Below are 230,686 nucleotides of genomic sequence, written 5' to 3'. Positions count from 1 at the left end.
CCATACCGAGTGAAATTGGCAATGCAGCAGGTAGCAAAGTTTCCGCTGCCAACATTGTCAGAGATGTATGACCAGCTGGTGGAAAACGACTATCAAGTGAAGATTGGACAATTGGATAAGGAGCTGGCTTTTCAGTTATTTATCTTGAAAACAACGGCTAAGATCAAATAAAAAAACCGATCATTACGATCGGTTTTTATTATTTAGCTAATTCACGTGCTAAGCGAGCTTTGTCACGGTTGGCTTTATTTTTATGGATTAATCCTTTTGATTCAGCCATATCAATTGCTTTTACCGCTGCTTTGTGAAGCTCATTAGTATTTTCAGCTCCTGCTGCTACAGCTTCTTCAAATTTCTTGATAGTTGTGCGCATAGCGCTCATTTGTGAAGAGTTTTTTGCACTTGCGTTTTCGCTTGTGCGAACACGTTTGATTGCAGATTCAATGTTTGGCAATGGTTTCACCTCCGAATTCAGTCTTATACGGAAATTCCGTACAATTCAACATTACTCATTATACATAAAGCCTTGTCTCAATGCAATAAAATCGTGACAAGTTTTTTTCCTTAACAGAAACTCAATGCTGCTGACTGGACTGATATAGAGGACAATCATTGCAATTTTGCGCACGATCTGAGCGAACCACTTCTTTTAAAGGCAATAATAGGCGTAATCCGTTGAAAATGACCAAAATTGTGCTGCCTTCGTGACCAATTACTCCTAATGGCAAGCTTAAGAATTGTGTAAAGTTGCTAATAATTAAAAGAGCAATTACTGATAATGAGAAGGCAATATTTTGTTTTACGACCCGTTTTAGCTTTTTGGCTAAACGATGACTATAAGCCAATTTTGCCAAATCGTTTTTAATTAGTACGATGTCAGAAACATCCATAGCGACGTCAGTACCTTGCCCCATTGCTATACCAATTGTTGCAGTTGCTAGGGCGGGAGCGTCGTTAATACCATCGCCCACCATTGCGTTTACTCCGTACTTATCTTTTTGTTGTTGAATGAGCACGGTCTTCTCAGCTGGCAAACAGTTGGCATGATAATCATCAATGCCAGTTGCTTCAGCAACAAAAGCTGCAGAGCCTTCATTGTCACCAGTTAGCATAGTTGTATGGATATTTTGTTCTTTAAAGTAGTGAATCACATCTTCAGTACCAGTTTTTGGCAGGTCAATTAAGCCGAGAATGGCCACCAACTGATCATCTTTTGAAAGAAAAATGACAGTTTTACCAGTTGCTCGTAAATGGCCAATGGTTGACTCAACAGAAGAACCTTCCTGATAGGCATGTTTGCCTAACTTCCAAGTATGCCCAGCGTAGACTGTTTCCAAACCAGTACCAGCTTTTTCTTCTACCCGAAGATCGGTATAGCGTTCTTCACTATGGAAGAATTGTAAAATGGCTAAAGCCAATGGATGAGTAGAATAGGCTTCCATGGAAACTAGCATTTTTGGAATGATAGGATCGTCTATTAGCTGTTTATAGTCAGTCACGCGTGGTTTCCCGCGAGTCAAAGTCCCAGTTTTATCAAATGCTATTGCTTTTAAATCAGCCAAACGTTCCAGTTCTTTACCTGACTTAAAGAGAACCCCTTTTTTGGCACCATTTGAAATAGCTGATAAAGTCGCCGGAGTAGCCGAAGCAACTAGGGCACACGGAGAAGCTACGACTAACAACACCATTCCCCGATAAAAGCTTTCTTCAAAGCTCCAGCCAATTACAAAATGGGTCAGTAAGATCATTAAAGGAACCGCAACTAGTACAACCTTTACATAAACATTTTCAATTTTTTCAATAAAACTAGCTGTCTCACTTTGTTCACTTTGAGCATGTTCAACCAGTTTAATGATCTGGGCAAATAATGTTTCATCGCTTGTCTTTGTTACTTTCATTTTAAAGGCATTGCCTGTATTAATTGTTCCGCCGAAAACATCGTCATTCGGTTCTTTTTCCACGGGAACAGATTCACCAGAAATTGCTGCCTCATCAATCGAAGTCGGATGGTCCAGTAAAATCCCATCGATTGGTACAGCGCTACCTTTAGCTACAAAAACTAAGTCATCCACCTGCAGCTCACTAACATCTACTTCAGATTGTTCGCCACTTTCCATGAGTCTAACTGCTTTAGTTGGAGATAAGTTCATAAGGGCGGTGATTTCCTTGGTGCTTTTGTTGGTGGCATATTCTTCTAAGGCACCACTTAAACAAAAAATAAACGTAAGCATCGCACCTTCAAACCAGTTACCAATTAAGCAAGCACCAATGGCAGCTAGCGCCATCAGCAAGTCTACATTCAAGGTTCGATCTTGCCAAAGTTCTAGTAAGCCTTCACTAGTCTGCTTCCAACCCCCAGAGATAATTGCACCTATAAACAAAATTGGATAATACGGGAAATTCATTAGTTCGGATACTTTACCAGAAATTAATAATATTAGACAGAAAAGGGTAGAGAGAAACGCTTGTTTTTCTTCTTTACTCATTTTTCCTCCTCCTCTCACTTTTATCCTAGCATATCTAAATGCTAATTGATAATAAAATATGCTAATTGAGAACGAAAGTGATTATCAATTAGAAAAAGGAGGAGAACAACCGATGATCCGCAATGATCATGAATGTAATAATTCTAAATAAGTATTTGAAGGAAACAAAAAAACTGCAGACAAAGTTGTCTGCAGTGAAAAGACATTACATAGCAATTAGCCAATACGCAATGAGGATAACCCCTAAGATGATTCGATACCAGCCAAAAACTGTAAAGTCATTGCGCTTGATATAATCTAATAAGAACTTAATAGCGATGATGGATATGACAAAAGCAGTGATCATTCCAACTAAAAGAATTAAGATTTCTGAAAAACCAAAAGAGTTGCCATTTGCTAAAAACTTAACTATTTTCAACCCGCTAGCGCCAAACATTACCGGAATTCCTAAAAAGAAAGAAAATTCAGTCGCAACAAAACGAGAGGAACCAATTAAAATTGCCCCTAGAATGGTAGCACCCGAACGAGAAGTTCCAGGAATAAGTGCAAGTACTTGGAAAAGTCCGACAATCAGCGCCGCTTTGTAAGTGAAATCATTTAAATTCGTACATTTCGGTTTTTTGGTTTTATTGTGTTTTTCCACAACAATAAAGGCAATTCCGTAAACAATTAACATAATTGCTACAGGCAGGAACTTGTGGAAATGTGCTTCTAAAAAGTCATCCAACGGAAGTCCTAATATGACTGCTGGTAAACAAGCAACAACCACTTTGAACCAAAGCGTCCACGTATCATTTTTTTCTAGCGGATTCTTTTTGGCAGAAAAAGGATTAAGTTTATCAAAGTACAAAACCACAACGGCCATAATAGCTCCTAACTGAATGACTACATTAAACATTTCAGTAAAAGCCGGACTAACATCCATTTTAATAAATTCATCGACTAAAATTAAATGTCCAGTCGAAGAAATCGGCAGCCATTCGGTAATTCCTTCTACGATACCGAGAATAATTGCTTTGAAAATATTCATAATAAGCATAGTGTAATTCCTTTCTGTTTAATAACAAAGACAAGTATACCGTTAAGCCAAAGGAAAAACCATCGAAATAAGAGAAAGGTTTTTTTAAGATTTTCTTCATAAAAACGAAAAAAACAGGAACCAATAGGGCTCCTGCGTGTTAACAATTAGGCATTCTCTTTGTTTGCGATTGTTTTGCCACGTTCAAGATAGCTAATATCGTTAATGGCGCGAATGGTAAATTTACCATCCTGATACTTCACACGATTGATACTTCCGTTTAATAGATTGGCACGTACTGGTTGATTACTATCAATTAAACTTAGTAAGAAAGCGATAGTCAAACCATGAGAAACGATTAATACATTTCCGCCGCCATCTTTTTCACGACGTTGTGCGATATCTTCAAATCCAGTCCAAACACGTTCTCTTAGTTTTTCATAAGTCTCCGCCCAGTTTGCCGTATCGGCTTCGAAAATTGCATCAGCAATTTCTTTGAAAGTAACATCTGTCGCAAATAGATCGTCTTCGGTCTTAAAGTTTAATACCCGTGGTAATACGCCCCACATCTCTGCATCATAAGCACCTTCTAGAGAGCCGAAGCACCACTCGCGAATTCGAGGATCTGTGTGATACGGCAGGTCTTTACCGTCAGGATGTTTGCTTAACAGTAGACGCATGGTTTCAATCGCACGACCAGAATCACTAGAGTAAGCTTCGACAAACTTTGTATCTTGCAAACCTAAACCGACACACTCAATTCCTTCTCTACCTTTAGGGGTCAAAGGTGTATCACACCAACCTTGTACGCGTTCTAATGTGTTGAACATTGTTTTCCCATGACGTACGATATAAAGATTTGTTTCTTCCATTTCATTACCTCCGTTTTTTAATTAAAGAAAGGGTTTGTATCTATCTCGTGCCCAATCGTTGTGGCTTCACCGTGGCCAGGATATGCTGGCAGTTCTCTTGGCAAAGTAAACAAGTAGGTCTTGATACTATAAAGAAGTTGTTGCAGGTCACCAGTATACAAATCAGTCCGTCCGATGCTTCCGCGAAAGAGTGCATCGCCAACGACGACAAAATCATCAAAAATAAAACTTACACTGCCAATGGAGTGTCCGGGTGTTGGCACGACCTCAAAGGTCATTCCACCAATGGTATATGTTTTTAGTTCAAATTCGTATTCTGCTGGTTGCACGATTAAATCAGGCATATCTTGATGACTGCCAAGCCCTGAAAGGTTATAGACTGGATTACCTAGCCATTCCTGTTCTAATGCACTTACATAAACGGGTACATGGTATAAGTTTCTTAATTGTTCCACAGCACCTATATGGTCGTAGTGAGTGTGGGTTAATAAAATAGCTGCTGGTTTGCGACCAGTTCGTTTAATTTCTTTAGCAATGCGATCGCCTTCAGATCCAGGATCAACGATCAGCAAGTTATCTTCATTGTAAATTAGGTAGCAGTTTTCTTGAGCTCTACCTGTCACGAATCCTTCAATATGGATCATGGTTTCCCTCCTAACATTCTTTTTTATTATACATGAAAAGAACAAAAAAGTGGGGAAAGACTGTTTTTTATCTTGATAAATTATGTTAAGTAACAGTTATCCACAAAATTAGGCAATACTTGACGTCCAGTCAAAAATCTTCTATTGTTTAAAGGCACGAAAAGAGGTGAGGTCATGTCCTTAAAGAAAATCGCTGTTAGAAGCTTAGTGGAATTTATTTTACGCAGCGGTAGTATCGATGAAGGAAAAAACAGCAACCATACAGCTCAAGAAGGCGCTCGTATTCATCGCAAATTGCAAAAATCTGCTGGCAAGGAGTATCAAAAAGAAGTATGGTTGAAAAAACAACTATCGATTGCTGGAATCGATGTTCAAGTGGAGGGAAGAGCTGACGGTATTTTTATTGAAGATGATGTAACAATTATCGATGAAATCAAAACCTCGGAAACGCCTTTTGCAGAACTAGAAGAAGGAATCATTAACTTATATTTTTATCAGGCAATGGTGTATGCCTATATATATGCGGAACAAGAAGAATTAAAGAAAATAGCTACCCGGTTGACTTATTTTCAAACAGTTGAAGAACAAATTACCTATCGTGTCCGCACGTTTGATTTTGAAGAGCTGCAGACCTTTTTCAATGAGTTAGTGAAAAAATACGAGGATTGGCTGATTTTCCAAACAGAATGGCGAGAAACGCGAAATCAATCATTAAAAGGGATGAGTTTTCCCTTTCCAGAATATCGGGCAGGTCAACGGGAGCTAGCCGGGGCTGTTTATAAAACAATTGCAGCGCAGCAAAAGCTGTTTGTAGAAGCGCCGACAGGTATCGGTAAAACAATGTCTACGCTCTTTCCAGCTTTTAAGGGAATCGGTGAGGAGTTAGGGGAACGAATTTTTTACCTAACAGCCAAAACAATCACACGACAAGTAGCAGAAGAAACGGTCGAAAAGCTGGCGAAACAAGATGCACGGGTGAAAAGCGTGACGTTGACCGCTAAGGATAAGATCTGTTTTCTGACTGAACGCAATTGCACACCAGAACATTGTCCTTTTGCGAAAGGTTACTATGACCGAGTGAATGAGGGATTATGGGATATGTTGCATCAAGAGGATCAATACACTCGAGCGGTAATTGAAGAATACGCCAGAAAGCATGAACTATGTCCTTTTGAGTTGTCCTTAGATGTCAGTCGTTTTAGCGATTTAGTAATTGGTGATTATAATTACTTGTTTGATCCTACCGTTTACCTGCGTCGTTTTTTTGAAGAAGAGGACCAGAATAATTTAGTGTTAGTGGATGAAGCCCATAACCTAGTCAGTCGATCGAAAGAAATGTATTCGGCAGCAATATCACGACAGCGTATCTATGACGTCGGTCAGCAGTTGAGTAAAAAGATGCGGCGGCTTAGAAATGCCTTTGCTCGAGTGGATGATGAGTTCGAACTAATTCACCAAGTGCTAGTGGAAAAGAAAGTTACCTATTTCCACCAAGCGGCAGCTGCTGAAAGTTTATTCAATCGTTTGTTTCAATTGCAAGAATTGATGAAAGAATGGTTGGCAGAAAACGCTGAAGATCCTTTACAGGAAAAAATGCTAACAGTATATTTTGATATTGTTCGTTATACACGAATGGGCGAACTATATGATGATCATTACGAAACAATAATTGAAGAAAAAAATTATGATTTAATCGTTAAAGAATATTGTATTGATCCTTCATGGTTCCTTCAACAAACAATGGAAAAAGTGGGCAGTACTACCCTGTTTTCTGCTAGCTTTTCTCCTCTTGATTATTACAAAGATGTATTAGGTGGGGATGAGGACAGTTTGACCTATCGTTTGCCAAGTCCGTTTCCTGAAGAGAATCAGTTAGTGATCGTAGATGCGCACATTCAAACAACTTATCGTATGCGGGAACAAAGTCAGACGAAAATCGTCGAATCTATCCACGCTTTAGCGAAAACGAAGACAGGAAATTATATGGTTTTTTTCCCATCCTTCAAGTATTTGGATGATGTAGCCGATGCGTTCCGAGAAAATTATCCGAATTACCAAGTGGTGATTCAAGGCTCTCATCTAGATGAAGCCGAAAGAGAAGCCTTCTTGGCCAAATTTCAAGATAATCCACAGGAGACAATGATTGCCTTCTGTGTTCTGGGTGGAATATTCTCTGAAGGGATTGACTTAGTCGGCGAACGCTTGAGTGGAGCAATTGTGGTTGGGGTTGGTCTACCCCAAATCAATCATGAACAAGAACTGATCAAAGAATATTACGACGATAAAAAGGGTGCAGGATTTAGTTATGCTTACCAACTGCCCGGCATAAATAAAGTGATTCAAGCTGCCGGACGCGTCATTCGTACTATGACGGATCGTGGTATTGTTCTATTATTGGATCAACGCTATACGAATCCACACTATAGTCATTTGCTGCCACCTAATTGGCGGGGGCGGAAAATTGTCTATTCTACACAAGCGATTACTCAGTTAGCAGAAAAATTTTGGGAAAATTGATCTTGTGACAGATGTGTTTAGCTCCGAGAAATAAGCCAAATAATCCGAAAATAGCTTCATATTTTTGCGATTAGTTAGCTTATTTCCAAAAGAGCTACTTCAGTTACCCCGATTATGCGCCTTTCAGTGGTTGTGACGTTTTATGTCACAGCCACATTTTTTTGCCGTGTCAGATATGGAGCCTTGAATTAAAACGTCTTTATTTTGTAAAGTGCATCGCATCCTGGATTTTATCTAGGCTAGGGATGGAATCCGTTTTATCAGAAATCATTACCAAGGTAAACAATAGGTCCATAATAAGCATTTGAGGTAAACGTCGTGTATAAATACCAATATCTTTATAAGTTAATTCTTCTGTTGTTGCAATAAAAGTATAATCAGCCTTTTTCACAAGAGACGTATTGTTAAAGCCTGTAATCAAGATAATTGGAACTTTGTTTTTATTCAAAATGTCTGCAATGCGAAGCATATCAGAATTCCGTCCACTATGTGATACGATTACAGCGCAATGTTCTTTGCCTAGTCTTCCAGCGTTTAACAGCTGCATATGATAGTCAACCGTAAATTCAACTTCTAACGGAGACCTCAAGAACTTATGATACCCATCAAGAGCAATAGGTGACGAGCCACCTAAAGCAAAAAGAGCCACTTTTTTTGAATTGATCAAAACATCCACAGCTTGTTCTAGCTGCTGGAAGTCAATTAAGCTACGTGTAGTTTCTAAAGATTGGGTGGAAGTTTCGATTACTTTCTCTGTAATCGCTTGGATGCTATCTTCTTCATAAATCCCTTCAAAAACTTTCTTCTTAGAATCACTGCTTAAAAGAACAGTTAATTCTTTAAATCCTGTCAAACCGATTTTTTTAGAAAACAAAAAAACTGTCGATTCTGCGACACCACAAATTTCAGCAATTGTTGATATGCTTTGATTTTTTGCTTCTTCTGAATGGTTCAATAAATAATCAGCAATTTTTTTTTCCTTCTTTGTCATACTGGGATAATTTGTTTGGATAACACTTTCTAGATACAAATGAAAAACCTCCTGATTTAAAATAAAAAAAATTCGAAAAAACGGATTTACAAATCGAAAATATTCTATATAATAAAAATATATTCATTAGACGGTTCTCATAATGAAAAAAATTCAAATTCAGTATACCACATTTTTTCACTTATGAATCCGTTAGCAATGATTGAGGGGGGATTTTTTATGTCAGAAGTTGGATTAGTTCGAGTAGACAGTCGTTTATTGCATGGTCAAGTAGTAACAAGGTGGATTGGGCAAGTGGACGCAAAGGAAGTCATTATTTTTGATGATGAATTGGCTAAAGATGAATTTATGATTGAAGTTTTTCAAATGGCAGCGCCAAGTGGCGTGGAGTTGATCGTCAAATCAGTAGATGAAGTAACCAGTTTTTTAGATAATCGTGAGTTAAAGTATTCAATTATTCTTTTCAAAAACATCCCAATGTTGCTCAAAGGAATGAAAGCGGATTCTGAAATGAAACGAGTGCAGATAGGTGGGATTGGTGGCGGTCCAGATCGCGTAGTTGTCTTCAAAAATATTACGTTAACTAAGGATGAATACAATGCGTTAGAAGAGTTGAGCAATCGCGGAGTAGAAATCTATTTGCAAACAGTACCTGAAGAGAAAGAAGTGAAGCTAGCTGATATAAGCAATAAGTTTAATTAAAAGGGGGAGTTAGAATTGTCTATTGCGCAATCAATTATTCTGGGGATTTTGTTTTGTTTTTGTCGGATGGGGATATTGTACACTTGGCCTAAAAATATTCCGTTATTTGGTGCTTTACTAATTGGACTTGTCTTAGGGGATGTTCCGCAAGCAATGATTATTGGTGCGGCAATTCAAGCGATTTATATGGGTGTAATTCAGCCTGGCGGAAACATTCCAACTGATCAAGTGTTGGCTACATTCATCGCACTACCGATTGCCATTCAGACCAACCTTTCTCCAGAAGTAGCAGTTACATTAGCAGTACCTGTAGGATTATTGGGGGTCTTATTGGATTACATTCGAAGAACTGTTAACGCTGCTTGGGTGCATATGGCAGATAATTACGCCGAGCATGCCAATGCCACCGGGGTTATGAGGGCCCACTTTCTTTATCCACCACTTTCTTTAATCCTTATTTATATTATTCCGGTTGCTGTGGCCATACACATTGGACCAACAGCGGTCGAAACATTCATGGCGATCATTCCAGAGTGGATTATGACAGGATTACAGGTAGCAGGGGGGATTTTGCCAGCATTAGGGTTTGCTATTACTATTTCGGTTATCGGTAAAAAGGGGATCCTGCCATACTTTATATTAGGTTTCTTTTTATTCCAATATGCACAACAGGTGAATACGATTGCTTTTGCACTTTTAGGCATCTTCATGGCATATTTGCACATCACGTTTACCAAATCAACTTCATCTGAGAAAGCGGGGATTATGTAATGTCTGAAAATCAAGTAAATACAGAGAAGCTGTTGACGAAAAAGGATATTCGCCGTTCTTGGATGCTGTGGTTAGGGACTTGTGAAATGTCCAATTCCTTCGAACGATTGCAGAGCCTCTCTTTTGTAGGGTGCTTAGCCCCTATCTTGAAAAAACTCTATAAAGATGATGAACAGTTAAAGTTAGCTTTAAAGCGACATTTGACGTTCTTTAATACAGAAGGAATTTGGGGAAGTTTAATTCACGGCATCGTAATAGCGATGGAAGAAGAACGAGCAAAGGGCGAAGATATTTCTGATGACATGATTACGGGTTTGAAAACCGGCTTTATGGGGCCGTTGGCTGGAATTGGTGATACGGTGGATTGGGGAACCATTCGTCCCATTGTAATTGGACTTTTTTTACCTTTGGCTTCAGCTGGTAGTTGGATTGCGGGATTAGGACCTTTTGTGGTCGTGAGTCTAATCACCTCCTCAATTAGTTACTACTTATGGCATTTAGGTTATAAGGTTGGGCGCAAAAGTATTCTTCAAGTATTAAAAGACGGACGCATTAATCAATTTATTACAGCATCGAGTATTCTAGGGATGTTTATGATGGGTATTCTCTCATCGCAATATGTGAAGCTCGAATTAAAACCATCGCTCATCGTAAATGCTGAAGAAACAACGATTCAATCTTATATTGATCAAATTTTACCCGGTCTGCTGCCGATTGCTATTGTATTTGTGTTGTATTATTTAATTAAGAAAAAGAATGTCAAATATACAACAATTTTATTGGGAGTATTAGTATTTTCATTATTAGGTGCACTTGTTGGCCTGTTTTAGGAGGAAACCATGCAAGGAAAAGTGAGAGAAACTATTTATCAAAACGTAGAAGAAAACAAAGCAGCGCTAATTGAAATCAGCGAATATATTCATGAACATCCAGAACTTGGCTACCAAGAGTATAAAGCAGTTGATAAGTTAACAGCTTATTTAACTGAAAAAGGCAATACTGTTGAGTTACCCTATTGTGGACTTGATACTGCATTTAAAGCTACGTACACCTATGGAAATGCCAAGCACCATGTAGCTGTATTGGCGGAATATGATGCGTTACCTAAATTAGGCCATGCTTGTGGACATAATATCATTTGTACAGCGGCACTAGGAACTTTTTTAGCAGCAAAAAAAGCGATGGAGTCGCTTCAAATTGAAGGTAAAGTTTCAATCATTGGAACCCCAGCGGAAGAAGGGGGGGGCGGTAAAATAAAACTGCTTGAAGCAGGAGCCTTTGAAGATATTGATGCTGCAATGATGGTACACCCTACCTCTGGTACAACTCGAATAGCTGGACGGTGTACGACAACGCACTCATTTACAATCGAGTTTATTGGCAAAGCAGCTCATGCGGCAAGTCAGCCCTTTAAAGGGATTAACGCTTTAGATGCCGCCAATCTATTTTTTAACGCTGTTAGCTTTTTACGTCAACAAGTTACATCGGATGTCCGTATGTCTGGCTATATTGTAGAAGGCGGGACAGCCAGTAACGTTATTCCAGATCATACTAAAATTCAATACAGTGTTCGATGCATGGAGGAAGTGGAATTACCCTACCTCATAGAACGAGTGAAAAATTGTATCCATGCGGCTGCTCTGGCATCGGGTTGTGAAGTAAAAATAGAAGAGCAAAGTGGATATGCAGCAAGAACTTTTAGTAAGGTATTAGGGGATATTTGCCGCAAGGCTCTGGAGGAGCAAGGAGAAAGTGTGTTAGCAGATTTTCCAGATGATTTTGGTTCAACAGATTTTGGGAATGTTAGTCAACTAATGCCTACCACTAATCCTTATTTTAGTTTAAATGAAACGAGAGTATCACTACACACTCCAGAATACGAAGAATTAGCAATCCAGCCTGTAAGTCACAAAGCAATTGAACGCTCAGCTAAAGCAATGGCAGAAACGATAGTCGCATGCTTTTTGGATGATTCGATCCTTGAAAAAGCAATTGCTGAAAAATCGGCAGCAGTAAGTGTCAACAAAAAACCAAGATAGGATGGATACAATGAGTGCAATCCTTTTAGGAAGTCACGGGAATTATGCAGTAGAAGCGTTGAAAAGTGCTGAAATGATTATTGGGGAACAGACCAATGTCTCCTCTTTTTCTCTAAGTGAAACCATGGATTTAGCTATGACCATAGAAGCTGCTCAAAAATCTTTTGATCGATTAGAAAAAGAGCAAGGGACTTTAATACTAGTTGATCTGATGGGCGGGACGCCCGCAAATGTAGCTACAATTATCAAGCGTAAAAATCCGAATGTTCGCTTACTCACTGGGTTTAATCTTCCATTATTAATTGAAACTTTCATGAATCGAGAAACAAAAAATCTTGATGAACTAACTGAATATTTGAAGTCGCAATTTACTTTAACCCTGACAGAAATAGGAAATTAAAGTACTGGTCATTATCAATCCTCTCTGATTAATCCATGATTAGAGAGGATTTTTTCTATCTACTTAAAGGAAATTAAAGACAATGTGGTGGAGGAATTGACTCGATTCATGATCAAAGCAACCACTAATTCCAAGATGGATGAAGCGTGGCAAGCAATTACTCAGTCAGAAGATGGAACTTGACGTAGTGATATTGAATGAATTGAAGTTTCTTCGGACAAGCAATCCTTTGTTGAATACACAAAATTAGGATATCCGACACAATTTTTAATTACAGAGTTTCAAATACGGTTGTGACATAAAACGCCACAGCCTCTTTGAGATGAAGTGGAAATGATTAGGGGGGGACCTGTCGCTGAAAGTCAGAGTCACCTAGCTTTCACTTAAGAATTTTTATGCTAAAAAAATCTACTTACAGTCTTTTATAAAAAAGTTTTTGGCTCATCAACAAAACAACTTGTTCAAGATTTAAAGGTACAATTAGAAAAAACAGAGAAATGAATGGGCTTAAGAACTCATTCATTTCTCTGCCTTAACGATAATTAGTAAATTGTACATCAATCGGTAAATCTAGCTCTCTTACCAAAGCGATCACTTTTTGCAAATCATCACGGTTTTTACCGGTTATTCGCAATTGGTCATCTTGAATCTGTGCTTTCACCTTTACTTTACTGTTTTTGATAGCAGTGGTAATTTTTTTTGCATTTTCTTTGTCAATCCCGCTAACGAGATCAGCTTTTTGTCGAGCTGTTCCACCCAACGCATGTTCGGAATTTGAGAAATGAATATTTTTCAAAGGTACGCCACGCTTGATCAGCTTGCTAAATAGCACATCCTTAACCTGCTCGATTTTGAAGTCATCCTCAGCACTTACAACTAATTGATTTCCCTCTAGCGAGATATCGAATTTAGCTCCCTTGAAGTCAAAGCGATTTGTCAATTCCTTCAAAGCAATTTGAATCCCGTTCTTCACTTCCTCGATATTCATTTCTGAAACAATGTCAAAACTTGCATCTTTTGCCATAGTCATCCTCCTTTACTTTTAGTTTATCAAAAAACGTTAAGAATGCCATGATTATTCTCTTATCTTTATGAGAAAAGATTGGTGCTTTGCTAACTTCCCTGTTAATCTATAGTTGAATTTGATTCAGGAGGTAACGGTGATGCACAAAGTAATCGATTACAACAAAAAAGATTTTGCGCTAAAAGTAATTGTGATCATTTTAACAGGGATAAGCGGGGCTGTAGGACTAAACTTTTTTCTAATACCAGCAAATGTTTTCTCGGCAGGTATGACTGGAATTTCCCAGATTGCAGGCGCTTTTTTTCAGCAATTGTTTGGTTTGACCATAGATACTGGTATTTTGATTTTTCTATTAAATGTCCCAGTGTTCATTCTGGGTTTTCTTAAATTAGGCAAATCAGCGATGATACTAAGCTTTGCGAATGTATTGTCCATCTCGTTTTTTACCACGTTCGTTCCTGTAGGAGAGATCACAAATAATGTCTTGATGAATGCAATTACGGGCGGTGTTTTACTAGGGTTAGGCGGCGGCCTATCGTTGAAGTATGGCTTCACCACTGGTGGATTGGATATTGTTTCATTGCTGTTGTCTAGAACAACTGGTCGAACGGTAGGGAACTATATCATGCTGCTGAATGGTGCAATCGTTGTTGTTGCTGGCTTCTTTTTTGACTGGGAAAGTGCTCTTTATACGATTATTACGATCTTCACAATGGGCAGCATAGTGGACATGATTCATACGAGACACCAAAAAATGACGGCTTTTATTAACACGGATAAAAGTAAAGAAATGCGTGAGGCCTTATACCAAGGTCTTGTACGTGGGATGACTGTTATACCAGTCAAGGGCGGCTTTAGTTCAACGGACCGAGAAGTATTAATGATTGTCCTAACACGTTATGAGTTGTATGACCTAAAACAAATTGTACAGACCGTTGATCCAGTTGCGTTTACTAATATTGTTGCAACCGAATCGGTCGTTGGACGGTTCTTAAATGAAGATGAGCAAAATAAAGTAAAGAAGTCTAATAAGCAGTGATTGTTCCAATCAATAGCTTAAGAATTGCAAGAGATAGTATATTTCATTCCGATTCTCATTTACAAATCTTTATTGATAGAGTAAAATAAGTTCGAAACTCGAAAAAGGGGTGGCATCGAATGGAAGAAAATAAGCAAAATTGGTCTGAAGCAGAACTTGAAGAAATTAAAGAACGTATTTTAACAGCTTTGGAATCTGTCATTGACCCAGAATTAGGTATAGATATTGTTAATCTTGGTTTGATTTACGAAGTAGACTTTGAACAAAATGGGAATGCTGTAATTAAAATGACTTTAACTACAATGGGCTGCCCATTAGCTGATGTATTAACGGATCAGATTCAATCAGCACTACATGAAATTCCTGAAGTAAACAACGTAGAAGTAAAACTTGTTTGGTATCCTGCCTGGACCACTGATAAAATGAGTCGCTACGCACGGATTGCTTTGGGGATTAGATAAGAGTTCCATATAAATTCACAGTGTAAATGTAAAGTCTTCTCTTTTAATTGAAAAGAGAAGACTTTTTTACTGGAAACTCTGATTTTTTCAATCGATTACATCAGAGATAATAAGTTTTTAGCTTCAAACGTTGTCTGTTGCCAATGGCTAAAAAATGGAGTGAATCGAGGGACGATTTAATCCAACTTTTATTTTAGTCCGCCTAGCTTGTGTTGCCATTTCTACTAGTAAAAGATATTGGTTACTCGAAAGTAAATTAAAGATGTTGATACGGTTTTTGTCCGCTATCTTTTATTATATAATTCTCAGTGGTAATACTCAGCAACTTGCCTGTATTGGGATTGTCATTACTAAACTGAGCAGCTTGGATTTGATGAACGCCTTTTTGTAAATAGGTCGGCCTGTCAACTTTTTCGTTAGAAAAGACAAATCTTTTTAAGTCGATATAATAATTCTTAGTACCATCAAAGACTGCATAGGATAAATAATTGTCGACAAAAATAAAAATTCTGTGTGTTTTATCTTGGGGAACCGCTACGAGTGTCAGGTCCAAGGGTTCCTTTTTTTCGCTGGAATAATAAATCACTACCTGATTACAGGCGCACAAGGTAGATTGATCTCCGCATTTCAGATAGCTCAAAATATTTCCTTTCTTATATTCGTGAAACTGATAGGTTCTCGTCAAATTTTTTCACCTCATTATAAATTTAACTGCCACATAAAACGTTTTAATAAATATTACTAAAAAATAGCGGCGTTAATAATGATGAAGTAGCATATTACATTCCTCCTTAGCCAATAGAAACACATACGGATTTTAACACTTCAAGCATCTTGAAAAAACAAAATAAAATAATAATTAATCAAAGTCTTAGGGGATAATCAAGTGGATGAGCAAATGCTCAGATAAAGGCTTTACATATTAAAAAAAGATCATTATTTTCAGGTGGTTATTTGACAATTATCTTCTAAGCTAAATATTTTTTGAAGTTTAATCAGTTGAATGGAAATTTGTTTATATCGTTGAATAATTGATAGCGCTTTAAATGGGTGACGTGTTACAATTATTAATATCAAGTAGGAGGTAGAAGTGAATGACAGATTACAAAGCAAAATTGGAAGAATCAAAACAAAACAGCGAGGTTTTAGCAAAGAATAGTCCTGAATTAGTAGAGAAATTTATGGATGTGGCTAAAGTGGCCTTAACACCAAGAAACTTGGATGCTAAAACGAAAGAATTAGTGGCTGTAGGAATCGCAGTTTCTGTTCGTTGTGAAGACTGCATTATGGCTCATGTCGGCAATGCAATTAAAACCGGCGCAACAATGGAAGAACTGACAGAAACAGTTGAAGTAGCGATCCTAATGGGCGGCGGCCCTTCATCTGCCTATGGCGCAAAAGCTTTAGCGGTTGCCGAATACCTATTTAGTCAGGAATAAAACAGAATAAATCAAAGACCACAATTGGCTTAACCTATTAGGTTTGAGTCAGTTGTGGTCTTTTTTAGTGTACTAAGCAAAATATTCTGCTAAGGTCGGATCGTTTAATACTTGCTCGCTTGCGTCAGCCAGTGTAAAGGCATCCTGCAAAAGGGAGAGTAATTTGATCGTTCGCGCTGCTGCTCGTTCGTTTAATTTAGTTAAAATATTTGTTCGGTCCGTTTTACTTAATGGCTGAAGTTCTAGCAGCCGGTAAATTAGGCGTAAATCTTGTTTGCGAATCATTGGGAAGTGCTGAATCAATACTTGATTCAAATCGGCATTCATCTGATTGATCCCTCGCAGATCATTGTCCTGAATAGTATAGCTCGTCAGATATTTTTCCAATGCCTTTTCCGGTTGCTGCCTGTCTAAGCCGCTGCTCCAGCTGGTGGTTAATAGTAGAAAGCTGTCGGTTGAATCCAGCTGTTTTAGAAAAGCAACGATACTGACTGCCAGAAGGCGTTGCTCAATTTTTTTGTAGGTTTCAGGTGCATTTTTTTGCAGCCGGACAAACTGAGGAGTAAAACCATTGGTCTGTAATAGATTGCCTTGCAAGGTTTTGTACCAGTTATAATAGAAAGAATTGGTGTAAGTCAATGTATGATTATTGGTGATCAAATGAATAGTATTTACGTCTTTTTCAAGCATTTATTAACACTCCTTTATTGTTTTTTGCGGAATCTTTTTACTTTTAAGTGAGCGAATCCTTTTGCCGCACTTTAGACTTCCGTTATACTTAAATTAATTAAGAAGGGAAAGGGACAGGTTATGAACGATATTATACAAACATTTATGGAGCGGAAGGATGAACTGCTGGATGCGATTTTAGAACATTTAGCCATCTCCTTGAGCGCTCTTTTGATTGCCATCATCATTGCGATACCTTTGGCGATTCTACTCAGCCAGAAAAAGAAACTAGCAGAGATTGTTTTGCAGATAACCAGTATTTTGCAGACAATTCCGTCACTTGCCTTGCTGGGGCTGTTGATTCCCTTCGTCGGAATCGGAACCGTGCCGGCATTGATTGCATTAGTAGTATACGCTCTTTTACCGATTTTCCAAAATACTTATATAGGTTTGTCGGAAATTGATCCTTCGATTGAAGAAGCGGCGGATGCTTTTGGGATGTCCCGCATGCGTAAGCTGTTCAAGGTGGAATTGCCGATGGCGATGCCAGTGATCGTTTCTGGGATTCGGACAGCTCTGGTACTAATTATCGGAACAGCGACTTTAGCAGCTTTAATTGGTGCTGGTGGTCTGGGTACCTTTATCCTATTAGGGATTGATCGGAATGATCCGACGCTAACCTTAATCGGGGCAGTTAGCTCGGCGTTGCTGGCGATTATCTTCAGCGGGCTGATTCGGTTCTTGCAGCATCGCAGTATGAAAGCTACTTTAGTGGCACTAGGCGTAATTTTCCTAGGAATCGGTGGTATCTTCTTAGCTCAACATAATCCGTTGGCTGACCAAACTGTGACGATTGCTGGTAAATTAGGATCTGAACCGGACATCTTGATCAATATTTATAAAGATGTTATTCAGGATGAAGATCCATCAATCGAAGTTGACTTGAAACCGAACTTTGGGAAAACTAGCTTCTTGTTCAGTGCATTAGAAAACGATCAAGTCGATATTTACCCGGAATTTACCGGAACAGTTTTAGAAAGCTTAGTTGAAGTACCAGAAGGTTCTGAAACAGACGGCTCACAGGAGGCAACCTATCGTGAAGCTAACAAGCTGCTAAACGAACAGTTCGACATGGAGCTGTTGAAACCAATGGCTTACGAAAATACCTATGCTTTAGCAATGAAACGGGAAGTAGCCGAAGAACGGGGAATTAGCAAAATTTCCGATTTAATAGCTGACCAAGCAAATTGGCGGGCGGGTTTTACCTTAGAATTTATCGACCGACAAGATGGTTATCGGGGAATTCAAGAGCTTTACGGCTTGAACTTCGGATCGGTGCAAAGTATGGAACCGGCGCTACGTTATCAAGCGATTGAAAATGGCGACGTGGACATCATCGACGGCTATTCTACTGATAGTGAAATTAGACAATACGATTTAGTCACACTTGAAGACGACATGAATCTGTTTCCTCCATACCAAGGGGCGGCATTGATGCGCAACGACTTTGCTGAAGAAAACCCAACGGTGGTTAAAGCGATGAATCGTTTAGCTGGCAAAATTACCGAGGATCAAATGATCGATATGAATTATCAAGTGAATGTTGAAGGGAAACAGCCAGCAGAAGTTGCCCGTGACTTTTTAATCAAGGAAAAGATCATTGGGGAGGAGAACTAGATGGAACCAATTATTGAATTTAAAAATGTAGGCAAAGAGTTCGAAGGCCAAGTGGTGCTGAAGGATTTGAATATCTCGGTTAATCAAGGGGAAATCTTCGTACTCGTCGGACCTTCCGGCAGTGGGAAAACCACCTCCTTGAAAATGATCAACGGCTTGGTGGAACCTAGTGAAGGCGACGTCTACTTTAAAAATAAACGAATCAAAGATTATGATATCCACAAATTGCGTTGGCAGATCGGCTATGTGCTACAGCAAATTGCCTTGTTCCCAACAATGACGGTGAAGGAAAACATTGATGTGATTCCTGAAATGTTAGGCTGGGACAAAAAGCGCCGCAACAAACGTGCCGATGAATTGCTGGAGGAGGTCGATCTTGATCCTGGAACCTATCGTAATCGGATGCCGGCGGAGCTTTCCGGGGGGCAAAGTCAACGGATCGGGATTTTACGGGCATTGGCGGCTGAGCCGGATGTTATCTTGATGGATGAACCCTTTAGTGCCTTAGACCCAATTTCGCGAAACAGTTTACAGGACTTAGTATTAGAACTGCATAAAAAATTAGGCAATACGATAATCTTTGTGACCCACAACATGAAGGAAGCGTTGAAGCTGGGGGACCGGATTGCCGTGATGCATGAAGGCAAGCTGATTCAATGCGATACGCCAGAAATGATTCAAAGTCAGCCAGCAGACGGTTTTGTTAAGGCCTTCTTTGATGAAGCCACCGATGAGCTGCAGGATCAAACTTTAGCAACGGTTTATGAAGCCGGCTTCCATCAGGCTGTGATTACCCCGGATGACACGGTTCCGGCATTGGATCTGAATACCAACATCAGTCAAGCTTTTGAAGCCTTCGCTGATCATGAGAAAATTTATATTAAAGACGAAGAAGAAAAAGTAATTGCCGAGGTGACTCGGTCAGATATTTTCCGTTTCTTAAGCTGATAGGCTTACCTAACAGAATAGGAGGAAATGTACAGTGAAAAAATATGATGCAATTGTGATTGGCGGCGGACCTGGCGGAACAGCGGCTGCTTATTCCTTAAAAGAACAAAACAAAACGGTCGCGATAATCGAAGCGGATTTGTGGGGCGGCACCTGCCCCAACCGCGGCTGTGACCCGAAAAAAATCTTAATGAGTGCGGTGGAAGCCAAGGCCAAGGTGGAAAACTTAAACGGCAAAGGGTTTGAAGCATCGCCAGAGATTCATTGGGAAGAATTAATGGCCTTTAAACGCTCCTACACAGATTCAGTTCCTAACGGGACGAAAAGCGGAATTGAAAAAGCGGAGATTGATGCGTATGAAGGTCAGGCAGAATTTGTCGATGCTCATACAATTGAAGTGGCGGATGAACGCTTGGAAGCCAAACAATTTTTGATTGCTACCGGGCAACGTCCTGCTTTGTTGCCTGTAGATGGCCAAGAGTACTTGCAAACCAGTACCGACTTTCTGAATTTAGATAAACTTTCTGAACGAATTACGTTCATTGGCGCTGGTTATATTGCTTTTGAACTGGCTACGATTGCTAACGCAGCTGGGGCTGAAGTGCATGTCATCCAACACAATGATCAGCCGTTGAAGGGCTTTGACAAAGAAATGGCGATGGACTTGACCAAGCATTTAGAAGAAAAGGGCATTACCTTCCACTTTAATGTTGACGTGGACAAAGTCGAAGCGATCGATCCTGGCTACCGCTTAACCGCTGAGAATTTTGAACTGGAAACCGATATGGTTGTCGTAGCAGCCGGGCGTGTTCCAAATATCGAAGCTTTGAAATTAGACAATGCTCAAGTTGAATATACAAAAAAAGGCATTACGGTGGATGATCATTTGAGAACCAGCCAGGAGCATATCTTTGCTTGTGGAGATGTCTTGGATAAATCTCATCCGAAGCTGACCCCAGTTTCTGGTTTTGAAGCTTCCTATGTAGTGAAAACCATGAATGGTGAGACAGAACCGATTCACTATCCGTTAATTCCATCGGTGGTCTTTGGCGACCAACGCCTAGCCCGGATTGGTTTAAGCGAAAAAGAATTAAGCGAAAACAGTGAAAAATACCATAGCGAAACCATGGATCTTGGCAGCTGGTTTACTTATTTCCGAGTGAACGATAAGGGCGCAAAAATCAAATTTGTTTATGATGAAGAAGATCGGATTGTCGCAATTACTTGCTTGAATGAAATGGCGGATGAATTGATCAACTATTTCAACCTGATTTTGGAAAAACAAATGACTCATGAAGAAATCGCCGACTATGTGTTTGCTTATCCGACACCAGCCAGCGACTTAGAATATTTTATTTAAAACAGAGGATTTCCTCTGTTTTTTTCTTTTGGTTTATGCTAAAGTGTACGAAAATATGTTCCCGTGGTGAGAAGAATGAAGACAGAATTAACCCAAGATATGGAAAAAGCCTTGTATTACTATTGTATGGAGCTGGGCGCTCTGGTGGTGGAAGAGGTTTCGATGCCTCAAGAGCAGGGGATTGTTGATACATTGGCTTGCTTTTTTAAAGAAGATAGCTTTGAGTGGCGCTGCTACGAGCTGAAGGTGACGAAAGCCGATTTTCGTTCCAAAGCTAAGTTGTCCTTTATCGGCCACTACAATTATTTTGTATTGCCAGAAGTTTTATATGAAGCGGTTAAAGAAGAGATTCCTGCTGAGATTGGCGTCATGGTTTATCGTCCTTATGACAATATTGAAGAAGAGATGCGAGCCAAAGGAACCTTTGTGATTGTCCGCAAGCCAGTACGTCAGGAACTGCAGGTAGCGGAATTAGCTTTGACTCAGCGCTTTATGGCCTCAATGTTTCGTGAAGTTCGCAAAGCGAAACGGATGAACTACGGGACTTCCTTTTTTTCGACTGAACAATTGTACAAAGAATTAAGGAAGCGCAGTCTAGAGAAGGATCATTTAGGTGAAGGCAATTATTACCAGCGTTTTATTGAAGATGTGCAAAACGAACGGGTGGCCAGCTTGGAAGAAGAGCTGGCAGCGTTGCGGCAGGACTATGATTTTTTGAAACGGCAGCGGCAAATCCGCCGACCGACCGAACCTTTGGAGTGAGTGTATGTATTATCCTTATTTAAGAGGCAAGCAGTTTGACCTGTTGGCTTTGACCGCGTTAATTCAAGCCCAGCGCTGGTCGACGAAAATTGTACCGATTATTGAGCCGGTGCGGGATTCGGCGACGCTGAAAAAAACGGTGGAGCTGTTTGATCAAAAAAAGCTGCCATTATATGTTGTAGATAATCCTCAAGTTGGAACTTTTAAGCTGTTCAATGAAAAAAAGCACTTGTGGAGCTTGTCGAAAGACTCAACGGTTAAACGTGCGCGGATTGTGACAGAGGCCGACATGGAACCAGCGGACCTGTTTCTGTTTAATGAACATTCCCCGCGATCGGTTCAGGATATCCAGCATTTGATGGATTTGAAGGCCCAGATGGTGATTCCCGATCAGGGACGTTTTCGCATATTGCCAGCCGAAGAGCGGATTTTATTGCGGGAAGCTTTTCAGCCTCGCAAACATGTTGCTGAGTATGAGATAAAAGAGGATGACTTTTTCACTGACAATCATTTATACTATTTAGAGGATGGCTTTGCTGGTTACAGCGATTATACGATTGAAGGCAGCCGCTACTTTGACAAGGGTGGTCCCAGTCGAGCAATCGCCATTCATATTACGTATTTTGATGCTTATTTGAATTTGCGGGTGAAGCATTTTGTTTCCGACACCAATGATTCGGCTAAAGATCAAGGCCTGAAATTCGCTGAGGCCTTGGATAAACTGAGTCGCTGGTATCGGCGAAATCAGGATCAGCTATTGTTAACAATCGGCTTACAGGAATTATTGAATTATGAAAATGAAGGAAAATTTCCAGGTCTAGGCACCATCAAAAAATGGTCGCTGGCCCATCACTTGGAGCTGTTAGGCAGCTTCTTGGAGCAAGGGGATCACTGGATGAAAGGGATGGAGCAGCATGGGGTATGAAGATAAAGATTACGTCACTCGGATGGCTAAGCAGGCCGGCGAGGTATTAGGCGGATTGTTAGGGAAAAAGGATGCAGAAGAGATTCTGTCCTTTGGGGAAGAAAAACGAGCTAGTGATACACTGGAGAATGCGATTATTTTACGTAAGACCGTCAAAGCAGACATTCCAGAAATACTGGTGATTTTTGAAGACGCTAAAAATTACTTGAAGGAGCAAGGCTCACCGCAATGGCAGGATGGTCACGGCCCTACCGAAGGCTCAATTTTAAAAGATATGGCAGCTGATGCCAGCTATGTACTGGTTCAAAACGAAGCGATTATTGGAACGATTGCTTTAGTGGGCGGAGTCGATCCAGTTTATGAAGCAATTGAAGGTGAGTGGCAAGGCGCTTTGGACTATGTGTCCCTACATCGGGTCGCCGTCAGTCAAAGAACTCGCAGTAAAGGCCTTGGGAAGGTTCTGTTGGAACAGTCGATCGAAAAAGCGAAAGAGTTAGGTTATCAGGATATTCGGATTGATACCTATCCGGCCAACAAACCGATGCTGCGCTTAATTGATAAAACAGGTTTTAGCTATTGCGGTATGGTACATTTTCCCTTCAAGCATGGGGAGCGCAAAGCGTTTCAACTATTACTTTCAAAATAATAAAAAGCCATGATTCAGCTATCGAAGGTGTTGCTTCAGCTGCTGGATCATGGCTTTTAATGGTTGTTCCCCATCGATTTTGATTAAGTCTGGCAATTTTTCCAGCTCCGGGAAGCGTTCTTGTTCTTCAGCAAATAATTCCAAGCGGCGGGTAATTTCTTCTTGAGGAGCTTGGCGTTTTTTTAAACGCTGATGGATCGTCTCCTTTGAAACGTCGATTAGAACGGGAACGACCGTAGAGCCAAAGCTGCGTCGCAAATTCCAAAAACCCGGCATCGTGATCGGGTCATAGCAGTCGCCTTTTTCCAGTGCCCTTTGAATACTGATCTTGGCAATTCCATAATAGTGGTGATCATAGCGATCATATTCAGCAAAGGCCTCTGCTTGAATCATTTCTTCAAACTTTTCCTTAGAGACAAAATGATAATCCATCTCATCTTTTTCACCTGTTCGTTTAGGCCGGGTGGTGTAGGAGATGATTTTTTGTGCTGGGGAAAAACAGCTATTGGCCAAAGTCGTTTTCCCGGAGCCGCTGGGACCGATGAATAAATAGCAGCGTGACATATTTTTGCCTCCTTGCTCATGATAAAATTGGACTGACATCTTTTATCCAGTATAAAGAAAAGTACGCCATTCAGCCAGCGTCTTGCTGACGAATGTTGAATAAGCATTGCCAACCAAGTCAAAATACAGGAGAATAGAAGAAAAGAATTAAGGGAGCAGAAGATAAATGGATACTATTCATCAGCAGCAATATGCGCAAGCTGCGAAAACATTGAGTAAAAAACTGGAACGACGCAATTTTCAGCCGATTATTTGCCAGACATTGGCTGAAGCCAAGGAGAAAGCGCTGGAACTGATCGAATCCAACAAAGTTGTGGGTTTTGGTGGATCAATTACCTTGGTGCAATCAGGAATTATCCCAGCACTTTATGATCGCGGTCAGCCGATGATTGATCGGGACAAAGCACGAGATATGGCAGAAAAGCATCGCTTAATGAAACAGGCATTAACCGCCGACTATTTCTTGACCAGTATCAACGGTATTTCGGAGGACGGTCAGCTGGTGAATATCGATAATGTCGGCAATCGGGTCGCGGCAATTACCTATGGTCCGGATAAAGTATTCGCCTTCGTTGGGATGAATAAGGTTTACGGCGATCTGGAAACAACGATTAAAATGGTTCGCAAACGGGCAGCTCCCCTGAATTCTTTTCGCATCGGGCTAGAGCATACTCCCTGTGTGAAGGAAGGCTTTTGCGGTGATTGCTTAAATGAGGAATGTATTTGCAACACGATTGCTGTGACTAGGAGATCCAAAGATACTGAGAGAATTACGATCTTTTTGATTTTGGAAGATTTAGGCCTTTAATTTACCGATCTAAAAGAAAGGAAAACCGCCATGCCTAAACGATTACTGATTGTTGATGACGAGAAAGAGCTGCTGGACACCTTAAAGGATTATTTTGAGCTGTCGGATTATTTAGTTTACACGGCTGAAAATGCTCAGCAGGCTGAAAGTCGATTATCAGCCAAACCGGACTTGATCCTGCTGGATGTTTCCATGCCGGAAATAGACGGGATAACCTTTTGCAAAAAAATTCGATCATCGGTAGGCTGTCCGATTATTTTTCTCTCCGCCAAAATCGATGAAGCCAGCCGCTTAGCCGGATTGATGGCCGGTGGTGATGATTACTTGCTGAAGCCTTTTAGCCTGAAGGAGCTGGGAATGCGGGTAGCGGCCCATTTACGGCGGGAAGAAAGGAAAAATACGCAGGAAACAATCGGCTTTTTTGGTGATTTAGTCGTTAAGTTCCAGCAAAAACAGTTGGTGGTGAAAGAAGCAGCGGTGCCTTTGACGAAAACGGAATTTATGATTGTGGAGCTGTTGGCAGGTCATCCGGGAATCGTATTTAGCCGGGAGCAACTCTATGAAAAACTGTGGGGCTTTGACAAAGAAGGCGATGCGGCGATTATCACCGAGCATGTTCGCCGCATTCGTACTAAGGTGAAAAAGCTGACAAGTCAAGAGTGCATTCAAACAGTCTGGGGGTCCGGCTATAAATGGATTGGTTAGAAGAGCAGCTGGAAAGAATGAAAATTAAGTCAGTTCGTTTAGCTGGCAGCTTGTTTTGGACGCTATCTATCGGTCTTATTTTAGTGTTGCTGGCTTGGATTTTCACTATTAGTTTGACCGTCAGCTGGGAACGGCTGGCGGTAGGTGATCAGGGACGTTTGACCACCTGGAGTTATTTGTCATGGCAAGCGCCAGCTGCTGAGCTGAGTCAGAATCAGACCCTCCAGTGGATGGAGACGATTCGTTGGGGCAGTTTGCCGGTTTATTTGGGGCTGTATTGTTGGGTGGTCTCGAAGTTTTTTGTAGAAAAGCGTATTATGCAGCCTTTGACGGTTATTTTCGATGGTGTCGAAACCATCAAGTCGGGGGATTTAGGTCAGCCGATTTTTTATCATGGCAAAGACGAATTCCAGCTGCTCACCGATCGCTTCAATGAGATGCGATTGCAGCTGAAGGAGAGCCAGCAGCAGGTACAGCAGCTTCACCTAGAACAAAAGAAGCTGAATGCCGCCTTTTCCCATGACTTGCGAACACCCTTGACGGTGATTCAAAACAATGCCGAAATGATTGAAACCTTTTATCCTAATGGCAAGATGACCGACGAGCTGCTGGCTAAATCCTTGAGTAAAATTCAATCTAACGTTCAACGGATGAATGATTTTGCGGAAACCATGAAATCCATTCAAAAAATAGATGATTTTGAGGTTCAGATAAAAAGGGAGCCCCTAAGTAAACTGGTGGAAACAATTCGTGACCTGCTGCATACCTTTGACTTAGACGAGGATGCACTTCATTTGACTGGTAATTTTTCAGCCGGGGCTTTTTATGATTTGTATTTAATCATGGAGGTGCTGGAGAATCAGTTAACTAATGCCGTGAGATACAAAAAGCAGCGGGTGGATGTTACGCTGGAACGGCAAGATCCTTATCTTTTTCTATTTGTGAAAGACGATGGGATCGGCTTCACTAAAGAAGAGTTAACTTATGCCACCACGCCGTATTTTTCAAGAAACAAAACGGAGCACTTTGGTTTAGGTTTAACGATTGCCAGCAGTTTGACTGAAAAGCATGGCGGCGTATTAAGACTGGCCAATGGTGCGGAAAACGGGGCAATTGTCTCAGCGGTCTTTTATATTAGTAACGGCTAAACCTGGAAATGCACGCTGATTTCCAGGTTTTTCTATGATGTAGAGAAATTATAGATAAATTAGTTATAAACTGTAGATGACAGGAGGAGATCTTATGGAAATCATTATCAAACGCTTGAATCAGTATTATGGCCGAAAAAAGGTACTGCATGATATTGATTTAGAGATCGAGACCGGCATGTACGGCTTATTGGGAAGAAACGGTGCCGGAAAATCCACTTTGATGAAGACGTTGGTGACTCTGCTGCCGGTTAAAGAAGGCGCAGTCAGGATGGCGGGCATCTCCATTGAAAAACGCAAAGAAATTCGCGGTATCGTGGGTTATTTACCTCAGGAATTTTCCCTGTATGGCAATATGACTGTTTATGAAGCGATGGATTATTTGGCAGTGTTAGCGGAGATGAAGCAGGGGGAACGCAAACAGCGGATTCTCGATTTATTGGAGCAGGTAAATTTACTGCCTTACCAGAAAACCAAAGTCAAAGCCATGTCTGGTGGGATGAAGCGCCGCTTGGGAATTGCCCAAGCCTTATTAAACGATCCGAAAATTCTAATTGTTGACGAGCCAACTGCGGGCTTGGACCCGGAAGAAAGGTTGCGGTTTCGTAATCTGCTAAGTGAAATTAGTGAGGACAAAATTGTACTGCTTTCTACACACATCGCTGGCGACATCGAAGCCGTTGCGGAACGGTTAGCGATTATGGATGAAGGTCGGATTGTTTTTTCTGGTGATGTCAGCCAACTGCTGCTGCGGGCGGAAGGCAATATTTATGAGGTGGATTTACCACGCACAGAACTAACCACGGTGAAAAAACAGGTGAATATTATCAGCCTCCATCCAGACGGTGCTAGTACCCGGGTGCGTTTTATTGGCAGAGTGGGTACCTTAATTATGGAAAACCCTTTAGTGCGGCAAGTACCGCCTACGCTGGAGGATGCTTATCTTTACTGCTTGGACGAGAGGGCAGGTGGTAATCGATGAGCTTATTATTAAAAGAAATAAAAATAAACTTAAAGAGTTTAACTTACTGGGTGATCGTCATTATATTAGGTCTGTTTGCTTTCTCGCAAATTGGCGGCGATTTGACGGGAATATCTAAGCCCACGCCCAATCAGTCCGATTACGGCATGACTCAGACCGATGATCCGCAGGTGATCCAAGAATCGGCTTACCAGATGCTTTTAGTCGAATATGTCAGCAATACTTACTCCTCATATCCCTATGGCTTCTTAAAATCGGTTCGTCTATCAGACACGCAGCAGCAGGAAATTGAGGAAATACTGACTTCGGCAAGTGGAAGATCCATCGAGCTATTAACCGAGGACTATATTAACTCCGTGACCCCGGATGCCAAGATTGAATCTACCTTCCCAGTGAAAAAGGATCATTCTTACAAAAAATTCCAAGCAGACATGCGGCAAGCGGCAGGAATGATTGGTAAGAAGTCCAATTATGAGGAAGAAATCTACCGCAGTGATGCCTTCGCACCAAGAACATATGAGCAGGCTATGGAAGATTTTCAAATAATGGTTGAAAAGGATCAAGTTAGCGGCGCCTATGCCCGCATGGTTTGTGATTACTTTGGTATCATCTTAGCTTTAGTGCCAATTTTTCCTGCAGCAGCGGCTATGGTGCGAGACAAACGAGCTCAGGCGCAGCAAGTTATTTTTACCAAGCAGACTTCTACTGGGAAATTAATTCTGTCTCGTTATCTGAGCTGTGTGTTGCTGCTGCTAGTTCCCGTCTTGCTGTTTTCCTTAATGCCCGGCATGCAAACCTTGATGATTTCTGAAAGCGTAGAAGCGTCAGGAAATTTACTGCTGTTTTATCAATATATGCTCGGTTGGCTGTTGCCTACAATTTTGGCAGTAGTCGGTATTGGTTTTATGTTAACTGAATTAACCAACGGCATCGTCACGGTTGTTTTCCAATTAATCGCTTGGTTAGGGATCGTGTTTACCGGCAGCGGGACGCTAGTTGGAGCCGTGGGCTGGAGTTTAGTACCTCGGTTTAATACGGTGGGTGAACGAGATATATTTGAAGCTGTTTTGCCAGAGCTGATAAAAAACCGCCTCGCATGGAGTGTCGTGGGCCTAGTGTGCTGTGGCGGGACGATTCTATTGGCCGATTATAAACGCAAAGGGGGACGACTTCTTGGAAAAAGACCTAAAGCTTAGCCGGACCTTTTTCCGGTTTCATTATTGGCCCTTTGTTGCCGTAACTATCCTGTTCTTGATGACCTTCCCCTTTTTATTTGGTGCCCAATATTTGGAACCAGAGCAAACGGCGATGATTGTGGAACGGCTGTTTACGATTATTGGAATTGTCTTATTCATTCCACTGTATTTGCCGGATACGCAAAAGAAAATTCTAGCAGTGGTGCGAGCGAAGAAAACTTCTTATAGTCGGTTATTGATTCTGCGGCTAGTTCAGATTTTGGCGATGGTTCTGATTTCGTTAGCAGTCTTTCTGCTAGTTTTAAAACTGAATCGGTCAGAATTCAATTTTCTTGAATTTTTCTTCGCTGAGTTTGCGACGGTGCTTTTTTTAGGGGGCTTGCTGAATATCAGCTATACTTTTTTTCAAAATTTGATTCCCAGTACGATGGTGGCTATGATGTATTACGTCCTGAACATGTTTAGCGGCAGTAAATATTTTGGTCCCTTTTATTTGTACACTTTAATGGAAAATGATTGGCAGTCGAAAATCTGGCTGTTTCTAGCTGGAGTAGTGTTGCTGACGGTTAGTATCATCTTTAGTACGCAGCAAAAAAATAATGTATAGATTCAGGTCGTTGTTTTAAGGAATTACTTAAGACAGCGGCCTCTTTTTGTGGATTGCTTTGACAGGAGAGTCTTGCTCGTTTAAACTACAATTGTAGTTCTAATGGAGGATGTTTATGAAAAAGGAAATCAATATCACGGAATCAGAGCTGAAGGTGATGGAGGTTGTTTGGGAACAGTCAACTATCAGCTCCAAGGAAATCAACCAGCGCCTAGAAGCGTCTGAAGGCTGGAATCCCAATACGATTCGCACTCTTTTGACTCGTTTGGAGCAAAAGCAAGTCATCAGCCATACCAAATCAGGTCGGATGTACATCTACAACACCCTAGTACCGCGAGATTATTTTGTGAAACAGGAAAGCCAAAAATTTGTCCAAAAGTTTTTCGGCGGCAAAGTCAGCGACTTGGTGATGAATTTTGTTCAAGAAGAGGCAATGGATCAAAAAGAAATCGACAAACTGCGGAGCTTATTAGAGGAGCGAGAGAATGATGACTCAGTCAATTGAACAATTTCTACTTGCTAATCTATCCATGACGATTTTCTTCGCCAGTTTGTTGCTGCTGCGGAAAATAGTTGGGAAAAAGCTGAAGCCGCAATTAAGAGGGGCTTTCTGGTATCTGCCTTTTTTGAGTTTGCTCTTTTTGATTCCTAATCAGCCTTTCCGGCAACTGAAGGAGTATCTGCGCTATAATTTTGGCAGCAAAATCTTTTTCCCAGAACAGCTGGCAGCAGTCAACAGTCTTGAGCCTGACAGTGTGACTCAATCTCTTGCCAACGGCTGGATGAACGACTATTCGCTGGCGGCCAATCTGCCCTCAATCGAAAGGTATTTACAGCTTTTTGCAGTAATTTGGCTGCTGGGGATGGTCGTCCGAATAGGAATGATTTTGTCTTCTTATTATTCGTTGCGCCAGTTGATGGCATCAGGACAAGTATTGGAAACCGAGAAAATCAAGCAATCATTAGCTAAAGCCCAACGAACGCTGAATTATCAGTCGCAGGTATGTGTAATTGCTTCAAACAAAATTCAAACCCCGGCAACCAGCGGGATGTTTCGACCGGTGATTTTATTGCCTGACGCGTATAATGAGGAAGCCTCGGAAGAACAGTTATACTTGATTTTTATGCACGAACTGGGGCATCACAAAAACAAAGACTTCCATCAGCAAACCGGTTTTTTGCTTTTGACCATCGCTTTTTGGTACAATCCCTTGATTCACTGGATGAATCAAGCGGCTGCCAAGGATCGGGAAGTGACCTGCGATCATCTAGTCATGGCTCATTTAGAAAAAAAGGAAATCACCGCTTACGGACACGCGCTTCTAAACAGTGTAGTCCAAAAGCCGAATCATCAGCTGGTGGCCTTTTCTGACAATCGCAAAGGACTGACGGAACGAATCCAATTTATCGCGGCTTATCAGAAAGAAAATAAATTTCCGCTGCTTCAAGGATTAACTATTTTATTGCTGATCATTAGTGTTTTTGTGGCGGTTCCTCAAAGTGAAGGGACGCAAAAGACACCGTTATTAAAGGATGCGGGTATAATTAAGATCGTGGCCGACCGGGCGTTTGCTGACGACAGTCTGAATTCGCTGGTTTTATATGATGAGGAAGCCCAGCAATACAGTATTTATAATGAAGCGGCTGCCTATCAGCGCTTTTCCCCAGACAGTACCTACAAGCTGTGGAGCGGACTGTTCGGGCTAAAACATCAGGTGATTCAGCCATCCCAGAATCAATTAGTCTGGGATGGCACCGAGTATCCCTTTGCGGCTTGGAATCAAGATCAAGGATTAAAGGAAGCTCTCACCAATTCCACCAACTGGTATTTCCAGCAGCTGGACCAAAAACTAGGCAAAGCCACCTTGTCCAACGAGTTTAAAGCCATAAACTATGGTAACGCCAGTTTATTAGGCTCAGTGGAGGACTATTGGCTGGAATCTTCTTTAAAAATTGCGCCGATTGAACAGGTTCAGCTGTTGCAACAGCTGATGAACCATGAACTAGCTTTCTCCGATCAGGAAGTTCAAACCATCAAAGAGGCCATGAAGCTGGAAGCAGGTGAAGACTACACCCTTTACGGGAAGACCGGCACTGGGCAAAGACAAGGACAGGACAATCGTGGCTGGTTTATCGGCTTTATTGAAGCAAAGGGCAAAACCCTTTATTTTGCCTGTCATCTTCAGCAGACTGGCGCCTCCGGGCAAGCTGCTGCCACCGAAACACTGCGTATATTGCGGGAAAACGCAATTTATTAATATGAGTTAAATAGAAGGGAACAACAACTTATGCAAAGAAGTCAAAAGAACCAGAAAAAAAGCACTAAACTACCCATCATAATCATCGTAGCGGTTGTGCTCTTAGGAATCGCTGGATTTGGCGGCTACACAGTGTACCATGCCAACCAAGTGAAAAAAGCCGGAGAACAAACGGTGAAGAAATTTATTGCCGCTATTTCTGACGGCAAATACAATGAAATCCCCAAGTATTTAACTGATGCTTCCCTGAAAGATAATGGCTTTACCGCTGAGACAGTGGAAGAAAAATACCAAAACATCTTTTCTGGTATCAATGCATCGAATATAAAAGCCAAAGATATTCAAATTGAAAAAGCCGACAACGGCTACGAGTTTAGCTATACCTTGTCCTTAAATACTGGTCTAGGTGCTTTAAAGGATCAAAAGTACTCGGGTACCTTGACGGAGGACAATCAAAAAATCAATTGGACGCCTAAGTTGATTTTCCCTAATATGGATGGAACGGACAAAGTCAGCTACCAAGTCTCATCTGCTACTCGCGGGGAAATCCTGGATCGAAATGATCAAGGACTAGCCGTAAACGGCACGGTGTATCAAATTGGCGTTATTCCCAATCAGCTAGGCACCGGTGACGAACGGGCGCAAAAAATCTCCGCCATCGCTGACTCAATCGGCAGCACGACTGAGGCTGTCAATAGTGCCTTAGAACAAGGCTGGGTACAAGACGACTTTTTTGTTCCTTTAAAAACCGTCAATGCTACACCTGACAGTGTGCCAGAAGGCGTGGAGGTTCATCAAGCAACCGGTCGGACCTATCCGTTAGGAGAAGCAGCCGCTCAATTAATCGGCTATGTGGGCAAAGTGACGGCTGAGGATTTAGAGAAAAACGATGAATTAGCAGCTGAAAGCTTAATTGGCCGAACGGGGCTGGAGCGCGCCCTGGATAAACAATTACGAGGGCAAGACGGCGGCTTACTGGCCATCGTAGACAAAGACGACACCCAGAAAAAAGTGCTGCAGGAAGTCCGGAAAACCGATGGCGAAAATGTCAAACTGACCATTGACGCCAAGGCGCAGCAAATTGCCTACGACTCGCTGCAAGGTCAACCCGGCTCAAGTGTGGCAACGGCACCGAAGACCGGCGACCTGCTGGCAGTAGTCAGCTCACCAAGCTTTGACCCAAATAAACTGACCAATGGTATCAGCCAAGCGGACTACGATGCTTACAACAATGACGAAAACTTGCCATTTATGAGTCGTTTTGCCACCGGATATGCACCAGGTTCTACCTTCAAAACGGTCACTGCGGCGATCGGTTTGGATGCTGGAACAATTGAACCTAACGAAGAATTAGCCATCAACGGCTTGAAATGGCAAAAGGACAGCTCATGGGGTGGTTACCAAGTGACTCGCGTGAGTGCTGTGTCACCAGTGAACCTGCGGACCGCGTTAGTTTACTCAGACAATATTTACATGGCACAGGAAACGTTAAAAATGGGTGAAAAAACCTTTAGAGACGGCTTGAACAAATTCATTTTCGGGGAGAAGTTGGATTTGCCGATTGCAATGGACCCAGCGCAAATTTCCAATGAAGATTCCTTCAATTCAGAGGTTCTTTTAGCCGATACTGGTTACGGACAAGGTCAGCTGCTGTTGAACCCGATTCAACAAATCACCACCTATTCTGTTTTCCCTAACAACGGCACCTTGGTTTATCCTAAACTGATCGCCGATGCGGAAACGAAAACCAAAGCAGACGTAGTTTCTGCCGGAACCGTGGATACCATTGAGCAAGATATGGAAGCTGTCGTCAGCGATCCCAATGGTACTGCCAGCAGCCTGCAAAGCTTAGGCATTCCGTTAGCTGCCAAAACCGGGACCGCCGAAATCAAAGAAAAACAAGATGAACGAGGACAACAAAACAGTTTCTTGTATGCCTTTGATTCTCAAAACCAAGGCTATGCCGTGATGGAGTTCTTAGAAGACCGGGCTGATGGACAATCAGCGACCGAGTTAGCGAAGGAGCTGCTGACCTATCTGCAGGCAACTTACCAATAAGCCCTTGTCCTGACCTGGAAAGATTGGTAAGATATTTCAGAAGGACGGTGCGAGAATGAACAAGCGACAAAAGAAGAAGCAAGCCTATAAGCAATACATGCGAGATATTTTTGAAGGATATGAACAGATGCTGGAGGACCCGAAGCTGCCGGAATTGAAATTTCCTTATTTAAATGAAATCACAATTTTATCCCGCGATAGTGACGGCAAGATTCATTTTACAACTAAAGAAGTGTAGTCGTAAGGCTGAGGCGAAGATGTCTCAGCCTTATTTTTTATCCCTCAAATCAAGCGGTTCCCATGATATAATTAATGGGAATAGGAGTTGGCGCAAAATGAAGCGAATCATGATCGTTGAGGATGATCTTAGTTTAAGTGAAGGAGTGCGTTTAGCAATCGCGGCTCCGGATACCGAAATTGTTCAATACAATAATTTGGAGGCGGCCCAGGTCGCCTTCTTTGAACAGACGATGGATTTGATTTTATTAGATATCAATTTGCCAGATGGAAACGGGTTGGATTTTCTGAAGGAAATCAAAGCTGCCGCCAAAACACCGGTGATCCTGTTAACCGCAAATGATACCGAGATGGATGTGGTTTTAGGCCTGGAATATGGTGCCGATGATTATATTACCAAGCCTTTTAGTCTGGCGATTTTACGGGCCCGAGTGAATACCCAGCTGAGGAGAATCCAGGAGAAAGGTCAGAACCGGGTTGCAATCGATGACTATTGCTTCGATTTCGACAAAATGGAATTTTCTAAAGATAACCAGCTAATCGAATTAAGTAAAACCGAGCAGCGGCTACTGCGATTACTGGTGAAGAATCTCGGCGCGACGGTCATGCGGGAAACGCTTTTGGAAAAAGTGTGGGGCTCTGAAATGGAGTTTGTCGACAGCAATACCCTTTCTGTTGCCATTAAACGCCTGCGAGATAAGCTTGAGGCCAGCGACTATATTAAAACTGTTTATGGCATCGGTTATTCTTGGGTGGTGAAATAAATGCTGGATGGTAAAAGTCTTTTGCTGATTGTGCTAGGTTTTGCAGCGATCGGCGCAATTGCGGCATTATTTTGGCAGCGCTGGCAATTTCGCCAAACCATGAATCGATTGCTCCACATGCTGGATTCTGCCATTGAAGGAAATTTCAAGGAAGAAAGCTATGATGAGAGCCTGTATTCCGCCGTAGAGAACAAGATGCGGGATTATTTATCGGCCACTGAGGTTTCCAACCGGAGCATCGCGGTGGAAAAAGATGAAATTAAACAGCTGATCGCCGATATTTCCCATCAAACGAAAACCCCGATTGCCAACCTGCTGCTCTACGGTCAGCTGCTGGCTGAACAGGAACTGCCGGAAGAAAGCCGCCGCTTCATCGGCGAAATGAACAAACAAGGGGAAAAGCTGAACTTCCTGATTGCAGCACTAGTCAAGCTGTCACGACTGGAGACAGGAATTTTAGCGGTGCACCCGGAACAACATAACATTCAACGCATGCTGGAGGAAGTGGCGGCGCAGTTTCATCCTGAGGTGCAGCGAAAAAACATCCAGCTTCAGGTGGACCCGACTAAGGAACAAGCGATCTTTGACCCTAAGTGGACTGCTGAGGCCATCGCCAATTTAGTTGATAATGCCATTAAATATACTCCTTCTGGTGGGAAAATTCAGATTACGGTATATGCCTATGAGCTGTTTTGCCGGATAGATATTGCAGACACTGGGATTGGTTTCTCAGAAAGTGAACAAGCCAAAATATTCACCCGCTTTTACCGCTCAGCTAAAGTGGCGCAAGTCGAGGGACTGGGGATCGGCTTATACATTACCCGTCAGATCATTGCGGCCCAAAATGGCTACATGAAAGTCTCTTCCACGCCAGGTCAAGGCAGTGTTTTTTCGGTATTTTTGCCGCGTTCCAGCTAAAAAGGGCCAATTCTTACAACACTGTTAGAATGTTTTGCCGCTGGAAAGATTTAAGTAAGTTTTCTTTGATAAAGTCTGTAGTGTAGAGAGATACCTGCAGACTTTATTTTTTATGGAGGTTTTAGAGATGATTATTTTACAAACAAAACAATTAATGAAGATTTACGGTAAAGGTGAGACCGCCGTTCATGCGCTAGATGGGGTGAATTTGCAAATTGAAAAGGGTGAGTTCGTCGCGATTGTGGGAACCTCAGGCAGTGGGAAATCCACGCTGCTGCACATGTTGGGTGGATTAGACGAGCCTACTAGCGGCACAGTGGAGGTAGATGGCGAAGACATTTTCAAACTAAAGGAAGAAGCCTTAATCGTTTTCCGCCGCCGGAAAATCGGCTTTGTCTTCCAGAACTATAATCTGGTACCGGTACTGAACGTTTACGAAAATATTGTGCTGCCTAGTCAGCTGGATGGCAAAGCACCTAGTTCTGAGTACATCGACAGCATTGTAGAAACACTAGGCTTAACATCTAAACTAAATAATCTGCCGAATAATTTGTCTGGCGGTCAGCAGCAGCGGGTGGCAATCGCTCGCGCATTGTCCACCAAACCGGCCATCCTATTAGCCGATGAACCGACGGGTAATTTGGATTCTAAAACCAGTCAAGACGTATTAGGCCTATTGAAAATTACCAATCAAAAGTATAAGCAGACAATTGTAATGATCACCCATAATGAAGAAATTGCTCAGCTGGCCGACCGCATTTTGCGGATCGAAGACGGTCAGATTGTTGAAGGATAGGGGGTGTAAACAATGAATGTATCCAATCGTAAAAGTGTGCGGCAACTCAGCTTGAAGAGCTTATGGGCCGCTAAAGGACGAAATATTATTGCGATCCTAGCCATTGCCCTGACCACTATTTTGTTTACTACCTTGTTCACGATTGCTCTATCCATTAACCATTCCTTCCAGCAGAGTAATTTCCGGCAAGCTGGCGGCTACGCTCATGGAGTATTCAAGTCGATTACTCAAGAACAGGTAGAGGAATTAAAAACCGATCCACTGATTAATGAGTATGGACTGCGGCGAATTGTAGGGATGCCTAGAGAAGCACCTTTTAATAAAAACCATGTGGAAATCAGTTATACCGACGCCAATCAAGCCAAATGGATGTTTATTGATCCCGAAAAAGGGCGATTGCCGAAAGAAGGCACGAATGAAGCCGCTGCCGACCTGCGGGTTTTACAATTGTTGGGGATTGAGCCTAAGCTGGGCCAGAGCCTTACCTTAACCTTTTTGGTGGATGGTCAAGAAACAACGGAGACCTTTACGTTGTGCGGCTGGTGGTCACACGATGATGCCATTGCAGCCAGCCATGTTTTGATCCCTGAAAGTCGGGCACAGGCAATTTTTGATCAGCTGGAAACCACCGGTAAGGATGGGATGACCACCTTTTGGTCAATGGACGTTATGTTTGCCAGTGGGTTGAATATCGAGGATAAAGTTGAGACAGTGCTGCAAAATCACGGCTATCAAGGAGAAGATCAGCGTAAGGATGATTATATAGGGACAGGCGTGAACTGGGGATACACTGGAGCACAGGCCTTGGACAGCCAGGATCCTTTTACCATTCTCGCGATGGTTGGACTATTGGTGTTGATTGCCATCACCGGTTATTTGATTATTTACAATGTTTTCCAAATCTCAGTAACTGGCGACATTCGCTTTTACGGCCTATTGAAGACAATCGGCATGACCAATCGGCAAATTAAACGCATCATTAGAATACAAGCAATCGTCTTGTCCTTGATCGGTATTCCAATTGGATTATTGTTCGGTTACCTGATCGGCGTTAAGCTGACTCCGGTAATATTACTGCGGATGAATGGTGCTGTAGTTGATGCTGTTTCTACTAGTCCCTTGATTTTCGTTGTCTCGGCCTTGTTTGCCTTGATAACGGTGCTGATTTCTTGTCATCGTCCCGGCAGACTCGCTGCAAGAGTTTCGCCAGTGGAAGCTGTTCGCTATACCGACCAAACCGGCAAAGCAAAAGGGGTGAGAAAAGCCACAAAGGGTGCTTCTTTACCTAAAATGGCCTGGGCAAACCTCGGGCGCAACCGTCGCAAAACGATTGTTACCATTCTTTCACTTTCCCTTTCCGTTATGCTGCTTCAGCTGGTGGCTACCTTTACTAACGGGTTTGATATGGATAAATATCTGCGAAGTGTAGCAACTGATTTTATTTTGGCAGACGCAGATTATTTTCAGTCCTCCATAGATTTGGGGTGGGGCGAGGATCAGGGAGTCACCGAAGAAGCCATTGACGCAATCAACCAGCAAGGCGGCGTAACCGCAAGCGGCCGCACCTATGGTCACACGTCAATGGTTCAAGAATTCGTAACCGAAAAACGCTTCCGTTCAGTCTACGGTCGTTATTATGATGAAGAGCAACTGGATCGATTAGTGTCCGATAGTGATCATTTGAATGAGCTGGTGGCAGATCGGGTAGAATTGTATGGGATGGAAGCATTCATTTTAGACAAGCTGACAGTGCTGGAAGGAGATTTAGCAGATGTTTACGCTCCAGGCAGTCGTTCCATCGCCGCGGTTTATCTAGCAGACGACTATAATCAGCCGAAGATGGACAGCAATTGGGCGAAAGTCGGAGACACCGTCACCTTGCGGCATACGAGAGAATGGGAATACTACAATCCGGATACTGAAGAAATCTATGAAGAAATGCCGGAAGATGACAATTGGGAAAGTAGACCTAAGATTTACGAAGACATTGACTATCAGGTCGCCGCTTTGGTTATGATCCCTGCCAGCTTGAATTACCGATATTATGGTTCGGATGAATTTATCTTAAACGACCAGACCTTCATGAAGGACACGCAAACGAACGCCATCATGTACTATACCTTTGACACCACCAAAAAGGCTAATGCTGGAATGGAGAAGTTTTTAACCGATTTTACTAGCGGGGAGCAATCCCAGTTTGATTATGAAAGTAAGGCAACCTACGTAGAAAATTTCGAATCCTTCCGGGGAATGTTCCTGCTGCTAGGCGGTGTATTATGCGTCATCATCGGAACAATAGGCATCTTGAATTATGCTAATGCCCTATTAAGCAGTATTTTAGTGCGACGCCAAGAATTCGCGATGCTGCAATCCATCGGGATGACTGGACGACAGCTGAAGCAAATGCTGATTTGGGAAGGCTTGTATTACACCTTGGGTTCGGTCTTATTGTCCTCGATTCTGTTTCTGGCAGTCGACCCGCTGCTTAGTCAATCATTAGGAAAAGTCGTCTGGTTTTTCACCTATCGCTTAACCATTTGGCCGCTAGCGGTAGTTGCTCCGCTATTTACGCTCTTAGGAATTGTCCTGCCGCTAATCAGCTACCGCTATGTCTCGAAGCGTTCAATTGTTGAACGATTGCGGCAAACGACTAACTAAATAGGTCTGGATACCTCGATTGAATTCACCTTTTCGGTGACTTCAATTGAGGTATTCATTTTGTGTTTCACCCAAAAGTTTGGAAGCGGGTGATTTAAGGGGATTGTGCTACACTTATCTGATGAGGTGAAAGTCGTGAAGAGGTGGAAAAAAGTGCTGATTTTTTTCGGACCAATCATTTTAATTCTAGTTCTGGGATTTTTCTTATGGTTTCGGCAGCAGGAGCAGGTTTTAACCGAGGTAAAAGTGGAACCCCACAGTAAAACCGTCACCCTGTTTGTTCCCGGTTACGGCGGCAATCGTACTTCCTTGGGTGGTGTGGTCTCCAGGTTGGATCACTTTGACTTGGGAACCTTCAGCTATCGAACATCTATTGACTCTGATGGGCATTTTTCTGAGGAAAAGCAGCAGGGTTATGGTGATAATTCCATGATCCAGCTATTGTTTGCCGATAATAAAGACCCAAAAAAAGAGGTCAAGCAGATTTATCCATATTTACAGCATTTGAAAGAACAAGGCTTCGACAAAATGAATCTCGTGGGTCATTCAACAGGCGGGCCGATGAGTGTGGCGATTATGACCACCTATTCCGATGATCCCTCTATTCCAAAACCGGAAAAACTGATCAGCATTGGCGGCGATTTTCCGCTGCATCCTAATCAAGCTTATTTAGCTGAAGGGAAGAAGCTGCCAAAGGATTTAAAGGTTCTGGCAATTGCCGGTAATATTTGGGGCCGTCCGACAGATGGATTGGTAAAAGAAGCGGAAGTAAAAGCAATCGAACCGGTGATCGATGGAAATGTCGCAAGCTATCAATTTAAGATTATTGACGGCTCTCCGTTAACGGCCTTTCATTTTATGCTCCACGAAAACCCGACGATCGATAAAATGATTGCCGAATTTCTCTGGTCTTCGTAAAAACTAAAGAAAATCATCCAACTTTGGTCTGATTTAATTGTTAAATTAAAGTAAGAGTGGTAAATAATTGCTTAAATGGCACCAATCTCTCCGCTGAAGGTGGCGGAATCAACTAAAATAGAACCAGAGATACCTTAGGAGGACACAACAAATGAAACTACACAAATACATTATACTAGCAAGCTTAACCTTGTCGTTAGGTGCCGGAGCCATTCAAACTGCATCGGTGGCTCATGCCAGCAACACCAGTTCAGAGACAGTCATCAATGAACGCTGGGGCAAACCAACCTTTGTGGCCGGCGCCGGCTTGAACCAACAACAGCTAACCGACACTATGAGTGAGCTTGGCATTAATCAAGACAGCGTAAAAATGGAACAGGCTACTGGAGCCGACTTAGTGAAATATCTTGGCTATGGCAGCGGCGATGACAGCGTAATGTTGAGTTCAGTCGTAGTAAATCGGGAAGATCCAGGAAAAGGGATTGCGGTGCAAATTCTAACGCCTAACAATATTACCCAAATTACTGCCGATCAATACAAGAATCCTTTAGTTACTGCTGGAATTTCTGATGCGACCGTAAAAGTAGCCAGTGTGGTTAAGGTTACTGGTGAAAGTGCTCTGACCGGTGTCTACAAAGCCTTCGAATCAAATGGCGAAACCGTTGACCCTGCTCGCGCGCAATTGGCCCAAACAGAATTGGATACTACCAATGAAGTTTCACAGTCGATTGTTAACAGTGCCAGCGAAAATCAAGACCAGCAGGACTTATCTGCTGACGATCAAGCAAAAGCTGATGAAGCCTACAAAGCACAACTGAACCAGACCTTAGTGGATATCAAGAAGGAATTAGCTGACTTGAAGGAAAAACAAGGCGAACTTGCTACGAAAGAAGATGTGCAAAATATCGTCAATGACGCTTTGGAGAAAAATAATTTGTCCCAACTCATCAGCCAAGACGACATTAACAAATTAGTCTCACTAGCTGAGCAATACCAGACAACCGATGGTGTACTGGACAAAGAATCTATCGAACAATTGGACAAAATCAGCAGCGATTTTAAAGACACTGTTAGCAGCCTTTCTGACCAGCTAGGGCAATTTGGCGATTCATTAAAAGGCACCCTAGAAGAAAATCAAGGATTCTTTAGCAACTTATGGCAATCAATTAAAAATTTCTTTGCTAATTTGGGTAACTAATCTGTTAGTTGCCCAAAATTATTAATGTAAATGATAAGAGCGTTGGTCGCTAGGTCAGCGTTCTTTTTTATCCAATTTTTAAACCAGATAAACACTTTTTCATTAAAAAAAATGGTACTATGAGATTGTAAACACGCATAAAGGAGGGTATTACATGGAGACACCAGAAAACCAACCTAAAACGTCCTTTGATTCTGTAAAAGAATCAGCTTCTGTTGTGTTAGGTGACTTAATGTCTCAACTACAACGCTTAGAAAAAGCGATGGAAGAAGAGGATATGGGAACTGTCTATCAGATTTACTGGAAGGAATTGCCAGTAGCTATTCAACAATCTAGTAATGCCAATCATGAAATGGATAATTATTTTACCAGTAAACTGGATCGTGAATTTTTACGGATGTTTCCTTTCATGCAATTACGCCAGCAAGCAACACCGGTCTTGCTGGACTATCAGTTAGGCAGTTATTATCGTGATCGTACTGTCATTCAGCTTGATGCTACACAGCCGGCACTATTGCTTTTGCCTACAGTCAAGAAGCAGTGGGAAAAAGCCGAAAAAGGGATTTACCGTGAAGAAATAGAAGCTTTACAAGCTCAAGAAGACGATTTCGATGCGAAAATTATCGCTGCTAGTTCAGAAATTGAAGACATTGATAAACAAATCAAACAGCTAGAACATGATAAAGAAGAGTTAAAGGAAACAAAAGGCCTGCTGAATCGAAAAAAGGTTGATGAGGAAATTGACCAGTTGAATGAAAAAATTTCAGCGTTGAAACAAGAACGTAAGAAATGGCTACCTTATTTCAGTGGGGAAATGACTCGAGAATCCCAAAAAGAAGAATTGGCGCAGCAAAAAAAGGCTTTGGCACTAGAACAAGCAATTGCCTTAAAAGAATTGCGGATTATCAATAAACGATTTGGCTCTCTTGAAACAATGGAAAAACAGTTGCAGCAATTTATTCAAGTGTTTTTAAACAAGGAGGGCAAATAAATGAAAGATGAGAAGAAAACAAGAGTTAGCGAGTTATATGACGCATTGGTGGAACCAGAAGTAGAACCTGACCAGCTGACTATTAAAGAAAAAGAAATCTTACACGCAGATGAAGCTGCTCCCCCGTCGAAAAAAGCGAATAACCTCACAGCAAAAGAAAAACCAATTAGTCACTCGGCATTGTCGTACTACGACAATCGCGAGAGCAATTATCAAGATATATTAACTTTAATAGACGATGCTGAAAAAGAATTGACTGATTTGAAATTCCGAAAAAAATTGATGGAATCTGATTTTCCAACATTACTAAAATATTTTCGAGAAATCTTTTTGAAGGCCGAATATGAAGTATCAGCCATTGCAAAAGGTGCTTTGCTGGAATATTTTACTTTTGAGTTGCTAAAGCCCTTGGAATCTAAGGAGCTGCGACTTTCTAGCAATGATTTTTCAACTTGGGAAACTAAACATTACACTCTGTCTTATCGATTAGTCAAAGATCAAGTAATCAATTTCCACTTAATGATGCCAACCTCAGATGGGAAAATTCGTACTGAAAAAATACATTTAATGGCAATTTATCCAGAAACGATGAGGGTAGTAGTACTAAATAATGCGGTTTTGACTTTGTTAGAGGATTGCTATCAGCGCCGCATCTATTCCAGCGGACAAAATTCATTGCTTAGTCATGAAATGAATAGTGTATTCTCTCATATGAAATATTTAGGCTTTGCCCTGGAAGATAATTTGTTAGACAATAGTCAACCCCTTAGTCTGTCATTTGATCTGCCTCATATGGTAAGTACGGATACCCTAGATGATATCTTTATTACTGCTATGAACAACCCTAAATACGATTTCAAAAAGCCAGATGAAGAGCACTATTTAGTTTTGCTAGAAAATAATCACTCTGTTGAAATAGTACAGGATAAAGAAAAAAATATTACACGCCTAAAACTAGATACGGCAAATAGCAATAAATCTTTAATCGAATTCTTTGGGGCATACCCATTTTTAGTATCCTTAGCTCTAAAATAAGAAATTAATCCGTCCAAGCTTAGCCACACTCTTTAACAGAGCGCTGATTCTAAGCTTGGACGGATTTTCTAGATTTTATAAAAATACTTTAGCATTGCAGCAACCTTTTTTGGTGCTTCCGTGTTAGCCTCGTGTCCCACACCCTCCAACTGATAATACACTGCTTCCGATATTGTAGTGGTCATTGCTAGTGCAGCAGACTTGTTGGGGACATCTTTGCTACCGCAAGCCACTAAGGTAGGACAAGAAATTTCGCTTAGCCCTTCACTAAAATCGATATCCAGCATAGAAGTGGTTAATTTCAGCATTGTTTCTTTTTCTAATGCACCAGTATCAAAAACCTTCATCGGCATGTAGCGAAGAATAAAGTTTTGCACCTTAAGCAGTTTCTTCGGCATTTTGTAGTGTGCACCGATTAGAACTAGCGAAGCAACATTTTCGGGATATTGCGTGGCGTAATTCAGAGCTAAAATCCCACCTAAGGATAGTCCGCATAAATGGAGAGGTTTCTCCAACTGATCGCAATAGGTTACAAATTTTTGGTATAGGTCCTCATACGTTGCTGCATCTGACTGGAGAAAGCTGTCCAAATTAGGGACCGCTACCGAATTTAGGGGCAAGTGGTCCAGAGTCTGCTGCCAGCTGGTGACGGATTGTCCTAACCCATGAATAAATAGATAAGTCATTTTCTCACCTCGTTTGACGTCTTTCTTCTATTATATAGAAAACTTTTTAGCTAAGATAGTCTACTTCTTGAAATAGAGAACGTTTTCTGCCGGATCTTCTCTTAATATCCCTTTGTAAAAAATTAAGAAATCCAGCGAAAATAAGCAGAAAATCCTCGCAACCCGTGAAAGAAGGGAAATCCTATGATATACTTTGAAAGTTGATACCAGCGTGTATCGTAGGCAATTTGAAAGAGGGTAGACAATGTGTGCGGAATTGTAGGATTCGTTGATCGTTCAAATACAACACAAAAAAAACAGGTCATCAAGGAAATGATGGATACCATCGTTCACCGTGGGCCAAACAGCTCCGGTCAGTTTATTGATGAAGGTGTTGCTTTAGGTTTTCGTCGTTTAAGTATTATTGACTTAGAAGGCGGTTCACAACCGATTTACAATGAAGATGAAACCAAAATCATCACCTTTAATGGTGAAATTTATAATTATCAATCGATTCGCGAAGATTTAATTGCTAAAGGGCATGTGTTTACGACACATGCTGATACTGAAGTGTTGCTTCATGGATACGAAGAATATGGTGTAGACTTGCTGCAAAAGATTCGCGGGATGTTTGCATTTGTTATTTGGGATACTGAAAAACAAGAATTGTTCGGTGCACGAGATCACTTTGGCATTAAGCCATTGTACTATGCGCAAATGAACGGTACTTTTATGTATGGTTCAGAAATTAAGAGCTTCTTAAAGCATCCAAACTTTGTGAAGGAACTAAATAAAGAAGCATTGAAGCCTTATATGACCTTCCAATATTCAGCTTTGGATGAAACCTTCTTCAAAAACGTATTTCGCATTAAAGAAGGCCATTACTTCACTTACAAAGATGGTGAATTGAAAATCGAACAATACTGGGATGTCGACGAAAAAGAAACCAGCTTAACCTTGGATGAAACGGTTGATTTAATTGATAAAACGGTTGTTTCTTCAGTTGAAGCTCACCGCATTGCGGATGTGGAAGTAGGGTCATTCCTTTCTTCTGGGGTAGATTCAAGCTATGTAACAGCTGTGTTGCGTCCCGAACATTCATATTCGATTGGATTTGGTGACAAAAGTTACAATGAATCAGTTGAGGCGAAAAAATTAGCTGAGCTAATCGATTTGAACAATACTTCGCGTGTAGTAACTGGGGATGAAGCGTTTGAATATTTCCCGTTGATTCAATATCATTTGGATGAGCCAGATTCAAACCCATCTTGTGTGCCGCTATACTTTTTAGCTGAATTAGCCAGCCGGGATGTGCGAGTTGCTTTGAGTGGGGAAGGTGCCGATGAATTGTTTGCCGGCTACCAAGCTTATGGTATGAACACAAATTCTAAAGTAGTTAAAGTGGTTGCTGAAGGTTTGAAGAAATTACCTAAAGGCATGCGCTATAAAATTGGTCGCGGACTAAAAGATAAAACCTTCCGAGGCGCCTTGCATTTGTACACTTCATTGGCACCAGCCGAAGATTTCTTCATTGGACAAGCGAAAGTCTTTGAAGAAGATGAAGCAGTAGATTACTTGCAGCCAACTTACCAAAAGAGCCCAAGCGTGAAGGATATCGTCCAAGTTCATTACGATCAAGTCCAAGACATGTCGGAAATCAAAAAAATGCAATATTTGGATATGCACCAATGGATGCCCAAAGACATCCTGTTAAAGGCTGATAAGCTGTCTATGGCCAGCTCATTAGAAGTCCGAGTTCCTCTATTGGATAAAGAATTAATGAAGGTCTCTGAACAAGTACCAACCAAATATCTGATTAATGCTGAAAACACCAAGTATGCGTTCCGTCAAGCGGCCGCTCGCCACTTGCCAGAGGAATGGTACAACCGTGAAAAACTAGGCTTTCCAGTACCAATTAAAGATTGGCTGCGGGAAGAAAAATACTACAAAATTATCCGACATCTGTTTGAACAGGAATTTGTAAAAGAATTTTTCGATCAAGCAAAAATCTTGAAATTGCTAGATGACAACTATGAAGGAAAAGCCGATGGTCGTCGCAAAATTTGGACTATTTATACCTTCTTAACTTGGTATCAAGTGTATTTCATTAATGATGGGGTAAAACCAGAACCAGTAAATATAGCTTAAAAAAATAATCATCCCAACCAAGCTGGGATGATTATTTTTATGTTCCTAAGGATAGATCTTCAGCATTGAAGGTATCGCCATGTTCAAAGTCACCGTAACGATAACCTCGTTCAAACCAGGCTTTACGTTGGGCCGAAGTCCCATGGGTAAAGCTGTCAGGGACAACATAACCTTGCGCTTGCTGTTGCAACGTGTCATCACCGATACTATTAGCCGCATTGAGTGCTTCGTCGATATCACCAATTTCTAGAACTGGTTGACCATTGATTGTTTCGCCTTCCATGTATTTTGCCCAGCTGCCAGCATAATAATCTGCCTGTAGCTCCATCCGAACCTGATACTGATTGTACTCAGATTCACTTAAGCTTTGTCGTCGTTGAGCCATCTGATCAGTCACACCTAGCTCCTGTTGAACATGATGACCAACTTCATGAGCGATAACATATGCCCATGCAAAGTCACCACCTGCACCATATTGAGTAGCTAGTTCATCAGCAAAGGATAAGTCCAAGTAAACTCGCTGATCACCTGGACAATAAAAAGGACCTACTGCCGAACTTGCTGAACCGCAAGCGGTATCGACATAATCGGTATAAAAAACCATGGTGGGATTTTGGTAATTCATCCCACGGTCTTGAAACTCCTGATTCCAATAATCCTCCAAATAGCCAAAAACGACTTCGGAATATTCCTGTTGATCCTCACGACCCGCTGTGTTGACTGCATCTTGCTGTTTAATATATCGGTCACATCTACATTTCCACCGCCCAAAAACAACATGAGTAACACAATAATTATCCCACCAATTCCGCCTCCAACAGCTAAACCGCCGCTACGGCGGTTGCCAGTACGGTTCTCTACATTAGTACTTTTTCGTCCGTCTCGATAGCGCATGTCATTTCACTCCTTAAAACTGTTACCGTTTTATTAATTATAGCGAAGGGAACAGTTCTCAAGCGAATAATACGCTTGAGTGAATCGAAAAATAGCTGAGGTAGCACAGTAAAATATTATGTAAACAAAAAGGCAAAAAAATAGAGGAAGTTAATCCTCTATTCTTGATACTCTGTATAAGTAGCCGTTTGGTATAGCGAAACTGTTGATTCGTCATTATTCTGACTATAAAGACTGGTGGAACCTTTGCCTTTATCAGCTTCAATCGCAAGTAATCTTTCTAATTGATTATGGTAATCAAATTGTTGCGGATCAATCGGTTCAAGTCCACTGCCTTGGTAAAAGCGTAACAGGTCACCATTGTTAATCTTGTCAGATGTTATCAATTGCTCATCTACTGCTTGATTCAACTGAGTAAATAACTTTTGCTGTTCCAAATTCGGTTCATCTACTGGCAAGCCTGTTTGATTGTCGTATACTTTACCACCGTAGAAGGTGTAGTCGGGTGTAACAAAGTCACCGTCACGAAATGCCACTAATTGCTGGTGATCCTCAGAAAAAAGATCTTGTCCCAACATCAAGTAGTCATCTGTTGGAATACCTAGTAAATGCAGAAGTGTTGGTAAAGCATCAACTTGTCCACCGTACGTATGATTAATCCCACCATTAGTTTGGCCTGGTATATGAATCATGAAGGGAACCCTCTGCATTTGTGCGTTGTCGAAATCGCCCCATTCATCCGAACTTTTTCCTAACAAAGGAGCTAACTCGCTGTTACGGGTATTGGAAATACCGTAGTGATCCCCATACAACACAAAAATCGAATTTTCATATAAGCCGCTAACCTTCATATAATCAAAGAATTCCTGCATCGCTGTATCTAAGTAATTAGCTGTTGCAAAGTAACCATTGATGGTTGAATCATTCGTGTTTGCTAATGGGAATCCATCTTCCTCATTATTAAAGCTAGAATAAGGATAATGATTAGAAACAGTAATCATCTTGGCGTAAAAAGGCTGTTGTAGATGTTCTAAATACTGAACCGACTGATTAAGAAACGGTTTATCATGCATCCCATATTGGAACGAATTTTCTTCATTAATATCGTAATAGCTGGAGTCAAAGAAATAATCGTAACCCAAATGCTTATAAGTGGCATCCCGATTCCAAAAGCTAGCGGAATGACCATGAAAAACAGCCGAAGAGTAGCCAGCAGTCTGCTGTAAAATATTTGGAGCAGACTCAAAGGTATTTTTGTCACCCATTTGAGTAAATAATGCGCCTTGGTTCAAACCAAATAACGAATTTTCCAATAAAGTTTCAGCGTCTGAAGTTTTCCCAGCTTTCACTTGATGGAAGAAGTTGTCAAAGCTATAAGTACTTTGATCATGGTAAAGACTATTCAAGAAAGGGGTAACGGTATGTGCTTCACCGTTTTCATCAGTCAACTGATAATCGATTAAAAACTGTTGAAAGCTTTCTAAATGGACATAGACGACATTTTTTCCTTTAGCAATGCCGTACATTTCATCATTAGGCGCTGCTTGATGCTTATCCACGTAATCTTCTACTTCGTTCAAATCAGTTGGGCTAGCTTCAGCACGAACTTGGTTATTCTGGTAGGTTTGGTAACCATCGTAAAAGGTAAAAGCATTAATTCCCAAATACTTCACCATGTATTCCCGAGAAAACTGCCGGCTCAACAAGCCGGAACGGTCCATTTCGGCTAAGAACAAGTTGCCGCTACCGATTAATACGGCTAGCACTGCCAGAGCAGTTGCCTGACGTATTCGAGGCACTCTCGAATCCAACTTTATTTTTTTTCTCCATAATAATAACGGTAGAATGATTAAATCGACTATATAAAAAACATCATAAAATCTAAATAAACGAACTGCGCTCTCGCCTAAACCGGTAGAAACCTGACCAGCTCCTAATAACGTGTTAATCGTAATAAAGTCGGTAAACTCCCGATAATAAACTGCGTTGGAAAAGAGCCAAATCGATAGTAGAAAATAAATACCGAATAACGTGGCATAAGCTACTCGAGTTCGCTTAATAAAAAGTCCGACACTAATCAATAGCATAGAGACACTGATCGGATTAATCAGCAAGATAAAAAATTGTAATGGGCTTTGTAAACTAAGATGAAAATCCATGATATAGCCAAACATATTTTTGACCCACAATAACAATAGTAACAGGCTAAAAAAGCCAGTGCGGGTATTGATAAATTGTTTATATTTTTTTAATTGAGACATAGAACGCTCCTTATCACTGAAAGTGCAATCATAGTCTATTCTATCGGTTTTGTGAAAAAGCGTCAAACTAAATGAGGAGTTTGTGACGTTTACTTAATGTTTGACATCTAATTGTGTTTCTTTTGCGTTAACTTTTAGAATAGCCTACACTTAAATAGAAGTTTAAAAGGAGGTTCTGTCTATGATGGATCAATGGATTACTATTAAGGATGCCAACCAAAATAATTTGAAACATGTTTCAACTACGATTCCTAAAAAACAGTTAACGGTAGTCACCGGCTTATCCGGCTCAGGAAAATCGTCACTCGTTTTTGACACCTTAGCGGCGGAGTCCCGTCGTGAGCTGAACGAAACCTTTCCCAGCTTTTTGCAGCAGTATTTGCCGAAATACGGACGACCTGAAGTAGCCGCTATCGATCAGCTACCGGTAGGAATCGTGATTGATCAGAAGAAGCTGTCTGCAAATGCCCGCTCAACGGTGGGAACTTATACCGATATCTATACTTTCTTGCGTTTGCTGTTTTCACGAGTCGGCAAACCCTTTATCGGTTATTCTGATACTTTTTCCTTCAATCACCCGGAAGGCAAATGCCCGCAATGCGACGGATTAGGCACTACCACAACGATTGATATTCATAAGCTGGTGGATTTTAATCAATCACTGAATGAAGATCCGATTGATTTTCCTACCTTTCATCACGGTTTTTGGCGTTGGAAACGCTATGCGGACAGTGGTTTGTTTGACTTGGACAAGAAAATTAAGGATTATTCCGAAGATGAATTGGAGATGTTCTTATATTCGCCCCAAGTAAAGTTGAAAAATGCGCCAGAAGTTTGGCCTCATACTGCGCTTTATGAAGGCTTGATTCCCCGTATGCAACGCAGTATTTTGAATAAAGATGAAGGCAAACGTCACCAAAAACAATTGAACCGTTTTGTGACGGTGGAAACTTGCCCGGATTGTCACGGTACGCGAGTGAACGATCGGGTTCGGACCTGCTTAATTAACGGCAAAAATATCTCCGATTTGGTCTTAATGCCTCTTGATGAATTGGCGGAGTTTATCCAGTCGATTGAAGCGACTTTGGCAGTTGATATTCAACGAGAGCTGCAAAAACGTCTGACAGCTTTGCTGGATATCGGTTTAAGCTACTTAACCTTATCTCGTTCAACCGGTACACTATCTGGCGGTGAGGCCCAACGGATTAAAATCTCTAAATATATCAATAGTTCATTAACCGATATTATGTATGTGCTGGATGAACCTAGTGCCGGGTTGCACCCCAAAGACATCGATCGTTTCAAAAAGGCGTTAACGATGTTAAGGGACAAAGGCAATACGGTCATTTTGGTGGAGCATCATCCCCAATTAATTGAAGCTGCTGATTACATTATCGATATGGGGCCAGGAGCAGGTGAAGCTGGCGGTGAGATTCAATTTGCCGGAACCTATGAGGACTTTTTAAGCAGCAATACTGTCACCAATCAGCTGCTGCAAACACGTTTTCCATTAAAAGCACAGCTCCGAGCGTCGAAGGAAAGCCTTAAGCTGGAGAATAGCTCGATTCACAATTTGAAAAATGTATCAGTGGATGTGCCTTTGGGTGTGCTGACTGTCCTTTGCGGTGTTGCCGGCTCAGGGAAAAGTTCCCTGGGTGAAGCTATTCGTCAAACAGCTTTGGAACAAGGGCGGGACATTGTAGCGATCTCTCAGAAAAATATCGGGATTAACCTGCGTTCGACGCCGTTGACCTATTTGGATGTCTTCACGGATATTCGCCAATTGTTTGCTAAAGCCAATGATATTTCAGCAGCCTACTTTAGTTATAACTCAAAGGGTGCCTGTCCTCGTTGTCATGGAAAAGGTGTGATTGTTACCGATATGTCCTTCATGGAAGATATTGTCACGGTTTGTGAGGTGTGCCATGGGGATCGGTATGACCCAGACATTTTGAAGTATCATTATCTCGGGAAAAGTATCGTGGATGTAATGCATTTTACAGTAACAGAAGCCTATGATTTCTTCACAGAAGCAAAATTCAGTCGTCAGTTGAAAGCACTGGTGGACGTTGGCTTAGGCTATCTTCGCTTGAATCAGTCCCTAACGACTTTATCCGGAGGGGAATTACAGCGGCTGAAGCTGGCTGGACAATTGCACAAGTCGGGTTCGATTTATTTGCTGGATGAACCAACTGATGGGTTGCATCTCGCCGACATTCAAGAGCTGATTCAGCTGTTCAATCAAATGGTGGATGAGGGCAACAGCTTGATTCTGTTGGAGCATCACTTGGCGATTATGAAGCAAGCGGACTGGTTAATTGAAGTGGGGCCTGAAGGTGGCGCTAAAGGCGGCGAAATTTTGTTTACCGGAACACCTCAGGAGTTACTTGCCAGCGAGGACTCAATCACCCAGCCTTACTTAAAAGCTTCTCTATAAATAGTAAACAACCTCTGCAAAAAGGGATCGCAGAGGTTGTTTTTATAGCGGCAACGGTGCAACCCAAACCTCTTGATAGGCAGTAGTCGGGTTTTCTGCAGGATAGTACTTCTCCATGGAATAAGGCTCAGTAAGCAACTGTTGACTAGGCAGCCAGGTTCCCAGCAAATAACCAAGCGCTTTCGCTATGGCGATGTTACGGGCTTCCGGTGTATTTTCCGCTTCACAGCCGCAAACAATGTATTCACCTGGGAGAACAACCCAAGTTTCAAGGTCTTCGTCCAATGTTTCAACTCTACCGCCGGCAAAGTAATCAAAGCATTCGGCAGGTACTAAAGAGGTTGGATCAACAGATGTATCTTTTAAGAAAGAAGCACCCAATTGAATGTCTTCAGTAAACAATTCAGAGTGCTGCTTTTTCAGCTGATGAAACTCAGTCCAAATGACATCTGCTTGGTTAACTCCCGTAGTTCCTCCTACCGGAATAGCATTAGCAATCAGAATTTTTCCAACCACCCCTTGATAATACTCAGGCTGGGTGACTTTTTGACGCGTGATGGTTAGCACCATGCTTTCCGCAACAAAGGAGTCATTTTCTGCTATGACCGTTTGCATCATGGTTAAATCGGGCTTCAGCATTTGTTGTAAGGCAGGCTGCTCTAAGCGATAAACTTCTGGGGTCATGTCATAAGCCGACTTGAATACCTTCGTGAAATAAGCATGGCTGTTAAAACCCATCTCCATCGCAATATCTAAAATCCGCCGATCGGTGGCTGCCAGCAGCTGACAAGCTTTTGCTAGCCGACGCAGCTTCACGTATTCCATAACTGGACGGCCGACCAACTTTTTAAACAAACGTTGAAAATAAAAAGGGGATAGACAAGCAATAGCTGCTAATTCTGTTAACGGCAATGATTGGTCCAAATGCTCTTCAATATAATCGATTACTTGCTGAATACTTTGCCAGGTTTTCATAGGAATCTCACTTTCTGTCTTTACTACATTTATCATACCATGAGTCAAATTGAAGGCAACTATTGACTTGTTTGTGTCGTAAGAATAAAATGAGTGTATACTCAGTGAGTGGAGGGTCATCCAAATGACAGAAACAATTCGAGCGAAAAAGAAACGTCAGACCAGAACAACTATTTTAGAAACGGCCAGTGAGTTATTTGCCGCAGAAGGCTTTCAGCTGCCTACTAGTAAAATCGCGAAGACAGCAGGAGTAGCTCATGGTTCACTGTTTCTCCATTTCCCAACTAGAGAAGAGTTAGTCGATGCAGTAATCCGTTCATTTTTCCAGGAGCTGAATACAAGAATCCACCAAGTTACCGAAACAACTGGATCATTAGAAGAATTTTTACGTCAGCACCTGGAAATGCTAGAGGAGAAGGAAGCTTTTTATACCCAGCTGATTACCAGTCTGACTACCTTGCCTACTACGACGCAGCAAAAACTATTCGCTTACCAATCGACACTTTCATCTCATCTGTTGCTGTTGCTGGAAAAAGAAGACATCGTAGCTGTTGCACCGCATATGCTGTTTAACACCTGGCTGGGCATCATTCATTATTATCTGCAGAACAAAGCGATGTTCGCTCCGAACGAATCGGCGATTGTGCGATATAAGGATGAGTGGATAGCGGCATATGTAAAACTGATTAGGAAAGGTTGAGGGAAATGGAAAAATGTATTGCATGCGGTATGCCGATGGAGAAACCAGAGGATCATGCGCTAGGAGATGTGAGCAAAAACTATTGTGTGCACTGTACCAAGGAAAACGGAGAGATGCAATCCTTTGAGGAAAAACGCGCTAACTTGATTGACTTTGTTACTAGGACTCAAGGCTTTGATCCTAAAGCCGCAGTCGGTGTGGTGGAAACGATGATGAAGGAATTGCCAGCATGGAGGGAGCTGCTATGAACCAGTTAACAGCATTGCCAAATGTAGGAGAAGTCTTAGCGGAGCATTTAGTCGCGATCGGAATTGATTCTCCAGAAGTGTTACGAGAAAGCGGGACAGAGAACGTTTTTTTGAAGATTCGGATGCAACGAGATGCGGGTGCTTGCTTGAACATGCTGTACGGAATAGAGGGCGCTGTTCAAGGTATTCCTAAGCGACAGTTATCGCTGGAAAGAAAGCAGCAGTTAAAGCAGTTTTATTATAGTCTGGATTAGGTAAAACCGCAGGATTGGACAAAAATGATTTCGCGACTTCCTTTATAATAAGTGATTGATGTGAGTAAAGGGAGTGACGAAACCATGGATATAATTGAACAAGAAGAACAGAATAATTGGCGAGAAATCAAGCAGCAGATGCTAGTTCGACAACAGGAAATCGCTTCTTCAGTCGCTGCTGCTTCCAAGGAGTTAAAGGAATTTCAACACTATTTGGTCAATTACAAGGGAGAAATAGACCCTCACGAGATGTTCACCAATGTTCGTTTGCAGGAGCAGCAAATCCTAGCTGGATCTGTTAAATTTCAGCAATTAGAAAAGCTCCAGAAACAGCTGAGTAATCCTTACTTTACTCGTGTTGACTTTCTTTTTTCAGGCGAAGAACATGCAGAGGTGTTGTATATTGGCCGTTTTTCATTTTCTAATGAACACAATCAATTATTGATTTATGATTGGCGGGCACCTATCGCCAGTCTTTTTTACGATTTTGATTTTGGTCCAGCTTATTATCAGTCCCCAAATAGCAAAGTAAACGGGAAGATTACGGGAAAGCGTCAAATCAAATTTAAGCATGGCACTATTGATTATGTGCTGGACACGCATACGACAGTCTTTGATGAAGTCTTGCAAAAGGAGCTAAGCAATCAGCAAAGTGGTCGAATGTCGACTATTATCGGCACGATTCAAAAAGAACAAAATCAGATTATCCGCGCCAATAACCGCAGGGATCTGATTGTCCATGGAGTGGCGGGTTCGGGAAAAACGTCCATTGCGCTGCATCGAATTGCTTTCTTACTCTATCAAAATCGAGAGCGCTTGTCTTCGGATCAAATCACCATTCTCTCACCCAATCAGGTGTTTGGAACCTACATTTCTGAAGTCTTGCCAGAGCTGGGAGAAGAGCCAGTTAATGAATGGAGTATTGATCTGTTGGTGGAATCAATATCTGGGCAAGCCGCGACTATTTCAAGACTGGCAGAAACGGAGTTGGCAATTGCTAATCAGCTGCCGGAACGGATTCGTTACTTGGCTGCCAGCAAATGTGTGCTAGACCTTGAAAACTTTCTGCAGGAATTAGATCAAAGTATTTTTCAAGCAGAAACCTTGGTGATTGGCTCCTATAATTTCTCAACGGACTATTTGAAGAGACGCTTTCTTGCTTACAATCGTCAGCCAATTATGGAACGTCTCGCGATGATCGCAAGCGATGTTCTAGAAGAAATGAAAAAGAAACCCTTTAGGCCTAAACGCTTGCCGACAAAGGGACAAATTAAAAAGGAATTACTTCGCCAATTAACCTATCGTTCCAGCAAAGCAATTTACAAGGCTTATTTAGAAACTCAAGGATTTCAAACAATCAGCAGCTACTGTTATTCCGACTTATTTCCACTGTTGCGTATACAAGCCTTTTTCGAAAAAGATTTAGCCTTCAAAAACAATAAGTATGTGGTAGTAGACGAGATGCAGGACTACACATTAATGCAAATGGAGGTTATTAAAAGATTGTTTCCTTGTCAACGGCTGTTAGTAGGAGATTATACGCAGCAGTTAACCGACAACAACGTCAGAAGTCTTTCCCATTTGCAAAAAGTGTTTCCTGAGGCTGAGATGGTACAATTAACGAAGAGCTATCGCTCAACCTATGAAATTATGACCTTTGCTAAGGGGTTAATCGATGATCAGTTAATTGAACCAGTCGTCAGACATGGGGAAGCACCAGAGATAATAGCTGTTAAGCAAGAAGAAATTCTTTCAGAAATTATAGCCAAGCTGGATTTATTTACATCAAAATTTGAAACGATCGCCTTAATCACCAAGGATTCCCAGCAAGCAATAAAATGGCAGAAACAACTAGATCAATATAAAGAAGTTTCCTTGTTAAAAGACACGAGCCAAATGCTAGCGAAAACCGGTGTTTATTTGTGTGGAGTCAGCACAGCAAAGGGATTAGAATTCGACGCGGTAATTGTGTTAGATAGCCAGAAAGAAAACTTTTCTGGTCGAACTGGTCAGCAGCAATTATTTGTAGCCGCTACCCGGGCAATTCATCATTTAGTTTTTATAGAAAGGAGCTTTTCATGAGCAACCAATTGATTCAGCAAGTGGAGCAGTACATCGAAGAGCACTTGGAGCAGCCGATAACTGTAGGCAGCTTAGCGTATCAGTTACATTATTCCAAGTCTCATTTGCTGCACGAGTTCTCGGCCGCAACCAAATGGCGTTTGTATGATTATATCAAGAAACGTCGTCTCCACGAAGCCGCTTTCTTGTTAATAGAAGGGCAGCGTCCCATTATTGAGATTGCCTTAATCAGTGGGTATCAAAATCAGCAATCATTCACGAAAGCCTTCAAGGAAATCTACAAAATCTCTCCTAGACAATTTAGGCAGCAAAAGAAACCCTTTGGCTTGGTACAGTCTTCTGAGCAATCTGTAAGCTGGTCGGGCCAATACACGATCAAGGAAGTAACAATAAAAGAATTTCCAGCAATTATTTCTTATATGGAGCACATTCAATGGGCCTTTCCTTACTATGACGAAGCTACTTTTACTAAAGTGGTGAAACAGCGGGTTCAAGCAGGAAATGTTTTAACAGCTGCAGCGGATGAAGGGATAATCGGGCTTTTGATTTACGACTCTCACCGCCAGCATCTTGATGGATTGTCTTCTTTACCTGTTCTATGGGATGAATCTATCGAAGCAAACTTGTTGGAGAGACTCCTAAATACTAAAAAGTTGGATCAGGTCACAACAACTACTTTTAGATCAAAAGATAAATTAGACATAGGACATCGCCAGCGACTGATTGATTTGGGCTTTCAACCAGAAATTCAATTAATCGAATTTGGTTATCCAACAGAGCAAATGATCTACAAGAAAAAGCACTGAAACCCCCGACAGGAATTTCAGTGCTTATTTATTCTTCATCAGCGGAATCATTAGGAACTTCTTTGGCGAACTCGCGGCTATTTTCATATACAGATAGTGCTTTACGGCGCGCTTCTTTGTGATGAACGATTGGTAAAGGATAATCCTCTCCCAGTACCACACCGTATTCCTGCTGCTCAGCTTCCTTCATTTTATCCGGTTGATGGATGAACTTTTGAGGGAGATTCTTTAATTCCGGTACAAATTTCCGAATAAAATCCCCTTCCGCATCAAAACGTTCTGACTGGGTAGTCGGATTAAAAATGCGGAAGTAGGGAACCGCATCTGTTCCGGTAGAGGCAGCCCATTGCCAGCCACCGATATTACTAGCCGGATCGTAATCAATCAGCTGCTGCTGGAAATATTTCTCTCCTCTTCGCCAGTCAATCAGCAAATCCTTTGTTAAAAACGAGGCCACAATCATCCGCAGACGATTGTGCATCCAACCGGTTTGATTCAGTTGACGCATCGCTGCATCTACAATCGGATAGCCAGTTTTTCCTTCCTGCCAACGTTTGAAATTTTCGTCATTATTGTCCCATTGAATAAACTGGAAATTGGTTTGAATAGGCTGCTGCTTTTGCTTAGGATTAGCCGCATAAATCATGTTATAAAAATCACGCCAACACAATTCCTTCTCGAAGGTTTGCTTTCCTTCCGAGTCTTCAGTTTCCTGCAGCTGATGCCAAACGGTGCGGATAGAAATTTCTCCGGTACGCAAATAAGGGGACAGGCGACTCGTACGATCTTGCGCCGGCAAATCTCGGGCTTTTGTATAGTCAGCTACGTTTTCCAATAGAAAATCCGCTAATTGTTCTTTCGCTGCTGTTGTACCAACTTCGTAAAGGGGCTTATCGGGAAGATCTTTCACTAATTCCGCAAATTTTTTCTCATCTTCTGGAAACAAGGTATCTCTAATTACCTTATCAGTAGAAATTGCGACCTTCATCGGTTTTGGTTTAGTCAGCTGCTTCCATTGGTTATAATAGGGAGTAAAGACTTTATAGGAATCGCCACTTTGATTTTTTATCTCCTCGGCACCATGGAGATGATGATCCATATAATCGTGAACGATAATTTGATTGTCACGGAAGAATTTCCGCATCTTCTGATCACGTTCAGCTCCAAAGCCTCGTTCGTCTAAATTAAAATAGATCCGATCCCAATTTTTCAAAGTCTTTTTCAATTTTGCAAAGCTTTCTTCCGGGTCTCCGAAAAGAATCTGCAGATGCATGTTCTGATTCACCGTTTCCTGAAAGTGAGCGATACTGGCAAAAAATGCTTGATGATTGCTACTGTTAGTTAAAAATTGCTCTGGATTGACTTGGAAAAGCAATACCAGATCATCAGAATCCTCAAAGGCATGATACAAAGCAGTATTGTCCTCTAAACGCAGGTCACGTCGAAACCACATTACGGATGTCATCCGATCACCTCTTTCTTCTATATAAAGTATGACACAATTCACAATTTTGGGGAATGTTATTGCTTAAATCATCATTGTTTATCAAATTGCAAACGAATCGACGGTTTGTTAGTATAATAGTAGATGATTAAGGAGATGATAGCGGTGAATGAGACAATCGAAGAGTATCAAAAGGGGTATCAATATTGCGATGAGGTGTACCGGTGTCTATATTGTGAACAGACTTATGAGGAGGGCTACATTTATCCAATAGATGGAAAACAAGCTGTGGCCAAAAAAGCGATAGTTCATCATCTAAATACCCAGCATGCTGGAGCGTTAGGTTCGCTGATTGCCCAACGGAAAGAAATCAGCGGACTTAGCGAAATTCAGCAAGAAATTTTGGAGCTGTTCGCTCGTCAGCTAAGTGATTCGGTGATTGCTCAACGTTTAGGAATTTCTACTTCCACGGTCAGAAACCATCGCTTCAAACTGCGGGAGAAGGAGAAGCAGGCAAAGGTCTTTCTCAGCATAATGAGCTTATTAAGGGATGAACCTTTTATTCCACCACACCGCGGAGCCAGAATGATGGATGAGCGTTACCACATCACACCAGCAGAACGAACAAAAGTCCTAGCAACTTATTTTACGAAGGATGGACGACTCACTTCCTTGCCCAGCAAAGAAAAACGTAAGGTAATTGTATTGGGGAAAATTATTGAAGGATTCGACGCTAGTAAAAATTATTCCGAAGCTGCAGTGAACGAAATTTTACTGCTGGTTCATGAGGATTATGTTACGCTGCGTCGCTATTTGATTGAATATGGATTTATGAACCGCACGAAGGATGGCAAAAGCTATTGGGTGATTGATTAGAAAGGGGAGGTTGAGATGAAGTATCGCTTTCACCACTTGCATGTGACTGTCGGAGATGTTGAGGTGTCCGAGAAATTTTATGATCAACTGTTTACTATTTTAGGCTGGGATATCACGAATAAGTTTAAAGGTGATTTGCCTCACATGGACATGTTGGTAGTCGAGTATATGCATGATGAGCTGGATTTTGCGATTTGTTCTCCTAAACGAGAGTTAAAAGATGTCAAAATCGATGTACGAACACCTAAAGCAGTTCAACATTTAGCTTTTGAAGCTAACTCTAAACAAGCCGTCAAAGAGTTTTATAAAAAACTCAGTCAAATGGAAGTGAACATCCTGCATGATGAAGCTCGTTACTATGATAAAATTGCCCCAAATTACTATGCGGTCTTTTTCGAAGATCCTAATGGCATTCGTTGGGAAGTATTTTGCCACGAAATAAAGGAGTAGAGGAAAATGAACTATGACTTTGGAAAAGAACGGCCAGAGCATTTTGTTGGCAGCTATCCGGAACAATTTGACCTGTTTTCCCATTTTGAACTGCTGACGACGATCCCTCAGGTGCTCTTTGCGCTTACGACGTGGAAGGAAAATGGTCAGCCGAATGTTTGTCTGCATGGCTGGAGTAGTTTTTATAATGATGATCCTAGTTATCATGCAGCTATCTGCGGCTTATTTAAGCATACTCATACGTATCAAAATATTCTGCGGGAAGGCGTATTTGCGGTGAATTTTTTTTCGAAGGATCATTATGCCGCGTTGGAGCAAACCATTTTGCATAATGAGCTAGAACAGGATGAATTTGCAGTGGGTAATTTTACTCAAGCTCCAGCTAAAGTCATTTCTGCTCCAGTCATAAAAGAAAGCTTGCTGGTGTTGGAATGTAAGGTAGCCGATGCGGCTAAAATCATTGAAGGTGATTTGACTGCGACGACTCTGGCTGAGGTTGTCCAGGGAACCTTCAGCAAATCCTATATGGAAGGACAGCAAGACTTAATGTATTTGATGCCGGGCAAACAGGACCTCAAAACCGGTAAGCCGACACCATCATCAATCGGCCACATTGAAATAGATTTCAGCGAGTGATGGCATTTGCTGGGAGTATTGGTATAATGGATGGATAAATGAAAATGGAGGAAAGGGTTTGATGGACTATCAGTAAGAAAGCCAATTTAGATAAACACCGTCCGGCACCACCGAATTTACCCACACATTTTACCGAAGATTTTTACCTGGAAGACGAGGTAACTTTTGAAGGAATTAAGATAGAAGATTTGGATTACAGCTATTTAAATGCCCGAAATTTAATGATCAAGGGCTCCCATTTAAAGAAAATCACGATGCAGCGAACACGCTTGGAGCGAGTAGAGTGCAGTAATGTTGTTTTCGAGAAGTGCGACCTGTCTAATTTAGACTGGATCGGCGGCAGTTTTCACCAAGTAGTTTTTGATCAATGTAAACTAACCGGCACAAATTTTGCAGAAAGCTACTTGCGGGATTGTCGTTTTACCAATTGTATCGCCAACTTTGCTTCCTTCAGTGCAACGAATGTGAAGAATGTCCAATTCGACAATTGCCAATTAAACGACAGCGAATTCTTCGAAGCAACCTGGAAGCATCTGTTTTTGGAAAACAACGAGTTAACGAACAGTAACTGGATGAATACTACAATGGCAGGCTTAGACCTAACCACTAACGAATTTGAAGGAATTGTCCTGTCTCAGGATCGGTTACGTGGGCTAATTGTTAACCAGGAGCAGGCGCTAACAATTGCTGCAGGGTTAGGCATAAAGATCGTTTGATGGGCAAAAATAATAATATCGCAAAAGAAATATGTGTAAACAAAAAAACTAACACAATTAACCAGCGAGCTCTCTTTAGACAAGATATCCTTGTTTAAGGAGAGTTTTTTTGAACAATTCACCTAATTATTGAGGAATTTCAGCAAATCGGATTGTATTGTTAGTGAAGGGGAGGTTAGCTATGACCGATGAAGAAGTTCGCAAGAGAATAATCGCTGGCGACGAACACTTTTTTGACCAATTAATGGATCAATACAGCAAATTATTGTGGGCAGTAGCCGCAACAATTTTGACTGCTAAACAATCAAGTCAGCAAATGGATATCGAAGAAGTCGTCAGTGACGTTTTCCTGCGTTTATGGCAGCAGCCAGAAAAATACAAACCAAGTAAAGGCTCAATCAAAAGCTATTTAGTCGTCATGACCAAAAGTATGGCCTTGAACAAATTAAAAGCCAAACGACGACATCAACACGAAAACATTAGTGAAATCAGTGAAGAATATCTTTCCAATATTCCAAAAGTGGAGGAAGAGCTAGCTTGGCAGGAACTTTATGACGCAGTCATGCAGTTAGAAGAACCAACACGGCGGATTTTGATTCTCCGGTTTTTCTATGAAATGAAACCCAACGAAATTCAAGCTCAGCTTGGATTATCCCCAGTAAAGAAGTTGATAACCGACTGTACCGCGGCAAGAAAAAGCTGCAGGAATTCCTAGCATACCAACAGTTTATAAATGAGGTGAATACCTATGAGTAAAAAAATCGAAAAACATCCCTTTGAACACTTGACTGACCAACAGCTGGACGAATTTTTGAACTATTCAGAGATTCCTTATACAGAACACAATGCTCAAAATATCAAAGAAAAATTTGCAGATAAAAAACTGGTGAAACCTAGAAAACGGCGGTTCAATCGAGGAATTGCAGCAGTTAGTATAGCAGCGGCCAGTATATTGTTGCTGACGGCTTTTACTTTTCGTGACGAGTTAACCTTGATTTACCAAAAGCACTTTGGCACCCCAACGGAAATGTTGCTGGCTAATTCGGATCGTCTGGACCAAGGAGTAGAGGATCAAGGACTTCGCCTGAAAGCAGTCGGGTCTTTTAAGGACGGAAATACCACTTACTTTGTCGCACAGCTTACTGATCTGACAAGTGATCGTTTGTCTGAAGATACCCAAATTTCCAGCTGGCAAATGCTCAACGGCGGCAACAGCCGCGTGGTTGATTACGATGAAACCAGCAAAACTGCGACGATCATTACCCAAGCAGTTGATTTTGGTGACAAGATTAAACCTGGCTATCTATTAGAAAGCTTTACAAGTAAGAAACAGGACTTCCAAGAAACCTATACCGTAAATTGGAATAAAATTCCCCAGACTGAAGCTTGGCAAAAACGTCCGGTAAATGAAGGATTGGGAGGAGGGTATGATCCCAAAGCTATGAAGCGACTGAATCTGAAGTTCGATGAGCTTGCTAACACATACTTAGAGCCAGCAGCAAATCCGATAGAGTTAGGCAAGTATGCAGCCATTTCAGCATTAGGCTTCAAGGACGGATTACTGCATTTACAAACAAAAGAACTCAATACCATCGATTCAGCAACTTTTATTAGCCTGAAAAATCGCCAGACTGGACAAGTGGTGAGTGAAATCGCTTCTTACAGCGTAGATGCCGGCACACATGATAATAAAACAGGACGCTCAGATTATTACGAACATATATTCGATGTTCCAGAAAATGAGCTGAACAATTACGATGTGTTTGCTGAAGGCTTTGAATCGCAAGTTTACCAAAAAGGTCAATGGGCCATCCAATTACAGGAACCACAAGAGCTGCCAACTGAAAATCTACCTGATCAATCCATACAACTCAACGATCGAAAAGTTCAACTAAAAAACGTTTGTTTGTCGCCAATTTCATTAAGCTTTGATCATATCGGACATCTAAACGATTGTAAGATCGAGCTAGTATTTAAGGACGGAATAACAAAAGAACTTTTAGTTGAAGCCAATGAATACCAACAGGAAAACGATTATTTTGAATGGCAATTTGGCTTAGATGAACTAGATAAGTTTGAAGCTGTTGAAACAGTTAAAATAGACGGTCAGGAACTAAAAACGAAATAAAATGAAAAACTACCAAGAAATTACAGCAACAAACAATTTCTTAGTAGTTTTTTTCGCAAGTTTGCAGAATAGAAAAGAAAGTTCGTGAAGTAAACAAAAGATAAAATGAGCAGTAAAAGCAAGAATAGTTGCTAAAAAACAGAAATTTATCGAAATAACTGCAAAAACCAACTGGAATAAGTATAAAGTTGGGATTAGCTGATTTAAGACAAGGATTTTAAATTTTTTGTTTTAGTTTACATAATATACATTATACAAAGTTACATACAAAGTTTTAGTTAATCAGTGATGCTTATCAAATGGTAAAGTCCAACATATCTTGTATATGGCATTTCACAGCTATTTATACGATCTTGACGTCTTATTGTACAAATTTGTCTATTTTCTATTCAAAGTTACGATTTTTTATTCTAAACCCACTTAGAATTTTTCTCTCATAAATTTTCCTCGACTAATTATTTATCAGTCTAGAAATTTTCTTTAGTAGTTCAATTTACTGACTGCTGAAACAACTTAAAGCCAGATACAAAAAATAAATTTCTATCCAGCACAAATCGAAATGACTTCAACAAAGTTCTAATTAAAATACTTACAGGCTGATCAAAAATTTCTTAATATATGTGAAAAAATTCACTTTTTATATTCTATACTTTGAAGTCTCCAAATTAGTTACAGCTGCTTTTAACCATACAACTATTTTTTTGGAATCGTCTTTACTATCGAATTGATTACCAATCGCACTGATGATCACTACGATTGCTCCTACAGTTTTTAGATTCGGTACACTAGTTTTCCCGCGAACGGTTACTTCCAGCCTTTCGCCGGTTCTTAAATCTTCTTGTGTCAATAGAACGTCTACTATTTTTTTCTATCACACTCACCCCTCCTCTTATGATAGCACTAAAAAAATGTTGTTGCTTTCTTCATAAACGACCGCTATTTAGTCATTAACGGTCTATGTTAGAGGTCTCTCCTCTTATTTTACATGGTATAATTAAAGAAATTTCATTTCAGAAAGGAATCAACCATTTGAAAAAGGACAACTTCTCCATCGTCTTCTTCGGTATCCTACTGATTATTTTCCACTACTACTTTTCGATGTCAGTAAATTATATGTATTTTGGTGTAGTTCTAATCCTATTAGGAGTAGTTGCTGAACTCTATCCTTACTTCAGCAAGCTTAAACGTTTTTCGAAAGCTGAGCTGGCCAATATTGATCAGATGAAAGGCATCGAATTTGAGGAATATATGGCTTTTCTGCTGGAAAAGGCCGGTTATATTAAACCCAAAGTCACCCAGGCTTACGGTGATCAAGGAATCGATATCATTGCACGAAAAGACGATGTAAAGCTGGGAATTCAGTGTAAACGCTGGAAAAAGAAAGTTGGCAATAAAGCAGTACAGGAAGTGCATGCTGGGATTGGCTACTACTCTCTTGACAAAGCAGTTGTTGTAACTAACAGCTATTTTACTGAATCAGCGAAACAGCTGGCGAAGAAACTGAACGTCGAACTATGGGACCGAACAGATTTGACTAAGCTGCTGGAGCAAGTCAAAAAGCAAGCTAAATAAGAGCGCGCTGACTCCTGGTATTACTCAACGGAGAAGATGCGCTCTCCTTTTTTGCTATACATCCACTGGTCAACTGGATTGTATTCCATAAACCCGTCTTGTTGGATAAAATACTCAAACAACTCTTCTTCAAAATAATCGGAAAATGCCAAGCCGCTTTTATGAAAATCTTGTTTGCTGATGATTGTAATCAAATTTGGTCTCCTTAGGCAAGCAGTATTACCTAACAAAACACCCCTAGAACTCCCTTTATACTAGCAAAAAACGAATAGAATGAGTATAAATTTCTTGAAAAACGAAGCAACTTTTAATTTCTGTTGCTATATTTTGTTGGGTTCTATATTATTTTATATGCGATATATTTACTTCTTATTGCTTGAGAATCTATTATGTTATTTTCGCTTCTTATCTTCACGATCCAGCTTCTTCAACTTGTTAGTAATCTCCGCATTGGCATGTAATTGGTTGCCGGGTGTCTTCACCACTGAATCGCTCTTCTTTTCCTCAAAGAAAAATCTTTTTATTCTAGCTAACAGTTTCATCATCATCGATCCCTCCTCAGGGTGACTACAAAAATCGCGAATAATCCAATATCCCATGTACTAGGATTGCTACCCACAAATTTCCGCTTTTCTTGTAAAGAAAGATATAAAACAAACTGCCTAGTATCCCCGTGCCGCCTAGTTCATTCATGCTCTTGACTAAGAATTGCGAAAAAGTATCACCACTCACAATAGATGGTAAAATCGCATGCATAAAGCCAAAGATTGCTCCACTTATAATAATCGCTGGCCACATACTAGTAACTTTTTCCAGCTGTTTAAACAGGAAGCCGCGAAAGATGATCTCTTCACCAAAAGCGACTACAAATAAATAAAAATAGGCTTGGTAAAAACCACGAATTGAAAAATCCTGGATTAGAAGAAACATTCCGATATAGATAATTATTAGACCGATAACTAGTTTAGGAGATTCTTTTGTTAGTCCTATATCAGCCAATCTGTGATTTTTTCGGTAAACTAATCCAATAAATAGCAGTGCCCACAGGATATTGACGATAAAATCACTTGCAGCCTTGATGAAAAAATTGTTGCTGCCCACTTCCGAAACGCCGAGTAGCATGCCACTATTCCATAAAAAGCCTACAGAGAACGCAAAGAAAAGAAGATAAGTCATTATCCAGATAAGCGGTATCCCTCCACTTTTCACTCGGTCACTCATACTTCACCTCCAGTTCCTTCTTTATAACTAGTTTACCAAACTCCTTCTGACATATCACCATGGAATAGTACTTTCATCAATAACTCCTGCGAAACAAAAAAATAGCCTGGGCCATTAAGTGCCTCAAGCTATCTCTTTGATCTTCATATCGACAATAGTTTCAAACATCAACGGAAACACAACCTCTTGCTCTGCTTCAAATTGATTGAAGGACAAAGGGTGATCGTATTTATTCGCCCACTTTTTAATCCCTACTAAATCAATACCGATATCTGGAAATTCTGCCTTTCCTTCAATCAGCAGAACTTTTTTCCCCTTTTCCAACCAAGAAAAATCCATAAAGTCTTTTTGCTTGGTCCAGGATACAAAGGAAGTATTTTCTAACACACCATAAGGATATTCCTGCTCAAATTCACGATGAATCCGATAAAGTGGACCAGAATACTGGGCCATTCGAGCAAAATCAGCTTCGTAATCCATCGGTGCTTCACATCCTTCAATACGCTGAATTTCCAGAATTAAATCATTCCACAACTTATCGTAGTAAGCTGCTTGATCGGCAGGACGCCCCTGTTCGCATGCTGGATGCTCCAGCCAGCGCATGATATCTTTTGCTAAATTTGTCATACTTCCACCACACTTTTTAAAGTATCAGTCGGTTCGCTGTCTCAAAAGGCGTCGGATTTCATCTTTTCCTTGGTGAACCTCTTCCATTGAGAAATTCGCTTGAATCAGCTCGGTCTCGGGGATGCCAGCCAGCTTTTGATAGAACCAAGAAGAAATGGATGTAATTTGATGACTCGTTAACTCATGAAGATGGGCAAAAAAGACATCCTCCGCCTCACAAATATTCCGAAGTAAAACATTCTCATGCATATACTGCGTTAACGAAACCGAACGCTTTTCGCCTGTTAGTATATCTTCTACATCAATTAGCGGATCATTATTAGTTTGCTTAATTGTTGGCAATTGCTTAGGAACAATTTGTAATTGCCGCATTAACCAATCATCTTGCATCCAATTTCCTCCCTTTATGATAATTCTATCATCCTATTTCTCATTTTCCTAACGATAACCCTAATCTGGCTATCAACAAAAAGACTCCCCCTAGTACAGGAAAGTCTCAGCAAAAAGCCGCTCAATTTCATCCGTTAACCAAGGACCACACTGCTTCAATTGGTCAAAAGGATACCAAGAACTTTTCATGAAAATCTTTTCTGGCATATAACCCTTGTTTTTTCGTTTACTCAGTATCAGCTGTTTAGCCATCTCCGTCCGTGAATCTGTCCAATAGCCCTCTTGTTTCAGTAAATGCAAGGTTTCAATCACATTCGTTCGGTATGGATATGGATAGAACAGCTTCACTAAATCAGGATAAAGCATTTCATCATTGTTTGCATGATAGCACACACGATGCTCTAAAATATAATCTAACCCTCTTTTAAGCTTATACTCATAACAGTTATACCATATGTTGCTTTATATTCAGACAGAGCTTTCATGGACTTCACTAACCCATCATAACAAGGAGAATCACCAATACAGCCTCCAAAATCACACCCCTGCCAAGTACAAAGCTCACCTTTCTGTGTCGTCTGATAATTTCAGCAACATAAAAGCTAGTTTGCGGACACCAGTAAATTTATCTACACGAAATTTTTCCAGCAAGATGCCATTAATAACCTTTGACTGGTTCAAAAGATCTCTGATTTCAGCCTCACTTAATTCTTCTTTTCGATTACGCATCTTCAATACTAGTGCACTGTCCACCGCTTGTTTCATTCTAGTATCTCACTCCGTATAGCTCTTTCGCTTTTTTAGTCTTTTCTTCGACAAATGAACTTTTTTGTAAAGTGTATTGGTCTCGGTCATTTCTAAATTCTACGGCTAACTTTTCTTTTAATGATTCATACTCCTTAGCAATTTCAGGATATTGATTTAAATAATCCCGAAAATACAGTTCATCATTATCTCCGTCAAAGCGTAAATGAATGTGATATACCTTTTCTGCAAATCCCTCTGGCGTATAGCCCCGATTTAGAGAAACGCGTGATTTTGTAGTAGACATTATAATGCAACCTTTTGTCTCCAATAGTTGCGCTATGGCTGCTAAATCAGTCCCACCGCTCATTTCAATTAGAACGTCCACAATATTTTTGGCTTTGATGTCATTAATTGCTGTACTGCCTATATGAGAAATACGGACAACCGCTGATTTAGGTAACCATTTTTTCAACTGATCAGCGATTTCTTGATAATACGTCTGCCACACGCTTTTTGATTCGTTTAGCTCGATGGGAAATAACTGCCAGAGTTCCTCCAGACTCATTTCTGAGAGTTTCTTTTTCACGCAATTTCTCCTCCATTTTGTAATCGTGTGGTTGCATTTTTTTGATGGTTGACAAAATCTCTGGCTTTTGGTGATACATTGCTAACTCTAGTTGCTGAATTCTTCTTAGTTTGTTTTTGATCTCTTGGTTGTTCCGCATCAATGCCTCTGCTTTTCTAATCTGTAGTTCTTCAGTTTTCTTTTGATTGATAGTGGCAGTGAGCCAAAGATTTGAAACCAACAAAATAAATATTACCGCATAAAACAATTCCGTTCTCTGACCATTAGATGTTGTAACTAATATAAAAGGCACAACAAAAATCAAGGTAAAGCTGATCCCTTGATATAGCGCTAAAGCTTTTAGTTTTTGCGGTTTTTCATTAAAAGAGATAGTTGAAGCTTCATAAATAGCTAAGAACAAAGCCTCAAGTTCTTCATACTGCTGATGAGTTTTTTGCCAGCGATATTCTGCTTGGGTTTTAGTCAATCCTTTTTCTCTTATGTAATAGTTGATGGCTTTTGATTTTTTTATGATGGGAATCACCACATTTCATCTATAAGATATTTTCAATGTAAATCGTTGTTTCGTCTAGTTTATCACATCTTCTACTACTTTTTTTAGTATTTAATGATAAAATATCGGGTTATTGATAAGAAAAAAATTAAAAAAAGGCTTGCATTTACGAAAAGTCTATGTGAAAATGAACACAATAGTTCTTCAGGGCAGGGTTAAATTCCCGACCGGCGGTAATAGTCCGCGAGCCTTTTTTAAGGTTGACTCAGTGTAATTCTGAGACCGACAGTACAGTCTGGATGGAAGAAGAAAAATAGGCGTGTTTAGTGACCAGTTTAATTGTTGGTTTATTCAAGCACCTTTTTTCTACTTGCTGTGCCTTGCGAATTTGTTGTAAGGTTCTTTTTTATGTTCAAGAAAGGTGTGACAAGAATGAAATTCACTGCAAGAAAACTCGTATTAACTGCTATCTTAGGTGCCATCGCTTATCTACTCATGATGTTCAGATTTCCACTACCTTTTATGCCGCCATTTATGGATTTTGACTTAGCGGGTGTGCCGGAAATGATTGGAACCTTCCTATTAGGACCAGTCTCAGGTCTGTTCATTGTACTCATCAAGTTGCTGATAAAATTAGCAACATCAGGAACCAGCTCCATGTTCACTGGCGAAATTCAAAACTTTATTTTGAGTGCTAGCTTCATCCTCCCGTCATGGTTCATATACAAACGGGCTACTACTAAGCGCCAAGCGCTCAGCGGTATGATGGTGGGAACGCTTTGTGCAATCGTTGTCGCCTGCATCTCTAATGTATACTTCATCATTCCGTTTTATGCGACATTATATGGATTGTCAATGGAAGCAGTCATTGCCATGACCCAAGCGGTTAATCCTTTTGTGGACAGCGTTTGGAAATTGGTCTTAATCGGCATTGTTCCCTTCAATCTGATTAAGTTTGGTGTATGTACCAGTATCGTTTACTTATCCTTAGATCGCTTACGTTCACTTTTTCTAAGACGGGAGTTTAGCTGATGGATTGGGAAACGGCAACCATTCAATTATATGAAAAACTGGGTAAGAAAAGGATTATGGCTTTAGCTACTAGTCTAAACGATCATGTAACCGTTCGGAATGTCAGCGTGATTATTCACGAAGGTCGCCTATTATTTAAAACTGACAAAAACTTTCGTAAAACTAAGCAGCTGTTAGAAAATCCGAATGTTGCTATCTGCTATTGGGGTGTGCAAATCGAAGGTAAAGCGGTAAATCACGGATTAGTGGTAGATGAACCTGGACAAGTTTTCCAAGAGCTATATAAAAAATACTGGGATAAAAGCTACAATGCTTATCCGCATAAAGACAGTGAGATACTGATTGAAATTATGCCTCATTTTGTCGAAATCTGGGATCAGGATAATGAGGCTAAAGGCTTCCAGCTGTTATTAGATTTTGACAAACAGCAAGCTGAAATTCAATATTATGACTAATAAAAATGCTGCAGACCTCAACTTGGTCTGCAGCATTTTTTTAAATTTTAGAAAGAGCTTCGTCAATTGGTGTATCTCCATCGCCCATCATAATAACCTTTTGATAGGTGTTAGGTCTTTCAAGAACTTCTGCTAGCACAGTTGCTACGTTTTCGATGGAGTTCTCACTACGTTTTTCAATCTTTGTAGTAATTTTTCCACTGCCGGCTTCTTCTTTTAAGTTGCCTGGTTGCAAAATCGTATAATCCAAATCAGTATTATCGATCAACCAAGAATCTGAGAAGAATTTGGCAATGTTATAGTTCGTGATGCTGTCGCTCCAGTTTTCAGGAACTAATGCAAATAATGAGCTTAGTTGAATATAGCGGGCAATCCCTTCTTGTTCGGCTGCCTGCATCAATTTTACAGAACCATACAAATCGGTTTGCAGTAAATCTTTTCCCCGTGAACCTGCCACGAAGTAAATAGCCTCTGCATCTCCCAATGTTTTAGCTAAACTGGCAACATCTCCATGTAAATCCAAATGAACAGGTTTTACTTGGTCACTTTCAGGAATTTCATTTTCTCTTCGTGCCCCAGCATAGACAAAATGTCCTTTTTCAACCAAACGTTCAATCAAAGCTTGGGCAACACGCCCAGTAGCTCCCGCAATAAATACTTTCATACGTAATTCCTCCTTCTTTTTCTTTATGCTAACCTATTCTGACCATTCAGACAACTGTTTACACTTTAAAAATTGGATGAGCAACAAAACAACCAATTGGCTGTTTTTATTTTTATAACGCGTATTATAATAAGAAAACATAAGGAGGTCGTTATGGCAAAAACAATTTTAACAATTGCAGGATCGGACACCTTAGCTGGCGGTGGGCTACAGGCTGATTTAAAAACTTTTGAACATTATCAATTATTTGGATTAACAGCTATCACTTGTATTGCCGTAGTAGAGGAAGATGAATTTGTCATTCAAGATTTATCTGCTAACCTTTTAAAGCAGCAATTACAGACGATTTTAGATGTTGTCGATTTATCTGGGATAAAAATCGGATTGATCCATCGTCCAGAATCGATTCAGGTCATTAAGGATTTTTTAGTAAAACAAGCAGTGCCGATCGTTTTAGATCCGGTTTTAGCCTTTAAGGAAACCACGGAAGTTTATCAATCAGAATATCGTCATCTGTTGATGCAAGAACTATTTCCATTGGTAGATTTGGTTACACCCAACTTAAAAGAAGCCGAACTGTTAAGTCAAATCGAAATTACTGATGAAGCTAGCATGAAAAAAGCAGCCCAAGTGATTCACCAAGCAGGACAAACAGCAGTTGTAATTAAAGGTGGGCAGCGCTTATTGGGTACACAAGCGATTGATCTTTATTATGATGGAAAAACCTTCGAAGTCTTTCGCATGCCTAAATTAGAAGCAAAAACTATTAATGGTGCTGGCTGTACTTTCGCTTCTGCGATTGCATCTAATTTGGTTTTGGGTAAAACGCCTCTTGAAGCCATTGAACTAAGTAAAGAGTATGTTTATCAGGCCATTCAACAAGGTATTATGTTAAAAAACGGCGAAGGAAACGTTTGGTACCAAGAGGATCGTGATAGATGATCATCCTGTAACTTTTGTATAGTGAACATTGAATATGTCTTTTTTAAGGAGGAATAAAATGAAAATAAAAACCTTAACTACTTTAGCAATGATGATCGCCTTAACGGTGACGCTGTCCCTTATGTTTATTTTCCCGGTTCCAGCTACTAGAGGATTTGTGACATTATGTGAAGTGGGTATTTATACTTCATCACTATTATTTGGACCTGTGGGTGGCTTGTTTGTTGGTGCGATGAGCGGTGGTCTGATCGATTTAATATCCGGTTATCCTGAATGGGCCCTTTTTTCCATCATTATTCATGGCGTTCAAGGACTTATCCTTGGGTCTATTTATCAACGGATGTCATCACGGGCTGGTATGTTTGCTGGTTTTACTGCAGCGAGCTTATTTATGATCGTAGGATACGCTTTGGCAACCTCTTTTCTATATAGTTGGCCAGCTGGGTTAGCCTCATTACCAACGAATTTAATACAAAATCTATTCGGTATCGCCGTAACAGTTCCCTTATATCAAGCGCTACAACGCATCGTACACCGGGTACAATTTAAATAGAAGGAAGTTTTTAGATTATGGAAAAAGCAGAATTAAAAGAAACCTTAACCACTATCGTAAATGATATTTTGGCAGAAGCTGAGTTGAAACCAGGCAATGTTTTTGTTTTAGGTTGTACTACCAGTGAAATCGTCGGTGGGATGATCGGTAAAAACTCTAGCAAAGAAGTCGGTGAATGGGTGATCGAAACCTTGAAAGAACTACTAGATCCAAAAGATATTTATCTAGCAGTTCAAGGCTGTGAACATATCAATCGTGCCTTAGTTGTTGAACGAGAATTGGCAGAGAAAAAGGATTGGGAAGTCGTAAATGTGAAACCTGTTCTGCATGCTGGGGGTTCTTGTTCAGTAGCAGCGTTTGAACAATTTACTGATCCAGTTGAGGTTGAGCATATCATAGCTCAAGCTGGAGTGGATATTGGCGATACTTCTATCGGTATGCATGTAAAGCACGTGCAGGTTCCAGTCCGTCCTTCTATTAAAGAATTAGGCGGTGCTCATGTAACAGCATTAAGAAGTCGAGCAAAATATATTGGCGGACCGAGAGCAAATTACTAAATGTAAAAAGAACCCCACCTTCAACTATTGAAGAGGGGGTTTTATAGTTGTTTATAATAATACCTGTCCTGCTGATCAAAGATAAAACCGTTCGCTACTAAGACTTTAATAGACGCAATGTTTTGGGAATCTGGCTCGACGATTATAGTTTCAACGTCCGGTTCATTTTGTTGAATCGTGTGCATGAGCTGGTTAACGATTTGTTTGCCATAACCTTTACCCACGAATTCTGGTTCACCAATTAAATAATCTATACTAAAAACTTTATTAGGCTCCTGAACCTGTGTCCATTCTCCTAAGTCCTTTGCTTTGTAGCAATCGTAATATTGGCAAAAGCCAATTGACTGATCAGCAAACATCACTATATAGTGGTGTATCCAACTAAATTTTTCATGGCGCTGGTCAATTTCAGCAAGCCAATTTTCAGGATGAATTAGCCATCGCTGAACATAATCACGATAGAGCCAGGTCTTCATTAGTGAACGATCTTCATCCTCAAAGATACGAGTGGTTAGTTGCCGATCCATGAGTAGCCCTCCTATTTTCTTTGATAATTAAATTCTATCCTAATTATCAAGTCGTCTCAATAACAAAAAAGACTCCGAATATTTTTTAAATTCCCAGAGTCTCGAATTATCCGTTACGCGTTTAAAATTTCAACAATTTTTTCGTTAAAAGCTGGAATATCATCAGGATTCCGGCTAGTAACTAAGTTCTTATCTACAACCACTTCTTCATCCTTCACATTGGCGCCTGCATAAGCAATATCTGGGCGTACCGTGTCATAAGCGGTCATTGTGCGACCTTCTGTTAGACCTGTTTGAATAAACAACTGTGGGGCATGACAAATGGCAAATAGCGGACGATCGTTTTCCAAGAAATAAGCCACAAAGTCTACAAATCGTTGATCTGCCCGTAATTGGTCAGGTGAGAAACCACCTGGAATTAGTAACGCATCAAAATCTTCCGGTTTTACATCATCGATACTTGTATCAATGGTAAAAGTATTCCCTTGTTTACCTGTAATTTCTTTACCTGCTTCTTTTTCAATCAAAACAACTTCATTACCATCTTTTTCTAAAGCTTCTTTTGGGGAAGTTAACTCGACATCTTCCACTAAATCAGTGACTAATACTGCAATTTTCTTTGTCATATTGTATCTTCCTTTCTTTTAGCCTAGTTATAGCCTAACGAAGAAAGAAAGAGATTACAAATAATCTGTTTGTGTAGAAAAAGACTCAGTAGCATGTTAAATAAGTTAAACAAAACGACCAATTAATTGTAACAACTGTTGCGGCATAGTAGCTAAGTCACTAATGTCTACGAAACGATCTTCTCCATAGATGTTCTTAATAGCTTCTTTGTCTTCTCCTATTGTACATGCGATAAAAATAACACCTTTTCTTTCGTAATCAGCTAACACTTGTTGGATATCTGTTTGTGCCTTTTTCGCAGTGTAATCTGGCAAAGCTTTGGGTTGTCCGTCACTAATATTCAGAATGATTTTAGTATCTGCAGTTTCGGAACTAAGTGTATCTGCCAATAATCGCAAAGGAACACCGTCCCGATTATTTTGTCGCGGCTTCATAGTAGTGATTTTAGCCGCCAGAAAATCAAAGGGATCGTTGAACTCTTTATAAGAGTATAATGACGTCTTTTCACGTTGACTGACATCCGCCGAATCACCATAAAGCATGAAAGGAATCTTAGTCTTCTCAGCAAATAAGCCCAGTGCTAACGCAGCTTGCTTCGCTTTTTCAATCCGATCCTCTCGTACCATTGAGCCAGATTCATCCACTCGGACAGCTAAAGCCAAAGATGGCTGTTCGGTCGGCGGATTCTTCTTGTCAAAATTTCGTAAATCACCATAGGCCACTCGTGATGGATTGAAGCGGGAACCATAGTATTTCCCGCTGGAGTAATCGGAACTTTCTTCTTTTTCCAATAAATCGTTGATCACCCGACTTAGACTTTCTACTTCAGGCAATACCAGATGGGTCAGTTTTTTTCCGTCTTCAATCGCTTTAGTAGTTATCTTTGGTCGATGGACAATCGTCCCTTCTTTAGCATGGATCGTATCCTCCAGCACAGCGCGCGCTTTGCGGTTTAGTTCTTTGCGCTGTTGCTTATCCCATTCGACCATATCATCTAGGGAAAGATTGGAACCGAGTTTCTCTTCCTCAGACATTTTCACACTGTCACTTTTACCATCAGAGGTATTTCGCTGTGTGTCGTCCATTTCTTTTACTTGAGAACTCTTTGTTTGCGTTGGCTGTTCTTGTTCCACTTCTGACTTGCTATCTGGAGAATTTGTTGCTTCTTCTTCCATTGCTTCACCTTTTAATGTGGTGTGTTCTGACTCTTGGGTAATATTTCGTTTATCTGCTTCTTCCCCACTGATAATTCGTCCTTTATTCTTTTGAATGATTTCCTTGCTTTCTACTTGTTGAAGGTCGACTAACAGCTTGCTGTCATCTAAGGCAGTAGTTAAAATTGACAATTCATTCTCATCAGTTGTCAGCTTATACAATACCTTAGGATAAAGACTCTCTAAAGGATTTTGTCCTTGCTTCAGGCTGTTTACCCAAAAGAAATAAGAGCGCATTCCAGCTACCCCTTTAATTGCGTTAGCTTTTGCTGTTTCATCTAATAAGCGAATTACTTTTGCCATAATTTCTAAATAGCGTCCATCAGTAAAACCGGTTTTTGCTTGCGCTCGTTCCATCATCACTTCAATAGACGGCAAGTCCATTTTCTCAGCATGCTGTACCCGGTCACGTAATGATTCATTCAATGGTCGGTTTCCTTGATAATTCCGATTCGTAGTTATTACCACAACACAGTCTGGATGACGACGAATAATACCAGTCGGAATGTTCAAAATACCATTGTTTTCTAAAGCAGAGTTTAAAGCAACTAGAACCGAAGCGTCGCGAATAACCGTTGGCTCCTGAATTTCTAGTAAATAGCCTTTTTCAATTGCACGAACAATTTCTGATGGATAAAATTTATACTGGATCGGCCGGTTATCGTTGTCATCAGTGACCCGTTGAATTAGTTCAGCGAAACGTTCCCGTGCTTTTTCCTGACTAATGCTGTAATGACGAGCGATCAAATCAAGCACACCTTCTAAGCAATCAGCCTGATAAATCGCCTCTAACAGTTCGCCGTCTTCTTCGTCATCGGCCGAAACCACTGGTAGTAATGCGCCAAATACATCTGTTTTATCCATATCCGCAAAACAAGTCACCTTCGTATAAGGAAGCTGTAAATCAGCTGATAGTGCCCGAGCCAGCTGTGTCTTTCCTGAACCAGCATCGCCTTCTAGTAAAACATTCATAATCTTCATCTCTGGATCATTCCAATTCAGCTTGATCTCAGAGGCGATTCTTAATTCTTCCTGACTCGTCTGATGACTGGTAGGCTTACGCCATATCATTTGCTGCTCAACTTTAGAAAAATGACGGTTCTTGGTAACCGAATAATTTGTTATTTCCGTCATACTATGTCACATCCTTCTTAGTAACCTAAATCTGTTAACAGGCGTTTCAAAGTACGATAACGTTCTGCCAGCAGATCACCGTTTTTGTTCATGGTATCATTAAATAGAATAATATCCTCATCAATCATGGGATTTTCAGTATCGACTTCTACCGTCATGCGACCGCCTTGCAGTCCAATAATGTCAACTGTCGGATTTTCAGGGTCGTAAAATTTTTCATATCGATAGGCATCTTGTAAATACAAACTAGATTGAGCCACTAAAATCGCCAAATCTAAGATTCGATTAATTGGTAATTCTTCGGATTGACGGGACCATTTCTCACCGGTATGGCGCCACACCTTTCCAGAAATATCGACTTTTCCCCGGTCATTCCATTGAGCTAAGCCCAAAGTTAAACCTTTCGCATCACTGTCCCAAGCATTGTAACCATCGATTCGATCATAATTTTCTACTAAAAAGACCGGTTTATGCTTTAAATTTGTTGGAATTTTCATGAGTATTTTCTCCTTTACTAAATGAGTAAATTACTAAACAACTAAAGCATAGCGAACCCTCAGCAATTTTACAAACAAAAAAGACCACTAAGAACAAAATTCTTAGTGGTACATTTGTTACATTCCAGAAACACCTAGTGCAATTGCTTTATCGCCGAGATGAGTCCCAATAACCGGACCAAAGCTGCCGATTTCAATCACAGCATCCGGATACAGCTGGCGCAGTTTTTCATATTCAACTTGGGCTAACTCTAAATTATTGGCATGAATCACGTACAAGCGTAATTCTTCATCAGAATCCTGGCGATGCTGACCGATAATTTCTTCTGTCCGCTGTAACGCCTTTTTCAGTGATCGAATCTTTTCAGAAAGTACGATCTTCCCTTCAGTAAAGGTCAAAATTGGTTTGATTTTTAAAAGCCCGCCGATGATAGCCGCTCCATTTGTTAGCCGTCCACCTCGAACTAAATTGTTTAAATCATCCACGATGATATAGGCGTTAGTAGTATCACGAACACGATCTACCCCCGCAATAATTTCTGGCAATTCTTTCCCAGCATCTTTAAGCTCTAATGCCTTTTCTACCATGTAACCCATTGGCAGGCTAGTGATAGTCGAATCATAGGGAACAATCGTTAATCCGTCAATTTCGTCTTTAATCGTATGAAGCGTTCGGACAAAGCCGGAAATACCTTCTGATAGATGGATACTCAAAATCGTGTCATAGCCCTTTGCTTGGATCTTCTGATAAAGGGAAATGACTTCCCCTAAAACTGGTTGCGATGTTGTCGGGAACTCTTGACTTTGATTTAACAAACGATAAAACTCATCTTCATGAATGTTAACCCCTTCTTCAAAGGGCTGTCCGTCAATTACAACAGGAATAGGGATAATAAATAAATCTTTATGGTCCTTAATGCGTTCATTTAGATAGGCTGAGCTATCTGTCACGATCGCTAGTTTCATGATGATTTCCTCGTTTCACTTGAAAATTTGCAATAAATAAAATATAGCATACTCTACAGACCAATGGAATCTAAAATCGGTTATTTTGCTAAAAATGATTGAACAGCCTGCGCATTTTGGGCAAAATCAACGAATAAAACACTGCCTGCATTGTAAGTATCACCATAAGACCACGAGCCATCCACTGGCAAGGTCAGACGATCAATGCCCATTGCTGTCTTAGCAAAATTAAACGTATTCGCTAGAACAAAACCATTTCCCATATCAGTAGACAAGTAACCAAAAATTTTACCGGCTGCATAGGGTCCCCGTAATAAGACTAACGGATTCTTCAATTGGCTAAATACCGTTTGAATGACTTGTTGCTGCCTTCTTACTCGTCCAAAATCACCTTCTTCATCCATCCTGAAGCGGGCATAGTTTAATAAAGTGTGGCCATTCATTCGTTGCATTCCTTGAGAGATTGGTTCATCAATGTAGGCACTCATATCTTTTTCCGCCTCAATTGGTACGCCACTTGGAAATAACGCATCCACGCCCTTTTCAAAGGATTGGAAGTCAACCATGGCATAATAGCGACAATCGACGCCAAAATTTTCCTTCAACGTCTGACGGACTAAATCGGCACCACCGTAAGCATAAGCTGCATTTAGTTTGTTCTCACCAACACCAGGAATGTTCACGTACATATCACGCATAAAAGAAACCAGTTTCGTTTTACCAGTGCCATCCACCTGAAGAATCATCATAGAGTCGGCTCGTCCGGTTTCATTATCGCGGGTGTCACTACCTAGGAGCAAAATGTTTTTGGTCCCGTCAACTGACTCAACTCCATTAAATTCCTGAGTTTCGATGTCGGGAATAGAAGAATCAGAGCGAGCTACTACATTTCCAATACCAAATGTTACAGCAGAATACACCAGTAACAAGGCGATGATCTTAAGTATAATCCGACCAACTCTACGCTTTTTCTTAGGTTTTTTCCTGTTTGGATATACTTCTTGTCGTTTTGCTTTCCGCTTCCAGCGAGGTATTTTTAGCGCAGGAAATCTTAACTTTGACTTTTGTTTCGTTGGTTCATCATAATAATTATCTTCGAATTCTGGTTCTTCATACGCATTTTGAGTAAATACTGACTCATCATTAGGCGACTCTTGCTCATGTGTGGGCTTTTTGATCTCCCGCCGAACCAGTGATGCTTTACGCTCAGTTTTTTTACTTTCTTCATGGATTTTTTTATAACGATCCACTCGACTCATTGATCCACCTCTTTACTTGGATGTTGATAGTACAAAAATAGCAAAGGAATACTCTTTTGTTCTATTATACTCACAAAAAATAAGAAAACCTTAACGTAATGCTAAGGTTTTCGGTAGGTTGGATAAATTCCAATTAAGTTAAAGGGAAAGGCTTGTTTTTCAAGTCGTTCCAAGGCCGTCTGTAGCACGGCTTTGTCAGAGGGCACCTCGATATCCATGATAAAGAAATACTCTCCCAGCTTAGTTTTTTGCGGACGGGACTCGATTTTGGACAAATTGAGATCCGCTTTGCTGAAGATGCCTAGCATATGATACAAGGCTCCTGGCCGATCCATTGGCAGCTCTATCAGTAACGTCGCCTTTTGTTCCACAAAAATCAGATTTGTCGCAATCGGCTCATCTCCTAATAGCCAAAAACGGGTTTCGTTATTGGCTACTGTTTGGATGCCTTCTTTTACAATTGCTAAATCATATTCCTCGGCTGCCATTTTCGAGCCGATTGCTGCGTAAATTTCTTCCGGATGATCAGCCACTTTTTTCGCCCCCAAGGTAGTAGAGGCCATTGGTTCCACCTCTGCTTGAGGCAGATTTTTGTGAATGAACACCTGAGACTGAGCTAGTGCCTGCGGGTGGCTGCTAATCAGCGTCGCTTCCTGCCAACGATCTTGATTGTTTTTATGAACCATCAGCTGCTGAGCAATTGGCAAAATCAGCTCCCCTTGAATCGTCGGCAAGGTTTGATAAATCCCGTCGATGGTGGGTAAAACCGATCCTTCAATCGTATTTTCAACCGGCACCATCGCATAATCAATTTGCTTGTTCATGCGGGCATCGATTAATTGCATCAATGAATCATAGCTGATCAAGTTGCCGCTGGAAAAATAACTGCTGGCAGCCGAATGAGTGAAGGACCCCTTAGGACCCAAATAACCAATATCCATCACACGCCAACCTTTTCTCTAATTTCTGCGACGATTTCTTCAGGCGAACGATGAGAGGTATCCACAGTTACCTTTGCTAGTTTTTCATAAAATTTTTCTCGCGAGAAAAACAGATGTTTAATTTCACCGTCGTTCTTATTTGCGGCATTTGGTCGGATATTTTCTTTGTCTTGCCGAATTCGTTCGACTAAAACATCCGGATCTGTCTTCAAGTAAACCACCATTTTATCTGCCAAGATCTCTTGATTTTCTTTTTGCATAATTACACCACCACCAGTAGCAATGACCGATGCCTGTTGCACCGCTTCTTTTAATAAGTTTGTTTCATGCACTCTAAATGAAGGTTCACCGTGCTCCTCAAAGTACACATTGATCGGTCCAATTCGATCCACTAACACGTCATCCATATCTACTCGCTGGTAGGATAACGCCTCTGATAATTCTTTACTTATTGTTGTCTTTCCTGCTCCCATAAACCCAATCAACACAATTGCTTCCATTACTATACTCGCTCCTTTGCTAATTTATCCAAATCATTGAAAAATTCGGGATAAGAAATATTAATTGCTTCTGGATTGTTCAATTCAACCACTTCTTCAGTCAACAATGCAGCTACTTGCAACATCATACCGATGCGATGATCTCCGTGACTGTCTACTGCAGCTCCGTGTAACGGAGTCGGTCCGTGGATAATCATCCCGTCTTCTGTCGGTTCAATATTAGCCCCCATTTTATTTAACTCATCGGCAGTTGCATCGATCCGGTTTGTCTCTTTGACCTTCAGCTCCTGCGCGTCCTTAATAATGGTTGTTCCGGTTGCTTGCGTTGCTGCTAAAGCTAAAATTGGCAACTCATCGATTAAACGTGGAATAATCTCCCCACTGATTTCACAAGCATTTAATGCACTGCTTTCCACCAATAAATCGGCTGCCTCATTTTGGGTGTCTTCATTCATTTGAGTGATGTCCGCACCCATTTTTGCTAAGACATCCAAAATACCTGTTCGAGTGGGGTTGATCCCAACTTTTTTCAAACACAAAGAACTATTTGGTACTAATAGAGCCGCAACTAAGAAGAATGCCGCAGAAGAGATGTCCCCAGGTACATGCACTTCTTGTCCGACCAACTGCTGATTGCCAGGAAGTTTGATTTCCTTGTCGTTTACCTCAATCGTTCCGCCAAATTGACGAATCATCTGTTCGGTATGATTACGTGAACAAGCTTGTTCGATAACGGTCGTTTCACCTTCAGCCTGCAATGCAGCAAACAGAATCGCTGATTTCACCTGCGCACTAGCAATCGGCATTTGATATTCAATCCCTTGAAGTGTTCCTCCTTGGATAGTAATCGGCGGATACTCAGCGCCTTCATTTCCTACCAGATCTGCCCCCATCTGACGAAGCGGTCCCATAACACGCTCCATCGGTCGTTTATTCAAAGAAGCATCTCCTTGAATAGTCGAAGTGAACGGTCGACCTGCTAAAATCCCCATAACTAATCGCATGGTAGTCCCTGAATTACCAGCATCTAATAAATCAGATGGTGCTTTTAATCCGTCAAAGCCTTTTCCCTGAACAATCAATACGTCATCTTTCTCTTCAATTGAAACCCCTAAATTTTTAAAGACTGCTACTGAGCTTAAACAATCCTCAGCCTTTAAAAAATTATGAATCGTTGTCGTTCCGTGACTAATCGCTCCAAACATCACACTACGATGGGAAATTGATTTGTCTGCAGGAACGGCTAGCTCACCTATTAAACCTTTTGCCTTTGTCATTAAACGCATGCTTTTAACTCCTTATCCGACAATGAAATTTTTCAGCCTCAACTAACGCTTTTCCTGCTAGTAAATCGGCTTTATTTTTAAACGATAATTCCAAAACTCCGAAAATGTCTTCCCGTGTTTCTTGGATTTTTAAGTTAATAATCGAAATATGGTGTTGACTTAATACGGTTGTTACTTTTGCCACTGCTCCGGCGATATCTGGAATATCCACCAGTAAATCGTAGAAAGCTGGGATAGCGCCTTGATCTTTACGAGGCAATTGATCTCTATTTTTCTTCGCTTGAGAAAAGAACTGATGAATCGATGCACGATCGCCTTGTTCTAGTTGCTGCTTGACCGCAGACATTTCTGCCTGCCACTTATCCATCAAGTCCAATAGTATTCTCCGATTGGTTAATAAGATATCCGTCCACATCTGCGGATCTGAAGATGCTATCCGAGTAATGTCTCGGAATCCGCCGGCTGCCAATTGCTTCGCTCGCGGATAAGTTGCAGATAACTGGTCACTCATCTGCATTAGTCCAGATGCCACAATATGAGGAAGGTGACTTAAAACCCCTACTATCTCATCATGACTTGTTGGATCAAGGATAACAAATTTCGCTCGAGTAGGTGTTAAGAGTTCAATTAATTCGTCCACTTCTGTCTGCTGATCTCCGGAAGGCGTTAAAATATAGTAGGCTTTCTCGAAAAGATTCGGATTGGCTGCCGTCACGCCTGATTTGTGTGAACCTGACATCGGATGTCCCCCAACAAAAGTAAAGGGTAGTGTTTCAGCCAGTTGTACAACGGCTGACTTGGTACTTCCTACATCAGTGACAATTGCGTTTTGTTTCAAAGGCAGCTGAGCCAGCTTTTCTAAATACTCCAAAGAGACGCTAACTGGAACAGCCAAGATAATAATGTCCATCTCTACTGCTGCTTCGATCCCCAGAGCTACTTCGTCAACAATGCCAGTCTGCTGGGCAATTTCACAACTTTCCGCTTTGAAGTCCCAGCCGTATAATTTAATGTTGGGCTGCTTTATTGCACGACATAAGGAGGCGCCGATTAACCCTAGACCAACAACAAAAATATTCTTCATATAGTATGACCTTCCTAAAACGCCGTGTGCTGCTGGCGGGTATCGTTGACACTTTTAATCAAATCAGCTAAATTGTCCGCTTGAAATTGTTCTAAAATTTCAGTCGCAATAACTGTTGCTACAACATTTTCCGCTACGATAGCTGCTGCCGGCACGGCCGTACTATCTGAACGCTCTACACTTGCCTTGTAAGGTTCTTTGGTATCAATATCAACGCTCATTAACGGCTTATACAAGGTAGGGATAGGCTTCATTACACCACGTACGATGATTTGTTCACCATTGGTCATGCCGCCTTCAAAGCCGCCTAAATGGTTGCTCGTGCGCGTATAACCAGCATCTTGATTCCAAATAATCTCATCCATCACTTCTGATCCAGGACGATTTGCGGCCTCAAAGCCGATGCCAAATTCAACACCTTTGAAGGCATTGATACTGACAATGGCTTGAGCGATTTTGCCGTCCAGTTTGCGGTCCCATTGAACGTAGCTGCCTAATCCAGCAGGTACATTTTCTAAGCGAACCTCCACGACACCACCGATCGTATTACCAGCTTTTTTTGTTTCATCAATTTTCATTTTAACTTCGTCTTCAATCGAAGGGTCAATCATGTTTACTTCAGATGCGTCTGCGGCCTGTTGAATCTCTTTAACACTAATGACTGGTGGGACTTGTGCTTGAATCCCGCCCAAATTCACCACATGACTCGCAATCTCGATGTCCAAAGCTTGTAGAATCTGTTTAGCTAGTGCGCCAACGGCTACTCGCATCGTGGTTTCTCGTGCAGAGGACCGTTCTAAGATGTTGCGTAAATCACGGTGTTGATATTTCATACCGCCAACCAGATCTGCATGACCGGGTCTAGGCTTGGTAACTTTTCTTAATTGCGTATCTTTTTCGGCAACTTCTCCTACTGACATGACGGTTTGCCAGTTTTTCCAATCGCGGTTTTCAACGATCATCGTAATCGGAGAGCCAAGTGTCTTCCCGTGACGAATGCCTGAAGTAATTTGAACCTGATCTTTTTCAATTTTCATCCTGCCGCCGCGACCGTAGCCGCCTTGCCGTTTTGCTAATTCTTGATTGATTTTCTCCACTGATACAGTAATACCGGCTGGTACTCCTTCAATAATAGCTGTTAGCTGTGGTCCGTGTGATTCTCCTGCTGTCAAATAACGCATCCTTCATTCCTCTTTCTAACCTGATTTCTTTCAACAAAAAAGACCCGTTGTAGGATATACATCTACAATGGGTCTACTAAAAGAAAAAAGCCATTATAGATGAATCATCTACATGGCTTTAAAGTCAATTTAAAGTTCTTCAGCCATCATAGATACAAACTTGCGTTGTTTGCATCCATGAGCTCATGAATACAAACCTATCTAAAATAGCTAAAGTAAAAAGTATTCAGTTGTGGATGTCTAGTTTTTATCATGATCATCGCTCCAAACTGATTAGTGATTGAAACAAGTATAAATTTGTTTATTTTACTTGTCAATCCTTTTTTGAACTTTCCGCTACTTAGGCAGTTTTACAAGCTTTCGTCTTCGGTATCTTCTTCTTCAAAGAACAAGAAAAGGTCGGTTAATGAAAGTTGTGCTTTTTCTTCGCCTTTTAAATCTTTGACGATTTGTCCTTTTTGCATCACAATTAATCGGTTGCCGTAGTTCAAGGCATCTTCCATCTTGTGAGTAACCATTAAACAGGTCAGCTGCTCTTGTTTAATCTTCTGATCAGTGACCTTCATTAATTGACGTGCTGTTTTAGGATCTAATGCGGCGGTGTGTTCATCTAATAATAATAAATCGGGTTTCGTCAATGTAGCCATCAGCAGGCTAAGTGCCTGACGCTGACCACCTGACAAGAAACCAGTGGGTGTATCCAAATGATTTTCTAATCCATTACCTACTTGACTGCATAGCTGATAATAGGCTTCTTTTTTTTGTGATAGATTACGCGGACGTAACGCTCGCTTTTGTCCACGTTTTTCCGCTAAACCTAAATTCTCAGCAACGGTCAAACGAGGAGCCGTTCCCATCTTGGGGTCTTGAAACACGCGCGAGATATAATTGGCTCTTTTTTCTTCAGATAGTTTAGTTACGTCATTTCCCATAACTGAAACCGTACCACTATCTAATTGCATCGTGCCAGAAATACTATTAAACAACGTACTCTTTCCTGCACCGTTTCCACCAAGTACGGTTACAAATTCGCCTGGCTGGATCGTCAGATTGACAGAGCGAAGAATTTGGCGTTTGTCATTGATGCCGTTTCGAATGGTTTTTGTTGCTTGTTTAATTTGTAATGCGTCCATCTTCTTACTCCTTTTCCAGTCCTGTTTTTAAGTTTAGCGCTTCTTTTAGTCGTGGAATCATCAAGCAAATCGCTAGAATGATTGACGAGAAGATCTTCAAGTAAGTCGTATCTAGACCTAGCTTGATAATTAACAAAATCAGCAGCTGGTAAATAACACTGCCCAACACGACGGCGACTAAACGCTCACCAAAAGATAATTCGCCATATAATACTTCTCCGATAATAATTGAAGCTAATCCAATAACGATCACACCAATCCCTTTACCAATATCAGCATAGCCGTCGTTTTGAGCGATTAAGGCACCTGAAAGAGCGATTACTCCATTTGATAAAGTTAAACCGATCACCTTCATGCGGTCGGTGTTAATCCCGATAGAACGAGCCATGTTTTCATTATCACCAGTCGCAATATAGGCTTGTCCAAAATCAGTGAAAAAGAAGAATAACAGTAACGCAATAATTAAGCTAACTGCAATTAAGCCTAAAATGACAATATCAAAGTGGTTCGGTAAATTTAAACTTGTAAAAAAGTCTTGAATCTTTGGCTTACCTAGCAATGACAAGTTTGGCGTCTGCATGATGAACAACATGACTGAGTTCAACCCTGACATTACTAAGATACCAGCCAAAATCACCGGAATTTTTCCTTTCGTATACAGCATTCCTGTAATAAAACCTGCACACATACCGGCTAAAATCCCTAACAATGTCGCTAATACCGGATGGATCCCTTGGGTGATGGCAGTCACACAAACTGCCCCACCTAAAGGAAACGACCCTTCAGTTGTCATATCTGGAAAGTTTAAAATACGGTAGGTCATAAATATTCCTAGCCCTAAAATCCCCCATAAAAATCCTTGTCCGATTGCTGAAATGACCATTTTCTATTCTCCTTCAACCATTGTTGCTTCTTTTTTAATATCTTCCGGAATTGTAATTCCTAGTTCAGCAGCTTTCTTCTCGTTAATGATCATTTCGCCGTAATCAATTACATTAACTGGTGTATTCCCTGCATCTGTGTTGCCTTTTAATACGTCGGCAGCCATTTTTCCTGTTTCTACGCCTAAGTCAAACTGGTTTTGACCAATTGTTGCAATTCCGCCTTCGGTTACCATGTTGTCAACTGATACGAAGACTGGTGTTTGCGTTTTGTCTGATTCGTTGATAACCGTTTGGAAAGCATTAGCAATAATGTTATCTTGCGGTACATAGATAAAATCATTTTCTGCCGCTGCTGATTGTGCTAACTGGGCAATTTCATTGCTTGAAGATACGGCATAGCGAGTAGCTTCGTAGCCTTGTTCTTGGGCCATTTTTTCAGCATTGTCAATTTGTGCTTGTGAGTTTTCTTCTGAAGATGAGTACAGCAACGCGATCTTCTTCGCTTCTGGGAACAATGCTTTAATTAGTTCAAACTGTTGACCAACTGGTGCTAAATTGTTTACGCCGGTTACGTTGCCGCCTGGTTTTTCCAAGCTTTCCACTAAGTCAGCACCGATTGGATCACTAATCGCTCCCATGATTACCGGAATTTCTGAAGTCCCGTTGGCTAAAGCTTTAGCGGCTGGTGTAGCAACACCGACTAATACGTCTGAATCTTTGTTCAATAATTGCTGCGTCATGGTGTTTAATTTACTTTGGTCGCCTTGACCATTTAAAAATTCGATATTGATGTTCTCGCCTTCAACAAAGCCTTCTTGCTTCAAGCCTTCGATGACGCCATCAGAGATTTGATCCAATGATGGATGGCTGATAAATTGTAAAATCCCTACTGTCTGCATATCTTTCGAATTTTCATCTGTTTCAGTATTCGCATTTTGTCTAGAGCCCATTTGATAAGCAAAAACTCCAATTAATATGACCGCCAATGCAATAATAGAACCAATAATCCCTTTGTTTTTCATGATAATTCCCCCAAATTTTTAGTATGTTTGTTTGTATGATTGCGTTTATAACGAAAAAGGACAACTACCTCAACATTTACGGTAGTCGCCCTAAAAAAGACAAAAACCGCATAGATCTGCTCTATGCGGGAAATGACACAAATAGTACCAGCGCATAGATACACAATTTAGAGATAGTCTAAACGTTGTATCTATGAAGTGAATTCATAAACACAACTTATCTACGCCAGTTTTGCCAGCTATTCAATTGAACGGATAAGTTTGCTTTAGACATGAATGTCACTCCTTCTTTGATATTGACAATAGTCTATCGAAAAATCAGATAGCTGTCAATGGTATTTATTAAAAAAAGATGAACTTATTTTAGTTATTCTCATTTTCAGCCTTTAAGCGCCACATTGGCAAGCGATTTAGTTCTGGAATGAATTCTTTGTTTAGATCAGCTAAGTCTTCCATCACAAAACGATTTCTCTCTTGACCCTTTTGGAAGAAAACAAATGTTACTTTAGTAGGATCTACATCGTACTCTTTGGCAATTTTACTACTATTGTAAACTAACGGATAATAATAGAAGCTTCGATTTAATTCTTCTTCCTGTTTTGGCGTATCTAGAATGGCAAGTACATTTTCAAAAGAAGCGCCATGTGGTTGGGCAAACATCACTGAGATTGCTGAACTGTTTTTTATCTCTTGATCGGCTTCGCCATAGTCAAAAGGGATTATATGATCCGAATGAATTGTTTGATTAACTAATGTATTTAGTTCGTCACGTCGCACGCTCTTTTGAGCATAACCAACTGTTACTGAAAAGATAATCGAAAAAATGACTAAACTTGCTGCGATCGCTAATGATTTCTTCTCGTTTTCAGACACGGTTTCAATAAACAGCTGCCACCCAGCAGTTATTCTGTCTCTGATCGTCATCAAAAAAGTCTTCATTTTCTAACCTCCTGTACTTATTATATCGGTTCTATCTAGGCTTGACTAGCTTAATCTCATCTCTTCAACCAAAGGAGTCATTAATGTTTTTTTAAGATTTGTACCGATAACATTTTAATGCTATTATAATGTTATACCGATTGTAGAGGAGGACGCCACATGAGTAGCATACAGTTTTTTAAGCAGACCGAGATTACTGACAAAAATCCAATCTTTTCTGTCACGCGCACGATTATTGAAACCGCTTTTTACGGAAACAACGTAACCCCAGTTACATCCTTGTCTGAGGCGTATCATTTAGCGAAAAAAGCCCCAGATGTCATCGTCACCGATTTGCCTGTTCGACACACCGAAGAATTAGGATTACCTGGTGACACCAAGGTGCTCGTATCCAGCGATGGCGAGATCGTTGGTCGAACAGCCGCAGCACGTCGCGTTATCGGACATGCTGGAATAGATGAAGCTTACCATGATAAATTGTTACGGGAAGCTGTTTTTGAAGTAGGCAAAAAAGAGTGTTACAGCGGTGATGTCTATGTAGGATTAGACAAAGAATTTACAATGCAAGCTCACGTGTTGCTGCCTAAAGAATATGCCGCTAATTTGTATACTTATTTACTAAACTTCCAAATCGTCCAAGAATCACTAGGATTTTATGCCAATTCAGATCCAATACCAGAAGGAGATATCTTCGTATTGGCAGATCCTGACTGGTCACATCCTGATTTTCCACACGGTTTAGTTTTAGTAGACTCTGAGCATAATTGTGCAGCTGTCTTAGGATTACGCTATTTTGGTGAATTGAAAAAAGCGACGTTGACTTTAGCTTGGGCTGCCGGCCATCGCAACGGATTTATTGCTTGCCACGGTGGGATGAAACAATATTCCGCTTCGACTGGCAACTATACTATGGCTGCTTTTGGTTTATCAGGTTCTGGTAAATCGACTATTACACTAGCAAAACACGATGGTAAGTATCCTATCAAGGTACTTCATGATGATGCCTTTGTTATTTCTAAGAAAAAAGGCTCCACTACTGCATTGGAACCTTCTTATTTTGATAAAACGCAAGATTACCCTAGTAGTAGCGAAGAATTAAGCCACGTCGTTACTGCACAAAATGTCGGTGTTACTTTAAACGAAAACGGCGAAAAAGTTTTAGTAACTGAAGATATTCGAAATGGTAATGGACGAAGTATCAAGAGCCGCTATGCTACCGAAAATCGGGTGGATCATTTATCCGAAAACGTTGATGGTATTTTCTGGATCATGAAAGATGACAGCTTGCCACCTGTAATTAAAGTAAATGATCCATGTTTAGCTGCTGTTTTCGGTGCTACTCTAGCCACTAAACGTTCTACTGCTGAAAATATTATCAAAGCGAAGGCTAATGTCGATCAGCTAGTAATTGAACCATTTGCGAATCCATTCCGTAGTTATCCGCTAGGTGAAGATTACCAAGACTTCTTGGAACTATTCCAAAAAGGACAAACGGATTGCTATATCCTGAACACTGGTGTATTTGAAGATAATGATGTAACTCCGAAACATACCTTATCTTCAATCGAAAAAATTGTTGAAGGTACGGCAGAATTCAAAACTTTTGGACCGTTAAAAGCTTTGTCTTACCTCCCAATTGAAGGACACGAACCGCCATTTGAAGATGCGTCGTATATTGAGAAATTGATAGGACGGATTGAAACCCGGTTAGCCTTCATTCAAAAGCGAAAGACCGTAAACGAGGGTTATGATCGTCTGCCGAATGAGACGGAAACATTGTTGCTGCTATTATTAGAAGAATTGGCAACTTATAAAGAATCACTAACTAAATAATCGAATTAAGCTTTGCCAGTGACTTACTGTTGGTCACTGGCACTTTTTTCGTTATAATAGAATCACTATGAAAAGAAACGAGGGAAAAAGATGTCATTTGACGGAGTTTTTACCCATGCAATGGTGAATGAATTGCGAACCGTGTTATTAAGCGGCCGAATTTCCAAAATTCACCAACCTTATGAAAATGAAGTAGTTTTAGTCATTCGATCACAGGCAAAGAATCATCGCCTGTTACTTTCAGCACACCCTAGTTATGCTCGCGTTCAGCTAACCGAGATTGCTTACCAAAATCCTGATACGCCGCCTAATTTTGCCATGATGCTGCGCAAACACTTAGAAGGAGCTATTTTAGAAGACATTCAACAAATTGAAAATGACCGAGTCATTCATTTTACCTTTACTAAACGGAATGAATTAGGAGATTTACAAGATATTGAACTAATTGTTGAGCTAATGGGTCGCCATTCTACAATTATCTTGTTAAATAGCGAGACTGGTAAAATTCTCGATGCGATTAAGCATGTAGGTCATTCTCAAAATACTTATCGTACCATCTTACCTGGCAGTGACTATATCACGCCGCCCAAACAAGACCAACAAAATCCCTTTACAGCAACTAAAGAAAGTGTTTTTCACCTCTTATCTACTGCTGAGGAATTAAACGGAAAGTATTTGCAGCAGCAATTTCAAGGCTTAGGTCGTGATACTGCTGAAGAATTAGCCTATCGCTTAAATCACAATCCGAACGATAAAATGACCGTTTGGCAAAGTTTCTGGCAAGACATAACCAGTAACCTACAACCCACTTTAGGTTTGAAAAACGACAAAGAATTCTTCGCACCACTGCTTTTCGAAACGTTTGATAAACCGGTAGCATACCCTACTTTGAGCTTATTACTGGATGCTTTTTATGGCGAAAAAGCCGAAAAAGATCGGGTAAAACAACTAGGTAATGACTTGATTCGCCGCGTTGAAAATGAGATCAAACGGAATCAAACCAAGTTAGAAAAGCGTCAGAAAACCTTGAAGGATTCAGAAAACGCTGAGGAATTTCGTCGTGATGGCGAGCTGTTAACTACCTTTATGACTCAAGTCCCACGCGGTGCAGAATCAGTGGATTTGGCGAATTATTATGATGAAGACCAGATGATCACCATCCGTTTGAATCCCGCTTTGACGCCAAATCAGAACGCGCAGAAATATTTCCAACGCTATCAAAAGCTGAAGAATGCCGTGAAATTGATCTATAAACAAATCGATGAAGCAAAAGAAGAATTAGCCTATTTGGAGTCTATCTTAGCTCAGTTAGAAATTGCCGGACCGATGGACATTGAGGTTATCAAGGAAGAATTAGTGGCTAGTGGCTACTTGAAGAAAAAGAAAAGTAAAAAGAATCGCAAGCAAGCTCCTTCCCAACCTGAGATTTTTTATGCCAGTGATGGCACGCAAATTTTGGTTGGTAAAAATAACTTGCAAAACGATCAATTGACCTTAAAGAAAGCTCGAAAAACGGATATCTGGCTACATGCCAAAAACATCCCAGGTTCTCACGTAATTATCAAGGATGACGATCCAAGTGATGAAACCTTGCTAGAGGCTGCTGAATTAGCTGCTTACTTCTCCAAGTTTCGTCATTCGGCACAAGTACCGGTGGACTATGTAGCTGTCAAGCATGTGCACAAGCCAAATGGCGCTAAACCTGGCTTTGTCATTTATGAAAATCAAAAAACATTATATGTAACACCTGAAGAACAAACAATTGAAGAACTGAAAAAGAACCAAGGGAATTAACTTTCCTTTGGTTCTTGTTTTACTTGTACATGAATTACTTCTAAGAAAAAAGTAAAAATCGGAATTCCTACGATTAATCCCCAGACACCTAAAAAATGTTCACTCAGTAGCAAAATAACAAAAGTATAGAAAATTGGCAGCTTAGTACGACTAGACATTAGCTTCGGATTTAAGATGTATGACTCGATTACATGTACTACCATTATTAGCAATAACACGTAAATCACTGTCTGCAGACCGTTAATTGAATAAGCAATCAGTGTTAATGGCACGAAAGAAATGATCACCCCAGCCACCGGGATCAGACTTAAAAAGAATATCATTATTGCTAAAGATGGCAGTTGGTTAAACCCGATTAAAGCCAAACCAGCCGTTGTAATTGCCGTATTCGCCAATGCAATCAATAATTGAACCTCTAATACTACCCCGAAAGTTTCAGTAAAAATTTTAGCAAAATAATAGACATCCTGAAAGAACCAGGCATAATCACTGCTTAAAAAATGTCTAGAAAACCGGAATGTCTGCTCCTTTTCGATCATAAAGAAAAAGCTCAATAAGAAGGACATAAAAAAGGACACGGCGATACGGCCAACATTTTGTAGTTGCTGGAAGAGAATCCCCGCTCCACTTTCCAATTTGTCCTGCCAATTATGGGTTTCAAAATAGGTAGACAAATAATCAGTTACCCCGGAAGAATCAAACTCCGCATGACGATAAAATTGTAGCAATGAATTATAGGTTTGGATTGCCTGCTGAGCCAAAATCGTCGCATAACGGGAAAACAGCAAGTATAACAGAAAGACTGCCACAAGATATAAACCAATTGTCGCCGCCATATGTGGAAGCTTTAAATATCGATTCAACAGCTTCACGATTTTCGATGACAGATAAGTAAAAATAAAGGTCAGTAAGGCAATCGAAATGAACGATCGCGACAGATAAATAACTAGAATTAGGACTGCCAATACAACAAAACGCCGCAGTCGGATGTTTTCAACAAACTTTTGATACATACACATCCCTCCACTGCTTTCCAATATACCATTAAAGCTTTTTTTAGGCTCGGTAGAAGCATTCACAAGAGGACTGCTGAAGACGTTAATCCAAGTAACCGAAAAATTGCGTTTTGTCCGAAGTATTGGAGCGATAGACACCATTTAAACCGGCACGTTGACCGATCGCGGAAAGGCCGTTTAACAGTTTTTCCGCTGGTTTATCAAAATGGATGTGCTGGTTAAAGCCAACACTATAAATGTAATTAACTAAACGATTCACTAAAGCTTCGGGATTTTTAGCTGTATCCAGTTTCTTATAAACCTGCAGCAAGACCTCGATAATATCCTGCAACCCTTCTGATGGATCTGGCTGCTTCACTAGGTAATTATATAGATTATGAACCAATTCTTGGGCCGTTTCTCTTGTTTCCATTTTACTCTCTCCATTTTTCGCTTGTCTTTATCTTAAGTTTACTCTTTTTCTGAAAATAAAAAAACTTCCAAATCAGCAACTCAATGCGGATTCGGAAGCTCTTCTGCTTAGTTCAACCAGTTTTCTGGGTCTTGACGCCATTCTTTCAATAGAGCCAATTGTTGTTCGTTGATGTATTTTTCTTCTAATGCGATTTCGATTAAAGTTGAATAGTTTGTTAAAGTCAATAGCGGCATGTCAGCGGCTTTGAATTTTTCCACACCTTTATCTAATTCATAAGTAAAGATGGCTGCGACACCTAGTACGTCTGCGCCTTCTTTTTTCGCTGCTGCGGCTGCTTCCAGCACGCTTCCGCCAGTTGAGATCAAATCTTCAATGACTACCATCTTTTGGCCTTCAGTGATGCGGCCTTCGATTTGATTGCCTTTGCCATGATCTTTGGCTTTGCTGCGGATGTAAACCATTGGCAAGTCCAATAATTCAGCTACCCAAGCAGCATGAGGAATCCCAGCAGTTGCTGTTCCGGCAATGACTTCTACATCTGGATAGTTTGCTTTGATTTCTTCGGCTAAGCCTTTAGCGATTTCACGACGAACTTCTGGATAGCTCATGGTAATGCGGTTGTCGCAGTAAATTGGTGATTTGATGCCGCTAGCCCAAGTAAAAGGCTCATCAGGACTTAAAAAGACCGCTTCAATGTTTAGTAAATCTTTGGCAATGTTTTCTGCTACTGTTCTCATGCTTCACCGTTCCATTCTTTTTTAATTTGAAGATAGCTTTCGTAAGGTGTCTCAGATTGCGTAATTGGACGACCTACCACAATATAGTTTGAACCGATAGCTCGCGCCTGCTGCGGATCCATCACGCGTTTTTGGTCGCCGACACTGGCACCTTTTGGTCGGATTCCTGGAGTAAGGCAAATAAATTCATCGCTGGTTGCAGCATGAATCATCTCAACTTCTAAAGCAGAACAAACTACGCCGTCTAAGCCTGCTTCTTGAGCGCATTTCGCATAGTGAACCACACTATCCTTCAACGGCACTTGAATCAGCTGGTCGTGATGCATTTGTTCTTCGCTAGTTGAAGTTAATTGCGTTACTGCAATTAAATCTGGTACGTCTTTGCCTGCCGCAGTTCCTTCGACTAGACCTTCTTTAGCCGCTGCCATCATTTCGATTCCGCCGGCAGCATGAACATTGGTCATCCGAACGCCTAATTTCGCCAAGCCTTTCATAGCTTTTTTGACGGTGTTAGGAATATCATGCAATTTCAAATCCAAAAAGACATCGTGCCCCGCGGCTGTCAATTCATGAACAATGCTGGGCCCTTCTTGGTAAAAAAGCTCCATGCCGATTTTAACAAATAGTTTTTCATCAGCCGGAAATTGCGCTAAAAAGGTTTGGATCTCTTCTTGGGAAGAGAAATCCAAGGCGATGATTGGTCGTTTTTCCATTACTTTCTGGCCTCCTTGACTTCTTTGCGTAATTCTTCAAGAGAATCAATACCTAATTCTGCCATTTTTGCAGGCAAGGCGTCAATAAGTTTTGGACAAATATATGGATCAGTGAAATTCGCAGTACCTACAGCAACTGCACTAGCGCCAGCCATAAACATCTCCAACACATCATCCACCGTTTGCACACCGCCCATACCGATAATCGGCAGGTCGCTGACACCGGCAACTTGATGGATCAAACGAATTGCTACTGGTTTGATTGCAGGGCCAGAAAGTCCTCCGGTCTGGTTAGCTAAAATTGGCTGACGGGTCTTCAAGTCGATCCGCATCCCCAACAAAGTATTAATCATGGTAAAGCCGTCTGCTCCGCCTTCGTCAATCGCTTTAGCAATCGGTACAATATCGGTAACATTAGGACTTAACTTCACGTAAATCGGCACAGAAGCGACTGCCTTCACCGCTTTTGTCAGACGATAGGCTACTTCAGGGTCAGTACCAAAAGCAATCCCGCCGTGTTTTACATTGGGACAAGAAATATTCAGCTCAATCGCTTTAACATTCGGTGCATCACCAATTCGGCTACAGACTTCGATATAATCTTCTTCACAAGCTCCAGCAACGTTAGCAATAATCGGCAACTGCTCAAACTTTTCCAAAGAAGGCAAAATTTCAGTCATGACAGTATCTAGTCCAGGGTTTTGCAGTCCGATAGCATTCAGCATGCCGCTTGGCGTTTCAGCCACCCGCGGCGTTTCGTTGCCGTAGCGAGATTGTGGCGTGGTGGCTTTAATCATAATCGAACCTAATTGGTTTAAATCATAATAATCCGCATATTCTTTACCAAAGCCAAAGCATCCGCTGGCTGGCATAATCGGGTTTTTCAAATCTAACCCAGGTAATTTAACCGCTAATGGATTCATTAAAAGACTACCTCCCCTGCTTGGAATACTGGTCCGTCATCGCAGACCTTGACGCTCTTACTTGGCTCTTCGGCTACATGACAAACACAGGCATAACAAGCGCCCATGCCGCAAGCCATCCGTGATTCTAATGAAAGCTGCACATTGTCAACTTCGGTATATAACTGTTCGACTGTTTTCAGTAAGCCGTTATTTCCGCAAGCGAAAACAACCGTTGGCTGCTCTTCTTCTGCCAATAGTAAATTACCGACATTTCCCTGCATGCCAAAGCTGCCGTCATCTGTCGCAAAACGCGTATCCCCTAATGCTTGGAATTCCTCCGCATAGTAAACGACATCTTTTGAGCCAAAGCCTAGAAAATGAACAACTTCTACGCCTTGTTTTTTTAGCTGTTTAGACAATTCATATAAAGGAGGTACACCAATTCCGCCGCCTACGATAAAGGCTTTGTCGCCGCTATTGAGACCAGACAGATCGAATCCATTTCCTAAAGGACCCATGACATCCAATTGGTCGCCAGCTTGTAATTCCGCAAAGAACTTCGTGCCTTCGCCTTCCACTCGGTAAATAATGGTACAGGTTGCTTTTTCATGATCAATTTGGTTAATGCTAATTGGACGACGCAACAGTAAATCTGCCCGTGGTACCCGAATATGGATAAATTGTCCCGGATTGTGCATTTGTTCCACCAGTTTACCGGTTAGAACCATTTCGTAAATTCTCGGTGCTAGTTGCTGCTGGCTGACAATCGTCATCATTTCTTGTTTCATAAGCCCCTCCTATAGAAAAAGATTCGCAATATTCAAAAGGAGACAGAGTGCTGGGCACTCTGTCCTAAATTTCTAAATTTCTTGGATAGAAAACGAGCGTGATTCCATTACTCGTAAAATTGCATTGGCAGTATCTAATGAAGTGAACAATGGTACACCATGTTCGACTGCTTCCCGGCGAATAATAAAGCCATCTTCAGATGAGTTTTGACGGTCTTTATCCATCGTGTTGATTACTACCTGTGCTTCACCGCGGCGAATCATTTCTACCACGTTATCTTCTGATGATTCTGAGATTTTGGCAATCGTCTTAGAGCTCAAGCCGTTTTCTTCAAAATACTTGGCGGTTCCAGCCGTTGCCAGCAAGCTATAGCCAACATCTGTAAAACGTTTCGCTAAGTCTAAGGCTTCTTCTTTGGTATCATCAGCGACTGTGAATAAAACAGCACCATAATCAGGTAAGTGAAGACCTGATGCTTCAAAGGCTTTATACAGCGCTTTTTCCAAATTACGGTCTGAGCCCATTACTTCACCGGTTGACTTCATTTCAGGTCCTAAGTAAGTATCGACCTTTTGTAGTTTGGTAAAGCTGAAGACAGGCGCCTTCACATGGACCAGCTTACTTTCAGGATACAAACCATCTTGGTAGCCCATTTCTTCCAAGGAGTTGCCTAAAATTGCTTTGGTCGCAATTTGTGCCATTGGAATATTTGTGATCTTACTCAAGAAAGGCACTGTTCGACTAGCTCTTGGATTCACTTCGATGACATAGACTTCATCTTCATGAATGACGAATTGAATGTTCATCATGCCGATGCAGTTCATACCTAAAGCCAGCTTGCGAGTGTAATCTTCAATTGTTGCAATGATTTTATCTGAGAAAGTTTGCGGCGGATAAACAGCCATCGAGTCACCTGAGTGAACCCCAGCTCGTTCGATGTGTTCCATGATTCCTGGAATCAATACCGTTTTACCATCACAAATCGCATCTACTTCACATTCTTTACCAACCATGTAACGGTCAACTAAGACTGGATGTTCAGGTGAAGCTTTCACGGCGTTTGCCATGTAATCTTCTAAGTCTGGTTGATTTTCAACGATTTCCATTGCACGTCCACCTAATACATAGCTTGGACGTACTAAGACTGGGTAACCGATGCGGTCAGCGATAACTACTGCTTCTTCACTACTAGTAGCTGTATCTCCCACTGGTTGCGGAATTCCTAATCGCTTCAGAACTTGTTCAAATTGGTCCCGATCTTCGGCACGGTCTAAATCTTCAATCGTGGTACCTAAGATTTTCACGCCGTTTCTCACTAGAGGTTCTGCTAAGTTAATCGCCGTTTGTCCGCCGAATTGAACGATAACGCCGATTGGCTGTTCTAATTCAATCACGTTCATCACATCTTCAAGGGTTAATGGCTCGAAGTAAAGTTTATCTGAAACCGAGAAGTCAGTGGAAACTGTTTCTGGGTTACTGTTCATAATAATCGCTTCATAACCCGCAGCTTGAATCGCTTTTACTGAGTGAACCGTTGCATAGTCAAATTCTACCCCTTGTCCAATACGGATTGGGCCTGAGCCTAAAACTAAGACCGATTCTTTTTCGGAACGGACACTTTCATTTTCAAATTCATAGGTACTGTAGAAATATGGTGTTTGCGATTCAAATTCCGCTGCACAAGTGTCCACCATTTTGTAAACAGGCAAGATCTTTTCTGCATGACGCAGATCACTGATTGCTTTTTCAGTCGTTGACCATAAAGAAGCAATCTTCTTATCAGCAAATCCATTTTGTTTGGCTTTCTTCAAAACATCGATGTCTTGAACATTCTGTGCCAATTCATTTTCTAGCTCAACAACATGTAACAATTTATCTAGGAAGAACAGATCGATCTTAGTTAAATCACTCAACTCTTCAATTGTATAGCCCCGACGTAAAGCTTCTGCCAAATAGAACAAGCGATCGTCTTGCGCCTTTACGATTTTTTCCGTTAACAATTCGTCCGTTACTTCACTAAATTCAGGAATTTCAACGTGAGAAACGCCAATTTCTAATGAACGAACGGCTTTTAACAGTGATTCTTCGATGTTACGGCCGATCGCCATTACTTCGCCGGTCGCTTTCATTTGCGTACCTAGCACCCGTTCGCCTGATTCGAATTTGTCAAAAGGCCAACGGGGAATCTTAGAAACAATGTAGTCCAAAGCTGGTTCAAATTCAGCATAAGTTGTTCCTGTTACTGGATTCTTCATTTCATCTAATGTTAGACCGACTGCAATTTTTGCAGCTAGTTTAGCAATCGGATAACCAGTGGCTTTACTTGCCAAGGCGGATGAGCGAGATACCCGCGGGTTCACTTCGATGACATAGTAGTCAAAGCTATGTGGATCAAGGGCTAACTGTACATTACAGCCGCCTTCGATTTTCAAAGCGCGGATAATCGACAAGGACGCATCCCGCAGCATTTGATATTCATAGTCAGACAAGGTTTGACTTGGAGCAAACACAATCGAATCGCCGGTATGAATCCCGACAGGATCGAAGTTCTCCATGTTACAAACAACAATCGCATTATCAGCTGAATCACGCATTACTTCGTATTCAATTTCTTTATAACCGGCAATCGATTTTTCAATTAAACACTGGGTAGCTGGTGAAAGCTTCAATCCATTTTCAGCAATCACGCGTAATTCATCTTCGTTGTCACACATACCGCCGCCAGTTCCACCTAATGTGAAAGCTGGACGTACGATGATTGGGTAGCCAATCGTGTTAGCAAAAGCCACTGCTTCTTCTACAGTGTTGACGATTTCTGATTCAGGAATCGGTTGATTCAGTTCTTCCATTAACTGTTTGAATAAATCACGGTCCTCTGCTTGGTCAATCGCCGCAAGCTTCGTTCCTAAAAGCTCAATGTTTAATTCATCTAAGATACCTGAAGCCGCTAGTTCCATCGCCATGTTTAACCCGGTTTGTCCCCCAAGTGTTGGTAAAATCGCATCTGGCAATTCTCTGCGCAAAATACGAGAAACGAACTCAAGCGTAATGGGTTCGATATAAACGGAATCAGCAATTTCTTTATCCGTCATGATCGTTGCCGGATTGGAGTTCACCAAAACAACTTCGTAACCTTCTTCTTTTAACGCTAAGCAAGCTTGAGTGCCGGCATAGTCAAATTCGGCTGCTTGTCCAATTACAATCGGTCCAGAACCGATAACCATGATTTTATTAATATCTGTGCGTTTTGGCATTTATGCTTGCTCCTTCCATGCATCCATCATTTCCATAAATTCATCGAATAAATGTAGGGCATCATGTGGTCCCGGTGCTGCATCCGGATGGAATTGCACACTGAAGGCTGGGTAATGACGATGTCTAACCCCTTCAATCGTACCATCGTTTACTTCCACATGGGTTACCATTAGTTTTGTCGCATCAATCGATTTTTCATCGACTGCAAACCCGTGGTTCTGCGATGTAAAATCAATCCGACCCGTAGCAATTTCCCGTACAGGGTGATTCAAACCACGATGACCAAACTTCATTTTATAAGTATTAGCACCATTAGCTAGGGCAAATAATTGGTGCCCTAAGCAGATACCGAAAATTGGTACTTTACCTTGGATTTGTTGAATCATTTCAATTGCTTCCGGTACATCTTGAGGATCTCCAGGGCCATTGGTTAACATGACGCCATCTGGTGCTAAGTCTAAAATAGTTTTCGCATCGGTATCGTAAGGCATTACCGTCAAATTACACTCACGACGGGATAATTCTCGTAAAATACTATGCTTCAAGCCAAAGTCAATAACCACAACATTGCGGCCGACACCGGGACTTGGATACGGACTAACCGTTGAAACCTGTTGAACTTGGTTGGTAGGTAATACCGTCGCTTTCAGCTGGTCAAAAGCATGGTGCAGTTGATCACCTGCATCTACCATGCTTGCTTTCATCGTCCCGTGATTACGTAATTTTTTCGTTAATGCTCGAGTATCGATTCCGGCAATTCCAGGAATTCCTTTCCGCTTCAAAAATTCATCCAAAGTCATTTGATTACGCCAGTTGTTTGCGCGGCGTGCATGTTCTTTCACAACAACGCCTTTACAAGTTGGAGCGATTGATTCGTGGTCATCACGGTTGATTCCGTAATTACCCACAATCGGGTAAGTAAATGTAATAATTTGACCATTGAAACTTTGATCGGTAATGGTTTCTTGGTAACCAGTCATACTTGTAGTAAAAACAATTTCTCCAAATACATTGGCTTCAGCACCAAAGGCTTCCCCTTCAAACACTGTGCCATCTTCTAAAATTAGCAGTCTCTTCAACTTATTAATCCTCCTTGTTGTACACCAGTTTGCCGTCCACGAAAGTGAACATCGTATGACCTTTCACTGGCCATCCTGTAAATGGTGTGTTAACACCCATTGAAGCAAATTGCTTGTCGTCAATTTTTTCTTCGGTATCCAAATCGAACACTGCTACATCAGCAGGTGCGCCAATGTTCAATGTTCCAGCATTCAGACCAAAGATTTCAGCTGGTTTGACTGCCATCCAGTCAATTACTTGTTCTAAAGTGAAGCGGCCAGTTTCTACAAAGTGGGTGTAGATTAATTGGAAAGCTGTTTCGCTGCCCACAATCCCGAATGGTGATTTTAAGAATGTTTGATTTTTTTCTTCTAAACCGTGTGGGGCGTGGTCAGTAGCGATACAATCGATCGTTCCATCTAGTAGACCTTCAATCAATGCGTCGCGGTCTTCTTTAGCACGTAATGGCGGGTTCATTTTCCAAAAGCCGTTATCTTCCGGAATATCTTCGTCCATTAAGATCAAGTGATGAGGTGAAACCTCGGCTGTTACATGAACGCCGGCTTTTTTCGCATCACGAATCACCCGAACACTTTCTTTTGTCGATACGTGGCAGACATGGTAATGAGCGCCAGTTTCTTCAGCTAAGATCACGTCGCGAGCAATTTGTGATGATTCAGTGGCACTCATGATACCTGGCAAGCCTAATTTTTCACTGACTTCACCAGTATGCATCACACCACCGAATAATAGTGAGTCATCTTCGGTATGAGCAACTAGAGCCCTTCCTTGCTTCGCTGCTTCTTTCATTGCTAAGTACATGGTTCCGGCAGTTTGAACCCCTACGCCATCATTGGTGAAGGCAAAAGCGCCGGCTGCTTTTAGTCCAGCTTGGTCCGTTAAGACTTCACTACGCAAGCCTTCAGTAATTGGTGCATATTGTAATACTTTAACTACAGCATCGCGTTTGATAATATCCAGAACGTTTTGAAATTTTTCCACTGTATCAGGAGTAGGATCAAGATTTGGCATGGCACAAACGGTTGTAAATCCCCCGCGAGCAGCTGCTTGGCTACCTGTTTTGATGGTTTCTTTGTAAGTAAAGCCAGGCTCCCGCAAATGAACGTGAACGTCCACTAAACCAGGTGTTACCAATTGACCGTTCGCATCGTAAACTTCGTCAAACTCTAAGTTCTTAAAGTCTTTACCGATTCCAGCGATTACGCCATCTTCTAACCAAACATCTGCTTCTATTAATTGATTGCCTTTTCCAGCAATTTTACCGTTTTTAATAAGTACCTTCATATCTATCTCTCCTTGTTCGTTTTAGTGGAATAATTTTTCTTGAGGAAAAATTAATTCGATTCTCACGCCGTATACCATCCAACTACACTGCTCGATTCCTGTTTAGCTGCTAAAGTTCTTTTTTTGTTTGCTTCTATTGTGAATAGAACTGCGAAAAGTTGGACTGGCACCTTTAAATGTTTTATTTTCCACTCTTTGTAACTAAGCGACACCATTTAAAATGGCTTCCAAGATCGCCATCCGCACAAACACTCCGTTGCTCATTTGTTCCACGATGCGTGATTGGTAGCTTTCGACTAATGAATCGGCGATTTCGACATCGCGGTTCACTGGTGCTGGGTGCATGATGATGGCTTTTTCTTTCATGCGTTTTGCTCGTTCAAGTGTCAAGCCATATTCTTGGTGGTAGCCTTCTTTAGAAAAGCTTTCATTTCCATCATGACGTTCATGTTGAACTCGTAACAGCATCACGACGTCTACTTTATCGACTAATTCATCCAACGGACAATATTCACCATATACATCAAAGCTGTGATCGTACCATTGTTCAGGACCAGAGAAGAAGACTTCTGCCCGCAAACGATTCAACATTTGCATGTTGGATTTCGCTACCCGTGAGTGAGTAATATCGCCTACGATAGCTACCTTTAAGCCTTCGAAATACCCAAACTCTTCATAAATCGTCATTAAGTCCAGCAAACATTGAGTGGGATGCTGGCCACTGCCGTCACCGCCGTTGATGATCGAGCAGTGAACCGTCCGGCTTTGAATTAATTCGTCATAATAATTTTCGTCACCGTGACGAATAACACATACGTCCACGCCGATAGCCGACATGGTTAATACCGTGTCGTACAAAGTTTCACCTTTTTGCACTGAGCTAGTTCTAGAATCAAAATCAATCACGTCCAATCCCAATTTCTTCTCAGCCACCTCAAAGCTTTTGTGCGTCCGGGTGCTGTTTTCAAAAAAGAGATTTGCAGCAAAGTATTGAGGCTTCTCGGGTGTCCACTTGGCACCGTTCTTGAATTGCTGTCCTCGGGTAATAAGTCCCATAACTTCCTGATCGGATAAGGCTTCAACTGTCAACAAATGCTTCAAACTAATTTTTTCAGATTGGATGATCATGCTATTTCCTCCTTATTTTTCGCTGCGTGCTTTCTCAGGTAAAATTAAATTTAAGATAATGCCCAGTACTGTTGCTAGGGCCATTGAAGATAAAGTAAAGGTGCCTGCTTGGAAGACCAAACCGCCGATGCCGATTACTAGGATCGTTGAGGCAATCAACAGGTTTTTCTTACGGTCAAAATCAATTTGGTTCTCAATCAGGATTTTTAGTCCGCTGGCGGCAATTACCCCAAACAGGATAAAGCTGATACCAGAGATAACTGGTCCTGGGATACTTAAGATTAACGCACTCAGTTTTCCGACAAATCCTAAAGCGATGGCGAAGACTGCTGCACCACCGATAACGAACACACTGTGTACCCGAGTGATGGCTAGTACGCCGATGTTCTCGCCGTAGCTGGTTACTGGCGGACCTCCCACAAGTCCAGCAACAATTTGCGCTAAGCCGTCTCCCAATAAAGTGTGATCCAAGCCTGGATCTTCGAAAAAGTTTCGTTTAGTTAATTTATTCAATACCATTAAGTGCCCGATATGCTCAGTCATTGTTACAAAAGCAATCGGCGCCATCGTAGTGATCGCATTTACGTATAGCTTCGGTTGATACGTAGCAAATGGTACTTCAAAAGCTGGCAAAGCGAACCAATGAGCATCGATAATCGGCTGATAGTCGATGATGCCAAACAGCATTGCTGTGATATAGCCGCAAACAATTCCCAGCAATATTGGAATCAAACCTAGAAAACCTGAGAAAAACATGTTGAAGAATATTGTTAATCCCAGTGTGATTAGAGCGACTAGCACATACTTAAAGTCATACACGTTGTTGTTGTACATCGCGTTGGTCGCAGCGTTTGCTGCCAGCCCTAACCCGATAACCATTACAACTGGTCCCACAACAATTGGCGGTAAAATTTTATCCAACCAGCCAGAGCCGATCTTGCGAATCAAGAATGAGACAATCAGGTAGACTAACCCACATGTCATTGCTCCTTGTGCTACTGCTGGATAACCGTCAGACTGCATTAACAGCTGCATCGCCGCAATAAAAGCAAAGCTGCTGCCTAGATATGCCGGAATTTTTCCTTTAGTGACGCTAAGATATACCAACGTCCCTAGCCCCGAACTGACTAGCGCAATACTTGGATTAATTCCCACCATAATTGGAACCAGCACCGTTGCGCCAAACATCGTAAACAGATGTTGAATACTTAATCCTACCCAATGTCCTAACTTAGGACGATCCTTGATGTCTAATACCACATCGTCGTTGTGAAACTCTTGCATTTGTCCTTTACGCCTCTTCCTTTTGGATCAAGATACGATCTTGTCCGTCCATTTCTTCCATCTCAACAATGATTTCTTCTGTTAAAGCTGTCGGAATATTTTTTCCAACATAATCTGCCCGAATTGGCAGCTCTCTATGCCCTCTATCCACTAACACCGCCAGTGAAATTCGGTTTGGTCGGCCATAATCCATTACTGCATCTAATGCTGCCCGAATTGTTCGACCAGTAAACAACACATCGTCTACTAAGATCACTTCTTTGCCGGCAATTTCAAACGGAATGTCTGATGAATGTAGTTCCGGCTCAGCTGCTTCTGTTTCCTTCACATCATCTCGGTAAAGAGTGATATCCAACTCTCCCACTGGAATTTCGATGTGTTCTAATTGTTTCAAGCGTTCAGCGATTCGCTGAGCGATAAAGATGCCTCGTGTTTTGATCCCGACTAACACAATATCTTGAACCCCTTTATTACGTTCAATGATTTCATAGGTAATGCGGGTTAATGCTCGCTTCATCGTTACTTCATCGACAACTTCTTTTTTGTACATTCTGTCTCCTCCTCATTTTTCCATAAAAAAACTCCTACCCGCATGCAGGTAGGAGGATTGTATTCGACTTCGTCAAAAACGATAGAGTTGTTCCTAGGCGCACCTAGTCCAAGCTTCTATCTCCACCCTTCTTAGCCTCACGGGACTACTCTTAAAGGATCTCGCTATTTAGTTTTTTCTCACTGGGAATACTATACCGTTCTTCACTAAAGAAATCAATCTTTTTCTTGCAGTTGCTTTAAAGTTTTTTGAAAAATTTCAGGTAAAGGTGCTTCAAAGACTAAGTTCTCGCCGGTTCTCGGATGAGTAAAGCCTAAAAGTTTGGCATGTAAGAACTGCCCGTTGCCTTTTAAGGTTTTTTTCGGTCCATAGGTTGGATCACCCGCCACGGGATAGCCGATGTATTGCATGTGCACCCGAATTTGGTGTGTCCGGCCAGTTTCCAATTGTAGTTCAATCAGCGTAAAATCCTTATAGCGCTGCAACACTTGGAAATGGGTCACGGCTGGTTTACCGCCTTCTACCACAGCCTGCATCTTGCGATCAACCTTAGAACGACCAATCGGTGCTTCGATCCGCCCCTTTTCATGGGGAATTTCGCCATGAACTAAAGCGACATATTTTCTTAAGGAAGTTTTGTCTTTCAATTGCTTTGCCAATGCTTCGTGGGCTTGGTCATTTTTCGCTACCATTAATAAGCCAGAAGTATCTTTGTCGATCCGGTGAACAATCCCCGGGCGAACCACATCATTAATAGTAGATAAATCTTTAATCTGGTGAAGTAGCCCATTGACTAAAGTACCTTTCGGATGTCCCGCAGAGGGATGCACCACCATCCCTTGAGGCTTATTAACCACTACCACGTCTTCATCTTCGTAAACAATATCCAGCTGTAAATCTTCCGGTAAAAGCTCCAACTCTTCCGGCTCGGGTACCCGAATTAAAATTTTGTCGCCTTTACTAACTTTGTAATTCGCTTTGATCGGCTGATCATCGACTGATACTTGACCGTCTTTAATCCATTGTTGAATCTGGGAACGCGAATGATCCTTCAACCGTTCATTTAATACCTTGTCAATTCGTCCAGTCTCCTCGCGAACAATTACTTCAATTTCATTTTCCATGTTTTTTATCTCTCTCATCTAATAAAATGTAAATAAAGATCATCGCTACACCGACCACCAACGCCATATCCGCAATGTTGAATATGGGGAAGTTGATAAAATCTAGTTGAATCATATCGACTACGTATCCTAAGCGCAGACGATCGATGAAATTTCCTACTGCTCCTGCCAAAAACAAGCTTAACCCAAAAGTCAGCCACTTGCTTTCGTGTAAATGCTTGTTTAAATAATAAACCCCGCCGACAACTGCCGCAATTGTAATAATAATGAAGAAAACTCGTTGTCCCTCAAATAGACTAAACGCTCCACCCGTATTGTGAATGTAAGTCAACGACAATACATTTGGGATCAGCTCCTGCATGTCTCCTAGATTAAAATTACCTACAATCCAAAATTTAAACCATTGATCCGCACCTATAACGACGGCGCTCAAAATTAAATATACAGCTAACAATAAACTACTCCTCTTTCTGAACATAAATATCCCGTGGTCGAATAATCCCTAGTAAGTTACCGTTAGGATCGCCATCTTTAGTAATCAAGACCGCTTCTAACGTGGTTTGTGCTCGGAACATCTCTTCCACTTCAGCAACCTTAGTCTCCGCATCAACAAAATGGAAGTTGGTACTCTTACCATTTGACTGAAGTAAATCCTCCGCCTTCTTGCCTTCCAAATTAACCGGACCCTCTAAGCTAGCTTGCGCAAAAAACAAGCCAATCGTCCGCAACGTCACTAAGCCTTGGAACTCTCCCCGATGATACACCGGAAATTGCGAGAACCGCTTTTCTGCTACAATCTCCATAATACTACGTAAAGGCAAGTTCTGTTCAAAGCCAGTCACCTTTTTACCAAATCTTGGCAAAACCTTTTCCGGACGAATCAATACTTCTTCAATCTCCGCAATTCGCTTCACCGCCCAATCATTGGGCTCCGCAATCACAAAGTCATCCGCAATCTGATCATGCACAATCGCATTGCGCAGCTGCGCCAACTGCAGCAAATCATTTTCATTATTGCCTACCAGTACACCTTTACGCTTAGACAGACGGCGAACCATCTCACTAAAGCCCATGTTGGCAGGATTATTTAGTTGATTCCTTAATTCCTTTTCAATTCGATTAAATGTACTAAGAAACTCCTCAGCTCTCTCGCCCATGAATGTGCTCCTTTTTCGTTACTATTCACAGTATAGTAAAAATGAAGGTATAAAGAAAGCAGGAACGACGAAAAACTCGGCAATTTTGGGTTTGCCGAGTAGATAGTACAACTTCAAACTTTCTTTCTCTCGAATTTATCGAGACCCTTTTATCAAAATAATCAACTCTCTATACTTCTAATTCTTTGCTCAAAACAGCTAGTACAATTGAGGTGTTTTTGTTCTAATACTATGCCTTTTACTCATTGAAAACACTCTGAATGCTATTCTAATAGTGTTTTTCTGTTTTTAATCTAGGGGGGTTCTCTTTACCTAACTATCTTTTTTGTAGTGTTCCGTGATTGTAGTAATCTATGCTCGCTTCACCAATCACTATAGTTTACTACAACTCATCAATCCTATACTCCATGTATCCTTCATAGAAATAGCTAGTATCTATTCCTTTCATGAATGTCTCTCGATCATTAATTTTATCCGTCAATGAATCTTTTAACAGAAATCTGATTTCTAAATCATTTACAGGGCTACGTTCCATTGCGGAAAGGTAAGCCTCTTTGTCAACCTGACTCCAGTCTACAACCTGGCCGATTTCTTTCTTCAAGATTAAATCCAGCCAAATTCTCATGCTTCTACCGTTACCTTCACGGAATGGATGGGCCACGTTCATCTCAACGTACTTGGCAATAATCTCTTCATAATTTTTCTGGGACATTTTATTGATATTTTCTAAAGCTGGTTCAAGATACATTACCGGTGCAAAGCGGAAATTCCCTTTTGAGATATTGTCATGACGAATTTTCCCAGCAAAATAGTAGATATCTTCAAAGAGATATTTATGGATTTCAGCTAATCCTTGAAAAGTTCCTACTTCTAATTTATTGATTTTGCCAGATTCAAACAATTCTTTAGCTTTTTGCTTACTAATTTTTTCTTCAGCTCTAGCAAGTTCGATTTGATCTGTAATGCCCAATTTATTTTCTAACATCTGAATTCTCCTTAATTCCTCAACCGTTTTATATTAACCTAATGTTACCATTTTGACTGAGCTGTGTAAAAAAAGCAAAATCTATCAGATTATTCATCAATTAAATTGCTTTAGAATGCTTTGCCAAACTAAAAAACCCGAAACACCATCCGGCATTCCGAGCACAATTCATGTATTCAACTATTCCGACAATACTCCTTTAATCATCCCAATACCCTTCTCCAACTCACCCTGTTCAATCGTCAGTGGTGGCAGAAGTCGCATGGTATTGTTCCCGGCCTTCAAGACAAGCAGGCCTTTCTTTTGCAGCTCAGAAACTGCCGCATTCAACGTGTCGGCATCTGTCAACTGAATACCTATCATCAAGCCTTGTCCGCGAACATCCAGAACTTTATCACTTGAATCCTTCAAGCTGCCTAAAGCTTTCATAGCATACTCGCCTTTTTTCTTAACTTCGGCTAGGAAGTCTTCATCGTTGATGATGTCGATAACTGATAAAGCTACGCGGAGCGCTAGCTTGTTGCCGCCAAAGGTGGTGCCGTGGGAGCCTGGTCCGAAGGCGTCTTTTAGTTCTTTTTTGCCTAACATGGCGCCGACTGGGATGCCGTTGCCTAAAGCTTTGGCTAAGGTGAAGATGTCTGGTTCGATTCCATAACCTTCAAAGGCGTAGAAATTACCGGTTCGTCCGATTCCTGTTTGAATCTCATCAACGATTAACAAAGCGCCTTGTTCTTTGCAGAGTTTAGCGACTTGCTGGACGAAGGAGACATCGGCTGGTAATACTCCACCCTCGCCTTGGATCAGCTCTATCATGACAGCTGCAGTGTTTTGATCCACGATCTGCTGGAGGGGTTCAATTTCATTGTATGGTACGTATTGAAAATCCGGTAAAATTGGTGCAAAGCCTTCGTGCAGCGCTTCTTGGCCTGTTGCACTTAGAGCGCCGTAAGTCCGTCCGTGGAATGATTGCTGGAAACTAATAATTTTTGATCGTCCGGTCGCTTTACGGGCTAATTTGATGGCGGCTTCGTTAGCTTCGGTTCCACTGTTACAGAAGAAGCCGAGATAATTTTTGTCGTTCGCTAATTTTTTAGCAACATCTTCCTGCAATTTACTAGCATAAAGGTTCGATGTATGCCAAATCAGATGCATTTGTTTTTCTAGGGCTTGGATTAGTTTGGGATGTTGATGGCCTAAGCTGTTTACCCCGATGCCGCTGGTGAAATCTAGGTATTCTTTGCCGGTTTGATCTACCACGCAATTTCCAAAGCCTCTGACTAAATCAATGGATTCTCTTTTGTAATTAGGAAATAGATGAGTCATGCGAATACCTTCGCTTTCGTGATTTTTGTGCCGCATTTCGCGATACTATCGGTAATAAAAACTTCTTTAACTCCTTTATTCAATGCTGAAGTGGCGCTGTCTAATTTAGGGATCATGCCGCCCGTGATGACTTCTTGATCCTTTAATTCTTCTACATCATCCGTGGTTAAATGCTCTAACCATTCGCCGTCACATTTCACACCAGGAACGTCAGTAATAAGGTACAATGCTTCAGCATCCAAAGCTTCAGCGATCTTGCAAGCTGCAGTATCGGCATTAATGTTTAACCATTCTCCTGTTTCGGTTAAACCTAATGGTGCGATAATCGGCACATGCCGCGTTGCTAGTACGTCTTCGATCATGCCGGTTCCGATATTGGTAATTTGGCCCACATAGCCTAATTTCTTTTTATCGATAAACTCCCCTTGAATCAATTGACCACATGAAGCATGCAAGCCAACTGCTGAGAAACCATTTTGTTGGAAAACCGTGGTGATGGCAGGTTGCACTTGGCCAATCAACACCATTTGGGTAATTTTTAAAGCTTGAGCAGAAGTCACACGCAGACCATTGGAAATAGTTACCGGCACGCTTAGCTTTTCCATCATTTCTGTGATGTAATAGCCACCGCCGTGAACAATGACGATTTCTTTGCCTTGCGCTTGCCAATCTGCTAATGTTTCAAAAAATTCTTCGGTTAAATTATCACTGGCTACTCCGCCAATTTTCACTACGATTTTTCCCATGATTTTCTCTCCTTACGTATGGTATAACGCGTTGACTTCTACATATTTGTAGGTCAAGTCACAGCCCCACGCTGCGCCCTTCGCGTCGCCTAAATTCATATCTACCGCAATAACAATCTTGTCTTGTTCTAAAATTGGTTTTATCGCTTCTTCGTCAAAGGCTTGCGGCTGGCTGCTTTTCAGTACCTGTACGCTGCCGATCCACATATCAACCTTTTCCGGATCAATCTTGGTTTCCGCATAACCGATAGCGCAAATGATGCGCCCCCAGTTAGGATCTTCCCCGAACATTGCCGTTTTCACTAACATCGAGCCTACAATTTTTTTGGCGATCATCCGTGCTGCTAAATCGTCAGTTGCACCGTTAACCTGTACTTCAATCAGCTTAGTTGCTCCCTCACCGTCTTTAGCGATCATCTTAGCCAACGTTTCGCTAACTAGCTGAAACATCGCTACGAAGGTATCATAGCCTTCTGTGCCCTTTTCAATCGTTGTGTTACCTGCCATGCCGTTTGCTAGCACTAGGACCATGTCGTTAGTAGATGTGTCACCATCTACCGTGATTTGGTTAAAGGTTGTTTCGGTTTTTTCGCTTAATAAATCTTGCAATAGTTCTTGTGAGATCTCTGCGTCGGTAGTGATGAAAGCGAGCATTGTTGCCATGTTAGGATGGATCATGCCTGAGCCTTTAGCCGCTCCGGCAATTGTTACGGTTTCACCGTTAATTTTGGCTTGGACTACTATTTCTTTGGTAGTTGTATCAGTTGTTAAAATGGCTTCGTGGAAATGATACGGTTCACAGTCTACAATGTCGATTTTTTGAATGCCTTTTTCTACTAAGTCAATCGGCATAATTTTGCCAATCACTCCAGTTGAGGCAACCGCAACCTTATCAGCGGTGACGCCTAGATGATCTGCAGTTACTTGTTGCATTTGTTTGGCATGTTGAAGACCGATTTCACCGGTACAAGCATTTGCATAACCGGAGTTAACAACTACCGCTTGGATGGTAGGTTCTTGCATAGCTTCTTTCGTCACATAAATTGGTGCTGCCTTCACTTGGTTTGTTGTATAAACAGCTGCAGCCTTCGCTGGTTTTTCTGAGTAAATAACTCCTAAATCCATTTTATTTTTCTTTAGTCCTGCGTGCAGGCCGGTCGCTTGGAAGCCCTTGGGACTTGCGACGGTTCCATCGATAATGTTCATCTAATTTCTCCTTTGTCGTTACGGATACACAGGCACTAGCTCTAAGCCAGTCGTTTCCGGTACATTCATTAGTAAGTTTAAGTTTTGAATCGCTTGGCCGGCGGCTCCCTTGACCAGGTTGTCGATGACACTCACCACGGTAATGGTCTGAGTGGCTTCGTTGTATGCCATGCCAATGTCGCAGTAGTTTGAGCCAACCACCTGCTTGATGCAAGGGAAATCTTGCCCTTCCTGCAAGCGGATGAATGCTTTACCTTCATATTCAGCTTCGAAGGCTTGGCGAACTGCTTCGCTGGTCACGCCCTCTTTGGCTCTACAATAGGTAGTCATCAGAATGCCGCGAGTGACTGGGATCAAAGCCGTTGAAAATTGAATCGCTGGAATCTCTGCATCCCAGCTTTGCAGCTGTTGGATAATTTCTGGAATATGTTGATGCTGATTCAATTTGTACACTGACATGTTGTCGTTGGCCTCCGTATAATGGCTAGCCTCCGATAACTTCTTACCAGCGCCAGATAAACCAGACTTACCATCAAAGATGATGGAGTTCTTTTCAATCAACTGCTGCTTCACTAGCGGTGCCACCGAAAGGATCGCCGCTGTGGCGTAGCATCCCGGATTAGCAATCAATTTCAAATCCTTTGGCAGGTCGAAATCGGCTAAGCCGTAAGTAGCTTGTTCCAAGGCTTCGATTGGCGCGCTGGTCTTGCCGTACCATTTCTTATATTGAGCCGGATTCTTCAAGCGATAATCCCCGGACAGGTCAATAACTGGAAACTGTTTTTCGATAAAGGGCAATGCCTGATCTTTCGCGACACCAGATGGAGCGGCGAAGAAAACCAAGTCTGCGTTTTCCATAATTTTCTCAGGATCGACTTCTTTTAAAGGCAATTCGATCAGATGTTTCAAATGGGGGAATCGTCGGTCGATGGCTTCCCCGTTTTGTGAGTGACTGTGAATAGATACGATTTCTACATTAGGATGAGTGCTTAACAAACGTAGTAATTCTAGTCCGCTGTAACCAGTCACGCCGATAATTGATACTTTCAATCAAAAACCTCCGATCAAACTGCATAAAAATGCAATTAGTTGTTGTATAGTTTATGATTATAGAATTCTAATCTAGATAAGTCAATGCCTTTTTATAAACTTTTTGGATAAAATACGCAATTTTATTCAGTATACGCCTATTTTACCAGATTTATCCGCAATAATATTCATTTATGCATGGATTATCTGTATATCCCATCCGATTTTAGAACATCTAAGATTCGTAAACTACCGTACAGTCGCTGGAATCTCATCGGAATTTTGCTCATTACTGAAAACACAGTTAAAGAAAACGCATACATTAATTAGTCCATATAATAGAAGAAAACGGTATAAACATCCTCCAACTACTAATTTTGCGCACGAAAAAAAGACCAGGTGAAAGACTCACCTGATCCTAATTTCTACTACTATAATGATTCTAAGATAGTACGTAATTCACCAACTGATACTTGTCCTGGGGCAGAGGCTTTTTTAGCAGCGCCAAATGTAGCAGCTGAACCAAAGGTAGCACCAGATACACGGCTGATTACGCCTAGTTCGCCCATTGACATAGTAATCAACGGTTGTTTTGCATAATTATTGTACATTTCTTGCGTTGCATCCAATAGAACAATCACATCATGAGTGTCTTGCGGCATTACAGCAATCTTGCAGATGTCTGCGCCTTTGTCTTGCATTGCTTTTAGACGTGTGATGATTTCTTCTTTCGGTGGTGTTTTGTCGAAATCATGGTTACACATAATGATTTTGACACCTTTGTCATGAGCTGCTTTGACTAATTCAGCAACCTCTGCTTCCGGCATGAACAATTCCACATCAAGTAATTCGAAATTTCCGTGTTCCAAGAAGGTATGATACATTTCAAAGTATTGAGCGTCTTCCATCGGACACGCGCCGCCTTCTTTAGCAGTACGGAAGGTCACTAATAGAGGCAATTTTACTGCTTCTTTAACTTCCTTAATAAATTCCGCTGCCTTGGCAAAGTCAGTTACTTCTTCAAAATGGTCAATCCGCCATTCGATCATGTCGCAGTTGCTGGCTACAGCAATTTCTGCTTCTGACAAGACTTCTTCACGCGTTTTTCCCACTAAAGGTACGATGACTTTTGGCAAGCCTTCTCCAATAGTTAAATTTTCAACAGTTACGGTTTCCATTTAAGCGTTCACTTCTTTCTTAAAAATCTACTCTGCGTCCTTCTTCAGCTGAAAGATAAGCCGCATAGATAATTTTTATTGTATCATAAGCTAGGTCCAAACCGGAGAGTGGTTGACGATTTTCTGCCACACATTCTGCAAAATCTTGGAATTGAGCTAAATAGCCGCGTAAAGTTTCTTCCGCAACGAACACTTTGTTCCAGCCAGTTTTGTCTTGCAACTGTTCAGAAATATAAACATCGTCCAGATCATCTTGATCTAAGAAGTAAGTTTGTAAATTATCAGCTGGCGTAATATTGTTTACTAATGCGCTGTCGTTTGTATAAACTTCTACATAGTTTTTAACGCCGCCTAGCGTGTTATCGTTAGAAATAGATATTGCTTTAGTGCCATCAGTAAAGGTAATGATGACTGTCGCAAAATCTTCAGTATCAATCGATTTAGCTGGGAAGTAGCGTTTGTCATGTTCGTTCAAGCTAGGAGCCAGACGACCAGTTTCAGCGACAACGCTTTGAACCGCAATTTCTTCGCCGCGAGCTTTTGCTTCGATTTGTTTCAAGAACAACATACCACCGATTGGATGACTGCCTAGACGGATTAATGAACCGCCACCAGCTAATGACCAGTAAGCAGATGCTGGTGAAGTAGATGAACGGATACTTTCTTCACCCTTCATGTACATAATTTTGCTCTTCTTCGCTTCGATCATTTCAGCTGAGCGTAAGATATTTGGTGAATATACATAGTTTTCTGCATACATGAATAGACGATCAGATGCTTCAAATTTCTTGCGGCATTCGTCGATGTTTGCTAATAAGCTTTCGTACATTTTTGCTTTAGGTACTTTCAAGCCGATTGGTTCTTCGTCGCCTTCTTCACCAAAGTAACCAGTTAAAGGTTTTTCACAGATGACATGTTTGTTAGCATCCAAAGCTTCATAAGCCAAATCTAAGTGAGTTACTGGTGGCGTGATGATGTCCACTACATCTACTTCGGGATCTTCTAAGACTTGTTGGTAGCTAGTAGCCACTTCTTCAATGATGTCCCATTTGTCGCATAATTGTTGCGCGCGTTCTTGATCATTGTCGTACACGTACTTGATTCTCAAATCCACACCGCTGACTTTGTTGTAAGAATTTGTATGGAAATTCCCTGCAAATCCAGCCCCAATTAATGCAATCGTTACTTTTTTCATGTATAGATTCCTCCAATTATTCGTTTTTTAAAACGTTTACTTTCTATATAACAACTATAAGAATTTTCACTTGTGAAAACAATCGCAATTACGATTGATATTCATAACATTCATGTTATAATTTATAAAAAACTAGGAGCTGCCTATGAATCTACAAAATTTAGAAGCCTTTTGTCGTTTAGCTGAAGTTGAACACTATGGCAAGGCTGCCGATGAGCTTGGCATTGCTCAGCCTTCTTTGAGTCGGATGATTCGTCGGATGGAGGACGACTTAGGTGTCGCTTTGTTCAAACCAGTCGGACGCAATATCCGTCTTACAAAGATGGGAAAAATCTATTACGAGAAAGTCCGAAAAGGTCTGGAAGAAATCAAATCTGGCGCCGATACGATTCAGGACATCGTTGATCCTTATTTCGGTAGTATTGATCTTGGCTTTATATTCACTTTGGGACCGGAAATTATTCCAGAGCTATTGAAACAATTTCGCAGTGATCCGGAACGGGCGAATTACAAGTTTAAATTCTGGCAAGGCAACACACCACGCTTGATCGCAAATGCCAAAAACGAAATTTGTGATTTTTCGATTTGTTCCTATTTAAAAAACGAACCAGAAATCGAGTTCTTTCATTTATTAGATCAACCGCTAGTCGCTATTGTGGCTAAGTCACACCCTTATGCCAAACAAAAAAAGGTCTCAATGGAAGAATTATCCAAGGTTCCAATGATCGTCTGTCTAGATAAAACCTATTTCATCGAAAATTTGTTTAGAAAAGAGAAGCTGCCCTTAACGATTGCCTGCCGGGTGGAAGAAGATCAGGCACTCACTGGTCTGGTATCCATCAATTTAGGCGCAGCCATTCTGCCTTACAACAAGCTGATGAAGTATCACGATGTGGCAGTCTTGCTACTGGAAATACCGGTTTATCGCCCAGTCTATTTAGCCAAAAAGAAAGATATCCAGCTGCCAGCCGGAGCAAAAGCCTTCGAGTCTTTCTTAAAAAATAAAGAGTTTGATTTATCACTGGAGTTACCTTTTTAACTATAACCTCGAGTAAAAACATGCTGACTTTTCTTTTGCTAGCATGTTTTTTACTGATAATATAAACCTTTTTAGCTTAACAGTTAGCCTCAAGTAAAAATGAACTTTGTTGTTCTTTCGGCTAATATTTTGTTGGCTTGTATGATTTTCTATTTAGATAACACTTTAAGCTAGCTTATCTGGTGCTCCAAAATTCTATTTATTGTTTCTCTTCTTATTTTTCCCTTTAGCCCATAAATTTCAAAAGCTATACATATTGAGTTAAGTAGCCTAACGTTGAAACTACTTATAAGCACTATAGATCTACAAATAACGTGGACTTCGACTGTTAAATGTTGCTTTCTATGAAGTGATTATCCAATTAATAGATTTTTTTCTTGAGTATAGTTTTTTTCTATTATTTCTTTTGCGATATTTTTATTCCATAATCCGGCTGGTCATTTTAAATAACTAGTAATTCGTAAAAACTCCATTACCTACAGCATTTAATGTAACAATCCAGGAATTCCTCTACTCTATTCTCAGCTCAGTTACTAACTTTTTTTCCCCCCCTCTAACGTGCACCCTTAAAAATCAAAAACATTGATCTATCAACATTTTCCCATTTTCAACGTGCACGTTAGAGGGGTCTTTTGCACGTTAGCGTTTTTGTCTTTTTGCAAAAAATGATTTATCTTTTAGTCAACGGCCGGGACAAAAAAACGAAACCTAAGATTAAAACCTAAAAAAGAAAGCAGAAGGAAATAACAGAATGTGAAAACTTGGAAACGATTGGCAGGGCATCATCCAACCAGCAGTCGTAATATTAAAAAATGATTAGATCGATTTAAATAACTAATATTCAATAGACATCCCTTGTGTACTATGATTTCAAGAAGTATATAGGAACATATTCACAGCCTTTTTTGCTTACTTTTCGGTTAAATTGCTAAATAATTTTACCCTCCTCTATTTTGCAGGCTTTTCATGAAAAAAATTCAAAAATCCCGTCATATCAACATGTCAATTTTTTGACCGTGCAAAATAGAGGGGGGTTTTGCAAAATAGCACACGTTGTTTTTTCTGGAAAAACGGTTTATCTTTTAGTTAACGGCCGAAGATAGAAAGCAACTCTAAAAAAATCAAAAATACAATCATAAAAAATTGATCGATTGAAAATAACAACTAGAAGAAAAATCACTAAAAAAAGAAAGTAGGAATTACTATGTCACAACAACCATTTACCGACTATCAAATCTTCAATCTCACCCGCGAGACACTCGAGCAGCGTATTGGAGAATACTATGACGAAACACAAGATGGTGCCACTACCATCAAATTATTGCTGGCTTTACGGGTTCGCTACCAGTTAGGCGCAGAGGAATTCGCATTAGTCTTGCAAGATCTAGTGAAATATTTATTCACGAAAACTAAAGCGACCAGAACTATGAAACGCTTCTTCTATTACTTCGCTGAATATTTTGACACTGCCGAATGGAAAAAATTGTGTTTAAGAGTTTTTCCGATTCGTAATTTCATTGAAAAAGCTAAATCAATCGCTGGATCACTCATTGCTCAATTCCGTCCATCAGAAACGGCGGTACCTTGAGACTGTTAACTTGTTGTCCTGTCTCTCATGCTAAAAACTTATGAAAGGAGTTATCAAAATGATCAAATTAGTTGGAACATTCTTGAACGATGCCGGAAAGAAACACAATCTGATTATGAAGGACCCGAATACTAACTTGAGTCCCGAAGTAGTCAGAGAGAACTTAGAACTACTAACCACCTTAGATCTCTTTGAAAAAGACGGCGTGGCTTTGTTTCAAGAAACAGTCAGTGCGAAATATGTCGAAACGATTGAAACACCGATTTTCGAAAAGGAGGAAGTTTTCGGAGATGCCGATGAACCAGTTACTTTAAATCAATCGTTATTGAATCGCATGCCAGCCACCGAGCAAGCAGAAGTACCTGAAGAAGAGAAGGTCGAAGCAGCGGAGAATCATCAAAAGTTAGAGGAGTTAAAAGCACAAAGCAGTTATCGTGATTTGCCACAAGTACCGACGGTTTCACTTGAGAAACCAAAAGAAGAAGTTTCAGAGGTACCTGCCGAAGTACCTGAAGATGCACCCGAACAAGAAACAAAACCAAAACCCTACAATCTGATCTCACAACTGATCCACAGAAAAAACCGACGAAAAGCGCAGGAAAAACAGAAGAAAAATCTCAATTAAGCCGCCCACAAGTGCATGAATCGCTTCACACAAAACAAACCATCGGCAAAGGTTGGGCACTTTACAGGTGATCTATTCGACCATTGACAATTTCATATTCCTTATTAAATCAAATACATTTCGCTCGTTAATTCGTCGTCACCATTTTAACCAGTTTACCTTTTGTTTATTCGACCATTTCGTTAAAAATGTAGCCAATAGGTTCCGATGAACTAGTAACTAATTATGAAAGACCAACGATTGTCACAAACTGACTATCGTTCTGGAATCAGCAAAGCGTAAAAAGCCACAGACATGTTTCACGTCTACGGCTTTCGTTTGTCACATTACTTGTTTTCTATGTTTAATTCATTAAGTCAGTATGCTCTAATACATCGAGACTGCCTCTGTCTACGATATAGCGATCCACTGGTATGTCTCCACCACCCATACGTGTGATTGTATATGTCTCAGCTGATTTTTGTAGTTTACTAGAACCACCACCACCGGACCCACCTTGCTCGTTTACGCCGTAAATCACGATGGTAGAATGTTCATTATAATTTTCACGCCAATTGACATTGAACGACCCACTAAAATATTCAGCGTTGTTTGGATTGTCCATGGTTTTATTCAGTACATCAACTGCCTCTTGAGTCGATGTCCAACTATTAAAATAGAAACGAGTTGGTACAGCATCGTCATTCGGATAAGAATAGCTCAAAGGAACCAGTTCTAAATAGTATGAATAAAGACCTTTGCCTACTCGTATTGTTAGCTGATCACGGGAAGAGCCTTCTGCAATGTTCTCACCAATCGGCACAGTAAAGCTTTTGCCATCATCACTAATAGCTAGTTGGGATGGCAGATCAATTACTGCAAAAGAATCTGGCGCATCGAAATGTGAGAAACTCATCTGATTAGGCGCATGTCCAAAAACAATGACGAGATCATCATCAGCAGTACTCCAAAAAGAACTTTTCCCATTTGGAAAGAGTATTTCATTCAAAAATTCAGCCGTTAATGATAGTCCGTCTTCGTTGTTTTCGCTCGTTGTGGTACTAGATTCTTTTGTGGCAGACTGTGTTACCGATGTTTCTGTTATTGTTTCTGCCGTTGTGTCCGCTGATTCTGCTGATGCATTTGTTGTTGATTCAATCTGGCGTGTTTCAGAAGTACTTGCAGTCGACGCTTGTTCTTTCGGTGCACACCCACTCAATGCAAGACAAAGCATACCTAACAATACCCAAAACTTTTTACCCATAAAACCCCTTCTTTCCTATGTTATGTGACTAGCTGCAACACAAATATCCATCTACAATCTAATTTCTGATTAACAAGTATTGCTAAGAATAGATTTCCTAAAATATTGAAACTTTTTGCTAACTTACAAAATAATTTCCTGATTCTAAAGCTGCTTGAGGTCCGGCTCTTTCTAAATTTACTTCACTTTCATGCCTTATTGTTTAGTAGTTCTATCATTGCCGAATATATCTTTGTCATGCAGATACTTCGAACCGTCGCTACCATATGTGACCTTATTTCCGAATAAATCTTTGCTATGGGTATACTTGGTTCCATCGTTGCTCCAACTTACATCGTTGCCAAATAAATCTTGGCCATGCCTTATTCGAGAACCATCACTGCCATAGGTTGTTTTGTTCCCAAACAAATCTTCGCCGTGGGTATACTTGGTTCCATCGTTGCCCCAAGAAGAATCATTGCCAAATAAGTCCGTTCCATGTCTGAAGGAACTAGAATTTCCATGTGCTCTCTTTGATAGGTCATTCGTATAATTTTTTGTAGGTGGCGTATAGTTATACGAAGAATATCCGCCACCACCGCCATAGTGAGAATAGGAAGTTTTAATTTTCATTCCTTCTTCGATGGCATTCTTTGTGTTGAATCTGCACGCTGCAATCATTGAGCCGATAATTACTAATGTTTGCAGCCAGTCCAAATGATCAAATCCAAAAAGAGAGAACAGGAAGATTGCAATTGAAACAACCATTGCAGCAATAATTGTAAAAAGGAATGATAAAACAGGCGTAACTAGTCCAAGCCAAATTTTTTGAAGCGCTGTTCTATTCCTCCCCCAAGAATCCCCTAAGCTATTTGATTTTGTGATCCCCCAGAAAAGACCGCCGCACACTGAGAAGATAATAATTAATAACCATAATGATTCATTAAAAGTGCCTTCGCCAGTACTAAAATCAATATCAATAAAAAAAGGGACATAAAGACCTAACATAAATCCATGTACAGCGCCCATGAGAAGAAACGTAATTAGATTTGCAATTTTGCTCATCAAAATCACCTCTTTTTTTATTCTTATTTTAATTATACAAAACAGTGACGATAATTTATACTTTTTTATTCAGCTAGTTGAATATGTCGCTTCCCTTTTCATTTTTTCAACCTATTACAAAAAGATTGGAACTAACAGAAAGAAGACTATCTTTCTCAAGCGTTCTCTTTTTCATCTAGTTATTTTAACTAATACGCTCATTTTTCAAATTTTCTATACAGGATGTTCACAAATAATTCATATTTTCACGCTATTATAATAGTACCAACAAAACAACCCTAACACTTTTTCATTTTTAACTCCTTGCTAGTCGGCCACCCACCGATTAGCTTTTTTTGTTTTGACAACAAGAGAAACAGAATCGAGCTCGCTCAACCGTTAGATGGTTGCGCTTTAGACTTTACAGCTATCTCATTTGGGAGAATTGCTTTTTCCAAGACCATGAAAAAGCAATTTTATTTTCGCACGCCTACCATTCCACTAGACAGCTTGAACTATTTATTAGTGTATGACGATCATATTTTCTTTATAATAAATATACTGCGAAAAGTGGAACTGGCAGCTATCTCATTTGGGAGAATTGCTTTTTCCAAGACCATGAAAAAGCAATTTTATTTTCGTTCGCTTACCATTCCACTAGACAGCTTGAACTATTTGTTAGTGTATGACGATCATATTCTCTTCTATCTAAATATACTGCGAAAAGTGGAACTGGCAGCTATCTCCTTTAGGGGAATTGCTTTTTCCAAGACCATGAAAAAGCAATTTTATTTTCGTTCGCTTACCATTCCACTAGACAGCTTGAACTATTTGTTAGTGTATGACGATCATATTCTCTTCTATCTAAATATACTGCGAAAAGTGGAACTGGCAGCTATCTCCTTTAGGGGAATTGCTTTTTCCAAGACCATGAAAAAGCAATTTTATTTTCGTTCGCTTACCATTCCACTAGACAGCTTGAACTATTTGTTAGTGTATAACGATCATATTCTCTTCTATCTAAATATACTGCGAAAAGTGGAACTGGCAGCTATCTCCTTTAGGGGAATTGCTTTTTCCAAGACCATGAAAAAGCAATTTTATTTTCGCACGCCTACCATTCCACTAGACAGCTTGAACTATTTATTAGTGTATGACGATCATATTTTCTTTATAATAAATATACTGCGAAAAGTGGAACTGGCAGCTATCTCATTTGGGAGAATTGCTTTTTCCAAGACCATGAAAAAGCAATTTTATTTTCGTTCGCTTACCATTCCACTAGACAGCTTGAACTATTTGTTAGTGTATGACGATCATATTCTCTTCTATCTAAATATACTGCGAAAAGTGGAACTGGCAGCTATCTCCTTTAGGGGAATTGCTTTTTCCAAGACCATGAAAAAGCAATTTTATTTTCGTTCGCTTACCATTCCACTAGACAGCTTGAACTATTTGTTAGTGTATGACGATCATATTCTCTTCTATCTAAATATACTGCGAAAAGTGGAACTGGCAGCTATCTCCTTTAGGGGAATTGCTTTTTCCAAGACCATGAAAAAGCAATTTTATTTTCGTTCGCTTACCATTCCACTAGACAGCTTGAACTATTTGTTAGTGTATAACGATCATATTCTCTTCTATCTAAATATACTGCGAAAAGTGGAACTGGCAGCTATCTCCTTTAGGGGAATTGCTTTTTCCAAGACCATGAAAAAGCAATTTTATTTTCGTTCGCTTACCATTCCACTAGACAGCTTGAACTATTTGTTAGTGTATAACGATCATATTCTCTTCTATCTAAATATACTGCGAAAAGTGGAACTGGCAGCTATCTCCTTTAGGGGAATTGCTTTTTCCAAGACCATAAAAAAGCAATTTTATTTTCGCACGCCTACCATTCCACTAGACAGCTTGAACTATTTATTCGTGTATGACGATCCTATTCTCTTTATAATAAATATACTGCGAAAAGTGGAACTGGCAAAAAAAGACCAAAGCTGTGTAAGCCTTCGATCTCTTCACAATAATTTTGACTATTTAGAATAAGCCAATTGCATTTCCGTCCTTGTCGACGTCCATGTTCAAAGCGGCTGGTTTTTTTGGTAATCCTGGCATCGTCATAACATCACCCGTTAAAGCAACGATGAAACCTGCACCAATTTTCGGGACAAATTCACGGATCGTCACAGTAAAGTCAGTTGGTGCTCCTAGCTTCGCAGCATCATCAGATAGTGAATACTGTGTCTTCGCCATACACACTGGCAAGCGATCCCATCCGTACTTTTTAAAGGTTGCTAGTTGCTGCTTGGCTTTCTTGCTGTATGAAACGCTAGAACCGCCATAAATTTCTTTGACAATGGTCTCCACTTTTTCTTGCAGATCATCATGTTCTGGAGTAAAAATCGAAGTGAAGCGTGCATCACTTGTTTCAATCGTCTCAACCACGGTATTGGCTAGATCGATTCCTCCGTCAGGTCCTTTGCCCCACACACTAGCCAATTCAACCTTCACATCTTCTGCTTCACATAGTTCTTTTAATAAAGTGATTTCTTTATCAGTATCGCTAATGAATTCATTAATCGCTACTACGACTGGCAAGCCATATTTCTTCATATTAGCAATGTGCTTAGCCAAGTTACTGAAACCTGCTTTTAATGCTTGAGTATTCTCTGCACTTAAGTCTGATTTTGCGATACCACCGTGCATTTTTAAGGCGCGGATAGTTGCGACAATTACTACTAGATCCGGTGCTTTACCTAGACTTGGCACTTTGATGTCTAAGAATTTTTCGCCACCAAGATCTGCACCAAAACCGGCTTCAGTGACCGTGTACTCCCCACAATGCAACGCTGTTTTAGTCGCAAGAATACTGTTACAACCATGAGCAATATTAGCAAACGGTCCACCATGAACAAACGCAGGTGTTTGATAAATAGTTTGAACTAAGTTTGGCTTGATTGCTTCTTTTAAAATTAAAGCTAGTGCGCCTTCGACTCTTAAATCACCTACAGTAATTGGTTCACGACTGAACGTATAAGCTACCACAATGTTAGCCAAGCGGCGTTTTAAGTCAGTAATGTCCGTAGACAAACATAAAACGGCCATAATTTCACTGGCAACAGTAATATCAAACCCGTCTTCACGAGGGACACCATTGATTGGTCCGCCTAGTCCAGCAACGATATTGCGCAACTCACGGTCATTTAAGTCCACTACCCGTTTCCAAATAATTCTACGCGCATCGATACCTAATTCATTTCCTTGATGGATATGATTATCTAACAGGGCTGACAAAGCATTGTTAGCAGTAGTAATCGCGTGCATGTCACCAGTGAAGTGAAGATTGATATCTTCCATTGGTAATACTTGGGCATAGCCACCGCCAGTTGCGCCCCCTTTGATTCCCATTACCGGACCTAATGATGGCTCCCGCAAGGCAATGACTGTGTTTTTACCGATTTTATTCAGCGCATCTCCTAAGCCAATCGTTACGGTAGACTTGCCTTCACCCGCCGGAGTAGGATTGATCGAGGTCACTAAGATTAATTTTCCTTCTGGTTGTTGATGAATACGATTTAAAGCGGAAAAATCAATTTTAGCTTTGTATTTGCCGTATAATTCAAGATCCTCCGCTGTAAGGTTTAGTTTTTCTGCAATTTGCGTAATCGGTGCTAATTCGGTTGCTTGAGAAATTTCGATATCTGTTTTCATAAATATTCCTTTCCCGAACGATTATCATTTTAGGTGCTATTTTATTCGTTCATTCACATTATAACGAATTTTTTTGAGAAAAACACTAATTAACAGCAGTTAATTTTGTCAGAAAATGAAAGTGTTCGGCTTTAGAAAAAACGAGCAGAAAAATGTTGGTTTATTCGCTTTTTATAAGTCTTTGGATTATAATGAAGTCACTACTGTAAAGGAGTGTGGCTGTAATGAAAACGGGTACTGTTAAGTGGTTTGATGAAGTAAAAGGGTATGGATTTATCACTTATGATGAGGACCAGGAAATATTTGTCCATTTTACAGCTATTGAAGAGGATGGTTTTAAGACCTTAAAACCAGATGAAGTAGTAGAATTTACTATTGTTGAAGGCGCTAGAGGTGCACAAGCAGCACATGTGAAAAAGAATTTAGATGAATTTTAAAAAAATAAACGTAAAGATTAGTCATGGCTAATCTTTACGTTTTCTTCTTTTATCTTTATTTCAGGAAATTGAGCAGCTGTTGCCTCCAAGAAGCGCTGCCGTTGTTTTTTTGACATGGAAAGCTGATAATCCCCTAACCCTTTTTGTTTAATGATGATCCCGTCTTTTCGGTCAAGGATCACATCGATATGGGAACTAGGTAAAAATTGCTTGCGCCAAATCAAGGAATAATGAATGGTGATTCCTTTTTCATTGATCGTCAAATAGCGATGCAACCCGATAGCCGCAAAAACGAAAAAGAGTCCGATAATCAAATTGCCCTTTAAAAAAGGACGGGTATTTTCCAAAGTGACAATTAATCCATAAAACAAGATAATGAACGTAATCGACCAATAAATAATGGCAAGTGACAGCTCTGGCTGCCAAAAATAGCGCTTGCTCTTCATGTACGTACTCCTAACTTAATAAAGGATGATTTTATGATAAAAGTATATACAGACGCCGCAACAAATGCTCAACAGAAAAAAAGCGGAGGCGGTATTTTGATCATTGCTGATAACCAGCAAAAGCAACTGTCGTTTCCTTTAGATGAGGAAGACAATCATTCAGCTGAACTTGCCGTTATCATTTATGCACTGCGATATTTGCTGGAACATCAGCTAGAAAATCAAAATGTACTATTGTATTCAGATAGTAAGACTGCAATAAAAATACTAGACCAAGGTCAGACAAAAAACAACCGATTTTCGCCATATTTAATGGAGTTTAACGAAATTAGCGAAAAATTCACATTATTGATCCTGCAATGGGTACCTGAAGCTAAAAATAAGGGCGCTGATCATTTGGCACGCCAAGGACTGCAAAAGAGTCTGAAGTTATAAGACTGGCGAAAGTAGACGAGAAAATTTTTGTTTGAAAGTTAACCAAACTGACTGCTTGGCAATCATCTGATCTGTCAACAAGATAGAGTCCTTCATGTCCTCTTCAAAAATCGCCCGAAACTGCTTAGCGATGGCTGGATCATAAATAAAGGCACTGACCTCAAAGTTCAGCTCATAGCTGCGAATGTCTTGGTTGGTGGAACCGAAGCTAGCAAGCTCATCATCCACCACCACTGTTTTAGAATGCAGGAAGCCATTGTTATAGTGATAAATTTTGACTCCACGCTGGTGCAGATAATTCGCATAATATTGGGTTGCTCGGTAAATAAAAGGATGATCTGGCATAATTGGGATCATGATTCGTACATCAATACCTGAGCGCACTGCAATCAGAATCGCTGACAGCATCGTCTCATCAGGTACTAAGTAAGGTGATTGTATCCAAACGCTTTTTTCGGCGGCTAAGATCATCCGTACAAAGCCGTCGCGAATAATTAGCTCTTCTGACTCGGGGCCATCTGCAACAATTTGCATGGGCACCCCTTTTTTGATCTCTTTTTCTGGTAGAACAAAATACTCTGGCAAATAAGCCATCCGATTTTCTTTATGAACGATTGAAGCATTCCAATCACGCAAAAAGATTTCTTGCATTGTGAAAGTCGCTGTACCAACTACTCGTCCGTGAGTATCTCGCCAATTACCAAAGCGTTCAGATTCGCCCAAGTATTGGTCGCCAACGTTAAAACCGCCAGTCCAGCCGATCTGGCCGTCAATAATGACCAACTTACGATGCAGGTGATAATTTAAACGAGTTTTGGCGATAATATTTTTCGAGGTAATAAACGGCGTTACTTTACCACCCTTTTCTCTCAACGCAGCAAAGAACTGCTTATTGGCCTTCGGTGAACCCCACGGATCGTAAATCATCCGTACTTCTACCCCTTGCTCGGCTTTTTCTTCAAGGATTCGTAAAAAACGATTGCCAATCTTATCATTGAAAAAAGCATAATATTCCACATGGATGTTATATTTGGCGTTACGCAAGTCCTCAAAGAGTCGTTCAAATTTATCTGTGCCGTCTAAAAAAAACTCAATCTCATTCCGGACAGCAATCGGTGACTCATCCCGTCGATCAAAATAATGAGATAAGGCCTCTGCTGCTGGATATAAATTACTAGGCTCATTGTGGCGGACATTTTGATTGTCTTCAGCGATAATTTCAGCGATTTCCTTGATACGTCTATGATCTTCTTGTTCGAAGCGATAAACCGTCTCTCCATCAATTCCTCTTCCACAAAAAGCATACATAATAAAACCAATGATCGGTAGAAAAGTGAGCGTTAACAGCCAAGCAAGCGTAGAAGTAATACTTCTCGGCTTACGAAAAACTGTGATGGCTGCCACGACGGTATTGATAAAAATAATCAACAAAATAATTTCTTCAATCAACTTCATAAATAAATCCTCATTCCTGGAAATTTTGCAATTGTGTACAAAATCCCATTGTTCTTCTTTGGATTATACCGATAAAATAAAAAAATAACAAGAAAAGCGCTGGGCTTTTCTTGTTATACTGGCGTTTACGCTAACCACTCTTGAGCAGCTTTCAAGGCTTCTGGTAGGCCGGCAGGGTTCTTCCCACCTGCTTGGGCCATATCAGGGCGTCCACCGCCACCGCCACCGACTTTCGGCGCGATCGCTTTGATTAGATCGCCGGCTTTCAGACCTTTTTCTACGGCTGCAGGACTCATTGCTGCTAACAAGTTAGCTTTTTCACCTTGTCCTGTGCCTAGTACTAAGACATCCGAGTAGTTCTTTTGTTTCCATTGATCAGCCAATTGACGTAATTGATTCATGTCTTTTACATTGACTTGAGCTGTAATAATAGTTGTTCCGTTGATTTCTTTCACATCTTTGAAAACATCACCAGCTTGCTGGTTCGCTAGTTTAGTGCTTAATTGTTCATTTTCTTTTTGTAACTCACGTAATTGTTGTTGCAGCTGTTCGGTTTTGCTGACAACGTCCTTTAATTGTGGTGATTTCACTGTTTGAGCAACTTGCGTCAACAAATCCTCTTCTCCACGGAAAGCTTCATACGCTTCTTGACCGGTCAAGGCTTCAATCCGGCGTACGCCTGCGCCGATTCCTGATTCAGAAACGATCTTGAACAGACCGATGTCTTCAGTGTTGCTTACGTGAGTCCCCCCACAAAGTTCGATGGACCAGTCGCCAATATTTACGACGCGAACGTCATGACCATATTTCTCACCAAATAGAGCCATTGCGCCCATTTCTTTGGCGGTGTCAATATCGGTTTCAATCGTTACTACAGGAATTGCTTCCCAAATGCGTTGGTTGACGATCTTTTCCATTTCTTTCAGTTCATCAGCAGTTACTTGACCGAAGTGAGTAAAGTCAAAGCGCAAGTGTTTTGGTGCAACTAATGAGCCAGCTTGATTCGCATGATCGCCTAGCACTTCTTTCAACGCTTTGTGCAATAAGTGAGTTGCTGTATGGTTTTTCAAGATCTTGTTGCGCATCGCTGTATTTACTTGCAAGAAGTAGCTTTCGCCTGCTTTTAATGGTTGTTGGATTTCCACCGTGTGTAACGGTTGGCCGTTTGGTGCTTTTTTCACGTCAACGACTTTAGCGACCACATGGCCTTCTTTATCGGCAACGATTCCGTGATCGGCAACTTGTCCACCCATTTCAGCATAAAAAGGAGTTTGAGCAAAGATTAACTGTGCAGAACCTTCATTAGCCGTGTCAACTACAGCATCCTCTTGGATCATAATTTCTAATGGGCTTTCTGTTTCTAAGCGATCATAGCCAACAAATTCACTTTTGACTTTGATATCACCTAATAGCGCTGTTTGAACGCCCATAGAAGTTTCAGTTGAACGAGCAGCCCGAGCCCGTTCTTTTTGTGCTTGCATTTCTACTTCAAAACCTTCGTGATCCACTTTCAGACCTTCATCTTCAGCAACTTCTTCTGTCAGCTCCACTGGGAAACCGAATGTGTCATACAATTTAAAGATGACTTTACCATCTAATGTAGTTTCGCCTTTTGCTTTCAACTCAGCTAATACACCGTTCAACATAGACAAACCTTCATTAATGGTTTCATGGAATCGTTCTTCTTCATTCCGGACTACCTTTTGGATGAAATCGGATTGTTCCAGCACTTCTGGGTAGTAGCTGACCATCACTTCACCGACGATTGGGACTAATTTATACAAGAAAGCTTCGTTGATGCCTAATTTTTTGCCATGCATAACTGCACGACGTAATAGACGACGTAATACGTATCCGCGGCCTTCATTAGATGGCAATGCGCCATCACCGATAGCAAAAGCTAAAGAACGAATGTGGTCAGCGATAACTTTAAAGGATACATCTAATTGTTTATCAGATCCATATTTCTTCCCACTTAATTCTTCGGTTTTACCAATGATTGGCAGGAACAAATCTGTTTCAAAGTTGGTTGGCGCATCTTGGATGATCGAAACCATCCGCTCCAAGCCCATGCCGGTATCAATGTTTTGATTAGGTAATGGTTCATAAGTGTTGTCAGGTTTATGGTTAAATTCCGAGAATACTAAGTTCCAAATCTCTAAGTAGCGCTCATTTTCACCACCAGGGTAGTTCTCTGGATCGTCCTCTGGCAGATCGTTAAAGGATTCACCACGATCGTAGAAGATTTCTGAGTCTGGTCCACTTGGTCCAACTCCTAAATCCCAGAAGTTGTCAGCAACTTCTACCACATGGTCTTCTGGCAAGCCAATTTCTTCCAACCAGATACGTTTTGCTTCTTTGTCTTCTGGGTAAACAGTCACATACAACTTATCAGGATCAAAATCAATCCATTCGGGAGAAGTTAAAAATTCCCATGCCCATTCGATCGCTTCTTTTTTGAAGTAATCGCCAATTGAAAAGTTCCCCAGCATTTCGAACATTGTATGATGGCGCGCAGTCTTCCCTACGTTCTCAATGTCATTAGTCCGGATAGATTTTTGTGCATTGGTAATCCGGGGATTTTCTGGTACAACAGAACCATCAAAATATTTCTTCATTGTTGCTACACCTGAGTTAATCCATAGCAATGATGGATCATTGACAGGGACTAAAGACGCACTAGGCTCTACCATATGCCCTTTAGATTTGAAAAAGTCCAAATACATTTGACGGACTTGTGCACTGGTTAATTGTTTCATCTTTTCTCCTCTTTTCTAAAAAATAAAAAAACTACCACTGCATTCAAGGACGAAAACTCGCGGTACCACCTTGATTGCAATGATAGATCATTACCTCTTCAGCTCGTTAACGCCGAGTAGCGTTGATCTTTCGACCAAAAATTATACAGGGAGCAATTTGTTAGGCTCATCGCACGGCTCTCAGCTTTGCCGCACTTTCTGTGGATGTTCGTTAACAAACCTTATCCTGTCAGTAAGTATAAAAAAAAGCAGACAAAAAGTCAATCTAGATCTTCACAATAATCGCTTTACGATAAAGATATTCACTAGGTTTTAATATTTCCTCATGTAGTAAGGTACGATCTGGTGTGTAGTAAGTGGATAAAGCTAGCTTATCTACAATCGGCAATCCCGTATGCAGATGTTGAGTCGTCAATTTCAGAACGCCCGGATCTTCCGTAAGTTCAAAACGGTCCATCGAAGTGTCAAAAAACAATCCAAACATATTTCGACCGGTCATCAGATTCCGAATTTTTTTGCCTCGATACGGATCATAAATATTCAAATCATTTCCCCAGCGAAATAACCGCCGACTGCCCGCACCATTTGCATACTCCCACTGATCCTCGGTTAAAAGATCGAAATTTTTTTTACGAACCTTCTTTCGCAATGAAGTATACGTGTGACTTTCGTGAGTGTAAATATAGTAGCAGTCACTTTTAGGCATCATCTCGATATACCAGTGATTTTCCTTCAAGACACTTTTAGGAAAACTCCAACGAATACTCTCAGATGGTGACAGATTCGGACAGAGAATTTCATGAATATCCGCTTCAAAGGCCGAAAACTGATCCGCTTGACCAGTAAAACTACCCGTAATTGCATTGTACACTCCCAAAAAGCTTGTTCCAGCAGGTAAAGCATAACGTTGGACAAACATCGGAGGAATCTTCACTTTTCGTAAACTACTAGTATTATCATTTATGTAGTCTGCCAATGAATGTACATCCAGCAGATCATAGCTGTTTTGCAGGTTTTCTGGAATATCTACTCGTGGAGAATTGGGTGCAGTTTCAAGCAAAGACAACCCTTTCGTTCCTAAATTCCAGCCAAGAATCGCATCTTTATTTCCGGGAATAAACACGAATTCCTCATCATCCAGAAGCAGTTCAAACGTCTGACACTTTATCCCATAAAGCTCAAACTCCTTAAGCTCAATGTCAGTAATCCGTACTAAAGGATTAACAAAATACATTAATACCTGACTAAACAAGGTTCTCTTTTCTTTATCGCTTAATCTTTTCCAGTAAGACCAGTCTAGTTGATCAACGAGATTCATTCACGCAGTTCCTCCCCCATAAACATGTTTGTTTGAATTATACCATTATCTCAAGAAAGTGGGAGTAAATTCAGGGAATTATTTGCAAATTCCCGAACAATCTCGACTGTAATCGTTTTTTTGTTATCCATATCTGGAAGCATTATAGAAAAATCGGCCACTTCGGTATCTAACATAGACGATTTCTGTTAAGAATTTTCTCAACAAAAAAAGCAATGGACTTTTGCCCATTGCTCCCTACTATTATTTATTGGATTTCTTTTTATTTTTTCGAATAGAGCGTTCTGCTTGGCGTCGATTTTGACGACGTTTTTGTTGATTGGACTCAGAAATCGCTCGATCAATTTTTCGTTTATAACCTGGTTTAATTTTTTTCTTTTTCTTTTTCACTAAACCAATTAAAGTAGGATCTAACTCATCTTTGTTTTTCTCACGCTTTTGACGGCGGTTACGGTCATAAGTATCAACAATTTCGCCATTTTTTATTTCTTTTGGCTTAAAGGTAATGCCTAATTTTTCAATTTGATTAATCGCATCTTCATCACTAGGGTTATACAAAGTGATGGCAATACCTGATAGACCATTTCGGCCTGTTCGTCCAACACGGTGAATAAAGAAGTCCAATTCATGAGGAACCTCCGCATTGATTACATGAGAGACCCCTTCGATATCAATTCCGCGGGCTGCTAAATCAGTTGCTACCACAAATTGATAATCCAAATTTTGTACTTGACGCATCACACGCTTACGTTCCCTAGGAGTAATGTCACCATGAATTTTGGCTACTTTTAAGCCTTGCGATTTCAGAAAATCATGAATTTCATCAACATGCTGCTTCGTATTAGCAAAAACAATGGCTAAATAAGGATGCCCTAAGGTCAAGAGTTGATAGATTAATTGGTTACGGTCTTTGCCTTTTGTTGAAATCAACCAGTTATCAATGGTATCCGATATGACTGCTTGGGCCTTGATTTCTTCAATAATTGGGTTTTCCATGTATTTCAGCAAGAACGGACGTAGTTTTTCAGGAATCGTTGCTGAGAATACGAGCATTTGAACGTGTTTTGGCAGACGACCGGCAATTTGGTCAACTTCGTTTAAAAAGCCCATATCTAAGGTCATATCTGCTTCATCTACGACAAAACATCTAGCTGTATGAATTTTCAATGCCTGTTCATTCATCATATCCAAAATTCGTCCTGGTGTTCCGATAACGACATGGGGTTGTTGACCTTTCAATTTGTCTAATTGACGTTGCTTGTCAGTTCCACCAACAAAATTGGTTACCCGAATTTCGGTTGGTGAGAATTTCGCAATTTGAATGGCTGCTTGATAAATTTGAGTTGCTAATTCACGGCTTGGTGCGGTGATAACAATTTGTACTTCATCTTGATCACTAGCTAATTTGTCCATTAGCGGTAGCAAGAAAGTGTGGGTCTTACCCGATCCAGTTTGAGATTGTCCGACAATGTTTTTTCCTTTTTTGATTAGGGGAATTAATTTTTCTTGCACTGGTGTTGGTTCCATAAAGCCTTTATCTTGGATGGCTTCCATAATAAATGGCTGGAATTGGAAATTTTTAAATGTTGCCATGTTCTACCTCTTTCTTTTCTAGCGTACTTCTTGTATACGTGTGGCTCGCCTTTTCATGAAATAGACGAGGACTTCTTCTTATGAGAAGCATACAATAAGTTGAAGACAAATAAAAGCAAAATTCCAAAACTTATCAAAGCTAAAATACAATAAGCAATAAACAATACATGATTCGTAGTGGTTAAGTGAGTAATGCTAAACTGAAAAATCTGGGTTACGAGATACATGAGAAGATAAAAAAAGCTGTAACGCTTCACTAAAGAAATAAAACGTACTCTTAAATGCCCTCTTTCCTCCACTTTAATTCGGACAAGCTTTTTTCCAATCGTTTGACCCTGCCACAAATACATAAGAATCATAAAGTAAGCGACCACCTGAAGAACAAACCAGCCTAAATGATTGCTAAGGGTTGTTGAATTACTTAAAGACCATGTCATCGGTGATAAACTTAAGATCAGCTGAATCAAACTAGTCGTAAATCCAATCACCAGCCAATCGATGACCGCTGCTACTACTCTGCGCAACAAAGTGACCTTCTGACCTTTCTCTAAGGATTCTTCATCCAATTCATGACGAGTCGGCAAAAAGAAGGTAAAGAGCGGTGCGCAAATATATCCTAACGCTCCGCCTAATGTATTGTGCAGCAAATCATTTACATCGAACAGTCGATAAGGTCGCGGATAGATAAAATACAGCCCGCTTAACTGAGTTAATTCAAAAAACAGGGATACGCCCAAGCTGACTAAAACGGTCTTTTTCCATGAAAAGCGGAAATAATAACGGCAGTAAGCCCCTAACGGAAACAAGAGTAAAAGATTAAATACAGGTTCTAAAAATACCCCTTGGCGCATCGCAGGAAAATACGTAGCAGGATCATCTAATCTTAAGACTGTTTGATTGGCGAAATTTTGCCAAGATTGGAATAGCTGCAGATTATACTTTGGCCCTGTCATAGAAGCCACCTCTTGAATGCTTGGCAACGGCAAAATCACTAAGAAATAAGCACACAATAGATAGAAGACAAAAGAATACAATATTAGGCTGCGAAGTTTGCCTAATATTCCGTATTTACGATAATAATAGATCAAAAATGGTGCGGTAATTACTACTGCCAGTAAAGGAAAAATGGCAACCGCTATTTGGATGGGGAAAATATAACTCGACATGCCAAAACCTCCTGATACCACTTTACCGAAAAACTGCTACTTTCACAATTTACATGAATTACTGGTCAACCCTTCATGAAGAATTATCCCCTAGATCTATTGGCTAAAATCCGAGAAATAGTTAACACTTATTCTAACAAAGCCACTTTTCCGAATAATATAGTATAATAGAACCAACAATAATCAATTTTAACTATTAAGGAGTTTTTTATTATGTTACTTGCCTCATTTGCCTTTGGTGTTCCAATTGGGTTACTCATTCTTTATATCATCTTCGTATTATTGAAAAAAGCTAAGTACTCTGATTATCGCCGCTTTGTTTTAGCACTTATATCAGTTTTCTTAACGACTTTCAGTTATCAAGTTTACCGCTATAGTCAAACTGTGCTTTTAGTCAACTCTTTAAAAGACTTTAAAGAGTCTTTCGGTTATGCACCGCAATTGTTGCTGCTCCCTTTGTTTCTAGGATTGTTATTAACAGTTATCAACTTTTTCTTATTGTTTCGTCAATTCAGAAAAAAAGAATAACAGGATTTCCTGTTATTCTTCAATCTGAAACCATTCAATTTCAACGTTATCAGTCGCCTTTAGCGTCTTTAAATCTAAATTTACCCATTCTCTCGAAGCCGGATAATATTGATTACTTTCCAACGTTTCTTCTATACTGTTTAACAGAACCTCTTTGCTCCAAGAATAACCTTGAACATCATCCATTAGAAGATGGAGCAGATAAGGATTTTTTAAAAGTAGAAAGTCTTCCTCATATTTGTATAGCAGTACCTGGTAAGTTTTTAAGTCCATACTCCCACGAATTGCAAATAAGCCTTCATTAAGTTCCGAAAGAAGGGTTGCCATTTTCTCAGGCTGTATCATTTGACGATTTAACATCTTTGATCCCCTTTCCTTACTGAACCAATTATACGAAAAAGACATACATAAGGATAACGATTGGTCTTCCTTCACCTTATTCTTTCATTTTCGGCTCATTTAACTCAGAAGTCAACAACTTTCCGTTCCATTCTGCATAAAATTCAGTCAAAAACCCCTTCATGAATACGGTACGGCGATAAGCTTCCTGCTTGCCAGCGGTTGTATTCATCGTTTTTTCCAATAGAAAAAGCTTTTCATAAAAGTGGTTCACTACGGTACTTGTTTCTCGATATTCAGCTTTAGTTTTAAATTGTTTAGGCGTTAAATCAGGAACATGCAAAGGGCTTTGGCTGTGGCCGCCGTAATAAGCAGTACGCATGATCCCAATCGCGCCCAAGGCATCTATTCGATCGGCATCTTGAACAATTTGGCCTTCGATGGTCAGCTTTGCTTTGCCGCTTTCCAGCTCTTTGGAATAGGAAAGATTGTCGATAATTGCCAAAACCTGTTGAATCTTTTCATTGGTCCACTCCAAAGAAGCAAGAAAATCCACAATCTTTTGCCTTTCAATAGTTGGGTCGTCTACTACCTTATCATCAATTACATCATGCAAATAGCTAGCCGCCCAGATAATAGCTTCATCACCTGCGTTTTCTTCTAGCCGTAAAGCTTGCGCAACTTTCGCCACCCGCTCGCTATGAAAAAAATCGTGACCTGTAGTATCAGCGATCAATTTCTCATAGCTGTAGTCGCGGATCGCAGTTAAATCTTTATTCACTAGGCTTCTCTTTTCTTGGTGGGCGTTGGCCCCAGTATTGGAAGAGATCGGTACGGATTGCACCGTTGTATAACTTACGTTTTTTAGTCGCTTTAGCGCCATAGTGTTCTTCAAAAGTCAGGTCACTTGTAAGAATGTACTTACTCCAAGTTTTTAACGGTTTAAACACTTGACCCATTTCTCGATAAAGCTGTTGTACCTTCTCTTCATCACCTAAACGCTCGCCGTATGGAGGATTAGCTACGATCACGCCGTATTCCTTATCGGTTTTGAAATCCTTAATGGCTTGCTGCTTGAAGACGATTGAATCCCCTAAGCCGATCTCATCCGCATTGCGTTGTGCAATATCGATCATTTGTCCATTAATGTCTGCACCCGTAATATCTAGAACAATATCATAATCAGCTTTTTCTTCAGCTGCTGCTCGCACTTTTTTGAATACTTCTTTATCAAACCAGTCCCACGTTTCACACACAAACTCACGGTTGAAACCCGGTGCAATATTGTGGCCAATTAACGCTGCTTCAATGCATAAAGTGCCAGATCCACAAACGGGATCATAAAACGGACGGTCTTTGCGCCAATTTGTTAATAGAATTAATGCAGCCGCCATGTTCTCCTTCAATGGTGCACCACCTTTTTCCAAACGATACCCGCGTTTGAACAAGCTAGGACCAGTCGTATCAATCGTTAACACTACGTGATCTTTTAGTAAAGCCACCTCTAACTGGAAAAAAGCGCCAGTTTCAGGTAATGGTACACGAGCAGGACGGTGATACACTTCGCGCAATCTTTCAACAATGGCTTTTTTAGTAATAGCCTGACAATCTGGCACACTGTACAATTTTGATTTGATTGAACGGCCAGCTACTGGAAACTGGGCATCCATAGGTAAGAAATCTTCCCAAGGTAAAGCTTTAACCTGTTCAAATAATTCATCGAACGTGAAAGCATCAAACTCTCCCACTACGATTTTTACTCGGTCGGCAGTTCGCAGCCATAAATTAGCTGTAGCAATTGTTTCCAGATCGCCTTCAAAACGAGCCCGGCCGTTTTCAATTTGGCAGTCAATGCCTAGATCTCGTAGTTCTTTTCCTACTAGTGCTTCGATTCCAGCAGCAGCAGTGGCAATTAATTGGTATTTTTTCATATTGTTCTCCTTATCTGGACTATCTCCAGTAATTTTTCTATATCAGAAAAAAAACCTTCTCAACATAGTTGGAAGGTACCCTGAAATCCTGCAATTTTCTGTAAGCCATGTTCTGTACGTTAGACATCTCAGGGAAGCTGTCTAACGTGGTAATCATCTATCTCCGACAAATGTCGGCTCCTTCATCGTTCATTTCCTTAGAAAGAGTGCCCCTACCGTTGTTTGGGTTGCTCGCTCGAGGGGTTTACCGCGTTCCACCATTTTAGTTTCCTAAAATGCTTCGTCACTGTGGCACTTTCAAGAATACTCAGGCATAGATTACTCCTTAGCCCTTTTTTCTGCCGTTACTCCATAAGAGTACCTTAGCTTATGGTTTCGCTAAGCACGAACACTACAGACAATCTCAGTCTTGTGCGAGCATGGACTTTCCTCAGCTGCAAAAGCAGCCGCGATTACCCGAAAATTGCAAATTCAATTAAAACTGACGCGTTTTTTCGTTATCGTCTGTTGCTTGTGAGTAGTTTTGTTTGATATCGTCTACTGCTGTTTGAGTCGCAGAAGCTTGTTGGTCCAATTTCTTACCAAATACTTCACGTTCTAGATTTGATAAGCGTTTTAGAATATCAAAGTTTGTTACCGCTGAACTCTTAGGAACTGCTTCTTTAACACGGGTAGTAGTTGATGGTTGAGCTTTAGACAATTGTTCTACTTTAGCTTTCAACCGATCATTTTCTTCTCTTAATAGTAATGCTTCTTTGTTGAATGTTTCATAATCCTTAATAATATTGTCCAAAAATTCATCCACTTCAACTGGATCATATCCACGCATTTTTGTTTTAAACTCTTGTTCCAAAATATCAGTAGGAGTATAAATTACGTTCGCCATTTTTCCACCTCATTAACGTCTTCGTCTAATTATAACTTTCCTTATCTATCATAGCGGATACCGCAAAGGAAATCAAACACTATCATCGAAATCATATGAATTTTCTAGCTCATCCATCGAGATCATCTGTAATTCGTAAGGATTTTTCTCTTGAAATTTCTCGATTGACGTTAGTAGGTATTTGGTTTTCCCTGGGAATTCTTGATCATAAATTAATAAAGCCCCCTCCGTATGATTTAGTAAAAAATCAGTATGATTACGAAATTGTGCTGGATTTTGATACGGATGATGACTAACAGAATCCACGAAATCTGCCTTTGTTTTCAGCTCTGACAATAACAATTGATTGCTCTCGTTCCATTTACTGCCAAATTCCTCAAAAGGGAAAATTAAGGCCAATTTCAAATCAGGGTAATCTTCTTTCAATTCCAACGCTACTTGGGCTGCCCAAATTTCACAGCCTAGTGTTCCACCCGTAATCACCCATTCCAATCCATTTTCTAAATAATTCTTAAGTTCACGTTTCAAAACACGTTTAATTACATTCACTCGTGAATCTTTTTGACTAAAAATCCCCATTTCAAATCCTTGGTAGCCGCCAATGTATAATCTTTTGATAATTTCTTCCATATTTTTTTCTCTCTTTCAGATAAAAACAAAATAATTTGATATAATACCAAACAGGAGCGTGATAAACATGGCCTTCCGTTACCCTAATGGTCAACTATTTTCATCAAGTAGTTCGCCTAATGAACATGCGAAAATAACGAAGCGAACAAATTTTGCCAATCGTGGGATGCGTTTTGAAGAAGCCATCAATCAAAGCAATGAGTATTACCTCTTCCATGATATCGCAGTTATTCATAAAAAACCAACCCCACTTCAAATCGTCAAGGTGGATTATCCTAGACGAAGTGCGGCGGTTATCAAGGAAGCTTATTTTAGACAACCTTCCACAACTGATTATAATGGTGTATACAAGGGACATTATTTGGACTTCGAAGCAAAGGAAACTAAAAACAAGACTTCGTTTCCATTTAAGAATTTCCATGAGCATCAAATTACTCACATGCGGAATTGTTTAAAGCAAGGTGGGATTTGCTTTATATTATTATGGTTTTCCAGCATCGAACGTTGTTTTTTTCTGCCCAGTGAAATTTTAATCACTCTCTGGGAACAGCAAGCATCCGGAAAAAAATCCATGACTTTAACCCAAGTTGAAAATGATGGGATTGAGATTTTTCCCAAGATTGCACCAAGAATTCCCTACTTAGATGCTGTTGATGAATTTATTTGTAAAAAGGAGTAGCTTAAACTATGGCAAAAAAATCTCGTTCAGAGAAGCGACCTAAAAAGTCGGTAAAGACAAAAAAAGGCACCGCCAAACGTTCAAAACAAAAGGCGAGCCTTCCTATCAAGATCTTAACAGTTATCGTTGGCTTTCTTTTTTTAGTTATGCTGGCAGGTGTTGGTCTGTTTTTCTTCTATGTAAGTGATGCACCCGAGCTGACTGAAAAAGCACTAGAAGCCCCCGCGTCTTCTAAATTTTTTGATACTAGTGGCACTGAGTTTGAAGACTTAGGAGCTGAAAAAAGAGAAATCGCTAACGCCGATGAGATCCCTCAAGAATTAGACGATGCGATTGTGTCGATTGAAGACCGCCGCTTCTTCGATCATAATGGGATTGACCCGATTCGAATTGTCGGTTCAGTGATTCACAACCTTAGAAGTGACACCATTCAAGGAGGAAGTACTCTAACCCAACAACTGATTAAGTTGTCTTACTTCTCCACTGAAAGTTCGGATCAAACCCTCGAGCGTAAGGCTCAAGAAGCTTGGTTGGCTTTGAAGTTAGAACGTGAAAAATCAAAACAGGATATTTTAACCTACTATATTAACAAGGTTTACATGGCAAATGGCGTTTACGGCATGAAGACTGCCGCAGAAACCTACTACGGTCGTCCGATGAACGAATTGACTATCGCAGAAGTTGCTTTACTAGCTGGACTGCCGCAAGCACCGAGTGCCTACGACCCTTATCTTCATGCAGATGCAGCGAAAGAACGACGTGACACGGTACTCTACACTATGTTGGAAAACAATAAAATTACTCAAGCCGAGTATGATGAGGCTGTAGCTTCTGACGTCCAAGCAGGCCTACAACCATTGGAAACAAACAATGAGGACCGTCGTATTTCAGACAATTATATGAAAGAAGTAATTGCCGAAGTTGAACGAAAAACAGGAAAAAATGTTTATACTGATGGGTTAGAAATCTATACCAATTTGGATATGGACGCTCAAAAACAGCTTTATGATATCGTGAATTCGGATCAATATATTCAATATCCCGATGATGAGCTTCAAGTTGCCGCAACTTTAGTAGATGTTAATACGGGTAAGGTCACTGCTCAAATCGGAGGTCGAAACATTGCTGCCGATGTTTCATTAGGCAATAACTTAGCAGTAAGTACCAACCGCGACTTTGGTTCCACGGTTAAACCATTGACTGATTATGGTCCGGCTATCGAATACTTGCAAAAATCAACGGGCACGTACATTCAAGATGCACCGTACAATTATCCAGGAACTAAAACACCTGTTATGAACTGGGACAACAGTTATTACGGCAACATCACCTTACGTCAAGCATTGTATGATTCGCGAAATGTTCCAGCAGTAAAGCTTTTTGATGAGGTTGGTGCTAATCGAGTTTCCGAGTTCTTAGGTAAATTGGGAATAAAATATGAAAACATCCAGTTGTCCAATGCTATCTCAAGCAACACACAAACACTTGATAATACTGAATATGGTGTGTCTACTGAGAAAATGGCCGCAGCCTATGCCGCATTTGCCAATGGTGGGACTTACTTTGAGCCACAATATGTCAGTCGTATTGTTTATCCAGATGGCACAGAGCAAACCTTCCAATCTGAAGGTGAAAAAGCCATGGAGACTTATACTGCTTACATGATTACGGATATCCTTAAAGATGTAATTACCCGAGGAACAGGTACCAACGCTCGAATACCTTCTTTGATTCAAGCTGGTAAAACGGGCACATCAAATTATACAGATGATGAGTTAGCACAGATTACTCGTTATGGCAGTGTTTCTCCAGATGTAACCTTTACAGGATATACTACTAATTACGCTCTTTCAGTTTGGACTGGCTACAATGAGAAACTGAAGCCGATCACCACCCAGTCAGACATGATTGCATCCAGTGTCTATCGAGAACTGATGCAATACGTTTCGGCAGGTGTACCAAATGTCGATTGGGACTTCCCAGATGATGTAGTACGAATTGGCAACGAGCTATACGTAAAAGGCGCTACTGATATACCTTATCAGGCACCAAGCTACTCTTACAACAATAACTATACGCCATACTCAACAGTACCAAGTACGAGTGAATCCAGCGTAGAAGAAACTATACCATCTTCTTCAGCAGATGTCACAACACCTTCCGAACCGGTAACTGAACCACAGCAACCAGGAACTGTTACACCTCAACCTGATCCGGGTACAACCCCTGGTACAGGTGGTGATGGAAACAATAATCAAGATCAAGGCGGCAATAATTCACCACCAACTACTCAATAGCTTATAAAAAATAGAACCTGAGAGCTTAACGTGATAAGCTTTCAGGTTCTATTTATTTGGTAATTTCCAACCGATCTTTTCCTTCTTGACACATATCCAACAATGGACAAATTTCACATTTAGGTGACCTTGCAAGACAATGGTAACGTCCAAAGAAGATCATCGTGTGATGCGTTTTTACCCATAATTCTTTCGGAACTTTCCGCATCAAGGTCTCTTCTACCTCAGTTACACTCGCCTTCAGTTTGCAGATACGGAGACGCTTACTCACTCGTTCAACGTGAGTATCTACTGCGATTGCTGGAACACCAAACGCATCCCCCATTACTACATTAGCAGTCTTGCGTCCGACCCCTGGCAACTTAATTAGTTCTTCACGTGTTTTGGGCACTTCTCCGCCGTACTCTGCCAGCAGCATTTCTGCGCATGCCTTGATATTTTTGGCTTTATTACGATATAAGCCGATTGTTTTTATTTTTTCAATGATTGCTTCAATCGGTGCCTGACTTAAGGCTTCTGGTGTCGGATATGCTGCAAATAATGCTGGTGTCGCTTTGTTGACTGAAACATCGGTAGCTTGAGCACTCAATATGACCGCAATCAGTAGCTGAAAGGGATTGTCTGAAACTAACTCACCATGTGCCTCAGGAAACATTTCATACATGCGCGAAATAGCTTCCATCGTTTTTTCTTTACTTAGCATCTGAATCCTTCTCCTTCAACCAATTGTACAATGAAACTTCGGGAAGTTCCTCAGATCCTTTAACTTCCTCTTTTTGCAGTAAAATTTGTTTGCGACGTTTTTGTTCTTCTTCCACCTGCTGCTTCGTTCGAATATTTTTCCGTTCCCAGCTTAATAAAACCCGATCAATGTAAGTTAAATTGTAAGCTTGATTTAAAACGGCTTCACGCAAAGCTAACGCAATTAGGTCCGGAGAATAGTGGTCCTCGTCCAACCACTGACCAATTCGCTGGTATTCAATGGCTGACAACGGACGACCGAATTCTTGTTCAAAGGACTGGTACATCTTCTTAATCGCCTGCTCCTCTGTCTGCTGTTCCACCTGAAATCGCTCCTGCTCTTTTAACACGGCCAGTTTTTCATAAGCCGGCAGCAAATTGTATCGGTCCTTTTGACGTCCGTGTTCGTCTTGGACCGTCTCTAACACGACAAAGCCTTTGTTAATTAAATCACCTAACAAGTTATAAATCTTTTCTTTGCCAATCCCCATAGATTCAGCAACATTCACTAAATCAGGAAAATCATTACCTGCTTGATTAGCTGCTAAGAGCTGGAGCCATAACATACACTCAAAAGTAGAAAGCCCTAAACGAGCATAATTTTTAAGCAAGAGATTGGACACTGTCGTTTGTCCATTTGCTAAATATTCTTCCAATGAAATCATTTTAAAGCCTCCATTCGTTCCTAGTGTACACTAATTAATAAAGTTAGCCAAGATTGCTTTTCACCCAATTAGAAAGGCTTCGCAAACTCGCTCAGCTTTGGAGTACTAAGACTAAAATTTTTAGAAACTGCCAAGAAACACGGTGATCGTAGGAGCTGATGTTGCTTGGTACCTACTTAGTGCTCCTCAAGTTTCTCCCAATTTTCGCTTAATACCGACTAGGCTAACTCCTTAATGCGGTAGTGAATTTTCTGCAAAAATTCACTTTATTCTCGTACGCATACCATTCCACTATGCCCTTCAAATCTGATACTCGCTATAACTTGATTAACTGATAAACCCGCTTTTTAAACTGCGAAAAGTGGAACTGGCAAGCTAGCTCCTTAATATGGTAGTGAATTTTCTGCAAAAATTCACTTTATTCTCGTACGCATACCATTCCACTATGCCCTTCAAATCTGATACTCGCTATAACTTGATTAACTGATAAACCCGCTTTTTAAACTGCGAAAAGTGGAACTGGCAAGCTAGCTTGTGAAACCAGATATCATTAGCATCGGTATTACAAGTGTTTCAATTGTGAAAATTTTATACTTTCTTTATTATAATTAAAAAGGTCTGAGGAAAATCCCTCAGACCCATAATGATTGATTAACTGTTGCTTTTTTCCAATGCTGCTTGTGCCAAAATATTTAAGTAATTCCAAGGACGGTCAAAATGCGGTTGGAAGAAGAAGTCTTGTAAAGCTAAGTCTTCTACAGTCATTTCATTTTGAACAACCACAGACATGGTATTAGCTGACTGAGTAATATCGTACTTAGAAACAAACTGTGCACCAAGAATGCGATTTGTTCCTTTTTCAGAAACTAATTCCATCAAAATCTTTTCAGTAGTTGGCATAAATTCAGGTCGATAATTATCCTCAATTAACGTAACATTTACGTCAAAGCCTTGTAATTTCGCTCCTTCAGCAGTTAAACCCGTTGATCCAATATTCCAACCGAACAAGTATAAACCTGAAGTTCCCTGTGTGCCACGATACTTCATTTTTTGTTCTGTCAAATTGTGACCAACTAACATTCCTTGACGTACTGCGTTTGTTGCCAACGGGATGTAGTTGTCTTTGTGCGTTGGATTGTAGTGAACGACTGTTGAATCTCCTGCAGCAAAAATATCAGGATCACTTGATTGCATGTACTCATTCACTTGGATTGCTCCATTAGGCAACATATCCACTTTGTCTTTTAATAATTCTGTGTTTGGTCTAAAGCCGACACATAAGATAACCATATCTGCATCAAATTCTGCACTAGGCGTTACAACTTTAGCAATTTTCCCATCTTCGTCCGCAACAAATTCGCTAACATTTTCACCTAAAGCCAATTTTACGCCACGGTTTTTTAGTTCTTCTTCTAGCAAATCAGTAAATGGTTGGTCAAGATACTTATTCAAAATACGAGAAAGTCCATCGATCAGGGTTACGTCTTTTCCAGATTCAGCAAAGGCTTCAACCAATTCGATTCCGATGTAACCACCGCCAACTACAACAACTTTTTTAGCACTTTTTGCTTCTTCAATGATCTTATTGGCTTGATTGTAGTTTTTACATAATAAAACATTTTTTGATTTAATTCCTGGGATTGGTGGAATAATTGGCCAAGAACCTGTAGTCATCACTAATTTATCATACTCAACAACTTTTTCTTCACCTGTTTTAAGGTCTTTAGCTGTTACTTTTTTCGCTTTTGTATCAACATTTGTCACATCATGTTCCATGTTCACTACTGCACCTAGAGAAGCTAATTCTTCCGGGTTAGAGTAAAATAGGCCTGCTGGATCCTTTACAACACCACCAACGTATAAGGCAATTCCGCAAGATAGGAATGAAATATTATCATTACGTTCAAATACGGTAACCTCCGCATCTGGATGAGTTGCTAAAATATTTTTGACAGCTGCTGTACCTGCGTGGGTACAACCGACAACAACGACTTTCATCTATATATCCCTCTTTCTTTGTAACAATTATTAGTTTGCATTGTAATGCACAATTAGTATAGCAGAATAGTGAAAAATCCCTATCTGATTTGCTCACAAATTGACTATTTTTTACTATCATCAGGAAAAATGTATCGCTTTCTTTAATAACACTAGTTATCATATAAGATTTTTAGCAATATGACACTTACTTTCATAATGTAATTCTGTTGTCAAAAAAAAAAAGCAAATCGTTTAACGATTTACTCTTTCTTTTGGCAATTCGGGCACAAACCGTATACTTCTAAACGATGTTCATCAATTTGATATCCAGTCAATTCACTAGATGCCATTTCAACATCTTCTAAACCTGGATAAAAGAAGTCTTCAATTTTCCCGCAATCCGTACAAATCGCATGATAGTGTTTTTGAACCCCAAAATCAAAACGGCTTGCAGCATCACCATAACTCATTTCTTGCACGATCCCAATTTCAACAAATTTACGCAAATTATTATAAATGGTTGCTACACTCATATTAGGGAAGCGACTTTCCAGTGAGCGGAAAATTTCGTCAGCAGTCGGATGAGTGCGATGTTCAATCAAAAACTCTAAAATCGCATAACGTTGAGGAGTAATTCGCACATTTGCCTCTTTTAGATCTTCAATCGCGTGTTCAACAGCATGATTAGCCATATTATCTTCCTCTCCTTATAATCTTTCTTAAATAATACTACTATTCAATTATAAAAGCTAGGCAGAATGCTAAATCTTCACAAATACGCAAAAATTATTTTTCAAAATTAAACAATTCAGTAGACAGATAGCGCTCACCATTATCCGGAAGAAGAATCAGTACTTTTTTATCTACAGGCATTGTTTTAGCTAAATCTAATCCAGCCTTCAGCGCTGCACCTGATGATATCCCTACTAAAATTCCTTCTTGTTTCGCAATTTCTCGAGCCGTTTCCATCGCTTCATCACCCGTCACTGCGATCACTTCATCGTAAACGGATGTATCTAAATTTTTTGGAATAAAACCTGCTCCGATTCCCTGAATTTTGTGAGGACCAGGTTGTCCCCCTTCTAAAACTGGTGACTCTTTTGGCTCCACCGCAATCACCTTGATGTCTTGATACATGCGTTTTAGTTCACGTCCCACACCTGTGATTGTTCCTCCAGTCCCAACGCCAGCCACAAAAGCATCTAATCCAGTGCTTTCAAAGGTGTCAACAATTTCTTGTGCCGTTGTTTTTTCGTGAACTGCAGGATTCGCCGGATTTTCAAATTGTGAAGGTACGAACCAGTCATTTTCCTTAGCCAATTCGTCAGCTTTAGCAATCGCACCCTTCATCCCATCTTTACCAGGTGTCAAAATTAATTCGGCACCATAAGCTTGCATCAGTTTTCTTCTTTCAATACTCATAGTTTCCGGCATGACCATAATTACTCTGTAACCCTTAGCAGCCCCAACCATCGCTAAACCAATTCCAGTATTTCCAGAGGTGGGCTCAATAATCGTTGTGCCTTCAGTAAGTTTTCCTTCTTTTTCCGCGCGTTCGATCATGCTTAATGCGATCCGATCTTTTACACTGCCCCCAGGATTAAAGGATTCTACCTTTACATAAACTTGTGCCATGTCATCAGAAACTAAGCGCTTTAATTTTACAATTGGTGTCTGACCAATTGTTGCTAAAATGGAATCATAAACCTTCGTCATCATTACGTCCTCCCTTACCTTATGTAAGTATAGTAAACGAAAAACTAGATATATGCTAGCAATATGGTCAATTATGTATTTTTTCGCAAAAAAAAGAAGCCTTTCAGCTTCTTTTTGATTATACAGTTAATTGTTGTCCCGGAATGATTGTTGCATCAACACTTATCCCATTGCTAGCTAGCAATTGATCAACGCTTGTACCAAATTTCTGGGCAATACTCCATAGAGAATCTCCATCCTGAACTGTGTACGCTTGTCCACTTGCTTGAGGTGCAACTTGCGCTTCAGGTTGAGCCGATTGCGTTTGGTCTGCTACAACAGCTGCTGTTGTAGTAGCCTCAATCGCCGTACCTGCTCCTGGTGTGTCAAAACGTGTTAGGTTATACATTTGAATTAAAGAGATTAATTTTCCAGCGTAACCTGGATCAGTTGCATAACGTCCAGTTAAGTAAACTGCTGCATCCTGATAGCTTGATGTATGGCTCTTCCAAGCACCTGCATAGTAAGAGTTACGCATAACATTTGCATGATCTAAAAATGATTCTCCATAACTATTGTAAACAGCAAATGGTTCAGACATAGTCACCCATTGACCGTTCAAATATTCTTGTGTATTCATATAAACACTTGGTCCGCCGCTGTATTCTTTTACACCGAATAAATTGTAATACGGTGCAGCCGATAATGTAGACGATCCAAAGCCCGTCTCAACTAAAGCTTGCGCTACCATAATGGATGCATACAAATCATTCGAAGATGACACTTGCATCGCAGAAGCCCCCAACTGCTCAATGAAAGCTGCCTGATCTTGTGTTTGGCCCATTTCTGCTGCAGAGGCCTTCACGGTATTCATTCCCATTACTGCCGGTGTTACAGCCAAAGCCGTGCCTAATACTGGTACAATCCGTTTTGCTTTCTTTGCTTTTTGCTGCCTTAAGTATTCATGTCTTTCGCTACGAGTCTTAAACTGGCTCATCATTTACCTCCAAATACCCTTCGTTTCATTTTTCCAATGTCATCACATTAAAAGTATACGCTATAATATTTTCTTAAACAATTCAAACACAGGATCTTCATTCATTTGTTAAGCTGTCGTAATATGCGTAACAAAAAAACAAAGTGCAGAAATATAACTTTCGCACTTTGTTCGTTAATTTTAAAGCTGATTGTAAGTATTCACTACATTCTCAACAGTAAAGCCAAATTGTTCTAATACAAATCCACCAGGAGCTGATGCACCGAAGCGATCAATACTGATCATTTTGCCAGCATCGCCAATGTAACGTTCCCAGCCGAATGAAGAAGCTGCTTCTACTGCTACACGTTTTGTAATAGCTTTTGGTAAGACTGATTCTTTGTAAGCTTCATCTTGAGCTTCGAATAAATCAAAGCTTGGCAATGAAACAACAGATACATCTTTGCCTTGTTCCTTCAAGACTTTTTGCGCTTCTACTGCTAAGTTCACTTCTGAACCAGTAGCAATCAAGATCCCATCAGGAGTGTCAGTTGCTGCCTTAGAAATTACATAACCGCCTTTAGCTACGCCGTCAGTGGCAATTTCTTTACTACCTGGTAAAACTGGCAAGTTTTGGCGACTCAATACTAATAAAGTAGGTTTGTCAGTTGATTCCAACGCTACTTTCCATGCAGCAGAAGTTTCGTTGCCGTCTGCTGGACGAATTACTTGAACATTAGGCATGCAGCGTACGCTGGCTAATTGTTCGATTGGTTCATGAGTTGGTCCATCTTCACCTACTGCTACTGAATCGTGGGTTAACACATAAGTAACTGGCAAGCCTTGAATCGCTGACATACGAATTGCTGGACGTAAGTAATCCGTAAATACAAAGAAGGTACCGCCGTACACACGAGTACCGCCGTGTAATTGAATCCCGTTCATAGCTGCTGCCATAGCGAATTCACGAACACCAAACCAAATGTTGCGGCCTTCATAAGAACCTGGTTGGAATTCTTGTTCGTCAGCAATCGTAGTATTGTTTGAACCAGATAAGTCAGCTGATCCGCCCCATACAGTTGGAACTGCTTTAGCAACTGCTTGAATGACTTCTTTACTTGATACACGACTTGCTTGGCTTGATCCTTCCTCGTAAACGGGCAGGCTTTCTTCCCAGTTTTCAGGTAATTTGCCAGCAAATGCATCTTTAAATTGTTTTGCTAACTCTGGATGGGCGTTTTCGTAGTTTTTGAACATTTCATTCCATTGTCCTTCAACTTCCGCACCCTTGTCTAGCATATCTGCTTTGAAACGTTCTGCTACTTCTTCTGGCACTGTGAAATCAGGATATTCCCAGCCATAGACAGCTTTAGCTGCTTTAATGCCGTCATCTCCGATTGGTGCTCCGTGAACAGCAGAAGTACCTTCTTTTGGAGAACCGAAGCCGATCACTGTTTTAATTTCAATTAAGGTAGGTTTTTCGGTTTCTGCTTTGGCTTCTTCAATTGCTTTGCTGATGGCTTCTAAATCATTGCCGTCTTCCACTAAAATATGTTGCCAGCCATATGCTTCATAGCGAGCACCCACGTTTTCAGTGAAGGCTTTATTTGTTGGACCATCTAAAGAAATATCATTTGAATCATATAGGACAACTAATTTTCCAAGTTTCATATGTCCAGCCATCGAGCTAGCTTCTTGAGAAACGCCTTCCATTAAGTCTCCATCACCAACGATAGTATAAGTGTAATGATCCATTACATTGAAGCTATCACGGTTGTAAGTAGCCGCTAAATGAGCTTCAGCCATCGCCATACCTACAGCCATTGAGATTCCTTGACCTAATGGGCCAGTAGTTGCTTCTACGCCATCAGTATGTTGGAATTCTGGGTGTCCAGGTGTTTTACTTTCCCACTGACGGAAGTTTTTCAAGTCGTCAATTGTAACTTGATAGCCCGCTAAATGTAACAAGCTGTACAACATTGCTGAACCATGACCGGCAGATAAGATGAAACGATCGCGGTTTGGCCAGCTTAATGAAGTCGCTGGATTCACGTTCAAGTGTTTTGTCCATAGGGCGTAAGCCATAGGTGCCGCTCCCATTGGCAATCCTGGATGACCAGAATTGGCTTTTTGAATCGCCTCAATACTTAACGTGCGGATCGTGTTAACACCTAACTGATCAATTTTATCAAACAAAATAATACGTCCTCCTTTTTGGTGATAAATACTTTTATTCCACATCCATTGTAACCGATTTATTTTCTTATTTCAATTGAAAAATGGAATATTCACATTATTTTCGATTATGAAGCCCTTTTTTCTTTTGAATATCCTTTAGTTTTTCAGGGGTTACATCTTTGCCATCCGGATCAACGATTTTCATTCCTTCAATGTGATGGCGCATGCCGCTGCGAAAAGAAGACAGGTATTCTTCACGCAAAACTTTCTGCTCGTGCAGTTCTGCTTTATTTAACCCTTCAGTTTTTTTCTTTTTTGCTAATTCATTAATTCGCGCAATCTTTTCATCTGAAATCATTTTGTGCACCTCGCTTCCGCTCTCCATTATACAACAAAATGACGCCGATAAAAAAGCAAAAGAAAGCGAACGCTTGTTTGATTTATCAAAAAAAATATGCTAAACTGAAAAAAAAGAAAAGAAGGTGTGAGCATTGGCAAAACGAACTGAAACAAAACAATTAGAAGTTCTGCGTTTCATTCATGAACGCGTTGAAAATAAAGGCTATCCACCAACTGTTCGTGAAATTGGAGAAGCAGTGAATCTTTCTTCTACTTCTACTGTTCATGGACACTTAGCACGCTTAGAAAAAAAAGGCTTAATTTTACGAGATCCTACTAAACCTCGGGCTATTGAACTGACCTTAGATGGTCTGGAAAAAATTGGTGTTCAGCCCCAAGTCATTCCGATGCTTGGAATCGTCACTGCTGGTGAACCAATTTTGGCTGTTGAAGAAGCTTCAGACTTTTTCCCAGTACCACCAGACTTGGCTAGTGAAGAAGGCAGTCTGTTCATGCTAACTATTCGCGGTGAAAGTATGATTAATGCGGGTATCTACGATGGTGATCACGTAATTGTTCGAAAACAAGCGACTGCTGTCAATGGTGAGATTGTCATTGCCATGACAGATGAGAATGAAGCGACCTGTAAAAGATTTTTCCATGAGACAGACTTCATTCGTCTACAGCCAGAAAATGATCAGATGGAACCAATTATATTAGACAATGTTTCTATCTTAGGTAAAGTTGTTGGTTTGTATCGGAATCACATCTATTAATCGGGAAATTTTTTCCGATTAATTTTTTTCTTTACAAATCGAACAAACATTCGTATAATACTTATACAAACATTTGTTCGTATATTTTATTAGGGGTGGATTATTTATGAAAGCAGTAAGAAGATTTGGCTTAATTATTGGATTTTTGTTACTTGGATTAGTGATTGGTAAGCTTGGATCGCTGGCTACTATTGTTGTCTTCTCCGGATTGTTCATCGTTTGGTATATGCTTTGGGATGAGAAAAAATATGCACAACAATATGAACAAGAAGCCTACTATTATGAAGAAGACTACGACGATGAGATGACTGAAGAGGTTTACTATATAGATTCTTATGATTACTACGATTATTATGACCATCACTACCACAAATCTGCATAAGAAAAAGGACTTGAAAATCGTTTCTGATTTTCAAGTCCTTTTTTATTTCAATGAATGTTAATAATCCATTAAAGTTAAGATATCATAGCTTTCGATTTTATCACGACCATGAAGTTCATCTAGTTCAATCAAGAAAGCACAGCCAACTACAATTCCACCTAATTTTTCAACTAAATCGATAGTTGCCTTTACAGTACCACCAGTTGCTAATAGATCATCCGTAACTAATACACGTTGACCCGGTTGGATAGCATCTTTGTGAATTGATAGTATGTCTGTCCCATATTCTTTTTCATACTCTACATCAATGGTCGCTCTTGGCAATTTGTTCGGTTTACGAACCGGAGCAAAACCTACACCCAATTCAAAAGCGACTGGACAACCAACAATAAAACCGCGTGCTTCAGGTCCGACCACCATGTCGATTTGCTTTTGGCTAGCGTATTCAACAATTTGTCTGGTAGCTTCACGGTAAGCATCTCCGTCAGCCATTAAAGGTGAAATGTCACGAAAGACAATCCCTTTTTGCGGGTAATCAGGTATGCTAGCAATATAATCTTTTAAATCCATCTTGTATTTCCTCCTAGCTTTTCAGCCAATTTCTTATCGTTTGAATGTCACTCATTAGTAAAAATTCTTCGCTCTCAATTTGTTTCATTCGTTCTTTGTAGCCGCGACTCTCTTCAATTGCTTGATTTTGTGGGTTTTCAACAATTTCCAAAACACCGTCATCTATTGTAACAAATTTCAATTCAGAAAACACGCGAATCATGAAGACTAATAATTTTTCAGATATTCTTAAGAAATTCGAGATATTTTTCAACTTATAACGAATATCCAGACGTTTTTGCTTGAGACAGAATTGATAGAGCTGTTTGAATTGTTCACGATTCGGCATTCCATTTAAATAGGCTTCATCTGCACTGTACAAGAAAAGATAAACCCGCTCAAAGCTACTGTTGCTTATTATAGATTTAATTAGTTCTTTATCACTAGGACAATCCACTACTACTAGTTGGCGATACTCTGCATATTCAGTCAAGTGATCTTTGTTGTAAACTTGTACTTGATGTTGCAAAGTATCCGTTAATACATCTCGGCTTTTTTCTTGAAAAGCAAGATAGAGTGTACTAGCTGTCTCAAGCGGCTGGTTCCAACTATGCTTGGCGCGTCGATCGATGACCTGAAGTCCCTCTGTAGCAAAATCTAAAAGCTTCAACTGAACTTTCTTCTGACCGTTCCACTCATTAATCTCCAAATCTCCGACAAAACGTGTGCTTTCCTGCTGTAACTCTTCTAGCTTTGCACCAAAGCCAAAGCCGATCACATCTACCTGCTGGTTGCCGTTTGTTAGCATGAATTTCACATGCTGCTGATCAGCTCCAATTGCTTTGATCTGAGCCACCTTTGTTTCTTCCACTAAGAAATGCGGAGCCGGATTATCCGTTCCAAAAGGTGCTAATTGCTTCAACTCTTCAGCAAAAGCCAAATTTACTTCAGCTAATGAAAGCTCTTCGTCAATTGCCAAACTAGCCCCTTGCAATAAGTCAATTTGCCTTTCTTGGATGTATAAGGCGATCTGCTGCTTCAACTCAATAAGGTTTTCACTAGGTAAAGTGACACCGATAGCTGCTTCGTGTCCACCAAAATGGGTGAAATACTCCCGCATTGTTGTCAACATACCATACATATCCAAAGCTTCACTACTACGCCCAGACCCTTTGGCTATCCCTTCTTCATTAATCGCTAGAACAATGGCAGGGTGTCCGGTTTGTTTTAAAACATTCCCAGCGACAATCCCTAGAACTCCAGGATTCCAACCTTCTTTGGCCAACACTTGAACCGGAGAGTCTTCCTCTAACATGGTCATTGCTTCTTGGGTAATTTGCTGGACAATGGCTTTGCGTTCATTGTTAATCTTATCTAATTGCTCTGCTAGATCATGTGCTAACTGATCATCAAAGGTCGTCATCAGCTCAATCGCAGGATTAGGATCGCCCAAGCGTCCAATCGCATTTAAACGAGGTCCGATGCTAAAACCAATACTAACTTCGTCTAGTTTTTGCACATCCACTCCACTAACCTTCAACAAATGGTTCAGACCCATGCGCTGATTTTGTTTCATAATTTCTAAACCCAGTTGAACAATGGTTCGATTTTCACCAGTCATTGAAACTAAATCAGCCACTGTTCCGATACAAGCCAAATCTAAAAGTTCTAATGGTGGTTCTTCCAGTAAGGCAGTAGCTAGTTTAAACGCTACGCCAGCTCCAGCAAGTTCGCCAAACGGATAATTGCCATCTGGGTGACGAGGATGCACAATACAATAAGCTTCTGGCAATACTGGTGGCATCTCATGATGATCTGTAACAATCACATCTACTTCTCGTGAGTTAGCATAAGCAATGGCTTCATTGCCGGCCACACCATTGTCGACAGTAACAATTAATTGAATGCCTTCATTGATTTTTTCTTCAAATAAAGCCTGATTAGGACCATAGCCATGAATAAATCGATTCGGCAACACACATTGCACATCTGCACCTAGCATTTCCAATGTTTCCTTCATAATAGAAGTACTAGTGATTCCATCAGCATCATAATCTCCGTAGACTAAAATTGCTTCACCCTCGATAATAGCTGCTTGAATACGTTCGACAGCTTTTTGCATATCATGCATTAAAAAAGGATCATGTAAATTATCCACTGTAGCATAAATCATGCCTTCAAATTGTTCTTTTGTTTGAACACCCCGCTGCCACAAAAGATTGGCAAACGTTTTACTATGCCCCATTCCCATGATTTCTTCTTGAAATTCATGCGGAACCTGAGCATTTTCCTTCAGGTGCCATTCAAAGTTTGATTTCTTCAAAACATCACTTCCCAACCGTATAAGTATATCAAAATTTCTGAGACAAAAAAAGAAATGAAAGAGGATGATTCTTAATTTTTTAGAATCATCCTCTTTCATTTAGTCGTAATAATCCAACGGTGGATTAGTCGGATCCGATTTAGTAGCCGCATCACCTGTCAGTCGCTGGATATAATTATCCTTTTCACTGAGCAATCGTTCATATTCGGCTTTTAATGTAGCTACTTCATTTTCCTTTTCCCTTTGGTAGCGGGCTTTATCCTCCGCCAATTTTTCTTGATTACTGTTTTCGAAGTCCTCTATTTGTTTTTGCAACTGTTTCACTTGGCGCTTTTGCTGAAACATTGTTGCACTTGAGGTTAAAAAGACCACCAATGCGCCAATAATAGCTGAACCAATAATAATCAAGATAAGTGGGCTAAAAATCTTACTAAAACCAAAATTAACAGGCACCTCTTGATTATTTAATACCGCAAAGATGACAATAATCAACACAAGAATAAATCCTAAAATTACCTTCCACTGTCTCTTCAAACCATTCACCCTTATTTTTTATTAAATATGCTGCCTGCTAAGAAATCCCCAATGTGTGGGAAAAGCGTATAGAGTCGAGAAGCAGCTTCCATCACTCGCGGCCGATTGATCTCTCGAGTAGGTTCACCCATCCGTTTTACAATTGCCTTAGCTAATTTTTCTGGATCTAATACAATATTACCTAAACTAGCTAAATAATTGCCACTAGGATCTGCTTTATCAAAAAATTCAGTATCAATTGGTCCTGGATTAATGGTTGTAACGTAAACCCCCGCAGGTTTAAGCTCTAAACGTAAAGCGTTGGAAAAACCCAATACTGCAAATTTAGTTGCTGAATAAATAGTAGATTTAGTCGTTGCCATTTTCCCTGCCATTGAAGCGACATTGAAGATGTGTCCTTTTTTACGTGCAACCATGTCCAAAGCGATTTGCTGAGTAAAATAAATCATTCCTAAGACATTAACTTCAAACATTCTGCGAGTTGTTTCAAAGTCAAATTCGAAAAAGTCTTTAAACAAACCGAACCCGGCATTATTTACCAGTACGTCGACACTGCCGACTTCTTCAGCGATTTTCTCTAATACACTGTCGACACTGCTAGGATCTGATATATCTAATTGAAAGGCGAAAGCATCTTTCCCACTTAATTCCATACATCTTTCTTTCACCTGTCCGATCAATTGAATGCGGCGAGCACAAGTCACTACGATGGCACCTCGTTTAGCTGCTTCGTAACAAATTTGCTCTCCTAGTCCTGCTGATCCTCCAGTAACAACGACTACTTTGTTGGTTAAATTCATCCTCATCACTCCTTCAAAGGAATCTCAAAAATATCGAAATCCTTCGCTATTTTGGTTTGTTTAAAAATTTCTTGTGCTTCTTTTTCTAGTTCTAGAGCATCTTTAGCTAAATAACGAGCTGAAATATGCGTGAGTATCAATTGTTTCACTTGAGCTTTTTTAGCTACTTTCGCCGCCTGTTGAGTGGTTGAATGATTGTAAGCCCGTGCCATCTTCTCTTCATCTTTCCTAAAAGTACTTTCATGGACCATCACATCACTGTTTTTAGCAAGCTCCATTGAGACAGGTGTATATCGGGTATCACCAAAAATAGTGACAATCCGCCCCTGCTTTTTCTCGCCGATAAAGTCCTGACCGTTAACTACTCGACCATCCTTTAATGTAACAGTCTTTCCTTGCTTGATTTGGCCATATACTGGACCTGCCGGAATCCCTAGCGCTTCTAATTTTTCAACCTGCAAGGTACCTTCATGATCTGCTTCAACCACCCGATAGCCATAGCTATTAATTCCATGATCTAATAAACGGCACTCCACTGAAAATTGCTTATCTTGAAAAATAATGCCTTCGTTTACTTCAATGTAACGAATTGGATAGGATAAACGAGTTTGAGAAACCTGTAAAGCCGTTTTAACGAATTTCTCAATTCCTGGAGGTCCATACAATTCTAGCTCCTCATCACCGCCTTGAAAGGAACGGCTACTTAATAACCCGGGCAAACCGAAAATATGGTCACCATGCAAGTGGGTAATAAATATTTTTTCTATCTTGCGGGGCCGAATACTCGTACGCAAAATCTGCATTTGAGTCCCTTCACCACAATCAAATAGCCAAATTGCATTCCGCTCGGCTAATAGTTTTAAAGCTATACTGCTGACATTACGATGTTTGGCCGGAACGCCTGCTCCGGTACCTAAGAATTCTAATTCCATAATCATCCTGACTTTCTATCAAATTAAGTTTATTCTAGAAGAAAGTCAGACTTTCTGCAAATAGAAATTCGCCTAATTCTCATCATTTACTTCATTATTATTGTTTTTAGCCATTTCTTGGGCCTTTTTAACGTCTTCTTCGACTTCTTCATAGTTTAGACGGGTAATTTCTCCCCCTAATTCATTCATAATTAATTGATTCAAAGGACGATTGTCATCTTCTTCAGCAATTAACAACAATCCAGTATCTCCCTCTTTAATTTTATCAATTAGAAAGGCAAAAACACCTTGCGCATCGCGAACTTCCTTCACATCCCGAGAAGCACCAATCATGCCACCAGTAAACCAGCCCAACAAAATACCGATTGGACCACCTAAAATCCCTACCATCATACCGATTAAACCGCCAGTAGAGCTTTTGTTATTGCCGGTGAAATCCAAGAAATCTTCAATCTGAAATTGATGTGCTCCATCATTAGAATGATGTACAACAGCCATCTGTTCTCCTTTTAATGCGCGTGTTGCTTGTAATTTCTTTACCTTTGAAAAAGCTTCGTAGGCTTGTGAGGCAATTTCAAAGTTCATAATAATCACTCGTTTTTCCATAAAAATCCGCTCCTTTATGCTTACTTTTAGTGTATCAGTAAACCGCTCATTTGTGAACTAGGCACACCTTTACACATATAATTATATTATGTAAACTAATTTATCTAGTATATCTTTCAAAAAGAGAAGCAAGGCAACTTCTAGCTAAATAGAATAAAATAAAGGAAAGTAAGACTGCAAAAAAAAGAAGCAGGAAATCCTGCCTCTTACTTCTTACTCAACAAATTCAAATTCATATTTATCAATACGAACGATGTCGCCATCTTTTGCTCCTCGAGCTCTCAACGCTTCGTCAACACCCATTGCACGTAATTGGCGAGCAAAACGCATAACCGTTTCATCATGATCAAAGTTGGTCATCTTGAATAGTTTTTCTAGTTTCTCACCCGCTAGTACCCAAGTAGTATCTGGTTCACGAGTAATCGTAAAGCCAGGATCTTCACTTTGATAGCCATATTGAACGGTTTCTTCTTCGATATCTTCTTCGTATAACGGAAATTCTGGCGTTGTTTCCAGTAGATCAGCCGTTGCACTCAACAAATTGTCCATGCCTTGCTTAGTTATCGCTGAAATCGCAAAGATTGGCAGATCGTCAGCAAATTCATCTTCTTTGTCCTTAGCTAACTGCTCCTTGAATTTTGCCAAGTTCTCTTCAGCTTCAGGCATATCCATCTTGTTAGCAACAATGATTTGCGGACGTTCAAGCAAACGTAAATTATGCGAGCCTAATTCGTTGTTGATAGCCACATAGTCCTCGTAAGGATCACGGCCCTCCATCCCACTCATATCAATTACGTGCAAGATAACTCTTGTCCGTTCAATATGACGTAAGAACTGAGTACCAAGACCAATACCTTGAGAAGCCCCTTCAATCAAACCAGGTAAATCAGCCGCTACAAAACTACGTCCATCGTTAGTTGTAACCATTCCCAAATTAGGTACTAGCGTTGTAAAATGATATGCGCCAATTTTTGGTCTAGCTGAAGAAATGACTGACAGAATGGTTGATTTACCCACAGATGGGAAACCTACTAAACCGACGTCCGCCAAGACTTTCAATTCTAGTTCGATTTTACGTTCTTGACCTGGTTCGCCGTTTTCAGCGATTTCTGGTGCTGGATTTCTAGGTGAAGCAAAACGAATGTTCCCGCGACCACCGCGACCGCCTTTGGCCACTCGTAATTCTTGACCATTTTCAATTAGGTCGCCGATCAACACGCCAGTCTCCGCATCACGTACAGTCGTACCAGGGGGAACTTTGACATACGTATCTTCTGCCCCACGGCCGTGCATTCCTTTACTCATCCCATTTTCACCGGGAGTTGCTCTGAAACGACGATTAAAACGGAAGTCCATTAAGGTACGTAAGCCTTCTTCTACTACTAAGATTACGTCACCGCCACGACCACCATCGCCACCTGCTGGTCCACCATCTGGTACATATTTTTCACGACGAAAGGCAACCATACCATCTCCGCCTTTACCGGCCTTGACGTCAATTGTTACCTGATCTAAAAACATAGACATCTTTCGTCCTCCTTGTTTTATCTATTTTCTGACTACTGAATTTCCACATTAAACAAAGTCTCCTTATTTTAGCTGTATTTTCCTGCAATGTCCATTACTGAAGGGTAATCTAATAAATTTTTATGCTTCCACCTTACAAGATAGGTAAATTCTGACCAAAATTTCCAGTGAAGTGCAATCTTTTGACAAAAAAATGCATCCGATGCAAAATTGATCTTGTAAGAAATGAGTGCATTTGCGCTTAATTTCTCTAACACAAAGGAGGAACTTTTGGTTATGACAGTAAAAGTAGGTATTAATGGATTTGGACGTATCGGTCGTTTAGCCTTCCGTCGTATTAAAGAAGTATCAGATGATATCGAAGTTGTAGCAATTAACGACTTAACAAGCCCTACAATGTTGGCTCAATTATTACAATTTGACTCAACTCACGGCACATATCCTGGAACTGTTACCGCAACAGAAAATTCAATCGTTGTTGACGGTGAAGAAACTCGCGTATACGCAGAACCTGATGCAAGCAAAATCCCTTGGGCAAAAGAAAACGGTGTGGATATCGTTTTAGAATGTACTGGTTTTTATACCTCTCAAGAAAAAGCACAAGCTCACTTGGATGCTGGCGTTAAACGCGTCGTTATCTCAGCTCCAGCTGGTCAAATGAAAACAATTGTTTACAATGTAAACGATGATACATTGGATTCAGACGATAAAATTATCTCTGCTGGTTCATGTACAACTAACTGCTTAGCACCAATGGCTTACTTCTTAAATGAAGAATTTGGTATCGAAGTTGGGACAATGACAACAGTTCATGCGTACACTTCTACTCAAATGCTATTAGATGGACCTGTTAAAGGTGGAAACTTACGTGCTGCACGTTCAGCTGCAGATAATACAATTCCTCACTCAACTGGTGCTGCTAAAGCAATCGGTTTAGTTATTCCAGAATTGAACGGTAAACTACAAGGACATGCACAACGTGTACCAGTTGTTGATGGCTCATTAACTGAATTAGTTTCTGTTCTTAAAACAAAAGTGACTGCTGATGAAGTCAACGAAGCAATCAAGAAACACACAGTTGACAACCCATCATTTGGCTATGACGATCGCGAAATCGTTTCTAGCGATGTTATTGGTACAACACAAGGTTCAATCTTTGACCCAACTCAAACAGAAGTAACTTCTGCTGGAGATTACCAATTGGTTAAAACTGTTGCTTGGTACGACAACGAATACGGCTTTACTTGCCAAATGATTCGTTTGTTGGAAAAATTCGCTAACTTATAAGTCATATAATTACATGCTCAGACACAAGGGGAGATTTCGATCTCCTCTTTTTTTATGGGAAATTTCAATTTTTTTTCATAGGAAGTGGTAGTTTTTTTTGTTATGATGGAAAGGAAGGAAATTTGAAAGGAGATTTATATGCAATTAAAAAAAGTACTAATTAGCAGCGCACTACTATTATCAATTGGTTTTCTCGGTGCCTGTAACTCCGGCAATAACAGTAGCAACAACTCTTCAGAAAGTGCAGCCAGCTCCACACAGGAATCCAGTGTAGATTTAAACAAAGTTGATCTTCCACAGCTTTCAAGTGAAGTAACAGACGATGAATACTTAGTGGAAATGGATACAACTGCTGGTAATATAAAAATCAAACTGTTTCCTAAAGAAGCACCTAAAACGGTTGAAAATTTCGTAACTCACGCCAAAGATGGCTATTATAATGGCACTACCTTCCACCGAGTGATCAACGATTTCATGATTCAAGGCGGCGATCCTAAAGGCGATGGAACAGGTGGCGAGAGTATCTGGGGTGAACCATTTGAAGATGAAATTTCACCAAGTCTTTATAACATTCGCGGCGCTCTTTCAATGGCGAATGCAGGAGCAGATACTAATGGCAGCCAATTCTTTATTGTTCAGAACAATAAAGACGTTAGCGACGGTTTAGCCATTCAATACACGCCAGAAAAAATCATTGAAGCCTACAAAAATGGTGGTACCCCTCATTTAGACGGCGTTCATACTGTATTTGGGCAAGTAACTGAAGGAATGGATATTGTTGATAAAATTGCCTCAGCCGAAGCAACTGATTCCAAACCGACTGAACCTGTGAAGATCAACGAGATCAAAATTTTACAAGAACCAAAGGAATAAGTTTAAGATTTTAATAAGCCGAAGTCAGTTTTTCAACTGATTTCGGCTTATTTTTTGGCTTATTTTTGTTCTTTGTCGCCCACAATGAAAGTGAATTGGCAGTCAGTAACGACTGTATCCCCCACTGTCGCCCATGCTTTTGCAGTACCCACAGACCCCTTCATTTTTTCAATGTCAAAGTTCAAAAACAGGGTGTCGCCTGGTTTTACTTTTTCATGGAAAACTGCCTTATTGATTCCGCCGATGTAGGCCGTCTTGCCTTGGAAGGCTTCTGATTTCAGAATCAGCAATGAGCCCGCTTGTGCTAATGCTTCAACGATTAGCGTACCTGGCATCATCGGTTCATTTGGAAAATAACCTTGGAAAAAATCTTCATTCATAGTCAAGTTTTTGACAGCAGTAATATGTTTTTGGTCTTCGAATTCGACAACAGCATCTAGATAGTAAATTGGGAAGCGATTCGGAATGATTTCCATAATTTCTTCAACGTTCATTAGTATTTCCATTTTTTGCACCTCGACATCTTATTTGTTTGATTATCAAACTATCATATTCTCTTCTCTTTTTCAAGCATTACCAGATTAACAAAAAAATAGTTTGACAATCAAAGCATTTTCCAACATAATGTGTTCATACTAAAATTAAAGTAGGAGTGAATCAACCGCATGGCATTTTTAACTGGAAAAAAAATACTTGTAACAGGTGTCGCAAATAAACGCAGTATCGCTTGGGGATGTGCTAAGGCCATCGCCGATCAAGGAGCAGAAGTCATCTATACGTATCAAAACGACCGTATGAAAAAAGGCTTAGTCAAATTAGTCGGTGAAGATGTGCCTATGGTGGAATTAGATGTTTCAAAAGACGAAAACATCGAAACAGCTATGGCTGCTATCAAAGAATTAGTCGGCAATATCGACGGTTTTGTCCACTCGATTGCCTTTGCTAACAAAGAAGAACTTTCAGGAGATGTATCCGAAATTACACGTGATGGCTTCAGCCTTGCTCAAGATGTTAGTGCATATTCTTTATTAGCCTTAACTAAGTATGCTCTGCCAATCATGAACCCAGGAAGCAGTATCGTTACGATGACTTACATGGGATCAGAACGCTCTATTCCTAACTACAATATGATGGGGATTGCTAAAGCAGCACTAGAAGCAGAAGTTCGTTATTTAGCAACCGAATTATCGCCTAAAGGCGTACGTGTCAACGCAATTTCAGCCGGCGCTTTAAAAACACTAGCGGTAACCGGTGTAAAAGATTACCAATCATTGCTTAACCTTTCTGAAGAACGTACACCTGACAAAGTCAGTGTCACAATTGATGAAGTCGGACAAACTTGTGCTTTCTTACTGAGCCCATTAGCTAGCGGTATCGTTGGTGATATCATTTATGTTGATAAAGGTGTTCATTTAAGCTAAATTACGCAAAGCTTACAAAATTCTCAATTTTGGAATGGTCTCACCTGTTCAACAAAAATGAGTTTGTGAATTTAGCTATTGATTAGCTGTTGCAATAGAAAAACTGCTGCCAATTTAATTTTCTGGCAGCAGTTTTTATTTTATACTTCGTAAATCCAACCTTCAGGTGCTTCTACATCGCCAAACTGGATACCAACAAGTTCGTCATATAATTTCTTCGTAACTGGTCCAACCTCAGTTTCACTGTAGAAAACGTGAAACTCTTCGCCGTTTTGAATTCCACCAATTGGTGAGATGACAGCAGCTGTTCCACAAGCCCCAGCTTCAGAAAATTCATCCAATTTATCTAAGTAAACATCTCCTTCGACTGTTTCCATGCCGAAACGTTCTTTTGCTAAATGCAACAAAGAGTACTTAGTAATACTAGGCAAAATTGATGGTGAAATCGGCGTAACAAATTGATTATCTTTTGTTATACCGAAGAAATTCGCAGAACCCACTTCTTCAATCTTTGTATGGGTAGCTGGATCTAAATAAATACAATCTGAATAATTGCGTTTGTGAGCTTGATAGCCGGGCAAAAGACTAGCCGCATAGTTTCCCCCTACTTTAGCTGCTCCTGTCCCTTGCGGCGCTGCACGATCGTATTCAGACACGATAAAGTTCGTTGGTGCCATTCCACCTTTAAAATAAGGACCAACTGGCATACAGAAAACGGAGAATAAGTACTCAGGAGCTTCTACAACCCCAATATTGTCTCCCACACCAATTAAGTAAGGACGGATGTACAAAGTTGCTCCAGTACCATAAGGTGGTACATATTCTTCATTGGCTAAAACAACTTGTTTTATAGCATCAATGAATTTTTCCTCAGGCACTTCAGGCATACACATTCTTTGCGCACTGCGATTCAATCGTTTACTGTTTTCATCGGGACGGAACAAGTTAATTTTACCATCCTTGCGGCGGTAAGCCTTCAGTCCTTCAAAGCACTCTTGACCGTAATGCAAGCAAGTAGAACCCTCGCTAATTGTAATTTTATTATCTTCAGTTAAATGGCCTTCGTCCCATTCACCATTTTTCCAGTGTGAGATATAACGATAAGGCGTTTTAATATAATCAAAACCCAATTCTTCCCATTTTATGTTAACCATTCTATCATCTCCTTCTTAATATAAACGTTAGTCTACCACTTTGTTGTAAACTTGTCATGAATATTTTCATGATTTTTTGAATTTTCTGTCTTTTTATCTCCAGCAGGACTATCGACAGAGTTTTCAAAACTTGTTAGAATAAACTGCGTGGAAAGAAAGGAAGACGTTTATGCTTTTTTTAACTGTACAAACAACCGATTCAACCGGATTCGACGTGGTAGATCAGGCGACCGAACAGCTCTCTGTCTGGCAGCGCTACTGGGACTCCATTGACTGGAATAGTGTCTTGTCTGCCTTGATTTCAAAAGGGATTACTTTGATTGCAATTTTGATACTTTTTGGCATTATTCGCAAAGTTGGTAATTTCTTAATTACTCAATCTTTTGAACGCCAAAAACGCAAAGTTGCTGGCAGCACGACTCGGATTGAAACCATTCACACGTTGTCAGCTAATATTTTTTCATATACCTTATTTTTCTTTTTCCTTTACTCAGTATTGGACACGATAGGTATCCCGGTAGGTTCTCTACTAGCTGGGGCTGGGATCGCAGGTATTGCTATTGGTCTTGGTGCTCAGGGATTCATGAACGACATCATCACCGGCTTCTTTATTATTTTAGAGCAGCAGATTGACGTAGGGGATTACATCAAATTAGTGAATTTGCAAATTGAAGGAACCGTCACCTCTGTTGGAATACGCATGGTGCAATTAAAAGCCGCAGACGGCACTGTTCACTTTATTCCTAACCGGAACATTACTACCATCAGTAATTTGTCTAGAGCTCACATGCAAGTATTGATCGATGTACGTATTCAACCAAACGAAGGGTATCAGGAAATCAATCAATTGATTCAACAGGTAAATGAACGCTTGGGTAAGACGTACAAACAAGATATTTTTGATGGACCAAATCTTTTCGGGATGGTGGATTTAGGAAATAGTAATTATGCTATTCGTACAGTAATGTACGTGACAAACGGAAAACAACTTCCTTTGAAAGAAGAATTTTTAGCAGCATACGTGAAAGAACTGACTGACCACGGCTATACTATTCCTAATAACCCCATTACTATTGCATAACACCAGCAATTTACGAATTGCAAAACACCCTCAAGCTTTTTTAGTCAGCTCGAGGGTGTTTACGTTATTTAATTTTTACCAGCTAGCTTTCTTAACACCAGGAATTTGGCCTTTATGCGCCAATTCACGAAAATGAATACGAGACATGCCAAATTTTCGCATATAACCTCTTGGGCGTCCATCGATCAGATCTCGCTGTTTCAAACGATTCGGATTCGATTCTTTAGGCAATTTAGCCAGTCCCTCATAATCGCCAGCAGCTTTCAAGGCTTGTCGTTGCTCTGCGTATTTTTCAATCAAAGCACGTTGTTTTTGGGCTTTGACAATCTTGGATTTTTTAGCCATTTTATGTACTTCCTTCCACTATTCATCATCCAAAGCGTAATGATTACTTTTAATAACCATACAACAATACCCATAAATTGAAAAAAAGTCAATTAATCTGTACGCAGTTCAACTACATAATTGATTTAAAATTACTTATGACAAAATCTTAAGCAATGCACGAAAAAAGGAAGAAGCAGTTGGGCTCTTCCTTTTTGTGTTTTCTATTTTGATGCTGCAGGCTGCAAAATAAATTTCCCAGAAACAGGATGCTTCTTATCTAATTCATGGAAGGTGTGATTGACAGCTTTTAAAATTTCACGACGCGTCACAATACCTTTAAAGACACCTTCGTCATCTAACACGGGAATGAAAGCCGCATCAACTAATAAATGCATGATATCTTCCAAGTCACAGTTTTCCTTCACTGTGGCGATTTCAGTGTCTACTACATCTGCTACAGTATATTTACTTAAATTGTTAATGTCTATTCCGTCAATATTCATCATTTTGCTGACAACATCATTCAAGCTCAATAATCCGATAAAACGATTCCCCTTGTCTAACACAGGGATTTTTGAATACCCTACTTTTGATAGCACCAAAAACGCATGCTCTAAAGGATTACCAACCATGACGTTTGCCACATTTTCAGCTGGAATCATCATTGTGTCTTTCTTTTCAGACATTAATGCCTCAATTGCACGACTAATCATACAACAGCCTCCGTTTCTACTTTCCATTTCTATTTTACTGAAAGAACAAAAAAGTAAGGGCTTTTCTGCTCAATGTTAAGCAAAAATTAGAAACTATTTTACAAATTCAGCCGCTAGTTCTTCTACTGGCTGGTGTGCTCGATTGTAGTATTGCACAAGGTATTTGTCTGGTGTGCTGTCAATAATCGCATAACTAGGTACCCGGATTGGGCCCCGTGGCTGTGAGATACTGCCAGGATTAACGAACAATATTCCCTGATCCATTTCTGCTACTGCCTGATGAATATGTCCAAATAATGCAATGGTTGCTTTGGCTTCTTGCGCCTGAAGAGAAAGCATCGTTAGACCAAAGCGAACATTGGAACGGTGGCCATGCGTCATAAAGACTCGATCTGAGCCAACAGTCACCACCTGCTCAGCTTTATAGCCAGGATCGTAATCGCAATTACCTCCAACGACTGTAAAATACTGCCATAATGGATCGTTTGCAGCAAGCTCTGAATCGCCGCAATGAAACATTCCATCTACCTTGCCATCATATCGTTTAACTAGCTCGTCCAATATTTGACGATCACTATGATTGTCACTAACTACCAAATACCTCATTATTTCTATCCCTCCAACCATTTCTGCCAAACTTTTTCCAAGGCTTTGACTGCTTGTGCTCGGTGACTGACTTCATTTTTTTCAGCCGCCGTCATTTCTGCTGCTGTTTTATTAAATTCTGGAACAAAAAATAATGGATCATAACCAAATCCATTGTCACCTTGAGGAATACGAGCAATTTGGCCAGGCCAGTCAGCCTCTACCACTAAACTTTCTTTATTAGGCGCCGCAAAAACTAACGTACAATGGAAATGGGCTGATCGCTTCTCATCAGGTACTTCTGTCAGTTCATGTAGAAGTTTGGCATTGTTTGCAGCATCACTTTTACGTTCGCCAGCAAAACGAGCAGAATAGATCCCAGGCATGCCGTTTAACGCATCAACTGCTAAACCTGAGTCATCTGCCAAAACAGGCTGTTGCAGAATTTGCGCAATTGTCTCAGCCTTTAATCGAGCATTTTCTTCAAAGGTTTTTCCGGTTTCTTCCACATCAGGTAAATTAGGAAAATCAGCTAACGTTTTTATTTGATAGCCAGCACGAGCAAATAAGGCAGAGAATTCCTTCACTTTTCCAGGATTTCCCGTAGCGATAACCACACTTTTTTCTGCTACTTGTTCAGTATCTACAGTATGCAGTGCTTCTTTTTGGTAACTGATTAGCTCTTCAATCCCCGCTTTTCCGTGCAAGATCAACGCATTCAATTCAGTGTCATCAAATGTCGCTTCTTCGCCCGTTCCTTGAATTTCTACAAAACGGCCTGATTCAGTCATAACGATATTCATATCAACTGCTGCTGATGAGTCTTCCACATAATCTAAGTCAGTAACTACTTGACCATCTGGCAAAATACCTACACTAATTGCGGCTAAGTGCTCTTTAATTGGATCTTCAGTCAGTTCTCCAGACGCCAACAATTTGTTTATCGCTAATCGTAAAGCGACAAAGCCTCCAGTAATACTAGCAGTACGAGTGCCGCCATCCGCCTGAGTTACATCGCAATCAACAACGATGCTACGCTCACCTAATTTACCTAAATCAATGACAGCACGTAATGCGCGGCCGATTAAACGTTGGATTTCCATCGTACGACCTGACAGTTTCCCTTTAGCACTCTCCCGTCGATTTCGTGTATTAGTGGCTCTTGGCAGCATACTGTATTCTGCGGTCACCCAGCCAGTTCCTGCCCCTCGTAAAAAAGGCGGTACTGATTCTTCAACTGTCGCTGAACAAATCACCTTTGTATCTCCAAAAGAAATTACTACAGAACCTTCCGGATGTTTAAAAACATTGGTTTCGATTGTTACTTTTCTTAGTTGCTGCAAGCTTCTTCCATCATGACGCATTTATTTTCCTCCCAATTGTATATGTTCAACCTCTAATGTTTTAAGCGCTAACCAGTCACCAGCAATATCGCGAAACATCTTAGGTGAACCAGTTGTATAAAACTTACAAGTATTTGTGGCTTTTCGATCATAATTATTCAAGTTAAAATAGTCCAATAGCGTACTTAGATCATTGACCGTTTCTGCTCCCGAGTCAATTAATGTGACATCACTGCCCATAACATTTTGAATAATTGGACGTAGTAAAGGATAATGGGTACATCCCAAAATTAAAGTATCCGGCTTGTTATACATTAAAGGAGCCAAAGTTTCAGCGACAATTTTTTTTGCCACCGGGCTGGTAAATTGGTTACTTTCTACGACTGGTACAAACTTAGGACAAGCTAAGCTGCGAACATGAACTTCAGGCGCTTTTTCTAACAGCTCTTTTTCATAGGTCGCACTTTTTACGGTCCCTTCTGTTCCAATTACAGCAATCTCCCCAGTATGACTAGCCTTTAGGGCAGAACGTGATCCAGGTTGAATCACACCGATTACAGGTATGTCAACTTTTTCTTTTATTTCTTCTAAGGCTACGGCGGTGGCCGTATTGCAGGCGATAACCAACATTTTGATTCCCTGTTCGATCAAAAACTGGGTCATTTGCCAAGTGAATTCAACGACTTGCTGGGCAGGACGAGGTCCATAGGGGCAACGCGCTGTATCACCCAGATATAATATGTGCTCATTGGGCAACTGTCGCATTGCTTCTTTGACAACAGTTAAACCACCAACACCTGAATCAATAAAACCGATGGGTAATTCATTAGACAACATCTCTCATCCTATCTTTTACAAGTTTCACCTTATTTTGTACTTTTTAGCGTTTTTTTTCAAGTCCTAGAATGTTTCTTTTACGATCTTTATGTTGAACTAGTCTTTTCAGAGGAAAAATTTTCTGGTGGCACGCTTTGGATAGAGGTGATTCAACTGAAAAAAGCAGGTTCCAGATACACCAAATTACGCTGAGCAATCAAGAAAAGTCGTGACTGGTACTAATATGCTCCAGCTCCTTGTGAGGAAACCGTGCAGCTAACAACGATTCAATTTGCTGATAGCTTGACTAACACTTTTTTGTGAGCCCTTAGTTAACATTCGAAAGGCTTAATAATCGCAAAAGAATTATACTTGTTGCATGTAAAAAAAATCCAGAGAAACTAGTTCTCTGGATTCCATCGGTCTGAAAGTGTTTTTTAATAATTATATTTACTGTTTTCTAAATATCTCGATGCCAAGGATAATGCATAACAAACAATAAAATACATCGCTGTCATAGCTACAAACATAGGAATTACATAATTTGTATTTTGACCATAAACAATTCTAGCGTTGTGCATTAGTTCTGGCAGCGAAATGATAACTGCCAATGAAGTATCTTTAATCAATGAAATCAGCTGGCTTAAGATAGCTGGCAGCATTGATTTGAAGGCTTGGGGAATGATAATGATCATCAACGTTTGAATGTATGTTAACCCTGAAGATAACCCCGCTTCTGTTTGACCGTTAGGTACCGCATTGAGTCCTGCTCGGAAAATTTCTGAAAGCATGGCTGATTCAAAAATCGTTAGAGCGGCTACCGCAGCCCCAAAAATATTTAATTTAATCCCTACTTGCGGCAATGCAAAATAGGTAAAGAAGATAATCAGCAACAATGGTAAGTTACGAATAATGTCTACCACAACGCCGACAATTTTGGAAACAAATGGAATTTTACTGTAACGTACTGTCCCAGCGATTCCACCTAGAATCATACTTAAAATAATTGAAACAATTGATACTTGAATCGTTACCCACAGTCCGTCTAAAAGGAATCGGATATTGATCCAAGCAAATGCACCACTAAAGTCCATCGTATTCCTCCCTTTCTAGACGCTCGCCCAATTTTTATCCAAATAATTCATCAGATAAGATAGAGGCAAGGTTAATACTAAATAAAACAACCCAACAATGATATAGGTATCAAAGGTGTTAAAAGTGGTACTTGCAATCAAGTCACCTTGATACATTAAATCTAAGCCTGCGACCATTGCTAGAATGGACGAGTTTTTAATCAAGTTAATGAACTGGTTTCCTAAAGGCGGTACTACAATTTTGAAGGCTTGTGGTAATACGATATAACGCATCGTTTCGGCGTAAGAAAAACCGGAAGAAAGACCTGCTTCTAGCTGTCCCTTTGGTACGGTTTGAATACCTGAACGCACGGTTTCGGCAATAAAAGCTGAGGTATAAATTGTTAAACCAATCGTACCTGCTTGAAAACCATCAAAGGTATAAAAATACATTGGCGCAACTACGTAAAAGAACATAACAATAATCAGCAACGGAATATTTCTAAAAAAAGCAACATATGCTTTGGCAAGATTCCGAATGATACTATTGTGTGACAATTGAAAAATCGCCATCAGTGTACCAATGATCAGACTAAAAACTAGTGCCAAAATGCTGGCATATAAAGTAAATTTGAATCCTTCTAAAAACTCACTTGAATAACTACTAAACAGATCAGCCATTGAATTTAGCCCCCTTTGCTGCTTTACCTACTGGCTCATTCGGGAACCACTTATCATAAATTTCATCGTAAGTGCCGTTATCATGCATTCGTTGTAAAGCACTGTCTACTTCGTTTAAGAAATCATTTTGACCTTTATTGATGGCAATTCCATAAGGCTCAGTAGTGAAGGTGCCGCCAACTAATCCATAATTGTCGTTTTCAGAAGCCATCCCTAGCAAGATCGCATTATCTGTCGTCATGGCATCCCCTTGACCGGATTGCAATGCCGTAAATGCTTCCGCATAGTTTTCTAATTCCAAAATATTTGCTTCTGGTGCATGTTCACGGATGTTAACTGCTGAAGTAGATCCTTTAACTACTAAAACCGTATCTTGATCTGTTAAACCTTCAACATTTTGAATGTGGCTGCCTTTTTCTACTAACAAAGACTGACCCGCATCGAAATAAATATCGGAGAAATCAACTTGACCTAAACGTTCTTCAGTAATAGTCATGGTTGCAATAATACCGTCGATATTTCCGTTTTTCAGTAAAGGGATCCGAGTCTTAGAAGTAACTTCTACGAATTCCGCTCTACCTTCATCTCCTAAAATTTCTTTCGTAATTGCCTTGGCAATATCGATATCAAATCCTTCAACTTCTCGGGTTTCAATATTCATCATCCCAAAAAGACGCGTATCATATTTTACTCCCCAAGTAATCACCGGATCTCTTTCCAGTCGTTCTGCTATATTTTCATTTGCCACACTGTCTCCTTTACATCCTGATAGACCAATCACTACCAAGACTAAGAGAAGGAAGGAGACAAATTTTTTCGCTTTTGACATAGTCATCCTCCTAGTGGTTAATTACTTTACTTACAAATTGCTGCGCTCTTACCTCTTTCGGACGGTCAAAAAACCCTTTTACGTCGCGAGTGTCTTCCAACACTTCACCTTCCGCCATGAAAATAATCCGGTCAGCCACTTCTTTGGCGAAGCCCATTTCGTGAGTAACTACGATCATCGACATACCGTCTTTAGCAATTTTCTTCATAACGCCTAACACATCGCCGATCATTTCTGGATCTAGTGCGGATGTCGGTTCGTCAAAAAGCAACAATTCAGGATTCATCGCTAATCCACGGGCGATAGCAATTCGCTGTTGCTGTCCACCTGACAGCATAGATGGATAAGAATCCTTCTTATCTAACATGTCTACCCGATCTAATAATTTCTCAGCTGCTTTTACTGCTTCTGCCTCTGATTGTTTTAACACTTTTATAGGTGCCAAGGTTATGTTTTCTAACGCGGTTTTATTAGGGTACAAATTGAAGTGCTGGAATACCATCCCAATTTGTGTGCGGATGTCCTTAAGCTTCACATCTTTACTATGTAAATCTTTTCCATTCACCAATAAGTGACCTGATGATATTTGTTCTAAGCCGTTAATACAGCGAAGCATCGTGCTTTTTCCTGATCCTGAAGGGCCAATCACCACAACTACTTCACCTTTATCAAAAGCCAAATTGATATTTTTTAAGGCATGAAACTTTCCATAATATTTCTCAACCTCTTTAAATTCGACCATTGCCATGTATGAACACCCCTACTCTTCCTAATTGAATTCTAATTTTTCAGACCTAACTCTAATTATATGCTAAGCTTTTTTCGTTTGTAAAGAGAAAAATCTCAATCAACGAAAATTTGTTTCTATTCTTTTACCTTGCCGTGTTACATTACATCACAAAGAGAACAGCTTCTATTTATTTTTTTAGATATTTAGCTGTTGTTTAAATGTTGAAAAAAAGGTACTATTTTAAGGTAAGTGAAGACTAAATACACAATGAAAAGGTGAATCAAATGACAAATATCATCCTGACTGGCGATCGACCAACAGGTCAGCTACACTTAGGACACTACGTAGGATCACTAAAAAACCGCGTGTCCATGCAAAGCGATCCAGAAAATGAATTATTCATCATGGTTGCTGATATGCAAGCACTCACAGATAATGCAAAAAATCCTGAGAAGGTTTCTTCAAATGTGCTGCAAGTAGCGTTAGATTATTTGGCTGTTGGCTTAGACCCAACACGCACAACGATGTTTATCCAATCCCAAATTCCTGAATTATCTGAGTTGACCATGTATTATTTGAACCTAGTTAGTGTCGGCCGTGTGCGTCGAAATCCTACGGTTAAATCTGAAATTGAGCAAAAGGGTTTTGGCGAGAGCGTGCCGACTGGTTTCTTCATCTACCCAGTATCACAAGCTTCCGATATAACAGCTTTCAAAGCCAATTTAGTTCCGGTTGGCGAAGACCAAAAACCAATGTTAGAGCAAACACAAGAAATTGTCCAAAGCTTTAACAACACATATGGCAAAGTTTTAGTCGAACCTAAAGGAGTATTCCCAGATAAAGGAATGGGCCGTTTACCAGGTATTGATGGCAACGGGAAAATGAGTAAATCATTAGGCAACGGAATTTATTTAGCCGATTCGGCTGATGTCGTTGCGAAAAAAGTAATGAGTATGTATACCGACCCAAATCACATTCATGTGGAAGACCCTGGGCAAGTAGAAGGTAATATGGTGTTTACTTATCTGGATGTTTTTGGTAAGGATAAAGAAAAAATCGAAGACCTGAAAGCTCACTATCGTCGTGGTGGTTTAGGTGACGTGAAAATCAAACGTTACTTAATTGAGGTTTTGGAAGAAGAATTAAACCCTATTCGCACGCGTCGTGAAGAATTCGCCAAAGACCCCGAACAAGTAATGCAAATGTTAAAAGAAGGCAGTGAAAAGGCTCAAGCAGTTGCCGCTGAAACATTAGCTGAAGTGAAAAAAGCAATGGGCATCGCTTATTTTTCATAATAGCCTTTAATAAAAGGATCTAAACTCATCGCAACCTGAGTTTAGATCCTTGTTTCATTTTGTTAGCCGCCGATTTGACTCATTAGACGTTTGGTTTTTTCAGGCTGCTTTTCAAGCTTGTCTAAAGCCATTTCATGATTTTTTGGTTTGCTAGCTAAGGCCTCCATAATTGCTGCTTCAAAAAGAACGAAATCACCGATTGTCTGACGCAAATTAATCTCATCTTCCCAATAAAGGCAAGACTTGAGATAACCATCTGCGGTCACTCTGAGGCGATTGCAAGAATCACAAAAACGACAGCTGACTGGATGAATAAGTCCAAATGTTCCAGTTGCTCCTTCGATTTGGTAATTTACAGAAGGTCCGTTTCCAGCAAGTTGAACCTCTTGATAATCCCAACCATGTTCTCGGCAAATATCAAATACCTGCTCAATTCCTAAATAGTTCTCTTCCCAACGACTAGAATCGTCCTCACCGATTGGCATTATTTCAATAAATCGCACATTTACTTGATGATCAAAGGTGTAAGACAAAAAATCTTTCAACTCTTGCTGATTTTGTCCTCGCATTACTACCACATTTAGCTTGATCTGGCTAAATCCTTCTGCTTGAGCTGCTTCTATGCCAGCCAAAACTCGACGTAAGCTTCCACCTCGAGTTATTCTACGATAACGCTCACTGTCAAAGGTATCTAAGCTAATATTAAGACGATTCAACCCAGCACGTTTTAGATTAGCGGCTTGTTTGGCTAATGCTAACCCGTTAGTAGTGAGTGATATATCTTTAATCTCTGGTATTTCAGCTATTCCTTCAATGATAGTTAAGATATCTGACCGCAACAACGGTTCACCACCAGTCAACCGGATTTTTTCAATCCCCATTTGAGCAAAATGTCGACACATTCGAATAATCTCACTACTGCTCAAAATACTTTCATCGGAGAAAAATTGGATTCCTTCTTCTGGCATACAGTAAACACAACGCAGGTTGCACTTATCTGTGATGGCTATCCGAACATAATCATGTTTTCGACCAAATCTATCTTTTAAATCAAGGTTTCTATTTAATGTTCCCATGACTTTTATCCTCCACTGACAGGTGGAATTAAAGCAATCTCATTAATCTCTTCCACATTAAAGCATTCTTGGTTTATGAAAGACTGATTAATTGCTACATTGCAGCCACTTATTTCATTTTTTGACTTTGGAAACTGCTCTATAAGCAATGCCACGATTGTTTGCTTAGTGACTAGTTCGGGCAACTCGATGGTCACTTGCGACCCTAATTGCTCAGCAAGATAAGCAAATAATTTAACTGAATGACTCACTACTGCTACCTCCCCAACGAATTTTATCTGTGTCAATTTCTTTTTTCCAAATTGGAACCGTCTGCTTCAAATGATCAATGATGTATTCACAACCTTCAAACGCAGCCTTTCGGTGAGGCGAAGCTACCCCAATAAATACGGCCTCATCTTCTACTGCTAAAGCTCCTAAACGGTGAACAATAATTACCCTTGAGCCTAGCTTTTCCACCTCGTGTGCGAGCTTTTCCATTTCCTTTATCGCCATTTCTTCGTAAGCTGTATAGACAATTTGAGTCGTGTGTACTTCTCCAGTCCATTCTCTGATCGTGCCGCAAAAGGTGACAATACCTCCATGAGCGGGATCTTTTAACTGCTGATAGTATTCCTTAACATCAATTGGCTGCTTTTGTAACTTAATAATTGCCATCATTTATACCTTTCTTTATACTAAATACCTGTTTACAGAATCTAGTGTATGTAATTTATTTGATAAAAACGTAACAAACATATTTTATTCGCCAATTCCCTATATTTGCTCAGAGAATCTAGTGCAATCAATGATTACATGATATACTTTACGCCAATATCCCTTGAATTGATATTAGGGATTTTACTAATTTTTCGATATTGTGAGGTAAGTAACATGGGGAGATATAATCGCCAAATAAAAGTAGCTAAAATCGGTGCCCACGGCCAACAAAAAATACAGGCAGCTTCAGTTATGATTGTAGGCTGTGGCGCTTTGGGGACTTACAGTGCTGAACAATTGGTTCGAACAGGGATCAAAAAAATTTTTTTAATTGATCCAGACACGGTGGAAGAAAGTAATTTACAACGACAAGCCCTTTTCACTACCAAAGACGCACAACAGAATCGCCCAAAAGTAGAAGCTGCGAAGGAACATCTTCAAGCGATCGATCCAACCGCAAAAGTGATCCCTATAAAAGCCTACTTTGATCAAACGTTGATGGAAAACTTTGAAGCAATCGATCTCGTTTTAGATTGTACAGATAATTTTCAGGCAAGACAGGCAATCAATGAGTACTGTCACTTTCGCAAACTACCGTTTATTTTCTCCGCATGCGCTGGTACTAGTGGACAGGTAATGGCCTTTCACCCTGCCAAAGGACCTTGTCTTTCGTGTGCATTTCCGCAGATCGAAGACAAAACCAATGAGTGCGAAACAATCGGAGTAATTACACCACTCATTCCCTTTATAACTAGCGTTCAAGTTACATTAACCATGAAAATATTAACTGATGATACTTTTTCAGACTGGCAAACCATGCATGTATTGGAGCTTTGGCCCTTAGCGGTTCATTCATTCAAGATCACGAAACAGCCAGCTTGCCGCTGTTGTTCTTTAAAAAAAGACCAATCAATAGACTTGAAAATTCAAAAAATCTGTGGTGACAATGTTTTTCAAATTACTAACCTGAGAGTGCTTGATTGGAATCAGCTAGTGGCGACTTGCCAGCAATATAATTGGCAGTTCCGTCAAAATCCACTGGCTATTAAGTTGACCCGCGACACCCAAGAGATCACTGGGTTTAAAAGCGGCCGCTTTACCTTTTACGGCTTTCAATCATCAAAAGAAGTGGAAAACACAGTGAATAATCTATTTATTTAGAAAGGATAGTAGCATGAACTTAACTATTGGCATTATTACAGTTAGCGATACGCGAACTACCGCTACAGACCAATCAGGTAACCTTATTCGATCACTGGCAGCAGAAAAACAATTCACCGTTATAGGTCCATTAATCGTTAAAGACGATTGTCAAGAAATTCAGACTGCCTATCAAACACTATGCCAACAAAACGTAGACGTGATTATCACAAATGGTGGGACGGGAATTGCTAAAAGAGATGTAACCATCGAGGCCATTCAACCTATATTAAAACTGGAAATTCCTGGGTTTGGTGAATTTTTCAGATCGCTCAGCTATCAGGAAATTGGCACTCATGCGATGGCATCTCGGACCGTTGCCGGGTTTGACCACGCAGACCACCTCTTATTTGCTTTACCCGGATCAACTAGTGCCTGTCGACTAGCCATGGAGCAACTCATTTTGCCAGAAGTTTATCATTTAATAAAAGAACGGCGAAAATAAGTGACCACTTTTACTACCTGTTTGATAATCAGACAGGTAGCCTATTTCTTATTTGAGTGAATAAAGTGCCCGCTTTTTCCACCCTTTTTTTCAATCAAGTGACAATCGGTAATTCGCATCCCTCGATCCATTGCTTTACACATGTCATAAACTGTTAAAGCGGCAATTTGACAAGCCGTTAAAGCTTCCATTTCAACGCCGGTTGTATTGACAACCTTAACAGTGGCTTGTATAAACAGGGTATCATGCTGATTGTTTTCAAAAGAAATATCAATGCCGCTTAGGGGCAGAAGATGACACATGGGGATTAATTCACTGGTTTTTTTAGCTGCCATAATACCGGCCGTCTGTGCTATCGCCAGTACATCCCCTTTTTTTATTTGTCCTTCTTTAATTCTTAGTAACGTTTCCGGTTGCATAACTACTTTAACAGTCGCAGTTGCTTCACGTTTAGTAACCTGTTTGTCACTGACGTCAACCATTTTTGCTCGCTGTTGCTGATTAAAATGCGTTAATTCATCCATTACTTTCTCACCTCGTACCATTTTTCAAACCAGCTCTGCGCAGCAGCTTTACTAGAAAAATCAAGCATGCCTGACTCAAGTTTTTCTTGATAGAGTGATCCAACATAATCCAGTTGCTCTACTTCAAAATCACTCACCCTATCTTCAGGACGTAACAGTAAAAGCTTGGGATAGCCCGCTGTTTTGAAGCCCTCTATCAATATCAAATCGGTATCAGTATGAACATAGCTTTGAATTTCTTGCATTAAAGAAACTTTTTCCCCACTGGGTCGGTGTTCGTGCCAAAAAAATCCATAATCATTTTGCATTCCTACTTGATTAGCACCTGCTTGAGAAAAACGATAGGTATCGGTTCCCTCCACATCCATTGAAACCGAGTGATGGGTGTGTTTAAAAGCTGCAACACTTAGTCTCATTTCGCTAGCTTTTTCAATAAAATTCAACATAGTGGTGGTTTTTCCACTCTTTTTCTTGCCAATTATTTGCAAGGCAATCGCCATACCTCTACCTCCGTTCCTGCTACGACTTTTTGATCATGAGGGATCTTAAATAAGCATTCTGTTAGATGGAGATTCCCTAATGCACTGGATTGATCACTTCCTGCCAGCATCACTTTGTTCTCAATTACTTTTCCTCTTAAATAACGATCATAAGAATTTGTTTTTGTGTATTCTATCGCTAACGGCATTAATCTTCTTTCTATTCTCGAATCTTGCTGTAGGAATTTTCGTAACAGTGGTTCTACTAGCAAGAAAAAGCCTGTAAAACAAGCCCCCGGATTCCCGGAAAGTGCAATAATCGGCACTCGGTTTTTAACAAAAGCGGTGGTAGGACTACCTGGACGCATTGCCAGTTTGTTAAACAATAGTTGGTCGCTTTGTTTAGCTACCACAGCCATAAAATCATAATCACCAACCGACACTCCACCGGTAGTTAAAATTAGTGATACCTCTTCTGTTAGTCGCTGAATGGTGTCTTCTAAAGCGTCAAGCTGATCTTCTAGCCCACCATAATACGCAACTTCTCCACCATTTTCCTCGACGAGTGCCTTAATTAAGGGACCGTTGCTGTTAAAAATTTTGCCTGGTTGCAGTGGTTCACCTGGCTGCAAGAGTTCTGAACCGGTTGTAAGGATTGCGACCTGTGGTTTTTGCCAAACGATAACTTCATCATAGCCAAATGCACTCAGTAGACTGATTGTCCCAGCATTAATCAAGGTGTTCAGCTCTAACAATTTCTCACCTTGAACAAATTCTTCTCCCACCGGAGTGATATTGCTGTGTTTCATTGTCGACAAAATTTCCACATGATTGTCTGAGCATTTTCGTGTCTGCTCTAGCATGATTACCTTGTCTACATCAGGAGGGACCTCAGCACCTGTCATAATTCTAACTGTTTGCCCGGGTTTGATTCGTTTAGTAAATGTTTCACCTGCGCCAATCTCTGCTAGGACTTCTAGTTTTTTAGGAAAATCATTATCATCCTCAGCCAAAATTCCATAACCATCATAACCTGAGCGACGAAAAGGCGGAAAATCAAAGGGCGCATGGATCTCTTGGGCCAGATAATATCCTAGACTTTCCTCAACTTTAATTGTTTGTTTTTTTGATTTAAGCTTTAGCGAATCCAGTAATTTGTTAGCAGACGCTAAAGTAATTGCTTCACGATTAATATACATTTGATTCCTCCCAAAATTTTACAGATATTTTGATCCTGTGTTAAACTAGCGATACTTTACTGGATAAGGAGTTTTACGATGATTGGACTAGTTCTAGCCGGTGGCAAATCTTCCCGTTTTGAAAAAGGCGACAAAGCTTTATATTTCGACCCCTACTATCAAAAAACGTGGGTGGAAATAGCTGTTTCGACCTTACTGGAAGTTACCTCAGAAGTATACGTTAGTGTGAACACTCAAAATATTGATCCGCTGCGTCAAATTTTATCCAATCAGCCAGTGTCACTCATAATGGATCACCCAGAACTGACTAATCAAGGTCCCCTCAGCGGATTATACACGATCTGTTCAATGCGACCAGAAGCAAGTATTTTAGTTAGTTCAGTGGATTATCCCGAACTAACAGCAACTAGTCTGAGAACACTAGCGGCTAATCCAAATTGTTATGCCATTGATGGACAGGGAAATTCGCATTTTACAATTGGGCATTTTAGTTTTGAATTATCTATCCTGGAGGACTACTTAGCGACTGGGCAGCGAAATGTACGCTCTTTTTTAGAATTACTCTCAGCAGTTCCCGTCGTACTTCCAGATGAGCAACTTATTAATCATAACCAAAAGTAAGCTTTTATGCTTTTGCTGTCAGCTGGACAATTGAATCGGTTAGACTGCTAAGTTCGTTGCGATTGTGAGATACAATAATGATTGGCAGTTTTTCCGTTTCGCTGATTTCTTTAGTGAGTTTTAAGGCTTGATGACAACTTTCTTCATCTAAACCGACAAAAGGTTCATCTAAAAGCAACAGCTTAGGTTTGCTGAACAAGGCCCTCGCTAGGCCAACTCTTTGTTTTTGTCCGCCTGATAGCTGATAAACAGGCTGTACTAACAGCTCAGCAATTCGAAGTCTTTCTACTAAGTACTCAAAATAGTCATTCCCCGGTTGCTTTCCTAGTCTTTTTTTATAGGCAGTTCTTTGGCTAAAATAGATATTGTCTTTGACATTCATATTAGGAAAAAGTGCTACATCCTGCATGACAAAGCCGATGTTTCGTTGATTCGCAGGAACCCAGAATGATTGGTCTGAGTCAGATAATGTGTCCCCATTAAAACTTATTTTGCAAAATTCAGGTTGAATCAGTCCGGCAATTGCTTTTAAAATTGTTGTTTTTCCAATACCGCTAGGCCCATTCAATCCAGTAATGGGATGAGTAAAAGTATGCTGGAAGGTTAATGGTTGTGGGTATAATTGCTTTTTCAACTCAATCTCCAAGATCATAGATACTCCCCCTGCCTTTTTGCTGTTAGCAATTGGATGATTAGCAGAATCAACAAGCCAATCCCGATATTAATCACGCTCAATAAAGCCGCCTTGTGATTATCACCCTGCTGGACGGCGAAATAGATTGACGTTGCTAGGGTATCTGTACGACCTTCTATGTAACCTGCAACCATTAAGCTGGCACCGAACTCTCCTAAGCCACGACAAAATGCCAGCAGTATACTAGCGACAATACTTGGCCAACAAGTTGGCAATATGATCCGAAACAAAACTTCTCTTTGATTGGCCGCTAAGGTTTTAGCTACTTGAATCAGGTCTCTAGGAACTCCAACTAATGCGCCTTTGATTCCTTGATATAAAAGAGGAATGATTACAATCGTGGTTGCTGCAATTGCACCCGTCAAAGAAAAAATGATCGAATAGCCAAATGACTCTAAAAGGCTGCCCAATACTCCATATCTGCCAAACAAGCGCAATATCAACAAGCCAACTATAGTCGGTGGTAATACCAACGGTAACAGTAGAAAAATTTCAACTAACCATTTTCCAGGATATTTATAATAGGCGCCCCAATAACTCAAAGGAAGCACAATAATAAAACCGATAATTGTAGCCACAACAGCTACAATTAACGAATGAACAATTGGATTTTCCATCGTGCTTCCCCCTCTCTATTTGGCAAGGGTAAACCCATAGTGCTCAAATATTTGTTTGGCTTCCTTGGTAGTCAGAAATTGGTTAAAAGACTTCGCTGCTTCACTATTTTTAGAATCTGATACAACACCCATATTGTAGACAATTGGGGCGTGATACTCGCTAGGTACCGCTTGAAGGACTGTCACCTGATCACTTAATTTTGCATCCGTTTCGTAAACAAATCCTAAATCAGCATTTCCAGCTTCAACATAAGACAACACTTGACGAACATCACTAGCCATAACTAAAGCAGGCTTTAACTGCTCATATACATCGTTGTTTTCCATTGTTTCCACCGCATATTTACCGGCCGGAACAGTCTCTGGTTCTCCAATAGCAATACTGTCAGCAGCCTCTAATTGCTGCGTTATTGTATCATTTTTTTCGATTTCACTTTGCTGATTTTTAATGATAACCAACTTATTTTGTAGCAACTGCTCAACATCCGTCAATTTTCCGCCGTCAACTAATTGGTCTGTATCACTTTGACTTGCCAGCAATACCCCATCAATTGGTGAGCCTGCCAGAACTTTCTCACGGATCGCACCTGATCCTCCATAATCAATCGCGACATCTTGATCCGGATAACTGCTTTGATACAGCTTTTGAATATCAGTTAAAGCATCCTTTAGACTGGCTGCTGCTGAATAGTGAATAGCTGTTTTTGTTGCTGAACTACTACTTGTTTCATCAGTGGGCTGTCCGTTGCATCCTTGTAATAATAGACCCACTATTATGAAAACAATTAGTTTTCCGATACGTTTACTTACATTCTTTCTCCCCATACAATCCCTCCAACAATTAATTACTTGATGATTTCAGCTGTTCGGTTTCTGAACTTTCTTTGGCTGTATCTACTACTTTTTTAGCAAAAATATGCAGAAAATTATAAGCCACATACCCAATAACCAACGTTATACAGTACATCATTATGCCGAATAATTGAGTTAGAACATTCCCCGAAATGAGATGTTCCGTGTTCACTAGAAAACGCCCCATGGTCAACGTCGCTACTAAGCAAATAGCCAATGGGAAGGTGAGTGAAGCAAATGATGGGTTAAAGGGTCTGCGTAAAAAATACGGCATTTTTGCAACAATATAAATGAAAGTAATTAAGATAACGAGATACAAGAAATTTGCCACTAACGGATTAGGACTAGAACTGACATTTAAATAGCTGACTAAGCACAAACTTGGAGGGGCTAGAAAGATCACTTGCATCAATTCCGTATCCTGCGTTAAATTCAAACGATAAATTCGAACAATCATTAAGGGAAACAATAAAAAGGTCGCAATAAACCCATAAATCAATAAACCTTGGATAACAAGCGGATGTCCGATTTTAGAACCTACAACAACAGGTACTAGGATTCCAACGTAAGTAACGAACCAACTAGGAATAAACATCGTTTTGTCTAAGTTTTTAATGACATTTCGATAGGTAAAAAACAAAATATGACCGACATGCAAGATTACGCTAATATACCAAAGTAAAGTACCCAGTATAGGGATAAACGCATAGATGTAACTACTTAGAATTGCCGTCAGCATGAAAAACGTCGCATACAAACTACAAGGGACCAACTGTAGATATTCTTGAGAAAATATCGGGAAATGGAAGATGATTTTAGATAAAGCCAAAAACCAGATCACCAGTCCAAAAAGCATTGTCAGATGACGTACTCCTGCAAAATCAATCGCTCCATAGGCATTGGACAAGGTACATAACCCCACTGTAGTAGCAATTAAACCAACTGGCAGCTTATCTGCTGCTTGAATCAATCTTTTCATACTTAACCTCCACAGAAATCAAATTCTAAGTTTTTCGTCAAATCAAAAAAGTCGGAATAATTAATGGAGAATAATGATTCTCCTGACTTGGCAACAGGTATCCCTTCCTTAACTAATTGAGTTAAAATACCCGCATAAGCCAAATCTCCTTGAATAATGGCTCCATAGATCACACCATCTTTATGGATCACTTTTTTGTATTGTCCTTTTTCTTCCATAATCTCCACTTGATAGCTGTCGTCTTCAGGATAAGGTTTTCCTAAAGAAAGAGTGTGGATGTTTAAAAAGGTCATTGTTGATTTTGAAGCAAAAAAGTCGGTTAACTCACGCGTTTCACCAGTCATATTCGTTGCTGCAATAATTCCTTCCTTAACGGCAGCCGGCCAAATAGGATTGCGGCCAGAGACGTCTCCCGCACCATAAACGTTCGGAATATTGGTTTCACCTAATGGGTTAAAAATCATCCCAAAGCGATCAGTTTCAATCGGTGAGCCTTCTAAGAATTTCACATTCGAACGAACACCTGTAGCAACAATCAGAAAATCGCATGGAATTTGACTGCCGTTTGACAAGTTTAAGGCTTGAACTGCACCATTTTTATCCATGATTACTTCTTGGACTGCCGTATCATAATATTGAGTGACACCAGCTTGGCTAAAGGCCTCTTGATAGGTCTGTGCTGCACGCTTATCTAATTGAATCGGTAATAAACGGTCCCCAAATTCTACTAGGGTTAGATTTTTACCGTAATGAAGTAATCCTTCAACTGCATCGATACCAACTAAGCCTGCACCCATTACTACAATATTATTGGCTTTATATCCCTTCTCACGGATCGCAACAGCGTCTTCTAAATTGCGCAAACCTACCACATTTTTGGCTTCCTTTAAGTTGGTTACCGGCGGGAAGAAAGTGGAAGCACCTGTTGCTAGTAAGACTTTGTCATAAGAGACTGTTTCTTGATTCGATAAACATAGCTTTTGGTTCACCGTATCAATGCCGATGACTTCAACCCCTTTAATCCAATCAATGTTATATTTTTCAATAAAACCATCTTCAACGAATTCTAATTCTTTTACATTTCTAGAACCTTCAATATAGTGATGCAGAATACAGCGAGAGTAGATCGCTTCATCTTTTGAAATTAGCGTGATTTTAGCCTCGCCATCAATCTTACGTAATGTACGCACGCCATTAATTCCGGCTGCGGATGCACCAACAACTACATAGTTCATACCTTTGCCTCCTCTTTTGCTAGCGAGGACATGGGATCCGCCTCTTCTAAAGTAATAGCTTGCATCGGACATTTCGCCACACATTGGGGTGTCTTTTCTTCACTATTCAAACACATATCACACTTCATAATCACTTTATGCTGCATTCGATCTGCTTTTAAAACACCGTACGGACAAGCCATGATACACATAAAGCAACTCGCACAACGTTTTTCGTCATATAAGACATAGCCAGTTTCTGGATCTTTAGACATGGCGCCAGTCATGCAAGTAAATGTACATTCTGGCAAGTCACAGTGGCGACAAAAAATGGGAGAATTGACTCCTTCACTGCTAACTACGACTCGATTGCGAGGATCTTCTCCGTCATGGGCTACTGAGCACGCCGTCACACAAGTCAGACAGCTGATACATTTGCTGCGATCAATATTGATACGTTTCATCGTTATTTTCCTCTCTTAGAAATACGTACTGGTGTTGATTTATAGGAAGGTTCTTTTGAATAACTGTCATAGATCGACGGCGTTAAAAAATTAACTTCCACATAATGCATGGGTGCATATACTTCATCATAGGAGACAAAAGGAGAAATCTTAATCTCAAGCTGCTTTGTCATGCCATTAATAGAAGTGACATCGACTAACTCTTTATTTTTAACCTTCAATTCCTTAGCATTTTCAGGATGAACCATAATATAAGCATTTCTTTCTACCGCATCATATACTTCAGGAATCTCCCGTGTTCTAGATTGTGTATGCCATTGCCCGACTGTTCCCCGTCCAGTATTTAATAACAGCGGAAATTCACTAGATAACGCCAGAGGATTTTCTCTCGGGGTTTCAAAAATAAACTGCGCTTTTTTTGAAGGCGTGTAGTATAAATGATCCTCGAAAAGGCGACGTTCATCTTCTTTTAGCGTATCGGTTGCACTAAATGGCCATTGGATTCCTTTTGAGCCTGTTAGCCCATCGTATTCTACTCCTGTAATATCACAAGGCATTTTTTCAGTGCATTTTTTCATCAGCTCAAAGGCAGCTTTGGGTGTTTCCCAGCCATTAAGTAGTTCACCCATACCTAGCGCTTTGCCCATTTGATACATGACTTCATAATCAGTCATTTCGTTAGGCTCTTTTTCAAGGGCTGGACGCATAGCCGAAAGACGACGTTCCGTATTAATAACGGTTCCTTCTTTCTTCGTTCCGGCAACCACAGGGAAAAAGACATCACAATTGCTTGACGTACCTGTATCATCGTAAAGATCTTGGACAATCAACAGATCTAGCTTCTCCATAGCGGTCTTAAAGGTTTCACTGTTGGTCCAAGAATGATAAGGGTTAGTAGCAACTACCCATAAAGCTTTGATCTCGCCACTGTTAATCTTTTCAATAATTACATTGTAAGGCAGTGTAGGTTTCGTTGGCAGCCACTCTTCCTCGATCTTCAAAGCTTCTGATACCGCCTTACGACGTAGTGGATTATCGTAATCACCTCCACCATATAATCCTGTTGTATTACTAAACAAACGTGAGCCCATGGCATTGCATTGACCCGTTAAGGAGTTCGCTCCAGTTCCAGGTCGCCCGATATTTCCAGTCATTAAGGCTAAGTTAATAATTGACTGCGCTGTACGTACTGCTTCGTAACTTTGATTGACGCCCATCGTCCACCAGAAGGACACTTTTTCACCGTCATGAATCAGTTGCGCAAGTTCGAGGATTGCTTCTTGGGACAACCCGGTTTCTTCAGCCCGTTCTAATGGATAATCTTTTAGAAATTGTGCGAACGTCTCAAAGCCTTCTGTGTAATTATCAATATAGCTTTGGTCGATCCAGCCTTTTTCCATCAACAAATTGGCCAAAATATAGAAAAGAGTTAAATCCGCTTTGGCTTTTAGTTGATAATGTTTATCCGCTTGTTTTGCCGTTTCAGAGAATCTAGGATCGATAACGACCACTTTCTTATTCGGTAATTGATTTTTTCTAATTCTTCCCCAGAAGACTGGGTGAGCAACTACCGGATTGGCGCCTATCAGAATGATCGTATCAGACTGCTCTACGTCCTTTAAAGTATAGGGCGGCGCATCAAATCCAAAGCTCTGCTTGTGAGCAACTACACTTGTAGCCATACACAAACGAGTATTGCCATCGACGTTCCCTTTAAGATAAGTACGCATGATATGTCCAAATAAAGCCATATCTTCCAACATTAATTGACCGGTACTAATACCTGCTACGCTTTCAGGACCATGTTTAGCAATAATTTCTTTAAGCTTTTCAGCTGTTTGGTCAAAAGCCTGCGCCCATTTCACATGGCTGAAACTTCCATCTGCGTTTTTTACGCGTGGCAAACTTACTGGTTTGAACTGTTGTTGCTGGCGATGCAACATCAGACCCTTAATACAAGAAAATCCTTGATTTACTGGATAGTCTTTGGTGGGTAAGATTTTTGTGATCTGATTGTCTTCAACATAGAAATCCAGATTACAAGCTAAGGCACAGTAATTGCAGGTTGATTGCACTTTCTTCATTTTATTCCTCTTTTCTTTTTTAAATAACTAGTGATCTTTTTCACTTTCACTGCTATTTTACTATGAATACTCAGAAAAAAATGCAGGGGAATTCCCTATATTTTCACCACTAGCATCTTTTATGTACTTATCTGAAAAATACTATTAAATTCACATGCTTCGTTTTTGAATTCCTAAATAATGAGCTGATTGGAACTATCCCCGCTAAAGAACCGAGTTTAAAACGTTGAACGAATAACGCAAAAAAGGAGTGGATTTCTCCACTCCTCCAAAATTCAAGTTTTTTAACGAATAACTGCTGCTACTTCGCTTTCCAAACTCTTAGTTATTTTATTCATCCACTGATTAATTTCTTCATCCGTCAGGGTTGCTTCTGGGTTGACGAAGGTTAAACTGTAAGCCATTGACTTCATGCCTTTTTCGATCGATTCTCCTTGGTAAACGTCAAATACATGAACATCCGCTAAAAAACGACTGGCTGAATGACGAATTATTTCGCTAATTTTAGCATTAGATACTGTTTCTTCGACTAATAAGGCAATATCCCTGCTAACTGCTGGATATTTTGAAACTGGTACATAAACAAGCGGTTCTTTTTCCGTAGTTAACAACGCATCTAAGTTTAGTTCAGCCACAAATGCCTGCTTCAATTCATAAGCTTGAGCAATTTTCGGATGAACCTGTCCGACGAAACCAACTAGCTGATCGTTTAAATAAATCGTTGCTGTTTGACCAGGATGCATTTCAGAAAATTCTGAGCTAGTTTGGTAGCTAATTTTTTCACTTAATCCCAATCCATCAATTAATTCCTCAACAATACCTTTAGCTGTATAGAAATCAACTTTCTCAGCTTTTTCAGCCCAAGTTTTGTCCGTACGATTCCCTGTTAAGGCAATTGCTACATGTTTTTCTTCAAGTGGCAAGTCTTTTTTCGGATCATTGTCTTGATAGAATACGCGCCCAATTTCATACAATGAGACATCTGCATTTTTACGAGCAACATTGTAAGCTAAATCTTCCAATAAGCCGCTAATTAGGTTCAAGCGTAAGACTGAACGATCCTCACTCATTGGCCAATCCAAACGAGTAAATTTACTTTCTCGCATAGTGAATTGTCCGGCTTTTTCTTCGGTAGTCAACGCATAGCTGATCGCTTCGTGTAAACCGCTAGCTTCTAATAAAGAACGGACTTTACGAGTGTTTTTTTGAACATCCGTTAATCCACCAGCAACAGTTTGGCCGCTTGGAAGCGTTGAAGGGATGTTATTGTAACCGTAAATCCGAGCAATTTCTTCCATCAAGTCCGCTTCGATCGTAATATCCCAACGACGAGGTGGAACACTTACTGTATAGTTTCCGTCCGCTTCTTGATACTCAAAATCCAACGCTTCAAACACCGCATTGACCGCTTCAATCGTCAAATCAGTTCCTAAGAAATAATTTACGTTCTTCAAGTTGGTAGTGACTTCAACATTTTCTGGGTTGACTTCATTACCCAAGACACCACCTTGCAACACTTCGCCGCCAGCTAAGTCAGCGATCATGGCTGCCGCAACATCTCCAGCTAAGCTGATCGTTGCTTGATTAATGCCTTTTTCAAAACGTGCCGAAGATTCGCTGCGCAGATTGTAAGCTTGAGAAGTCCGGCGAATTGACACACTGTCGAACATCGCAGATTCTAAAGCTACGGTTGTAGTTGTATCAACGATTTCTGAATCAAGTCCACCCATTACACCAGCAAGGGCGACTGGAATTTCCCCATTGGTAATCACGATATTTTCAGGGTTAAGCGTACGTTCAACACCATCTAAAGTAGTCAAAATTTCTTGATCCTTAGCACGGCGAACTAAGATTTCTTGACTGCCTAGTTTGTCATAGTCAAAGGCATGCAACGGTTGTCCAAATAATAATAAGATGTAGTTAGTCACGTCTACTACATTGCTAATCGGACGGATTCCTTCATTCATTAAACGATTTTGCAACCACTGAGGACTTGGACCGATTTTGACGTTTTTGATGATGCGAATCTCATAATGAGGGGCATCGTTTTTATCAGCAACGGATACGTTGATTTTATCCGCCGCTTTTTCATCAATCTCTTCTAGAGCAACTTCTGGAAATACAGCCTTTTTATCGTAAATTGCTGCGGTTTCGTAGGCAACGCCCCGCATACTTAATGCGTCTGCTCGGTTAGGAGTTACCGATAGGTCCAAGATCGCATCGTCCATATCTAAGTATGAGAAAACGGGTTCACCTGGAACAGCGTTATCTGGCAAGAAGTAAATACCATCCGCAAATTCTTTAGGAATCACAGAATCACTATAGCCTAGTTCTTGTAACGAACAGATCATTCCGTTAGAAACTTGTCCCCGCATTTTGCCTTTTTTGATTTTAACGTTGCCGGCAATTCGTGAATTAGGTAAAGCCACAATTACTTTAATTCCTGCTTTTACGTTAGGCGCACCACAAACAATTTGTGATAGTTCTTCTTCACCAACATCGACTTGGCAAATGGACAAATGGTCAGAGTCCGGATGTGGGATACATTCCTTAACATCACCAACGACAATTTTCTTCAGACCTTCTTCAGGCACCTCAACACCCTCAACCTCAATTCCGGTTAAAGACAAACGGTCAGCCAATTCCTGCGGTGTGATTCCTTTTAAATCCACATATTCATTTAGCCATTTATATGAAACAAACATAATTGGTTATTCCCCCTTGAACTGTTCTAAGAAACGAACATCATTTAAATAGAAGTTACGAATATCGTTCACTCCGTAACGAAGCATAGAAACACGATCTGGTCCAATCCCAAAAGCGAAACCAGAGTAAACTTCTGGATCAATGCCGGACATAGATAGAACATCTGGATGAACCATACCAGCTCCTAGTATTTCAATCCAACCGGTATACTTGCAGACGTTACAGCCTTTGCCGCCGCATTTGAAGCAACTAACATCTACTTCAACGGATGGTTCAGTAAAAGGAAAATAGCTTGGACGCAAACGAATGCTGCGGTCTGCCCCAAAAATTTCTTTAATGAAGTGCTCTAACGTGCCTTTCAAATCAGCCATTGTGATTCCCTTATCCACCACTAAACCTTCAATTTGATGGAATTGATGACTATGGGTGGCATCATCGGTATCACGACGGAATACTTTACCCGGTGAAATCATCCGCAAAGCGCCTTTAGAAAAGTCGTGACTTTCCATCGTGCGGGCTTGAACTGGTGAGGTATGCGTCCGAATTAAAATATCTTCGGAAATGTAGAAGGTATCCTGCATATCTCTAGCTGGGTGGTTTTTTGGCAAGTTCATACGTTCGAAATTGTAATGGTCGCTTTCCACTTCATAGCCTTCCACGACTTGATAGCCTAAACCAACAAATACGTCTTCGATTTCCTCCATCACTTGCGTAATTACATGACGTGTCCCTTGTGGCAATTGTTTGCCCGGCAAGGTAACATCGATTGTTTCTTCTGCTAACGCTTTTTCCAAAGCAATTTCCGTTAATTCAGCTTTTCGTACATCGATCGCTTCAGTTAATAAGTCACGAATTTCATTCGCAAACGATCCAACTTTTGGGCGTTCTTCTGCCGACAAGTCCCGCATACCCCGCAATACTTCTGTGATGGGTCCTTTTTTCCCTAACGTTTCTACCCGAATCTGTTCGACTGCTGGAAGATCTGCTGCGTCAGAAATCTTTGCCAAAGTCTGTGTCTTCAGTTCTTCTAATTGATCCTGTAAACTCATTTTTCTACTTCCTTTCCACAAAAAAAGACCTCTATTCCTATAAAGGAACGAGGTCTCGCGTTACCATCCTAATTCGCCAAATTTTTTTGGCGCACTCACATTTTTTAACGGCCTTAGCCGGTCATTACGACAAGCTCCGGAAGTGAACTTCATCCTTTTTTTCCTTAATCTGCTTCCAGTCTGTGGCAGATACTCCCTTGTAAGGCTCTAAAAGACTACTCTTTTCCATCAACGCTTTTTCTCTATTCAATTGACTATTTTATACTACAAGAAATTTGCTTTTTTTTCAACTACATTCTTGCTCAGTAATCCAGTTTTCGCCCCAAACATGCAATTCTTTCATTACATTGTCTAACGCTTTCCCTTTTTCAGTCAAACAGTAATCCAAACGCTTTTGTCCTTCACAGCCAGAAATGCGGGTAACCAGCGCTTCTTGCTCTAGTTCTCTTAAACGTTCTGCTAAAACACGGTCGCTGACATGAGGAATCTTTGCGGCCAAATCAACAAAACGTTGAGGGCCTTCTTCCAATAATACATCGATGATCAAGCCGTTCCATTTTTTCCCTAAAATCGCAAAGCCTTTTTCAAATTTTGGACAAAGAGAAAATTTAGTTTGTTGTATTTGTTCCATTTCACTCACCTCGTTACTGAGAGTATACCACATTACTTACAAAACATAAGTATAGTATGCTTTGGTTTATTCATTTTCTAATAGATCGATTATTTTTTCTCCTCTTAAGAAAACGATGTTCAACGAAGTGACCGGTTTATTTTTAGCTTTTTCGATCGCTTCTTTATAAAGAAGCAACTGCCCGCGATACCGATCGACTAATTCTTTTTCTCGTTGTATCGTATAATAATCGGTCTTGAAATCATATAAGACTAAATAATCGTCAAACTCAATATAACCATCGATGATTCCATGGATTAAAATATCGTCTTTCGCTTCATATTCCATAAACACTTCATCTGCCGGCAGCAGCATTGCAAAAGGTTCTTCCCGGTACACTTGGGAGGCGTGAGCTAAGACTAGCTGACCTAAGTCGCTAACAAAAAATGCCAATAAAGAGTCAATTGAGATTGCGTCTGCCAACTCTTGACTGAGGGTATCTCGTGCGACTAGCTCATCCATTAGCTGTTGAATACCTTGCTCCGTTGGCTCTTGATCTAAAGAGATCAACTGCATGATTAAATGTGTCGCCGTCCCGATCTCTGCGGCTGACAACTGACTTTTTGTTTCCAGAAACTTTGGTTGGTTCAAACCATCTTCCGTGAAACGATAGACGGCTTGTTGGGGGCCTTTTTCGTCGAAGTCCAAGGAAATGGCTTCTCGATTATCTGGATCGTCATACATTCGCTTTAACTCAGAAACCGATTGATAACTAGTTGTTTTAGTCGCTTCAGGAAACTCATAGTGGTATAGAAGACGTCGCTTGACTGACGAAATATCATCCGTTGTCTCTTTAACTTCTTCTTGGACTTTCTTGACTGGCGCATATTTAGCAATTTGATCGCCTAATGTATTTGGCAGAACAAAAGAAATTGAAAATTTTGCCGGTTGCTGAACTACTTCCGCTTGTGGCGCAATACTTCCTTCCAATTGGTAGTCCTGCATTTCAGGATGTCGGATCAATGTTTGTCCTACCCAATCGAAAAAAGTGCCTTTAGTGCGGGAAGATACTGGCAATACCAGCTCTGGATTGTTGGCGGTTGCTGACCATTTTTTTAACGCCTCCGCTTGATTGCTGTAAGAACCTATTAAAAACAGCTTCTGCTCTGCTCGAGTTAAAGCAACATACAGCTTACGCATCTCCTCAGAAAGCAGCTTGCGCATATTGACCTGTTGGACTGCATCAAAGGCTAAGGTAGTGAAACGGACCCTTGTTTCTGGTGTCAGGTATTTAACCCCTAAACCTAGTTTTTCATCAAACACATAATTACGACGGGTATCCGACAGGTTGAAAGCTTTACTCATATCCATCACAAAAACTACTGGAAATTCTAAGCCTTTGCTGGCATGGATAGTCATCACGCGAACGGCATTGGTGATTTCTTCACTTTGCGGCTCGGCTAAATCTTTGTCCTTCTCCTGCATCTTTTCAATGAATCGGATGAATTGATACAACCCTCTGAAACTGCTACGTTCATAATCCTTCGCTCGTTCGACTAAAGCTAAAAGATTTGCGTGGCGTTGTTGCCCAGCAGGCATTCCTAACACATAGTCAAGGTAAGCTGTCTCATCGTAAATTTTCGTAACTAAATCAGAAAGCGCTTCTTGCCGTGAATATTCCCGCCAATTAATAAGCAAGTGAGAGAAATTTTTCAACTTTTCACTTGTTTTATCGTCTTTTGTTGCCATGTACTGCTTCATCGCACGGTAAAATTCCTTTTTAGGCTGCAACAGGCGAACTTGCGCCAACTCCTCTTCTGTCAGTCCTACAATCGGCGAACGAAGTACCGCTGCTAATGGAATATCCTGATAAGGATTGTCAATGATTTGCAGCAAGGCAATCATTGCTCGTAACTCAGTCGATTGGAAATAATTTTGCGTATCGTTAATTGCTAACGGAATATCCAATTGTTTGAACACTTCCAAAATGGTTAAATTATTGCTTTTAGTTGGTGTCAAAAGAACAATGTCTTGATAGTCAACTGGACGCATCGCTTTTTGTTTCTTATCGTAAATTTTATATCCCTCATGAATCATCTCACGAATTTTTGCGGCAGTCATGATGATTTCTCCGGCTGCTTTGTCTTCAATCCACTCAGGGGTTTCCTCATCTTTTTCGTATACCAACAGTTCAGCTTTGAAGTTCTCTGATTTTGGAAAGGCGGTAAAGCCGTTGATCAACTCTGCTTCCTGATCGTAAGCAATTTGTCCGACCTCTTCGTCCATCAATTGTTTAAAGACCAGATTGGTGAAGTCCAAGACCTCTTTGCGCGAGCGGAAATTCTCCGCTAATATAATCCGACGACCGCCTTTGTTATCAGCAAAGGCATGATATTTCTGGATAAATAAGGTCGGATCGGCTAAGCGGAAACCATAAATGGATTGCTTCACATCTCCCACCATGAATAAATTGCCCTCACCCTCGATCTCAGAGGCCAACGAACGCAAAATCGTTTCCTGTAATTGATTAATATCCTGATATTCATCTACTAAGACTTCGCTGAAACGCGTGCGATAGTAATTTTGAGCTGGCTGTGTGCCATCTACTACTGTTTTTACTATTTGCAACGTGAAATGCTCTAAGTCGTTAAAATCTAGCAAACCTTTTTCCCGTTTCTTAGCAGAGTAGCGACTGATAAATAGTTTCTCCACCCGGACCAGCTCTTCTACTAGTGGAAGAGCTGCGTGCAATCGTTCGATATGTTCTTTCGGTGTTGCTGCAAAAAAGCCCGTCTTCATGCTAGTCAACAAATCCTTCGCAGTTTGACGTTTATCTTTCAAGCGATCAATCGTTTCACCGTACAGCTCCTTCACCTCTTTTTTGCGAGGGGTTGGGAAGGTTGGAAAACTAAAACTGTCCATCATTTGGTGAGCATCACTTAATTGATCTGCCTGAACTGCTTGAAGTAACGACAGCGTTGCCTGTTTTTCCTGCTGGGCTAGACTAAAAATTTTCTCTAAGTCTGGACTTCCTTCACTTAATTCCATCATTTCTTGATACAGGTCGCTAGCATCTTCTAGTGCTTGAATCAACTGCGGACGAAGACTTCCTTGATAGAGCGTACTTTCAGTCAGTTCATCGACACTATAATTTTCCAGTAACGAGTCCAGCCATTCGAAAGGCGCTGGATTCGCCCGGGCAAATTCGTACATTGATAGGATTAAGTCCTCCAGACCCTGATCACTGCGATCATTAGAGAAATTTTCGGTTAGGCGGTAGAAAATTTCTTCGTTTTGCTCATAACATTCTTCCCGGAGCTCATCCCAGACATCTTCTTTTAATAAAATCGTTTCAGTAGCATCCGTCAGCATCCGATAGCTTGGGTCCAAGTCAATCAAATAAAAGAAGCGCTGGATTACTTTAGAACAAAATGAGTGCAGGGTTGAAATATTTGCCATTGGCAGCAAAGTTAATTGCCGGGTAAAGTGATTTTTCAAGGCTTGATCGGTTTCTTCATTGATTGCCTCTTGTAAAGCTCCCTGAATTCGTTCCTTCATTTCGCTGGCAGCAGCTTCAGTGAAGGTAACCACCAAAAGCTGATCCACAGATAAACGTTGGCGTTTGATTTTTTCGATCACACGACGGACCAGTACGGCGGTTTTTCCTGATCCAGCCGAAGCAGAGACCAAAAGATTATCCCCTTGATCGTAAATTGCCTGCCACTGGTCATCTGTATACATTTCATTAGGGGCTTTTGGAGGGATCGTTGGTTTATTGGTCATGTAATTCTTCCTCCATTCGTTTCAATACTTCTTCCCGTGGAAGCTTCTCCAGACGATGATAATTGTTTTCTTTTAACATCACATCAAACTTGCAGACACTGCGGAAGGGACAATATTGGCAGGCTATGCGCTTCGTATCTTTGAATGCCGGATTAAGTTTTACCTCACCAGCTAAAATTTCATTGCCGGCCTCTTGAATTTTTTTACGATTATATTCACGCAATAACTCAATTTCAGCCTGATCATAAAACTTTTCCTTCGAAGGTCCCACGGGCATAATTTGACCTTTGGCATCCTTTCGTAAAGGGAACAGCAATGAATTTTCTTTTTCACTCAGACTGTGGTCCATTTCTTCAAATAATTCAGCATCTTTGGCAAATAACCCATCATATTTGTAGGCCTTTAAAGCTTGCCGCTCTATGTCTTTCGGATCGGTTAACACAGGGTTATGCACGTGTAAGTAATAAGCACCTGCAGGCTTAATTAGCTTATTACTAGTCAAACTAAAATCACTTACCGCCACATCTAAATAAGTAATCAACTGCATCGCAATTCCGTAATAGGCATCTACCACATTGAAGCTGCGATCACTGGACTTGTAATCTACTACACTAAGCCAGTTGGTGTTGTCGCCTTGAATTTGGTCTAAGCGGTCAATTTTCCCACGAACAGCTAACTCCCCACCGTTTTTTAATGGCAATTGTATCCCTGGAATCCCTTTCTCTCCAGCCAAGGAACCAAATAACACTTCTGTCCGTTCCGGCCGCAAGTTGGTTTTTAAGCTTTGCTGTACTAGGCCCCAGCTAACCTTTTGAATGGTTTGGGCTAGTTGATAGCGAATATAATTCATCCGAGCTGAGCTAGATAAAATAGCAAATTTTACTTCGCCAAAGATTTCTTTTAGCACTTGATCGGCTAATCTTGCTCGTTGCTCTTCCGTTAAGTCTATTAAACCGAGACCTTGTTGGTGAATCATGCGGAAAAAACGATCTAATGCTTCGTGATAAAAATCCCCAGCCGCAGCAGGCGTTAGGCCATACACTGTCCGTTCTTTCAAACCCAGACCAAACTGAGCAAAGTATTTATATTGGCAATTGTAGAAGTTCTCAATCCGTGAGACGGAGACATACAGATTCTTTCCGTACAGCTTCTCGGCTGTTTTGGGCTGTAAGGCTTGGGGTATATTGAGAGCTTCCAGACTAGAGAAAACTCGTTTGGTAAGTTCTGCTAACTCAGTTGTTTCGATGAAATGCATCAACTGTCGCCAACCAGACAGCATCGGTTTAGCTTGGTCTAATGACTGGCGGTTTAAATGAATCAAGTCAGACAGTAGCGTCCGTAAACTTCCGGTATAATTTTCCGGCAAAGTAGTTAAATTCAGACCAGCAAAGTTTTGAACAGGTATCCCCAAGCCTTCACTTAGCCGACGTAAAAATGGTGAAATCGACAGCTGCTTTTCCCCATCAATTGTAGTAGCGACCGTTAGATACAATTTTTCACTACCTGATAAAAAGACATGGTACGCTAAGAAGGGTTCGCGATTGACATTTGAACTATTATTTTCTGGTAAGAATTTCCCTTCTTCCAGTTCAGCATTAATGCCTTCTCGTTCTTCCGGTGACAACAAGCCACGATCATCAAAACGCGCTGGAAATTCTTGATCATTCAACCCGATAGCAAAAGTCACCCTCGCTTGATTCACACGAGCGAGCTCCAGATTATTTACCTTTACCTGATCAATAGCTGTTGGAATTTTTCCGTAGGTCAAATTGGCTAAGCCCGCTAAAAATATCTCCTGAAAATCTTCCCAAACAAACGAACTGTCACCATAAATCAATACATACTCATCCAGTAAATCCATCAAGGCTTGCCAAGTTTGTTCATGGTTACGCGCTTTTTCAAGATTTCCTTTCTCTACCTCTTGGTCTCGCCAAAAGAGGAGCTGTTGCTTAATTCCAACGTTCTCTATCAGTTGGTAAAATAGCCTTGCAGCTGCTAAGCCGTTCTCAGCTTTTTTAATCTTCGTAAAAAACTGGGGTAAGTATTTCTGTACCATCTGGCGAATTTCATTAGCGATGCTCTGTAATTCAGTCGCATCCTTGAAGCTCTCTTCTTCAAAATCATAATCGACAAAGACCCACTCTTCATCCTTCGTCCAAAAACTGCCTCGGAAATTGTAGGCTAAACAAACATTTTCTGTTTGATCGATTTTTTCTCTTAACTCGACTAAAGCTGGTTTACGCTCTTCTTCCCAAGAAAAAGGCACAAAGAGTTCAGTCCGCAACAAACGGAAAACATCAGTAATTCGGTAGTTGTATTTATCCACCAAAAACAAGGCTTGTAAAAATTCAACCAACGGATGACTAACCATTTTTTGGGTTTCATCCAAATAATAAGGAATCTCCAGTTGTTCAAACAAGGAGGGCAATACACTGCTATAGCAGTCAAAATTGCGAATTAAGACTTGGATATCTTTATACCGATAGCCTTCTTCTGCAACTAAGCGTCGAATTTCGTTTCCAATATGGCGTACCTCATCGGCAGCACTCAACTGTTGCCAAATTGCGATCGCTGAATTCCCATCAAGCTTCGGCACCTTCTTTCCTTGCCAAAACTGACTCAAGTGATTCAATGGGGTGTTCTGTGACTCAGCTTTGAGATCATGAAGAACTGGCAATTGCTGCTGATCAGCTAATTGCTTCAATTGAAAATAAGATTTACCAGTATCAGCAAACAGATTCAAAGGATGCGGTTCTTCATTAGGATAACGCTGATCCAGCTCTAATGAGACCAATAAATTCCCGCAGTTCATTAAAGTCGAAAGAATATTTAACTCGCGGGCATTGAAGCGGCTAAAGCCAGTCACTATGAATAAACTGTTTTTAATCGTTTGGTCCTGCAATAACTGTTGCAATAGTAAAAGCGGATCTTCATTTTTTACTTGCTGCTTCAATAGAGCTGCTTCATATTCTTGATAAATCAAACGCAGATCTGCTAACTTTAATTTTTCATCCTGATTGCCTGTTATCTGCGCTAGATCCGCTACCGACACATTCCCAATTTGCATCTCTTGATAAAATTGAACCAGTTGTTGAATAAAGCCCGTTTTGTTGGTTTCACCGCGAAAAATCACTAATTTCTCCCGCTGTTCTTGTAAGACCTTGCGTAAAATCATGGCATTTCCAGAATCAGATAATACATTGCCAGGAATTTTCCCTTGTTTTTGTAAGAAATACCAAGCCAGACGCTCAAAACTGAAGACCTGTGCTCGAATCGAGCTGTATTCTTTGCCACTTTTCATCGTTTCCAGCAGCTGAATCTCTTGCTCGAATTTATTATAGTTAGGCACGATGAAAAAGACGCGGTTTTCTTGGTCAGCTGCTAACCATTGCTTCGCCGTATCTACCATTTTTTCACGTGCATTATTTTGCCCTGTCCCTAATAAAAATTGTAAAGACATGTTTATCCCTCATTTCTTCAATGAATGATCTTGGTTTATTATAACAAAAAAAGACCAGAAAGACTTTGCAGAGCAATATTCCTTCAACAGTATTTTAATGATGAACCGCTCACTTTATTTTCCGAAAAAAAAAAGACTAGCAAATAGCTAGTCAATCGTTCCAATTCGATTAATTGGCCAAAAAACAAATTTCACGTCAGCCATTACGTCACTTTCATTGATCATCCCAATAATTCGACTATCTTTAGAAATACGGCGATTATCACCTAATACAAAGAGCTGTCCGTCAGGAACCTTTTCCACGTCGAATAGCTGTTGCAAAGTGAAATCACCAGTTAATGGTTGCCCATCAGTTAATTCATCCTTGTACTCATCCAAGTAAGGCTCATTTACTTGTTCACCATTAATGTAAAGTTGATCCTCTCGATATTCTACCGTATCACCAGGTAAACCAATTACTCGTTTAATATAGTTTTTCCCAGGATCATCCGGCGCAGGAAAAGTGATAATATCAAACCGTTTCACATTCGTATTTTTTAAAGCAATTACGCGCTCGCCGTCTATTAATGTAGGGTCCATTGAGTCACCTTTAACTACAACGGGTGTAAAGACGAATTGGCGAAGGGCGAACAAAATTGCCGCCAGTATGACAAAATAAAGGATAGTTTTTACGAATTCTTTTGCTTTCATTGCGTTCCTCCAAGCATTTCATAGATCAAGTTTACCATAGTCTTTAAAAATTGTGATCTTTTAACTCTGCTTTTAAAAAAAATTACTTTTTTCTTTCTGAGCATATTCCTTTCCTTACTTTTTGTAAGATGTTATAGTTCTTCTTGTAACCAACATAGAAAAAAGGTGGAATTATTTATGAGTACATTTTTAGAATCATTGAAAAATCGTCGTTCATTTTATGCATTAGGACGCAACGTAAACTTATCAGAAGATGAAATTGCTGGTGTTGTTAAAGAAGCGGTTAAACAAAGTCCCACAGCCTTCAATGCCCAATCGCCAAGAGCAGTTATCTTATTTGGGGCAGCTCACGAAAAATTATGGAGTATTGTTGAAGAAGCACTAAAACCTTTGACTCCTCCTGAAGCTTTTCCAAATACGCAAAAGAAATTAGAAGGATTCAAAAATGGCTTCGGTACTGTTTTATTCTTTAAAGAAACCGATACAGTGAAGCACTTGCAAGAAGAATTTGCTTTATATGCTGATAACTTCCCTGTCTGGGCAGAACAATCAAACGGTATCGCTACAGCAAATACTTGGACAGCACTAGAAGAAGCTGGCCTTGGTGCAAACCTGCAACATTACAATCCAGTTATTGACGAAGCAGTTGCTAAAGAATGGGCGATTCCAGCTAACTGGGAATTACGTTCTCAACTAGTCTTTGGATCAAAAGAAGGCGACCCTGGCGAAAAAGAATATCTAGCAGACGATGTTCGTTTCCGTGTATTCCGTTAATTATAATAGAAGAAACGCGATTCACCTTTCAAAAGCTGACTTTATGGTTATGTTTTTGAAAGGTTTTTTGTTACAAAAAATAGACTCTTGCAACAAATTACAGCGCAGCGCATTGTCACTTCAAGAAGTTAAAAAATCTTTTTCCTGAATTTGAATGGTAAGTAGATTTTTCTAATATCCTCTTATTAATTTAAAATTTGATACCGATAGATTAAGTTTGTGATGCTCGAAATCGTTCAGCACATTTGTAAAAAAATCGTACCTTCAGGAATATAAAAAAGCCCTACTATATTTAGTAAGGACTTTCCAGACGAGATAAATGACAGAACTGATACGAACTTCACCGATTTATTTGAACCCCGGAGTTAGTTAAGACTGAAAAAAGTGCTTTTAGCTATCAATACTTTCTAGATTAAAATAGAACGAATTACAGCATAAAGAAAAGCTTAATACAAAGTAACTATTGCTATTGGGATAACAGGGTTCGAACCTGTAATTGCTTGATTCAGAGTCAAGTGCCTTACCAATTTGGCTATATCCCAGTGAGAACAAAAGAAAGTATAACGCTGTTTCTTTTATTCTTCAAGCAATTAGTCTTTTCCGCTGCTTTGCTTTAACGCAGCCAATACAAGGTCCCCATCAGCAAAGCCGATATTGAGGATCACTGACTCTTTGTCAAATTCCAGTGTCAAATAAATACCGTTCACTTTCTTTTTTCCGGTGATCGATTTGCATTGATAAAGATTGTATTGGTAATTATCCTTGCGACTGACAGCATAAAGAATATTGCCCGATATGCCGTATGCTGTCAATCCTTCGTGACTTTTGAAGCTCTTATACTGATGAAATCCTATAAAAGAGAAACTAAAATTTACCTTAGGATAAGCTTTTAGAAACTGTTCAAACAGCGCTAGTCCCTTTTGTTCTTTCGTGTTGTAATTAATCTGATACTTTTTGCTAAATTGATAAAGATCTGTTGCTGTGTTCATACTTCAAACTCCTAACAAAGTCAGTTTATTTTCTACTTAGTAAACGGGCGTCACGTATTTCAGCGATACTCATGGTAATCAACAAGAACCCAAAAAATCGAAATAACAGCATCAAGCTATTAAATGGATTAAATAGTAGTAAAATACCAGCTAAGATCATGACTCCGCTGTAAACGAGTCCGCCAGTCACTGAAAATCCTCTTTTGCGAGCATCCCAATTTTGCATAAATTTTCCAATACCAAAGATTAGGACAATAAAACCTAAAAACATCGGCAAAATACTGACGATTCCACGAGCGAAGAAAAGAATCACAAAAGCGACAACTAGCATAACAATACCACCCGAAAAACTAGGTCCCCAGCCACCCATTTGCTGGCGATTCCGGAAACCGCTTATCAGCTGCAACACACCTAAAGCAGCTACATAGAAAAAGATAATGTACACGATGGCATCAAAAACTACTCGAGGTGAGATTAAGATTGCTATACCTAATAACAGATAAATTATCCCCCTAAAATAGCTAAAACGCTTCATTGAATCCAAGAAAGTGCTCATAAAAATTCCTCCTTCTTAATTATTTTACCGAATATTAACAAATTTTACGAATTTTTCTGATAGTTGATGATTGTAAACTTTTACATAGTTGGGTATAATTGCCTTTAACATTGATCCAAAAGCTAGACCCACAAAATATTGTCGATACTGGAGGGCTTGTGTATGAAAGAAGAAGAGATTGAATTAGGTAAGGTTTATCGTTGTCACCCAATTGGATTTGAAGCAGCTGTCGAAGGTGAAGTTGTTTCTAAAATGGCTAACTGCGCAGTAATTCGAATCAACGCTTGTGAACAGGTTGATGAAGAATTACGTGAAGATAAATCTAATATGGTAGTAGCGAAATATTCCAGCTTTACCGCTGTATAGAAGGCTGATTTTATTGAATATGTTCACTATTTTACTAGGTGCTTTTACCCTAGTGTTGTTTATTTATTTACTATTGATACGTCGATCGGTGATTATTCCCACACGGGTCAATAAGAACCGCTATTGGTTTTATCCTTTACTTGCCTTATTTATTAGTCTGTCTGGCTTCGCAAGTTTTACAGATCTCAATGGGCGATTACAAACTATTTTTGCAGCCTTAGTTGTCTTAAGTTTCCTGATGGACAAAAAAGGATTAGCTGAAAGCAACATTGTAGTGTACAGTTTAGACAATCGTGGTGTTCCCTATTCATCCATCGAAAAAATAGTACTACAAGTAGAAGACAAGCAGACCATTAAGATGAACTATTTCCGAAACGGTCGCAGAGGGCCCATCCTGTCCTTTGATCGCTCGCTAGAAGAATTATCTATTTTTTTCACTACTCACCTTGAAGATGGCAGTAAATTAGAGATTATCATAAAAGAAGATTGACTGTGTCAATCTTCTTTTTATTGTATTTCTCGACAATTCCCTATTTCACTACCATTACATTACAATTGGCATGATTTACTACGTAAGAGGTCGTTGATCCAATAATTGCCTGCTCAATTGCCCCAACACCAGTAGATCCGATCATAATTAAATCGACCTCCTGCTCTTTAGCAACCTCGATTATTTTTCTTTTCGGACTTCCAGAGATGATCATCGTTTCGTAACGTATTGGTAGCTCTTCAGTACTACTGATTAATGTATCAATCTCAATTTCAGCATTATTCATGTGGAATTTCAACGCATCGTTGATAAAAGCTGGATCACCAACAGAGTATTTATAATCTACTACTGATAAAATCATCAATGATCCGTCATTACGTCTGGCAACCTCAATCGCTTCTTCAAAAGCTTTTTTCGCCGGATCCGATCCATCTACGGCTACCAGAATTTTTTTATATGCTTCTTTCATCGTCTATTCCCCCTTTTCTTTATTATAAAACAGCTGTTCACAAAATAGAAATTATTTCTGCCTTTTCTGATCATCAAACAGGAAAGGACTTGTAAAGCGGAGACTTTTTTATTACTATTATTAGAAATGTATGAGAGCAGGTGATAGCGTGGAGGAAGAGTTACAAGGAGTACAAACCTTTAACGAAGGTGTAAAAGCATGTGTTCCAACCATTATGGGTTATTTAGGGATTGGTATTGCAATGGGCATTGTTGGAAAAGCGATCGGTTTATCGGTTTGGCAGGTATTTCTAATGTCACTAATTGTATATGCGGGAAGCGCACAGTTTATTATTTGTGGTTTAATTGCTATCAGTGCACCCATCCCTTCGATTATTTTTACGGTTTTTTTAGTCAACTTGCGCCACTTTTTGATGAGTCTTTCTGTAGCAAACCATTTTAAAAAGGATTCACTTTTAAATGGAATTGGTATCGGTACGTTACTGACTGATGAATCTTATGGCGTATTAATGGCTACGCTAGCACAGCGTCCGGCAGTTTCCAGCCGTTGGACTCATGGTTTGAATATTACAGCTTATGCAACATGGATTTTGGCAACTGTAATTGGAGCAATGCTGGGAAACTTCATCCCTGATCCAAATGTACTAGGCTTAGATTTTGCATTGACTGCCATGTTTTTAGGATTGTTCTTATTTCAAGTCCAATTGCCATTAAAATTTCAGAAAAAAAAGACTATCATCATCTTAGTTGCTACTGCTGCTTCATTATATTTTCTAATGAGTATTGTTTCAGCAGAATTAGCTGTGATTTTAGCTACTTTATTAGGCTGTGGGATTGGAGTGACCTTAAAAGATGAGTAATCAATATTTCTTGCTGGTTATTTTAGGCTGTGGAATCGTCACCTGGATTCCAAGAATTCTGCCATTTGTTTTGACCCGTACAATGGTCTTACCACCACTATTTGAGAAGTTTTTAAGCTACATCCCATTGACAATCTTGACAGCTTTACTATTCCAGAGTCTATTAATATTTAAAGACGGACAGCTGCCTGGGTTGAAATTTCCAGAAATTTTCGCCTGTGTCCCTGCATTAATCGTTGGTATTCGGACCAATGATTTAATGAAAATAGTCATTACAGGCGTTGTATCCGTTGCATTATTACGCTTGTTTTTTTAAGGTAGGTTTCACTAGCTGGTCTGTCAGATTAAAAATAGCTTATAAACACTAATCAATCGTGTTTTCATGCCGATTAAACCGTTTTCTCAAGAGAGTTTTTTTTAATTGTAGCGCTTTATATAACGGTTGTTCTTTTATAAAACATTAGATTCTTGTTTCTTTTTATTGTATGCTATAACAAATATCATTATTAGGAGCGTGATAGCAATGCAAAAAGTTTCCGGCGTTTATTTTACTCGACCATTAGATCTTTACCAAAAAATACCATTTGAAGTAGATATTTCACATGATGCCTTATATGCAAAAGACTGTTCAATTCTTGAGTGCAACCAGTTAATATTAAATGAGATTGCCTCAAAATATCAGCACTCAATAGAAGAGCTCCATGGCTTCTTTGTTATTAACAATATTCTTGAAGCTTAATCGCTTTAGTCACCGACCCAAAATGATAGATCAATCATCTAACAATTGAAGGTCGGTTTTTTTTGTAAAAAACTCCTTTACTCAAGCGGTGAAAGTCTTTAAATCAAATATAGTTAACTAGTTGAAGGATACGAGGTACTTATTGTTAACATTTATCCATCCTAATTCATTTTAGCTGAACTGTTTGATTTATTCTTTTAAAAGTTAACTAGTTCTCAAATTTTCGCTAGAAAGGTTAATCTTTTGGATTCTACATGATATAATGTTGAATATTCTTTTCACAATGCCCAACGAAGGAGTTTACACATGGCCATCTTACTAACGTTACTTATCGATCTTTTAACTGCTGTGCTTTTTGTTTTCCGAATTACTACGAGCAACCAAGTTATATTACTTGTTAGCGGTGTTTTACAACTAATGTTTTTTATCGATCTTTTTGCAATTCTATTGTTACGCCAAAAATATATCCCTCTACCTGATACTGAGGGACCAGAAATGAATCGACGTAGAAGTCGTCGAATGAAGAAACGGCGCGGAGGACTGTTTATCGGTTTGTCTTGTTTGATTTCTTTTATAGTTTTAGGATATTATATTTACACTTTGACAAACTTATTTTTATAATTTCGTGATTTCTGTAGCAATAATTGTTTTTACTTTCCTTCAATACTCTGTTAAAATTTTTAATAGTCAATCGACTATTAAAAATAAGAGGAGTTTTTTGGATGGATGAACAATCATTAGGAATTATCCCCGATGAAATAAAGGGTTGGAATTGGGGCGCCTTCATGTTTAATATTACTTGGGGTTTTGGAAACAAAAGCTACCTGCCACTTTTATGTCTTATTCCAGTATTCAATATTGTTTGGATTTTTATCTGTGGATTTAAAGGGAATGAATGGGCTTGGCAAAAGTGTGACTACAAAGATATCGAAACTTTTCTAGCAGTTCAAAGGACTTGGAACCGTGCAGGATTGGTCGCTTTTATCATTGCAATCATTATGTTGGTTCTTTATTTTGTATTTATCGCAGCATTTGTTTCTCTATTATTAAACGAACTATATTATTAGGCTATCGGCGAATTTCTTATTCACTAAGAAATTCGTTTTTTTGATTTTGTAAAGAAAGTATAATTTTTTCACAACTGAAAAGGTTATAACAACAATGTTGCTGATGTACGGCTTCACAGACTAGCTTGCCAGTTCCACTTTTCACAGTTTAAAAAAGTTGGTTTATCAGACAATCAAGTTATAACGTGTATCAGATTTGAAGAGCTTAGTGGAATGGTAGGCGTACGAAAATTCACTACCGCATTAAGGAGCTAGCTTACCAGTTCCACTTTTCACAGGTTAAAAAGCTGGTTTATCAGACAATCAAGCTATAACGAGTATCAGGTTTGAACCGCTTAGTGTTGACAAAGCTGAGCGAGCTGGCAAAGCCTTTCTTATGATGAAGCTCTTTATGAAGATTTTTTCATCAAAAAAAGATTGACCCTACTCCAGGCAGCCACTACTCTTAACTAAAGGAGGTCGAATCATGAGCGAAGTTACGATTTTATTAGTCGAGGACGAAGCAAGCTTAGCAAGTTTCATTTCTGAAGAATTAATGTACGAAAATTATCAGGTACTTATTGCCAATGATGGTCAACGAGCATTAGAGCTGTTTGATGAACATCAAGATAAGATTACCCTTCTACTTTTGGATTGGATGCTACCTATCATTGATGGCTTAACAGTTGGCCGTAAAATCCGTCGTCGTAGTCAGGTCCCGATCATCATGATGACCGCTAGGGATCAACTAGGAGATAAAATTACTGGTTTAGATGCCGGAGCAGATGACTATATTACTAAACCTTTTGAAATCGAAGAGCTGTTGGCTAGAATTCGCGTGATTATTCGTCGCCAAAAACAAATACAAACAATGCAAGCCAAAGCTTTAGTGTATGAGTACGAAGATCTTCATTTAGATGTAGCAAAAAGACTGGTCATTAGAGATGGAAAGGAACTTGAGCTTACGCAAAAGGAGTTCGATCTACTCTACGAATTGATCAAAACACCAGACGAAGTATTGTCACGAGATGATCTGTTAAATACAGTTTGGGGCTACGAATACTTCGGTCAAACTAATACCGTTGATGTTTATATTCGCGCACTACGCAACAAACTTGATGATGAAGATCATCCACGCTTAATCCAAACTGTCCGCGGAGTCGGGTATGTTTTGAGGAAAAATGATGAATAAGTGGTATCGAGATAGAAAAAAAACACTCCAATTTCAACTAGCTAGTCGATTTAGTGCTATCTTACTATTTCTGATTATCCTTTTAAGCTCTTTAATTCTCAGCGTGACCGGGATTCGCCTGTACGAATCGACACGAGGAGAAACCGAAGCAATTGAAGATGCTCTTTCTCAAGTAGATACTCAGACAAATCAAGCATGGAAAGAGACCTTGCAATTATATATTGCAGCAGACGATCCGCGCTATTACATACGGGTATCGATTGAGGACGGAAGTACTGTCTATTCTAGCGAAGCTTACCAACTATATAATCGCTTTGATCAATTAAACCAGCTGTTCTTCCTCCCAGGAATTCTCTGGGATGGCGACGACCCTTACTATTTAAAGCAATTCTCAGTGGGTACAACAAAAGTGGCCATTTTTACTAGTATGGAGGATCATTTTGAAGTATTTATCACTTTGATTAGTTGGGTATCTCTTTTGTCGTTGGCTATTATGATTGTGGGAACATCGGTGATTTACCGCTTTTCCAAACGAATTAGTCAGCCATTAATCGTCATGAATCGTGAAATTCAGCAACTAGCGGATGATTTGCAACTAGAGCGGCCTTTAACTGAACCAGAAAATCCAATCGAAATTCAAAATGTGGCGAAATCCTTCAACAATTTAATCCATACTCAAAAGCAGTTGATAGAAAGAGAGCAACAATTTATCACAGATGCCTCACATGAATTAAAGACACCGTTAGCTGCAATCCGGGGGCACATTAACTTAATCAAACGCCGCAGCAAGGAACATCCCGAGGTGATACCAAAATCGTTGAATTTTATTGATACTGAATCAAAGCGCATGGAAACCCTCACCCAACAGTTGCTAATATTAGACCGTGAGAAGAAGAATCTTCTCATTAAAGAAACGGTTGAATTGTCCAGTATGATCGAAAGTATTTTAGAAGAATTTCCAAAGATTACTCAGCAAATAGAGATTCGTTCTGATTCAGAGGTTCACTTGATAGGAAACAGAGAGCATTTTTACCAGATATTTAAGAATCTAATCGAGAATGCACTGAAATACACGCCAGTAGATGGTTTCATTGCTATCACACTTTCACAAAATGACCAGTCGATCACTTTTTCGGTAAGCAATACAGGTCAAACGATTTCTGACAATGAAAAACAACTCATCTTTGAGCGCTTTTACCGTTTGGATCAATCGCGCTCCAGTGCTGTTCCCGGTAGTGGAATTGGTTTAGCTATCGTTAAGCAATTGGTCCAACTTTACCATGGGACTATCGTGGTAACAGATTTCCAGCCACAAGGGGCGGTTTTTTCTGTTACTTTTCCGCAAAACGAACGGACGAACTAATTTTGTGCTCTTTAACAGGTTTATGAAGTTTTTTTCATTTTTTCTTCACTTAGTTCGAGAGATTTAAACTGAATAATTGGCCATAATAAGAGTATAGAAAAGAACAGCTTCATCTACTGAAAGGAATGGTCAAAATGAAAAAAACAATGACAACACTATTTGCACTAAGCGCTTTGGGGGTATTATTAGCTGGATGTGGACCTAATAATGACGAGCTACAATCCAACACAACACCTGAAAGCAGCTCAACAGCTAGCAATCAATCTGCACAAACATCGGCTACTTCTACCGCTGCTAGTTCTAGCTCAGACGCTTTTACCATAACTTTGGCCGATGCGATTAGCATCTATCAAGAGCAGTACGCTGACAGTGACATTACCAGCATTGACATCAATGATCGTCTTGGTAACTATTACTACGAAATCACAGGCGTTGATGACAACAAGGAATACGAAATCGATATTGATGCAACGACTGGAGAATTCCAGCTAGATCGTGAAGAAGACCTTGATCATGATGAAAGAGATGGCGTAGAAAGAAGAGAGGAAGCTTTAAATCTGGATAATCTTCTTTCACTAGCTGAAATTAACAAAATTGCCCTTAGTGAAGTCCCAAATGGCACCATTACAGAATGGTCATTAGAAAAAGAGTTATCGACAACCTATTGGGAAGTATCTGTTCGTGATAATTCACGAGAAGTCAACGTATCTATCGATGCACAATCTGGAAATGTCTTGGAAACTGAAGTCGACGATTAACCAAACAAATAAAAAAATGCTAGATTGGCTTTTTTGTAAAAGAGCAATCTAGCATTTTTCTATTCTACTTTCCCCTTAACTTTGTATCTTAACCATACTGCCCCGTTCTCTCTTTTTTCCACATGCTCTAATTCAAAGGCTACCGGGATGTCTTCTGATATGCCTTCTTTTGTTTGAAACAACGCATGGGTCTCAGCTGAACCGTCCGCAAAAGGAGCAATTAACATACTGAGCTCATCACAAAAACCCGCTTGTATGAAGGACCAGTTCAATACACCTCCGCCGCCAAGCATTAACGTCTCAATTTGGAAAAGGTTTTTCAATTTTTCTAACAGCAACTCATAATCCAAAGAGTCCTTACCAGCAACAATGTATGAAATATTCAACCTCCGCAACAAAGCTTTATACTCATTCGTAGCACGCTCAGAAAGAACTTCAATTATATGGGCACTTGTGTCACGATACTGAACATTGTTCGTTTCCCAACCAAGCTTGCCTGAGGAGTCAATCGACACATAATACTTTGTTGCATCGGTTTTAGCCACAAAATCTCCTTCAGGTACTGGCGCAGCATTTTTGTCGGTATTCGGCACCTTTCCTTTAGTAAAGGCTGCTTCTGAGGTCGCGCGACCAGAAAGCCAACCATCCAGCTGATAATAGGCGTTCTCCCCAAAAGCTATTTGATAAAAATCGAATGCGTTTTCTCCACGCTCAGGAATACTTTTGTGGGTACCATCAATTTTTCCATCGATGGAAGTAATCATGTGGCAAAAAATATACGGTCTGTTCATTTTCTTCACTCCATTTCAAACTATTTTACTGACTAAAGTCTATTCCTTAACCTAGACTTTAAGGCAATAGCTCAAATGGAGTTCATAATCTTCTTAAGCATTTCTTAATAAGTAGCAGTCATCGGTTGAAATTCTTCCAAGATTTCTCGCACTTCAGAGGTAGATTTTGTATTCATTAATTTTATCCGCAAGTCATTGGCCCCTGGAAATCCTTTGACATAAATTTTAAAAAAGCGATGTAGGCCAACAATCGAACGAGGAACCATTTCACTATATTTATCCTGTAAATCAAGCTGTAATCTCAATAAGCCAATTAATTCTTCCGGTGTATGCTCTTTTGGCTCTTTTTCAAAAGCATAAGGGTTCTTGAAGATCCCCCGCCCAATCATGATGCCATCAACCCCATAACGATCGGCAAGCTCCAAGCCCATTTTCCGATTCAAAATATCGCCATTAATTGTAATCAATGTCTGCGGTGCGATCTTGTCCCGTAGAGCGACAATTTTAGGAATGACTTCCCAGTGAGCATCGGCTTTACTCATCTCCTTGCGGGTCCGCAAATGAACGGAAAGGTTAGCAATATCCTGTTTAAGCAAATGACTTATCCAACCTTCCAGCTCCTGTGTTTCAGTAAATCCAATCCGCGTCTTTACACTGACGGGCAATCCACCCGCTTTTGCGGCTTCAATTAACTCAGCAGCAACTTCCGGACGCAAAATTAAGCCGCTTCCTTTCCCTCTTTCAGCAACGTTAGGAACCGGACACCCCATATTCAAATCAATTCCTTTAAAACCCATTTCCGCTAAAGCTATACTCATTTCCTTGAAAAATTCTGGCTTATCTCCCCAGATATGAGCGACCATAGGCTGTTCATCTTCTGTAAAGGTCAAACGTCCTCGTACACTTTCTATTCCATCCGGATGGCAAAAACTATCCGAGTTGGTAAATTCTGTAAAAAAGACATCGGGAGCCCCCGCTTCTTTCACAACATGGCGGAAAGCAACATCCGTCACATCCTCCATTGGTGCTAAGATAAAAAAAGGCTTAGGCAGCTCTGCCCAAAAATTATTCTTCATTATGTATACTTTCCTTTCTTGCGTAGATTATTATGATACTACATAGTTCACACTTGAAAAGCATAGCTATTGTACTAAGAAATGCAGAAAGAAGCAAAGCTAACGTGTCTATTTTTATCTAGCTCTTACTAATGTAGCCTTTTGGTATCTATTTGAAAAACGTTCTCTTATCCTACTATAACGTGAACGATCTACTTTCATCAGTAGTAGTGCTATTCAATTGTCAATGAACGAAGCAACCCTCTGCAAAGTGCCCAACCTTTGCCGGTGGTTTGTTTTGTGTGAATCTGATCGATCAGGTAAGGAACGTATGGGCGGCTTAATTGAGATTTTTCTTCTGTTTTTCCTGCGCTTTTCGTCGATTTTTTCTGTGGAGCATTTGTGAAATCAAGTTGTACGGTTTTGGTTTTATTTTCGTTTCTTCTTCAGGTGTTTCTGCAGGCACCTCTGAAACTTCTTCTTTTGGTGTCTCGAGTGAAACTGTCGGTACTTGTGGCGTTTCACGGTAGTTGCTTTGAGCCTTCATTTCTTCTAATTTCTGTTGGTTATCCACTTCCTCGATTTTCTTTTCTTCAGACACTTCAACTTGCTCGGTGACTGGTGTACGATTCAATAACGATTGATTCAAAGTAACGGGTTTGTTGGTATCGCCGAAAAATTCCTCCTTTTCGAAAATCGGTGTTTCGATGGTTTCGACGTATTTCGCACTGACTGTTTCTTGGAACAAAGCCACGCCGTCTTTTTCAAAGAGATCTAAGGTGGTTAGTAGTTCTAAGTTCTCTCTGACTACTTCGGGACTTAAGTCAATATTTGGGTCTTTCATTATTAAGTTATGTTTCTTTCCAGCATCGTTAAGAAATGTTCCAACTAATTTGATCATTTTGATAACTCCTTTCGTAAGTTTTTAGCATAGAGGGACAGGACAATATGCTAGTAGTCTCAAGGTACCGCCGTTTCTGATGGACGGAATTGAGCAATAAGTGAGCCAGCGATGGACTTGGCTTTTTCAATGAAATTGCGAATGGGAAAGACTCTTAAGCACAATTTTTTCCATTCGGCAGTGTCAAAATATTCTGCAAAGTAATAGAAGAACCGTTTCATAGTTCTGGTTGCTTTCGTTTTCGTAAATAAATATTTCACTAGATCCTGCAAGACCAATGCAAATTCTTCTGCGCCTAGCTGGTAGCGGACACGCAAAGCCAGCAGTAGTTTGATGGTAGTGGCACCATCTTGTGTTTCGTCATAGTATTCTCCAATACGCTGTTCAAGTGTTTCACGAGTGAGATTGAAGATTTGATAGTCGGTAAATGGTTGTCTTGACATAGTAATTCCTACTTTCTTTTTTTAGTGATTTTTCTTCTAGTTGTTATTTTCAATCGATCGATTTTTTATGGTTGTAATTTTTATGAGTTGTTTTCTATCTGCGGCCGTTGACTAAAAGATAAACCGTTTTTCCAGAAAAAACAACGTGTCCTTATTTGCAAAAGACCCCTCTTATTTGCACAGCCAAAATATAGAAATACGATCCTATCAAGTTTTCAAAATTTTTCTATTAGAAAAAAGTGCAAATAAGAGGGGGGTAAAAATATTTAGCAATTTAGTCAAAAAGCGAGCAAAAATGGCTGTGAATATGTTCTTATATGCTTCCTGAAATCAGAGTAAACAAGAGGTATCTATTTTGTTTTCTAGTTATTTAAACACATTTAATCGTTTCCTAATATTTTGTCTGTTGATGAGATGCTCTTCCGAAAACTTGGCAGCAGCTCTACTTGTTAGCTGATGCCCTGCCAATCGTTTCCAAGTTTTACATTCTGCTATTTCCCTCTGCTTTCTTGTTTAGGTTTTAATCTTAGGTTTTGTTTTTTTATCTCGGCCGTTGACTAAAAGATAAGCCATTTTTTGCAGAAAGACAAAAACGCTATTTTGCAAAACCCCCCTCTATTTTGCACAGTCAAAAAATTGACATGTTGATATGACGGGATTTTTGAATTTTTTTCATGAAAAGCCTGCAAAATAGAGGGGGGTAAAAATATTTAGCAATTTAACCGAAAAGCAAGCAAAAAAGGCTGTGAATATGTTCTTATATACTTCTTGAAATCATAGTAAACAAGGGGTGTCTATTGATATTTAGTTATTTAAAACGATCTAATCATTTTTTAATATTATGACTGCTTGTTGGCTGATGCCCTGCCAATCGTTTCCAAGTTTTCGCATTCTGTTATTTCCCTCTGCTTTCTTTTTTTGGTGTTAATCCAATATTTTGTTTTTTTATCCCGGCCGTTGATTAAAAGATAAATCATTTTTCAAGAAAAGACAAAAACGCTAACGTGCAAAAGACCCCTCTAACGTGCACGTTGAAAATGGGAAAATGTTGATAGATCAATGTTTTTGATTTTTAAGGGTGCACGTTAGAGGGGGGTAAAAAAAGTTAGCGAGTTGGTAGAAAAAAATCCGCAAAAAGATACCAATATGTTTTTTATAGATAAATAATCTCTTACACATCAATTTAAAACCCATACAAGCATGCTATTTTTTAGGTTACATAAATTCTGATCTCTCTTAGTCTAACGTTCTAGACTGTATTCATAAAAAATGATCCAATAAAAAAGCAGAGGCTGTGACATAAAACGTCACAACCTCTGCCCAACTATTCATTTTTAGCTGAAAATCTGTTTCAAATTTGGTGCTAGTCGATACCCATAGCCCCAGACGGTTTCAACCATGCCATCTGGGAAACCCGCTGCAACTAATTTTGACTTCAATCGTTTTACCAATCCAGACATTTGTGTTAAGTGAGAATTATTCGGTTCACTTTTCCAAAGATAATAGCATAGTTCTTCACGTGAAACTAACTCCTCCTCACTTTCCACTAAACATTCAAAAGTTTTTCGTTCCATTTTTGTTAATATACTCTTGAATTCCAATATCATTTCCAGCATATCTTCTTTGTCATAAGAAATAGCCCCACTTACATGCTCTATCTGTTTGTAAGCAGAATAGCTAACGGTTAATTGTTCACGTAGATTTTCAAGAGACATATCGTTGTAAATCCATGTGTTAATCCCTAACTGAGACATCTCTTCCTTCTCCTTGGTCGTAGGTTCAACAATTGATTTTCGGATTAACTGACTATTTCTGTGTTGAAGCATATTAACAAGTTCACATACTTCCTGATTATTTAAGGTCTCGCTAAAAATAATTAGTTTGTAATATTCGATTAAAGGCACTCGATTCAAACTATTTTGCAATTGTTTAATCATATTCACTGAACAAAATACTTCATAATCTAAATGATGAAGCTTTTCTTGTAACTTCTGTTCCACCAGCAAATTCTTAGTTAAGATTAAAATCGGACGCATGACATCACTCCTTTCATTTTGCTAAAAAATTAAAAACGGACAACTATCTTTATCAGAGATTCACCTAAAATAGATTTCTTACAAATAATTGCTTATGAGGAGATTTTTATTTAGAAAGTTCTCTCCTTTGTTTAAATTTATTCTCCTACATAATTGAAAACACGTATCAAGAGTTGATCTTTTTTTCTCACCTTTCTTTGGAAACAAGCTATCTTCTAATAAAGAAGTCAAACAAATCCATAAAAGCTATTCTATTTAATATTATAGAAGAATTTAACCTAATTATCAACTTTTTATCAATATGTACGCACATAATAATTATAATATGTTTATAATTAACTTATTTACCTGAAGATGTAGACGAACCTATCGAATCTCTATATTCATTTTATATATAATTCATTTATATAGTTTTCGTTGGGATCAGACCCTAAGAGACAAGATAATACTTTTTCTTGAGCAATCCGAATAATAAGCCTATCCGTTCGATTACCACTTAAAAAGCTACTTATATTTTCTATATTATTCTCATATAGAGATAGTCTTGCGTTTCCTTTCAAATTCTAATTTCAACGTAGTAAATTTAGTCAACTATCCTTCCAATCAGAAGTATTAATTGGTCAAAGAACTAGATAAAAAAACTGTTGTTACAACCTTTACTTAGTAAGAGTTGTAACAACAGTGATTAACAAGATTTTTCTATTCAGAGAAATTGTACTTATCATTGTTTTAGTGTTTCACCATATTCATGGGACCTTTTAGCGGGCCCCTACCCTCTCCTGATAAAACTCCGCTTACTGGCTTTCTAGATTTACTTCAAGGTTTTTTCTTACTTCAAGAGTTACTAGTCTTTTTTGCTCATCTTCGATTAGTCTCAACAATTGAGTTTCTATTCTAACTACCTGCTTTCATTTTTCTTTCGTTATTTACATGCGACGTTTTTTCAACTCGTTGATTCTTCCACCACAGCGAACAACCATTAGTTCTTCTTTTGAAATTGGGGTACTTACAAAAAAGACATAACCCTTTGTTTGGTTGACAATTTCAACTGGTGTATCCACCTTAATATCTTTTGTTTGGATGACCAACACGTCTTCAGAATCGAGCATTTGATAATCTTCTTCTCTTATAAATTGTAGTGGCAACAAACCCCAATTCACCATATTCGCCAAATGCAGTCGCGCAAACCCTTTAGCTATCACGGTGCTTATGCCTAAATAACGTGGAATGATCGCTGCTTGCTCCCGACTTGAGCCTTGCCCGTAATTTTCGCCCGCAATCAAAATGCCACCTTGCTCCTTTTTGGCCCGTTGAGGAAACGCTGGATCAACTAGCATAAATGAAAATTGTGCAATCTTAGGAATATTTGAACGTATAGGTAAATACAACGCACCCGCTGGACAGATTTGATCAGTGGTGACATTATCCGGTAGTTTAAGTAGTATTTTCTGCCTAAAACTATTGAGCATCTCAGGAAACGCCGGGATCGGATTGATATTGGGACCATAGTGAATTTTTCCATTATATGTTTGATTTGGATAAAAAAGATTGCCCGGTTCAATGAATTTTTCCGGCAACTCATAGTTAAATTCTGGAATATTCAACCTCCGTGGGTCCGTTATTACACCAGTAATAGCAGAAGCTGCAGCAATTTCTGGCGCAGCTAAATAAACCTGGTCATCCTTTGTACCACTTCGACCATGAAAATTTCTTGGCGTTGTTCGAATAGAAACGCCCTTACTTTGTGGAGCGAAGCCACAGCCATTACACCCGCCACAACTAGGCTCGAAGAATCTTACTCCTGTTGCTAAGATATCATCATAAGCACCCCGCCTAATGCTCTCTCGAATCACTGTTCGAGTGGATGGGTATAGGCCAACATCAACGCTCCCACAAATCTCTTTGCCCTTTAAAATGTTTGCAATGGATAAAATATCATTTAAAGCAGTATTCGTACAGCTTCCTAACATCACTTGATCAACTTTGATTCCTTCTACTTCTGTTACTGGCACCACCTTGTCTGGCGATCCTGGTAACGCCATCAAAGGAACTAATGAAGTCAAATCAATTTCGATTATTTCATCATATACAGCATCGAAATCAGCTGAAATCTCCTGCCAATCCTGCTCACGACCATATGCCCGCAACCATTTTCGTGTCTCCTCATCACTTGGAAAAACTGAAGTTGTAGCCCCTGTTTCTGTTCCCATGTTAGCAATCGTAGATCGTTCAGCAACAGTTAAACTCTTTACTCCAGGTCCTGTATACTCTAAAACTTTTCCAACAGCTCCTCTGACAGAAATACGACGTAAAACTTCAAAAATAATATTTTTAGCAGAGACTTGTGGCTGTAGCTTTCCAATGAGTTGTACCTTTACGATTTTTGGCATTGTGATGTAAAGCGGCTCACCTGCCATTGCCATTGCCGCATCAAAGCCACCAACCCCGATCGAAAACATCGCTAATGCTCCCTGTGCGGTTGTATGGGAATCTCCGCCAATCAAAGTTTTGCCCGGAACACCAAAATGCTCCAAATGCAGTTGATGACAGATGCCGCTGCCTGGACGGGCACAAATAACACCTAATTTAGCAGTCATTTCTCGTAAAAAACTATGATCATCAGCATTTTTAAAATCTGCTTGCAGCATATTGTGATCAATATATTGGACCGAAACTTCGGTTTTCACTTGGTCGATACCTAAAGACTCTAAAGCTAAAAAAGTCATTACGGCATTCAGGTCATGCCCCAGGGTTTGATGGGCTTTAATCCCAATTCGATTTCCTCTAATCAGCTCGCCTTCGATGATAGCTTCCTCTAAAAGTTTCTCTGTGATTGTTTTTCCCATTTTTATCCCTCGTTTTCTCTTACTCCTTTATTTTAACGAATTGAGATATAATGTAAAATAATTTATAATGATCATAGACATTACTAAAAGTTATGGGGTAGCGAAGATGAATTTTAAAGATATAGAATTATTTTTAGCACTATTCGAAGAACAAAATATTACCAAAACAGCTGACAAATTCTTTTTATCTCAACCTGCCTTGACCAAAAGAATTAAAAAAATAGAGAGTCAACTAGGAAAACCGCTATTAATTCGTCATCATGACGGGATCTCCTTTACACCTGCTGGCGAAATCTTTTTGGAATATTGTCGAAAAATGATGGATACTTCTAATGAACTGATGCATCATATAAATTCTGAAGAAAACGATCTGCAAGGGACAATAAGAATGGGAACTACACCGATTTTTGCTCATTACAAATTGCCCGCACTTCTAGAGGAATTTACTAAAGCAAATCCTAAGGTAGATTTTTTCATTCAAACAGATCTAAGCAGAAAAATATATCGGCAGTTGCAGGAGAAAAAGCTCTCTGTGGCAATTTTACGAGAAGGTCATGCTTGGGAAGCAGAAAAGAAACTACTTTTCAGCGAGCCAATATGCTTAGCTTATCATCAGGAAATTTCTTTTGAAGAGTTGAAGTTGAAAAACTACATTCAATACCACACAGATTCTCATCTAAGCTACCAAATCGAACATTGGTGGGATGAACGCTTTTCAGAACGTCCTCATATTCGTTTTAGCACAAGTAATGTAGACACAGCGCTAGAATTAGTGAAAAATGGATTAGGCTGGTCCATACTACCTGAAACAGGACTAAAAAATTTTGATGGCTATCTAAAGGAACTAAAATGGTTAAACCGCCAACCATTTTCTCGAAGTACGTGGCTATGCTACACCAAGGAATCTTTGAATTCTGCAGCCACTGCAAGCTTTATTGATTTTATTCAAGATTATGATTTCCTTTAATTAACTAACTAAAACGGAGGATAAGAGGAACAATAGTAACACCTGCTTATCCTATTTCTCCGTTTCAACCATTAGTCGGAACTGACAAATGCACCTCCACTCTAATAAGATAGAAGTCCTTCTCACTTTTTTAACTTTGCGATATACCATTCTCTTTCTTGATAAATTTGATAATTTTTCGCTTAGTATCTAAATACTGACCCCATTACCTATGCAGCAATCAGATTTATACTTTCACAAAAAAATTCAATCAAGTTTCCACAGAAAAAAGAGGCTGCGACATAAAATGTCACAACCTCTGAAAACCGCATAATCGATGTAACCGAAGCAGCTCTTTTTTACTTAATAAACTAACACTGGTGTTCCATGATCAACAAGGTTAAAGACTTGTCCCATCAAGCTAGGTGGCGTATTGATACATCCGTGAGAGCCACGGTATAACCACAAATTACCACCGTAAGCAGATTGCCAGTTTGAATCGTGGATTCCGACTCCTGTAGAATCAATTGGCATCCAATAACTTACAGGACTAGCATATCTACTACCATCATCATTGAATCCACGTAAAGTAGTATTTGTTTCCTTACTCCAAACATAGTTGACACCAGGAGGAGTAGGTGACGAAGGTTTCCCACTGACGATATCAGTTTCTAAAGCAATTGCACCATCTCTGTATATCCACATATGTTGGTTTTGTAAATCGACTTCAACATACGAGTTACCAACTAAGGGACTACCTGAATCAGTTGCAGTGCCTTCTACGATAGGAGATCGCGTAAAGTCTTGCCCTTGAAGAATTTGTTCACTTAACGCAGCTGTTTCTTCATCGGTACTAATCGTCCAGCCATAGTAGCCAGCCGGTACTTCTACTTCACCACGAAGGGTACTATTAAATCTTGTGGGTTGAGTGCTGGTATTATATGTTTGGCCAAGCTCAGTAACATAAGCAGCTACCAGCCCTTGATCTAACGCTAACTTACCCTCAGCATCTACAGTTAGCCAGCTGCGAAGCTGATCAGATGGTATTTCAAAAGTGTTTCCATTGATAGTGTAAGTTGCCTTTACTTTGGCTACTTTATTCATTTCGTCTAGTGTTTCTTTTAATTGTGGATCGTCTTTCTTGATCGTTGGCTTTTCAGGATAATCATTCATACTGATCGATTGTTTACCCGTAGATATTGCTTCGACAAATGCCTCTGTTGCTGCATTAACATCTATTGTTGATCCTTGTTTTTCGGGAACGATTTCAAATCCAGCATCCGTTTGTTGGATCGTCGCATTTTCTGTTTGCGTACGTGGTTCATTTACTTGAGTAAGCTCCGCTCTCACTTGCTCCGTTAGTGCGTTTAGCTTATCTTGATTTAATGTATTCCCCGTCATCTCAGCTGCTTCAGCAGCAAAAACCAATTGCTTACCCCAGCTAAAGGGATTTTGCGATTCTTTAATAGAAGATAATTCTTCTGCATAATCTGCTGTCCAGTCAAGGTCTTGACGATTGATCTCTTTCCAGTTAGTGTCATCAATTTGAATAACGAAAGGAGAATCAGTTAAAACCTGCTCTATTTTTTCATTTGCTTCTGCTACAGTGAGATTTTCAATATCAATACCATTGACGATTGTATTAGGCAAATAACGATTGCTGTAGTGTACACTTCGGAAGGTGTAACCTGCTACCAATAATACAAGAATACCAAGTACGACAATTAAACCAATTTGGGGACGTGAATTGTGTCTATCAGATCTTTGCATTGAATTAACTCCTTAATTTCACATAATAGATGGTACATCAATTTCAAATATACCATAGAACAAACAAAAAGCGAGCTTTTTTCTGCGAATTGTCAAAAAATATTCAAATATACCATAATAAATGTCATCGATCCCTTGATTGCATGTTATTTTTCAATTTTTAGTTCTAAAAAAACCTTTTAGATCATTTACTTGTTTAACAGCATAAGTATCGATAAAAACAGTAGTCTTTGGAGCCTGTAACCCCTATCTCAATTTTAATAATCAATTTTTAGCTAGAAACAAGATAGATGCGTTCAGCAATAAAATACTTCTCCGGCATAAATTATCTAACTAATAGTAGAAAATTCACTACTATTATATAGTAGAAAAATAATCCTCACTGCCCTTCTAGCATTACTTAACCACGGAGTGATAATTTTGCCATCAAATATTAAGGAAGGCGTAAGAAAGGCTTGATATTTGCATTTAATACACAGTTAGGTATACATAACTGCCCAATGGGTGTATAGTAATAAGTGTAGTAGATTTGTCAGTTAAATCAAAGAGTCATTTCATTCGTATGGGTGTTTTCATTCTTCTTTTTTAGCAACAAGATATTGCAAAAAAATTATATGTGCAAAACGCACTAGGAGGAAACACAATATGAATACAGGTACAGTGAAATGGTTTAATGCAGATAAAGGTTTTGGCTTTATTACTCAAGATAACGGACAAGATGTGTTCGCACACTTCTCAGCTATCCAAGGCGACGGCTTCAAAACTTTAGACGAAGGTCAAGCAGTGACTTTCGACGTTGAAGAAGGCCAACGCGGCTTGCAAGCAACGAACATCTTCAAAAACTAATTTAAACATATTCGAAACGATCCAAATTGCTTGGATCGTTTCTTTTTTTCAAAATTATGCCACATGTTCAATTACACCGATGCTTTATACAAAGAAAAGGGGTTATTCTCAATGGGATTCAATGGATGGAGACAAACCGTAGCTTCAGAAAAAAGCAAAGATTTTAACGAAGGACAAGAAGTATTCTTCCTTCACAAAAAAGTGATGCGCAGCGGCAAAATAGACGTTCTGCTGGTCAATTCAGCAATCATTAATCTGAAAGATCTGCCCGATCAAAAAGAACAAAACGAAAAAACAGTGATTAGTTATGGTAAATTAACCACTAACTAAGGCCATCAAAAAACCTTAGCAATTTTCCAGCCCCGCGCTGAATAATTGCTAAGGTTTTTTATTTTTTCTCGTCAATATACTCTGCTTGAACTCTTTTCATAATCTCTACTTCAGTTAACTTCTTTGTCTCATTCACAAAGTCGTAATATGCCGGTTTTTGATCATAACAGATTTCCATTTTTAAAGTTGCATCCTCATAGTCATCAAATAAATCAATTGGGATATTGTAAAGGTCAGTTGATATTGTGCGATAAAAGAGGTTCGATCCACAGTTTGAACAAAATCCTCTCTCTACCCAGTCAGATGATCGATACCTCTTAACTAAGTCTTCGGGCGTAATATTAATTTTGTCTCCAGTACCTGCATCTACTGTTAGTGATGGACCAGAGTCCACTTTCGACACATGGAGCAATGGCATGCACTCACTTCAGAATGAACGTCCTTAATTTCAATCGAAACCTTCCCGCACAAACATTTTGCTGTTTTCATGTTGTACCTCCTCTTGCTATTTATCAAAACTACAAGTATTTTTTCCAAGCTCGATGAAGCCGCTGAACACAATCAGGAATGTCCGAAAGCGAAATTTTACTGAAACCAAGAAATAATTTATTAGGCGGACACTCTGCCTTATCCTGCCAAAACTGCATCCTTTTTTAACTGAAGCTAGAATAAGATTAAAAAAGCTGTTTTAGTTTTACAGATAACTTACTATATAATATGCTATTTGAATACCTCATTCATTAAAGTTATAATTTATTGAGGTGGAATTTATAGACTATCATTTCGAACTTCTATTAAGGGAGATTAAACAATGAGCACTATCTTGATCCTAGTGGGTTTTCTTGGTTTTCTAATTGGTTTAATTCAACCATATTCTAAGAAGATATCTAAGGTAAATTCACTTGCTATAACTTCTATAGCAGTTACTATGATTTTTACAGGGGTCATGCTAGCACCACCTGTTGAATCCGCAAATGCAGTAAGCAGTCCAAAATACGAAAACATCGCAAAAGACACTACCGCTAAGCAGAAAAGTTCTGAAAAGAACGAAAAGAAACAGGTGCAAAGCAAAGCTGAAAAAGCCAAACAGAAAAAGGCGCTTGAGACCACTATCGATAGAATCAAACAAGAGAACAGTGAACTCGCCCTTCTCGACTACAGTGGTACTCAAACCATTGAAGTAAACCATAACGAACCTACTTTTACAAAAGCAGATTTATCCTTAGCCAATAAAGCTTGGGAAAAATACGGCGATTTAGACAGTCTGAATCGTGCTACTTATGCCGAGGCTATGTTAAATAAGAGCTTAATGCCAACAGGAGAACGCGGTGACATATCCAAAGTTAAGCCCACCGGTTGGCACAACAAAAAGCTTGGTAAAAGCTATCTTTACAATCGATCCCATTTAATCGGTTACACTCTTTCAGGTGAAAATGATAACTGGAAAAACTTAATCACCGGAACCGCTCAGCTGAATAATCCGGAAATGCTGCGGCATGAAATGGATATCAAAACTTACCTTGAAAAAAACAAGAAAAATTATGTGCGTTACTCAGTTACACCCGTCTTCAGAGGCGACGAACTTTTGGCTCGCGGTGTCCACATGATGGCGAAATCCATTAATAGTGACGCGATTAACTTTAACGTCTATATTTTCAATGTTCAAGATGGTGTCACTTTAAACTATGCTGACGGAACCAGCCAGACAGATAAAGAAAGCGAAACTGCTCAGCAAAAAGAAGCAGAAAAACAAGCCGAGCTTCAAGCACAACAGGCGGCCGCCGAAGCGCAACGCCAACAACAAGAGCAGGAACAACAGCAACTTCAACAGCAGCAAGCCGCCACTTCCACTGGCGGCGGTCAAGAATATGTTGATGCCAATGGTAATGGTCTGATCAAGGGTTCGAAAAACGGGATCTATCACCTTCCCGGCAGCGAGTATTACAGTAGAACAACCAATCCAGCTGCCTGGTTTAAAACGATTGAAGAAGCCGAGCAGGCAGGTTATCGAGCACCTAGATGACCTTATCGAACTTAATTGATCGGTTAAACTTAAATAAAAAAGATATAATTTTGCACCGGATTTAATAGTTTATTGGTCAGATATTAGTTTGCTTTTTCATTGATCCAACGAAACATATAAGATATTCTCCTCGAGAACTTCTCTTATCGTTTAGGTCAATAGTATTTTAGATTGTTTTAAAGCCATACCTTTTCATTTACCCACACAGCTTAAAAAATTTCACCTTGGAAAAAGCCGATTCTAAATCAGATTTAATCAAAAAAGTGCACGACCTTTCTAGGACTTATCCTACAAAGGCCATGCACTTTTAACTTTAAAATGTTCTTTTTCTCAAGCAATACAATTCGCCAACTAGTTACTCTTCTTACGCTCTTTCCACAATATCAATCCCGCTGTAACTAAAAGGATGCCTATCAACATTAGAATCTGATTGTTTCGATCATTCAATTGCGGAATAAGTTTTGAGAGAACTGATGGTGGTGTTTTTGTATGTGAATCTGATGGCGGAACTATTTCAGATTTTTTCACATTAAGAAACTTACCAACATCTACCCTAGCCGGAACACCTTTGGCAGATTCGTTAATAGTAAACTCGATTTGTTGATTACTTAACGTGTAACCATCAGGTGCCTTCGTTTCATTAAAAAAGTAGGTTCCTGGCTGCAAATGGTCTATCGTAACTTTTCCTTGGCTATCTGATTCCAGTGCTTTTTCAACAATATCACCTGCATGATTTGTCACATTAAATTTAGCTCCTTGAAGTGGTTGGTTCTGAGCATTAACTTTAGTTAACTCAGCTGAACCTTTGTAGTTGATAAATTCATCACTTGCAAGAACAACAGTTGGTTCACCAAAGGATTCTTTACTAATTGAAAAGGCTACTGGTTGTTCGTTAATGATGTACCCCTCCGGCGCTTTTGTCTCAATAAACTGATAATCACCAGGAGATAGTCTTTCAACCATTACTTTTCCATCATAATCAGATGATAACCCCTTGGCTACCTCGATGCCTTCACTAGTAACAACTTTGAATTCGGCTCCTGCTAATCTTTCACCTTGCACATTTTTCTTTGTTAATTGGGCTGTCCCTTGGTAATTAATAAAATTGTTGCTGGCAAGTTGGACGGACGGCTTACCTGCGGCACTATCACTAATTGTAAAATCAATTGGCGTTGTATTGATAATGTATCCATCTGGTGCCTTTGTTTCGATAAACTGATAGTTACCTGGAGCCAGATTCTCTGCTATTATCTTTCCATCATCTCCAGAAGTCAAACCTTCTTGAATCAGTTCATGAGTTTCATCTACAACATCAAATATCGCACCTGAAAGATTTTGTCCTGATATATCCTGTTTGATTAATTCAGCGGTTCCTTGATAATTAACCAACTGCTCAGTGACCAACAATTCTTGAAAATTTTCACTAGAAATTGGAATAACAACCTCAATTGGTTCTGTGTTAAGAACAAAGCCTTTTGGTGCTTTGGTTTCAACCAAGTAATAAGTTCCGGGAATTATCCCCTGCGCTATAATATGACCCTCCACAGAATGGAGCTCCTCAACCTCAATACCATTTTGATTGAAAATAGAAATTGGATTTTCGCCATCAGGTGTCGTAGAAAGGACAAAGCTTCCACCATTTAATCGTTTGCCACTATCGTCCACTTTTTCAATATCTATTTTTCCGCGATAGTTATTGATTACTCCTAAGTCGATTACCTCTGGCTTACCAAGTGATGAAGTAATTACAAAAGGAATTTCTGATGTGTTGAGTACAAAATTTGCCGGTGCTTTGGTTTCAACCAAAAGATAATTTCCTTCATCCAAGCCTTTAATCGAAAGTTTCCCATCGGCTTTAGTAAGCACTGTGTCAGTTGCTTGATTCTCTTCATCAAAAAACGAAATAGGGCCGTTTCCTCTTGAACCATCTTCATTTTGTTGGTAGATTTGGAATTGCGCGCCTGCTAAGGTTTGGTTATCTTGACTCGTCAATCCATCACCATCCACCTTTACTCCTACCACAGTTGATTGGTAGTTAGTATAAGAGAAAGAATCAATCGGTCCAGATTCTAATTCTGGATCAACAACGAAATAGATCGGCTGTGTATTTAAAATGTATCCTGGTGCTGCTTGTGTTTCAACCAGCTTATAACTCCCAGCACCTAAGTTTTCCAGTGGAATATTTCCATCTTCATTGGATATTACTTCTCCTAGCCTTTCTTCTTGTCCTGTTTGTTCATTATACAAGTACAAATCAAAATGAGCGTTGCCGATTGGAGCGCCATTGCCCTCTTTTGTAATTTGGGCTTTGCCTTTAAAGTTTTGAAAATCTCCCAAATTGACAACTGCTGGTTTTCCCTCTGCTGATTCTGCAATCTCTACTTTAATCATATAAGGATTCACAACATAAGAAGAACCGTCAGGCAGCAAAGGCGCCTTCGTTTCCTGAATATAGTACGTACCGGGAGCTAAATCATCAAATTGGATCCAGCCATCCTGACCACTTGTTTTCGTTATCTCTAGACTTTCTAGATTGTTATCAAATAACGTAAATTCACCCCCAGCTAACGGTGCTTCACTGGTATCAACCTTTCGAATTTTTACACTCCCTTTGTAGTTAAAGAATTCACCGATTTCAACAATACTCGGTTCGTCTATAGCTGAATTAATAATTTCAAACTCTTTATTAAGTGTGTTAAGTAGATAACCATCGGGTGCTTGTGTTTCAACTATTCTATAAGTTCCCGGAGCAAGACCAGAGATAGAAATTTTCCCTGCTTGATCGGAAATCAGTTGATCCTTCACAATCATTCCTGCAGTATCCTGAATCTGAAAAACGGCACCAGATAGACCCGTTCCATCTTCAGCTTGTTTAACTAATTCCGCTGACCCTTGATAGTTAATTGCTGTCGCTACATCTACAATATTTGGCTGACCGATCGCACGGGCAGGTATAGTAAACGGATATTCACGTTCATTCAGGATGTATCCATTTGGTGCAGCTGTCTCGACAAACCGATACTCTCCTGGGGCTAAACTTTCGACATTTATTTCACCATTAGTATTAGAAGTCAAATTTTCTACGACTGGGTTCCCATCAGAATCAATCACTTTAAAAACAGCACCAGAAAGAGGGTTTTGATTCTCATCGCTTTTTATTAACTTCGCTGACCCTTGGTAGTTCACCATGTTTAAATTCACAGTAGGAATTTGGTTATTCCCATTGCGCAGAACGAAAAATTCAATCGGTGTTGTATTTATAATAAAATCCATGGGTGCTCGAACCTCAGTTAGACGATATTGTCCAGGTTGTAAGCTATTAATTTCTAGCTTCCCTTGAGCATCAGTAATAAATGGCCCACCCGCTTGCATTTGCCACATACCTAGCGCACTTTTTCTTTCTAAACTAAATTCAGCTCCAACTAATCCCAGTTGATCTTCGTCCGTTTTCGTTAAAATTACTTTATTAGGGTAATTCACAATATCTGTGGGTACAGAATTTTCAACAGAAGTATCGGCTGTTATCTGAATCCTTCTACCTTGAACGAGGTCATCTGGAATCGTATGTCCTTCTGGAGCTGTTGTTTCTACTAATAGGTAATCTCCTAGGATTAAATTTCCAAAGATAATCATGCCATTTTCATTTACGTCCCCTTCACGAAGCAATACTGTTTTTGTAGTATCCCATAATTGAAAGTGAGCACCTGTTAAACTTGTTGCTCCATCTGCAGAAGTTTTTCTAAGTGAAATTCTTCCTTTAGTCCCAGTTGCTGAGCCGCCGCTGTGATTCACACCTACAGTAACATCTTGACCACCAGTATCTTGAACCTCACGTGTCCCTTCTCCAACAATATCTACTTGGTTTGAAACAGTATCTGTATTCCCTGTTGAAGAAGAACTGATCAATGCTCGGTATTCCATAAAATATGCAGTTGTTATTTCATGTAAAAATCTAGCAACCAATACTTGTTCACCAGTGACGTTGTCTGTTGCTATGGAGAGTTCGTAATCAATACCTTCTGACAAAGGATTGTTTCGATCTGGTGTAACCGCTCCGTCCTCAGCAATAAATGTTTGATAAAGGATTACTGAATTCTGATCAATAATCTGGTTGTTCGAAGGGTGATCTGTCACTTGTACATTTTGCAATACAGATTGAGCTGGATTAATTACTAAATGCCAGTTCACAAAATCTGGAGCTGATGGGTCTTGTTCACCGTTTTTTTGAACATGAGAACCACCATTTTTTACAGAAACTTCTCCAATGACTTCACGGTCATCTCCATTGTTATAATATTCAGCAACATTCTCATAATTTGTCGAGGACTCTACTACTTTTCCTTCAACTGAAGTTTCAAACTCAATAAGATAAGTATGCTGACTTTCATCAGGAAAATGAATTTCTAGTGTCTGATTGTTATCGCCTGAGGGGGTTACAATGCTCATTTGGTTATTCACTGGCGTATCATTTTCTTTTACCACAGTACCATCCGGTAAAGTTACTGCTTCATATATATTCAGAGAATCTGTTATAAAATCTTGATTTTCTTTAATTTGATCCTTTAAATATGCTCCCGATAAAGGGTTTCTACTCAAATTAACTGCCACGGTCCATGTGATGTGTTTGTTTTGCGCATTGTACATTCCGCTTTTTTGAGCGTTTAACGAGTAGTCGACTTCTGGTTTGAAACTTGAGTCATCTTCAGAATGCCTTTCATCCCCTTGATCATCCACCCAATCTGCACTTACATCATTATTGAAATGATCTAGCGCTGGATTATTAGGGTCAAGTAATGAAATATCAAAATTAGTCGTATAACGGACAGTCAAACTTTCTTCTGTAGGGTTATAGTCACCTAAAAATTCAATTTTCAAACCTGTTTCATTATCGGCATTATCAAACGTTTGTATTAAGCGATAATCTGTTCCAATTTCCAGCGTTTTTCCGTTCGAATCTATAATGGTTAATTGATAACCTGATTCAACTGTCCTACCTAGAGTTAAACCTGGAACCGGACTAAAAGTATCCGTCAATACTAGGTTTTCCATATGGTATTTGTTTCTATTTACTTGGATTGTCCAATCTATCTGACCATCAGCATAATTCACATTACCATAATTTTTTATAACGTTTTGTTGTTGAGCTGTTCCATTACTTTCATCTTGCTGACCTGTGCCAATTTCAACTTGGTTATTTACTTGAGTTGGATCAGTGACTATGCTAGTCACGTCTGTTTTATAAGTTACTTTGATCGCACTGGTTATATCGTCAGTAAACTGAATAACAAAACCCTTTCCATCTAAATTTGGAGTCAGTGTATATTCTTCAGGTGTGTTCAATTTTCTTCCAACGATTTCTCTTCCATTTTCATCAAATGTAATTATATGGAGTTCCAAAGAGTCCTCTATAAATTCCAAGTTGTCGCTTAACGTATCCGTGATAACTGCATCATTTTGTGAAATATGCTTTCCACCATAATTGTATTTTATTTCCCATGCAAATTCTTGATTACTCGTATCATAACCAACTCTGTTTTTTTCTAAAATTTTACCGTAAGTATTGGTTACACTAGCTCTGGCATCAATTCCATCAGAATCATTATCATCAGTTAAGGTTGCAGTGTTTGTAAAGCTTACTGTACCGCCGTCCTCAGGAATCGCAGAATCATCGATACTAGTAAGATATTCTAATCGATAAGCATCCGTTACTTCTCCAGCGATAATAACATTTCCGTTATTATCAACGGTATACTGATCAGGGGTTAACAATTCGCCAACAGATGCGATTGTCCCATCCAAATTCATCACCAATTTATAAACTGCTACAGATTCATATGTTAAACCCGAGGGCCATTGTTCAGTAATTACTGGATTAGTAAGCACTTGCATCCCTTGGTTAAAATCGACCACCCATTTCACTTCAGTAGGATTAGGGGTACGATCAAAGCTTCCTTTTTTAGAAATGGTTGTCTCTGTTGCTGGTCGAATAGGTATGGTGATAGGCGGCAGGTGATCTTCTTCAGGAAAAGTAATTGTAGTATTCCCAGGACCATCAATATGCTCACGATTAAATTCAGTTTCAAAATTAAAGGTGCCATTAATGTTTGATTCTTGTGTCACCCTATCATTAAATATAATTTTTACTTGGCCACTTTCATCCACACTATAATGAGCATAAACCTCACCGTCTCCATTCGCTAAATCACCCTCTTGTAAGTTGCTAACTATTACTCCTTCCGGCAGTTGAAACGCAAAGTAATCCCCAGAATTAATTTGGGTCCGCACCTCTTCAGGGATCGACCAATCATAGTATAATCTTACAGTAGCATCTACTGGTATAGGGGGAGTGAGTTCTACGCCGTTTTTATCAAAATAACTCATCTCGGCTTTAGTAATAATTGTTCCTGTCCCTTCCAAGAAGTAGGTGCGGATATCGTTAACTTCGGTGGGTGCTTCTGCTTTTATTTCAGGAGTGATCCGCTCAACAGTTTGTTCTTCAGTAGAAGTGATATTGGCTGATAATGGATTGTCTTCAATGTTAGTAGTCGCGTCTACGAGGGCTCTCTCACTTTTTTCTAGCCGATCATTCTTGTTGTTTAATTCTTCAGGTACTTCGACTACTAGTGATTGGTTACCATGTAAAAGATTAAAGTTTTTCTTATTTAGTAGAGATTGACTATCTAATGGCAGTTTCATATAAAAGTTTCCATTACTTTCAGGAGGAACTTGAATAATTACTTTATCAAGTGTTACAGAATAAGAGGCCCCTGATATACCTGACAAATCCTGCTGATTTTGCTCGGTAAAATAAACATCCTTAGAAATCGCTATTTCTTTTGATGTAGTTTCATCTGAACCTTGAATTGTTCCTTCTACGGTTACAAATGATTCACCTTCCTCTTTCGTTGCGATGGCTTTTTGTATTTCAATAAGTGGTGGCTCATCCAATATTTTTGCAATCCCCAAGACCGGTGTTAAATATTGCATAAAAATTAAAAACGTCATAAAACCGTATAAAAATCTTGCACTGCTATTCCTTTTCTCCATATCGTTATCTCCTATTCTCTATGTCATCCTTTATGACTAGTATATAGAATAGTAATTTTTTTATCGAGAAAAACGCTTACTATTGTATTCATTTCTGTTCATAAACATTAATTTAACTATACCTATTTTTATATTAGTGAAAACTAGCCATTAATAACTAGTAATTACACGCTTTTTTCCATTATCTTCCCTTATTACAAGGATATCTCCAGTTAGTATCCGCAGTAGATGGTTAGCCGTCATTTTTTCAGTTGTCAATAAATCATTGATTGGGCTTGCATTAAATTTCAATCCATTGTATAGAAACATGATCGGTTAGATTAACTGACAAGTAATAAATAAAAGCTGCAACTATACTAGCTTAATGAACTAATAATTGCAGCTCCAAATTACCTATCATTCGTGACTGTGACATAAAACGTCACCGCTACTGAAAACTGCTTAATCGATGTCACTAAAGCAGTTCTTTCGGAAATAAGCCAGCTAATCGCAAAATATGAGAAGTTATTTTCGGATTAGCTCTCAAAGCTGAGCACTTTTATTACAGCCTCTTTTCAGTATAAGGCTGACTTTTTTTCGCAAAAAAAAAGCTGAGTATTTTGTTACATACTCAGCTACTTCAATGTCAAACATGTATTCATAAAAGAAAAGCTCTAACTCTCAAACAGAAACATTTTGTACTTCTATTTTAATAATAAGTCTAGCTTTCCAAACTTCTAACTATTAACCTAACAGATTTAGTGTCGCAACGACGCTACTTCTTCGGTTCGTCCTCATCCATTTTCAGCACTGCCATGAAGGCTTCTTGAGGGACTTCAACAGATCCGATTTGTTTCATTCGTTTCTTACCCACTTTTTGTTTCTCCAACAATTTACGTTTACGAGAAATATCTCCACCGTAACATTTCGCCAATACGTTTTTCCGTAAAGCCTTAATATCCGTACGAGCTTGAATTTTCGTACCAACTGTCGCTTGAATTGGCACTTCAAATTGCTGACGCGGGATCAAGGTTTTTAGTTTTTCAACAATTGCCCGACCACGTTCTTGCGCAAATTGCTTATGAACAATGAAGCTTAGTGCATCGACTTTTTCAGCATTCAATAAAATATCCATCTTAACTAGCTTGCTTTCACGGTAATCCGCCAATTCATAATCAAGCGAAGCATAGCCTTTGGTGCTGGACTTCAATTTATCAAAGAAATCAAAGACGATTTCTGATAACGGAATAAAGTACACGACATTTACCCGATAATCATCTAAGTAATCCATCGTCACAAATTCGCCACGCTTTCTTTGAGAAAGCTCCATGACAGCACCAACGTAATCGTTAGGAACCATGATGTTGGCTTTAACGAACGGTTCTTCAACAGTTTGAATTTTTGACGGATCTGGGAAGTCGGCAGGATTATCCACGACAATCTTCGTTCCATCTGTTTGGTTCACATGATAGATTACCGAAGGAGCGGTAGTGATCAACTCTAGATTGAATTCCCGTTCCAACCGTTCTTGTACTACATCCATATGGAGCAAGCCTAAAAAGCCACAACGGAAACCAAAGCCTAAAGCTTGTGAAGTTTCTGGTTCGAATTGCAAGGCCGCATCATTCAGCTGTAATTTTTCCAAAGCTTCCCGCAGGTCATTGTAGCGAGAAGTATCGATTGGGTATAGACCACAATATACCATTGGATTCATTTTGCGATAACCAGGCAATGCTTCTGGTGTCGGATTGTTAGCTAACGTAACCGTATCCCCAACTTGGGTATCCTGAACCGATTTGATGCTGGCAGTGATATATCCAACGTCGCCTACCATTAAATAATCCCGTTGAATAGCCTTCGGTGAGAACACGCCCACTTCGGTTACATCAAAGGTTTTACCGTTATTCATTAATTGAATTTTATCGCCAGGACGCACTACGCCGTCTATCACTCGGATGTTCAACACCACGCCCCGGTAGCTGTCATAAACCGAGTCAAAGATCAAGGCCTTCAACGGTGCTGTTAAATCACCGCTTGGAGCCGGTACTTTTTCGACGATTTGTTCTAAAATGTCTTCGATACCGATACCGGTTTTAGCACTGGCTAGCACTGCTTCCTCTGCATCGATGCCAATCACGTCTTCAATCTCTTTACGTACCCGCTCTGGATCCGCCGCTGGCAAATCAATTTTGTTGATGACTGGCAAAATTTCCAGATCATTATCTAATGCCAAGTATACGTTAGCCAAGGTTTGCGCTTCGATCCCTTGGGCCGCATCTACGACTAAAACAGCCCCTTCACAGGCCGCTAAGCTGCGGGATACTTCATAGGTGAAATCGACGTGCCCTGGGGTGTCGATCAGATGGAAAGTGTAAGTTTGCCCATCTTTGGCATCGTATTGCAACTCGATAGCATTTAGTTTGATCGTAATGCCCCGTTCGCGTTCTAGATCCATTGAGTCTAGTAATTGATCCTGCATTTCCCGGAGACTTACAGTATTGGTTTTTTCTAAAATACGGTCAGCCAAGGTGGACTTGCCGTGGTCGATATGGGCAATAATCGAAAAGTTTCGAAT

223 protein-coding genes, 1 tRNA gene, 1 other RNA gene, 2 pseudogenes, 1 riboswitch and 1 other annotated feature (2 of these 229 running past the window's edge) are annotated in these 230,686 nt (G+C 40.1%); of the genes and pseudogenes, 89 read left to right on the top strand and 138 right to left on the bottom strand.

Annotated features, from left to right (window positions below; all coding sequences use genetic code 11):
• Positions 1 to 171, top strand: partial view of a DNA polymerase III subunit delta gene (gene holA, locus IGI42_RS01955; RefSeq protein ID WP_438713943.1) — the 3' end only. It extends 858 nt beyond the left edge of the window; the window shows 171 of its 1,029 coding nt (coding positions 859-1,029); its start codon lies off the left edge, out of view; the stop codon is at positions 169 to 171.
• Between the two features lie 28 nt (positions 172 to 199).
• Here holA and rpsT read toward each other — a convergent pair whose 3' ends face one another.
• The 5 genes from rpsT to IGI42_RS01930 form a co-directional block, all read right to left on the bottom strand.
• Positions 200 to 454: a 30S ribosomal protein S20 gene (gene rpsT / locus IGI42_RS01950; protein WP_010758954.1), complete on the bottom strand. Its 255-nt coding sequence runs from the start codon at positions 452 to 454 to the stop codon at positions 200 to 202.
• 121 nt (positions 455 to 575) lie between these two features.
• Complete coding sequence (locus IGI42_RS01945; protein ID WP_438713942.1) at positions 576 to 2,486, bottom strand: heavy metal translocating P-type ATPase; 1,911 nt, start codon at positions 2,484 to 2,486, stop codon at positions 576 to 578.
• A 205-nt stretch (positions 2,487 to 2,691) separates the two neighbouring features.
• A complete protein-coding gene (locus IGI42_RS01940; RefSeq protein ID WP_438713941.1) occupies positions 2,692 to 3,525 on the bottom strand; it encodes an undecaprenyl-diphosphate phosphatase in 834 nt (277 codons plus the stop codon).
• Positions 3,526 to 3,671: 146 nt separating this feature from the next.
• The gene (locus IGI42_RS01935) at positions 3,672 to 4,376 is read right to left on the bottom strand and encodes a histidine phosphatase family protein (RefSeq protein ID WP_438713940.1); all 705 of its coding nucleotides are present in this window, start codon (positions 4,374 to 4,376) and stop codon (positions 3,672 to 3,674) included.
• A gap of 17 nt (positions 4,377 to 4,393) precedes the next feature.
• Positions 4,394 to 5,020 carry an MBL fold metallo-hydrolase gene (locus IGI42_RS01930; protein ID WP_438713938.1) on the bottom strand — a complete coding sequence of 209 codons (627 nt, stop codon included), beginning with the start codon at positions 5,018 to 5,020 and terminating at the stop codon, positions 4,394 to 4,396.
• Between the two features lie 174 nt (positions 5,021 to 5,194).
• On the opposite strand from IGI42_RS01930, the gene IGI42_RS01925 reads away from it, so the two are divergent.
• Entirely contained in the window at positions 5,195 to 7,537 is a 2,343-nt protein-coding gene (locus IGI42_RS01925; protein WP_438713937.1) for an ATP-dependent DNA helicase, read from the top strand.
• 199 nt (positions 7,538 to 7,736) lie between these two features.
• Here IGI42_RS01925 and IGI42_RS01920 read toward each other — a convergent pair whose 3' ends face one another.
• On the bottom strand, positions 7,737 to 8,567 hold the full coding sequence (locus IGI42_RS01920) for a MurR/RpiR family transcriptional regulator (protein WP_438713936.1): 831 nt from the start codon (positions 8,565 to 8,567) through the stop codon (positions 7,737 to 7,739).
• A 180-nt stretch (positions 8,568 to 8,747) separates the two neighbouring features.
• On the opposite strand from IGI42_RS01920, the gene IGI42_RS01915 reads away from it, so the two are divergent.
• The 5 genes from IGI42_RS01915 to IGI42_RS01895 are packed head-to-tail and all read left to right on the top strand — an operon-like array spanning position 8,748 to position 12,440.
• Complete coding sequence (locus IGI42_RS01915) at positions 8,748 to 9,230, top strand: PTS system mannose/fructose/N-acetylgalactosamine-transporter subunit IIB (protein WP_438713935.1); 483 nt, start codon at positions 8,748 to 8,750, stop codon at positions 9,228 to 9,230.
• Positions 9,231 to 9,245: 15 nt separating this feature from the next.
• A complete protein-coding gene (locus IGI42_RS01910; RefSeq protein ID WP_438713934.1) occupies positions 9,246 to 10,001 on the top strand; it encodes a PTS mannose/fructose/sorbose/N-acetylgalactosamine transporter subunit IIC in 756 nt (251 codons plus the stop codon).
• The gene (locus IGI42_RS01905; RefSeq protein ID WP_438713933.1) at positions 10,001 to 10,831 is read left to right on the top strand and encodes a PTS system mannose/fructose/sorbose family transporter subunit IID; all 831 of its coding nucleotides are present in this window, start codon (positions 10,001 to 10,003) and stop codon (positions 10,829 to 10,831) included. Before IGI42_RS01910 ends, IGI42_RS01905 begins: the two co-directional genes overlap by 1 nt.
• A gap of 9 nt (positions 10,832 to 10,840) precedes the next feature.
• On the top strand, positions 10,841 to 12,040 hold the full coding sequence (locus IGI42_RS01900) for a M20 family metallopeptidase (RefSeq protein ID WP_438713931.1): 1,200 nt from the start codon (positions 10,841 to 10,843) through the stop codon (positions 12,038 to 12,040).
• A gap of 10 nt (positions 12,041 to 12,050) precedes the next feature.
• Positions 12,051 to 12,440: a PTS sugar transporter subunit IIA gene (locus IGI42_RS01895; RefSeq protein WP_438713930.1), complete on the top strand. Its 390-nt coding sequence runs from the start codon at positions 12,051 to 12,053 to the stop codon at positions 12,438 to 12,440.
• A gap of 532 nt (positions 12,441 to 12,972) precedes the next feature.
• On the opposite strand, the gene IGI42_RS01890 is transcribed toward IGI42_RS01895, so the two are convergent.
• Entirely contained in the window at positions 12,973 to 13,464 is a 492-nt protein-coding gene (locus IGI42_RS01890) for a YajQ family cyclic di-GMP-binding protein (protein WP_438713929.1), read from the bottom strand.
• Positions 13,465 to 13,603: 139 nt separating this feature from the next.
• Between IGI42_RS01890 and IGI42_RS01885 the strand changes: the two genes are divergently transcribed.
• Together IGI42_RS01885 and IGI42_RS01880 are read left to right on the top strand one after the other, a co-directional pair.
• Positions 13,604 to 14,503, top strand: coding sequence for a YitT family protein (locus IGI42_RS01885; RefSeq protein ID WP_438713928.1), 900 nt, complete (start codon positions 13,604 to 13,606; stop codon positions 14,501 to 14,503).
• A gap of 119 nt (positions 14,504 to 14,622) precedes the next feature.
• A complete protein-coding gene (locus tag IGI42_RS01880; protein ID WP_438713926.1) occupies positions 14,623 to 14,964 on the top strand; it encodes a metal-sulfur cluster assembly factor in 342 nt (113 codons plus the stop codon).
• 256 nt (positions 14,965 to 15,220) lie between these two features.
• Here the strand turns inward: IGI42_RS01880 and IGI42_RS01875 are convergent, their stop codons facing one another.
• Entirely contained in the window at positions 15,221 to 15,649 is a 429-nt protein-coding gene (locus IGI42_RS01875) for a hypothetical protein (RefSeq protein ID WP_438713925.1), read from the bottom strand.
• Positions 15,650 to 16,058: 409 nt separating this feature from the next.
• Between IGI42_RS01875 and IGI42_RS01870 the strand changes: the two genes are divergently transcribed.
• Positions 16,059 to 16,403, top strand: coding sequence for a carboxymuconolactone decarboxylase family protein (locus tag IGI42_RS01870; RefSeq protein WP_438713924.1), 345 nt, complete (start codon positions 16,059 to 16,061; stop codon positions 16,401 to 16,403).
• A 72-nt stretch (positions 16,404 to 16,475) separates the two neighbouring features.
• Here IGI42_RS01870 and IGI42_RS01865 read toward each other — a convergent pair whose 3' ends face one another.
• Positions 16,476 to 17,093: a hypothetical protein gene (locus IGI42_RS01865; protein ID WP_438713922.1), complete on the bottom strand. Its 618-nt coding sequence runs from the start codon at positions 17,091 to 17,093 to the stop codon at positions 16,476 to 16,478.
• 120 nt (positions 17,094 to 17,213) lie between these two features.
• Here IGI42_RS01865 and IGI42_RS01860 point away from each other — a divergent pair, with 120 nt between their 5' ends.
• The 6 genes from IGI42_RS01860 (at position 17,214) to IGI42_RS01835 (ending at position 23,390) form a co-directional block, all read left to right on the top strand.
• Positions 17,214 to 18,749 carry an ABC transporter permease/substrate-binding protein gene (locus IGI42_RS01860; protein ID WP_438713921.1) on the top strand — a complete coding sequence of 512 codons (1,536 nt, stop codon included), beginning with the start codon at positions 17,214 to 17,216 and terminating at the stop codon, positions 18,747 to 18,749.
• Complete coding sequence (locus IGI42_RS01855) at positions 18,750 to 19,697, top strand: ABC transporter ATP-binding protein (RefSeq protein WP_438713919.1); 948 nt, start codon at positions 18,750 to 18,752, stop codon at positions 19,695 to 19,697. It abuts the gene before it with no gap.
• A gap of 34 nt (positions 19,698 to 19,731) precedes the next feature.
• The gene (locus tag IGI42_RS01850; RefSeq protein ID WP_438713918.1) at positions 19,732 to 21,057 is read left to right on the top strand and encodes a dihydrolipoyl dehydrogenase family protein; all 1,326 of its coding nucleotides are present in this window, start codon (positions 19,732 to 19,734) and stop codon (positions 21,055 to 21,057) included.
• Between the two features lie 75 nt (positions 21,058 to 21,132).
• A complete protein-coding gene (locus IGI42_RS01845; RefSeq protein ID WP_438713917.1) occupies positions 21,133 to 21,819 on the top strand; it encodes a hypothetical protein in 687 nt (228 codons plus the stop codon).
• Positions 21,820 to 21,823: 4 nt separating this feature from the next.
• Entirely contained in the window at positions 21,824 to 22,744 is a 921-nt protein-coding gene (locus tag IGI42_RS01840; RefSeq protein ID WP_438713916.1) for a sce7725 family protein, read from the top strand.
• Positions 22,734 to 23,390 carry a GNAT family N-acetyltransferase gene (locus IGI42_RS01835; RefSeq protein WP_438713915.1) on the top strand — a complete coding sequence of 219 codons (657 nt, stop codon included), beginning with the start codon at positions 22,734 to 22,736 and terminating at the stop codon, positions 23,388 to 23,390. Before IGI42_RS01840 ends, IGI42_RS01835 begins: the two co-directional genes overlap by 11 nt.
• Before the next feature lie 18 nt (positions 23,391 to 23,408).
• Here the strand turns inward: IGI42_RS01835 and IGI42_RS01830 are convergent, their stop codons facing one another.
• Positions 23,409 to 23,954, bottom strand: a complete 546-nt coding sequence (locus IGI42_RS01830) for a guanylate kinase (RefSeq protein ID WP_438713914.1) — start codon at positions 23,952 to 23,954, stop codon at positions 23,409 to 23,411.
• Between the two features lie 166 nt (positions 23,955 to 24,120).
• Here IGI42_RS01830 and IGI42_RS01825 point away from each other — a divergent pair, with 166 nt between their 5' ends.
• From IGI42_RS01825 to IGI42_RS01740, 18 genes are all read left to right on the top strand, one after another.
• On the top strand, positions 24,121 to 24,762 hold the full coding sequence (locus IGI42_RS01825) for a lactate utilization protein (protein ID WP_438713913.1): 642 nt from the start codon (positions 24,121 to 24,123) through the stop codon (positions 24,760 to 24,762).
• A gap of 30 nt (positions 24,763 to 24,792) precedes the next feature.
• Positions 24,793 to 25,467, top strand: coding sequence for a response regulator transcription factor (locus tag IGI42_RS01820; RefSeq protein ID WP_438713911.1), 675 nt, complete (start codon positions 24,793 to 24,795; stop codon positions 25,465 to 25,467).
• A complete protein-coding gene (locus tag IGI42_RS01815) occupies positions 25,455 to 26,615 on the top strand; it encodes a HAMP domain-containing sensor histidine kinase (RefSeq protein ID WP_438713910.1) in 1,161 nt (386 codons plus the stop codon). The genes IGI42_RS01820 and IGI42_RS01815 overlap by 13 nt, the downstream gene beginning before the upstream one ends.
• A gap of 94 nt (positions 26,616 to 26,709) precedes the next feature.
• On the top strand, positions 26,710 to 27,597 hold the full coding sequence (locus IGI42_RS01810; RefSeq protein ID WP_438713909.1) for an ABC transporter ATP-binding protein: 888 nt from the start codon (positions 26,710 to 26,712) through the stop codon (positions 27,595 to 27,597).
• The gene (locus IGI42_RS01805; protein WP_438713908.1) at positions 27,594 to 28,793 is read left to right on the top strand and encodes an ABC transporter permease; all 1,200 of its coding nucleotides are present in this window, start codon (positions 27,594 to 27,596) and stop codon (positions 28,791 to 28,793) included. Before IGI42_RS01810 ends, IGI42_RS01805 begins: the two co-directional genes overlap by 4 nt.
• Positions 28,771 to 29,400, top strand: coding sequence for a hypothetical protein (locus IGI42_RS01800; RefSeq protein ID WP_438713907.1), 630 nt, complete (start codon positions 28,771 to 28,773; stop codon positions 29,398 to 29,400). The genes IGI42_RS01805 and IGI42_RS01800 overlap by 23 nt, the downstream gene beginning before the upstream one ends.
• 115 nt (positions 29,401 to 29,515) lie before the next feature.
• Positions 29,516 to 29,905 carry a BlaI/MecI/CopY family transcriptional regulator gene (locus IGI42_RS01795; protein ID WP_438713906.1) on the top strand — a complete coding sequence of 130 codons (390 nt, stop codon included), beginning with the start codon at positions 29,516 to 29,518 and terminating at the stop codon, positions 29,903 to 29,905.
• Positions 29,886 to 31,658, top strand: coding sequence for a BlaR1 family beta-lactam sensor/signal transducer (locus IGI42_RS01790; protein WP_438713904.1), 1,773 nt, complete (start codon positions 29,886 to 29,888; stop codon positions 31,656 to 31,658). Before IGI42_RS01795 ends, IGI42_RS01790 begins: the two co-directional genes overlap by 20 nt.
• 30 nt (positions 31,659 to 31,688) lie before the next feature.
• Positions 31,689 to 33,716 (top strand): penicillin-binding protein PBP4(5), encoded by a 2,028-nt coding sequence (gene pbp4, locus IGI42_RS01785; protein ID WP_438713902.1) that lies wholly within the window; start codon positions 31,689 to 31,691, stop codon positions 33,714 to 33,716.
• A 55-nt stretch (positions 33,717 to 33,771) separates the two neighbouring features.
• Positions 33,772 to 33,954 carry a hypothetical protein gene (locus IGI42_RS01780; RefSeq protein ID WP_438713901.1) on the top strand — a complete coding sequence of 61 codons (183 nt, stop codon included), beginning with the start codon at positions 33,772 to 33,774 and terminating at the stop codon, positions 33,952 to 33,954.
• A gap of 97 nt (positions 33,955 to 34,051) precedes the next feature.
• The gene (locus IGI42_RS01775; RefSeq protein WP_438713900.1) at positions 34,052 to 34,717 is read left to right on the top strand and encodes a response regulator transcription factor; all 666 of its coding nucleotides are present in this window, start codon (positions 34,052 to 34,054) and stop codon (positions 34,715 to 34,717) included.
• Positions 34,718 to 35,635: a sensor histidine kinase gene (locus tag IGI42_RS01770; protein ID WP_438713899.1), complete on the top strand. Its 918-nt coding sequence runs from the start codon at positions 34,718 to 34,720 to the stop codon at positions 35,633 to 35,635.
• A 127-nt stretch (positions 35,636 to 35,762) separates the two neighbouring features.
• The gene (locus IGI42_RS01765; protein ID WP_438713898.1) at positions 35,763 to 36,431 is read left to right on the top strand and encodes an ABC transporter ATP-binding protein; all 669 of its coding nucleotides are present in this window, start codon (positions 35,763 to 35,765) and stop codon (positions 36,429 to 36,431) included.
• Positions 36,432 to 36,443: 12 nt separating this feature from the next.
• Positions 36,444 to 39,089, top strand: a complete 2,646-nt coding sequence (locus IGI42_RS01760; protein WP_438713897.1) for an ABC transporter permease — start codon at positions 36,444 to 36,446, stop codon at positions 39,087 to 39,089.
• 135 nt (positions 39,090 to 39,224) lie between these two features.
• Complete coding sequence (locus IGI42_RS01755; RefSeq protein WP_438713895.1) at positions 39,225 to 40,007, top strand: alpha/beta hydrolase; 783 nt, start codon at positions 39,225 to 39,227, stop codon at positions 40,005 to 40,007.
• Positions 40,008 to 40,158: 151 nt separating this feature from the next.
• Entirely contained in the window at positions 40,159 to 41,205 is a 1,047-nt protein-coding gene (locus IGI42_RS01750; RefSeq protein WP_438713894.1) for a DUF1002 domain-containing protein, read from the top strand.
• A 154-nt stretch (positions 41,206 to 41,359) separates the two neighbouring features.
• The gene (locus tag IGI42_RS01745; protein WP_438713892.1) at positions 41,360 to 42,196 is read left to right on the top strand and encodes a hypothetical protein; all 837 of its coding nucleotides are present in this window, start codon (positions 41,360 to 41,362) and stop codon (positions 42,194 to 42,196) included.
• Positions 42,197 to 43,231 carry a hypothetical protein gene (locus IGI42_RS01740; RefSeq protein ID WP_438713891.1) on the top strand — a complete coding sequence of 345 codons (1,035 nt, stop codon included), beginning with the start codon at positions 42,197 to 42,199 and terminating at the stop codon, positions 43,229 to 43,231. It abuts the gene before it with no gap.
• A 68-nt stretch (positions 43,232 to 43,299) separates the two neighbouring features.
• On the opposite strand, the gene IGI42_RS01735 is transcribed toward IGI42_RS01740, so the two are convergent.
• A complete protein-coding gene (locus IGI42_RS01735) occupies positions 43,300 to 43,917 on the bottom strand; it encodes an alpha/beta fold hydrolase (RefSeq protein ID WP_438713890.1) in 618 nt (205 codons plus the stop codon).
• 246 nt (positions 43,918 to 44,163) lie between these two features.
• Here IGI42_RS01735 and asnB point away from each other — a divergent pair, with 246 nt between their 5' ends.
• Positions 44,164 to 46,044 carry an asparagine synthase (glutamine-hydrolyzing) gene (gene asnB, locus IGI42_RS01730; protein WP_438713888.1) on the top strand — a complete coding sequence of 627 codons (1,881 nt, stop codon included), beginning with the start codon at positions 44,164 to 44,166 and terminating at the stop codon, positions 46,042 to 46,044.
• A 37-nt stretch (positions 46,045 to 46,081) separates the two neighbouring features.
• On the opposite strand, the pseudogene ypfJ reads toward asnB, so the two are convergent.
• A pseudogene (ypfJ, locus tag IGI42_RS01725) lies at positions 46,082 to 46,938 on the bottom strand (KPN_02809 family neutral zinc metallopeptidase).
• A gap of 158 nt (positions 46,939 to 47,096) precedes the next feature.
• Entirely contained in the window at positions 47,097 to 49,199 is a 2,103-nt protein-coding gene (locus IGI42_RS01720) for an LTA synthase family protein (protein ID WP_438713887.1), read from the bottom strand.
• A 181-nt stretch (positions 49,200 to 49,380) separates the two neighbouring features.
• On the opposite strand from IGI42_RS01720, the gene IGI42_RS01715 reads away from it, so the two are divergent.
• Positions 49,381 to 51,636: an ATP-binding cassette domain-containing protein gene (locus IGI42_RS01715; RefSeq protein ID WP_438713885.1), complete on the top strand. Its 2,256-nt coding sequence runs from the start codon at positions 49,381 to 49,383 to the stop codon at positions 51,634 to 51,636.
• Between the two features lie 42 nt (positions 51,637 to 51,678).
• Here IGI42_RS01715 and IGI42_RS01710 read toward each other — a convergent pair whose 3' ends face one another.
• On the bottom strand, positions 51,679 to 52,611 hold the full coding sequence (locus IGI42_RS01710) for an AraC family transcriptional regulator (protein WP_438713884.1): 933 nt from the start codon (positions 52,609 to 52,611) through the stop codon (positions 51,679 to 51,681).
• A gap of 124 nt (positions 52,612 to 52,735) precedes the next feature.
• Here IGI42_RS01710 and IGI42_RS01705 point away from each other — a divergent pair, with 124 nt between their 5' ends.
• The 5 genes from IGI42_RS01705 (at position 52,736) to IGI42_RS01685 (ending at position 56,701) form a co-directional block, all read left to right on the top strand.
• A complete protein-coding gene (locus tag IGI42_RS01705; protein WP_438713882.1) occupies positions 52,736 to 53,311 on the top strand; it encodes a TetR/AcrR family transcriptional regulator in 576 nt (191 codons plus the stop codon).
• A gap of 5 nt (positions 53,312 to 53,316) precedes the next feature.
• Positions 53,317 to 53,559 carry a zinc ribbon domain-containing protein gene (locus IGI42_RS01700; RefSeq protein ID WP_438713881.1) on the top strand — a complete coding sequence of 81 codons (243 nt, stop codon included), beginning with the start codon at positions 53,317 to 53,319 and terminating at the stop codon, positions 53,557 to 53,559.
• Positions 53,556 to 53,813: a TfoX/Sxy family protein gene (locus IGI42_RS01695; protein ID WP_438713880.1), complete on the top strand. Its 258-nt coding sequence runs from the start codon at positions 53,556 to 53,558 to the stop codon at positions 53,811 to 53,813. Before IGI42_RS01700 ends, IGI42_RS01695 begins: the two co-directional genes overlap by 4 nt.
• 84 nt (positions 53,814 to 53,897) lie before the next feature.
• Positions 53,898 to 55,895 carry a HelD family protein gene (locus IGI42_RS01690; protein WP_438713879.1) on the top strand — a complete coding sequence of 666 codons (1,998 nt, stop codon included), beginning with the start codon at positions 53,898 to 53,900 and terminating at the stop codon, positions 55,893 to 55,895.
• On the top strand, positions 55,892 to 56,701 hold the full coding sequence (locus IGI42_RS01685) for a helix-turn-helix transcriptional regulator (protein ID WP_438713878.1): 810 nt from the start codon (positions 55,892 to 55,894) through the stop codon (positions 56,699 to 56,701). Before IGI42_RS01690 ends, IGI42_RS01685 begins: the two co-directional genes overlap by 4 nt.
• Before the next feature lie 28 nt (positions 56,702 to 56,729).
• Here IGI42_RS01685 and IGI42_RS01680 read toward each other — a convergent pair whose 3' ends face one another.
• The gene (locus IGI42_RS01680; protein ID WP_438713877.1) at positions 56,730 to 58,166 is read right to left on the bottom strand and encodes a cryptochrome/photolyase family protein; all 1,437 of its coding nucleotides are present in this window, start codon (positions 58,164 to 58,166) and stop codon (positions 56,730 to 56,732) included.
• Positions 58,167 to 58,301: 135 nt separating this feature from the next.
• Between IGI42_RS01680 and IGI42_RS01675 the strand changes: the two genes are divergently transcribed.
• The 6 genes from IGI42_RS01675 to IGI42_RS01650 all read left to right on the top strand — a co-directional run bounded on the left by IGI42_RS01675 (position 58,302) and on the right by IGI42_RS01650 (position 62,951).
• Entirely contained in the window at positions 58,302 to 59,021 is a 720-nt protein-coding gene (locus IGI42_RS01675; protein ID WP_438716996.1) for a DUF2087 domain-containing protein, read from the top strand.
• A gap of 15 nt (positions 59,022 to 59,036) precedes the next feature.
• Positions 59,037 to 59,471: a VOC family protein gene (locus tag IGI42_RS01670; protein WP_438713875.1), complete on the top strand. Its 435-nt coding sequence runs from the start codon at positions 59,037 to 59,039 to the stop codon at positions 59,469 to 59,471.
• A gap of 6 nt (positions 59,472 to 59,477) precedes the next feature.
• Positions 59,478 to 60,107, top strand: coding sequence for a flavin reductase family protein (locus IGI42_RS01665; RefSeq protein WP_438713874.1), 630 nt, complete (start codon positions 59,478 to 59,480; stop codon positions 60,105 to 60,107).
• A gap of 68 nt (positions 60,108 to 60,175) precedes the next feature.
• The gene (locus IGI42_RS01660) at positions 60,176 to 60,823 is read left to right on the top strand and encodes a pentapeptide repeat-containing protein (protein WP_438716995.1); all 648 of its coding nucleotides are present in this window, start codon (positions 60,176 to 60,178) and stop codon (positions 60,821 to 60,823) included.
• Positions 60,824 to 61,004: 181 nt separating this feature from the next.
• Entirely contained in the window at positions 61,005 to 61,538 is a 534-nt protein-coding gene (locus IGI42_RS01655; RefSeq protein WP_438713873.1) for an RNA polymerase sigma factor, read from the top strand.
• Positions 61,539 to 61,571: 33 nt separating this feature from the next.
• Positions 61,572 to 62,951, top strand: a complete 1,380-nt coding sequence (locus IGI42_RS01650; RefSeq protein WP_438713871.1) for a hypothetical protein — start codon at positions 61,572 to 61,574, stop codon at positions 62,949 to 62,951.
• A 637-nt stretch (positions 62,952 to 63,588) separates the two neighbouring features.
• Here IGI42_RS01650 and IGI42_RS01645 read toward each other — a convergent pair.
• A complete protein-coding gene (locus tag IGI42_RS01645; RefSeq protein WP_438713870.1) occupies positions 63,589 to 63,798 on the bottom strand; it encodes a hypothetical protein in 210 nt (69 codons plus the stop codon).
• A gap of 182 nt (positions 63,799 to 63,980) precedes the next feature.
• Between IGI42_RS01645 and IGI42_RS01640 the strand changes: the two genes are divergently transcribed.
• Positions 63,981 to 64,523 carry a restriction endonuclease gene (locus IGI42_RS01640; protein WP_438713869.1) on the top strand — a complete coding sequence of 181 codons (543 nt, stop codon included), beginning with the start codon at positions 63,981 to 63,983 and terminating at the stop codon, positions 64,521 to 64,523.
• Between the two features lie 20 nt (positions 64,524 to 64,543).
• Here IGI42_RS01640 and IGI42_RS01635 read toward each other — a convergent pair whose 3' ends face one another.
• The 9 genes from IGI42_RS01635 to IGI42_RS01595 form a co-directional block, all read right to left on the bottom strand.
• Positions 64,544 to 64,717, bottom strand: coding sequence for a hypothetical protein (locus tag IGI42_RS01635; RefSeq protein WP_438713867.1), 174 nt, complete (start codon positions 64,715 to 64,717; stop codon positions 64,544 to 64,546).
• Between the two features lie 198 nt (positions 64,718 to 64,915).
• Positions 64,916 to 65,071: a hypothetical protein gene (locus IGI42_RS01630; protein ID WP_438713866.1), complete on the bottom strand. Its 156-nt coding sequence runs from the start codon at positions 65,069 to 65,071 to the stop codon at positions 64,916 to 64,918.
• Positions 65,072 to 65,090: 19 nt separating this feature from the next.
• Positions 65,091 to 65,744, bottom strand: coding sequence for a lysostaphin resistance A-like protein (locus IGI42_RS01625; protein ID WP_438713865.1), 654 nt, complete (start codon positions 65,742 to 65,744; stop codon positions 65,091 to 65,093).
• Positions 65,745 to 65,867: 123 nt separating this feature from the next.
• Positions 65,868 to 66,371: a hypothetical protein gene (locus IGI42_RS01620; RefSeq protein ID WP_438713864.1), complete on the bottom strand. Its 504-nt coding sequence runs from the start codon at positions 66,369 to 66,371 to the stop codon at positions 65,868 to 65,870.
• A 24-nt stretch (positions 66,372 to 66,395) separates the two neighbouring features.
• Entirely contained in the window at positions 66,396 to 66,761 is a 366-nt protein-coding gene (locus IGI42_RS01615) for a DUF6483 family protein (RefSeq protein ID WP_438713863.1), read from the bottom strand.
• 90 nt (positions 66,762 to 66,851) lie between these two features.
• Entirely contained in the window at positions 66,852 to 67,154 is a 303-nt protein-coding gene (locus tag IGI42_RS01610; protein WP_438713862.1) for a hypothetical protein, read from the bottom strand.
• A 168-nt stretch (positions 67,155 to 67,322) separates the two neighbouring features.
• A complete protein-coding gene (locus tag IGI42_RS01605; RefSeq protein WP_438713861.1) occupies positions 67,323 to 67,526 on the bottom strand; it encodes a hypothetical protein in 204 nt (67 codons plus the stop codon).
• A 1-nt stretch (position 67,527) separates the two neighbouring features.
• Positions 67,528 to 68,094: a GrpB family protein gene (locus IGI42_RS01600; protein WP_438713859.1), complete on the bottom strand. Its 567-nt coding sequence runs from the start codon at positions 68,092 to 68,094 to the stop codon at positions 67,528 to 67,530.
• The gene (locus tag IGI42_RS01595) at positions 67,985 to 68,560 is read right to left on the bottom strand and encodes a hypothetical protein (protein ID WP_438713858.1); all 576 of its coding nucleotides are present in this window, start codon (positions 68,558 to 68,560) and stop codon (positions 67,985 to 67,987) included. The genes IGI42_RS01600 and IGI42_RS01595 overlap by 110 nt, the downstream gene beginning before the upstream one ends.
• Positions 68,561 to 68,783: 223 nt before the next feature.
• Positions 68,784 to 68,902, top strand: a riboswitch (FMN riboswitch).
• Between the two features lie 117 nt (positions 68,903 to 69,019).
• Between IGI42_RS01595 and IGI42_RS01590 the strand changes: the two genes are divergently transcribed.
• Together IGI42_RS01590 and IGI42_RS01585 are read left to right on the top strand one after the other, a co-directional pair.
• The gene (locus IGI42_RS01590; protein WP_438713857.1) at positions 69,020 to 69,619 is read left to right on the top strand and encodes an ECF transporter S component; all 600 of its coding nucleotides are present in this window, start codon (positions 69,020 to 69,022) and stop codon (positions 69,617 to 69,619) included.
• A complete protein-coding gene (locus IGI42_RS01585) occupies positions 69,619 to 70,074 on the top strand; it encodes a pyridoxamine 5'-phosphate oxidase family protein (protein ID WP_438713855.1) in 456 nt (151 codons plus the stop codon). The genes IGI42_RS01590 and IGI42_RS01585 overlap by 1 nt, the downstream gene beginning before the upstream one ends.
• Before the next feature lie 40 nt (positions 70,075 to 70,114).
• Here the strand turns inward: IGI42_RS01585 and IGI42_RS01580 are convergent, their stop codons facing one another.
• Positions 70,115 to 70,738, bottom strand: a complete 624-nt coding sequence (locus tag IGI42_RS01580; protein WP_438713854.1) for an NAD(P)H-binding protein — start codon at positions 70,736 to 70,738, stop codon at positions 70,115 to 70,117.
• A gap of 153 nt (positions 70,739 to 70,891) precedes the next feature.
• Between IGI42_RS01580 and IGI42_RS01575 the strand changes: the two genes are divergently transcribed.
• Genes IGI42_RS01575 through IGI42_RS01565 form a run of 3 tightly spaced genes read left to right on the top strand, consistent with a single transcriptional unit; the run spans position 70,892 to position 72,790 of the window.
• On the top strand, positions 70,892 to 71,680 hold the full coding sequence (locus IGI42_RS01575; RefSeq protein ID WP_438713853.1) for a bifunctional hydroxymethylpyrimidine kinase/phosphomethylpyrimidine kinase: 789 nt from the start codon (positions 70,892 to 70,894) through the stop codon (positions 71,678 to 71,680).
• Between the two features lie 58 nt (positions 71,681 to 71,738).
• Positions 71,739 to 72,233 (top strand): ECF transporter S component, encoded by a 495-nt coding sequence (locus IGI42_RS01570; protein WP_438713852.1) that lies wholly within the window; start codon positions 71,739 to 71,741, stop codon positions 72,231 to 72,233.
• Between the two features lie 17 nt (positions 72,234 to 72,250).
• The gene (locus tag IGI42_RS01565) at positions 72,251 to 72,790 is read left to right on the top strand and encodes a TIGR01440 family protein (RefSeq protein ID WP_438713850.1); all 540 of its coding nucleotides are present in this window, start codon (positions 72,251 to 72,253) and stop codon (positions 72,788 to 72,790) included.
• Between the two features lie 41 nt (positions 72,791 to 72,831).
• Here the strand turns inward: IGI42_RS01565 and IGI42_RS01560 are convergent, their stop codons facing one another.
• From IGI42_RS01560 to IGI42_RS01490, 15 genes are all read right to left on the bottom strand, one after another.
• Positions 72,832 to 73,317 carry a GNAT family N-acetyltransferase gene (locus tag IGI42_RS01560; protein ID WP_438713849.1) on the bottom strand — a complete coding sequence of 162 codons (486 nt, stop codon included), beginning with the start codon at positions 73,315 to 73,317 and terminating at the stop codon, positions 72,832 to 72,834.
• A gap of 113 nt (positions 73,318 to 73,430) precedes the next feature.
• Entirely contained in the window at positions 73,431 to 73,943 is a 513-nt protein-coding gene (locus tag IGI42_RS01555) for a type 1 glutamine amidotransferase domain-containing protein (protein WP_438713848.1), read from the bottom strand.
• A gap of 105 nt (positions 73,944 to 74,048) precedes the next feature.
• A complete protein-coding gene (locus IGI42_RS01550) occupies positions 74,049 to 76,292 on the bottom strand; it encodes an AAA family ATPase (protein ID WP_438713846.1) in 2,244 nt (747 codons plus the stop codon).
• A gap of 17 nt (positions 76,293 to 76,309) precedes the next feature.
• Positions 76,310 to 76,789: a DUF6530 family protein gene (locus IGI42_RS01545; RefSeq protein WP_207674195.1), complete on the bottom strand. Its 480-nt coding sequence runs from the start codon at positions 76,787 to 76,789 to the stop codon at positions 76,310 to 76,312.
• 117 nt (positions 76,790 to 76,906) lie between these two features.
• Positions 76,907 to 77,755 (bottom strand): DegV family protein, encoded by an 849-nt coding sequence (locus IGI42_RS01540; protein ID WP_438713845.1) that lies wholly within the window; start codon positions 77,753 to 77,755, stop codon positions 76,907 to 76,909.
• A gap of 80 nt (positions 77,756 to 77,835) precedes the next feature.
• Positions 77,836 to 79,014, bottom strand: coding sequence for an LCP family protein (locus IGI42_RS01535; RefSeq protein WP_438713844.1), 1,179 nt, complete (start codon positions 79,012 to 79,014; stop codon positions 77,836 to 77,838).
• A 101-nt stretch (positions 79,015 to 79,115) separates the two neighbouring features.
• Positions 79,116 to 79,955, bottom strand: coding sequence for a prephenate dehydratase (pheA, locus tag IGI42_RS01530; protein WP_438713843.1), 840 nt, complete (start codon positions 79,953 to 79,955; stop codon positions 79,116 to 79,118).
• A complete protein-coding gene (locus IGI42_RS01525) occupies positions 79,955 to 80,455 on the bottom strand; it encodes a shikimate kinase (protein ID WP_438713841.1) in 501 nt (166 codons plus the stop codon). The genes pheA and IGI42_RS01525 overlap by 1 nt, the downstream gene beginning before the upstream one ends.
• Before the next feature lie 2 nt (positions 80,456 to 80,457).
• Complete coding sequence (gene aroA, locus IGI42_RS01520; RefSeq protein WP_438713840.1) at positions 80,458 to 81,741, bottom strand: 3-phosphoshikimate 1-carboxyvinyltransferase; 1,284 nt, start codon at positions 81,739 to 81,741, stop codon at positions 80,458 to 80,460.
• Positions 81,742 to 81,745: 4 nt separating this feature from the next.
• Positions 81,746 to 82,825, bottom strand: a complete 1,080-nt coding sequence (locus IGI42_RS01515) for a prephenate dehydrogenase (protein WP_438713838.1) — start codon at positions 82,823 to 82,825, stop codon at positions 81,746 to 81,748.
• Between the two features lie 14 nt (positions 82,826 to 82,839).
• Complete coding sequence (gene aroC / locus IGI42_RS01510; protein ID WP_438713837.1) at positions 82,840 to 84,006, bottom strand: chorismate synthase; 1,167 nt, start codon at positions 84,004 to 84,006, stop codon at positions 82,840 to 82,842.
• A gap of 350 nt (positions 84,007 to 84,356) precedes the next feature.
• On the bottom strand, positions 84,357 to 85,139 hold the full coding sequence (locus IGI42_RS01505; protein ID WP_438713835.1) for an ABC transporter ATP-binding protein: 783 nt from the start codon (positions 85,137 to 85,139) through the stop codon (positions 84,357 to 84,359).
• Positions 85,140 to 85,143: 4 nt separating this feature from the next.
• On the bottom strand, positions 85,144 to 86,022 hold the full coding sequence (locus tag IGI42_RS01500) for an ABC transporter permease (protein ID WP_438713834.1): 879 nt from the start codon (positions 86,020 to 86,022) through the stop codon (positions 85,144 to 85,146).
• Between the two features lie 3 nt (positions 86,023 to 86,025).
• Complete coding sequence (gene trpX / locus IGI42_RS01495) at positions 86,026 to 87,045, bottom strand: tryptophan ABC transporter substrate-binding protein (protein WP_438713832.1); 1,020 nt, start codon at positions 87,043 to 87,045, stop codon at positions 86,026 to 86,028.
• Positions 87,046 to 87,408: 363 nt separating this feature from the next.
• Complete coding sequence (locus IGI42_RS01490; RefSeq protein ID WP_438713831.1) at positions 87,409 to 87,984, bottom strand: hypothetical protein; 576 nt, start codon at positions 87,982 to 87,984, stop codon at positions 87,409 to 87,411.
• A 159-nt stretch (positions 87,985 to 88,143) separates the two neighbouring features.
• On the opposite strand from IGI42_RS01490, the gene IGI42_RS01485 reads away from it, so the two are divergent.
• On the top strand, positions 88,144 to 89,817 hold the full coding sequence (locus IGI42_RS01485) for a phosphoenolpyruvate carboxykinase (ATP) (RefSeq protein ID WP_438713829.1): 1,674 nt from the start codon (positions 88,144 to 88,146) through the stop codon (positions 89,815 to 89,817).
• A gap of 90 nt (positions 89,818 to 89,907) precedes the next feature.
• On the top strand, positions 89,908 to 91,611 hold the full coding sequence (gene efbA, locus IGI42_RS01480) for a fibronectin-binding protein EfbA (RefSeq protein WP_438713828.1): 1,704 nt from the start codon (positions 89,908 to 89,910) through the stop codon (positions 91,609 to 91,611).
• Here efbA and IGI42_RS01475 read toward each other — a convergent pair.
• From IGI42_RS01475 to IGI42_RS01370, 22 genes are all read right to left on the bottom strand, one after another.
• Positions 91,608 to 92,624, bottom strand: coding sequence for an AI-2E family transporter (locus IGI42_RS01475; protein ID WP_438713826.1), 1,017 nt, complete (start codon positions 92,622 to 92,624; stop codon positions 91,608 to 91,610). The genes efbA and IGI42_RS01475 overlap by 4 nt on opposite strands.
• 85 nt (positions 92,625 to 92,709) lie before the next feature.
• Complete coding sequence (locus IGI42_RS01470; RefSeq protein WP_438713825.1) at positions 92,710 to 93,039, bottom strand: bacteriocin immunity protein; 330 nt, start codon at positions 93,037 to 93,039, stop codon at positions 92,710 to 92,712.
• Positions 93,040 to 93,146: 107 nt separating this feature from the next.
• The gene (pyrE, locus tag IGI42_RS01465; RefSeq protein ID WP_438713824.1) at positions 93,147 to 93,779 is read right to left on the bottom strand and encodes an orotate phosphoribosyltransferase; all 633 of its coding nucleotides are present in this window, start codon (positions 93,777 to 93,779) and stop codon (positions 93,147 to 93,149) included.
• Positions 93,776 to 94,492, bottom strand: coding sequence for an orotidine-5'-phosphate decarboxylase (gene pyrF, locus IGI42_RS01460; RefSeq protein WP_438713823.1), 717 nt, complete (start codon positions 94,490 to 94,492; stop codon positions 93,776 to 93,778). The genes pyrE and pyrF overlap by 4 nt, the downstream gene beginning before the upstream one ends.
• Entirely contained in the window at positions 94,492 to 95,415 is a 924-nt protein-coding gene (locus IGI42_RS01455; protein WP_438713821.1) for a dihydroorotate dehydrogenase, read from the bottom strand. The genes pyrF and IGI42_RS01455 overlap by 1 nt, the downstream gene beginning before the upstream one ends.
• Positions 95,415 to 96,185 (bottom strand): dihydroorotate dehydrogenase electron transfer subunit, encoded by a 771-nt coding sequence (locus IGI42_RS01450; RefSeq protein ID WP_438713820.1) that lies wholly within the window; start codon positions 96,183 to 96,185, stop codon positions 95,415 to 95,417. Before IGI42_RS01450 ends, IGI42_RS01455 begins: the two co-directional genes overlap by 1 nt.
• A 72-nt stretch (positions 96,186 to 96,257) precedes the next feature.
• Entirely contained in the window at positions 96,258 to 99,440 is a 3,183-nt protein-coding gene (carB, locus tag IGI42_RS01445) for a carbamoyl-phosphate synthase large subunit (protein ID WP_438713819.1), read from the bottom strand.
• On the bottom strand, positions 99,441 to 100,520 hold the full coding sequence (locus tag IGI42_RS01440; protein WP_438713818.1) for a carbamoyl phosphate synthase small subunit: 1,080 nt from the start codon (positions 100,518 to 100,520) through the stop codon (positions 99,441 to 99,443).
• Between the two features lie 4 nt (positions 100,521 to 100,524).
• Positions 100,525 to 101,805: a dihydroorotase gene (locus IGI42_RS01435; protein WP_438713816.1), complete on the bottom strand. Its 1,281-nt coding sequence runs from the start codon at positions 101,803 to 101,805 to the stop codon at positions 100,525 to 100,527.
• A 201-nt stretch (positions 101,806 to 102,006) separates the two neighbouring features.
• Positions 102,007 to 102,933, bottom strand: a complete 927-nt coding sequence (locus tag IGI42_RS01430) for an aspartate carbamoyltransferase catalytic subunit (RefSeq protein ID WP_438713815.1) — start codon at positions 102,931 to 102,933, stop codon at positions 102,007 to 102,009.
• A gap of 12 nt (positions 102,934 to 102,945) precedes the next feature.
• The gene (locus tag IGI42_RS01425) at positions 102,946 to 104,217 is read right to left on the bottom strand and encodes a solute carrier family 23 protein (protein WP_438713814.1); all 1,272 of its coding nucleotides are present in this window, start codon (positions 104,215 to 104,217) and stop codon (positions 102,946 to 102,948) included.
• A 7-nt stretch (positions 104,218 to 104,224) separates the two neighbouring features.
• Positions 104,225 to 104,767 carry a bifunctional pyr operon transcriptional regulator/uracil phosphoribosyltransferase PyrR gene (gene pyrR / locus IGI42_RS01420; protein WP_207674220.1) on the bottom strand — a complete coding sequence of 181 codons (543 nt, stop codon included), beginning with the start codon at positions 104,765 to 104,767 and terminating at the stop codon, positions 104,225 to 104,227.
• Positions 104,768 to 104,982: 215 nt separating this feature from the next.
• Positions 104,983 to 105,891: an RluA family pseudouridine synthase gene (locus tag IGI42_RS01415; RefSeq protein ID WP_438713812.1), complete on the bottom strand. Its 909-nt coding sequence runs from the start codon at positions 105,889 to 105,891 to the stop codon at positions 104,983 to 104,985.
• Positions 105,881 to 106,345 (bottom strand): signal peptidase II, encoded by a 465-nt coding sequence (gene lspA, locus IGI42_RS01410; RefSeq protein ID WP_438713811.1) that lies wholly within the window; start codon positions 106,343 to 106,345, stop codon positions 105,881 to 105,883. The genes IGI42_RS01415 and lspA overlap by 11 nt, the downstream gene beginning before the upstream one ends.
• A gap of 4 nt (positions 106,346 to 106,349) precedes the next feature.
• Positions 106,350 to 107,048 (bottom strand): CBS domain-containing protein, encoded by a 699-nt coding sequence (locus tag IGI42_RS01405; RefSeq protein WP_438713810.1) that lies wholly within the window; start codon positions 107,046 to 107,048, stop codon positions 106,350 to 106,352.
• 382 nt (positions 107,049 to 107,430) lie between these two features.
• Entirely contained in the window at positions 107,431 to 108,033 is a 603-nt protein-coding gene (gene fic / locus IGI42_RS01400; RefSeq protein WP_438713809.1) for a protein adenylyltransferase Fic, read from the bottom strand.
• 180 nt (positions 108,034 to 108,213) lie between these two features.
• Entirely contained in the window at positions 108,214 to 109,356 is a 1,143-nt protein-coding gene (locus IGI42_RS01395; RefSeq protein WP_438713808.1) for an acetylornithine transaminase, read from the bottom strand.
• Positions 109,353 to 110,102, bottom strand: a complete 750-nt coding sequence (gene argB / locus IGI42_RS01390) for an acetylglutamate kinase (protein WP_438713806.1) — start codon at positions 110,100 to 110,102, stop codon at positions 109,353 to 109,355. Before argB ends, IGI42_RS01395 begins: the two co-directional genes overlap by 4 nt.
• Positions 110,103 to 110,114: 12 nt before the next feature.
• Positions 110,115 to 111,308: a bifunctional ornithine acetyltransferase/N-acetylglutamate synthase gene (gene argJ / locus IGI42_RS01385; protein WP_438713805.1), complete on the bottom strand. Its 1,194-nt coding sequence runs from the start codon at positions 111,306 to 111,308 to the stop codon at positions 110,115 to 110,117.
• An 18-nt stretch (positions 111,309 to 111,326) separates the two neighbouring features.
• Positions 111,327 to 112,358, bottom strand: a complete 1,032-nt coding sequence (gene argC, locus IGI42_RS01380; protein ID WP_438713803.1) for an N-acetyl-gamma-glutamyl-phosphate reductase — start codon at positions 112,356 to 112,358, stop codon at positions 111,327 to 111,329.
• 410 nt (positions 112,359 to 112,768) lie between these two features.
• Positions 112,769 to 113,515 (bottom strand): type I 3-dehydroquinate dehydratase, encoded by a 747-nt coding sequence (aroD, locus tag IGI42_RS01375; RefSeq protein WP_438713801.1) that lies wholly within the window; start codon positions 113,513 to 113,515, stop codon positions 112,769 to 112,771.
• Between the two features lie 19 nt (positions 113,516 to 113,534).
• On the bottom strand, positions 113,535 to 114,710 hold the full coding sequence (locus tag IGI42_RS01370) for a Gfo/Idh/MocA family protein (protein ID WP_438713800.1): 1,176 nt from the start codon (positions 114,708 to 114,710) through the stop codon (positions 113,535 to 113,537).
• Between the two features lie 145 nt (positions 114,711 to 114,855).
• On the opposite strand from IGI42_RS01370, the gene IGI42_RS01365 reads away from it, so the two are divergent.
• The 3 genes from IGI42_RS01365 (at position 114,856) to IGI42_RS01355 (ending at position 117,962) form a co-directional block, all read left to right on the top strand.
• A complete protein-coding gene (locus IGI42_RS01365) occupies positions 114,856 to 115,749 on the top strand; it encodes a LysR family transcriptional regulator (RefSeq protein WP_438713798.1) in 894 nt (297 codons plus the stop codon).
• A gap of 1,204 nt (positions 115,750 to 116,953) precedes the next feature.
• Positions 116,954 to 117,337 carry a hypothetical protein gene (locus IGI42_RS01360; RefSeq protein ID WP_438713797.1) on the top strand — a complete coding sequence of 128 codons (384 nt, stop codon included), beginning with the start codon at positions 116,954 to 116,956 and terminating at the stop codon, positions 117,335 to 117,337.
• A 58-nt stretch (positions 117,338 to 117,395) separates the two neighbouring features.
• The gene (locus tag IGI42_RS01355; protein WP_438713796.1) at positions 117,396 to 117,962 is read left to right on the top strand and encodes a DUF2922 domain-containing protein; all 567 of its coding nucleotides are present in this window, start codon (positions 117,396 to 117,398) and stop codon (positions 117,960 to 117,962) included.
• A 343-nt stretch (positions 117,963 to 118,305) separates the two neighbouring features.
• Here IGI42_RS01355 and IGI42_RS01350 read toward each other — a convergent pair whose 3' ends face one another.
• Together IGI42_RS01350 and IGI42_RS01345 are read right to left on the bottom strand one after the other, a co-directional pair.
• Positions 118,306 to 119,205 (bottom strand): hypothetical protein, encoded by a 900-nt coding sequence (locus tag IGI42_RS01350; protein WP_438713795.1) that lies wholly within the window; start codon positions 119,203 to 119,205, stop codon positions 118,306 to 118,308.
• Positions 119,206 to 119,400: 195 nt separating this feature from the next.
• Positions 119,401 to 120,249 (bottom strand): hypothetical protein, encoded by an 849-nt coding sequence (locus tag IGI42_RS01345; protein ID WP_438713794.1) that lies wholly within the window; start codon positions 120,247 to 120,249, stop codon positions 119,401 to 119,403.
• A gap of 441 nt (positions 120,250 to 120,690) precedes the next feature.
• Here IGI42_RS01345 and IGI42_RS01340 point away from each other — a divergent pair, with 441 nt between their 5' ends.
• Positions 120,691 to 122,277: a hypothetical protein gene (locus tag IGI42_RS01340; RefSeq protein ID WP_438713793.1), complete on the top strand. Its 1,587-nt coding sequence runs from the start codon at positions 120,691 to 120,693 to the stop codon at positions 122,275 to 122,277.
• Here the strand turns inward: IGI42_RS01340 and IGI42_RS01335 are convergent.
• Positions 122,269 to 123,942 carry a formate--tetrahydrofolate ligase gene (locus tag IGI42_RS01335; RefSeq protein WP_438713791.1) on the bottom strand — a complete coding sequence of 558 codons (1,674 nt, stop codon included), beginning with the start codon at positions 123,940 to 123,942 and terminating at the stop codon, positions 122,269 to 122,271. The genes IGI42_RS01340 and IGI42_RS01335 overlap by 9 nt on opposite strands.
• A 224-nt stretch (positions 123,943 to 124,166) precedes the next feature.
• Here IGI42_RS01335 and IGI42_RS01330 point away from each other — a divergent pair, with 224 nt between their 5' ends.
• Complete coding sequence (locus IGI42_RS01330; protein WP_438713789.1) at positions 124,167 to 124,379, top strand: cold-shock protein; 213 nt, start codon at positions 124,167 to 124,169, stop codon at positions 124,377 to 124,379.
• A 17-nt stretch (positions 124,380 to 124,396) separates the two neighbouring features.
• On the opposite strand, the gene IGI42_RS01325 is transcribed toward IGI42_RS01330, so the two are convergent.
• A complete protein-coding gene (locus IGI42_RS01325; RefSeq protein ID WP_438713788.1) occupies positions 124,397 to 124,825 on the bottom strand; it encodes an EbsA family protein in 429 nt (142 codons plus the stop codon).
• 33 nt (positions 124,826 to 124,858) lie between these two features.
• On the opposite strand from IGI42_RS01325, the gene IGI42_RS01320 reads away from it, so the two are divergent.
• Complete coding sequence (locus tag IGI42_RS01320; protein ID WP_438713787.1) at positions 124,859 to 125,260, top strand: ribonuclease HI family protein; 402 nt, start codon at positions 124,859 to 124,861, stop codon at positions 125,258 to 125,260.
• On the opposite strand, the gene cls is transcribed toward IGI42_RS01320, so the two are convergent.
• The 5 genes and pseudogenes from cls to IGI42_RS01295 all read right to left on the bottom strand — a co-directional run bounded on the left by cls (position 125,255) and on the right by IGI42_RS01295 (position 133,551).
• Positions 125,255 to 126,715 (bottom strand): cardiolipin synthase, encoded by a 1,461-nt coding sequence (gene cls, locus IGI42_RS01315; protein WP_438713785.1) that lies wholly within the window; start codon positions 126,713 to 126,715, stop codon positions 125,255 to 125,257. The genes IGI42_RS01320 and cls overlap by 6 nt on opposite strands.
• A gap of 125 nt (positions 126,716 to 126,840) precedes the next feature.
• The gene (gene alaS / locus IGI42_RS01310; RefSeq protein ID WP_438713784.1) at positions 126,841 to 129,474 is read right to left on the bottom strand and encodes an alanine--tRNA ligase; all 2,634 of its coding nucleotides are present in this window, start codon (positions 129,472 to 129,474) and stop codon (positions 126,841 to 126,843) included.
• 265 nt (positions 129,475 to 129,739) lie between these two features.
• Positions 129,740 to 130,792: a DUF7278 family profilin-like fold-containing protein gene (locus IGI42_RS01305; RefSeq protein ID WP_438713783.1), complete on the bottom strand. Its 1,053-nt coding sequence runs from the start codon at positions 130,790 to 130,792 to the stop codon at positions 129,740 to 129,742.
• A 243-nt stretch (positions 130,793 to 131,035) separates the two neighbouring features.
• Complete coding sequence (locus IGI42_RS01300; protein WP_438713782.1) at positions 131,036 to 132,385, bottom strand: DEAD/DEAH box helicase; 1,350 nt, start codon at positions 132,383 to 132,385, stop codon at positions 131,036 to 131,038.
• A pseudogene (locus tag IGI42_RS01295) lies at positions 132,372 to 133,551 on the bottom strand (VanZ family protein). The gene IGI42_RS01300 and the pseudogene IGI42_RS01295 overlap by 14 nt, the downstream one beginning before the upstream one ends.
• A gap of 213 nt (positions 133,552 to 133,764) precedes the next feature.
• Between IGI42_RS01295 and IGI42_RS01290 the strand changes: the two are divergent.
• Entirely contained in the window at positions 133,765 to 134,079 is a 315-nt protein-coding gene (locus tag IGI42_RS01290) for a hypothetical protein (RefSeq protein WP_438713780.1), read from the top strand.
• A gap of 12 nt (positions 134,080 to 134,091) precedes the next feature.
• Here the strand turns inward: IGI42_RS01290 and IGI42_RS01285 are convergent, their stop codons facing one another.
• From IGI42_RS01285 to IGI42_RS01260, 6 genes are all read right to left on the bottom strand, one after another.
• Positions 134,092 to 134,439: a hypothetical protein gene (locus tag IGI42_RS01285; RefSeq protein ID WP_438713779.1), complete on the bottom strand. Its 348-nt coding sequence runs from the start codon at positions 134,437 to 134,439 to the stop codon at positions 134,092 to 134,094.
• Positions 134,440 to 134,515: 76 nt separating this feature from the next.
• Positions 134,516 to 135,199 carry an HD domain-containing protein gene (locus IGI42_RS01280; protein WP_438713778.1) on the bottom strand — a complete coding sequence of 228 codons (684 nt, stop codon included), beginning with the start codon at positions 135,197 to 135,199 and terminating at the stop codon, positions 134,516 to 134,518.
• Positions 135,192 to 136,349, bottom strand: coding sequence for a THUMP domain-containing class I SAM-dependent RNA methyltransferase (locus IGI42_RS01275; RefSeq protein WP_438713777.1), 1,158 nt, complete (start codon positions 136,347 to 136,349; stop codon positions 135,192 to 135,194). Before IGI42_RS01275 ends, IGI42_RS01280 begins: the two co-directional genes overlap by 8 nt.
• A 96-nt stretch (positions 136,350 to 136,445) precedes the next feature.
• An RNA gene (gene rnpB, locus IGI42_RS01270) (RNase P RNA component class B) lies at positions 136,446 to 136,813 on the bottom strand.
• Positions 136,814 to 136,824: 11 nt separating this feature from the next.
• The gene (gene gpsB / locus IGI42_RS01265) at positions 136,825 to 137,235 is read right to left on the bottom strand and encodes a cell division regulator GpsB (RefSeq protein WP_438713776.1); all 411 of its coding nucleotides are present in this window, start codon (positions 137,233 to 137,235) and stop codon (positions 136,825 to 136,827) included.
• A gap of 72 nt (positions 137,236 to 137,307) precedes the next feature.
• Positions 137,308 to 137,865: a DUF1273 domain-containing protein gene (locus tag IGI42_RS01260; protein ID WP_438713775.1), complete on the bottom strand. Its 558-nt coding sequence runs from the start codon at positions 137,863 to 137,865 to the stop codon at positions 137,308 to 137,310.
• A gap of 67 nt (positions 137,866 to 137,932) precedes the next feature.
• Here IGI42_RS01260 and recU point away from each other — a divergent pair, with 67 nt between their 5' ends.
• Positions 137,933 to 138,544 (top strand): Holliday junction resolvase RecU, encoded by a 612-nt coding sequence (recU, locus tag IGI42_RS01255; protein WP_438713773.1) that lies wholly within the window; start codon positions 137,933 to 137,935, stop codon positions 138,542 to 138,544.
• Between the two features lie 8 nt (positions 138,545 to 138,552).
• Positions 138,553 to 140,841: a PBP1A family penicillin-binding protein gene (locus IGI42_RS01250; protein WP_438713772.1), complete on the top strand. Its 2,289-nt coding sequence runs from the start codon at positions 138,553 to 138,555 to the stop codon at positions 140,839 to 140,841.
• A 52-nt stretch (positions 140,842 to 140,893) separates the two neighbouring features.
• On the opposite strand, the gene nth is transcribed toward IGI42_RS01250, so the two are convergent.
• From nth to IGI42_RS01210, 8 genes are all read right to left on the bottom strand, one after another.
• Positions 140,894 to 141,544 carry an endonuclease III gene (gene nth / locus IGI42_RS01245; RefSeq protein WP_438713770.1) on the bottom strand — a complete coding sequence of 217 codons (651 nt, stop codon included), beginning with the start codon at positions 141,542 to 141,544 and terminating at the stop codon, positions 140,894 to 140,896.
• A complete protein-coding gene (locus IGI42_RS01240) occupies positions 141,534 to 142,247 on the bottom strand; it encodes a DnaD domain protein (protein WP_438713769.1) in 714 nt (237 codons plus the stop codon). The genes nth and IGI42_RS01240 overlap by 11 nt, the downstream gene beginning before the upstream one ends.
• Before the next feature lie 651 nt (positions 142,248 to 142,898).
• Positions 142,899 to 144,245, bottom strand: coding sequence for an NADH oxidase (locus tag IGI42_RS01235; RefSeq protein WP_438713767.1), 1,347 nt, complete (start codon positions 144,243 to 144,245; stop codon positions 142,899 to 142,901).
• Between the two features lie 242 nt (positions 144,246 to 144,487).
• Positions 144,488 to 144,919 carry a Fur family transcriptional regulator gene (locus tag IGI42_RS01230; protein ID WP_438713766.1) on the bottom strand — a complete coding sequence of 144 codons (432 nt, stop codon included), beginning with the start codon at positions 144,917 to 144,919 and terminating at the stop codon, positions 144,488 to 144,490.
• Positions 144,920 to 145,013: 94 nt separating this feature from the next.
• The gene (gene cysK / locus IGI42_RS01225) at positions 145,014 to 145,943 is read right to left on the bottom strand and encodes a cysteine synthase A (protein ID WP_438716993.1); all 930 of its coding nucleotides are present in this window, start codon (positions 145,941 to 145,943) and stop codon (positions 145,014 to 145,016) included.
• 118 nt (positions 145,944 to 146,061) lie between these two features.
• Positions 146,062 to 146,919 carry a glucosaminidase domain-containing protein gene (locus tag IGI42_RS01220; RefSeq protein ID WP_438713764.1) on the bottom strand — a complete coding sequence of 286 codons (858 nt, stop codon included), beginning with the start codon at positions 146,917 to 146,919 and terminating at the stop codon, positions 146,062 to 146,064.
• A 180-nt stretch (positions 146,920 to 147,099) separates the two neighbouring features.
• Complete coding sequence (tkt, locus tag IGI42_RS01215) at positions 147,100 to 149,094, bottom strand: transketolase (protein WP_438713763.1); 1,995 nt, start codon at positions 149,092 to 149,094, stop codon at positions 147,100 to 147,102.
• A 97-nt stretch (positions 149,095 to 149,191) separates the two neighbouring features.
• Complete coding sequence (locus tag IGI42_RS01210; RefSeq protein WP_438713761.1) at positions 149,192 to 149,434, bottom strand: DUF896 family protein; 243 nt, start codon at positions 149,432 to 149,434, stop codon at positions 149,192 to 149,194.
• Between the two features lie 133 nt (positions 149,435 to 149,567).
• Between IGI42_RS01210 and lexA the strand changes: the two genes are divergently transcribed.
• Both lexA and IGI42_RS01200 read left to right on the top strand, forming a co-directional pair.
• Positions 149,568 to 150,191: a transcriptional repressor LexA gene (lexA, locus tag IGI42_RS01205; protein WP_438713759.1), complete on the top strand. Its 624-nt coding sequence runs from the start codon at positions 149,568 to 149,570 to the stop codon at positions 150,189 to 150,191.
• 106 nt (positions 150,192 to 150,297) lie between these two features.
• On the top strand, positions 150,298 to 150,573 hold the full coding sequence (locus tag IGI42_RS01200) for a hypothetical protein (RefSeq protein ID WP_438713758.1): 276 nt from the start codon (positions 150,298 to 150,300) through the stop codon (positions 150,571 to 150,573).
• A gap of 57 nt (positions 150,574 to 150,630) precedes the next feature.
• Here IGI42_RS01200 and IGI42_RS01195 read toward each other — a convergent pair whose 3' ends face one another.
• From IGI42_RS01195 to obgE, 7 genes are all read right to left on the bottom strand, one after another.
• Positions 150,631 to 151,143: an adenine phosphoribosyltransferase gene (locus IGI42_RS01195; RefSeq protein ID WP_438713757.1), complete on the bottom strand. Its 513-nt coding sequence runs from the start codon at positions 151,141 to 151,143 to the stop codon at positions 150,631 to 150,633.
• Positions 151,144 to 151,156: 13 nt separating this feature from the next.
• A complete protein-coding gene (recJ, locus tag IGI42_RS01190; protein ID WP_438713756.1) occupies positions 151,157 to 153,445 on the bottom strand; it encodes a single-stranded-DNA-specific exonuclease RecJ in 2,289 nt (762 codons plus the stop codon).
• A 99-nt stretch (positions 153,446 to 153,544) separates the two neighbouring features.
• The gene (locus IGI42_RS01185) at positions 153,545 to 153,979 is read right to left on the bottom strand and encodes a LapA family protein (RefSeq protein ID WP_438713755.1); all 435 of its coding nucleotides are present in this window, start codon (positions 153,977 to 153,979) and stop codon (positions 153,545 to 153,547) included.
• Between the two features lie 11 nt (positions 153,980 to 153,990).
• A complete protein-coding gene (locus IGI42_RS01180) occupies positions 153,991 to 154,779 on the bottom strand; it encodes an SDR family NAD(P)-dependent oxidoreductase (protein ID WP_438713754.1) in 789 nt (262 codons plus the stop codon).
• Positions 154,780 to 154,784: 5 nt separating this feature from the next.
• Entirely contained in the window at positions 154,785 to 155,711 is a 927-nt protein-coding gene (gene rnz / locus IGI42_RS01175; protein WP_438716991.1) for a ribonuclease Z, read from the bottom strand.
• A gap of 72 nt (positions 155,712 to 155,783) precedes the next feature.
• Entirely contained in the window at positions 155,784 to 156,317 is a 534-nt protein-coding gene (locus tag IGI42_RS01170) for a DUF1269 domain-containing protein (protein WP_438713753.1), read from the bottom strand.
• Positions 156,318 to 156,530: 213 nt separating this feature from the next.
• Positions 156,531 to 157,844: a GTPase ObgE gene (gene obgE, locus IGI42_RS01165; protein ID WP_438713751.1), complete on the bottom strand. Its 1,314-nt coding sequence runs from the start codon at positions 157,842 to 157,844 to the stop codon at positions 156,531 to 156,533.
• Between the two features lie 276 nt (positions 157,845 to 158,120).
• Here obgE and gap point away from each other — a divergent pair, with 276 nt between their 5' ends.
• Both gap and IGI42_RS01155 read left to right on the top strand, forming a co-directional pair.
• On the top strand, positions 158,121 to 159,131 hold the full coding sequence (gap, locus tag IGI42_RS01160) for a type I glyceraldehyde-3-phosphate dehydrogenase (protein ID WP_438713749.1): 1,011 nt from the start codon (positions 158,121 to 158,123) through the stop codon (positions 159,129 to 159,131).
• A 138-nt stretch (positions 159,132 to 159,269) separates the two neighbouring features.
• On the top strand, positions 159,270 to 160,004 hold the full coding sequence (locus tag IGI42_RS01155) for a peptidylprolyl isomerase (RefSeq protein ID WP_438713747.1): 735 nt from the start codon (positions 159,270 to 159,272) through the stop codon (positions 160,002 to 160,004).
• Between the two features lie 59 nt (positions 160,005 to 160,063).
• Here IGI42_RS01155 and fabZ read toward each other — a convergent pair whose 3' ends face one another.
• A complete protein-coding gene (fabZ, locus tag IGI42_RS01150; protein WP_438713745.1) occupies positions 160,064 to 160,510 on the bottom strand; it encodes a 3-hydroxyacyl-ACP dehydratase FabZ in 447 nt (148 codons plus the stop codon).
• Positions 160,511 to 160,669: 159 nt separating this feature from the next.
• Between fabZ and fabI the strand changes: the two genes are divergently transcribed.
• Positions 160,670 to 161,425 (top strand): enoyl-ACP reductase FabI, encoded by a 756-nt coding sequence (fabI, locus tag IGI42_RS01145; protein WP_438713743.1) that lies wholly within the window; start codon positions 160,670 to 160,672, stop codon positions 161,423 to 161,425.
• Positions 161,426 to 161,565: 140 nt separating this feature from the next.
• On the opposite strand, the gene IGI42_RS01140 is transcribed toward fabI, so the two are convergent.
• Complete coding sequence (locus IGI42_RS01140; protein WP_438713741.1) at positions 161,566 to 162,579, bottom strand: branched-chain amino acid aminotransferase; 1,014 nt, start codon at positions 162,577 to 162,579, stop codon at positions 161,566 to 161,568.
• A 169-nt stretch (positions 162,580 to 162,748) separates the two neighbouring features.
• On the opposite strand from IGI42_RS01140, the gene IGI42_RS01135 reads away from it, so the two are divergent.
• Positions 162,749 to 163,660: a mechanosensitive ion channel family protein gene (locus tag IGI42_RS01135; RefSeq protein ID WP_438713739.1), complete on the top strand. Its 912-nt coding sequence runs from the start codon at positions 162,749 to 162,751 to the stop codon at positions 163,658 to 163,660.
• A 75-nt stretch (positions 163,661 to 163,735) separates the two neighbouring features.
• On the opposite strand, the gene rpsN is transcribed toward IGI42_RS01135, so the two are convergent.
• The 9 genes from rpsN to IGI42_RS01090 all read right to left on the bottom strand — a co-directional run bounded on the left by rpsN (position 163,736) and on the right by IGI42_RS01090 (position 170,775).
• A complete protein-coding gene (rpsN, locus tag IGI42_RS01130; RefSeq protein WP_438713737.1) occupies positions 163,736 to 164,005 on the bottom strand; it encodes a 30S ribosomal protein S14 in 270 nt (89 codons plus the stop codon).
• Positions 164,006 to 164,208: 203 nt separating this feature from the next.
• Complete coding sequence (gene cbpB / locus IGI42_RS01125) at positions 164,209 to 164,700, bottom strand: cyclic-di-AMP-binding protein CbpB (RefSeq protein WP_438713735.1); 492 nt, start codon at positions 164,698 to 164,700, stop codon at positions 164,209 to 164,211.
• Between the two features lie 93 nt (positions 164,701 to 164,793).
• Positions 164,794 to 165,306 (bottom strand): metallophosphoesterase, encoded by a 513-nt coding sequence (locus IGI42_RS01120; RefSeq protein WP_438713733.1) that lies wholly within the window; start codon positions 165,304 to 165,306, stop codon positions 164,794 to 164,796.
• A 5-nt stretch (positions 165,307 to 165,311) separates the two neighbouring features.
• Positions 165,312 to 166,649 (bottom strand): ribonuclease PH, encoded by a 1,338-nt coding sequence (rph, locus tag IGI42_RS01115; protein WP_438713731.1) that lies wholly within the window; start codon positions 166,647 to 166,649, stop codon positions 165,312 to 165,314.
• Complete coding sequence (gene racE, locus IGI42_RS01110; RefSeq protein WP_438713729.1) at positions 166,650 to 167,465, bottom strand: glutamate racemase; 816 nt, start codon at positions 167,463 to 167,465, stop codon at positions 166,650 to 166,652.
• A 416-nt stretch (positions 167,466 to 167,881) separates the two neighbouring features.
• Positions 167,882 to 168,538 (bottom strand): amino acid ABC transporter permease, encoded by a 657-nt coding sequence (locus tag IGI42_RS01105; RefSeq protein ID WP_438713728.1) that lies wholly within the window; start codon positions 168,536 to 168,538, stop codon positions 167,882 to 167,884.
• A gap of 15 nt (positions 168,539 to 168,553) precedes the next feature.
• Complete coding sequence (locus tag IGI42_RS01100; RefSeq protein WP_438713726.1) at positions 168,554 to 169,198, bottom strand: amino acid ABC transporter permease; 645 nt, start codon at positions 169,196 to 169,198, stop codon at positions 168,554 to 168,556.
• On the bottom strand, positions 169,191 to 170,027 hold the full coding sequence (locus IGI42_RS01095) for a transporter substrate-binding domain-containing protein (RefSeq protein ID WP_438713725.1): 837 nt from the start codon (positions 170,025 to 170,027) through the stop codon (positions 169,191 to 169,193). Before IGI42_RS01095 ends, IGI42_RS01100 begins: the two co-directional genes overlap by 8 nt.
• 10 nt (positions 170,028 to 170,037) lie before the next feature.
• Positions 170,038 to 170,775 (bottom strand): amino acid ABC transporter ATP-binding protein, encoded by a 738-nt coding sequence (locus IGI42_RS01090; RefSeq protein ID WP_438713723.1) that lies wholly within the window; start codon positions 170,773 to 170,775, stop codon positions 170,038 to 170,040.
• Positions 170,776 to 171,041: 266 nt separating this feature from the next.
• On the opposite strand from IGI42_RS01090, the gene trpS reads away from it, so the two are divergent.
• Entirely contained in the window at positions 171,042 to 172,052 is a 1,011-nt protein-coding gene (gene trpS, locus IGI42_RS01085) for a tryptophan--tRNA ligase (RefSeq protein WP_438713721.1), read from the top strand.
• 62 nt (positions 172,053 to 172,114) lie between these two features.
• On the opposite strand, the gene moaA is transcribed toward trpS, so the two are convergent.
• Genes moaA through IGI42_RS01070 form a run of 3 tightly spaced genes read right to left on the bottom strand, consistent with a single transcriptional unit; the run spans position 172,115 to position 173,785 of the window.
• Entirely contained in the window at positions 172,115 to 173,128 is a 1,014-nt protein-coding gene (gene moaA, locus IGI42_RS01080; protein ID WP_438713719.1) for a GTP 3',8-cyclase MoaA, read from the bottom strand.
• 5 nt (positions 173,129 to 173,133) lie between these two features.
• The gene (locus tag IGI42_RS01075; protein WP_438713717.1) at positions 173,134 to 173,379 is read right to left on the bottom strand and encodes a MoaD/ThiS family protein; all 246 of its coding nucleotides are present in this window, start codon (positions 173,377 to 173,379) and stop codon (positions 173,134 to 173,136) included.
• The gene (locus IGI42_RS01070) at positions 173,363 to 173,785 is read right to left on the bottom strand and encodes a molybdenum cofactor biosynthesis protein MoaE (RefSeq protein ID WP_438716989.1); all 423 of its coding nucleotides are present in this window, start codon (positions 173,783 to 173,785) and stop codon (positions 173,363 to 173,365) included. The genes IGI42_RS01075 and IGI42_RS01070 overlap by 17 nt, the downstream gene beginning before the upstream one ends.
• Positions 173,786 to 174,001: 216 nt before the next feature.
• On the opposite strand from IGI42_RS01070, the gene IGI42_RS01065 reads away from it, so the two are divergent.
• Complete coding sequence (locus tag IGI42_RS01065) at positions 174,002 to 174,988, top strand: HesA/MoeB/ThiF family protein (RefSeq protein ID WP_438713715.1); 987 nt, start codon at positions 174,002 to 174,004, stop codon at positions 174,986 to 174,988.
• Between the two features lie 13 nt (positions 174,989 to 175,001).
• Positions 175,002 to 175,472, top strand: a complete 471-nt coding sequence (locus tag IGI42_RS01060; protein ID WP_438713713.1) for a MogA/MoaB family molybdenum cofactor biosynthesis protein — start codon at positions 175,002 to 175,004, stop codon at positions 175,470 to 175,472.
• Positions 175,473 to 175,513: 41 nt separating this feature from the next.
• Here IGI42_RS01060 and moaC read toward each other — a convergent pair whose 3' ends face one another.
• Genes moaC through IGI42_RS01045 form a run of 3 tightly spaced genes read right to left on the bottom strand, consistent with a single transcriptional unit; the run spans position 175,514 to position 177,674 of the window.
• Positions 175,514 to 175,996, bottom strand: a complete 483-nt coding sequence (moaC, locus tag IGI42_RS01055; RefSeq protein WP_438713711.1) for a cyclic pyranopterin monophosphate synthase MoaC — start codon at positions 175,994 to 175,996, stop codon at positions 175,514 to 175,516.
• Positions 175,996 to 176,496, bottom strand: a complete 501-nt coding sequence (mobB, locus tag IGI42_RS01050; protein ID WP_438713709.1) for a molybdopterin-guanine dinucleotide biosynthesis protein B — start codon at positions 176,494 to 176,496, stop codon at positions 175,996 to 175,998. The genes moaC and mobB overlap by 1 nt, the downstream gene beginning before the upstream one ends.
• Positions 176,475 to 177,674 (bottom strand): molybdopterin molybdotransferase MoeA, encoded by a 1,200-nt coding sequence (locus IGI42_RS01045; RefSeq protein ID WP_438713707.1) that lies wholly within the window; start codon positions 177,672 to 177,674, stop codon positions 176,475 to 176,477. Before IGI42_RS01045 ends, mobB begins: the two co-directional genes overlap by 22 nt.
• 78 nt (positions 177,675 to 177,752) lie before the next feature.
• Between IGI42_RS01045 and mobA the strand changes: the two genes are divergently transcribed.
• A complete protein-coding gene (gene mobA, locus IGI42_RS01040; protein ID WP_438713705.1) occupies positions 177,753 to 178,295 on the top strand; it encodes a molybdenum cofactor guanylyltransferase in 543 nt (180 codons plus the stop codon).
• 4 nt (positions 178,296 to 178,299) lie between these two features.
• Here mobA and IGI42_RS01035 read toward each other — a convergent pair whose 3' ends face one another.
• The 13 genes from IGI42_RS01035 to lepB form a co-directional block, all read right to left on the bottom strand.
• Positions 178,300 to 178,947 (bottom strand): ATP-binding cassette domain-containing protein, encoded by a 648-nt coding sequence (locus tag IGI42_RS01035; protein WP_438713703.1) that lies wholly within the window; start codon positions 178,945 to 178,947, stop codon positions 178,300 to 178,302.
• Positions 178,944 to 179,606: a molybdate ABC transporter permease subunit gene (gene modB, locus IGI42_RS01030; RefSeq protein ID WP_438713701.1), complete on the bottom strand. Its 663-nt coding sequence runs from the start codon at positions 179,604 to 179,606 to the stop codon at positions 178,944 to 178,946. The genes IGI42_RS01035 and modB overlap by 4 nt, the downstream gene beginning before the upstream one ends.
• Positions 179,607 to 179,621: 15 nt before the next feature.
• A complete protein-coding gene (gene modA / locus IGI42_RS01025; protein ID WP_438713700.1) occupies positions 179,622 to 180,431 on the bottom strand; it encodes a molybdate ABC transporter substrate-binding protein in 810 nt (269 codons plus the stop codon).
• 16 nt (positions 180,432 to 180,447) lie between these two features.
• Positions 180,448 to 181,437 carry a TDT family transporter gene (locus IGI42_RS01020; protein ID WP_438713698.1) on the bottom strand — a complete coding sequence of 330 codons (990 nt, stop codon included), beginning with the start codon at positions 181,435 to 181,437 and terminating at the stop codon, positions 180,448 to 180,450.
• A gap of 2 nt (positions 181,438 to 181,439) precedes the next feature.
• A complete protein-coding gene (locus IGI42_RS01015) occupies positions 181,440 to 182,672 on the bottom strand; it encodes an NAD(P)/FAD-dependent oxidoreductase (RefSeq protein WP_438713696.1) in 1,233 nt (410 codons plus the stop codon).
• Entirely contained in the window at positions 182,669 to 183,115 is a 447-nt protein-coding gene (locus tag IGI42_RS01010; protein ID WP_438713694.1) for a 4Fe-4S dicluster domain-containing protein, read from the bottom strand. Before IGI42_RS01010 ends, IGI42_RS01015 begins: the two co-directional genes overlap by 4 nt.
• A gap of 2 nt (positions 183,116 to 183,117) precedes the next feature.
• A complete protein-coding gene (locus tag IGI42_RS01005) occupies positions 183,118 to 185,199 on the bottom strand; it encodes a molybdopterin oxidoreductase family protein (protein WP_438713692.1) in 2,082 nt (693 codons plus the stop codon).
• A 284-nt stretch (positions 185,200 to 185,483) separates the two neighbouring features.
• Positions 185,484 to 187,904 carry a phenylalanine--tRNA ligase subunit beta gene (pheT, locus tag IGI42_RS01000; RefSeq protein WP_438713690.1) on the bottom strand — a complete coding sequence of 807 codons (2,421 nt, stop codon included), beginning with the start codon at positions 187,902 to 187,904 and terminating at the stop codon, positions 185,484 to 185,486.
• A 6-nt stretch (positions 187,905 to 187,910) separates the two neighbouring features.
• Positions 187,911 to 188,954: a phenylalanine--tRNA ligase subunit alpha gene (pheS, locus tag IGI42_RS00995; RefSeq protein WP_438713688.1), complete on the bottom strand. Its 1,044-nt coding sequence runs from the start codon at positions 188,952 to 188,954 to the stop codon at positions 187,911 to 187,913.
• A 40-nt stretch (positions 188,955 to 188,994) separates the two neighbouring features.
• Positions 188,995 to 189,195, bottom strand: a binding site (T-box leader).
• Positions 189,196 to 189,240: 45 nt separating this feature from the next.
• Positions 189,241 to 189,585 (bottom strand): winged helix-turn-helix transcriptional regulator, encoded by a 345-nt coding sequence (locus IGI42_RS00990; protein WP_438713686.1) that lies wholly within the window; start codon positions 189,583 to 189,585, stop codon positions 189,241 to 189,243.
• Between the two features lie 66 nt (positions 189,586 to 189,651).
• The gene (gene addA / locus IGI42_RS00985; RefSeq protein WP_438713684.1) at positions 189,652 to 193,347 is read right to left on the bottom strand and encodes a helicase-exonuclease AddAB subunit AddA; all 3,696 of its coding nucleotides are present in this window, start codon (positions 193,345 to 193,347) and stop codon (positions 189,652 to 189,654) included.
• A complete protein-coding gene (locus tag IGI42_RS00980; protein ID WP_438713682.1) occupies positions 193,337 to 196,807 on the bottom strand; it encodes a PD-(D/E)XK nuclease family protein in 3,471 nt (1,156 codons plus the stop codon). Before IGI42_RS00980 ends, addA begins: the two co-directional genes overlap by 11 nt.
• A 147-nt stretch (positions 196,808 to 196,954) precedes the next feature.
• Positions 196,955 to 197,497 (bottom strand): signal peptidase I, encoded by a 543-nt coding sequence (gene lepB / locus IGI42_RS00975; protein WP_438713680.1) that lies wholly within the window; start codon positions 197,495 to 197,497, stop codon positions 196,955 to 196,957.
• A gap of 177 nt (positions 197,498 to 197,674) precedes the next feature.
• Here lepB and IGI42_RS00970 point away from each other — a divergent pair, with 177 nt between their 5' ends.
• Positions 197,675 to 198,271: a nitroreductase family protein gene (locus IGI42_RS00970; RefSeq protein WP_438713679.1), complete on the top strand. Its 597-nt coding sequence runs from the start codon at positions 197,675 to 197,677 to the stop codon at positions 198,269 to 198,271.
• Between the two features lie 469 nt (positions 198,272 to 198,740).
• Here the strand turns inward: IGI42_RS00970 and IGI42_RS00965 are convergent.
• The 3 genes from IGI42_RS00965 to IGI42_RS00955 form a co-directional block, all read right to left on the bottom strand.
• Positions 198,741 to 198,813: transfer RNA gene (locus IGI42_RS00965), tRNA-Gln, on the bottom strand.
• Between the two features lie 48 nt (positions 198,814 to 198,861).
• A complete protein-coding gene (locus tag IGI42_RS00960; RefSeq protein WP_438713677.1) occupies positions 198,862 to 199,260 on the bottom strand; it encodes a hypothetical protein in 399 nt (132 codons plus the stop codon).
• A 25-nt stretch (positions 199,261 to 199,285) separates the two neighbouring features.
• The gene (locus tag IGI42_RS00955) at positions 199,286 to 199,816 is read right to left on the bottom strand and encodes an HdeD family acid-resistance protein (protein ID WP_438713675.1); all 531 of its coding nucleotides are present in this window, start codon (positions 199,814 to 199,816) and stop codon (positions 199,286 to 199,288) included.
• Positions 199,817 to 199,978: 162 nt separating this feature from the next.
• Between IGI42_RS00955 and IGI42_RS00950 the strand changes: the two genes are divergently transcribed.
• Complete coding sequence (locus IGI42_RS00950; RefSeq protein WP_438713673.1) at positions 199,979 to 200,182, top strand: hypothetical protein; 204 nt, start codon at positions 199,979 to 199,981, stop codon at positions 200,180 to 200,182.
• Between the two features lie 19 nt (positions 200,183 to 200,201).
• Positions 200,202 to 200,672 (top strand): hypothetical protein, encoded by a 471-nt coding sequence (locus IGI42_RS00945; RefSeq protein ID WP_438716987.1) that lies wholly within the window; start codon positions 200,202 to 200,204, stop codon positions 200,670 to 200,672.
• Between the two features lie 40 nt (positions 200,673 to 200,712).
• On the opposite strand, the gene IGI42_RS00940 is transcribed toward IGI42_RS00945, so the two are convergent.
• Complete coding sequence (locus tag IGI42_RS00940) at positions 200,713 to 201,141, bottom strand: universal stress protein (protein WP_438713671.1); 429 nt, start codon at positions 201,139 to 201,141, stop codon at positions 200,713 to 200,715.
• A gap of 148 nt (positions 201,142 to 201,289) precedes the next feature.
• Between IGI42_RS00940 and IGI42_RS00935 the strand changes: the two genes are divergently transcribed.
• The 8 genes from IGI42_RS00935 (at position 201,290) to IGI42_RS00900 (ending at position 207,098) form a co-directional block, all read left to right on the top strand.
• Positions 201,290 to 202,000, top strand: a complete 711-nt coding sequence (locus IGI42_RS00935; RefSeq protein ID WP_438713670.1) for an AzlC family ABC transporter permease — start codon at positions 201,290 to 201,292, stop codon at positions 201,998 to 202,000.
• Positions 201,993 to 202,316 carry an AzlD domain-containing protein gene (locus IGI42_RS00930; RefSeq protein WP_438713669.1) on the top strand — a complete coding sequence of 108 codons (324 nt, stop codon included), beginning with the start codon at positions 201,993 to 201,995 and terminating at the stop codon, positions 202,314 to 202,316. Before IGI42_RS00935 ends, IGI42_RS00930 begins: the two co-directional genes overlap by 8 nt.
• Positions 202,317 to 202,523: 207 nt before the next feature.
• Entirely contained in the window at positions 202,524 to 202,739 is a 216-nt protein-coding gene (locus IGI42_RS00925) for a hypothetical protein (protein WP_438713667.1), read from the top strand.
• 306 nt (positions 202,740 to 203,045) lie between these two features.
• Positions 203,046 to 203,360 (top strand): hypothetical protein, encoded by a 315-nt coding sequence (locus tag IGI42_RS00920; protein ID WP_438713666.1) that lies wholly within the window; start codon positions 203,046 to 203,048, stop codon positions 203,358 to 203,360.
• Between the two features lie 101 nt (positions 203,361 to 203,461).
• On the top strand, positions 203,462 to 203,806 hold the full coding sequence (locus IGI42_RS00915; RefSeq protein ID WP_438713665.1) for a ribonuclease G: 345 nt from the start codon (positions 203,462 to 203,464) through the stop codon (positions 203,804 to 203,806).
• 466 nt (positions 203,807 to 204,272) lie between these two features.
• Positions 204,273 to 204,977: a response regulator transcription factor gene (locus tag IGI42_RS00910; RefSeq protein ID WP_438713664.1), complete on the top strand. Its 705-nt coding sequence runs from the start codon at positions 204,273 to 204,275 to the stop codon at positions 204,975 to 204,977.
• Positions 204,970 to 206,340 carry a sensor histidine kinase gene (locus IGI42_RS00905; protein WP_438713663.1) on the top strand — a complete coding sequence of 457 codons (1,371 nt, stop codon included), beginning with the start codon at positions 204,970 to 204,972 and terminating at the stop codon, positions 206,338 to 206,340. The genes IGI42_RS00910 and IGI42_RS00905 overlap by 8 nt, the downstream gene beginning before the upstream one ends.
• A 134-nt stretch (positions 206,341 to 206,474) precedes the next feature.
• Positions 206,475 to 207,098, top strand: coding sequence for a PepSY domain-containing protein (locus IGI42_RS00900; RefSeq protein ID WP_438713662.1), 624 nt, complete (start codon positions 206,475 to 206,477; stop codon positions 207,096 to 207,098).
• Between the two features lie 59 nt (positions 207,099 to 207,157).
• Here IGI42_RS00900 and IGI42_RS00895 read toward each other — a convergent pair whose 3' ends face one another.
• From IGI42_RS00895 to IGI42_RS00870, 6 genes are all read right to left on the bottom strand, one after another.
• Positions 207,158 to 207,889 (bottom strand): dihydrofolate reductase family protein, encoded by a 732-nt coding sequence (locus tag IGI42_RS00895; RefSeq protein ID WP_438713661.1) that lies wholly within the window; start codon positions 207,887 to 207,889, stop codon positions 207,158 to 207,160.
• Positions 207,890 to 207,993: 104 nt separating this feature from the next.
• A complete protein-coding gene (locus tag IGI42_RS00890) occupies positions 207,994 to 208,965 on the bottom strand; it encodes a tRNA dihydrouridine synthase (protein ID WP_438713659.1) in 972 nt (323 codons plus the stop codon).
• 319 nt (positions 208,966 to 209,284) lie between these two features.
• Entirely contained in the window at positions 209,285 to 209,845 is a 561-nt protein-coding gene (locus IGI42_RS00885; RefSeq protein WP_438713657.1) for a DUF2922 domain-containing protein, read from the bottom strand.
• 59 nt (positions 209,846 to 209,904) lie between these two features.
• The gene (locus tag IGI42_RS00880) at positions 209,905 to 210,288 is read right to left on the bottom strand and encodes a hypothetical protein (RefSeq protein ID WP_438713656.1); all 384 of its coding nucleotides are present in this window, start codon (positions 210,286 to 210,288) and stop codon (positions 209,905 to 209,907) included.
• A gap of 1,334 nt (positions 210,289 to 211,622) precedes the next feature.
• Entirely contained in the window at positions 211,623 to 212,324 is a 702-nt protein-coding gene (locus IGI42_RS00875) for a helix-turn-helix domain-containing protein (protein ID WP_438713655.1), read from the bottom strand.
• Between the two features lie 926 nt (positions 212,325 to 213,250).
• Positions 213,251 to 215,170, bottom strand: coding sequence for an aconitate hydratase (locus IGI42_RS00870; RefSeq protein WP_438713654.1), 1,920 nt, complete (start codon positions 215,168 to 215,170; stop codon positions 213,251 to 213,253).
• 106 nt (positions 215,171 to 215,276) lie between these two features.
• Here IGI42_RS00870 and IGI42_RS00865 point away from each other — a divergent pair, with 106 nt between their 5' ends.
• Positions 215,277 to 216,137 carry a LysR family transcriptional regulator gene (locus tag IGI42_RS00865; protein ID WP_438713653.1) on the top strand — a complete coding sequence of 287 codons (861 nt, stop codon included), beginning with the start codon at positions 215,277 to 215,279 and terminating at the stop codon, positions 216,135 to 216,137.
• 342 nt (positions 216,138 to 216,479) lie between these two features.
• Here the strand turns inward: IGI42_RS00865 and IGI42_RS00860 are convergent, their stop codons facing one another.
• Positions 216,480 to 217,886 carry a L,D-transpeptidase family protein gene (locus IGI42_RS00860; RefSeq protein WP_438713652.1) on the bottom strand — a complete coding sequence of 469 codons (1,407 nt, stop codon included), beginning with the start codon at positions 217,884 to 217,886 and terminating at the stop codon, positions 216,480 to 216,482.
• A 645-nt stretch (positions 217,887 to 218,531) separates the two neighbouring features.
• Between IGI42_RS00860 and IGI42_RS00855 the strand changes: the two genes are divergently transcribed.
• Complete coding sequence (locus IGI42_RS00855; RefSeq protein WP_207675810.1) at positions 218,532 to 218,732, top strand: cold-shock protein; 201 nt, start codon at positions 218,532 to 218,534, stop codon at positions 218,730 to 218,732.
• 111 nt (positions 218,733 to 218,843) lie between these two features.
• A complete protein-coding gene (locus IGI42_RS00850) occupies positions 218,844 to 219,062 on the top strand; it encodes a hypothetical protein (protein WP_438713651.1) in 219 nt (72 codons plus the stop codon).
• Positions 219,063 to 219,120: 58 nt separating this feature from the next.
• Here IGI42_RS00850 and IGI42_RS00845 read toward each other — a convergent pair whose 3' ends face one another.
• Both IGI42_RS00845 and IGI42_RS00840 read right to left on the bottom strand, forming a co-directional pair.
• Positions 219,121 to 219,480, bottom strand: a complete 360-nt coding sequence (locus IGI42_RS00845) for a GFA family protein (protein ID WP_438717067.1) — start codon at positions 219,478 to 219,480, stop codon at positions 219,121 to 219,123.
• Entirely contained in the window at positions 219,435 to 219,551 is a 117-nt protein-coding gene (locus IGI42_RS00840; RefSeq protein WP_438713650.1) for a GFA family protein, read from the bottom strand. The genes IGI42_RS00845 and IGI42_RS00840 overlap by 46 nt, the downstream gene beginning before the upstream one ends.
• A gap of 322 nt (positions 219,552 to 219,873) precedes the next feature.
• On the opposite strand from IGI42_RS00840, the gene IGI42_RS00835 reads away from it, so the two are divergent.
• Positions 219,874 to 221,085: a DNA/RNA non-specific endonuclease gene (locus IGI42_RS00835; RefSeq protein ID WP_438713649.1), complete on the top strand. Its 1,212-nt coding sequence runs from the start codon at positions 219,874 to 219,876 to the stop codon at positions 221,083 to 221,085.
• Between the two features lie 351 nt (positions 221,086 to 221,436).
• On the opposite strand, the gene IGI42_RS00830 is transcribed toward IGI42_RS00835, so the two are convergent.
• Together IGI42_RS00830 and lepA are read right to left on the bottom strand one after the other, a co-directional pair.
• Complete coding sequence (locus IGI42_RS00830) at positions 221,437 to 228,132, bottom strand: SpaA isopeptide-forming pilin-related protein (RefSeq protein WP_438713647.1); 6,696 nt, start codon at positions 228,130 to 228,132, stop codon at positions 221,437 to 221,439.
• 754 nt (positions 228,133 to 228,886) lie between these two features.
• A protein-coding gene (lepA, locus tag IGI42_RS00825) for a translation elongation factor 4 (protein WP_438713646.1) crosses the window boundary here: on the bottom strand, positions 228,887 to 230,686 show its 3' portion. Its footprint extends 36 nt past the window's final position; only the last 1,800 of its 1,836 coding nucleotides appear in the window; its start codon lies off the right edge, out of view; its stop codon occupies positions 228,887 to 228,889.

The sequence above is a fragment of the Enterococcus sp. AZ109 genome (genome assembly GCF_051714625.1).
Lineage (GTDB): Bacteria > Bacillota > Bacilli > Lactobacillales > Enterococcaceae > Enterococcus_A.
This window is presented reverse-complemented; position numbering and strand designations above follow the sequence as displayed.

What these genes read in the sequence shown, in the direction of transcription:
- IGI42_RS01020 (WP_438713698.1), bottom strand. Translation starts at nt 181,437, where the DNA reads ATGAAAAGATTGATTCAAGCAGCAGATAAGCTGCCAGTTGGTTTAATT.
- pheT (WP_438713690.1), bottom strand. Translation starts at nt 187,904, where the DNA reads ATGTTTGTTTCATATAAATGGCTAAATGAATATGTGGATTTAAAAGGA.
- IGI42_RS01580 (WP_438713854.1), bottom strand. Translation starts at nt 70,738, where the DNA reads ATGAAAGTATTTATTGCGGGAGCTACTGGGCGTGTTGCCCAAGCTTTG.
- IGI42_RS00840 (WP_438713650.1), bottom strand. Translation starts at nt 219,551, where the DNA reads ATGAAAACAGCAAAATGTTTGTGCGGGAAGGTTTCGATTGAAATTAAG.
- IGI42_RS01740 (WP_438713891.1), top strand. Translation starts at nt 42,197, where the DNA reads ATGAAAGATGAGAAGAAAACAAGAGTTAGCGAGTTATATGACGCATTG.
- IGI42_RS01395 (WP_438713808.1), bottom strand. Translation starts at nt 109,356, where the DNA reads ATGACTCATCTATTTCCTAATTACAAAAGAGAATCCATTGATTTAGTC.
- IGI42_RS01415 (WP_438713812.1), bottom strand. Translation starts at nt 105,891, where the DNA reads ATGGAAAATGAAATTGAAGTAATTGTTCGCGAGGAGACTGGACGAATT.
- racE (WP_438713729.1), bottom strand. Translation starts at nt 167,465, where the DNA reads ATGTTGTCTAATGAATTACCCATCGGTTTTATTGATTCAGGTGTTGGT.
- IGI42_RS01305 (WP_438713783.1), bottom strand. Translation starts at nt 130,792, where the DNA reads ATGAATCTCGTTGATCAACTAGACTGGTCTTACTGGAAAAGATTAAGC.
- argJ (WP_438713805.1), bottom strand. Translation starts at nt 111,308, where the DNA reads ATGAACATTATCGATGGAACCGTCGCAAGTCCCAAGGGCTTCCAAGCG.
- IGI42_RS00885 (WP_438713657.1), bottom strand. Translation starts at nt 209,845, where the DNA reads ATGATCAAATTAGTTGGAACATTTCTTAACGATGCTGGAAAGAAACAT.
- IGI42_RS00950 (WP_438713673.1), top strand. Translation starts at nt 199,979, where the DNA reads ATGAAAGAAGAAGAGATTGAATTAGGTAAGGTTTATCGTTGTCACCCA.
- IGI42_RS01790 (WP_438713904.1), top strand. Translation starts at nt 29,886, where the DNA reads ATGATGACTCAGTCAATTGAACAATTTCTACTTGCTAATCTATCCATG.
- IGI42_RS01120 (WP_438713733.1), bottom strand. Translation starts at nt 165,306, where the DNA reads ATGAGGTATTTGGTAGTTAGTGACAATCATAGTGATCGTCAAATATTG.
- IGI42_RS01470 (WP_438713825.1), bottom strand. Translation starts at nt 93,039, where the DNA reads ATGGAAACAAGAGAAACGGCCCAAGAATTGGTTCATAATCTATATAAT.
- efbA (WP_438713828.1), top strand. Translation starts at nt 89,908, where the DNA reads ATGTCATTTGACGGAGTTTTTACCCATGCAATGGTGAATGAATTGCGA.
- IGI42_RS01275 (WP_438713777.1), bottom strand. Translation starts at nt 136,349, where the DNA reads ATGAAAAAATACCAATTAATTGCCACTGCTGCTGCTGGAATCGAAGCA.
- IGI42_RS01820 (WP_438713911.1), top strand. Translation starts at nt 24,793, where the DNA reads ATGCCTAAACGATTACTGATTGTTGATGACGAGAAAGAGCTGCTGGAC.
- IGI42_RS01035 (WP_438713703.1), bottom strand. Translation starts at nt 178,947, where the DNA reads ATGATCTTGGAGATTGAGTTGAAAAAGCAATTATACCCACAACCATTA.
- fabZ (WP_438713745.1), bottom strand. Translation starts at nt 160,510, where the DNA reads ATGGAAATACTAATGAACGTTGAAGAAATTATGGAAATCATTCCGAAT.
- IGI42_RS00895 (WP_438713661.1), bottom strand. Translation starts at nt 207,889, where the DNA reads ATGAACAGACCGTATATTTTTTGCCACATGATTACTTCCATCGATGGA.
- IGI42_RS00860 (WP_438713652.1), bottom strand. Translation starts at nt 217,886, where the DNA reads ATGCAAAGATCTGATAGACACAATTCACGTCCCCAAATTGGTTTAATT.
- carB (WP_438713819.1), bottom strand. Translation starts at nt 99,440, where the DNA reads ATGCCAAAACGCACAGATATTAATAAAATCATGGTTATCGGTTCTGGA.
- rpsN (WP_438713737.1), bottom strand. Translation starts at nt 164,005, where the DNA reads ATGGCTAAAAAATCCAAGATTGTCAAAGCCCAAAAACAACGTGCTTTG.
- mobA (WP_438713705.1), top strand. Translation starts at nt 177,753, where the DNA reads ATGATTGGACTAGTTCTAGCCGGTGGCAAATCTTCCCGTTTTGAAAAA.
- IGI42_RS00925 (WP_438713667.1), top strand. Translation starts at nt 202,524, where the DNA reads ATGCAAAAAGTTTCCGGCGTTTATTTTACTCGACCATTAGATCTTTAC.
- IGI42_RS01095 (WP_438713725.1), bottom strand. Translation starts at nt 170,027, where the DNA reads ATGTCAAAAGCGAAAAAATTTGTCTCCTTCCTTCTCTTAGTCTTGGTA.
- IGI42_RS01015 (WP_438713696.1), bottom strand. Translation starts at nt 182,672, where the DNA reads ATGAACTATGTAGTTGTTGGTGCATCCGCAGCCGGAATTAATGGCGTG.
- IGI42_RS01685 (WP_438713878.1), top strand. Translation starts at nt 55,892, where the DNA reads ATGAGCAACCAATTGATTCAGCAAGTGGAGCAGTACATCGAAGAGCAC.
- IGI42_RS01320 (WP_438713787.1), top strand. Translation starts at nt 124,859, where the DNA reads ATGATAAAAGTATATACAGACGCCGCAACAAATGCTCAACAGAAAAAA.
- trpS (WP_438713721.1), top strand. Translation starts at nt 171,042, where the DNA reads ATGACAAATATCATCCTGACTGGCGATCGACCAACAGGTCAGCTACAC.
- IGI42_RS01450 (WP_438713820.1), bottom strand. Translation starts at nt 96,185, where the DNA reads ATGAAACAAGAAATGATGACGATTGTCAGCCAGCAGCAACTAGCACCG.
- aroC (WP_438713837.1), bottom strand. Translation starts at nt 84,006, where the DNA reads ATGCGTTATTTGACAGCAGGAGAATCACACGGACCACAGCTAACAGCT.
- pyrR (WP_207674220.1), bottom strand. Translation starts at nt 104,767, where the DNA reads ATGTACAAAAAAGAAGTTGTCGATGAAGTAACGATGAAGCGAGCATTA.
- IGI42_RS00910 (WP_438713664.1), top strand. Translation starts at nt 204,273, where the DNA reads ATGAGCGAAGTTACGATTTTATTAGTCGAGGACGAAGCAAGCTTAGCA.
- IGI42_RS01810 (WP_438713909.1), top strand. Translation starts at nt 26,710, where the DNA reads ATGGAAATCATTATCAAACGCTTGAATCAGTATTATGGCCGAAAAAAG.
- IGI42_RS01330 (WP_438713789.1), top strand. Translation starts at nt 124,167, where the DNA reads ATGAAAACGGGTACTGTTAAGTGGTTTGATGAAGTAAAAGGGTATGGA.
- IGI42_RS01575 (WP_438713853.1), top strand. Translation starts at nt 70,892, where the DNA reads ATGGCAAAAACAATTTTAACAATTGCAGGATCGGACACCTTAGCTGGC.
- IGI42_RS01885 (WP_438713928.1), top strand. Translation starts at nt 13,604, where the DNA reads ATGCACAAAGTAATCGATTACAACAAAAAAGATTTTGCGCTAAAAGTA.
- IGI42_RS01500 (WP_438713834.1), bottom strand. Translation starts at nt 86,022, where the DNA reads ATGGTCATTTCAGCAATCGGACAAGGATTTTTATGGGGGATTTTAGGG.
- IGI42_RS01070 (WP_438716989.1), bottom strand. Translation starts at nt 173,785, where the DNA reads ATGGCAATTATTAAGTTACAAAAGCAGCCAATTGATGTTAAGGAATAC.
- IGI42_RS01890 (WP_438713929.1), bottom strand. Translation starts at nt 13,464, where the DNA reads ATGGCAAAAGATGCAAGTTTTGACATTGTTTCAGAAATGAATATCGAG.
- IGI42_RS01620 (WP_438713864.1), bottom strand. Translation starts at nt 66,371, where the DNA reads ATGACAAATTTAGCAAAAGATATCATGCGCTGGCTGGAGCATCCAGCA.
- IGI42_RS00875 (WP_438713655.1), bottom strand. Translation starts at nt 212,324, where the DNA reads ATGCGTCCGATTTTAATCTTAACTAAGAATTTGCTGGTGGAACAGAAG.
- IGI42_RS00970 (WP_438713679.1), top strand. Translation starts at nt 197,675, where the DNA reads ATGAGTACATTTTTAGAATCATTGAAAAATCGTCGTTCATTTTATGCA.
- IGI42_RS01855 (WP_438713919.1), top strand. Translation starts at nt 18,750, where the DNA reads ATGGAACCAATTATTGAATTTAAAAATGTAGGCAAAGAGTTCGAAGGC.
- IGI42_RS01220 (WP_438713764.1), bottom strand. Translation starts at nt 146,919, where the DNA reads ATGAGCCAGTTTAAGACTCGTAGCGAAAGACATGAATACTTAAGGCAG.
- IGI42_RS01895 (WP_438713930.1), top strand. Translation starts at nt 12,051, where the DNA reads ATGAGTGCAATCCTTTTAGGAAGTCACGGGAATTATGCAGTAGAAGCG.
- aroD (WP_438713801.1), bottom strand. Translation starts at nt 113,515, where the DNA reads ATGGAAACCGTAACTGTTGAAAATTTAACTATTGGAGAAGGCTTGCCA.
- IGI42_RS00890 (WP_438713659.1), bottom strand. Translation starts at nt 208,965, where the DNA reads ATGAAGAATAATTTTTGGGCAGAGCTGCCTAAGCCTTTTTTTATCTTA.
- IGI42_RS01250 (WP_438713772.1), top strand. Translation starts at nt 138,553, where the DNA reads ATGGCAAAAAAATCTCGTTCAGAGAAGCGACCTAAAAAGTCGGTAAAG.
- IGI42_RS01860 (WP_438713921.1), top strand. Translation starts at nt 17,214, where the DNA reads ATGAACGATATTATACAAACATTTATGGAGCGGAAGGATGAACTGCTG.
- IGI42_RS00930 (WP_438713669.1), top strand. Translation starts at nt 201,993, where the DNA reads ATGAGTAATCAATATTTCTTGCTGGTTATTTTAGGCTGTGGAATCGTC.
- IGI42_RS01200 (WP_438713758.1), top strand. Translation starts at nt 150,298, where the DNA reads ATGAAAGCAGTAAGAAGATTTGGCTTAATTATTGGATTTTTGTTACTT.
- IGI42_RS01370 (WP_438713800.1), bottom strand. Translation starts at nt 114,710, where the DNA reads ATGAAAAAAGTAACGATTGCATTAATTGGGGCTGGATTTGCAGGGAAT.
- argB (WP_438713806.1), bottom strand. Translation starts at nt 110,102, where the DNA reads ATGGGAAAAATCGTAGTGAAAATTGGCGGAGTAGCCAGTGATAATTTA.
- IGI42_RS01545 (WP_207674195.1), bottom strand. Translation starts at nt 76,789, where the DNA reads ATGAAAATTCCAACAAATTTAAAGCATAAACCGGTCTTTTTAGTAGAA.
- IGI42_RS01870 (WP_438713924.1), top strand. Translation starts at nt 16,059, where the DNA reads ATGACAGATTACAAAGCAAAATTGGAAGAATCAAAACAAAACAGCGAG.
- IGI42_RS01485 (WP_438713829.1), top strand. Translation starts at nt 88,144, where the DNA reads ATGAGTAGCATACAGTTTTTTAAGCAGACCGAGATTACTGACAAAAAT.
- lepB (WP_438713680.1), bottom strand. Translation starts at nt 197,497, where the DNA reads ATGAAAGCAAAAGAATTCGTAAAAACTATCCTTTATTTTGTCATACTG.
- IGI42_RS01210 (WP_438713761.1), bottom strand. Translation starts at nt 149,434, where the DNA reads ATGATTTCAGATGAAAAGATTGCGCGAATTAATGAATTAGCAAAAAAG.
- IGI42_RS01105 (WP_438713728.1), bottom strand. Translation starts at nt 168,538, where the DNA reads ATGGACTTTAGTGGTGCATTTGCTTGGATCAATATCCGATTCCTTTTA.
- IGI42_RS01825 (WP_438713913.1), top strand. Translation starts at nt 24,121, where the DNA reads ATGGATACTATTCATCAGCAGCAATATGCGCAAGCTGCGAAAACATTG.
- IGI42_RS01290 (WP_438713780.1), top strand. Translation starts at nt 133,765, where the DNA reads ATGTTACTTGCCTCATTTGCCTTTGGTGTTCCAATTGGGTTACTCATT.
- IGI42_RS01335 (WP_438713791.1), bottom strand. Translation starts at nt 123,942, where the DNA reads ATGAAAACAGATATCGAAATTTCTCAAGCAACCGAATTAGCACCGATT.
- IGI42_RS01700 (WP_438713881.1), top strand. Translation starts at nt 53,317, where the DNA reads ATGGAAAAATGTATTGCATGCGGTATGCCGATGGAGAAACCAGAGGAT.
- IGI42_RS00980 (WP_438713682.1), bottom strand. Translation starts at nt 196,807, where the DNA reads ATGTCTTTACAATTTTTATTAGGGACAGGGCAAAATAATGCACGTGAA.
- IGI42_RS01630 (WP_438713866.1), bottom strand. Translation starts at nt 65,071, where the DNA reads ATGATGATGAAACTGTTAGCTAGAATAAAAAGATTTTTCTTTGAGGAA.
- IGI42_RS01625 (WP_438713865.1), bottom strand. Translation starts at nt 65,744, where the DNA reads ATGAGTGACCGAGTGAAAAGTGGAGGGATACCGCTTATCTGGATAATG.
- modB (WP_438713701.1), bottom strand. Translation starts at nt 179,606, where the DNA reads ATGGAAAATCCAATTGTTCATTCGTTAATTGTAGCTGTTGTGGCTACA.
- IGI42_RS01675 (WP_438716996.1), top strand. Translation starts at nt 58,302, where the DNA reads ATGATAGCGGTGAATGAGACAATCGAAGAGTATCAAAAGGGGTATCAA.
- IGI42_RS01515 (WP_438713838.1), bottom strand. Translation starts at nt 82,825, where the DNA reads ATGAAGAATATTTTTGTTGTTGGTCTAGGGTTAATCGGCGCCTCCTTA.
- IGI42_RS01005 (WP_438713692.1), bottom strand. Translation starts at nt 185,199, where the DNA reads ATGAAGAAAGTGCAATCAACCTGCAATTACTGTGCCTTAGCTTGTAAT.
- IGI42_RS01195 (WP_438713757.1), bottom strand. Translation starts at nt 151,143, where the DNA reads ATGGATTTAAAAGATTATATTGCTAGCATACCTGATTACCCGCAAAAA.
- IGI42_RS01235 (WP_438713767.1), bottom strand. Translation starts at nt 144,245, where the DNA reads ATGAAAGTCGTTGTTGTCGGTTGTACCCACGCAGGTACAGCAGCTGTC.
- IGI42_RS01325 (WP_438713788.1), bottom strand. Translation starts at nt 124,825, where the DNA reads ATGAAGAGCAAGCGCTATTTTTGGCAGCCAGAGCTGTCACTTGCCATT.
- IGI42_RS00915 (WP_438713665.1), top strand. Translation starts at nt 203,462, where the DNA reads ATGGATGAACAATCATTAGGAATTATCCCCGATGAAATAAAGGGTTGG.
- IGI42_RS01925 (WP_438713937.1), top strand. Translation starts at nt 5,195, where the DNA reads ATGTCCTTAAAGAAAATCGCTGTTAGAAGCTTAGTGGAATTTATTTTA.
- IGI42_RS01555 (WP_438713848.1), bottom strand. Translation starts at nt 73,943, where the DNA reads ATGACAAAGAAAATTGCAGTATTAGTCACTGATTTAGTGGAAGATGTC.
- IGI42_RS01835 (WP_438713915.1), top strand. Translation starts at nt 22,734, where the DNA reads ATGGGGTATGAAGATAAAGATTACGTCACTCGGATGGCTAAGCAGGCC.
- cls (WP_438713785.1), bottom strand. Translation starts at nt 126,715, where the DNA reads ATGAAGTTGATTGAAGAAATTATTTTGTTGATTATTTTTATCAATACC.
- IGI42_RS01170 (WP_438713753.1), bottom strand. Translation starts at nt 156,317, where the DNA reads ATGGAAAAACGAGTGATTATTATGAACTTTGAAATTGCCTCACAAGCC.
- IGI42_RS01535 (WP_438713844.1), bottom strand. Translation starts at nt 79,014, where the DNA reads ATGAGTCGAGTGGATCGTTATAAAAAAATCCATGAAGAAAGTAAAAAA.
- pyrE (WP_438713824.1), bottom strand. Translation starts at nt 93,779, where the DNA reads ATGAGAACAGTAGCAGAAAACATTGCCAAAGATTTACTAAACATTGAA.
- IGI42_RS01795 (WP_438713906.1), top strand. Translation starts at nt 29,516, where the DNA reads ATGAAAAAGGAAATCAATATCACGGAATCAGAGCTGAAGGTGATGGAG.
- obgE (WP_438713751.1), bottom strand. Translation starts at nt 157,844, where the DNA reads ATGTCTATGTTTTTAGATCAGGTAACAATTGACGTCAAGGCCGGTAAA.
- IGI42_RS01230 (WP_438713766.1), bottom strand. Translation starts at nt 144,919, where the DNA reads ATGGCTAATCATGCTGTTGAACACGCGATTGAAGATCTAAAAGAGGCA.
- IGI42_RS01935 (WP_438713940.1), bottom strand. Translation starts at nt 4,376, where the DNA reads ATGGAAGAAACAAATCTTTATATCGTACGTCATGGGAAAACAATGTTC.
- IGI42_RS00830 (WP_438713647.1), bottom strand. Translation starts at nt 228,132, where the DNA reads ATGGAGAAAAGGAATAGCAGTGCAAGATTTTTATACGGTTTTATGACG.
- IGI42_RS01665 (WP_438713874.1), top strand. Translation starts at nt 59,478, where the DNA reads ATGAACTATGACTTTGGAAAAGAACGGCCAGAGCATTTTGTTGGCAGC.
- IGI42_RS01140 (WP_438713741.1), bottom strand. Translation starts at nt 162,579, where the DNA reads ATGGTTAACATAAAATGGGAAGAATTGGGTTTTGATTATATTAAAACG.
- IGI42_RS01570 (WP_438713852.1), top strand. Translation starts at nt 71,739, where the DNA reads ATGAAAATAAAAACCTTAACTACTTTAGCAATGATGATCGCCTTAACG.
- gpsB (WP_438713776.1), bottom strand. Translation starts at nt 137,235, where the DNA reads ATGGCGAACGTAATTTATACTCCTACTGATATTTTGGAACAAGAGTTT.
- IGI42_RS01765 (WP_438713898.1), top strand. Translation starts at nt 35,763, where the DNA reads ATGATTATTTTACAAACAAAACAATTAATGAAGATTTACGGTAAAGGT.
- IGI42_RS00855 (WP_207675810.1), top strand. Translation starts at nt 218,532, where the DNA reads ATGAATACAGGTACAGTGAAATGGTTTAATGCAGATAAAGGTTTTGGC.
- IGI42_RS01300 (WP_438713782.1), bottom strand. Translation starts at nt 132,385, where the DNA reads ATGGCAACATTTAAAAATTTCCAATTCCAGCCATTTATTATGGAAGCC.
- IGI42_RS01355 (WP_438713796.1), top strand. Translation starts at nt 117,396, where the DNA reads ATGATCAAATTAGTTGGAACATTCTTGAACGATGCCGGAAAGAAACAC.
- IGI42_RS01100 (WP_438713726.1), bottom strand. Translation starts at nt 169,198, where the DNA reads ATGGCTGATCTGTTTAGTAGTTATTCAAGTGAGTTTTTAGAAGGATTC.
- pbp4 (WP_438713902.1), top strand. Translation starts at nt 31,689, where the DNA reads ATGCAAAGAAGTCAAAAGAACCAGAAAAAAAGCACTAAACTACCCATC.
- IGI42_RS00850 (WP_438713651.1), top strand. Translation starts at nt 218,844, where the DNA reads ATGGGATTCAATGGATGGAGACAAACCGTAGCTTCAGAAAAAAGCAAA.
- pyrF (WP_438713823.1), bottom strand. Translation starts at nt 94,492, where the DNA reads ATGGAAAAACGACCAATCATCGCCTTGGATTTCTCTTCCCAAGAAGAG.
- IGI42_RS01560 (WP_438713849.1), bottom strand. Translation starts at nt 73,317, where the DNA reads ATGGATCGGCAACTAACCACTCGTATCTTTGAGGATGAAGATCGTTCA.
- IGI42_RS01590 (WP_438713857.1), top strand. Translation starts at nt 69,020, where the DNA reads ATGAAATTCACTGCAAGAAAACTCGTATTAACTGCTATCTTAGGTGCC.
- IGI42_RS01585 (WP_438713855.1), top strand. Translation starts at nt 69,619, where the DNA reads ATGGATTGGGAAACGGCAACCATTCAATTATATGAAAAACTGGGTAAG.
- IGI42_RS01945 (WP_438713942.1), bottom strand. Translation starts at nt 2,486, where the DNA reads ATGAGTAAAGAAGAAAAACAAGCGTTTCTCTCTACCCTTTTCTGTCTA.
- IGI42_RS00900 (WP_438713662.1), top strand. Translation starts at nt 206,475, where the DNA reads ATGAAAAAAACAATGACAACACTATTTGCACTAAGCGCTTTGGGGGTA.
- IGI42_RS01830 (WP_438713914.1), bottom strand. Translation starts at nt 23,954, where the DNA reads ATGTCACGCTGCTATTTATTCATCGGTCCCAGCGGCTCCGGGAAAACG.
- IGI42_RS00835 (WP_438713649.1), top strand. Translation starts at nt 219,874, where the DNA reads ATGAGCACTATCTTGATCCTAGTGGGTTTTCTTGGTTTTCTAATTGGT.
- fabI (WP_438713743.1), top strand. Translation starts at nt 160,670, where the DNA reads ATGGCATTTTTAACTGGAAAAAAAATACTTGTAACAGGTGTCGCAAAT.
- IGI42_RS00880 (WP_438713656.1), bottom strand. Translation starts at nt 210,288, where the DNA reads ATGTCAAGACAACCATTTACCGACTATCAAATCTTCAATCTCACTCGT.
- IGI42_RS01430 (WP_438713815.1), bottom strand. Translation starts at nt 102,933, where the DNA reads ATGATCATCCAATCTGAAAAAATTAGTTTGAAGCATTTGTTGACAGTT.
- cbpB (WP_438713735.1), bottom strand. Translation starts at nt 164,700, where the DNA reads ATGATTAGTCGTGCAATTGAGGCATTAATGTCTGAAAAGAAAGACACA.
- IGI42_RS01770 (WP_438713899.1), top strand. Translation starts at nt 34,718, where the DNA reads ATGCTGGATGGTAAAAGTCTTTTGCTGATTGTGCTAGGTTTTGCAGCG.
- IGI42_RS01655 (WP_438713873.1), top strand. Translation starts at nt 61,005, where the DNA reads ATGACCGATGAAGAAGTTCGCAAGAGAATAATCGCTGGCGACGAACAC.
- fic (WP_438713809.1), bottom strand. Translation starts at nt 108,033, where the DNA reads ATGTTAGAAAATAAATTGGGCATTACAGATCAAATCGAACTTGCTAGA.
- aroA (WP_438713840.1), bottom strand. Translation starts at nt 81,741, where the DNA reads ATGCGTTTAATGACAAAGGCAAAAGGTTTAATAGGTGAGCTAGCCGTT.
- IGI42_RS01710 (WP_438713884.1), bottom strand. Translation starts at nt 52,611, where the DNA reads ATGAAAACCTGGCAAAGTATTCAGCAAGTAATCGATTATATTGAAGAG.
- IGI42_RS01010 (WP_438713694.1), bottom strand. Translation starts at nt 183,115, where the DNA reads ATGAAACGTATCAATATTGATCGCAGCAAATGTATCAGCTGTCTGACT.
- IGI42_RS01930 (WP_438713938.1), bottom strand. Translation starts at nt 5,020, where the DNA reads ATGATCCATATTGAAGGATTCGTGACAGGTAGAGCTCAAGAAAACTGC.
- IGI42_RS01285 (WP_438713779.1), bottom strand. Translation starts at nt 134,439, where the DNA reads ATGTTAAATCGTCAAATGATACAGCCTGAGAAAATGGCAACCCTTCTT.
- cysK (WP_438716993.1), bottom strand. Translation starts at nt 145,943, where the DNA reads ATGACGAAGGTTTATGATTCCATTTTAGCAACAATTGGTCAGACACCA.
- IGI42_RS01745 (WP_438713892.1), top strand. Translation starts at nt 41,360, where the DNA reads ATGGAGACACCAGAAAACCAACCTAAAACGTCCTTTGATTCTGTAAAA.
- IGI42_RS01345 (WP_438713794.1), bottom strand. Translation starts at nt 120,249, where the DNA reads ATGAGCAAAATTGCAAATCTAATTACGTTTCTTCTCATGGGCGCTGTA.
- IGI42_RS01490 (WP_438713831.1), bottom strand. Translation starts at nt 87,984, where the DNA reads ATGAAGACTTTTTTGATGACGATCAGAGACAGAATAACTGCTGGGTGG.
- IGI42_RS01455 (WP_438713821.1), bottom strand. Translation starts at nt 95,415, where the DNA reads ATGAATCCATTAGCGGTTAAATTACCTGGGTTAGATTTGAAAAACCCG.
- IGI42_RS01705 (WP_438713882.1), top strand. Translation starts at nt 52,736, where the DNA reads ATGACAGAAACAATTCGAGCGAAAAAGAAACGTCAGACCAGAACAACT.
- IGI42_RS01405 (WP_438713810.1), bottom strand. Translation starts at nt 107,048, where the DNA reads ATGGGCGAGAGAGCTGAGGAGTTTCTTAGTACATTTAATCGAATTGAA.
- IGI42_RS01135 (WP_438713739.1), top strand. Translation starts at nt 162,749, where the DNA reads ATGCTTTTTTTAACTGTACAAACAACCGATTCAACCGGATTCGACGTG.
- IGI42_RS01540 (WP_438713845.1), bottom strand. Translation starts at nt 77,755, where the DNA reads ATGAAACTAGCGATCGTGACAGATAGCTCAGCCTATCTAAATGAACGC.
- IGI42_RS01680 (WP_438713877.1), bottom strand. Translation starts at nt 58,166, where the DNA reads ATGACATCCGTAATGTGGTTTCGACGTGACCTGCGTTTAGAGGACAAT.
- IGI42_RS01240 (WP_438713769.1), bottom strand. Translation starts at nt 142,247, where the DNA reads ATGATTTCATTGGAAGAATATTTAGCAAATGGACAAACGACAGTGTCC.
- IGI42_RS00920 (WP_438713666.1), top strand. Translation starts at nt 203,046, where the DNA reads ATGGCCATCTTACTAACGTTACTTATCGATCTTTTAACTGCTGTGCTT.
- IGI42_RS01650 (WP_438713871.1), top strand. Translation starts at nt 61,572, where the DNA reads ATGAGTAAAAAAATCGAAAAACATCCCTTTGAACACTTGACTGACCAA.
- IGI42_RS01715 (WP_438713885.1), top strand. Translation starts at nt 49,381, where the DNA reads ATGATGGATCAATGGATTACTATTAAGGATGCCAACCAAAATAATTTG.
- IGI42_RS01760 (WP_438713897.1), top strand. Translation starts at nt 36,444, where the DNA reads ATGAATGTATCCAATCGTAAAAGTGTGCGGCAACTCAGCTTGAAGAGC.
- gap (WP_438713749.1), top strand. Translation starts at nt 158,121, where the DNA reads ATGACAGTAAAAGTAGGTATTAATGGATTTGGACGTATCGGTCGTTTA.
- IGI42_RS01815 (WP_438713910.1), top strand. Translation starts at nt 25,455, where the DNA reads ATGGATTGGTTAGAAGAGCAGCTGGAAAGAATGAAAATTAAGTCAGTT.
- nth (WP_438713770.1), bottom strand. Translation starts at nt 141,544, where the DNA reads ATGCTAAGTAAAGAAAAAACGATGGAAGCTATTTCGCGCATGTATGAA.
- IGI42_RS01365 (WP_438713798.1), top strand. Translation starts at nt 114,856, where the DNA reads ATGAATCTACAAAATTTAGAAGCCTTTTGTCGTTTAGCTGAAGTTGAA.
- IGI42_RS01360 (WP_438713797.1), top strand. Translation starts at nt 116,954, where the DNA reads ATGTCACAACAACCATTTACCGACTATCAAATCTTCAATCTCACCCGC.
- IGI42_RS01155 (WP_438713747.1), top strand. Translation starts at nt 159,270, where the DNA reads ATGCAATTAAAAAAAGTACTAATTAGCAGCGCACTACTATTATCAATT.
- rnz (WP_438716991.1), bottom strand. Translation starts at nt 155,711, where the DNA reads ATGGAATTAGAATTCTTAGGTACCGGAGCAGGCGTTCCGGCCAAACAT.
- IGI42_RS01350 (WP_438713795.1), bottom strand. Translation starts at nt 119,205, where the DNA reads ATGGGTAAAAAGTTTTGGGTATTGTTAGGTATGCTTTGTCTTGCATTG.
- IGI42_RS01695 (WP_438713880.1), top strand. Translation starts at nt 53,556, where the DNA reads ATGAACCAGTTAACAGCATTGCCAAATGTAGGAGAAGTCTTAGCGGAG.
- IGI42_RS00945 (WP_438716987.1), top strand. Translation starts at nt 200,202, where the DNA reads ATGTTCACTATTTTACTAGGTGCTTTTACCCTAGTGTTGTTTATTTAT.
- moaC (WP_438713711.1), bottom strand. Translation starts at nt 175,996, where the DNA reads ATGGATGAATTAACGCATTTTAATCAGCAACAGCGAGCAAAAATGGTT.
- moaA (WP_438713719.1), bottom strand. Translation starts at nt 173,128, where the DNA reads ATGGGAACATTAAATAGAAACCTTGATTTAAAAGATAGATTTGGTCGA.
- IGI42_RS00905 (WP_438713663.1), top strand. Translation starts at nt 204,970, where the DNA reads ATGAATAAGTGGTATCGAGATAGAAAAAAAACACTCCAATTTCAACTA.
- pheS (WP_438713688.1), bottom strand. Translation starts at nt 188,954, where the DNA reads ATGAGTTTACAGGATCAATTAGAAGAACTGAAGACACAGACTTTGGCA.
- IGI42_RS00870 (WP_438713654.1), bottom strand. Translation starts at nt 215,170, where the DNA reads ATGGGAAAAACAATCACAGAGAAACTTTTAGAGGAAGCTATCATCGAA.
- IGI42_RS01940 (WP_438713941.1), bottom strand. Translation starts at nt 3,525, where the DNA reads ATGCTTATTATGAATATTTTCAAAGCAATTATTCTCGGTATCGTAGAA.
- IGI42_RS01915 (WP_438713935.1), top strand. Translation starts at nt 8,748, where the DNA reads ATGTCAGAAGTTGGATTAGTTCGAGTAGACAGTCGTTTATTGCATGGT.
- IGI42_RS01905 (WP_438713933.1), top strand. Translation starts at nt 10,001, where the DNA reads ATGTCTGAAAATCAAGTAAATACAGAGAAGCTGTTGACGAAAAAGGAT.
- IGI42_RS01615 (WP_438713863.1), bottom strand. Translation starts at nt 66,761, where the DNA reads ATGCAAGATGATTGGTTAATGCGGCAATTACAAATTGTTCCTAAGCAA.
- mobB (WP_438713709.1), bottom strand. Translation starts at nt 176,496, where the DNA reads ATGGCGATTGCCTTGCAAATAATTGGCAAGAAAAAGAGTGGAAAAACC.
- IGI42_RS01565 (WP_438713850.1), top strand. Translation starts at nt 72,251, where the DNA reads ATGGAAAAAGCAGAATTAAAAGAAACCTTAACCACTATCGTAAATGAT.
- IGI42_RS00845 (WP_438717067.1), bottom strand. Translation starts at nt 219,480, where the DNA reads ATGCCATTGCTCCATGTGTCGAAAGTGGACTCTGGTCCATCACTAACA.
- IGI42_RS00940 (WP_438713671.1), bottom strand. Translation starts at nt 201,141, where the DNA reads ATGAAAGAAGCATATAAAAAAATTCTGGTAGCCGTAGATGGATCGGAT.
- IGI42_RS01435 (WP_438713816.1), bottom strand. Translation starts at nt 101,805, where the DNA reads ATGAAGGTACTTATTAAAAACGGTAAAATTGCTGGAAAAGGCAATCAA.
- modA (WP_438713700.1), bottom strand. Translation starts at nt 180,431, where the DNA reads ATGGGGAGAAAGAATGTAAGTAAACGTATCGGAAAACTAATTGTTTTC.
- IGI42_RS01475 (WP_438713826.1), bottom strand. Translation starts at nt 92,624, where the DNA reads ATGTATCAAAAGTTTGTTGAAAACATCCGACTGCGGCGTTTTGTTGTA.
- IGI42_RS01260 (WP_438713775.1), bottom strand. Translation starts at nt 137,865, where the DNA reads ATGGAAGAAATTATCAAAAGATTATACATTGGCGGCTACCAAGGATTT.
- IGI42_RS01550 (WP_438713846.1), bottom strand. Translation starts at nt 76,292, where the DNA reads ATGACGGAAATAACAAATTATTCGGTTACCAAGAACCGTCATTTTTCT.
- IGI42_RS01340 (WP_438713793.1), top strand. Translation starts at nt 120,691, where the DNA reads ATGAAAAAGCAATTTTATTTTCGCACGCCTACCATTCCACTAGACAGC.
- IGI42_RS01735 (WP_438713890.1), bottom strand. Translation starts at nt 43,917, where the DNA reads ATGACTTATCTATTTATTCATGGGTTAGGACAATCCGTCACCAGCTGG.
- IGI42_RS01845 (WP_438713917.1), top strand. Translation starts at nt 21,133, where the DNA reads ATGAAGACAGAATTAACCCAAGATATGGAAAAAGCCTTGTATTACTAT.
- IGI42_RS01180 (WP_438713754.1), bottom strand. Translation starts at nt 154,779, where the DNA reads ATGAATTTAACCAACAAAGTAGTCGTTGTTACTGGAGGATCAGCAGGA.
- alaS (WP_438713784.1), bottom strand. Translation starts at nt 129,474, where the DNA reads ATGAAACAATTAACCAGTGCACAAGTCCGTCAAATGTATTTGGACTTT.
- IGI42_RS00990 (WP_438713686.1), bottom strand. Translation starts at nt 189,585, where the DNA reads ATGGAACAAATACAACAAACTAAATTTTCTCTTTGTCCAAAATTTGAA.
- pheA (WP_438713843.1), bottom strand. Translation starts at nt 79,955, where the DNA reads ATGGATATTGGTTATTTGGGTCCTAAGGGGTCCTTCACTCATTCGGCT.
- trpX (WP_438713832.1), bottom strand. Translation starts at nt 87,045, where the DNA reads ATGAAAAACAAAGGGATTATTGGTTCTATTATTGCATTGGCGGTCATA.
- IGI42_RS01045 (WP_438713707.1), bottom strand. Translation starts at nt 177,674, where the DNA reads ATGTATATTAATCGTGAAGCAATTACTTTAGCGTCTGCTAACAAATTA.
- IGI42_RS01090 (WP_438713723.1), bottom strand. Translation starts at nt 170,775, where the DNA reads ATGGCAATGGTCGAATTTAAAGAGGTTGAGAAATATTATGGAAAGTTT.
- IGI42_RS00865 (WP_438713653.1), top strand. Translation starts at nt 215,277, where the DNA reads ATGAATTTTAAAGATATAGAATTATTTTTAGCACTATTCGAAGAACAA.
- IGI42_RS01505 (WP_438713835.1), bottom strand. Translation starts at nt 85,139, where the DNA reads ATGGACGCATTACAAATTAAACAAGCAACAAAAACCATTCGAAACGGC.
- IGI42_RS01720 (WP_438713887.1), bottom strand. Translation starts at nt 49,199, where the DNA reads ATGTCTCAATTAAAAAAATATAAACAATTTATCAATACCCGCACTGGC.
- IGI42_RS01605 (WP_438713861.1), bottom strand. Translation starts at nt 67,526, where the DNA reads ATGAAACAAGCGGTGGACAGTGCACTAGTATTGAAGATGCGTAATCGA.
- IGI42_RS01750 (WP_438713894.1), top strand. Translation starts at nt 40,159, where the DNA reads ATGAAACTACACAAATACATTATACTAGCAAGCTTAACCTTGTCGTTA.
- IGI42_RS00955 (WP_438713675.1), bottom strand. Translation starts at nt 199,816, where the DNA reads ATGAGCACTTTCTTGGATTCAATGAAGCGTTTTAGCTATTTTAGGGGG.
- recU (WP_438713773.1), top strand. Translation starts at nt 137,933, where the DNA reads ATGGCCTTCCGTTACCCTAATGGTCAACTATTTTCATCAAGTAGTTCG.
- IGI42_RS01670 (WP_438713875.1), top strand. Translation starts at nt 59,037, where the DNA reads ATGAAGTATCGCTTTCACCACTTGCATGTGACTGTCGGAGATGTTGAG.
- IGI42_RS01065 (WP_438713715.1), top strand. Translation starts at nt 174,002, where the DNA reads ATGGGGAGATATAATCGCCAAATAAAAGTAGCTAAAATCGGTGCCCAC.
- IGI42_RS01805 (WP_438713908.1), top strand. Translation starts at nt 27,594, where the DNA reads ATGAGCTTATTATTAAAAGAAATAAAAATAAACTTAAAGAGTTTAACT.
- IGI42_RS00960 (WP_438713677.1), bottom strand. Translation starts at nt 199,260, where the DNA reads ATGAACACAGCAACAGATCTTTATCAATTTAGCAAAAAGTATCAGATT.
- addA (WP_438713684.1), bottom strand. Translation starts at nt 193,347, where the DNA reads ATGACCAATAAACCAACGATCCCTCCAAAAGCCCCTAATGAAATGTAT.
- IGI42_RS01840 (WP_438713916.1), top strand. Translation starts at nt 21,824, where the DNA reads ATGTATTATCCTTATTTAAGAGGCAAGCAGTTTGACCTGTTGGCTTTG.
- IGI42_RS01780 (WP_438713901.1), top strand. Translation starts at nt 33,772, where the DNA reads ATGAACAAGCGACAAAAGAAGAAGCAAGCCTATAAGCAATACATGCGA.
- IGI42_RS01880 (WP_438713926.1), top strand. Translation starts at nt 14,623, where the DNA reads ATGGAAGAAAATAAGCAAAATTGGTCTGAAGCAGAACTTGAAGAAATT.
- IGI42_RS01775 (WP_438713900.1), top strand. Translation starts at nt 34,052, where the DNA reads ATGAAGCGAATCATGATCGTTGAGGATGATCTTAGTTTAAGTGAAGGA.
- IGI42_RS01425 (WP_438713814.1), bottom strand. Translation starts at nt 104,217, where the DNA reads ATGCAAGAGTTTCACAACGACGATGTGGTATTAGACATCAAGGATCGT.
- IGI42_RS01690 (WP_438713879.1), top strand. Translation starts at nt 53,898, where the DNA reads ATGGATATAATTGAACAAGAAGAACAGAATAATTGGCGAGAAATCAAG.
- IGI42_RS01900 (WP_438713931.1), top strand. Translation starts at nt 10,841, where the DNA reads ATGCAAGGAAAAGTGAGAGAAACTATTTATCAAAACGTAGAAGAAAAC.
- rph (WP_438713731.1), bottom strand. Translation starts at nt 166,649, where the DNA reads ATGCGTCATGATGGAAGAAGCTTGCAGCAACTAAGAAAAGTAACAATC.
- IGI42_RS01060 (WP_438713713.1), top strand. Translation starts at nt 175,002, where the DNA reads ATGAACTTAACTATTGGCATTATTACAGTTAGCGATACGCGAACTACC.
- IGI42_RS01525 (WP_438713841.1), bottom strand. Translation starts at nt 80,455, where the DNA reads ATGGAAGCAATTGTGTTGATTGGGTTTATGGGAGCAGGAAAGACAACA.
- IGI42_RS01865 (WP_438713922.1), bottom strand. Translation starts at nt 17,093, where the DNA reads ATGCTTGAAAAAGACGTAAATACTATTCATTTGATCACCAATAATCAT.